Below are 167,525 nucleotides of genomic sequence, written 5' to 3'. Positions count from 1 at the left end.
TCGACAGGTCGCAAATCAAGAATTAGAGTCTTCCTGCCATCTACGGGCGAGACTTGAATCTTGAAAGAAGTGATCTGGAAGCCGGGCCATGGATCGAGAGATTTGAAAAGTTGCCCTACAATATTGGTCATAGCGCTCATCCTTTTTTCGCGGTTCTTCTCTAGTAACTTGAATCTGCCTGAAATTTGGAGTGAGCGCTACTTTTTTTCCTTGGAGGGAGCCGACCAGACTTTTTCTTAAAAGTCAAGGCCGCGTTCCACGGACTTCCGAGATGAACCTTTATTTTGACACATCCGCAACGGCGGAAAGTGCACCGTTGCAGTTTGCGTAATCTCCCGTTGCGTGCCCCGTCCATCCAATGTGGGTATCAGGCAATGTCGCCCGAAGGCGTCCCTCGCTACACTCAGTGTCGTCCTTCGGCCCCGTCTCCGGAGGACTCTTCCGCCCGACGGGCCCGCACTTCGACCGACATCATGCTTCACAAAGAGGAGACCTGCCCATGAAGCTCATCCGTCTCACCGCAGCCGCCGCCCTTGCGGCGCTCGCATCCTCCGCCGTCTTCGCCGAATCGATGCCACCCGCACCGACGCCCAAGGGCACGCATCTCGGCAACGTCATCGTCAATCCGTACGGCTTCTCGCCGCTCACGGCCGTCATCAACCGCAACACGAAGCACCCGACCGACATCAGGGTGACGGTCAAGGGCAAGCCCGAAGGCGGCGTCGACATCACCTACGACGTCGGCCGCAGCACGCTGCTCTCGAACGACGGCATTCCGGTCTTCGGCCTCTATCCCGACTACCGCAACACGGTCGTCGTGAGCTACAAGCTCGACGGCAGGGCGATCACGGACACCTACAGCATCGTGACGCCCGCGCTCACGATGCCCTACATGGACAACCGCAACATCACCGCGCTCCCGCAGCCCAAGGTCACGAAACTCGATACGGCCTTCCGCGACCGTCTCTATCTCGTCAACTCCGGCACCCGTCCGCCCAAAGGCTCCGAAGTGAACTGGATCATGCCCAAGACGCCGCAGATGAGCAAGAGCGCCGCCAATCCCTCGGGCGGCTCGCTCGCCTTCGAGACGATCCCGCTCAACTACGTCGTCGACACGCAGGGCGAGTTCCGCTGGTGGCTCGAACCGCAGGCCATCTACGACGGCATCAACTACGACATCGCCGACCGCGGCTACGCCATGGGTTTCTTCCCGACGAAGTCGGGCACCTACACCTTCGTGCAGGGCCAGCGCTGGATCGAGATGAATCTCGCGGGCCGCATCGTCGCCAAGCATCCGCTGCCGCCGGGATACATCGACCTGAGCCACGCCTCATGGGAAATGCCCAACGGCAACATCCTCCTTCGCGCCGCCAAGTACCGCTACCATCGTCCCGACGGCCAGATCGTGCAAAGCGTGCGCGACTTCATCATCGAAGTCGACCGCTCGGGCAACGTGATCGACGAATGGGACCTCAACACCATCCTCGACCCGACGCGCGACGCGCTCATCAAGAACCTCGACCTCGGTGCCGTCTGCATGAACGTCGACCTTGACGCCCAGGGCAAGGCTGTGGGCGCCGAACCGCTCGCGCCCTTCGGCGACGCCGCCGGCGTCGGCACGGGCCGCAACTGGGCCCACGTCAACTCCGTCGCCTACGACGAATCCGACGACTCGATCATCATCTCCGCCCGCCATCAGGGCGTCATGAAGATCGGCCGCGACAAGGAGGTGAAGTGGATCCTCGCGCCGTCCGAAGGCTGGAAGAACGGTCTTGAAAAGAAGCTCCTCAAGCCGGTCGACAAGGACGGCAGGCCCCTCAAGTGCTCGTCGACGGGCGACTGCGAGGGCGGCTTCGACTTCACCTACACGCAGCACGCCGCATGGCCGCGCGCCTCGAAGAACGGCACCATCGTCGTCTTCGACAACGGCCAGGTCCGTCACTACGAACAGCCCGCGCTGCCCGAGATGAACTACTCGCGCGTCGTCGAATACAAGATCGACCCCAAGACCATGACCGTGAAGCAGACCTGGGCCTACGGCAAGGACCGCGGCTACGAAAGCTTCGCGCCCATCACGTCCAACGCCGCCTATCAGGCCGACAAGGACACGATGTTCGGCTTCTACGGCTCCGTGGGCCTCTTCGACCAGACGAAGGGCACCATCGGCCGCCTGCAGGAAGTGGACTACAAGACGGGCGACGTCAAGGTTGAAATCGACGTCTACAACAACAAGGCGTCAGCCCCGCACTATCAGGGCCACATCATCGACCTGAAGCAGGCCTTCGCCAAGTAACGCGAATCCGCGTCACGTGAAGGAGGGGAGACGCCGTCGGCGGTGTCTCCCCTTTCCTTCCTTCGCGGTTCGCGCACCCGCCCGAAGCCCGCAGGAAACCCCTTCGACGCGCGGTCCGCACCGCACGAAGTGCCGCCGACTTTGTACAATACCCGTCGCACGCCGGACGCTTCCGGCACCCTTCATCGCACAATCTCCAAGCGGAGTTCTCAGATGCATTATCCGATCGAAGTCGCCAGCCTCAAGCGCGACCTGCCTCTCTTTCCCATATCCGACGAGCTGCAGATCGCAGCCTTCATCATGCTCGGCGACCAGGAGCTCACCGTTGCCTGCGCCTCGGCCCTCCTTGAAAAGGCCCCCGAGTACGACTACATGCTGACGGCCGAAGCCAAGGGCATCCCGCTCATCCACGAAATGGCCCGCCAGGCCGGCGCCGCGCGCTACTTCGTCGCCCGCAAGAAGATGAAGCTCTACATGGGCGAGGCCCTTGAGGTCGACGTCCAGTCGATCACGACCGCCGGCATGCAGAAGCTCTTCCTCACGGAAGAGGACGCCGCCCTCATGAAGGGCAGGCGCATTCTCATCGTTGACGACGTCATCTCCACGGGCAAGTCCCTTGAAGCCCTCGAGAAGCTCGTTGAAAAGGCGGGCGGCATCGTCGTCGGCCGCGCCGCGGTCCTCGCCGAAGGCGAAGCCGCCGAGCGCACCGACATCACCTTCCTTGAACCCCTCCCGCTCTTCAACAAGGCGGGCGAAGCCATCTGAGGAGACAGACACATGCAGATCACCGGCATCATCGGCGCGATGGACGTCGAAGTCGCGATTCTTCGCAGCATGATGAAGAACGCCCGCACCGAAACCGTCTCGGGCATCGACTTCATCATCGGCAGCCTCGAGGGCAGGCGCGTCGTGCTCGCCCGCAGCGGCGTGGGCAAGGTCTTCGCGGCCCTCTGCGCCCAGACCATGATCCTCAAGTTCGGCGTCACCGAAATCGTCAACTCGGGCGTTGCGGGCACGCTCACTCCCGAGCTCCACATCGGCGACGTGGCCATCTCCACGGCCTGCGTCCAGCACGACATGGACACCTCCGCCGTCGGCGACCCCGTGGGCCTCATCTCCGGCATCAACATGATCGAGCTCCCCGCCGACACGAAGATCGCCGACGAGCTCGACCGCGTCTGCGCAGCCGCCAACGTCAACCACCGCCTCGGCGTCATCGCCTCGGGCGACCAGTTCGTCCACACGACCGAGCGCCGCGTATGGATCGTCTCCACCTTCAACGCTTCCGCCGTCGAAATGGAGGCCGCCGCCATCGCCCAGGTCTGCTTCGTCAACAAAATCCCGTTTGCCGCCATCCGCGTCATCTCCGACGAGGCCAGCGGCGACGTCAAGATCGACTACATGACCTTCGTGAAGGCCGCTGCCGCAACGTCCTCCGACATCGCGCTCAGGTGGCTGCGCGCCCGCGCCTGAGGCATTGCGTTCTCGTTCGGGTACTAATTGGGAAAGGCTCCGGATCCGTGAGGATCCGGAGCCTTTCCTTCGTCCGTCGAAAATCGCCGCCTGAAGGGCCTTGGGATCGGTGCCGTGGAGCTTCGCGAGCGCCTCGACGATTTCGGAACGCCTGACGGTGCCCTCGGGGTAGGCGGCCTTGAAACTTTCGGCATGAGCGGTCGTCTCTTCGGAGCAGAAGGTGAACGGATAGTTCGGATGCTCGCGGGTGCCCTTGGCCAGAACGGCGAGCTGTGCGTCGGCACGGGTGCGGCGGTCGGCGAGTTCGTTCAGGAAGCTGCTACCGGTCTTCGGGGCGACCGCAATGCCTTCGGAGAAGGCGTAGTCCGCAAAGAAGCTCGCGGGACCCTCGCCCTTTGGCCCGCAGGACGGACGGGAAGGGCGCCAGTTAACCGCACCCGTCACGTTCGACGCCAGAACTGTGTAAAAAAGGGAGGCTCCAGTCGGAGCCTCCCTTTTCTTCCTGCGGACGCGTGCTCAGGCGAGGATCCCGAGCCGACGGTGCTCTTGCAGTTTGAAGAAAAGGCCGCCCGGATCCCTGCGCTCGTGTGCGGCGCGGAGCGGTCGACGAAAAAAGGAGCGGCCGTGAAGCCGCCCCTTCGGGCCGTCCCCTTCAGCCGTCGGTGGACGGGAAGGGGACTCGTCAGGCAGTCGGGCGGATTATTTGCCGGGCTTGATTTCCTGGCTGAAGGCCTTTTCAACCGAGAACGGCCAGGCCTGGTAGCCCGTGCAGTCCTTGAGCTGAATTTCGACGGCAGGCGTCGTTTCGCCCCAACGGAATTCCATGATGGTCGGGTTGGGAGCGGAGGCGAACGCACCAGTCTTCAGGTCGTAGAGCGCGCCGGCGGTGGCCGAGTACATGACGATGGAGTCATGGTCGGGCTGGTACTCGACGAGCGAGGTCACGGCGGAGAAGAGTTCGTGGCCGCGTTCCTTGCCGAATTCCCAGACCTGTTCGACGGTCTTCTTCTTTTGGTCGATCTTGTAGACGACGGCGCGGGAGTACTTCATGTCGGGCAGAGCCGGCTGTTCCATGCCGCGGGCGTCGCCGTTGTCGAAGGCGGAGACGTAGATGATGTCGCCCTTGGACTTTTCATCGATCTTGAAGGCCGTGTGCTGCGTCCACGTCCAGTCGAAGTCGCCCTCGCACTTGGAGCCCTCGCACTTGATCTTCTGACCGTTCTTGTCGACCGGCGTCAGGACCGCCTTCGTGAAGTCGCCCTTCCAGCCTTCGGGCGAGCCGAGGATCCACTTGACCTTCTTGTCGCGGCCGATCTTGATGATGGCCGACTGATGGCGGGAGGAAATGATGATGGAGTCGTCTTCCGGGTCATAGTCGACGGAGTTGACGTGCAGCCAGTTGCGGCCCGCGCCCGTACCGACGATGTCGCCGAAGTCGTTCGACTCTTCAGCGGCGGAGAGTTCCTCGGCGGTGAGCGTCTTGCCGGCCTGAGCGGCGTCGATGTTAAGGCAGACGGCGCCCTGGTCGAGGACCTTGAGCACGTTGGAGCGGTAGACGTCGAGGATGTCAGGCAGGCGCCATTCGTCGATCACGTGGCCCTGTTCGTCCACTTCGGCAATCACGTCGCGGACGGTGCGCACGTGCTTGCCATCGGGACGGATGTAGTTGGAGCTTGCCACGCGCAGGAAGTAGTGGCCGTTCTGGGCGTCGTCCATCGAGTGCGAGTAGTCGTTGTAGCGCATCGGGAGGAGGCGGTTGAAGACTTCGCGGCCCATGATGTCGTACTTGACGTAGCGCTGGCCGTAGCCCCAGGTGAGAAGACCGTCGTCATTCTGCTTGAAGCCCATCATGACGCCCGCCTTGTACATATCGCGAAGATCGTAGATCGGGTTGGCGAACATGTACCAACGGATGTCGCCGGCCGTGTCGATGATGGCGTTCTGCGGGAAGAAGTTCCACTGAAGGGCGCCGCCCACCGGGTTGTTCCAGACGGCGCGCGTGCCGATGCCGGACTTCTCGGCGATGTTGTTGATGAAGTAGAGGCGGTCCTTGAATTCCGGATCAACCTTCTTCACTTCGGTGCCGAAGAGCGCATGGCGCTCGGCTTTGATGCCGGCGACTTCCGTGTACGTGGGAGGCGCGTAGAGCTGATACGTGTCCTTGAAGTTTTCGGACTTGCCGCGCAGCGTGCGGGTGTAGCTCACCTCGACCATGTTGACGTAGTCGGGATAGAGGCCGAAGACGGGAACGCCGCCGTGGGTAAGCAGTTCGGTGCGAGAGACCTTGTATTCGATCGTCTGGCCGTTGAGCTTGGGCTGGATCTTGACGACGACGTTGCTGAGGTCGTAGCCGCCGTCGCGGATGACGGCCGTAAGCGGCGCAATGCCGTACGGGTTCATCATGACTTCACCGATGTGGCCCTGCATGATGTAGTTCGTGGCCGGACCCGAGCCGCCGCCCATGGCAAGCGCCCCCATGGAAGCGGCCGCAATGCTCGCGGCGATCAGGCTTTTGGCAAAGAGTCTCATTTTGGTTCTCCGATTGGTCAGAAGGTTGGACTTCAATGACGAAGAAGTCTAAGCACAACGCCTCTTCAAAACCATGCGGACATACAGACCCCGAACAGGCCCTAATCCGCAAAATCGGATTTCGAATTTCGACAAGAACCTGCAGGAGAAGGGAATTCGATACTTGAGTCTGAAAACATCAATTTCGGAGAATCGGCACGGCGCGCAGATCTCCGAGGTGCTGCCTCATTTCGGAGAAGAGAAAGCTCCTCAGCCACTGGTGCGCGGGATCGCCGTCGACACGGTCCGACCAGATGAACGAGGGCGTGAAGACCGAGCTCTTCTTGGAGCGTCCGAGAATGCAGAGGTCCGTCGTGCGGCAGAGCGCGTGCGCGGTCTGAAACGGAATGCAAGTCGTGTCCTCCGCGCCGAGGAGGAGGGGCACCGTGACGAAGTAGGGGGCCGAGAGAACAGGCAAGGCCTGTCCCGACGCATCGAGGCTCTCGATCACGGGAATGAGGCCGCAGTCGTCGGCCGAGGCCTTGGGAAGCGCGATCTGCACCGACTGCCGCGCCCTGACCTCGCGTTCCGTGAGCACCTGCCCCGAAAGGACGCGCCGGGCGAGCTCGGACGTGCCGCGCGCCACGTAGACGTAGGCGTCCTCGCAGATTGCGAGCCTGCGAAAGGTCGGGAAGGATTCCTGCGTTGCGTAGACCGCAAGGTCGATGCGGCCCTGATGGAGGTCGGCGTAGAAGTTCGAGGAGATCGAATGGAAGTTGAGCCTCACGCCGGGCGCATGACGGCCGAGCGCGTCGAGCACGGGCCCGAAGTAGGAGAGGAGCGCATTGTCGAGCCCCGCAATGCGGAAGACATGGCGGAGCTGCTCGACCGAAAAGACGCCGGGACACTCAAGCGCCTCGAAGCCACTCAGAAGCGCGTCCACTTTGGGCAGGAGCGAGCGCGCGCGAAGCGTGGGACACATGCGGTGGTCGCACCTCACGAAAAGCTTGTCGCCGAAGGTCTTTCTCAGGGATGCGAGCTGACGGCTCGCCTTCGGGAGCGAAAGCTGCAGCCGCGCCGCGGCTTCGCTCAGGGATTCGGTCTCGTAGATGGTTCGAAAGAGCTTGAGTTCATCGGCATTGACGATCATGGGAGCGACTTGCGGTCTTGTGGGTTGGTTTCGGCAGGAAAGGGGGCCGCGAAAACCGGTCAGCCCCCGGGGGTCGTTTTCGAGTATGCCAGACGCGAGGCGTTTCGGGCACACCGACGTTCATCGACGTCAAGACTTCGTCCCGTTTTTTCAAGGGTCCGAAGGCGGGAAGGGCGCCCGCCGTTCGTCGGCCTCGAAGAAAAGGACGCTTACGTGCGGAGTCCCCTGGCCTCCGGGCGGATTCGGGAGACGCATTTGGTTGAGGTCTTTTGTTCGCGAACCGGGAGCCGCAGGGTTGAGAGGCACGAATCGGGTGCGCGCACATGCGTCGTCCGGAGAGGAACGGCTTCGGAGGCGTCGGACGATCGACGCACCCAGACGGGGCGCATGCGGCGCACGAACATCTGGAACGAGACCCGCCCATGCGTCCGGCGGCGGACCTCGGGAGGCCGAAGAGCCGGCATCGACGGCACGTCAGGACGAACCTGACGAAGACTTGACGAAGGCGTGCGGAACCTTGAAAACAAAACGGCCCCAAAACCCCTCAAACATTACTCAACATAATAGTAGTTATGTTGAGTATTTAAAAAAAGTGAAGAAGGACGGGTTTCCGTCCTTCATTTCACAGCTTTTCGAACTTCAGGTCTTCAGGCGCGGTTGCGCCTTCGTCCGTCAGTTCCTCGTCGCGAACACAGGATGCTCGCGCTTCACCTGCGCCACGACGCGTCCGACGGCGATGCCGTCGGCAGCCCCCTGCATGAGCGCCTCGTACGTGAAGCCCAGACACTTCGCGGTCTGCTCGAGCGTCCCTCGGGCATCCGTCTCCCTGCCGCCGCAGAACGCGATGCTTTCCTCGAGCATGGCAGCGAGGAACTCGTCGTCTCGGGCAAATCGGGCGGTCTCCCGACGCAAGCGACGAGGCTGCGGCTTCAGGCGTTTCGTCCGGCAGATCGATCCAGTCTTCACCCGTCTCGACCATGGTGCCCTCGGGGTTTTCGTCCCAAGGCATTTCCCGCCTTTCCTTTGTGACTTCAGGCGCCTCAGCTTCAGCCCTTTTGAGGGCCTCGAGCGCAGCCAGCGCACTTTGAACAGCCTCCCCGAGTCTCGTGCCGTCGCCCGATCGCTCGAGAATGCCGAAGCCGTCGGTGAGGAGCGCCTCTGCGAGGTCGTCAAGCACGTTAACGATCTGCGCCTGTCAGCTCATGTCACACCTCGGGAAAGGGAATGTTTTCTTCCGGCATTCAGCCCTCGGAGGCCCTGACGGCCCCTGATGGCAGCAGGGAAGACGACGCGTACCGCCCTCTGCCGGCGCCCTGCTCTTCTCGACTGCCCTGCCCTTCGGCAAGGATTCGTTTAGTCGGCACAGACCTCTTCGGCCGCCAGGCGGGTGCGCACGGCTTCGGCCTTCTCCTCCTCGGAAAGCGTCAGCGGACGCAGACGGGAGATGGCGAGCATGTGCTCGGCCTGCCAGACGTCGTGGCAGTACTGCAGGCGCAGCCACATGGCTGCGGACGGACCGGGAAGCACGTGGGCGATGCGTACGGCGAGCTCGGGCGTGACGGGGCCCTCCCCCTTCATAACCCGCGTCACTGCGGCGGGCGTCACGTCGAGGTGCTTGGCAAACTGCCTGGCGTTGAGTCCCAGATGCTCCAGCGTCTCAGCAAGAATCGTGCCAGGATGCGGGGGATCATACATGCCGCTCATCAAAATCTCCTCAATGTTCTGCCCAACAGGCTTTTCACAACAACAAACGGCGCCCGTGAAGGCGCCGAAAAAGGACGTGAGTATATCGAAGGGGCAGTTGGCGCGCAAGCCGCTCCCCTCCCCTTTCTTACGTGAATATTCATGCAGGATGGCAGCTTCTGCATCAGGATCATTCGGGCCTGCAATGCGCAGGACGCCCGCCCGGATTGCTCCGGACGGGCGCCGTGTTCATTCAGAATTCAGAAGCTTGCGCTCGAATCATCAGAACTTGTGAACGAGACCGAAACCGGCTTCAGCAGTCTTGGTCGTGACGGTCACGTGATCGTTCTTGCCGGTCGAGTCGATGGAACCTTCGTTATAACCGGCGAAGCCATAGACCTTCGTGCGCTTGCTGAGCGGATATTCGTAGGCAGCGGCGAGACCCCAGCGGTCGATTTCAGCCGTGCGCTCCTGAGTCGTCATGTTGATGACGCCTTCGGATTCGCCGTCAACGTAGTTGACCTGGGCAAAGGCAGTACCGCCGAAAACGGGAGCGGCAACGCCGAGCGCAACGGCATAACCCTTCATGCCTTCCTCGGCCGTAACCGTGCCTTCACCGGCTGAGATCCAGGCATCGGCACCAACGAAACCGCCGAGCTTGTTTTCGTTCTGACCGTACTGGGCAAAGCCGAGGACCTTCGCGACGCCGAAGTCGTAGGAAGCACCCCAGGACACGCCGAGGGAATCTTCGGAGTTGGCATCGGTGCCCTTATTCATGACCGTGTCAACAACGAGGCCCGTGCTGAAGGCACCGAGGTTATACTTCGGACCGAGTCCGGCGCAACGCTTGTTGAGGGAGGACTGGGCGTCTTCAGCGCCGTTAGCGTTGAAGGAGTACTGTGCGTAGGCGGTAAGACCGCCGAACTTCGGGGTGACGTACGTGACGGTGTTGTCCATGCGGTCACGATCGCCGAGGTTGAACAGGCTCTTGGCGCCGACCGTGTCGCCCCAACCCGTACCGAAGGCAGTGTAGCCGTACACGACGTTGTAGGAACCAACGCCGGCGGAGAGGGCGCCGACACGACCCATGGAAAGCGTACCGAAAGACCTCGTTTGGGGACGGCTGTGACATTTCCACCCGAAGGAAGGTCTGTACAAACGGGTGCACAGTCACGGGAGATTCCGTTTCAGAAGACTTCCCGATCAGTCCACCTCCGTCGGTCGGCGCGGTACCGATACATACCTCGGGAGGTAGAATTTCGGCCTCTGCAGGCGCACAATTTCCTGTTCGGGCGCCTGAACGCCCGGGCGCCGGCCCCTCATCTACAAAAGACGGAAGACAATCATGGAAGACAGCTTCGCCAAGGTGATGTCCCTGGCGGCATTCATCGTGCTCGGGCATCTGCTCAGGCGCTTCAACATCCTGAAGGACCAGGCCTTTGCGGCCATCAGCGCCCTGGTGATGAACGTCACGCTCCCGTGCGTGATCCTCACGAACCTCAATGGCGTCAGGATCGAGGGCGACATGCTCCTCATTGCGGGCCTGGGGCTCCTCACGAACATCATCTTCCTCGTCTGGGGGCTTTTTCTCTCGCGCAACATCGCGGACACGCAATGGCGCGACTTCGTGAGGCTCAACGTGGGCGGCTATTCGGTCGGTCCGTTTGCGGTTCCGTACGTGCAGTCCTTCTTCCCGACGACGGGCCTGATGGCGACCTGCATGTTCGACGTGGGCAACTGCGTCATGGCGGGCGGCGGCACCTTTGCGGTGATTGCGGGCACCCGCGTGAAGACGACGCTCTGGCGCACGGTCAAGCTGGTCGTCTCGAAGCTCGTGCGCTCGGGCCCGCTCGTCACCTTCGCCTTCGTGGGCCTCATGTCCGTCCTCGACATGCGCCTTCCCGACGGCGTCATCACCAGCACCGCCATCGGCGCGCACGCCAACACCTTCCTCTGCATGATCATGATCGGTGAGTCGATCAGCTTCTCGATGGGCGGCGGCAAGATGGGCAAAGTGCTCAAGCTGCTTGCGAGCCGCTGGGTCGTCTGCATCCTCATCGCGCTCGGCGTCTGGCACTTCCTTCCCTTCGAGGAGGAGATCCGCATGGCCCTCACCCTCACCTGCCTCTCTCCGATTCCCGCCATGAGCCTCGTCTTCACCGCTCAGCTCGACGGCGACATCGCCATGGCCGCCAACATGAGCTCGCTGAGCGTCGGCTGCTCCATCATCGGCATGTCCGTCGCGCTCATGCTCTTCGGCGCGCTCTGACGCATCAGAAACTCCGCACCACGTTCGGGCGGTCCTCTCCGGAGGGCCGCCCGATTTCGTTCATATCTCCCCTTTTCCGCCCCGTTCTCCGTGCCCGCCCGGCCGCAGGGCGCCACTCGCGGGCGCCTGCGCATGCGCCGTGCCCCAAAACGGTGCATACCGGCAACCCGAATCATTTAAAAGCGCCTCTGCCGCCGCCTTTAAGCGAATTTCCTCACGCTTCAGGCCCCGTTGAGGTTCCATTTGCCGAATTTCGTCTCCCATAGACGAATACGGGCCTTTGGCACGCCTTTTGCTTAAGAATGGATCAAGGACGCGGGATTCCCCGCCATCCGCACAAAGCATCTCACTCACAGAGGAAAAACCATGAAGTACATCATTGCGGTCATCAAGCCGTTCAAGCTCGACGACGTGCGCGAAGCGCTCGCGGACTGCGGCGTCAGCGGCCTCACCGCCACGGAAGTCAAGGGCTTCGGGCGCCAGAAGGGACATACGGAGCTCTATCGCGGCGCCGAATACGTCGTTGACTTTCTCCCGAAGATCAAGCTCGAGATCGCCGTTTCCGACGAACTCTGCGACAAGGTGGTCGAGTCGATCGCCTCGGCCGCGAACACCGGCAGGATCGGCGACGGGAAGATCTTCGTGATGGACCTCGAGCACGTCATGCGCATCAGGACGGGCGAAACGGACGACGCGGCCGTCTGAGGCAGTCGGCAGCACTCGATTTGACTTTAAAGTAGACCGAACACTCAGGAGAAAAGACAAATGTCCGCACTCACCCGAATCGCCGCATTCCTCGCTGCGGCGGCCCTTTCACCCGCGGCGCTTGCCGCCGAGGCCTCCATGGACAAGGCCGACGTCGTCTGGATGCTCGTCTCCACGACGCTCGTCCTCTTCATGACGATCCCCGGGATCGCGCTCTTTTACGGCGGCATGGCCAGAAAGAAGAACGTGCTCTCGATCCTTGCGCAAACGACCGTCATCTGCTGCGCGCTCACGCTCGTCTGGTTCGCTGCGGGCTATTCGCTCGCCTTCGGGCCGGGCAGCGCCTTCGTGGGCGGGCTCTCGCATGTGTTTCTCAATGGTCTCGACATCAACAGCATGTCGGGCTCCATTCCGACTTTGCTCTTCGTCTGCTTCCAGATGACGTTCGCGATTCTCACGGCTACGCTGATGATCGGCGCCTTTGCGGGCCGCATGAAGTTCTCGGCGATGCTGATCTTCATGATCCTCTGGTCGCTGTGCGTCTATTCACCCGTGTGCCACTGGGTTTGGGCCGAAGGCGGATTCTTCTTCGACATGGGCGCGCTTGACTATGCGGGCGGCACGGTCGTGCACATCAACGCGGGCGTCTCGGGCCTCGTCGCCTGTCTCGTGCTGGGCAAGCGCCTCGGCTACGGTCGCGAGCCCATGAGTCCGCACAACCTCACCTTTGCGATGCTCGGCGCCGCCATCCTCTGGATCGGCTGGTTTGGCTTCAACGGCGGCTCCGGCCTTGCCGCCAACGAGCGCGCCGTCATGGCGATCCTCGTCACGCAGATCGCAGCCGCCGCTGCGGGCGTCTCCTGGATGCTCGTCGAATGGATGCTTCGCGGCCGTCCCTCGCTTCTGGGCCTGATTTCGGGCGCCGTCGGCGGCCTCGTGGTCATCACGCCCGCCTCGGGCTTCGTCGGTCCCGTCGCCGCACTCGTGATGGGCCTCATCGGCGGCGTCTGTTGCTTCTGGGGGGCGGTCTTCCTCAAGCGCATGGCGGGCTGGGACGACTCGCTCGATGCATTCGGCGTGCACGGCGTGGGCGGCATCGTCGGCGCCCTCCTCACCGGCGTCTTCGCCTCGAGCGCCGTCACGGGCTCCGAAATGAATCCCGTCATGACCCAGGTCGGCATCCAGGCCGCAAGCGTCGTCGCCACGATGGTCTACGCAAGCGCCGTGAGCTGGATCCTCCTCAAGATCATCGACGTCGTCATGGGCCTGCGCGTCACGTCCGACGAGGAACTCATGGGGCTTGACCTCTCGCTCCATGGTGAACGCATCGAATGATCCCGGCATTCATCTGAACCCGGAAGGGCCGCCCGCCGCCGCGTGAAGACGCAAAGGCCGGGCGGCCCCTTCATTTGTTCGCGCGGATAACGAAGGAATTCTCGTGACGATGCTTGATGCAGGCCGCTCAGGATAAGGTGGACGCCCTTGCCTGCGGCGACGACCGCACCACGATCGAGCTCACGCCCGACGAGACCGAGCAGGCCTCGGGCGCGCTGGGCTGGGTCGACGTGACGAAGCTCATCGAGCCGAAGGCCTGAAAGGCCGCCTGAATGAGGCACAGGAAAACGGGAGGCGTCCGCAGGGTGGCCTCCCGTTTTCTGTTTCATAATGATTCGGCGCGGAAACCTCTTCCTTTAGGAAGGGGAGGAAGCGCCGCACTCCTTTCTTAGTTGAGTCAAAAACGTGGTTCGCTTCTCAACTAGCATCAGTTTTTTGAAGCTGACGCCGGCGGAAAGCCGGACTCCATCCAGCGTTCGGACATCGAAGTATCCGAAGGAACGGCGACCGAAAATGAACCCAATTCTTCCCTTACACTTCACCTTGTCGAATAGGCGAAAGCCTTTGACAAGGAATGGCGTCTGGTGGATGAACATCCCACGGTGCCTGTACATTCCAAACCAACGTAGCTCGCCTCCCCGAGGAGGTTTGCTGAGACTAGTCAATAAAGGCTTTTTCAAGCCTCCGCCTTGAGGCGGGGGTTATTGACCCTCAGGCCGTCGCCGCAGCCGTAAGTCGCGGATCCCTGAAGCCGCCCCGTCTTTCAGCGGCATGCTCGTCGCCGCCTGCCTTCATGCTGCCGAAGAGGTGCGAGCCCTCTGCTTCGTCCTCGCCGAAAGCCTCGTCGGGAAGGTCTTCGGGGTTTCCGTTCCTCGTCTTCATCATGAAGGCCGAGGCGTCTCGCAGATAGGTGTGGAAGCCTGCCTCGACGACGTCGTCGAGCTCCTCGAAGGCGGCCGAAGCGCACTCGAGCACGGCCGAGAGGTCCCAGGCGATGAACTGCAGGTACTCGTAGCGCACGCCCGAGGCGTAACCCACGACGTCCAGATATCCGTCCCCGAGTCCGCGCAGTCGGGCCTCGAGCGTTTTGCGGGCCTTGATGCGACGGTCCTTCTTCGGCGCGAGTCCTTCGGCATCATCCTTCACGTCAAGGAAGAGGAAGCCCGCGCAGGCGCCCGCGGCGCCGAGAGCGTCCATGCCGATGCTCTTGCCCTGGCCGTAGAGGTAGCCGAGCGGCGGGCAGTGCGTGATGCCCTCGGTGACGTCGGCCAGAAGCGGCGCACCGGGCCTCGTGTCGGGCCGCATGCCGTACTCGTGCGGCAGCCAGGCGTAGTCCTTGAGCGTCATGCGCCTGCATTCGGGCGCCTTCTCGAAGAGGAATTCCCTGAATTCGGAGAGCGTGAGGCCTTCGCCCGAAGGGGCCTTCGGCACGAGCGTGATGGCGTCGGCGCGGCGCAGGCGGGCGGCCTCGCCGACCGTACGGTCGATGAGGGCGCGAACGGCCTGGAAGCACTCGATTCGAGCGCGCTCTTCGGTGCCCTTGAAGTCCTCGATGTAGACCAGAAGGCGCCACATGCCCTCGTGGGGCTCGGGCCAGATGAGCACGTCGTCCGCAGAGAGCACCTCGTTGCCCGCCATGAAGGTCTCGAAGGAGGTGTCGTCCCTTCTGGCCCTGCCCGCCGTAAAGGTCCAGCGATCGGCAAGGGATTCGGGGACGCGCCTGAGGAATTCAAGGATCGGGAAGCATTCGAGGCGCCAGCCGTTGGGCGAGATTTCGACCTTGATGCGGTCGTCCTCCGCGCTCACGTCAAGGCGCCACCAGGAGGCGGAGACGGGCTCGAGGATGGCCGCAAGGCGTTTTTCGACCTCGTCGGCGTCCGTGACGGAATCAAACGCGTCTTCGAGCTCGGTCGCCTGCGCTTCAAGCGCCGCCCAGACCTCGTCCGCGCGGACCCTGAAGGGCTTTTCAATCGTGGGCTGCGAGAGACCGCGCTTGCAGACCTCGACGAAGAAGTCGACCACCTCGTCGTCGGGCCTAATGCCCGCGCAGGCCTTGAAGCACTTGAGGGCCGCGCGCCTCTGGCCGAGCCTCAGGTTGAGGAAGGCTCGGCAGAAGAGCGTCTCCCAGCGGCCTTCGGTCCGGTCGTCCAGACCCTCGAGCAGCGCAAGCGCCCTTTTCAGGTCGTCCCTCCCGGATTCGCTTCGGTTGGCGATCGCGCGGGCGAGTTCGAAGGCATAGAGCGGCGTGAACTTCTCCTTCGGGACGGCCTCGAGTCGCCTGATGATTTCGTCCAAGTTGCCGCGCAGGTCAAGGGCGCGCAGGTGCTTGAGGACGGCGGCCTCCTCGGGTCCTGTGTCGAGACGGCCCTCGATCCGCGGACAGCGCGAGGGGACTTCAAAGGAATAGTCGATCGCGGAGGGCCGCGTCGTGTCGGGCTCGGGCTTGGTGAGCACGAGGCGCACGCTCCTGTCGAGTCTTGCGCGGACTTCTACGAGGTGCTCGGGAGCGGCCTTCGCATGCTCGAGCACGTCGGAGACCGATTCGACAAGACGGGCGAGCCAGGCGGGATCCATCTTCGAGAGGCCCGCGTGGTTCATCTCGAAAACGAACGGCACGGCGTGGCCGGAGAGCTCGACCTCCATGCGCAGGAAGCTCTCGTCGTCGAGTTCGAGCCCCGTGGCGTTGAGCGCGATCAGGGCGTCTGCGTACCCGTCGGGATCGAGCTCGACGCAGGCCATGCGAAGGGCGCGCTCCGGAGTTCCAGGCGCCGTATGGTCAAGGTCTCCGTCCTCCCAGAGCGGGCGGGTGAGAAGGATGCGCTCAAGCGACTCGCGTGCCGCCACGAGCTCGAGGGCGTGAAGGATGACGGGATCATCGGGACTCTCGACATCGGCGCGCAGAAGCCATTCGCGGGCCTCGTCAAAGCGTCCCTCGCCTGCGCGAAGAATGCCGAGCAGATAAAGAAGGCGGACGTCCCTTTCGTCTTCGCCGATCCCGGAGACGGCGCGGCCCGCTGCATCAAAGGGTCGGCCGCAGAGCAAGCGCGCGATCGTCGAGAGCGTGAACAGAAGCATGCCGTCGGACCGGTCCTCCACGTACGGCGTCACCGCCTCAAGAATTCTCATCGCGCGCGCGAAGGCGGGATACCTGTTGGTACCGAGCAGCGCCTCTGCGAGTCTGAGCGCGGCTTCCGGATCGGTCTCGACGTGGCACATGTCGAAGCGACCGGTATCAATGCCCTTGTTCACGATGCTCTCGATGAGCTCGAGGATCCGCTCGGGCTCCTCACCCGAGGCCCTGAGTGCGTCAATGGTCGCGAGCTCCGTTCTTGCGAGGATCATCATCCTGACTCCTGTTCTTGTTTTGAAACCGTGTTCGGATATCTTACAGAAGGTTTGAAAACTACGAATCCCCCGCGTCCTTCTCCTTCAGGAAGGAATGGCGGTCATGGCTTCATGAGCGGCATGCATGAACTGAAAAGCCGTCCGAATCGGTCGACTCGGACGGCTGGATGTTTCTGAAAGAACCTGAAGGAACCGGTTGCGGCTTACGGCACCTTGAAGCCGAACTGATGGCACTGGTCGCAGAAGTTCTCCGTTTCGCCGTGCATGTAGTGGCAGTTCGTGCAGTCAAGCTGGTCCTGATAATGCGGGGAGACGTGCGGATTCGTCGGCTTGACGTCCTTCGTCTTCTCAACGAGGTCCTTCGTGTTGTGGCACTGCGTGCACGTCTTGATGTCGGGCGTGGCGGGATTGGCCTTGTCGGGGCCGTGGCAGGCTTCGCACGTCAGACCCATGGCGGCGTGGCGGTCGGCGCCGAACTTGCCGTCGGCGGCAGCGGCCGTGCCGGCTGCGAGGAGCGCACTCATGAGCATGACGGCGAGCGGACGGAAGTGTTTCATAGAAATTCGGCGCGGAAACCTCTGTCTTCAGACAGGGGAGGAAGCGCCGTCCTCCTTTCTAAGTTCGGTTAAACAGGTGCTTCTCTTTTCGAGAAGCGTGAGCTTCCTGTAGCTGATGCAGGAAGAAATTTTTACGCCGTCCAGCCTCCGGACATCGAAGTAGCCGGACGATCTTCGCCCGAAGATGAAGCCGGTTTGCCCAAGACATCTCACCTTGTCGAAGAGCCTGAAGTTCTTGACCAGATGCGGTGTTTGATTGAGCTTTCGGTATCCGATCTTCGTGCCGTCCTTAAGCGTCTTCGAGAGCACCGTACACTTGTGAATCTGACGGTTGTGCTTGCGCACCTGTCGCTGATGGAGGTAGACGCCTCTTCGTACGGCCTTGAGGTTTCCCGCAATGCAGTAGGCATCGACGCAATGCGCTTTGGGGAGTCCCAGGGTGATGCGCGTGTTCTTCGTCAGATAGCCGTAGGTGTTCTCAACAGGCAAGCCGGGATGCGCCTTGCGCACGCGATCGAGCAATGTCCAACGCATGATGCCCATGAAGGCTTCCGCCCTGAACGATTGGCCGCGCTTGACCTTCAACTTGATCTTCCCTGCGTGACAGGCCTTGTGGCAGGTCTCGCAGAGCGTAATCAGGTTGTTGGGCGCATCGCCGCCGGTTTGGCGGCTTTCGAGGTGGTGTACGTTGAGGATCTTGTCCTTCGCATGACCGTGACAGTGTTGGCAAACGTGACCGTCTCTAAAGAGAACGTATTCACGCACGTTCCAAAAGCCGAGCTGATCGCCCTGCTGATAGTCCGTGCCCTCGACATCCGGATGCTTGATCTTCTGAATGTCGAAGGATGCCGTCTCGATCACGATCTTGGTGACAGGCAGCAGTCCGCAGATCGCATCAATGCGCGACATGTGCGCCTGAATGCGGTTTTCAACGGACGGTGCAAGCCAGCCCTTGTGTTTCGATCGGACACGGTTCAAAAAGCGCGGCGCACGGTAGCGCGTCTTGCGCTGGCGGCGCTCACGACGCAGCAAGAGCCGGGCAGCCAGAAGCCCCGTGATGTCCTGTCGAAGTTCGACTTCGGACGCAAAGACCTCTTCCTTTTCCGTCGCAGCGGAAAGGCCGACATGCTTTGCGCCGGCGTCAACGCCCAGTGTCACGCTCTGCTTCGTTTCACCGGTGGCGATTCGAAGTTGAATCGTGAACGGCGTTCGTCGTCTCACCGCGGCCTTGCCTGCCTTGAGCAGATGCCTCGCCTTTGCAGGCGAGCACGGCATCAAGGGCTGACCGCGCATGTTCAAAACAAATACTTTCAAAGCATCTCCTTTGCGGATACCCGCAGGTTCCGCCTACACGGCCCGAAGGCCGGGTTGACATCCTTCGCCAATGTTGGAAGGGGTTTGGTGCCTGCAACACCGCTCCTACCTCTCGGAGCTTTTAATCACAGGCCGCAGAGCGTGGAACTAGGATGTACATCCCACGGTGCCTATATATTCCCAACCAACGTAGCGCCTCTCGAAAGAGGGGCGCTGAGGCTAGTCAATAAAGGCTCTTTCAAGCCTCTGTCTTCAGACAGGGGTTATTGACGGGATTCTCCTTTTTTGATGGCACTTCGTAAATTTACGTGTTAATGTACCCCCTAAAGAGGTATGTCTGATCAACGTATATTCTTGCGCTCGCCGCTTGGCAACCCGCCCACATGCTGTGGGCGGGCAAGCCCGCGATTATGGCGCAACAGATAGCGCGTCAAGGGTTCTTCGGCAATGAACGGGGAGCCCCGTCCGTTTTACGAACGGCCACCCCATTAAATGCCTCGCCCCCTTGACCCGTCAGGCGACGGTAGCCGGGCAGCGCTGAGGGAGCGCAGTAGCTGGCTTTTCATCAGCTGTATGCTACGGTCCTCCTCGATCGCGTAAAAAGGGCCAAGCCAAGGAGACGACCGCTACCACTTAAGGGGTACACTTAGCACGTAACAATGCGAAGAGGCTTTTTGATTCTTGTTTCGGCGACGCCCCGTCTGGTCCCGGAGCGCGTGTCAACACTATACGACACTCCGGAGCTTAAGGATAGGCTAAGAAAAGGCGTCCTCGGGAAATTGCCGATGGGGCCGGCGCGAACGGAAGACGGCAGAAGGAAGACGGAAGGAAGACGAAGAAGGCCGTCCGCACGCGCAGCCTGGAAAGGATGCGTACACGGACGGCCGCGAAGGTGAATTTGAGCGGGCTCAGAGCCAGGGCGCCTTTTCGTCGCAGGCGACGCCGTCGTCGTTGGTGAATCCTTCGAGGCTCCCCGCCTTCGTCTGGATGCAGACGAAGCGGATGCCCTGATCGGCGGCGGCGCGGATGGCGCGGCGGCCTTCGGGCGAGATGCGGAACCAGTCGCCCGCCTTGAGCTCGACCACTTCGCCGTCAATGTAGAGTTCGCCCCTGCCTTCGAGGACGCCGTAGACCTCCTCGTTCTTCACGTGCCGGTGCACGAACGGAACGGCCGCGCCTGCGGGCAGCGCGTTCACGGAGACCTCGCAGCCCGTGAGGCCGAGGGCGTCGTGGAGCTCCGTGCGCGGAGCGCATTCGAGCGAAATCCTGCGGAAGTTTTCGGTCATGATGATTGTCCTTTGTTGAAATATTCGTTCGTCGTCGAACCATATGTTTCTGAAAAAAGACGGCTCAAATGGACCCGTCTCCAGTCTGAGGAGGAGGTTTCGGCAGCCATTGTGGATGACCAGCCTGCCATTTCACCCCTCCATGGCGAGAATGATAGTTCGCCGCCGAACGTTTGTCAATCCGAATACGGGAACCTGAATCGAGACCGTCGGGAGTCCGTGGATGGGGCTCGGGCCCGCATCCCGATGGGAAGTGCGGGACCGGTTGAGGCGCAGCGGCGTCAGCGGGGACCGCCGGGACCGCCCGGGCCTCTGCCGCCCGGACCTCCGAAGTGAGGCGGACGCGGACCGCCGCCGTGCGGGTGACGGGGCCCCGGACCGCCTGCATGCGGCGGCCTGTGGCCGGGACCGCCGAAATGCGGCGGGTGCGGGCCCGGACCGTGTGGAGGCTGCGGAGGCCTCGGGCCCGGTCCTCCGGGAGGCCTTCCGCCCGCAAAGTGCGGGGGCCGCAGAGGCGGAGGCGGACGACCGCCCGGTCCGTCGAAGTGCGGCGGAGGCGGAGGCCTGTGACCCGGCGGCGGACGGTGCGCAGGCGGAGGCGGCGGATAGTGCCTGTAGTAGTCGTCGATCCAGAAGCGGCGGTAGGTGGCGGGCGTGTAGCGGTTGCCTCTGTACCACCAGTACCTGCCGTCCCAGCGGCCGTACTCGTAGTTGCGGTAGATGTAGTCGCGGATCAGCGCGTCGGAGACGCCGTAGAGAATGTCGGCGAGGAGCGGATCCGGCGCGGCAAGCGCCGGCGCAGCAGGCACGAGGACCGCAAGCGCGGCGCCCAGCACAAGCTTTCTTCTTGTCAGCATGGTGTTTCCCTCACGAAGACGGAATCATTGTTGGAACCTGATGACCTTATTTTACTGAACGCTCGTTCAGGATTCCACGTCTCGTACATTTCGTGAAGCTTCTTGACGCAGACGCCGCCCGCCCCTTCGGATGAAGCCGGGGTTTCCAATGTCTTTCCTACTCCCGCAGGCGAAAAAAGGGCGAAGCTCACGCTCCGCCCTTCTGGAGAAGGGTAAAGACACCCTTGCACTTCTCCGTTTTCGACCGCTCATCAAGGCATCATGCAGCGTTCAGTCAGCGGGGGCCGTCCCAGTTGTCGCGCCTCCCGTCGTTTTTGCGCCCTTCGTGCCTGCCGTTGTCGTGCCCCGGTCCCTTCGGAGGATTCCGGCCGGCCTGAGGCCCGGGCTTCTGCTGCGGATGCTGCGGATGCTGCGGCGGCTTCGCGGGCCCGGACGGCTTCTTCGGCTCGCGGCGCTCCTCGTAGTGCTTCGACCAGTAGCGGCCGTACTCGGCGGCCGTGTAGCGGCGGCCGCCGTAGTTCCAGTGGCTGCCGTCCCAGCGGCCTTCCTGATAATGCCTGCGGATGTAGTCCCGCGTCAGGGCGTCGGAGACGCCCGCGAGGATGTCGGCCAGAAGCCTGCTGTCGGACGCCATGACGGGCATCGCGGGAAGGGCCGCGGCCATCAGGGCGGCGGCGCCGAAAAGAACCTTTCTTCTGTTGAGCATCTGCGGCCGCCTGTCATCAACGGTTGCTGCTCGAATGAGGCCATTTTAGTGAACACTCGTTCAGGGAAAGACCGACCGCAACAATTGGACATCACTCTTGATATAGACTGACATTTACTGCGGCACAGTCGTTTTAGGGAGACAAGAGCTGTTTGCAAAGCCCTCCCCTGCGCCCTCTCGTCAGGACTCGCGCGCCTCAAGCAGACGTCCCGGACGGGCGTGCAGCGGATGACCGCCCCAGCTCCAGTGGTGCCCGTCCCAGCAGCGGCCGCAGGCGTGCGTGAAGTCCTGCTGCAGGGGCGCGCGTCGTTCAGCCTGAAGCCTCGGGCACGAAGCCGCCGCTCGTGCGGCAAGGGAAGCTGCGGGGAATGCGGCCGTCAGGGCCGCCATGGCGATGATGATCCGTCGTCTCGAAAGCATGAAAACTCCTCTCAAGGGCTTTTCTCAAATCCTGCCGCAGATGCGGCTCAATGCTCGGCGCTGCGGTCGTCACCGCGATCGCCGGCCCTCTCGTCGAACCCGTGGTTCACGTCGCTGTCCTCGTCGGCGTCGTCGTCATGGAGGGGCCCCTCCTCAGATTCCTCTTCGTCGTCCTGATCTTCGCGAGGCTCCTCGTCATCCTCTTCCTCATCGGGCGCTTCAGGCTCCGCCGCCCGGGCGGACAAGGCGGGGACGACTGGCGCGGCGCAGAGCACAGGAAGGATGAGCGCGGCGAGCACGAGGCGCCTGCGGGCCTCGTCGGCGGTTTCGGTCATGAATGTCTCCGAAAGAAAAGGCATTGTCGTCCGTCGATCTTATCAGGTGCGCGATCCGCATGCCCGAGCCCGACGGACCCCGTAACGAAGTTCACGCTTCACAGGCGGCCAAGAGAAAGGCAGCGCACTCCTCGTCGGAGTCGCTGCCTTCTTGAAGTCTCCGGAAGGCCCCGTCCGCCAGGATCGGGCCCCTCGGCTCCCGTCATCCCCAGTGAGGTGGAGGCGGGGGCGGCGGACGGTGGTGCGGGCGGCGACGGTCGTCGTCATCATCGTCGTCATCGTCCCAGTCGCGGGGATGCGGATGCGGCTTCTTGCGCTTCTTGGGCTTCTTCGGCGGCTGGCGGTGATATTCCTCAGCCCAGTAGCGGCCGTACTCGTGCGGCGTGTAGCGGTGTCCGCCGTAGTACCAGTAGTGGCCGTCCCAGCGGCCGTCCTCGTAGCGGTCGCGGATGTAGTCGCGCACGAGCGCGTCGGAAACCCCGTAGAGAATGTCGGCGAGAAGACGCTCGTCGCGCGCAAGCGCGGGCGTCGCCCCCAGACCGACGAGCGCCGTTGCGACGGCACCCATGATGAGCTTTCTGCGTGTAAGCATGCGGCACCTCCCGATGCGTATGCGTTTGAAGCCTTGAGATCTGCAGGAGAAACCAATCTCCTCCCTCATGGACTCATTCTAGCCACAACGGGAATCACTTGGCGTTCAGAAACATCACCCTTTCTTTGCAGAATATTGCTGCGTCTCCCAGCCGAACCCCGCCCGCAGGGGCGCCTCTCAGGGCATCTTGCTCGAACGCCTGCTCGCCGAGGCGTTTTGAGACAGTCCGTGATCCACGGAAGTGACATCATGCTCGGAAACCCTGCCGCAGTGGTCCGTGCGCGAATCCGTTGTCTTTAAGCAACAGAAAGGCCGGCGCGCGGAGAGCGGTCGGCCCTGAAGTCGGTGCAGTTGAGGAACTTCGGAGGCTCTCAGTTGAGTCTCTCGGTCCTGAGATCAAGCCCGATCGCGGCCATGACGGCGATGAGCGACTCGAGCGTCATTTCGCCGTAAAGCTCGTGAGGCACGGGCAGGCCCTTGAGTCGGCAGGCCTTCTCGACGGCCTCGACGACGCATCGTGCGTCGCCCGAGCAGAGCGCCTCCTGGATCAGGGTGACGACGTGCGCATTATCGCGTGCGCCCCTGCTTCCTGCAGCGTTGGGGCCAAGACGAGGACTCGATGTCTGCATATGGTCTCTGTGGAATGTCCTTGGGAAAACGGACCGTGTCCGAGGGATCGGGCAATGGTCCGTGCTCATGAGTCTACACGACCTCTGGGAGGCGTTCCATAGACCTTAGGGTTTATATCACTGATCCTTTTTGAGGACATAAAGGTCCGCCATCGGCCCCTCGACGGCATCGCCGTCGGCGTTGAGAAGCCTCACGGCACCCTCCTCAACCCTAGCGAGCGAAGGCTGTCCGCCCTTGACGGCGGGCGTCATCGTGACGACGCCCTTCTCGTCGATCGTCCACTGGCCGCCGTCCTCGAAGGTGTCGCGGCCGACGTATTCGGAGATGCGCGTGTAGACGCCGTTGGCCCTCAGGTAGAGCGTCGTGCGGATGCCCGAGCAGTCGGCGCAGGGAAGTTCGCCCGCATAGACGCCGGCGGCCTTCTGCATGGGCGTGAGATCCTGAGCCTGAACCTGGACCGGAGCAGCCTCGGGCGCAGTGCCCGAAGAAGGCGAATTGCAGCCCGCGAGACCGAGGGCGGCGGCCGCACAGAGGGCGGCGATGGAGATTCTGGAGGCGTTCTTCATATGTGACGACGGCGCGCCTTCACCCGACACCGTCGGATTCGGCGCGCCGCTCTCTCTGGAATTGTCGGCTTGACTTGAGTTTACTTGGCCTTGGCGGCCTTGTCAGGCTGGGCGGCCTCTTCGGGCTGCGGAGCCTGCTTGCCGCCCTGCGGCTGCGGCTCGTCGGCCGTCTGCGCCTTGTCGGCAGGGGTCAGATCGGCGGGAAGCTTGAGCGCGGGATCCTGAACGTCGGCAGCGGGCGCCGGTGCCTGAAGGTCGGCGGGCGCAGCCTTGACGGCCGGCTGGGCCTCGCGCTCGGGAGCCGCGGGCGGGTTCGCCGCAAAGGCGGAGGAAGCGAGGAAAACGGAGGCGACGGCGAGAAGCTTGATGGTGTTCGTCATGATGTGTTCGGACTGCGTTGTGGCGCGGGTCCTTCCTTAATATATGGTTGATGGATCGTGGCGAAGCGTCGGGAGGGATCTTCCCTCCCGTCATGAAGGCGAAGCCTTACTTCTTGGCATCAGGCGCGGGGGCCGGCTGAGCCTGCTCGGGGGCCTTCTGGGCCTCGGCCGGAGCCTGCTGCTGAGCCTGTTCGGGCGCCTGCTGCTGGGCCTCGGGGGCCGGAGCGGGCTGGGTCTGCGCGGCGGGTTCGGCGGCGGGGGCCGGAGCCGGGGCTTCGTTGCAGCCCGTGAGCGCGATGGCACCGATGAGAGCGGCGGCGGTGGCAGTGAGAAGCTTGGCGTTGAATGTCATGATGTCGTCGGCGTGCAGTTGCTTGCAGTGTCGGTCCTGCTCCTGCGCGCACTCTCCTATATGTATGCTGTTTCTCGGATGGCGGTCCGCCCGACGGGGCTTCCTTCGCTTCGGTTCCCGTCGTTCGTCCGTTGAAGACATCTTGCCAGTCGGCGTGCCGCTTATGCGCAACAAATCATGTCCGACTGCGTGAGGCTGTTGCAGCAGGAAAGAAGCCGAAAAATCCGGGAACGGCACGGCGTGCAAAGCCGAGTGTGGTCCGCCCGCCCCGAGAGATGCGCCTACTCAAAACGCCTTATCTCTTCGGCTTCCCTGAGGCTGTAGCATTATGGGCAGGCCCGCAGAACCCCTCGCTTTGCGCTAGAGTTAGGACATCTGGTGCCCTGCTTCCGGCCCCGACGCGGATGCTGACGCGCCCCGAGGCCGGCAAAAACAGAAACAGAAGAAGAAGGATTCGCAAAATGTCATGGGATTTTGAAAAACACTACATCAACGGCGAATGGACGCCTTCGGAGGACGACGCCTGGATCGAGGTCGAGAACCCCGCCACGCTCGAGCGCTTCGCCCGCATCCCCGACGGCACGCCCGCCGACGCGGACCGCGCCGTTGCGGCCGCAAAGGCCGCGCTCGAAGGCTGGCGCACGACGCCCCTCGCAGAACGCATCCGCCTGATGAAGGCCATGCTCGCGAACTTCGAGGCCCTGCACGACGAGATCATCCCGCTCGAAGTGGCCGAACTCGGCGCACCCGTCGGCTTCACGACCAGGACCCACTGCGAGTACCAGTACGTGCGCGTGCGCTCCTACATCGAGGCGGCGGAACGCATGGTCCTCGAGGAAACGCTCCCGAACTCCACCGTCTACCGCGAGCCCGTCGGCGTCGTCGCCTGCGTCACGCCCTGGAACTACCCGCTCGGCCAGGTCGTCCAGAAGGTCGTCCCCGCCATCCTGATGGGCTGCACCGTCGTTCTCAAGCCCAGCCAGCACACGCCGCTCACGGCCTGCCTGCTCGCCAACGCCTTCGACCGCGCGGGCTTCCCCAAGGGGGTCTTCAACATGGTGAGCGGTCGCGGCTCCAGACTCGGCGACCGCCTCGCCTCGCATCCCGACGTCGACATGGTGAGCTTCACGGGCTCCACCACCGTCGGCATCCGCATCGCGCGGCGCGCGCTCGAGAGCGTCAAGCACATCAGCCTCGAGCTCGGCGGCAAGTCCCCCGCCGTGTTCCTGCCCTCCGACGACTACTCGGCCGCCTACCCCAAGATCCTGAGCTCGATCTTCTTCAACGCGGGCCAGACCTGCACGGCTCTCTCGCGCCTCATCGTGCCCCGCCGCGACCTCGCGCGCATCGAGTCCGAATTCTGTGAGCTCGCCGCGAAGCTCGTCGTCGGCGACCCGACCGACCCGAAGACCGACATCGGCCCCGTCTCCTCGAAGGCCCAGTTCGAGAAGATCGCCGAATACGTGCAGGCCGGCATCGACGAAGGCGCACGACTCGTCATGGGCGGCGTCCCCACCGACATGTCCCGCGGCTACTACGTCAGGCCCGTCGTCTTCTCCGACGTGAGAAACGACATGCGCATCGCCCGCGAGGAGATCTTCGGCCCCGTGCTCTGCATCATTCCCTACGACACCGTCGAGGAGGCCGTCTCAATCGCCAACGACACGCCCTACGGACTCTCGGGCTACGTGCACGCCCCGACGAAGGCCGAGGCGGTCGCGGTCGCAAAGCGCATCCACTCGGGCAACGTCTACATCAACGACGCCCCGCGCGACGTCACCGCGCCCTTCGGCGGCTACAAGCAGAGCGGCATCGGACGTGAGGGCGGCCTCGCGGGCCTGCTCGAATTCACGCAGCAGAAGGCCGTCTTCGACCGAACGACATACTGACACCTGCCCAAACTCATCAAAAAAGCCTCCCGAAGTCGGGAGGCTTTTTCATGCCGGGAATGCTCGAAAAGCTGCTCGATCAGTTGGCGCGCGTGAACGTGATGAGCGGGATTTCGTTGAAGGTGCCGCTTCTCACGGGGAAGCCCGCCCAGAAGCCCGCGCCCTGGGAGACGTAGAGCTTCATGCCGCCCAGCTCGTAAAAGCCCTTGACGAAGCCGTTGTTGGCAAGCGAAGCGAGAATCGCGACGGGACCCGTGTGGCCGCCGTGGGTGTGACCCGAAAGCTGCAGATCCACCTTCCAGGCAGGGTTCGCAGCCTCGGGAGCCGTGCGGGGCTGATGGTCCATCAGGATGCGGAGGTCGTCGTCGGCGAGATTGGAGAGCGTACCCGCAAGGTCGTGACGGCCTGCGCCCGTGCGCTCGGCCGCGAGGTCGTCCACGCCCGCCACCGTCACGCGGCGGCCCTTGACGGCGATGGAGACGGCCTCGTTCTCGAGGATCACGACGCCATGGCGCCTGATGATCTCAAGGAGCTTCTCGCGCTCGGGACGGATGTACTCATGGTTGCCCGTCACGCCGAAGATGCCGTAGGCGGCCTTGAGGCCGGAAAGAGGCGCGAGGTCCGCGTCGCGCTGAAGAACGGCAGCCTCCCTGTCGAGCGGACCGTCGGAGAAGTCGCCCGTGATGAGGACGAGGTCGGGCCTGGCCTCATTGACGGCCTTCACCACGGCTTCGGTGCGGGCGGCGGGGAAGAGGTTCGAGGCGTGCAGGTCCGTGATCTGGGCGACCTTGAAGCCCTCGAGCTCGGGCGGAAGGTTTCTGACGGCCACGGTCATCGGCTCGACCGTGGGCTCGGAGAGCGCGTTCCAGGTCGAGGTGATGCCGAAGAAGATGCCGAAGACGGCCACGAAGCACGTCGAGACGATCGTGAAGAGGTCGCGCTTCTCGACGGGAAGCCCCATCTTCCTGCGCACGAGTCCGCGCACGCCGCCGATCACGTCGCGCGCGAGCGCCAGCAGGAAGAACCAGTAGGCAAAGCTCACGAAGAGCCCCGTGACGGGCAGCGTGTCGACGATGAAGGCGCGCTCGAAGAGGTCCGTCATGTCGAGAAAGGCGAAGTGCGAGGCGCCCGCAAGCGCAAAGAAGGCCGTGACGGCAAGCTTCGAGGTCGTGCCGAGATGGGCGATGCGGATCGTGCGCCAGATGCCGTAGGCGGCCATCAGTGCCGTGACGAGCGCGCAGATGAGATAGACGGTGACGTGCATGGAAATGGAATCGGTCTGGTGGTTTGGGAGACTTCTGCGAAAAGCCTGAGGGAGGCCCGTCCGAACGTGAAGCGGCAGGCATTGTACACGGAGGCGCAGGAATACTGGTGCTGCAAGGCGTCGAATTCTTGCGCAATGTCCTCATCTGTGGACGGCTTTGCCATTCCCAAGAGAATGGCTGAGGAAGGAAGACCGGATGCAGCAGGGCTGCAGGTCAGGAAACTAGGCAACCTCGCCGCTGAATCGGGAGGGACTTGTGAAGACCATGGCCGCCTGTTCCTCCTCGAGCCTGCGGCTGTGCTCGCGTTCGAGAAGTTGTTCGCCCCAAAGGCGGCAGAAGGCGAGGAAAGCCTGGAGGTCGGAGGAGCGGTACTTCTGCTTGTGCATGCAGAAGGAGAGCTGCCTTGTGAAGGTCTCGGGACACTTGACACGCCTGAGGTGCGGACCGAAGAACGGATCGTGGAGGATGCGCTCGGAGATGAAGGTGAGGCCCATGCCGTTGATGATCATGCCGACGATCGCCTCGAAGCTGTTGACGTTCGCGATGATGTTGTGCTCGGAGAGGTGAAGGCCGATCTGGGCGTCGAAGAAGATGCGAGTGCTCGAGCCCTCCTCTCGAAGAATCCAGCGCTCGCGAGAGAGCTGCTCCCAGGTCGCGACGCCCTGCGTGAGGCGGTGCCCCTTGGGCGCCACCACGACCATTTCGTCGGAAATCCACGGCTCGGTGATGAGGTGCGGATTTGTGACGGGGCCCTCGACGATCGAGATGTCGGTCGAGAAGTTGAGGAGCGATTCGGCCACCTCGGCGGTGTTGGCGATGCGCATTTCGGGCATCCAGCCCGCGTGCGCCTGAAAGTCGCGCATCAGGTCCGAGAGCATGAAGGAGCCGATCGTGAACGTGCAGGCAAGCCTGAGCTGGCCCGTCGTGCGGCCCGAAAAGAGCGACTCGATGTCGTCGGTGCGCTCCATGAGCTCGTCGGCGGCGGGCTTGAGGCGTCTGCCTTCGGCCGAAAGAAGGAGTCGGCCGCGGGTGCGCTCGAAGAGCGTGACGCCGAGGCGCCCCTCGAGCTCCGTCAGGGCCTGGCTCACCGCGCTCTTGCTCATCGCAAGATCCTGCGCCGCAACCGACAGGTTCTCGGTGCGGGCGACTGCAAGAAAGACCTGCATCTGGCGAAGCGTAATCTGCATGACTGGGTCCTCGTGGGAAGGTTGGCGGGAATGACGGTCCGGCTCCCTCGAACGAGGGACCGTCTGAAAGCCGGCATTCTCAAACGATGATTATGGCACGCACGCTCCGTGATCCCAAGCCCAAAGCGGGAAAACCCGTGAGGAAATCACGCTCGAGGGTCAGAGGGCGGGCCTGCGCCTCTCTCTCGAAAGGCCGAGCAGAATCCGCATGTCGGCGCTGAGCTTCACGTCGTGCAGGACCGAAGCGTCCCCGCACCAGACGACGTCCTCGGGCGAAAGACGCCAGGCGGCGTGCCTGATGAAGCTCTCTCCTAGAAGTGCGGCCGCCCTCGGAATGCTCATCACGTCGACCAGTCCGATCTCGTAGTCGGGCCAGTTTCGAGGGCCGCCCAGAAGCAGTCCCGGCGTGAAGTGCCGCCTGCAGTACGGCCTGTTGCGCCCGATCTCGCGGTGAACCGCCATGCCCGTGAAGAGGATCGTGTTGTGCGTGCGCTGGCGCGTGGGCTCGATTTCGGCCGAGGTGCTGTAGCGGGCGAAAACGCATCCCGGAAAATCGACCTCCATCGAGGGCGGCACGGGCCAGGCAACCTGTTGGCGGACCTTCTCGGCCGCATAGTCCGAGGACCAGTTGCCGATCGACTCGCGGGCCTCCTTCGCGAGGTTCTTCACGACGTTCCAGCGGGCGAGAATGCGGCGGGGCTTCGCGGCGCCTTCCTTCGTCTTCACGTTCGTAAACCTCAGGCGCTTCTCCTCCTCAAATTCGGCCCTCAGGGCGTCCGGGTCGGTCGCAAAAATCGAAAGCGGCACGACGACGCTCATCACGCGCGTCTCAACATTGGCCTCAATCCACTCGGCGGCGTCCTCAAATGCAAAAAGGTACTTCGCCTGCTGCGCCGCGTAGTCGAGCCCCGCCACCTCGACCGCACAGGCCGAGCGCACGCGGTCCGAAAGAAGAAGCCTCGGCAGGTCGACGCCGGCACCTTGATTGAAGGCGCTGTACGACGCCCAGGGCCCGATCGAGATGAGCTCAGTCATCGGATGCCTGTAGGTGCGAAGCCACTCGGCCGCCTCGACGGGATCCTCCGTCATGATGACGCTCCTTCGCCTCAATTCCGCCTGACGCCTTGCAACGTCCACCGCCAGAAGCACCGTTCCCGGGGCCGTCTCCTTGTCTTCCATGTCCATCGCGCAGTTGCGGGCGCTGCCACGGGTAGGCCCTATCCTTAATATTAAATGTTTTATAGAAGGTACATTCTATTCGAAGAAGCCGAAAAAGGCCTCCCCCTGCGGAAGGCCTGCAAAAAGTCGTGAGGGCGCAGGATGTCCCGACTTTCGGTAAAGCCGAACGATTGAAGTTAGGTCGGTCGCATTTTCCGAACGATCGGTTCTGAAAAAAACGACGCCTCCGAACGAATTTTCTGCCAAAATAGCCCCGCAAACCAAGGGTAATCCCGCCCTTTTCTTGAGAATTCCTATGTTCAAAAAGCTTCACTACAAGGTTCGTGGCCTGCCCACGCCGCTCGCTGGTCTCGCGCTCGGCATTGCGAGTCTGGGCTGGTGCCTCGAGAACGCCCTGCCGCTCGCGGGCTGGGGCCAGACGACGGGTGCCGTGATCGGCCTCGTCATGATCGGCTTTCTGGTGCTTCGCTTCACGGCGCACCACGACACGCTCTGGGCCGACCTGAAGCATCCCGTCGTGGGCAGCATCGTCCCGACGTTCGCGATGTGCCTGATGGTGGTCTCGAAGACCGCGGGCCACTGGATGCCCGAAGCGGGCGTCGTGCTCTGGTGCGCGGCGGTGCTCCTTCATCTGGCGGCGCTCGGCATCTTCGTCGTGAACCGCCTGCAGGAACCTAGGCTCGAACTCATGGTGCCCTCCTGGTTCGTGCCGCCCATCGGCATCGTGGTGGCCGACGTGACCTTCCCCGAGGTGGCCGTGCTGCTTCCCTTCGCGAAGATCCTCTTCTGGATGGGCGCTGCGGCCTATGCCGTGCTCCTGCCGCTGATGATCTACCGCCTCTTCTTCCTCCCCGAAGTCCCCAACGGCGCCAAGCCCACGATCGCGATTCTGGCCGCGCCCGCGAGCCTGCTGCTTGCAGGCTATCTCACGGTCGAGAAGGATCCGTCGCTTCTCCTCGTCGCGCTCCTCTTCGGCATCGCGATCCTCATGACGGTCGTGATCTACTTCGCCTTCTGGCGCCTCCTGAGGCTTCAGTTCTCGCCGGGCTACGCGGCCTTCACCTTCCCGATGGCCATCGGCGCGACGGCGCTCTACAAGCTCTCGAACCTCGTGGCGGGTTTCCCTGGCGCCCTTCACTACGCGCACCAGATCCGCTTCCTCGCCCACGTCGAAGTGACGGTCGCCGCCGTGGTGATCCTCTATGTGGCGGCCCTCTACGCGAAGAACCTCCGCGGCATGCTCCCGAAGCTACCCGCCGCAGCCTGAGTCTCCAGGCAGCACGCCCCGCACAAACCTTGAACCAAACGGCGTCCCGCTTCATCCGGCAGGGCGCCGTTTTTCATTGTTCTCTTCATCTCGTCCCGCGCACGACATTCGGGAAACGGCGATGCCGTTCTCATAATGTCGCGCATGGATGACGACCGCCTCCAAACGCAGGCCCCAAGGTCGATTCCGCCCGTTTGTTGCGTTTGCGCAACAGTATAGGGGTTATCACCGCATTCCGGCCGGATACCTTGTCCCGCAGGCCGATGCACTAAATATGAAGGTCGTCCGGAAGGGGAGCTTCTTGCGAATCGCCCCCTCTTGTCCCAGTATTCTCCCTAGCCACGCGAAAAGCAGTGACTCCCAAATTTTCCCTTTTATTTGGATGACAAGATTATGTTCAAGAAGTCTCTTATCGCTGTCGCCGTTCTCGGCGCTACCGCTTTCTCCGTTCAGGCCGCCGACGTCACGATGTACGGCAAGGTTGACCTGGGTCTCCAGTACAAGAGCAGTGAAGTCACCGTCGGCGACAAGACCATGGTCGATGAAGACACGTTCTCCATGGAAAACGGTCGCAACTCTGCCTCCCGCTTCGGCATCAAGGGTTCTGAAGACCTCGGCAACGGCATGAAGGTGAGCTTCCAGCTCGAAAACGGCTTCAAGGCCGACTCCGGCGAATTCAAGACCTCCGGCAAGCTCTTTGACCGTCAGGCCACCGTCGCCCTCTCCTCCGACTTCGGTACGCTCACCATGGGCCGCGTCGGCGGCGTTGGTTCCGGCGCCGGCTTCGACCTCGTCTACGGCTACGGCGACGCCTTCGACGGCGGTTCCGGTGACGTTCTCGGCCTCCTCCAGTCCGCCCGCTACGACAACATGGTCACGTACCAGACCCCGAAGTTCGCCGGTCTGCAGGCCACGGTCCAGTACTCCTTCAATGAATCCAGCACCGACACGGACCGTGAAGGCTCCTCCGCCGTCAACCGCTACGCTTCCACGGCTCTTACGGGCAACTTCGGCGCCCTGAACACGGTTCTCGCCTACGAATTCCAGAACTACCAGTCCTTCGGTAAGGACGCCCGCGGTGAAGACGGCCACATCGTCTACCTCGGCGGCAACTACGACTGCGGCTTCGCTAAGACCTTCGTGATGGGCCAGTACTTCAAGGGCATCCAGGGCAGCGGCGCCAACGCTCTCGCCAGCATGGTCAAGGGTGCGGGTGCCGAGCTCACGAGCTTTGACACCGTTTTCGACAAGGGCGTCAAGGGCTTCGGCGCTCACCTCGGCACGATCGTTCCGATCAGCAACGGCGACCTGACGGTCGGCGCCTACTATGTCGACGGCACGGCTGAAACGTCTCAGGCCAACGTTGAAGAACGCGACTTCGACTACATGGGTCTCGCCACGAAGTACGAATACCGCCTGAGCAAGCGCACGTCCGTCTACCTCGCCGCCGGCTACTACAAGGCCACGCTCGACGCCACCACCAAGGCTGGTGAAGTCGAGGAAAAGGTCGGTGAAGTCTTCACGGGTCTGACGCACGCTTTCTAATCAGAAACGCGTCACCTGCCGATGAAGCGGTCTTCCGACTGCTGAATCGGACATGAACCGAAGCCCTCCGCGGAACCTTCCGCGGGGGGCTTTCCTTTTCGTGTGCCTCCCCCGCTGCGCCCGCTTCCGTTCCGCAAGAGCCCTCTCCGGCCCCTCCAAACCGCGTCTGCGAGGCACCTCCAGGTTCCGCGGTATTGACGATGGGGAGCCGATCCGTGATAATCATCCGATTGATCAGGAAGGCGGAGACGGCGCCCGCCGCGCCCCCCGAAGGGAAAGCGCAGCACGGAGCCCCGATCCCACGTCCGCCCCTCCAACTATTCGAGAGAGAATTCAAATGGCAGAAGACACCAACTACGTCACCCTTGAAGTGGCCATCGATTCGTCCCTTTATGACAATCTGATTCATGCCGCCGCCAACCGCGGACAGTCCGTGAGCGAGTTCGTCGAGTCCGTGCTCGACCGCGAGGTCGAACAGGCGCTGAGCGAAACGCCGGTCGAGGTCCGCGACCCGCAGGACGAGGAGTAAGCCCCGCAGGGCTCTCCCAACAGACACCACCGACAGGGATTCAGGATCAGGAAGAAGGAGACAAGGCGATGACGGCCTGTGCACGAAAGAAGGTTTTGCTCATGATTCTCGACGGCTGGGGCATCGGCCGCGGCGACAGGGCCGACGTGATCGGCAGCGTCAGGCCGCAGCGCCTCGGCGAGTTTGCGGCGAAGTATCCGCACGCCGAACTGCGCACCGACGGCGAAAACGTGGGCCTGCCCGACGGCCAGATGGGCAACTCCGAAGTGGGCCACCTCAACATCGGCGCCGGCCGCGTCCTCTACCAGGATCTCGTCAAGATCAACCGCGCGGTCGCCGACGGCTCGATCGGCGACAATCCCGAGGTGAAGGCCCTCATCGACCACTGCCGCGAAAAGGGCTGCGCCCTGCACGTCATGGGCCTTCTCTCCGACGGCGGCGTGCACAGCCTCAACAGCCACATGTACGCGTTCCTGCGCCTTGCGAAGGCCGCGGGCCTCGAAAAGGTCTACGTACACGGCTTCCTTGACGGCCGCGACACCGATCCCAAGAGCGGCGAAGGCTTCGTGAAGGACATGCTCGCCGAAATGGCGAAGCCCGACACTGCGGGCGAACTCGTGAGCCTCGTGGGCCGCTACTGGGCCATGGACCGCGACAAGCGCTGGGAGCGCGTGCGCCGCGCCTACGACCTGCTCGTCAAGGGCGTGGGCAATCCCGTCTCCGACATGCCCGACGCCGTGCGCGTCTCCTACCGCCAGGGCATCACCGACGAGTTCCTCGAGCCGCAGTACCTCACGGACGCTCACGGCGTTGCCGTGGGCCGCATCCGCCCGCACGACGCCGTCGTCTTCGTGAACTTCCGCAACGACCGTGCCAAGGAGCTCACGACCGTGCTCACGCAGGAGCCCAAGCTCGACTTCGAGATGGAGCCCATGCCGCTCTACTTCTGCACGATGACGCCCTACGACCCGACCTACAAAGGCCTGCACGTCCTCTTCCCGAAGGAGAACGTCGTCAACACGATCGGTGAATGGGTCTCCGCCCAGGGCCTCAGGCAGCTGCGCATCGCCGAGACCGAAAAGTACGCCCACGTCACGTTCTTCCTCAACGGCGGCCGCGAAGCCCCGTATGAAGGCGAGGACCGCATCCTCGTGCCGAGTCCCTCGGTCGCGACCTACGACCTGCAGCCCCAGATGAGCGCCCCCGAGGTCACCGAAAAGCTCGTCGAGGCCATTGCCACCGAGCAGTACGACTTCATCTGCCTCAACTTCGCCAACGGCGACATGGTGGGCCACACGGGCGTCTACGACGCGATTGAAAAGGCCGTCGTCACCGTCGACGCCTGCGCAGGCGCCGTCATCGACGCCGCGCGCGACCACGGCTACGAGGTCGTTCAGATCGCCGACCACGGCAACGCCGACAACGCCGTCAACGCCGACGGCTCGCCCAACACGGCCCACTCGCTCAACCCGGTCCCCATCCTCGTCGTCTCCGACCGCGTCGAGCGTGTTGAAAATGGCGTCCTCGCCGACGTCGCCCCGACCGTGCTCACGCTCATGGGCCTGCCGATCCCGCCCGAAATGACGGGCCGCGTCCTCGTGTCGATGCGCTGATCCCGCACCGATCCGCTTCATCAAGACAACGAGCCCCTGCAGTCCGCCTGCAGGGGCTCGTTGTCATTCATGCATCGGCTTCGCTTCAGGCGCCCTGGAGCGTGCGCCTGTATTCGCCGGACGTCATCCCGAAGACCTGTCTGAAGGCCGAGATGAAGGCCGAGGTGTTCTGGTAGCCCGCCGTGAGCGCCGCCTCCTCAACGCTCGTCTCGCGCGCGAGCTGTCCGAGGGAGACGAGGAGCACGTGCTGCAGGCGCCAGTTGCGGAAGGTGAGTCCCGTCTCGGCCTGCACCTGGCGGCTGAGCGTGCGCACGCTCATGCCCGCAAACGCAGCCCAGTCCTCCATCATCCACTCGGCCTTCTCAAAGGAGGCGAACTCCATGGCGATCGCCTGAAGGCGCGGGCTTCTCGGGAGCGGCGCAAAGTGCGGCGGCAGGCGCCTTGCGAGCCTCACCTCCTCGATCGTCGCGAGCTCGAGAAGGCGCCTTGAAGCTTCCGGGCGCCTTCTGTCGAGCCCGCGGGCCGCAAAGAGCACCATCTCGACGGCCATGGGATTGAGCATCATGCGCACGACCTCGTCGGGAAAGCCCTCGAGCTGCGAGGGACCGACGTGAAAATAGACCGAGCGGTCGCCGAGCCAGTCGACGCTTTCGCGCGCAATCTCGGCATAGGCGCGGATGAGGGCAGGATCGGAACGACCGCCCGAAACCTCCATCATCTCCTTGAAGTAGAGTTCCTTGGAATCGTCGTCCTTGTCCTGATAGCGCGTTTTCGTCGCAGCGATCCAGCCGGAGCTGTAGGCGGACGTGCAGTCGGGACGGCCCATCTTCTCGATGAGAAGAACCTTGGCGCCCTTTTCCTTGGCTTCGAGCGCGGCGCAGAGGCCCGCGAAGCCCGCGCCCACCACGACGACGTCCCACTCCTCGCGGGCGATCTTCGACTTGGGCTCGACTGCGGCGGAGGCCGGGAGCGAGACGCCTGCGGCAGCGGCGGCACCCGTGCACATGAGGCCGGTCTTGAGCAGATTGCGGCGTGCAGCTTGCATGATTTCTCTCCTTTTGTCTTGAGCGGCGCCGGACCGGTCACGTCCGACGTCCTTTTCATGCTACGACGGAACACTTCGGCGCACTAACCTCAGGAAGGACATTCGATGCGCTTTTTCGGCCATCGGGCGGCCTCCCGGGGCGCCCCTGAAGGAAAACCTCAGGCCTGCGGCCCTGCGCCGGGCGCGGTAATATTGAGAATTCATCCAACCAACCCATCCGCTTCACATTGGAGACCAGCATGGCACTCAACGTCGTCGAGATCTGGCGCGACCTGCACAAGACGCCCGAACTCGGTTTTGAAGAAAACAAGACCTCCGCCTACCTTGCCGAGGCCCTCGAAAAGCTCGGCTACGCCGTCACGCGCGGCGTCGGGAAGACGGGCGTCATGGGCGTCATCAGGGGCGCCGAGCCCGGCCCCGTCCTGATGCTTCGCGCCGACATGGACGCCCTGCCCTTCAGGAACGATGACGGCTCGATCGAGGCCGTCCACGCCTGCGGCCACGACAGCCACTGCGCGATGGTGCTCGCCGCCGCCTCCGAACTCGCGGACCGCGTGCGCCGCGGCACCCTCAAGATCCTCTTCCAGCCGGGCGAGGAGACGCTCCACGGCGCGCTCGAGGTCCTGAAGTCGGGTGCCGTCGACGACGTCGACATCGCCCTGGGCTGCCACGTGCGTCCGATCCAGGACATCCCGACGGGCACCTGCGCCGCCGCCGTTCGCCACACCTCGAGCACCTTCGCCGACATCGTGATCCACGGCCGCACGGCCCACGCCTCGCGCCCGCACCTCGGCGTCAACTGCGCCGAAGTGGCCGCCGCCGTCACGCAGGCCGTCGCCGCCATCAAGGGCGACCCCGCCAAGGTGTGGTCCTGCAAGGTGACGAGCATCCAGGCCTGCGCCGCTGCCGTCAACATCATCCCCGACACCGCAACCCTCAAGCTCGACATCCGCGCCCAGACGAACGAACTGATGGACGAACTCCTCGAGAAGGTCCGCATGGCCGCCGCGGGCACCGCCGCTGCCTACGGCGCAACCGCCGAAGTCATCCTCCCCGGCGTCGTCATCCCGGCCGCCGTCTACGACGAGGACCTCGTCGCCGAACTCGCCGGCACGATCCGCGAGGTCCTCGGCGACGAATGCCTCGCCCGCGACTGCGGCGGTGGCGGCGAGGACTTCCACTTCTTCAAGAAGGAACGCCCGCACATCCGCGCCGCCTACTTCGGCGTGGGCGCAGGCTGCACGCCCGGCCTCCACGCCCGCAACATGACCTTCGACGAAACCCAGCTCGACATGGGCGTCAGGGTCCTCACCGCCGCCGCCCTCAAGCACGTCGGCTGACGCATCACAAAGCCGCATCGCTCCCCCGCGGGGCCGTCCACCACACGGACGGCCCCGCCTTCATTTCTTAAGCAGCGCCAAAACGCCCGCCGCACAAGCCATCTTCAAAGCACGGGATTGAGACCCCGATCGGGTGCAGGCACCCGGGCGCAATCACATGAAATCCAAGTACTTCCGCCCATAAAGCTTTGACTTTCGTCAAACTCCATGTTCGAATTTGAGAACATCTGTTTCAGGTCTGCTAGGGTATTTCCTGTTACGCCCCTGCAGACAAATGCGGCGGGCATTGAAGAACACCACTGGAGCAGGAAAATGCCGGAATGCAGAATTGAGGCGCTGGCCCTCGCAAGGCAGCCATTGAACGAGATTGAAGCCATGCTTGCGCTCACGTCCGTCACCTCTGCCTCCTCCTCCACATCCTCCTCTACATCCACGCGCGGCTCCCTCTAAGCCCGCGCGTGCGATATCAGGCGCCGTTGCGGCCTCCCCGGCCGTGAACGTCCGCCGCCCCTTCCCCAACACCCCCTTTGACAATCCGACCGGCCGATTTTGCATTTCGGCGCACTGAAGGCTCAAGGCCCCACTGCACCCGAAATCCGTCAAAAGAGCCGGGAAACCCCGCCGGAAGACCGTCCACACCCATGGACGGGGCCTTTCGCCCCACAGGAAAAACTAGGAGACTCAACATGGATCTCATCAAGAACTGGAAGCTTCATCTGCTGGCCCTCATCGTCGTGATCGTGGCCGAATCGATCGGCATGCACCGCTTCGGCCTCGTCGTGCTGCTGCCGCTGCTCTACGCGCTGGTGCTGGGCGGCATCCTCTCCTTCCCGAAGTTCGGGATCCTGAAGTTCGCCGAAATGGACCGCGCCGCGAAGTTCATGCCGATCGCCATGCTGGTCCTCCTGACGAAGATCGGTCTGGGCATCGGGCCGAACCTCGAGATGCTTCTCAATTCCGGCTGGGCCCTGATCATGCAGGAGTTCGGCCACTTCTTCGGCACGCTGATCTTCGGCCTGCCCGTCGCGTTGCTCCTCGGCATGAAACGCGAGGCCATCGGCGCGTGCTACTCGATCGACCGCGAGCCCAACGTCGCCATCATCGGCGAGAAGTACGGCCTTGACAGCCCCGAGGGCCGCGGCGTGATGGGCATGTACATCTGCGGCACCGTCTTCGGCGCGCTCTGGATCTCGATCCTCGCGGGCGTGGTCGCGGGCCTCGACATCTTCCATCCGCACTCCCTCGCCATGGGCGCGGGCATCGGCTCGGCCTCGATGATGGCCGCCGGCACGGGCTCGATCATCGCCGCCTACCCCGAAGCCGCCGAAACCGTCGGCGCCTACGCGGCCGCCGCCAACCTGATGACCTCTGTACTCGGCATCTACTTCGCGCTCTTCATCTCGCTGCCCGTCACGGTCAAGATCTACGAACTCGTAACCGGCGACAAGCGCGCCGCCTGAGAGACCTGAACACACCGCACCGCCCCCCGTCACAAGGAAAGTACATCATGAACGCCATTGCCGCCCATCTTGAAAAGCTCAAGGACTACATCTTCATCCTGCTCGTCACCGGCCTCTACACCGTCGTCGCCAACACCTTCGGCTACAACGGCGACCTCGCCCAAGGCGCCGTGGGCATCCTCGTCATCGTCGCGATCGCCTTCTTCGGCGTCGTGATCCAGATGCTGCCCGGCTTCAACAAGCTCCCCGTCGTCTTCTGGGTCTCGCTCACCGCCGTCATCGTCTCGATCCCGAGCTTCCCCAGCGGCGTGTGGATCGTCGAGCAGACCAAGCACATCAACTTCCTCGCCACGACGACCCCGATCCTCGCCTACGGCGGCCTGTGCCTGGGCAAGGACCTCGAGGCCTTCAAGCGACTCTCCTGGCGCATCGTCCCCGTCGCCATGGCCGTCGCCTCGGGCAGCTTCCTCTGCGCCACCGCGCTCGCCGAGCTGATGCTGCACCTCGAGGGCATCTTCTGATCCTCGTTCCGACAATCGTTCTACAATGGACCGAATGCCCGCCGCCCCTGCGGGGGCGGGCGCACCCGGTCCCGTCAATCACCAGATATAGAAAGGAGCGGACCGCAGTCGCCGCCATCAGGCGCCGGAAACGGTCCCCTGTACAGATCATGGACAAAGCCGCCATCAAGCAGAAAGTCTGCGAAGCCATCGCCGCACACCGCGCCGACATCGAGGCGATTTCCGAAGCCATCCTCGCCGAGCCCGAACTCGGCTTCAAAGAGGTGAAGACCTCCCGCAAGGTGCAGGAGGCGCTCGAGAGGCTCGGCATCGAATTCACGGCCGGCCACGGCATCACGGGCGTCAAGGCCCGCATGAAGGGCAGGAACTCGAAGCGCACCGTCGCGATGCTCGCCGAGCTCGACGCCATCGTCTGCCGCAACCACAGGAACGCCGACCCCGTCACGGGCGCCGCCCACTGCTGCGGCCACAACATCCAGATCGCCAACATGATCGCCGTGGCCTGCGGCCTGCGCGACGTCATGTCCGAACTCGACGGCGACGTCGTCCTCTTCGCGGTCCCCGCCGAAGAGTACGTCGAGATCGACTGGCGCAACGCCCAGCGCGACGAGGGTCGTCTCAAGTACCTCGGCGGCAAGCAGCAGCTCATCGCCGAAGGCGCCTTCGAGGACATCGACATGGCCATGCAGATGCACGTGGCCTCGGGCGACGAATTCAATCTCGGCGCCTCGAGCAACGGCTTCATCGGCAAGCTCATCGAATACCACGGCCGCCCCGCTCACGCCGCCTTTGCACCTGAAGAAGGCATCAACGCCCTCAACGCCGCCATGATGGGCGTCATGGGCGTCAACGCCATCCGCGAAACCTTCCGCGACCAGGACCACGTGCGCTTCCACCCGATCATCAACGCGGGCGGCGACCTCGTCAACGTGATCCCCGACTACGTCAAGATGGAAAGCTACGTGCGCGCCTCCAACATCGACGCCATGGCCCGCTACAACAAGGCCGTCGACCGCGCCCTCAGGGCGGGCGGCGACGCCATCGGCGCGAAGTGCGAGATCAGGAACCTGCCGGGCTACCTCCCGCTCGCCCCCGACGACGCCTTCCGCGAAGTCCTGCGTGACAACGCCGTCGAACTCTTCGGCAAGGAGAAGGTCACGCTCGGCGAACACAGCTCGGGCTCGACCGACATGGGCGACGTCTCGCTCCTCATGCCCGTCATCCACCCCTGGGTCGGCTGCGTCGACGGCGTTCTCCACGGCGCCGACTACGAGCTTCGCGACCGCGAGGCCGCCTTCACCCGCATCCCGCAGGCCCTGGCCCTCACGATCGTCGACCTGCTCGCAGACGGCGCGCAGAAGGCCGACGAAATCTGCACGGCCTTCAAGCCCCGGCTTGACCGAGAGTCCTACGTGGCCTTCATGGACGACATCAGATAAGGCCTCATCCACACATTGATTTCCTGTCCCATGCGGTCCGGCAAAGGCCGCGGGGGTTTCGGGACGGCGTTGCAGCAGAGCGCCGTCCCCTTTTTTTCCTCATCTCCCCATCACGCCCCTCCTTTTCCCTCTCCCGCAAGCCGACTTCCCCTCCCGCCCTCCTCCGAACACCCGCCACTCACGGGATGGATACCACTTCGCTCTCATTCCAAACGCTCGCAAAACCGTTACAAAAGCGCGGAGGAGGCGAGGACTGTGCCGAGCGCACACGCGGCGAGTGATTTGCACGATGCCGGCCTTCGCATCCAGTACGCCGCCTTCGACGAGGACGGCGCCGTGAAGCTTTCGGGCGCCGAAAAGTCCGTTCAGGGCAACGCCTGGCAGGCCGCGAGCGCAGAAGGCTGGGTGCCCCCCGCCGGGCTCACTCAGGATCTCGACGGACTCTGGAAGAAGGCCGAGGTGCGTCACGCCGACGCCTGCTCCACCTGCCACGGCGCGCCCAAAGCCTCCGCCCACACCGCCAACGAATGGGCGGGCCAGCTGCCCAAGCGCGGCGGCCGCACCGGCCACTCGAGCGCGGGCGCCAACGAACTGATGTTCAAGTGGCTGCAGGCGCACGCCAAGCCCATGTAACACGTCCCCGCCGTCCGCTTCCGAACAGCCTTCGGGACAACAGGCATTCACACTCCGACCAACCGTGAACAAGGAAAAAGCGACATGACCAATCGCCGAAATCTCTTCCGCGCAGCCGGCGCGCTTGCCGGCGCCGCCTTCATCCCCGCCGCTCATGCGGCCTCTCCCAAGCACCCGTCCGGCATGAACGGCGTGCGCACGCTCAAGGGCGGCCGCATCAGAGCCCTTCAAGCGCGACCTCGCGCCGTCGCTCCGGCTGCAGGCCTTTGCCCAGCAGCCCTACAACCACGCCCGCATCCGCCATCCGATGGTTCGCAAGAGCTGGCTTGAAAAGGGCCACCGCGCAGGCGGCGAAGGCCGCGAGTCCGATCAGTTCGTGCGAGTCTCTTGGGAAAAGGCCGCGAAGCTCGTCGCGGGCGAACTCAAGCGCGTTCGCGAGACCTACGATCCCGGCGCCATCTGGGGCGGTTCCTACGGCTGGATGAGAACGAGCTCCGTGGGCAACGCCCGAAACCTCCTGCAGCGCGTCCTCAACCTCAACGGCGGCTACACGACCTATACGGGCGACTACTCCACGGGCTGCGCCCAAGTGGTGCTGCCCTACGTCATCGGCTCCAACGGCGTCTACGAACAGGTGACGTCCTGGGAGCTCATCAACGAGAAGACCGAACTCGTCGTCCTCTGGGGCGCCGATCCGACGATCACGAACGACATCGACTGGTGCACGACGATTCATGAGAACGCGGGCGGCCTGCTAGCCCTTAAGGCCCGCGGCGTCAAGGTCGTGGCGATCAACCCGCTCAAGCCCGACACGGCCGAATGCTTCGGCGACAAGGCGCAGGGGATCGCGCCGCGTCCCGGCACCGACGTCGCGATGATGCTCGGCAGAACCTCCCGCGCATGCGCGTCTGGGAGCAGCCCGAAATAGTGCGTGAGGACGACTGACGTCCGAGACCGGCCCGGTCCTGAACCCGCGGCCGGCTGATCCCGACGGATCCCGAGAGGGTCCGCAGGCTTGCGTCTGCGGGCCCTCTCTCGTCTTTCGCCCTCACATTCCGCCCTCTTCCCGCATGCACCTCTGCACCGCACTCTTCGCCCCGCACCCCGCAAAAAACCTGAATCGACATACTCGAAAACCCAAGCATTTCCAGTTTTTCTTAATACTCCTGCAGAACTTTGCGGCGCCTTCGGTTTTCGACTTGACGCAAATCAAGATTTTGACCTCCCTAGCGCCTAGACTCGATTCATCGGAAGGCGGCATGAACCGCCTCTCGTCACAACAACACTCAAAAGGAGAAGACATCATGATGACGAAGAAGGCACTCGGCCTGATGATCGGCGCGCTTCTGAGCGGCGCCCTCATCGGCGGCGAAGCGGCGGCGGGCCAGACGCTCGCGGACTTTCACTCGAAGATGGGCGGCTGCGCCTCGTGCCACGGCACGAACGCCGTGACGGCGGCGTCCGTCCCCGACGACGAGCATGCGCTCAACGCGCAGTGCCAAACCTGCCACGGGTCCTATAAGGACATCAGGAAGACGGGCACGGAGATCGATCCGCACCACTCGCATCTCGGCGACATCAACTGCACGAGCTGCCACACCGCGCACGCCCGTCCGAAGCTCGTCTGCAACGACTGCCACACCTTCCCGAACAAGATGCCGTTCGCCGATGCGCCCGAAGCCGCACCGAAGGTCTCCCCCGACGAAGCGGCCATCGAGGCGGCAATGAAGGCCGAGCCGCGCGAATCCTATGACGTCGTGGTGATCGGCGCGGGCAGCGCGGGCTTCAACGCAGCGATCGCCGCCAAGCGTGCCGGCGCCTCCGTTCTCCTTCTTGAAAAGAACAGCTTCTCGGGTGGCAACTCCATGCTCGCCGCGGGCGGCTACAACGCCGTCGGCACGAAGCAACAGAAGGCCAAAGGCATCACCGACACGGTCGAAGCCTATGTCGAGGACACGCTCAAGGGCGGCCGCGGCAAGAACGACCGAGCCCTCGTTGAAATCCTCGCGAAGGAAAGTGCCGCAGGCGTCGAATGGCTCGAGGGCATGGGCGCGGACCTCTCAGAAGTGAAGCGCTCGGGCGGCGCCCGCGTCGACCGCACGCATCGCCCGACGGGCGGCGAGACGGTCGGTCCGCACATCGTCAAGACTCTGCGCGCTCAGGCCGAGAAGGACGGCGTGCCCGCACGCCTCAACTCCCGCGCCGTCAGGCTCATTGTTGACGAAAACCACACCGTCAGGGGCGTCGTGGTCGAAGGCAAGCACAGCGGCCTCTACCGCGTCAACGCCAAAGCGGTCGTGCTCGCTGCTGGCGGCTACGGCCAGAACAAGGAGATGGTGGCCTTCTATCGTCCGACCTTCAAGGGCATGACGAGCTCGAACAACGTCACGAGCACCGGCGACGGCGTGCGCATGGCACTTGAAGCCGGCGCGAGCATGACCGACATCGACTGGATCCAGGCCCACCCGACCGTCGGCAAGGGAAGCCGCATTCTCATCAGTGAAACGGTCCGCGGCGTCGGCGCCGTCATGGTCAACGAAACGGGCGCGCGCTTCGTCAACGAACTCACGACCCGCGACCGCGCCTCCGACGCGATCCTCAAGCAGCCCGGCCGCCACGCCTGGCTCGTCTTCGACGCCGATCTCTACGCCAAGGCCAAGATGGTCCGCGGCTACGACCACCTCGGCATGCTGAAGAAGGCCGACACGATCGAAGGGCTTGCCAAGGCTGCCGGCATGGATCCGAAGGTCCTTGAAAAGACGCTCGCCGACTACAACGCGTACCGCGCCAAGGGCCATGACGACGCGTTCGGGCGTCCCGACATGCCGCTCGCCGTCGCGAAGGCGCCCTTCTACGCCGTCGAAGTTGCGCCCGGCATCCATCACACGATGGGCGGCGTGGCCGTCACGACCGAAAGCGAGGTCCTCGACATCCAGTCCCGTCCGATGCCCGGCCTCTATGCCGCAGGTGAAGTGACGGGCGGCGTGCACGGCTTCAACCGCCTCGGCGGCAACGCCGTCGCCGACACCGTGGTCTTCGGCCGCCGTGCAGGCGAACACGCTGCGAAGTACGCGCTCGAACAGAAGTGAGCGCAGCCGCCTCAACATAAAAGGCAGGACGGCATTTCCTGCAGGCGTCTGAGGGAGACGCCCGCAGGATGAAAATGAAGGCGCCGTCTGCGGCTTGTGCGTCCGCAGACGGCGCCTTCGTCGTCACCAAAGATAAAAAGAACCCCGGACCAAGAGCGGACCGGGGCAGCAAAGCCGGCTGCAGCCCGGGGCAACCGGCACAGGGAACGATTTTCAGAATGGGTTTCGAGGCCTGTGCGCGCCCAAGCGATTGGAGGCGTACCCGAAGGCGCGCGCAGGCTTCGAGAGGATCATCCGCAGAGAGGCACGCAGCGCTTCTTGAGAACGGGAAGCAGAGAGGCAACAAGGACGCCGAAGGCGGCCAGAATCATGGACAACATGGAAATTCGGAGTGCTTTTGCACGAGGTTGCAGGATGGAACGCGTCCGCGCGCCTGGGCGGGCTCGAGGACGAAGGCGTCATCAGCAGGCGCGAGGGCTCGGGACGTACAAGGGCACCGGCAACAGGAATCCCTTCCACATCATTTCGGGGCTTGACGGCAGGTCGCGCGGCACGCGCAAGGAGCTCGTCTCGATCTCGACCGTCGCCGCGCCCGACTTCGTGGCCGATGCCCCGGGTTTGCCGAGAAAGGCGCCCGTCATCCTCATGGAGCGCTTTGCGGGCCTCACGCCCGAGCGCTTCACGAAGGGATTTCTTGAGGACGACACGCTCTACAAGTTCTACGACCGCGAGTTCGGCATTGGCATCATCCGCCAGAAATGCAAGGTCCGCTTCGAGCGCGTGGCGGCGGATGCGGCCCGCAGCCTCGACCTGCCCGAGGGGCTCGAGATGCTGCGCACGGACCGCGTCTCCTACGACATCACGAAGGAACCCGTCGAGTACCGCATCAACCGCGGCCGCATCGAGCGCACACTCGTCTCCTTCGACGTCGTGATCTAGCAGCGGGAGCCGACGGCGCCCCCGCCCAAGGGAAAACCCGATTCTCGTATCGCTTCCGTTGGCGTAAAATGCGCGCCTTTCCCAAGGCATCAGGACAGAACCTCACCGATCGGGTTTTCTTGCAATGGACTGGCTGGCTCATCTGCTCACGGACGTCTCCTCCGTCCCTCACATCATTCTCGTTTACTCGCTTGTGATCGCCGTAGGCGCGCTGCTCGGGCGCATCCGGCTCTTCGGCGTCTCACTTGGCGTCACCTTCGTGCTCTTCGCGGCCATTGCCGCGGGGCACTTCGGCTTCACCGTGAATCCCGCCGTGCTCTACTTCCTGCGCGACTTCGGACTCACCGTCTTCATCTACTTCATCGGTCTTCAGGTGGGCCCCTCGTTCTTTTCGTCCTTCAAGAGCGGCGGCATGGTACTCAATCTCCTCACCGTCCTGCAGGTGCTCCTTGGCGTCGCCGTGACGATCGCGCTCTACATCCTCTTCAAGGACACGCTGTCGTTGCCGCAGATGCTCGGCGTCCACTATGGCGCCGTCACGAACACGCCCGGTCTCGGCGCCACTCAGGAAACGCTCGAGCTCTTCAAGTACACGGGTGAGAACATCGCCGTTGCCTACGCATGCGCCTATCCGCTCGGCGTCATCGGCACGATCGGCTCCGCGATCCTCATCCGCTTTATCTTCCGGATCAAGCTTGCCGAAGAGGACAAGGCGTGGGACGCCGAAGAGCGGGCCCACCATCAGGAACCCGTCTTCTTCCACGTCGAGGTCAGCAACCGGGCGCTCGAAGGCCGCACGATCGAACAGGTGAGGAACTTCATCAGCCGCGGCTTCATCGCCTCCCGAATCCTCTCGGGCAGCAGCATCTCGAGTCCCAACGGCTCGACCGTCCTGCACATGGACGACTGCCTGCGCATCGTGAGCCAGCCCGACGTCAAGGAGGCGATCGTCGCCTTCTTCGGACGCGAGCGCACCGACATCGACCTCGCCGAGGAGAAGTCTCCACTCGTCGTGCGCACGCTCATGGTCACGCGCGAATCCGTCAACGGCATGCGCATCGAGGATCTCGCACTCAACCGTCTGGACGGCGTCAACATTACCCGCGTCTTCCGCGCGGGCATGACGCTCTTTCCGTCCGCGAAGCTCCACCTTCAGGTGGGCGACCAGGTCTACTGCGTGGGTCCCGAGACGGCCGTCGCGCGCATGGAGGCCAAGCTTGGCAACCAGGTGAAGAAGCTCGACCATCCGAACATCATCACGATCTTCATCGGGCTTCTGCTCGGCGTCATCGTCGGCAGCGTGCCGTTTGCCGTGCCCGGCCTGCCCGTCCCGCTCAAGCTCGGCCTCGCGGGCGGTCCGCTCATCGTCGCCATCCTGCTCGGCCGCTTCGGTCCGACCATGCGGCTCGTCACCTTCACGACGCCGTCAGCCAACATGATGATGCGCGAGACCGGCATCTGTCTCTTCCTCGCCTCCGTGGGCCTTGCCACAGGCGACGGCTTCGTCGCCGCCATGACCGACGGCAACGGGCCGCTCTACATGGCGCTCGGCGTCCTCATCACCGTAATCCCGCTTCTCATCGTGGGCGTGATCGCAAGGCGCTTCCTGCACATCAACTACCACAGCATCGTGGGCCTGATGGCGGGCGCCACCACCGATCCTCCCGCCCTCGCCTACGCGGGCACGCTCTCCGAGCGCAACTCCTCGGCCGTTGCCTACTCGACCGTCTACCCGCTCGCCATGTTCCTGAGGATCCTGATGGGGCAGCTCATCCTCGTCATCCTCTGGCCGTTCCTCTGAAAGAGGCGAAGGTCACACTGAAAGCCAGTCGCAGACAAACCGAAGGCCGCCGCCGGAAGCGCTCCGACGGCGGCCTTTCAGGTGTACGATGAATGCCTGCGGCACGTCCGCACCCGACGTCTTCATCCCGAACCGACAGCAGCCCATGAGAATCACGCTCCGACAGCTCTCCGTCTTCCGAAGTCTTTACGAGACGCACCGCGTCTCGGCCTCCGCCGCACGCCTGCACCTGTCGCCATCGGCCGTGAGCCAGTCGCTCAAGGAGCTCGAGAGCGCTCTTGGAGCCCGCCTCTTCGTTCGCGAGAGCAAGGGCCTCACGCCCACGCCCGCCGCACTCACGCTCCTGCCCTACGCCACGCTTCTCGTCGACAAGGCCGACGAGGTGGAGGCGCTCTTTGCAGAAGCTGGCGAAGGCCGTGCGGGCACGCTAGCCGTCGGCGCCAACAGGCGCTTCGGCATCTACGTGCTCTCGAGACGCCTGATGCACATGAAGCGCAGGATGCCCGCCATCGAGACAAGCCTCATGATCGAGGACAACGACGTCGTCGAGGACGCGGTCGCTGGCCACCTGATCGACGTCGGCTTCATCAGCGGACGCCCCACGAATCCCGACCTCGACGGCTTTCCGTGCTTCGAGGACCGCTTCGCCTTCGTGGTCGGCCTCGGCAGTCCGCTGATGTCCGCCTACGTCACCGCCCGCGAACTTTCCGACGCCACCTGGGTGCTCGAGCGCGAGCAGCGCACGCAGCGCGACGTCCTCGCGCACCTCGAGGCCAGAGGCATCCGCATCCGCCACTCCGTCACGATGGACACCATGGGCGCCGTTAAGCGCGCGGCGGGCACGGGACTCGGCGTCGCACTCCTTCCCTACCTTTCGGTGCGCGAGGAGATCCTCAGGGGAGACCTCGTCGAAATCATGAAGCCCGCCTCCACCGAGCTTGCGGACAGCCAAAAGATCTGGGCCGTCTGGCGCAGGGACGCCGAAGGCGCGCTTCGCAGCGCCTTTTTCCAGGCCTGCAGCATCGAACCGATCGCCTGACGGCAGGCCGGGAAGGACACGGACAAAAACGGCCGCCCGGAAGATCCGAAGCGGCCGTTTTCCTCGAGCTGAAATGCGATCCCCGAGCGTCAGGGTTCGTCAGTGCCCGTCGTGCTGGTGTGCCTTGCGCGTCAGCAGGTCGATCCAGCACATCACGAGAGCTGAGAGAACGAAGGTCAAATGGACGATCACATACCAGAGCAGCTTGTCGTTCTCGATCGTGCTGATGTTCATGAAGATCCTCAGAAGGTGGATCGAGGAGATCGCCACGATGCTCGCCGCCACCTTGTTCTTGAGGCTGCCTGCGTCCATCTTGCCGAGCCAGCCGAGGCGCTCCGAATCCTTTTCGTCAAGGTCGAGCCTGGAGACGAAGTTCTCGTAGGAAGAGTACATGACCATCACGATCAGGCCGCCCACAAGGCCCATGTCGACCATCGAGAGAAGCGAGAGGATGAGATCGGACTCAGAGAGCTCGAAGACGTGCGGCAGCACGTGCCAGACCTCCTGAAAGAACTTGAGCGCAAGTGCCAGAAGCGCAAGCGAAAGGCCGAGAAAGAGCGGCGCAAGAATCCAGCGCGCGCTGTAAAAGAGTTTTTCGAAAAGCGATTCCATGGGTCGTCCCGTATGAACGAAGTCTGAAAAAAGCTATCGACATACATGAGCCGATAGCACGAGGTCCGCTGATTTTACAACATGCAGCCTTCTTCGTGCGTCCCTTCCGAATGACTGCATGCCGAAGAGGCAACGGAGGATGGCGTCTGTGCAGTCGTCCACTGCTCCCGGAGCAGGGACCTCTGAAGCACGCCTACGCCGGCAAGGATCTGCGCATGGCCATTGATCTGGGACTCGGGGCGCTCACCTATGCGACTGAGGACGGGACAATTGCCAAAGTGCAGATTGCGCCAAGCGCGGACACGGATCACCGTGCCGTGCGCAAGCTTCAGCGTGCGATGGAGCGCAGCCGCCAAGCGACGAATCCCGACAACTACGAAACGGTTGAGGTGGTTCGTCACGGCAAGAAGCACAAGTCTCTGAAGGTGAAGTCCGGAAGGCTTCAGTGGCGTTTCTCGAAACGCTACGAAAAGCTCCGGTCGGAACTTGCGGAGATGCTTCGTCTTTGCGCCGCCACGCGAAAACGCGAGCACGGTGAAGTCTGCAACCGGCTTCTCGGCCATGCAGGTCACATCATTGTGGAGGACAACAGCTATAAGGCGTTCCAGAAGGGACGCTTCGGCAAGGCCATCGGGCGACATGCGCCGGCAGCGTTATACGCTCAACTCGCAAGCAAGGCTGAAAGCGCCGGTTTGTTGGTGGAAGTCGTATCGCCAAAGAAACTCAAGCCCTCTCAGCACAATCTGCTGACGGACACGTTTGTCAAGCACGAACTTTGGGAGCGCCGCGCGCGACTGGGTGAAGATGACGACGATCGACGGATCGACCGCGATGCGGCGGCTTGTCTGAACCTGTTGTACGCAGATCTTGAAAATCAAGCCTACGCCCCGGAACGGATCCGTGAAGCCGTTCCAGCCGGAGTAACAGCATGGCTTGACGCCGGTGTCGCAGTCATTCAAGCCCGAGAAGGAATCACCGAGCGCGAGTTCGGGAGGTTCCGACGGCGGGGGATTCCGTCCCTTGCCGTACAAGGGCTGCGTCAGCAAGGATTTCGTGGTCGGAGTGACGGCAAATCGGGGGCAACCCCGAGGCGAAAAGCCTCGACTGTATCGAAACCCTCCCACTTCAGTGGAGAGGTTGTTTAGGCTCAACGTCCGTCAGGTCTGAGAGGTCAAGCGTCGTCGAGGTCGCATCGCCCATCGATTTCTCCGTTCGTGTTCGTCTGCGCCCGCCGAACGCATGTCGTTCGGCGGGGCGTCCATCGCCATGTGTCTGAGGTTGTCAGCCTTGGTCGGAAAGGAGCTTGAGGAGCTCCTCCTTCGAGAGACGGCTCGACATGTCGGCGCCCTCAAGAAGCGCATCGGCGAGCGAGCGCTTCGTATCGTGCAGGCGAAGGATCGCCACCTGGGGTTGGCTCGTCGGCCGCGAACTCGCCGCCGCATAAGGCTTGCGCCGACATCTGAAGACTCCTCCGCGGCCTTTCGTTCGCACGTTAGCTCTGCAGACGGAAGGCCGCTTCGTTTCCAAGCTTGCGCAACCCAGACCCGAACACCACCTGAATGCCGACTTGGAACAAACAGAAGCAACTGAACGGCTCCAAAGCCAACCACCCATGCAGACCCATGTTATATTGGAATTTAGTCCAACTCCTTTGCAAAACACGTCTAAGATGGAACTGATTCCAAGAAAATACTATCTGCGCCAGCTGCGCACATTTCGAGACACCCAGCTCATCAAAGTCATCACGGGCGTCCGTCGATGCGGAAAGACCACCTTGATGACGCTCTTCATCAATGAGCTGAAGGCAGGTGGCATTGAAGACGAGCGGATCGTTCGCATCAACTTCGAAGACTATGACGCCATTGAGCTGACCGACCCGAAAGCCCTGCATGCCTATCTGAAGTCGAAGCTACAGCCCGGAAAGACCGTCTATTTCTTTCTCGACGAAATCCAAAACGTTTCGGATTTCCAGCGCGTCATCGACAGCCTCTACATTCGCGACAATGTCGACATCTATTTGACGGGATCAAACGGCACGATGCTGTCCTCAGACCTCGCCACACTGTTGAGCGGGAGGTATGTCGAAATCAAGATGCTCCCGATGTCCTTCGGCGAGTTTGTTGAAGGCACTCACGCCAATGGTTCGCTCAGTAAAAGCTATCGCCGATATCTGGAAGTCGGCTCCTTCCCTTATGCGCTCTCTCTTCCCAATGCCGAGGCGGTGCGCACTTATTATGAGGGAGTCTTCAGCACAATCCTGCTCAAGGATTTGGCGCTGCGGCTGAAGCTCTCGGACACGTCGCTCCTTCTGAGCATTTGTCGCTTTCTCTTTGAGAATATTGGGAGCCTTGTTGCACCCAAACGAATTGCGGACTACCTGAATGCACAGGGTCGAAAGTGCGACGTCAAAACCGTCGACAAGTACCTCAATGCGTTGATGGACTGCTTTGTACTCTATGAAGCGAGACGCTTCGACATTCACGGTAAGGCTGAGCTGGCCCGTTTGGAGAAATACTATCTGGTTGACCTTGGGCTTCGCCGAACGGTGCTCGGCAACAAGGCGATGGATGTTGGGCACACGCTGGAAAATGTGGTCTATCTCGAATTGCTGCGCCGCGGATTTGAAGTCTACGTCGGGCGCGTCGATCAGACGGAAGTGGACTTCGTTGCCAAATCGGCTGACGGCTACCAATACATCCAAGTGTCGGCAACCGTGCGGGATCCCGACACCCTTGCACGGGAATTGAGGCCCTTGCAGAATATCAAGGACCATTATCCGAAACTCCTGCTCACCCTCGACGACGACCCGGACATGGATCACGACGGCATCCGGCAGTGCAATGCGTTGGAATGGTTGCTGACGCGAAAGCCGTGAGGCTCTTCTCGCCGCCGGCGACGGCACCTGGCCTGCATGGCTCCCATTGCGCGATATTCGAGACAATGGATGCAGGTACCGTCATCCTTCGATCCATCGCCTCGGGCAGCCGCCCTGAGGTTCTTCATGAAAATTCGTCAAATCAAGGCGTTTCTGGCCATCGTGTCCACGGGCGGCGTGCGCCCGGCGGCCAAGAAGCTCTGTCTCACGCCGTCGACGGTCGCCAAATCCATCGGCCAGCTCGAGTCGGATCTCGGCGCACCGCTCTTTGAGCGCAGCGCTCTGAACCTGAGGCTCAATGCCGCCGACCCGCCGTCAAGCTCGTCTTCACGAGCGGCTTTTTCTCAGACTGCAGAACTTTCCGCGCTCGTCGAGGAGCCGCTCTTTGAGGTCGACCACGGCATCGTCGCGGCCCCCGGCCATCCGGTGCTCGCGCCCGATGCGGATCTCAAAACGGTGTTCGCCCAAAGCGAGTGGCTCACCACCGTGCAGGACGAAGGCTTTCTTCTCGAAAAGCTCGGCGGTCTCGGCATTTCACCCGAGCGAGTGACGCTCTGCGACTTCTTCGGCATCGATGCGCTCAAGGGACGCAATGACGCTTTGACCCTCTCTCCCTTGAGCGTCATTGAGGACAGCCTCTACGCAGGCCGCCCTCGACGCACTTCACCCTGCGCTCTTTCCGCTTTCTCCCCTCACCGTCTCCTTCTTTCACCGAAAGGCGGTTGAGCCCTCGCCGCCCGCCGACTTCATGCGCCACGCGCTTCGCCTGGCCTTCGCGCAATGGATGGCCGCCAAGCCGCGCCGCTTCATTCGAGCGCGTTGGAGACCAACACGTTCACTTATGTTTCTTGGAATCAATTCCACCTTTGAAATCATTTTCAAAAGAAACGGGAATAAATTCCAACTAACATAAGGCCACCTTGTTCTTGAGGCTGCCCGCGTCCATCTTGCCGAGCCAGCCGAGACGCTCCGAATCCTTCTCGTCAAGGTCAAGCCTCGAAACGAAGTTCTCGTAGGACGAGTACATGACCATCATGATCAGGCCGCCCACCAGGCCCATGTCGACCATCGAAAGAAGCGAGAGGATGAGGTCGGACTCCGAGAGCTCGAAGACGTGCGGCAGCACGTGCCAGACCTCATGGAAGAACTTGAGCGCCAGCGCCAGAAGCGCAAGCGACAGGCCGAGAAAGAACGGCGCAAGAATCCAGCGCGCTGTAGAAGAGTTTTTCGAAGAACGATTCCATGGGCGTCCCGTATGAGCGAAGTCTGAAAAAACTATCGACACACACAAGCCGATAGCACGAGGGCCACAGTTTCTACAACATGCAGGCTTCTTCGTGCGTCCATCCCGGATGACGGTATTCCCGCTTTTTCTTCAGCGGTTTCCTGAGGTACGCATGCTGCCTGCTGCAGACGCCCGGGAACAGGCCCGAGCATCGCATTGCAGAGCGCGTTCGAACTCAAACGCCTCGTCAAGCAAACGATTCTGCAGATCGTTCACACGAAGCGGGAGCCGACAATGCAAGAAGGGCAGGAGACGCCCATAAGGTCACACATCCGCTCACGCTCAAGCACTCTGCATCAAGAAAAACCAAGAATTCATCGCACACGCGAAACCCGTTGGAGCTCACGAGATTCACTGCCGTACGCACAAAAAGAACGGACGAAACCGCACGCATTTCGCCTCATCTTGCCTTCCCGCCCCCGCCTCCTACAAAACGACTCGTTCAGTGCTCGATCAATTCAGTTCCCGTCAGGAGGTCGCATTTCCAGAACCGGGCATACAGTGAAAAGTGCAACAAGAATTGTCCGCCCGCCTTCGGACGCCTTGAACGGATTCCCCGCGCATTCCCCATCCATGTGGCACACATGGGTGGGGTCAAGCGGGGCTGACGAAGTCAGTCAATCTCAAGTTATTCAAGATGATCCAGTGGATAAGTTCACAAATCCCTTCTTGCACAGGTATTAAATAGTAAAAAGAGCGCAAAATCACAGGATCATTTTGCGATTCTAATGCAGCACTTTTGCTTGAGCTCATAGAATTGTCGATTAATTGCGTCAGGTTGTGTGATGCTTGATACCATACGGAGTATTCTCGCCAACCCATCGCCATGCAACGATGAAGATCACGTCCACTTACTCCGTGCGTTTGCGCAACTTCAACCGTGTCTTTGACGACACGGTTGAGGTGTATCGCCACGCCGTGGATTACTTCATCGAACTCGTGATTGCGAATTGGAATACTCACTTCGCCAATCTCAGTCGTGCCAACGATTGCATTCGTGTTGCCGAAGGTCTGAGCGTTCGTACGAAAAAGCGTCTGATGACGCCTTACAACTTCTGCCACGACTTCGTGAAATTTCCGTGCTACCTTCGCCGAGCCGCCATCATGGCGGCATACGGACAGGTGTCGTCGTATCAAACGCATCTGGCTCAATGGAAAGCGAAGCCGGGGCAAAAGGGCCGGCAGCCCGGTCTGCCGAAGGCCGGCAGAAGCTTTCCGGTCATGTACCGCGATAATACGTTCATCAGAGCCGGACGCAACAGCGTGAAACTCAAAGTTCGCATTCGCAATACTTGGGACTGGGTTGATGTCGAGCTCGACAAGCACGATGTCGATTACATTGCACTTCATTGCGCTACCCGCAACGAATTGTCGCCGGCATTGAGAAAGCGCGGGAAGAAATGGTATCTGGACTTCTCTTTTGAGGAGAAGGTTATTCTGGATAAGGTGTCTCTTGACACGCAGCGCGTCCTTGGCGTTGATCTTGGGATCAACAATGCATGCGTGTGCTCGGTCATGGATTCAAAGGGCACTATCATCGGCAGACGTTTTAAGAAGCTGCCGGTAGAGCAAGACTCTTTGGAACGTGCCTTGCGGCGCATCAGGAAAGCTCAAAGCAACGGCGCAAAACGCATGCCGAGGCTTTGGGCGAGAGCAAAGGGGGTCAACAAGGACATCGCCGTCAAGACGGCAGGCTTCATCATGACGGTTGCAAACGAGTTCAAGGTCGACGTCATCGTCATGGAACACCTCGATCTCGCCGGGCGCAAACGTGGCTCCAAGCGTCAGCGGCTTCATCACTGGCGTGCCAAGTATGTCCAGCAGATCGTGGAGCACCAGGCACATCGTTGCGGTACCCGCATTCGTCGCGTGTGTGCTTGGAATACATCGAAGCTGGCCTTTGACGGAACCGGTGAGGTTACGAGAGACACGGACAACTACAGCATGTGTACGTTCCAGACGGGGAAGCGCTATTCGTGCGACCTGTCAGCTTCGTACAACATCGGAGCTCGGTACTTCCTCAGGGAGTACGAGAAGTCCATTTCGGCAACGAGATGGCGGCGCATTGCGGCTAAAGTTCCGTCATGCGCTACGAGGATCACACGCACCCTGGACACTCTAATTCGGGTTAACGCGGAGCTGCGCTCCATGTGAGCGCAGATTTCTGAGTTTGCCCGCTATCTGTGCCCAGGCAGTCCTTGCTGGTAAAAGGCAGGGAAGCCCCGTCCAATTAATAATTGGGCGGGGAGGATTCACAAAGGCGCCGCATCACAAGATGCAGCGCCTCGAGGCTTTGGATGGGTGCCGTCCGAACGAATTCCGTGAATCGAGCCAGTGGTAAGAAGGCTTCGTGCTGAACCGTGAAAGTACGAGCGTGGAAGTGAATCGTAAAAGTGCAGTTCTGACCGGCGGCTTCCGGCCGATCCGGCCTGACAGCGGCGGCTCCGCCTTCACGAGGCTTCGCCGGACGGCATGATCGTTAGAGTAGCTCGGTCTCCCAGTTCGCCTGCTGGATGCGGGCGTCGATCGCGTTGATGCGAAGCGCGAGCGCGTCGAGCTCTGCATGGCGGCGGGCGGTGCTGAAGGTCGTCACCGACCTGACCGAGCCGGGACCGCCGTGGCGGTCGTAGGACGGGGCGGCGGCCCGGAGGGCGCTTTGGAGCACGCGCAGGCGTCTCCAGGAGACGTCGCGTTCGGCGATCCAGTCGGCGAGGATGCGGCCCTCGACAACGGTTTCGACGTTGGTGCGGGAGATCCTTGAGACGATCTCGACAAGCGCCGCGGCGGCCTTCTCGAGCATGGCATAGAGCGCGTCAGGTGACTCGTCTGGCTCAAGCCCCTCCTGAACGCGGGCCGAGGCGTGGAGCCTCTCCTCAAGACGCGTGAGGCGCGCCTCGAGCTCCTTGCGGGCGTTGAGTGCTTCGGCAAGCTTCATCATGTTCTCCTCAGCAGAGCTCGGTCGCCCAGTTGGCGGCCTGACTTCTCTGAGAATCAGAGATTTCATAAGAAATCACGCACATCTCATACGCTTGTTCATACATAGTGTAGCTTGCACGGAGAGGGAGGTCAAGGGTAAGATCTCAGCAAATGTTTTGTTATAGGAGGGGCGGCATGCCTTTCGTGTTAGGGCGATCTCATGAATGACATGAGGTCGCCCTAGGGATTGTACCCATCGCTCAAGGATGTTTAATCTACATCAATAAAGTGAGCGTCGGGCTACCATCAAACAAAAGCCTTCGAGGGAATTGAGGCTCCCTTGAAGGCTTATTAAAAATTCAGGTTAGCCCTTGCCATTGGGGAGCTGATCATGTATTGACAGCCTCTTAATTTTGTATAAGGGTTACCCCCAGCCTATGAATTTAATGCGTATAGTATCTTCAGTAGATCCTGAATGTATGTTCGAAAATACTCTGGCAGCATCATCAAAGGAGATACGGTTGGGATTAACTTGCATAGGATTTCCGGTGCAATTACGCGTCCCGCTGGGACCGCTAATTTTAATTACGCGAGGGACTAGCGCCGTTTCGCCCGTTATATCGCACAAAATTGGCCAATTCGAACCCGTGCACGTATAATTTGCAAACTTAAGTGATACTCCCGTCGGCAAGGTAATTACTCGTGGCTCGTAAGACCATATGTCAATCCCAGTATACCCCCAATCGCTGTAGTAGCTAAATGATACGACGGTAGTGAATTCAGGCCATGTGGATAGATCTCGATACCCCTGCCCGGAAAGGGTCATGATCTTTGTGTTAAGCATCTCGCTCCTCCTGCGGAAGGTGAGCTCTGGAAAGCTCAGACTCATAAGCCTGCTTGCAATGGCCTTCCTGCCAGAAGAAAAGTGCGTCGATCAGCCGCATTGGCCAACGACGATCCTTTTTGATTTCCGCGTGGCGGTAGGCCCGAGCACTTAACGTCTCATCAGCCCAACCACCAAGTAAAGTATTGACAAGTTGATCAACAGCTACCATTACTTGGAATCCATTAGGATGTTTCATGCCTTAGGTTCCTCTGTATAAGGCTTAGTCCATAGTTCAGCCATGGCAAGCATTGCCTTGGATAAAGCCTGTTGAAGTTGCGCCTTGGTTACATTCTTCACTGTGTTATCCGCCAACACCCAAACAGTAGACTCAAGCCCTGCAGTCTCAGCTGCTGTGATTGCACGAGCCATACGGGACTGAGCAGCCTCATCACCATCAAACGTCATACCATCAACCACAACTTTGATGGAGGCAACCTGTGCTGCACGTTCACGCTTGGCAATGGCAAGATTCTGTGCTTCCTGTTCTTCAGGCGTCAGCCCTCTTTCAGAGTAGGTCACGCCATACTGCGCCCAGAACTCGACCTTGCCTTCTTCTGGCGCTTCGCCAAAGGACACATGGTCCCTGTTGAAAATGTCCTGACGCACCTGCCATTCAGACTGGTAGGCAACGCCGTTGTACGTCCATGTCTTAATCATTCAATCAGCTCCCAAATTTGGTGAAAGTGGCGACTCCGAAAGTCCCGTACCATGCAAGCGTGACAAGCCCCTTCGCAAGCGTCGGAGCAGAACCGCTCCACGACCAAGAGCTGCCAAGAGTGATCGTGGCAGTTCCCGCAAGCGCCACGACGGTGATCCACGCTTTATTGCTGGAGCCGTTGTTGACCGTGAGCGTGCCGCCACTGGCAAGGCTCATAGCTCGCGCCGACGTGTCTGACACGGTGGTTGCCGCCACAACGGTCTCGTATGTCTTGATCGTTCCCGCGTCACCCGTTCCGGGGATGAGTTGCGGTTTGCCACTCACACCAGTCCACGGGACGGACGCCGCAGAATTTGCCGAATCCGCTGTCGTAGCGCTATTGGCAGTAGTAGCGCTATCGGCCGACGTTGCTCTATCGGCCACGGCAGCAGAAGCCGCCTTAGCCGAGATGCCGAGGTACGTGGAAGCGGCGTCATCTTTGGACAAGTACGTTTGCCCTGCCGCCGCTTGCGTGAGGTACGTCTGCGAAGCGTTGGCCTGCGTCAGATAGGTCTTCCCCGCATCCGTCTTCGACAGATACGTGGCCGAAGCGGTAGACGTCGTCAGGTAGCTTGCGAGCTCAGACGCCATGGCGACACGATACTTTCCGCCCGTGCCGTGGACGATCCACAGCTGATGTGTGTCCTCCGCCCAGATCGGTTGGGCGGGCGTCTCGGCATCCCCGCCATAGGCAGAGATCTTCGCCGCCGTGTCGTAGTTGATCCCAAATGCTGAGTAAGCCATTACGGCAACCTCCCCATAGAAATGCCCTTGCCAGTGAAGTAGGCAGGCTTGCCAGTGATGCCCGCCCACGTCGTCGTGCCTGCGGGGCCCGTTGCGCCCTTTAGACCCGTGAAAGCGAATGCGAATGTCCTTGCCTGAGCGGTCCCGCCCACCGTCACAGTCACCTTAGGCGTGCCCGTTGTGGCGTCCACCGAAGCCGTAGCACCAGTGATAGTGGCGTTGGCACCTGCCGCGCCAGTTGCGCCCCTCTCACCCTGAATGCCCTGGATACCCTGCGGCCCTTGTGCACCCTTAGGGCCGGTAGCGCCGGTCTCACCCTTTGCGCCCGCGTCACCTTTAGGCCCCTGGACCCCCTGAACACCCTGAGGACCCACATCGCCCTTGTCGCCCTTAGGGCCTTTGATGTCGCCGACGTCCTGCCATGCCGAGCCATTCCACGAGTAGAGGTGCGTGCCGACCATGTAGGCGTCGCCCAGCTGACCGACGGGGTGCTGCTCCTGAAGCTCGTCGAGCGTCGGAAAGCTACCCTTGATCGAGAGTGGTGCTCCCGTGTCGCCCTGCGGCCCCCGTGGGCCCTGCACGCCCTGAGGTCCCGTGTCGCCCTTCAGGCCCTGAGGTCCCTGAGCGCCCTGAGGACCCGTGTCGCCCTTCGCTCCCCGAATGCCCTGAGGGCCCTTGAGGCTCGTGAGTTTCGCGCCCACGGTGAAGTTGCCCCCAGAGACCGCAGTGATCGAGAAGACCTCGCCATCGGGGTCGATCACCGTGTCGCCAACCTTCGCATTGGTAGAAGGCGTGAGCGAGGAGATTGCAGCAGTGCCGCTCGCACTCATGTTGGCCGACGTCAGGCGCATGGCGTAGGCCGCCGTCTTTGCAGACTCTGCCGCCGCCTGCGCCGACTTCGCCGCCTCGCTCGCCTTCGTCGTAGCCTCAGTCGCCTTGGTCGTCGCAGTGTTGGCCGCGGTCTCGGCCATGCCCTGCGCCGTCACGGCCGCAGTCTTTGCTGACTCCGCACCGCTCCTGGCCGTATCAGCTCCCGTCTTGGCCGTCTCCGCCGCCTTCTTGGCGTTGGCTGCCGCAGTAGCAGAAGCCGCCGCGGCATCGGCCTGAGCCTTTGCGTTGGCAGTCTGCGTAGCGCCCGCCGTCTCGACCGCCTTAACTTGAGCGGCCCCCGCGGCGTTGACGGCACCGACTTGCGTAGAGCCAGCGGTCTCCACAGCCTTGACCTGCTTCTGACCTTCCGCCGTGACAGCGGCAACCTGCGTGCCGCCCTCCTGCGTGATGGCCGCGACGGCATCCTGACCGGCCTTCTTGACTTCGGCGAGCACTTCGCTCGAAGATCCCGCCGCACCAGACGCAACCTCGGCGTAGTGCTTTGAGCTGTAGAGATCGCCCTCGACAGGCGTGCCCATCTGGGTTGCCCACGCCTTCGCAGTCGTAGCGCTCGAACCTGCGGACGCCGCGGACTGCTCTGCCGATGTCTTCGCGGACTGCGCAGACGCGTTGGCAGACTCTGCACCAACCCGCGCAGCCTCAGCACGAAGAGCATTCTCTGCGCTTGCCTCAACAGAGTTTGCGGCCTTCTCGAGCGTTCCGTCATCGACAGCGCCCGCCACCTTGTCGACAGCAACGATGTGGTCCGCCACAGTCTTGATGTTGCCGCCCTCGGCAGTGCAGTCCTGCGAAGGCTCATCGGTCAGACGCCCTGCGGAGAACTTCACGGGCACGCACTTGCCACCCTGCAGATCGCCCGCGACAGCGCCGATCTTGTCCATGTTGGCGGACACATCCTTCACGTCATCGATGTTCGTCGATACGGTAACGACATGATTCTTCATGCCAGCGACCGCCATAATCTCGCTGGCGATCTCCGCATCGGTGACGACCTGATCCTTGATCGAGGCGACGGTCTTATAGGCCTCGAGGTTCTCGGGCGCAGCCGCCGTACCGATGTCGTCAAGTGCTCCTGCCACTGCCACGGTCTCGTCCTTGATGGACGCCACCGACTTGACGGACTCGACGTTCTGCCCAACGGTCTTGATCGTCTCGATGTTGTCCGCAACGGTCTTGATCTCGGCCTTGAACGGGACGATGGCGGTTGCGGCTTCGGCGTACTCGGCGGTCTTCAGCTCGGACTTCTTCGCTTCTTCGGCGGACTGCTGAGCCGCGTCGGCGTATTTGCGGGCGTCGTTCTGAGCGGACAGAAGCTCTTCGGTCAGGTCCTCGGGCGTCTTGTCCGAAGAAGCAGGCACGCGCAGGGTGCGGCCGACTGCTTCCTTCAACTCCTGGATGAGCGCGATCGCTTTGTCCGCAGAGTCGTTGAGCGTCGTCGGGAGCATACCGTCATGGTTGGTGAGCACCATCTGCTGGTCCGGCGTAATCGCCGACAAGATGGACAGACGCAAGCCCTCCGCCAATGGGGAGGCAAGCGTGACGGTGCCGCCCGCCTTTTCGTCCTGGTTGGCGTTGAGCTTGACAGTGTAGTCGGTGCCGAACTTAAGTGCCTCATCCTGCGCGCTGGCATCAGCGGACTCGGACCGAACCACCTTCACGTCTTCTGATCGGAAGACCTTGAACGCGAAGGTGTACGCGGAGACGAGCCCGGTGCCCACGTACGGCCCTGCTCGGCGTGTGATGTTTTGTACTGACATGGCAAAAATCCTCGCAATGCCTGTACTTTGTCACACGCCTTTTCTCTCATGCACCCACTACTTGGAGTGCCCGGTGAGAAGCGCAAGCGGGTTATCAGTCTCGTCGTTGTAGAGCGCGTTGGCGCCGGAGATCGCGCGGTTGATCGGCGTGACCGGGTACGGCGCCATGGTTCCGCCGAAGCTCACCCACGCCTTCACGTCTGCCTCGGAGACCTCGCCGTTCTCGATGGCGTGCACCGTCGCGTTGTAGGCTCGACCGAAGTCGGTAATCTTGCGAAGACCCGACGGGCCGCGGTAGCCATAGTCAGTGGTGAGATAGGCCAGTTCGCGAACGCCCACGAGAAGACCGAGATTGAAGGAGACCACGCTCGAGCCGGACGCCTTGACGGCCTTCTCAAGCCAATCGTCATCATCCTCCCCGAGTGCGCTACCGATGGCGCTTCGCAAGAACCCTTCGATGACAGGCTGCATGACGAGCACCATCAGGAGAGTGCCCGCACGCTTGAACCCCTTCTCCGTCTTGAAGCTCACGGCGGCAAGGTTGAGCGCCGTGTTGAAGAACGTGTAGAAGACCGTGAAGAGTTTCGACCAAGCGCTCCCTCGCTCAATGGCCGACAAGTCCGCCAAGCTACCGGACCCCTGGGAGTTCTTAACCGCACGGTCCGCGATCAGGACCGCCATCTCCTCGCCGTTCCGCTCCGCCAAGGCCTTCTCATACGCGCCAAGCCAAGTGGGGAGGTCGACCGCCATCTGCATGACGGAGAGCGGCATGTACGCAAGACGCATCATTCTGTCCTTCAGCTCCCCCTGCCCGCCATTGAGCTTCGCCTGCACTTCGGTGAGTTCTCGGAACTGGGTGCGCATGCGGTTGCGCATCATGGTGGATTTCCCCGCCACAGCCTTGTACGCGCCGCCAGTAATGCCGAGGCGGATGAATTCACTCACGCCTCTTCCGGCCCACTTAGGCCCGAGGTAGGCAACGGACTGCGTGAAGCCCACGAGCTGGAGCGCTGCCGTACCGAAGTTCAAACCAACACCGGCAAGAGAGACACCGCGGCGCAACTCGTTCGGGATCATGTCCGAAGGCGAAGTCTGACCGTGGTTCCCGTTGCGGCAGTCCTTCACCCAGTCCTCGAGCGCCTTGAAGTAGCGGGCGCCGTAGTGCTGATGGACGGCCTGCGCGAACGCGCCTTCCTTCTTCAGAAGCTTGCGAGTGCTGTTGACGAACTCAGCCCACGCGATGTAATGGATCTGCTCATCAAGCCCTTCGAACATGGCGCGACTGGTCATGACGAGCGGCTTGTCGAAGTGTTTGGCTCGCGACTTCGACCACCCGTCGGCGACACCGCCTGCGCCCATGAGCGGCTTCAGGTCCTCCATGCCCTGGATCTCGCCCACATCCTTCCCGTGGAGACTGGACTCACGGTCGTACGAGATCGGGTAATATCCGCCCGTCAGGGTGCGAACGCCTTCGGGCGTAATCACGCGGACTGCCGTCGGCTCGACCCAATCCGGCTCGCGCCCCACGATGCGTCTGTACGTTTTGCCTGACGACTCCTTGATGTCGTCGAAAAGCGCCCAGACGGCCTCCGCCGCCTTGTAGTGCTCTTCCGTCAGGTACTCCGCGAAGAACGCCGCCATGAGCTGATCGGCTCTTGCCTGTGCTTCGGCGAGCTTCGCTTCGTAGGACGGATCACTCTTGTCCAAGCCCTCAAAGAACTTGTAGTCGGTGTGGTACGTCATCGTGGAAAGCGCTCGCTGACGATTGCCTTCATTGCCGTAGTTGAGGAGAAGAACGAACACCTCCTGCGTGGTGAACGCGTGGTTGAAGGTTTTGCTCGTCTTGGCCTTCAGGTCGGTCAGAGACTCCTTCAAAGGCCTGAGGATCTTGTCGAGCTTCATGGCGTACTTGGACTTGAGCTCTTCCTCCTTCGTAACGCACTTGTCGGCGGGATAGATGAAGAGCTTGGCGAGGAGTCCTTCCCATCCGCCTTCGAGCGTCGCCACAAGCCTGGCCGCTCTTGCATGCACGAGGCCGAAGCGTTCGACCATCTCTGCGAAGCGCTTCGACATGCCGAGCTGTTCGTGCCACTTCTTCGCGTCGCGGCCGTGCGCGACAGCGGTCTCCTGCACCACCTTGGCAGCGCGCTCTAGCGTGTCCTCGAGAAGCTCGTTGCCCATGACGGTGGAGATATGCTTCTCTCGACGAGCTTGAGCCTCCAGCAACTGGATCGCATCGATGAAGCTGTTCATGCCACCAACAGTCTCAAGCGCAGAGGTGTCGCGGTCCGCGATAGCCCGCGTCATGTTGCTCGTGATTTCGAGCCCATGTTCAAGCTCGTTCTCGAGCTCCTTCACCTTGTCATAGAAGGAGGCGTCCGGATCGTTGACGTGCACGTCCTTCGCGTCCACGAAACCCATGTTCACAAGCGCACGTTGGAGCACTTCGAGAACGCGCGTATCCATGGCGCGATGCGTTGCAACCTTGAACTTCTTGAAGCCGCGCACAGACTTCGAGATGCGCATAAGCGACTGTCGGGCATGTTTGGCCAACGCCGCCTGGTAGAGCTCCTGACGCTTGAACGCCACGGCCTCCGCCACGGCGCCCTTCGCCCACGCCTTGCGCGCGTTTCGGGCGGCACGGTTGGCCGCACGGGCGAACGAAGCGGGCTTGAGGCCGGCGATCTTCATATCCTGCACAACCGAATAGGCGAACGCATCGATGGCCTTGCTTTCGGTACGCGCCTGCCCGTTGAGCGCTTTCTCCATCGCGGCGAGCTCCGTGGAAACCACCTTGATCTTCGCATCGTTGAACGTCGCGGCGTCAGCCATGTCGCGCATGGTCGACTCGTCGGCGAGCTCAGGGGATTCCTCCACCAGGCGCTCGACCGTCAAGGCGTCGATGGCCGCTTCAGGGTCGAGATGGGCAAGAAGGTCATCTACCATTTCGTTCGAGTTGGGGTAACCGAACGCCTGCGCAATGTCCTCGAGTTTCTCGGGCTGACGGAAAGACTGGGGCGAAGCGATGCGGGCTTCATGGAGCTTCTTGATCTGACGCGGCGTATAGCCGACCTGTCTCAGGTCTTCGAAGGCGAGCTTCCATCGGATCTTCTCCCCGTCTTTCTCGTTGCCGTTCACCAGAGAGTTCCACGCGTGGTAGACGCGCGTCTTCTTGAACTCCTCCGAGACCTGCGCACGAATCTCTGCGATGCGCCCCTTGCGCTCCTTCTTCAACTCGCGTACGAGCTTGTTGCGCATGTTCTTGACAACCTTCTGCAGGCGGATGTTGCGAGCGGTGAGCTCGGCCTCGGCCTGCGCGCCGACTGCCTGCTGCGCCTCCTGATAGGCGATCCACTCCTCCGTCGAAAGACCGGACTCGTCCTGTGCCGTAAAGAGGGGCTGCGCCGCCTGTCGCACCATCGACTCCATCACGTCCTCCTTGGCGACGAACATGGCGTCGAACATCGCCTTCACGTCGTCATTGAGCGCGGACCCGGGGACGTTCTCCGCCACGGTGTAGATGTCCTGGAGCCAGCGGCCGTACTCTCGGAAGGCGAGCGTGAGCTTCTGGGACGGCGCTTCACCTTCGAGCATGTACGCCTCGAACGTGCGGGCGAACTTCTCATGCGCCGCGCGCTGATCCTCAGGCTTCATGGCCGCCCACGTCTGCACGTCCTTGACGCCAAGCCAGGCGAGGGTGTCGTTCACGGACTGCACATACGCCTTCATGTCGTCGGGCATGTCCTTGTTCTGCATGACGTCCGCCGCGATCTGCGTGCGCATGTCGAGGAAAAGATGCCCCGTCTCGTGGAGAAGCGTGGAGCGATCGGCGCCGTTCCAGCGGGCGACGATGCGAAGCGACGGAAAGTATTCGCCGTTGACACCGTTCTCTCCGTTGCCCATGACGAACTTGCCGCCGTACTTTTCCCACAGCGCCTTAGGAGACATATTCACCTGACGTGCGATGTTCGCCACCTGCGTCTGGATGAGCGCCTGCAGGTTGCGCGCCTCCTCCTTCGGCACCTTGAGCGCACGGATGCCGTTGCCGACGATACGCCCCACCTCGGAGAGCTCGTCTCGGAACGCTTTGCCCGCCGCCTGCGTCGCCTGCAGCTCGACGGCGCCCTTAACGTCCTTCACCTCCTCAATGGAGAGGGAGCCGCCGACCGACATGAGCTCGAGGACGGACTCGTCCTCCTGCACCATCGCCTTCACCTTGCCGATCGGCACCTTGATCGTCCCGCCCGTGGCGAGCGCCTCCGGCATCTGCTGCGCCACCTCAGGAACACTCGAGAACTTCTTGTCGAGCCCCCGCTGGTGGAAGGAGTTCGCATCGAACTCGATCGCCTCAACGCCCGCTCGTCGCGCCACTTCCTGCTCGTAAGCGGCGGCAGTCTCGGGATCGAGCTCGTCGACAGCCGACTGCGTTTCGCTCAGCTCCTTCATGGCCTCGGCGTTTCGGCGAGCACGCTCTTCTTCGCGGGCAATCGCGGCGCGCGCCTTCATACCCGTGGTGAGGACTTCGACCGGCGCGGTGAACTGTTCGCCCACCACTTCGGCCACGACATCAGCCCACGAGGAGATCTCGCCGTCGGAAAGATACTGCCCCAGCGCTTCGCCTGCGCCGCCCATCGCACCCTGCACAGGCATCTGCAGGGCCATGTTGGCGAACTCGCGCTTGTACGCCGTGTCGAGCATCTGACGCGTGGCGGACTTCGGCACCATGGAGACGCCTGCCAATCCGACCGATGCGGCATCGAAAAGCGCCGTCGCCGCGGCGTGCTTCTCTGCACGGTCAATGGCGTTCTTGAGCATGTCGCGTTTCGTCGGATCAAGGTAGGCCGACGCAATTGACTTCGGATCGGTGAGGTCGATGCCTGCATCCGCCAAGTTCTCGAGTACGCTCGCGTTTTTGTCCATGGAGTAGGAGAGCCCGAACGTGCCCGCCATCTGCGCGGGAATGCCACCCGCCCCTAGGATCGGCAGCGCGAGGAGCGAGGGCGCGTTCTGGGTCAGCGAACCCACGCCCAAATCGGCAAGGACCGTAAGCGGGTCTTTCGCCAGTGCGCTCATCACCCCCGAGAAGGAGTCCTGCGCCATCATCTCCTGCGTCGCCTGGGCGCTGGGGAAGAAAGAAGCGTAGCGTGTGAGACGCGCTGTGCGCTCGGACGCCTTCTCGATCTGCTCCGCGATGCGGGCCTTCATGCCCTCTTTCCCCGCCATGAAAGCGGCGAGCCCCACTTGACCCGTCTCGTCTTCTGCAGTGGCAAAACGGTACGCCACGTCCTTGCCCTGCGCGATCTCGTCTTCGATCTCTTGGATGCGGCGGAGCTCCTTGGAGTACGCCTCCGCATCTGAAGCCGAGCCGAAGAACGAGGTTGCATCGCCAGAGAAGCTGTTCCTGGTGAAGGCGTTGCGAACCGTCCCCCAGATCGAATCCTTCTCGCCCGTATCGGGCGCCATTGACCAGATCAGCTTCTCACGAACGCCCATAGACGACAGGTCATTCTTGACGAGATTGGCGAAGGCGGGCTCGGAGAGCTTCTCCATGAGGGTCGGGGCCTCGGTGTACATCGTCGCCCAATTGACCGCCCGCGCCTTCTCGGCCGCCTCTTCTGCTGGCGTAAGCGTCGGCGTCTCTTCAGGTGTCATGTCGAAGACACGCGCCTTGCGAAGCCGCACAGCCGCCTGCTCAGGCGTCTCAGGGTCCATGAGCGCCTGCTCGTAGTCGGTCTGAGCCTGCGCCGCACCATCCTGCGCAATCATGCGCTCAATGAAATCCATCAGTTACCTCCGTCGTCAAAACCGTACATATACGTCGTCTGGTGCCCGAGCCAAGATGGGCCCGTACTGCCTTCACCGACCTGACCGCCGGCGCGCGCCATGAGGTAGTAGCGCAGACGGGCGACCTGCGGCATCGGGCTGTTACCGTGCTTCGCCTTCCATGCAGTGTCGATCTTCTTCATCAAAGGCTCGTCGAAACTCACGCTCGGCGGGATCATCACGCGGAGCCGCTGATCCCCGAGCATGATCTTGGTGAGGACGTACTGCATCTCCTGCTTCGTCGGCTTGCGATCCTGGCCGATCTGTTTGAGCCAATGCTCAGCCGTCTGCTCGACGACCTTGTAGGCATCCGTCATGCCGTGGTTCGGCAAATCGTCCATTGTGAGCATGCTAGCCACCTTGTTCGTCGAGCCGAGCAGTTCGGAGACGGGCGTGATCTCGCGCATTGCGAGATTGATCCGCTGCCCCACTTCGATCTCGTTGAGCTTCTTGCCCATCTCTTGCCCTTGCAGGCTCAGGACTTCCTGCATCTGCGCCAAGTAGGCATTGGCAACGTCCGGCGACTCTTCCCTCAGCTTCACGTACTCGGGGTTTCGCTTAAGCGCACGTTCAATCGTCTCACTGCTAATGACGAACGGGTCCTGTACCACGCCCATCGCGGCAAGGCGCTTGCGTGCCGCCTCATCGTCGGCCGCGTAAGTCGAGCCCTGCTTGAGGCTGAAATACCTCGTCAGGATGCGCTGACGATCCTTTCCGTTGAGCTGGTTCAGGTAGAGCGTCAGCTCGTCCTCAGACATGGACACGAGGAAACGGTCATCGCTCAGCTTGCCAAGCGCGCGCGGATCAGAAGCGAACGTATCGCTCTGGTAATGCGCGGCTAGCTTCTGCACCCCGGCGGCCTCGTTCACGTCAAGCCGCGCCACCAGCTCCTGCGGGACCTGCGACAGATCGCCATGCGTCTTAAAAAGGACGTTCGAGATCTGCGCCTTGACGTTGTTCTGCTCCTGCACGTACGACTGCTTCTTCTGGTCGACCAGCGCAGCCGCCTTCGTCACGAGCTCGTCACAGTAGAGCGGATCCGCGGCGGCACGCGGGTCCGTCCGACGAAGGTCTTCTCGGATCTGGTCAGGCGTCGGCCAAGTCTTCGCCGCGGCCGCATACTGCGGCGAGAACGCGGAGACGCGGGAACCCGTCGCCTCGTCGACAATCTCCTTCTCACGTCGCATGTTCGCCACAGCGCTCTTGAGCGTCGACTGCGCCTTCTCGGGCAGATAGTCCGTCCACACGCCGCCCTTCTCCTGCGCCTGCTTCTCAGCCTCGCGCACGGTCTCCTTGGAGGTGATGTACCCCGCCATCGCCATGTGCTCGTCGGCGAACTCGGTGAGCATATCGTTGTAGCGGGCTACGCCCAGCATGTCGTTGTAGTTGCGATCGGTCTTGAACGCTTCAGGATCCCAGGGCTGATTGGCCGCCTTGGCCGCCTCCATGCCCTGCTCAACGGTGAGCTGAGACGCGCCGTGCTTCCACTCGGCGGGAGCCCCTTCCTTCGTGGTGACAGACTGGTGCCCGCCGTCGGACGTAATGGCTGTAAGTGCATCGTACCCCCTGGCAGTCTTCACGAAATCCTGCGTCACAACACCTCGCAGCACAGCTTCGCTAAGACCTCCTCGGAGCACCTCCCCGTTGCCGCCCAAGCCCGCGGCATATCGCTCGATCTTCAAACGATCCTCGTGCGCCTGCACGATCGGGTTGATGCGCTGACGAGCACGTGCGACGTCGGAGCCAAGCATCTCCTTCGAATGCGCACGAAGAAGCCCGAGCGCCTGATATGCCACGGCAGGGTTTCGATCGGAGCCTGCCAGGAGCGAGTCAATGCCGTTCATGTACATGGACGACATGTTCTTCTTGATGTAGAGCGCCTTGTTCTCGGCCGTCCAGCCCATGAACTCGGCGAGCTTATCCGCGGACTCATGGATCGCATGAGCGCTCTGCGCAAGCATGTCAGGCTTGCCGGCATACGCTGCGCCCGACTCCACGGCCTGCGCAATCGCGCCTTCGTGCGCCGCCTTCTTCTGGGCAACCGCCTGCTGATAGACGTGCTGAGAGACGCCGGAGTAGGACGCGGTGTAGATCGCCTGTGCCTTCTCGCCGAACATCTTCTGCTGACGCGCGGTGAGCCCGGAGGCGAGCTCCTGGCCGTAGTCCTGAAGCCCCGAGTCCATCCGCTCGACAAGGCCTTTTCCGTCGAGGTCCGGCTCAAGCGCGTTGGCGCCCAGTTGGCTCGCCCAGCCGCCTTCGCCCGACTCCATGTCGATCGCTTTGCGACGAAGCTCCGTGAGCGCCTCCGTCACGCGGGCGTCATCCTGTTCCGCGAGGAACTTCGAGTACCAGTCATCGAGCTTGGCGGACGCCTTCGCCAACGGCTTCTGCACGTCCATCTCGGGAACTTTCGGAATCTCGGTTGACATCGGTCGATAGCCGAGGAGGCTCGGCATGACCTGTGGCCCGCCGTAGTTGGGAACTTGTGCCATTAGGATGCTCCAAAGTATCGGTACCAACGGTCGGCCGCCGTAAAGCCTCCGTCAATGACGCTGGAAAAACCCTCGGACTGCTTTGCCGCCTTGGCGTAGCCGGCCATGCCAGAGTAGATGCCGCCCTGCGCGCTCGCCTGAAGGGCCTGCTGTTTGAAGCCCCAGGCGGCGGAGAGCGCGTTCATCTCGGCGGTCTTCTTGTCCATCTCCTTCATGATGTCGGTGGACGCAGTGACCTCTGCAGTCGAGCCTTCGCCCAACACCACGCCGCTCGACGCGAACGCCGTGCGCTGTTTGGCTTTGATCTGGCCCGCGCGGTAGGTAAGCTGTGCGACGGCGGCTTCGCCTTGACGCATCGCAGACTCGGCGGAGAGCTGCGCCATCTGACGGTTCTGCTCGGAGATCTCGGCCTGCTTGTTCATCACGTAGTCGAGCGTCTTGCCGCCCTTCCACGCGGAGTACATGCCGCCGATCGCCTGCCCGATGGCAAGACCGATAGATGCACCGCCCATCACCTGATTAAAACCGCCCGCCGACGAAGCTGTATCTGGAGCGGTCAATACGTTCTGCGTGCCAGCGGGCCCTTGGAACGTGAGTGGATCCGTTCCAAAGTTAACGCCGCCCAAAAGGTTGTCGAGGTCATATGTGACCCCTTGAAGTGTAAGCGCCATAAGAAAAAAGCCCTCATAGTTGAGGGCTAGGTTATCGGGTTGAAGGGACCTCATGCACCCATTACTTCGCGAGATCCCAACAGAGACTAACGATCGTGAGCGGCAGAGGATCTTTCTGACGAACGCAGATCTGCCCAGAGTCGTTCCACTGCGAGATTGTGGCGACGGAGATTTCCTTGTCCATCAATGCCGGCGGGGACCCGTACGGCTCATCGGTTCTCTGCTTGTACTCGACAAGATTGTCAAAGTCAGGGCCAACAAAGACACCGGAAGACTTGTGCACACGCAGGAACACATCGTTCACGTTCTTCATGTGCCCCATCCCGACCGAGCCATCCGCCAGCTGTACCGCCACCGGGAGCGTCTGCAGGTCGGCCGTGATCGGCAGGCCCACGATGACGTGACGCGCCGATTGGGTGAGCGTGACTTTCCCGTCCTCCACTACGCGCTGAGGGAGCACACAACCGTCGGCAAGGATGTTGACCGTCTCGCCTTCGAGCCAGGTGAGCCCCTTCACCTCAGTCGTCCGGTCTCCGATGTACTCCCCGCCGCAGTCCACGCACCATGCGTCTTCCAACGCCGAGAACTTACGCTCGTGCATGCGCTCGACGTAGCGGACAACCTCTCCCTTGACTGTTCGACGGATGATGAGATAAACGATGTCCTCATCCCCCTCAGGGACGACCGTCACAGACTCGACCGCGCCGTTCACCGTCGTGTGCTTGTGCCAGCCGCCAATCGCCTGTTCAGGCAAGTAGGTAAATCCCAGGAGGCTGCCGTCGGCCATCGCCGCCCACACGATCGGATCCGGCGACTTCGCCAACGCCATGTCGACGATCTGCGAGTCTTCGAAGAAGTGCGCGGATCGGATCGACAAATCGCCTGTAGTGAAACCCGACGACTGCCAGTTGTACCCGAGCTCACGCACGTGCCCGCCACGGGCGGCAGCGTAAACGACCGTGGAGTTGACCACCACAGGCATGACGTTCGACGCGCCTATCTGCGCCTGCACTTCCGATCGAATCGCATCAGGCGCCATCGGGGCGGAGCCGCCCGAGTAGACTCGATACTCCGTCGTATTCGTCATCGCAAGCATCTGCTGGAGCGGCGTCAGATGCAGGATGCGCGACGCCTCCTGCGCCGCGATGGCGAAACGCAAGCGGTTGTCGTCCTGCGAGGGGAGCGTGTGACTCATGTCTGACTCGGTACCGGAGCGCGTCATCCACACCATCTGAGGACGCGTCGGCGTTCCCGCGAAGCATCGGCGCTGTTCGTAGTAGCAGACCGCGCCGGGGTAGTCGCCCGCCTTACCTACGTTGGCGGTGAGCGAAGCGCCACTGCCCACCGTAGAAACAACCGTCAACTTCGGAGACGTGTAGCTTTGCCCGCCGGACCGCACGGCTACCTTCTCGATACGCCCGTCCTTCACAACCGGCACGAGCTCCGCGCCCCAACCTGTCGAGTCCTTGACGTCGATACGAAGAGACGACTGCTCGACATCGAGGGCAACCGTAGCACGTCGGCCGAAATAGTCAGTCCACGAGCCAACCCATGTATGGTCCGTCCACGTAATTTCAACACGCGGGAGAGAGTAACCTTGGCCTACGTTTGTGACCTTGATGCCGGTGACGGTGGTCGTGACCATGTCGTCGTAGGAAGGGCCGTTGTCACCGCTGCCGTCAATTTGCTCTTTCCAAACACGGCGAGAGGTGACCAGCTCCACAGTTGCCCCTGTGCCCTCACCGTTCTCGTCGTATACTCGTACGGAAAAAGGACTCTTTTCGCTACCGGAGTCCGCCACGCGGCGGGTGCCGGCGATCTCCCCTTTGCTCGGCGATGAGAGAATGCGCCAATTGTCCGCAGTGATGCCTCTGCGGTCGTAGACATAACCGCTACCGCCGTTGTTGACCGTGACAGACGTAATGCCCTTGCTCATAAAGAAAGGGTCGTCGTAGATAGGCGGCGTGATGCCCTCGTCAGGCGAGTAGTTGTCGTCGATGAACGACGTTTCGGTCGTCTCGCCGATAAAGCAGTACAAGCCCTTGAAATTCTTGTAGACGCGATATCGCTCCGCGTCTGCCACAGTGCCCCACGTGATCGTACAGGTGGCGTTGTTGAGGTACAGGTTCCCCTTCGTCTCGCCAACGGGACTTGCAGGGCTCTCCTGCTCGCTTCCCGTCTCAGTCTCCTTTACTGCCGTCACACGGTACTTCAACGTGTAGCGTGTCTTCTCACCTTCCGTGATCGTCTGACCGCTACTCGCCACCACTTTGTACTCAACACTTGGCGCTCCTGGGGCGGGTAGCGGTGCGCCGAACTGAACGTCGACGAGACGCCAGTCGGTCGCACCATAGCGGCGCAACTCCTTCGGCGGGTAGTTCGGATGCACGAGCGTCATGATGTCCATCGACTGGACATAGTGGATGTCAAACACGTCGTCCGAGCTGTACGGCGTCTCGATCTCGTAGGGCTGCCCGTCTTCGCCCAGGAGGGTTTTGCCCGACGTGTGAAAGCGCGCGTACTTGTCGCCAAGCTCGATGGCAAGCGTCTGATCGGACGAGAACGTGAACGGGATGAGGCGACACTTCTTCGTCGGATACTTCGTCGTGTTCACGTACGCCGTACCCGGTCGAACCGTCGCGGGGCCCTGCGGAAGCACGAGGAAGTTGCGGCACTTCGCCAAACCCTGCTGGTACTTCTGATCGTCAAATCGCCCGTACATGGCGGGGGAGAGCTCGCCCGCCGAAAAAGACATTTGTACTTTACGAATACCCATGCCTACCTCCTTACGATCCACGAGGGTGTGAAGCAGACCTGCTTGCGCTGCTGATTCGCGTCACGCGTCTTCGCCGTCGAGAGCGCCACTTGGAACTGTTTCGAAAGCAAGCTCGATAGTTTCTGCCCCTCTTCGCCCTTGACACGAGAGCCCGCAATCTCCATCGCGAGGTAGTACGCGAACGCCGTCACAAAGGTTGGCGAGAAGTAGCCCTCCGAGACCTCCGACGTCACGTAGGTCGCCACGGGGTTTTCCGCGTTCGTGTAGAGCTTCCCGCCCATCACTTCGAAGTTCGCGTCGTTGGGCTCCATGAACCACACCGGGTTATCCGTCCACCAGCTCGGCATCTCCTGCTTCGAGTGCGGGCGGACGCGGATGACGCGCATGCAGTCGGACGGCACCTCGTAGACGCCTCTCCACCCCGCCGTCTCCTCCGAGCTCAACTTGGCGAGGAGCTGGCGCTTCGTCGCGAACGACCAGTCGTGCATCTCGAGCATCGCCGACTTCGCGATCGGGTAGTAGATCGCGCACATCTTCGCCTGGGCCGGGCTTTCAGGCGGGTCAATCGATGCAATGCTCCCGGTGTCACCCAGGAAAGACAACGCCAAATTACAAATCTCTACAGCACTTGCCATGAGAACCTCCTACAAAAAGAGGCGCCGAAGCGCCCCTTTGTCATCACCTCTTCACGGAGGATCAAGCCGTCTTGATGGACGGGGCCTGTTCAAAGCCCGCGTTGTCCTGGAAGCCCGACGTGATGAAGCCGTGAACCGTACCCCCCGAAACAGCGCCGGCAAAGTTCGCCTGCATGTAGCGCTTGTGATGGTACGGGATCGGGATCACGATCTGGGTGCCCGCCTTCGGGGCGGCAAGCGTCACCGCCGTGGACACGTCGGCAAAGCCGCTCGTCTCCGTGTCGGAGTCCTGCAGCGAGATCGTGAGGTTGCCCGTCACGTCGGCCTTCACCGTGAAAACGGCCACGAGGTCGCCGTAGGCATAGCCCGTGGTCGGCTTGGGCTGACCGAAGTCAAGACGGAAGTCGGAGGCGGCCGCGGCGGAAAGCTTCTGGCCCTCGTCCTTCGTGAACATCATCAGATAGTCAACAATCATTGTCTTCTCCTTACTTGACCTGAGCTTCCTTGAACTCAAGCACGTCGACGCGACGGAACGGAATGCCGTCAAAGCTCAGCACGCGGCGGCCGCCGACATCGGCCAGATTCAGCTGGACGTTGCGGGAGTTGGCCTGCTGCAGACGCAGATACGTTTCGATCGTGCGGTTCGTGTAGAAGGCAAAGCGGGCGCCAGAGAGACTCGGCACCTTCGCCACGGCCTTCACGAGAAGCTCGTAGAGGTTGTGGCCCGTGGCGCTGTTCTCATCCGGCGGAACGGACTTGAGAAGGCTTTCCTTGATGTTCGCAATACGTACGACATAGCGCCAGTCGCGAACAGAGAGACCAACGTCCCAACCGAAGTGCGTCTTGAGGACGCGGTACTCGCCGCCATCCGGATCAAGCGCGGCTTCTTCGCCGATGTCTTCCTTGGAGAGACCCGCCTTGGAGTTTTCGGGGTAAAGGCCGTGGACCGTGTTCGGGCCCCAACCGACGAGCCAGATGGAGGTGAGGTCGGCGCCCGTACCGCCGGCGTCGATGACGTTGACGGCGCACGGAGCCTTCTTCGGATCCTTCGTGTTGAAACGCGGGGCAAGGCCCATGATCTGCTCGGGATCCTTGGAGGAGTCGCCGTAGATCAGAGCACGCTGAAGCGTCTGGGACATGGCTTCGATGAACGGGCGTTCTTCGGAAGCGCGCCAAGATTCCTTCATGCCGTTGATTTCGGCGAGCTTCTTGTCAACCGTGGCAAAGGCTTCAAGCATGCCGCAGGTGTCCGTGATCTGGGCGACCGTGGACTTGGACTGCTTCACACCGTAGTTGAGCTTGCGCCACGTGACGGTCGGAAGACCCGTACGAACAGTCGTGCGGTGAGAGAACTTGTTGTTCGCCTCCACCCACGTGATGTCGTCCATCATCTCATTGGTTTCGTTGAGTACTTCAACGATGTCAGCGAGCTCGCCATTCGGATCCAGACGATCCATCATGTCGGCGAGCGTCGGATTGCGATTCGGCTTAGTAGTCGTAGCCATTCCTTATCTCCTTAGACATCAACCACCATGTTGGACTTCGGGTAGCGGCGTCGAGCGCCCGCCGGAGCGGAAGCGCTTCCCGTCACACCGTGATCCTGCTGCATGGCCTTGCCGATGCGATAAAACACACGGACCACCTCGGGGTGCGCCCCAAGGCCGGATCCTCTCAAAAGCGCCGTAAATTCAGGAGTCGCAAACTGCTTGAGGGCTTGGTTCGCGACACCGACATTAGCCTTGAAATTGGCGCCGCCGATTTCAGGGTCCTTCTCAGAAAGCGAAGCCCACTCTTGCGACTTCGCCTTCAAGTCGTCCACCAGATACTGACGCGCCGTGGGGACCATGGCGGCAAGCATCTTCTGGGCATTCTCCTGCGAGAGCCCGAGCTCCTTCGCCGTAGCGGCAAAGCCCTGCACTTGCTCTTCGGAGAATTGCTGGCCGTCAATGTCGAACGGCTCGTAGGCCTCAGGGGCCGTCGGAGCGGCTCCCGGCTCACCTTTGCCCTCATCCTTTCCGCCGTCCAGCAGGGACTGCATCCCTTCCTGCGGTTCTGTAGCGCCCGTTGCCGGATCGGTAGCCGCCGGAGCCGGATCGGTAGGGTTTCCCTCGCCACCTGCGGGCGTTGCGGGATTGGCCGGCTCAGTCGTATCGACAGGGTCAACGGTGGTTCCGTCTTCAGCCATTCTTGTTCTCCTTCATCATCTTGGAATACTGGTCGGGGCAAACCCGATCAATCTGCGCCATCAGGCGGTAGCCGATGTCCTTTCGGCCTTCGGCATGCGCCATCGCGATCGGCATGTAGGACGCCCGCATCGGCGCCTCCTCGAAAGTCGTTCGGAAGACGCCCGACTTCGTGAGAAGCCAGTGCATCAGCCTGCGGCCCCGCACATCCCGCATGAGCCACTTGAAGTCGGACTCAAAATCGTCCGAGGATTCGTAGGGCAGTTTCTGTTCAGTCATAAAACGCCCGCCACTTTTAGCGAAACCAGTGAAGAGATAACGCCGACAAGAATCGGAACCGCAACGCTCTTGAAGGCGTCCCACCACCAAGTTTTGCGTTCCTTCTCTATTCGGCGACGTTCGTCCTCCCGAATCATCTGTCTGTCGTGTTCTTCAACCATTGTTCTTATCTCTTCTAACCGCTTCTCAAACGAGGTATACTTGTCCATAGATCTTCATAGGTCCTCATCGCTAGACGTTGAGAGTCTTAGAAAGCCGTTCGGATTCCGCCCCGAGCGGCTTTCGCTTTATGTGTTGAAGCTACTTTGACACGCTGTTTTGCTCTCATGCACCCATTGGATCAATAGCCCGCGAACTGCCCCATGATCTGCTCGGGGGAGGCCGACTGAAGGTCTCCCTGAAGCGGGGACATCGGTGACGCGGGGACCGCGGCTTGAGCCGCTCCAAGATCCTTCGCGACAGAGGCCATCTCCTTGGCCTGCTCCATCTGCATCATCTTCGCCTGCTGCTCGGCTCTCTGCTGGCGGATGAGCGCCACCTGCTTGCCAGGCACGATCAACTGGGGGTCAAGCCCCAGCACGTCGGAGTAGTAATCCGCCCAGTAGTCCGCATCGAACTTGTCGGCGAGATCGGGCTTGATTGCCACGAGCCTGCCGAGGTTCTGCGTGAAGCGGTCAACCGCGTTGGTTGCCACGGCCCTCTGGGCCTGCGCAAGGATCGAGACAAACTCGACGTTCAAGTCGATGCCTTGAAGCTCCTGCGGCACGGGCGGGAGCATGCCGACCTGCACCATGCGGTCGAACGTCATGGCGATCAGTCGGTCGTTCATCTCCGCGTTGAGGCGCTCGAGGACGGGGCCAAGCATCAGCATCTTCTCTTCGTGGCGCTCGGCAATCTCCGTCGCCGTCGCACGGGCCGTCGTAGGCATGCCCGTAATCATCAGGAAGATGTCCTTGTAGAACGCTTCATCAATGCGCCGTCGCACGTCCTGAATGTCCATCAGAAGCGCGTCGAGACGCAGGTTGACTTCGTAGGCAGACCGCACCCCCTGCACCTGCGCTACGTTGTCCGCCCAAACGATCCCGCCCGGAACCAGGTTCGCTTCCTGATTGCGCATGTCGGCCGACATGATGACCGCGGGATCGGCCTGCTGAGCAATGGCCTTGGACTTGTGAAGCTGCTGCTGTTGAAGCTGGCGAAGGTCGCCGAGCGCTTCCATGCCCGGCCCCGTCCCGTAGATGTCGCCGCCCGTCACATTCCAACGAGCTGCGAGAACAGGAAATTGTCGGAAGCCCGACTCGCGAAGGATCGAATCGCCTTTCCCGTTCTTCTCAAAGTAAACGGAACGATAGGGCATGTTCTTCGCGTCACGCTTCTGCGGATCGCGAAAATTGCGGGGCTCAATGGCGTTGACCACCTCGATCCATTCATCGTAGTTCCCGCGGTCATAGAGCCGCCTGACGTTGGGCGACACCTTGTCGTAGCCGAACTCCCCGACGAGCGCGGAGACCGTCATGCGAAACTCTCGGTAGCACGTGTTGACGTCGCCTCGAGCATCGGTCGCCAGAGCGAACTCGCCGATGGTGAGCGGCATGCAATGGATGATGGAGTCGTAGTCGTCGAGCACGATCACAGACGTCGTGCCGAAAGCACCGAGCTCCTCGTACGCCATCTGCAAGGCGCGGTAGACATTCGACTGGTTGAAGACCATCTGCATGAGGGTCGTCACCTGCGTCATCCACTTCTTGACTTCGTAGTTCTCGTCCAACTGCGGGTTCTTCGTCGTGAGACGGAACCACGGACGAGCCGGGCTCGTCATGCCCGCCATCATGCCGCCCGACAAGGTGCGAAGCGCTCGCGTGCCTGAGTTGTCCAGGATGGCGCGGTGGCGCTTGTCCCCCTTGTTGTTGTCGGAGACGAGGAAGCGCCCCGCGCGAGGCAGAAGTACTTCCGAGATTTCCTGCCAGTGCGGCATCCAAGAGGAGCGCTCAGACTTCAGCGCCTCCCAGCGCTTGCCGCACTGTTTGCGAAGACTGTCCGCCATGATTAGCCTCCCAGAAGAGAGGAGCCGCCGCCAAGCAGAAGATCATTCTTGCCGACGCCGCCCGGACCCGTAATCATCGTGGCACTTCCGCCGCCTTGATTCTGGCCCATGATGCCGCTAATGTCGACCTCGTTCTGGTTGGCCTTGTTGAACTCCATCTCCTGCTGCTTCTTCGCCTCGGCGGCCGCCTTGGCCTGCTGATCGGCGGCGCGGCGCTGCGCCTTGTCCTGCTTGTTGGCGCTGTACATGGAGGCGCCGATGGACGCCGCGGTTACGCCAACGGCAACTGCTACTCCTGACATAAGAGATTCTCCTTTCGAGTTAAGAGCCGATCGGGCTCATCAGTAAATTCGTTTTCTGCCTCCTCCACAGTCTTCGCATCCGTCGCGAAGCACATGGTGAAGGACGAGTTTTCGAGGGCATAGACAGCGGCTCTTCGCCCCGCCATGCCGTCGAGGATATGGACGCCGCGAAGCTCCTTCGTGACGCCCCCATCCGTGATTCTGAAGTGCCCGCAGCAGATCAACTGCGTCGGTACCTTGACTGTGAGCCCCACGACCGCCGCGCCTTTCGGGACGTAGACCGTGCGGGAATACATACCCGCATGAAGGTGGTGCTCCGTCTCGATGTGGATCGGCGGGAACTCCGCCTCAAGCGCCTGCCCGAGGGCTTCCACAGCCGCGGCTCGTGTCGCAAGATCATTCATCGCACTTGCACCAGTAGCAGTTGTGCGTGTGCGTCATGCCGAGACGATCGCACAGCTTGTCGAACGCCGACCCCGGCGGCGCCATGAAGGTGAAGCCTGGAGCGCCTTCCTTCGCGGCAACCGCCTTGGCGCACCCGAGAAGATCAAGCCCCGTACGCCCACGGCGCCATGCCTTGCGGAGGTAGAAGGCATCAACGCCGACGAGAGGAAACGGGTAGTGCTGGGACTGCGTGACGAGAAGCGCGGCCGCGCCAACAAGGCGCCCGTCGTCAAGCACGGCCACGCAGCGGAGCTGACCGCCCTTGTCGAGCGCGGCATAGCGGGACACCTGCGCCTCGGCCGCACCAATGGCAGGGTTGGCCGTCTCGTTGATGTACTCCGTCACCCAGTCCGCCCAGCCGTCCAGATCGTAAAGTTCACCGAACGACAGCTCCTGATACGTAATCATTGCCCCCTCCACTGCTTGAACCAGCGGCGGCTGTTCCGAATCTCCTGACGCTTCGCAGAACCACAGCGCAGATAGTCGTAAAGGTCTATGACGCGCGCGGCAACCCATGTGGCGAGTAAAACGCCCACAAGTGCCAACAGAACCTGCACGTGCGCAGGTAGGTCAGAAAAAGCCATCATTGCTATGCTCAACACCAATTCGTCAGGTAAAATCAACCCTAAGACATTCATAAGCCCGTTCCTTATGAGAATCCTAGAAAGCCGTCAGAATCTTCACCTTCTGGCGGCTTTCGTTTTTCTAGGGTCAATCAAACCACGCGAGCTTAGTCTCATGCACCCATTACTTCAGACAGGCGAAGGGGTCGTAGTCCCGCCTCCCCGATCTGCGGTTGCGGTACTCGAGCTCCGCGAACGGGATGTACTCCTCGATCCTGTATGCGAAGGTAAGCGCAAGCGCGTCTGCGCTGTCTGGAGACGGCATGCCGCGCTTCTTCATGTCCTTCTTCGACTCGAGCTTGATCTGCCCGCCAGGCAGGATGTCGTACTCGGGCGCCGTCAAGTCGTCGATCAGGCCCTGATCGTTCGGGATCGTCCCGCCGTCCATCAGCCAGAGCTTCATCCTCCCCCACATCTCTTCACGGAGACGGGCGTACGTCTTCGGATCGTCCGCACCCGCACCGAACTGGATGCCGCGCACGGGGTACCCGTCGTCGCGAAGCTGGTCCTTCGGACCGCCGCCAACACCGCCCTCGTCCACGTTGATGTAGATGCGGTCTCTCGGGAACCCGAGCGCCCTCACTTCGTCGAAGTGCTGCTTCACCTTGGCCACGAGTTGCGTTGTGGAGAGCCCCTTGAAGCGCTTGATCGGGAGCCAACCCCTGCCGATGCGCGTGTAGATCACGCTGTCGTCATCACCGAAGCGCGCCACGTCCACGCCGATGATCGCGCACGTCGCCCCGTTGTGCGGCATGTCTCGCATCGCCGCCTCCATCACAAGGCCCGACGGGATGAACTGCTTGTCGGACTGACTCGGGAACTCACCCTTCACACGCACCTTGAAGAAGTCCGAGTCCTCGCCATACTCCTTGCGCCACTCCTCCATCTGCTCCTTGTTCGTGATGAACACACTTCGGCTGTCAATCTGACGAGTGCTCCAGACGTTCTTGCGCTTCCCGAAGCATTCGCGGAAACGCCCTGTGTTTCTCGTCGGATTGCCGAACACGAACATCATCGGCTCACCGTCGGTCAGACCGCCTTCCGCCACTTCCCAAATCACGTCGGGGACGGCTGAGGCCTCATCCATTACATAAAAGGACGTAGAGGACGCAGAATGCTGGCCCGCAAACGATTCGGAGTTTTCTTCCTTACACGTCTGCGCGTCGACGCGCCACGACTCAGGAGCTTCCTTCGCTTCGATGGACTCCGCCTTGATCTCGAACATGTCGGCGACAATGGATCGGCGCAGCCATTTCGAGATTTCCGCGAAGGTCTTCGTCTTCAACTGCGCCGCAGTGTTCGCCGTCACTACGCCCTTACAGTTCGGACGAGTGGCGAGGATCCAGATCACGAGGCAGGCTGTCAAAAATGATTTCGTTTTATCCCCTGTCGCCAGAGGCACTGACTATCTCTTACCCGCATTGCGGGGAGTCCCGTTTCGAGCTGAGGTTAATTCAGCCCTACTTCCCTTCCGAGGAATAGTCGATACAGGTTCCCGATCGTTCGGGCTTCCCACGGGATTACCTCAGAGAGGCTTCCCCGTTAGCACCTTTCGGTACCCCGCAGAACCACTGCGGAAAAGGACTCAGACGGCTCATCACATATCCGAACCGATGCCGTGGCCTGACGCAACGGCAAGACGTATGGGCTTGACGGCATGGATCCCGTCGAAACCGTTTGCGCGCACCTGCTGCCCGATCTCGTCCAAGACCTCACACGCCCACTTGTCCGGCCCGAACTTGCTCCCCGGGTACTTCGAAGCCCAAGGCTCGGGAAGCGGTACGATCGACAGCTCGGGCGACTCGCCCCACGGGAACGCCCAAAGCACGAAGCGCAGAGGGTCGTCGTACCCTCGCGCCAGCTCTTCGGCAATGTCGTCTGACAGTTCATTCATAGAAAATTGTCCTCATGGAAAAAGACCCCCGACTTCGGAAAGGAAGCCGAGGGCCGGTTGGTTAGGGAATGTCTTCGAAGTCGTCTTGAGCGGGCTGGTCTAGGTCGACGGCACTCTTCAGTCGAATGCCAACTGCCAGGGTTTTGCCGTGACTCTTGCGAAATCGAAACGACGCCCCCCTCCTGGTAAGGAGTTTCTTCAGCCGCTCGGTCAACGTCCTAGGCCGCGCATCGGACGTCGGCTCGTTCATGCTCTCAAGCCATTGGCAATAGCTCTCGAACAACTCTTTCGTCGACGGATCGTTCTCCTTTTCCGGGCGCCCGATCTCGCACCGCTCATCGAACCACTGGGTGACAAGATCGTGCGAGTCGACATAGGCGTTCGACGCGTCCTGCACCGACTTCGGCACGGCCAGGCCCTCCTTCAGCTCGCCCTCTCGTCCCTCTAGAAGCCAATTGAAAATGCCCGAGCGCTCCGCCTTAAGCACCCGCGACAGCCCCTTGATGCGCATGGCGCGGTACTTGGGATCGTTCTCGAAGTCGTGCGGGAAGTCGATCAGACGAATGCGGCGGCGCAGAGAGCGTCAGAAATTTTGTGTCCATGGGATAATCGGAGCCCGCCAATCGGGTGCATCCAATGAACACGAATACCAAACGCAATTCTCGTAAGAAGTCCACCAACCCCCTCGATAACCATATCGACCAGTACGTTTCCGAGCTTCGAGCATCGGGCCGCCCGCTGGGCCCCGAAGCCTTCTCCGAGGCCGTCCGTACCTTCTCCCAACGCTTCGTCGAAGCCATGCTGCAGGGAGAAATGGATGCCCATCTCACAGGCTGTCAGCCCACTGAAACGCCTCCTGAAGAGGTCGCCGCTGACGAGCTTCCCCAGCTTTCCAACAAGCGCAACGGCTTTAGCCACAAGACCCTGAAGACCGAGTTTGGTCCTCTGCCGCTGAGCGTTCCGCGCGACCGACAGAACACTTTCGACCCGATCATCGTGCCCAAGCACAGCCGCTCGTTCGGCAAGATGGACGAGCAGATCATCGCCATGTACGCCAGGGGCATGAGCACCCGTGACATCCAGGCCTTCATCGACAACCTCTACGGGGTGGACATCAGCCCCGACTACGTCAGCAAGGTTACTGACAGAGTGCTTGAGGACGTCCGGGAGTGGCAGAATCGCCCGCTCGCAAGTGTGTATCCCGTCGCTTTCTTCGACGCCCTTCGAGTCAAAATCCGCAGCGGCGCAGCCGTAAAGAACATGGCTGTTCATCTCGGGATTGGTGTTCGCACGGACGGTACGCGTGAGGTTCTGGGCATGTGGATCGCCGAGAACGAGGGCGCAAGCTTCTGGGCGAGCGTGTTCAACGGGCTCAAGGCCCGAGGCGTGGAGGACATCCTCATCGCCGTTACGGACGGCCTGAAGGGCATGACGGAGGCTCTTGAAACCGTGTATCCGCAGACCCTCCACCAGACCTGCATCGTCCACCTTATCCGCGCATCCACCTCATTCGTCTCTCAGAAGGACAGGGCGGCCGTATGCAAGGAGCTGAAGCCCATCTACCAGGCAGTGGATGCCGACGCTGCAGAACGCGCTCTGGAGCGTTTTGGAAGCACGGACATGGGCAAGAAGTATCCAGCCATCATCCAGATCTGGGAACGCGCCTGGGCGCAAGTGATCCCGTTCTTCCAGTTCCCGCCAGAGATCCGTACACTGATCTATACGACCAATGCGATTGAAGGGCTAAACCGCGCTGTCAGGAAGGTGATCAAGACGCGCACTCTATTCCCTAGTGAGGACGCAGCCCGGAAGCTGATCTACCTGGCTATCATGAATTTCACGACCTCCTGGAAGCGTGCTACAGCCAGGTGGTCTGCTGCCATGCCTCAGTTCGCTCTGCTGTTTGGCGAGCGCTTTACAGGTGCCATGGAGTAAGACAAGGGGTATGATTAGACTACCCGCGCTATCGCATCAGGTCTGGCATACTGCATCACAAAAAACAAAGGGCAGCCTCGTTGGGCTGCCCCTGGAATAACCTCCCCAGACACAGAAATCCTGACACTCCCGCGGCGCATGGCGTTGTCCGCTCCCTGCATGTTCGGCGCAAAATTGGTGGCAATGAAAAGCGTGAATCTGGCGGGAAACTCCTTCACCTCGGCGGCATACGCGCCTCGTGCGGAGATCTTGTCCCCACCGGAAATACGCTTCAAGTCCGCTGCGCGGAAAGACTCCCCGCTCCCGGTCTCGGAGCAGTACACGAACCTGGCACCCTGCAGACGCACAATGTCCGCACGATGCCCACTTGCCGGCGTGCCTTTGCGGCCGATGACGGTCTCATCGCTCAGCGCCTTCGAGTAGCCGCCCATCACCTCGCTGATCGTCTCAAGAAAACTCGACTTCCCGTTGGCTCCGTCGCCGATTAGCAGGTAAAATGCCTCCTCATCCGGTCGGCCTGCCAGCATCTTGCCAAGCACCTTCTGCATGTACCACGCCACTTCTTCGCTTCCGAACCATGTGGAAACACACTTGCGCCAGGTGGGGCAGTCCGCACTCGGGTCGTACCGCACATTGCAGTACTTCACCATCAGGGCATCTGGTGCATTCGGCACCAGATCCCTCGTCTTCAGGTTCACGAGTCCGTTCTCGACCGCGATGAACTCCTCCATCGCGTCCATGTCGTTCTCATCAACATAGAGCTCACGCGTGCGGGTCAGGTTCTTCAGGAGCTTGTCCAACATGGCGCTCTCGCCGTCGAGACAGCGCAGCTGGAACTTGGCCGCCGCCTTTTCTCGGGCTTCATCCCCCGCATCCCTCGCTGCCTTGATCTCCTCTGTCAAAAGCGAATTGAAGATCTCGTCACGAATCCTTGTGCAGATCGAAGCCTCCGGCCCGAGGCGGTCCCATTGCCTCGTAGCAGGCTCAAAGTAATACCAGCGCTTTGCCTGTGGCGCATAGCGGAGGTGATCGCCCCAGTCGCGAAGCACACGGCACAGAAGCCCGTCTTCCGTGAAAGCCTCCGCTCTCGCGATGACCATTCGCGCTTCCCGAGCGATCGGCCACATCGTGAGCGAACGCAGGCCACGGTTATTGAACGTAGCCCACTTCTTCTCCACTTCCTCGAAGCCGTCGTACTTGGCGGCCTGCTGACTGAGCTCATCCCAGAGGGCAAGCCCCTCTGGCGACCCAGTCGTCTCATGATGGATGCGCATGCCGTCCTGGTACCACGGGGTGTAGGAGCCCCACGACTCCACTCTCGGCGTCATCAGCTTGCGAATTTGGTCGATCGTGAGCCCGATCGGGCGCTTCGGTACGAGCTCTTCCGCTAGAGCCTCATCGGCATCGACGGCAATCGTGCGCTCACTACCCTTGACCGGCGCCCACCCGTTGCTCTCAACGAACTTTTCGAATGCGTCGCAGAGCGTCTGAACGCCCTCATACGTCATCAAAGGGAGCTCGGCAGCCGGAACGTCAACAGGCTCCCCTGAGAAAAAAGCATCCGGGTAGCTGTAGGGAAGCCCCGTTTCCGGATGGGTGTGATACAGAACAATCTGCTGCCCCTTGCCCAGAACCTCCAACTGAGACTTCGTGGACTCGTCCCCGTTCTTGACGTACTCAAGCGTCGTCTGCTTCAGCCAACGGCCTTCAGCCCTGAAGAGGAGCGCAAACTTCGGGGCGCGACCGACACGGTAAACGGCCATCGCGCACGCAGGGTAAGCCTTGCAGAGGGCGTCAAAAAGCGCCTTCGCCTCCGCGTCGGTTCCGCGAAAGTCAACGTCGATGGCGCAGATCGGAGTGTCGCCGTACCCACACAGCACGCCGACGCCCTCACCCTCCGGCCGCTGTCGGCAAGCCTGGGCGGTGAGCGGAGAGTTCTGCCAGTTGGGCGTGGTCGGATGCTTCTTGCCTTTCGACAACGGAACCACGGGGTAGCCGGTCTCGACGAGCCTCGGCCCTTTCTCACGGATGAACGAGGTCATAACCCGAGCTCCTTGCGAACACGGGCGTCCGACGCCATTTCCTGCTCTCTACGCGTATACGCATCGTGCATTTTCTTCACCGTGCTTTCGCGAAAAGCAAAGCCATCCGGGGCGTTCTGAATCCTGTACAGCGTCATTGGAGTTATATCGCAGTACTTTGCGACTGCTCGCTTGCTAAGGCCGGAACGGACAAGATAAGCCAAGGCCGTCTTTGGGGAGATGTAGTCATTACTCGACATGAGTGCTCCAAAAATATAGAATACAAGTATGGCGACATGAATAATAAGCACAGCGAGTACACTATGTCAACCAATACCACCTTTTTGAGCACACTTCACGAGCTCATGGTCGAGAACGGGCTCTCCGTACGCAAATTGTCAAAGCTCTCGGGCGTCGCTACCGCAACTATCCAGCGGCTGAAATCAGGAGAGTCGACCCCGCACCCCGCCACAATCGCGAAACTGGCCGCCGCGCTGGCCGTTGACCCTAAAGTTTTGTGGGTGGCCTCCGCAACCGATGCTAGAGACGACGATTACCGAGCGGAAATGGCCTACGAGAAACATCTTCAAGAGCTGAGAGGCCAAGGAAACATCTTTCATGGGGCGCATGCCGAGACCCTCATGCGGGAAATTCCAATCCTGGCGCTCTCCCAGACCGCTGATTACTTCCGCACGCCAGGATTCTCCAACTGCGAATTCATCGCGCTCCCGCCCGAAATGCTCTACACCACAAACGTGCCCACGCCGGACTTCGCAATCGTCGCGGAGACCGCCGCTATGGCTCCTGCCGTACAGGACGGAGACGCTCTCTACTTCTGCAAAGAGTGGCCCCGCATAAAGTCCGGGCAAATCGTTCTGGCGGAAACGGAAAATAATTCCGCGATTATTGGAAGATTTAAGAGAGATATTTCCGAAATGTTTTTATCTTTCGACAACAACTCGGAATTCAGCATTCCAAGCGTAAAAATTAACAAAGTTTTGGCGGTATGTGTCGGCCTTTATCGCCCGTTTTTCTAACCTACGATTTCCCCGCCACGCGCTGTCGGGCGGCAAGGATGCGGGAGGCAAGAGAGCTGTCTGTCTTCGCCTCCACCTTGTCGCCGTACTTCTCCGGCGCCCACTTCTTCAGGAGATCAAGCCGCGTCGACACCGCCAGCTTCCTCGCGTACACCGCATCCCCCTTCTTCACGTCCATGCTCAGCAGGTTCCCGTCGTTGTCATAGCGCTCGTACACGTCCTCCACCATCAGCGGGTCCGTCGCCATCGCCAACGCCTCCTCGGCTAGCGCGTCAACGCCCTGCTCCCGAGCCTTCGCAACAGCCGCCTTCCACTTCGGATCCTTCGAGCACCATTGCGACAGCATGCTGCGGCCAAGACCCACACGCTTCGCAAAAGTCAGCATCATCCCGCCCTGCGCCAAGTAGGCACAGAGCGCGTCCAACAGCTCCGGCGACTTCACCACGCGGCCCGTCTCCGCATCCGTCGGCAGATACTCCGGCACCTCCGGCACCTCCGGCAGCCCCACCATCGCCTCAGTCGCCACCCGACGCATCAGCGCCCTGTCCTCCTTCGTCAGCCCAGGACGACGCTTCCTCGGCCCCCACTCCGGGCGCCAGTCCTCGTCCGGCGTCACGGGCTTGTAGTGCGCACGTCGCTTCGACGGGTCCATGTCGGACACCGTCTTGGGCGCCCCTTCATGCACGATCCTTACCACGGGGGCAGACGAGGCCGTAGAGGCGACTTCTGAGCGCACAGAGGCGCCGAAGAGACCGTCCCCTTGTGGTTGCTCGTCCGAGGGTGTCGACGCCGTAGCGGCCCAGCTAGAGGGCTTCTCGAGGATCTGAATCGATTTGATCTTGTTTGCGACGGTTTGAGCCATTGTGAAAATTTCCTAAAAATTTTTTTGGACGGTGGGGGTGCGGGAACTCAGAAAAAAGGGAAGTTCGAAAATAAAAATTTTTTGAGTGTGCCGGTCAGGCTAGGTCCCCCGCGGACGAGCGGCGAAATTGGGCCCCTACCCGGCCCCGACGAGCGCCTCAGCCGACCGACACCCGACGCCCCGCGCGGACCGTCACCCATGCGGCGGGCAGCACGGCGCGGCGGTGGCATCGTACGAAGTCCTTCGCGGTGTTGAAAGGCACGCCGAAGCGGGCGGCGGCCGCTGTGACGGTCTCACCGGCGGCCACACGCTGGCGGATTTCTTCCACCACGGCGTCGGGCCACCGGCACCGCGCAGAGTCTTCGCCGACCGGTCGCCCGGCGGCGCTTACGGCAATCGTCTTTGTCATGTGCTTTCCTCCTGCGGCCGGAGTCTAGCCGCAATCGTCCGGCGAAAGCCGCAACCGTCGAACAGACGGGCAGAAATCCCCTCGCATCAAGGCGCGGCGAGCGGTGAGGCTGTGAGTTCATACAAAAATGCCCACACAGCCACGGGCCACCGCTGCCACCGGTCGGCATCCCAGGCGGCGGACGGCCCGCGCGCCCGCACCAAAAACCCGCAACGCGGCGCGGCGCGTCGGGTAGGCCAGAGCACCGCCAACCCCACGGCGCCACCCCACCGCACGCCGCAAAGCCCCACGGTCCGCCGTTCCCACGTGTCGTAGCACCGCATCCGGCGCCACCCTTCGGCCAGGGGGACGCGCGGCCTAAAAAACCGCAGCGGTGCTCAGGTGCCTATTTCGGCCAAAAACACAAACCCCCTATAGGCGTATATAAGGGGGGTACCCCCTTTGTTTTCACGTATGAGAGAAGTTACGAGAGGGGGTAGATAAGCACCTAAGCACCGCATTTTTCTTCGGCTAACTCACGAAAAATCGGAGTTGCGTTCCAACTCGCAAAAAAACAGCAGTTCAGTAAGTCCTATCGCCGCAATCCAACTAACAAAAAAACCGAGTTGCTCACCAACTCGCAAAAAAAACGAGTAGAGGCAGAGGCCCCCGTGGCCTTGAGGGGTCCGGGGAAAGCGCGCGCCATACGGCCGTCGGGCCCGCCGGTGGTGCCTGCGGCCTGAGCGTGCTTGATCTATGTCAAGTGTACTCATCTTTGCTGTGTTCGTTTGTGCTCGTTTAGGTGTAATATGCACTTAACACGAATCGAGCACGATTCAGCACCAATGAACACACAACTAGGACTCCACACCATGACACCCGCCATCATCGCCCACTACCTCGTCGCAATCGCCGTCATCGCCGTTTTCCTCACCATCGCGCTCATCCGTGAGGCCCTCATTCGTGAAGCCGCCGATCGTCGCCGTGACGAAGAATTCGATCGCATTCGCGCCGCCGATCGCGCCGCCGCCCGCCGTCGCACTGATGCCCTCTATCTCGACTTCGCCCGCCGCGCCGGCGCCGCCGTGGAGCTCCCGGCGGACTGGAATCGCCTGGTCGACTTCCAGAAAGCTAGCCGAATCGACGCCCTTCGCGAAATCGCCGAGCGCATCGAACGCCGCGCTGCTTTCGCTGCTCGCTACGGCTGCGAGGTCAAGGCATGACCGCCCCACGCGCTCTGGTCGCCCGTCTTGCGCTAGGCGCCGCTGCCCTCGCAGTGGCGGCGCTGGCCGCCGGCGCGGCGGCCTCATCGGTCGACCTGACCGCCGGCGCCTACACCGTCGCAGTGGTCAAGCTGGCTGCAGGCTGCGCTCTCTCTGCTCTTTTCGCTTCCCTCTCCGGCGCGCTTTTCGACGCTGCCGAAGACTAATCACTTACTTAACTTGCTAGGACTCATCATGACCACCACTATTAGCCCCGCTTGCCTTCTCCTTGACGCACTGACCGCCGCCGGCATTCGCACGGCCTGTGATTTCGATCCCGCCGATCTTAGTGTCCGGGACCCGGAATGTTTCGCCCGTCTGGTGAGCAATGCCGCCTACTTCCTTTCGGCGCCCGTCGCTGAAGGCCTCGAGGATGAATGCCCCGATGACGATGAGGCCGAAGAAAGCGCGCCTGACGCGTTCGAACCCCTCTCGCTGGAAATCTATCGCGCCGGCCGCGGCGGCTATATCGCCGATGTCGATTTAACCGTGGGCGGCCCCACGATTCGCGCTCGCTACGAATCCCGCTGGGAGCGCCTGACCTTGACGGCCTCATGGGGCGGCGATCGCCTCGAGGTGTCTTGCAATGACTGCCCGCTCATTCGCTGGATTGAAGCCGCCGAAGAGTTTGACCGCATCTAACCCCCACAAGCCCGCCCCGCCGCACCGGTGGGGTGCATATGAGAGCGCCCGGGCGTCCGGACGCTTTCACCCGCAAAACCGCAGGGGCTTTTTTCAACTCATCAGCTAGGACTCACTATGTACGCAAACACCTCCCGCGCGGCCCTTGACGCCGCCCACCTTTCCCCCGCAACCCCTCGCCCGATCGTGGACATGTACGACCTCGACACGTCTTCGTATGACATCGATCCGGACGGCCGCACGGTCCGCATCTATGGCGCGGCCTTTTTCCGCACCGCACCGCAGATCGGCGTGCGGTTCACGCTGGTGCTGTCCCGCGCCGATCTGCGTGACGATGAGGCGCCCGCCTGGATCGATTTCGATTCCGATGACCTCGAGGCCGCCGGTCTCGCTCTGGCCGAAGAGACTGCCGAGGCCGCATTGCTTGATGCGCTCCGTACGCCCGGTTTCAACGTTGCCGGAGCGCCGGCCGTACTCACGCCTTCGCTCATCGATTTCTATCTGCCTGCCATCCATGACGGCGCCGGCAGCACTGAGCACATCCGCGCCGCGTCCGGATGGTGCCTTTTCGCCGTCCCGTCCGACGAAGGTCCGGAGCTTACGGACGTATTGGCCTATCGACGCTACAGCGATGACTACCCGTGCTACGCAGCCCCTAGCGCGGCCGATTGGGCGGATGCGCGCGATCAGCTTGAGGGCCGTGTGCCCGAAGAAACGCTAGACGCTTTCGAGCGTTTCTATCTCGAAAACGAGATCGCCTGGGCGCAGGTCCAGTAACAGTAAACCCCGGCCGCCTTTCGAGGCGGCCAAATTTGGAGCATTGAGTCATGACAGCAAGGAATTTCTACCGCGTCGACGCCGCCGGCCGAATCGAAAAACTTTCCGGTTCGATTTTGAAAGAGCTAACCGGCGCGGCCACCGTGGCCGCAGCGATGGACGCGATTCGCAACGACATGACCGGCCGCGAGGACTTCGCAGAAATTTGCTTTTCGTACCTCGAGGCGTGTGTCATCGCCCGCACGCGCAAGGAGCGCAGCGAATGATCTACGTAATTGCACTGCGTCAAGCCGCGCGGACTGGTGACCGCTGGCAGGTGCTGCCCCGTGCTTACTACTCCATATGCGAGGCCCTGGCCGACGCCCGCCGCGCCCGCCTGCGATTTCCGCTGCTGTACTTCCGCGTAGCGCGCAGACCGACAGCCGAAAAGCTACCGGACATCTATCGATGGTAGCGCCCACGCGGCCGGTGTCATGCCGGCCCGCAGAGGAAAGCCTACAGCCCCGCGCCGCGGGCTTTTCTCTGCGCAGTAACCCGGGACTGCATACGCCGCCCCGCCCTTCACTTTCATTTTTTGGGAGGCTCTATCGTGAGTCTTGAAACTGAGATTCGAGCTCTGACCGATGAGGTCAAGACCCTGGCCACCATCGCCCGCGCCATCGTCGCCGGTCGCTCTCTCAACGCCGACACGGCAGCGCAGGAGGCCCCGACCACCGGCGCGCCGGTTACCGTCCCCACGCCCGAAGAGACGCCCGCGCCGGCCCGCGCCGAAGCTGCCGCCCCGGCCGCTCCGGAACCCGTGGAGGATCCTGCCGAAGACGTCAAGGCTGAACTGGCGCCCGAAGCCGCCGCGCCTGCGGCAGAGGTCGAAAACGTGCCGAAGGACCCCGCCGGTTTCATGGCCGCGCTTCACGCGCTCGTCGTCGGCCGCTCCGACGCCAAGGATGTCATGCGCGCCGCACTTGAGGCCATCGGCGCAAGCTCTTTCCGCACGCTGGACAGCGCTCGCTACGCGGAGGCGCTTGCCGCCGTCAAGGCTGAACTAGCGAAGGCGGAGGCGTGACCATGGCTAAGCATGCTCTCATTAGCCCGTCGAGCTGCGGGCGCATCGCCTACTGCCCGGCGTCTGTCCTTCTCTCGAAGGGCATGCCGGAGGACTCCAGCCCTTACGCAGAAGAAGGCACCGCGGCACACCGCTGGTGTGAGCTCGAGTTGCGGGCGAAGTTTGCGGGCCGCGACCTAAACCGCGCCGAAGCCGCAGAGCGCGCGGCCATCAAGCTGTCTCACGACGGCATGGAACCCCACGTGCGCGAGTATGTGTCCCACGTGGCTGAACTGGCCGGGGGCGCTCTCTATCGCGCCGTCGAGGTCCGCCTGCCGGTAACGCCGATCACGGGCGAGCCCGACGCCTTCGGCACTGCCGACTGCGTGGTTATCGACAAAGACGGTGTGCTCCACATCGTTGACTTCAAGTACGGCGCCGGCGTCAAAGTCGAAGCGAAGCACAACGCGCAGCTCGGCGTCTACGCGCTTGCCGCCATGGCTGAACTAGACCCCGAAGGCATGATGTTCGGCATCGAAAAGGTCGTGCTCCACATCATCCAGCCGCGCATGGACAACATCAGCGCGTGGGCGATTGACCGCGCAGCACTTGAGGGGGAGCTCCTCACGAATATCCGCCGCTCGTCGGATCGTGCGCTCCACCTGGTCGAGCACCCCGAAGACCTGAAGGAGGACTACCCCTTCCTGCCGCTCGAGGGCTCCGGCATGACGCCAGAAGGCGACTTCGCGATCCCGAACGATCACATCTGCCGCTTCTGCAAGGCGAAAGCGATCTGTCCGATCCTGCATCGGTCCACGGTGGAGGCGCTCGAAGCGGACTTCGAGGATCTCGCTGACGTCGCCGAGGCTGAACAAGCTGCGCCCGTCGCCGTCGCGCTCCCGAGCTCGATCCCCGTGCCGACCACGCCCGAGCGCCTGGCTGCCGCATACAGCTGGCTCAAGGTGATTCGCATGTGGTGCGACGCCGTGGAGGGCGCCATGTACGACCGCCTCAACAGCCATGGCGAGACCGAAGGCTACAAGCTCGTCGCGGGTCGCCCCGGTCCGCGCAAGTGGACGGATGCCGAAGCCGCCGAGGCTGAACTCCGCAAGGCACTCAAGGTTGATCAAGCGTATGACCGCAAGGTGATCTCGCCGACCACAGCCGAGAAGCTCCACAAGGCGGGCGAGATCGGACCCAAGTACTGGGCTCGACTCTCAAACCTCATTGGTCGAAGCGACGGCAAGCCTCTGATCGTGCCCAGCACGGACGAGCGCCCCGCGTTGACGCCGCAACTCGAGAACGACTTTGACGATCTCGACCCCAAGGCTGAACAAGCCAATTAAACCCTGTCATTTTTGAAGGAAATACAAATGGCAAAACTTACTGCTGAAGAGCGCAAGAAGCTCCACCTCGTGCTGCGCAAGGTGCGCATCGCCTACCCGGAAGTCTTCGAACCGAAGCACAACGACCTCTCTGGCAAGGACGAGTACTCCGTGCAGGTTCGCCTCTACGAGGACAACCCCGAGCACATGAAGATCGTGGAGATGATTAACGCCGCGAAGGAAGTGGCCGCTAACGCCTTCTGGGGTCGCGACGCCAAAGCCTTTAATGCCCGTGTCGAGAAGATCGACAACAACAAGGGGCTCCGTCACAACGACGAGGGCGGCTTCTACTTCCTGAGCGCCAAGCGCCGTCCCGACCAGCAGGCCCCGCGCATCGTCGGTCGTGACCGCACGGTTGAACTGCGCCCCGAGGACGGAAAGATCTACAGCGGCGCTGTCTGCAACGTTGTCGTGGATCTCTGGTGCTACAGCGGAAAGGCGAAGAATGGCACGCCCATCCAGCCTGGCTTCTCCTTCACGCTCTGTGGCATCCAGTTTGTTGAAGACGGCGATCCTATCGGCGGCGCTTCCGTCGCCAAGGACGATGACTTCGATGATCTGAAGGCGGACGACGATCCCGACTTCACCGACATCCCGTAAAGCGCTTACGCGACTTTGAACAAAGCCCCCTCTTCTCCCCAGAGGAGGAGGCTTGATCCAGAGCCGCGGGGGAAACCGCTCGGAACGCAGAGCCGTAGCGGGTCGGGTGATTCATCAGGCAGTAATGCCGGAGTTCTAGCGCCACGATCACGCAAGGATGAGCATCTGCAGCTCTTGCCGCACGGCAAGCCCTCATCCTCCCCCAAGGGCTCCCCAGTTTTTTCAAAGGAGTCTCACATGGATCAACTTCACAAGCCGACAGAAGATGAGCGGCAACGCCGCATAGGCCGTCTTGTCGCCGGCAAAGAGATCGTAGATGTCGTCGGCTGGTACGCGACGCCTTCGGCCGCGAAGCGCTGGCTTGTCGTCGCCCATTGCCCCTTCTGTGGGAAGCCCTTCAAGGTGAAAGAACTCAGCCTCTACAGCAAAGCCGTCAACTGCGGATGCCGCCCCCGTGCGAACGGCGGCGCGTTGCGCGAGAGCGGGAACCTCACGATCAGTGGCGAGCGCTGCTCGGTTGCGGAGGGGGAGCGCCGACGCGAAGAAGCGATCAAGGCCGCGGCAGTCCGCCGGCATGACAAGGCTGAACAAGACGGCCCGCTATACGTGCCAGAGAACCCGTCTCTTAAAAAGTGGTATGGGCGGGATGCGATGGACCGGTTCACGAAGGATCGAGTACTCGTGTACTGGATGACGTTGGACCGCGCCGCCTGCTGCCCCGCATGGCAGGACTTCGAGAAGTTCTACGGCTGGGCGATCCGCAACGGCTACTCCCGTGAAAAGGTGCTCGTACGCCTTGACCCGACCAAACTGATGAGTCCTTTGACTTGTAAATGGAGTCTTCCATGAAATATCTTTTCGCGGACCTTGAGACCTTCTCTCCGCTCAATCTCCCCCAAGTCGGCAGCTTCCGTTATGCGGAAGACTGCGAGATTCTGTTGTGGGGCTATGCCATCGACAACGAACCCGCCCGCGTCTGGGACTGCACGAACCCGCAGACCAAAGAGATGCCCGAAGCGCTTGCCAAGGCGCTCAAGGAAGTGCAGGCGGGCGAGCGCAAGATCGTCTGGCACAACGGCATGATGTTCGACACGGTTGTGCTTGCCGCCCACGGCTACCACATCCCACTCGAGATGATCGTGGACACCATGGTCATCGCCTATCAGCACGGGCTCCCCGGCGCTCTTGGCGACCTGTGCGACGTGCTCCGCATGCCGACCGACAAAGCGAAGGACAAGGACGGCAAGCGCCTCGTCCAGCTCTTCTGCAAGCCGCAGCCGGAGTGCTACAAGGTGCGTCGTCATGACCGCTACACGAAGCCCGAGGACTGGATCAAGTTCGTCAACTACTGTCGCCTGGACGTGGAAGCGGAGCGTGAGCTTTTCAAGGCGCTGCCCAAGTGGAACTGCACGGAGTGGGAGCATCGTCTGCAGGTGCTCGATGCCGAGATCAACCGCCGCGGTGTCAAAGTCGACATTGAGCTTGCCAAGGCCGCGGTTGAACTCTCTGAACGCCGCAAGGGCATTCTTGCTGAAGAGACTCAACGGCAGACGAACGGTGAAGTCGGTGCCGCCACGCAGCGTGATGCGCTCATCGACTACATGGCTCGCGAGTACGGCTGGAAGATCGACACGATGACGAAGGCCGAGCTTGAGAAGCGGGTGGACGACCCGTCCGTACCGGAGCCCGTTCGTGAGCTTCTGAAGCTCCGCCTCATGTCTACGAAGACCTCGATCCAGAAGTTCAAGGCGCTTCTGCGGCGCGTCAACAAGGACGGGCGCATGCGCGGCGGGCTCCAGTTCCGAGGCGCGGCACGCACTGGCCGCTGGTGCCTGACGGGCGATCACGAAGTGCTCACGCCGAACGGTTGGGTACGCCTCGACGAATGGCAAGGCGGCGAGATCGCGTGCTGGAACGTGGATGAAACCGTTGACTTCATGGAAGCAAAGGCATTGGCCTTCCCGTACGAGGGGGAGATGTGCGCTATCGAGTCTAAGCGCGTTTCGCAGATCAGCACACCTGATCACCGAATGGCGTGCGCATGGGGGACAAAGCGCGAATGGCGCGTAAAAACGGCAGAGGAATGCGCTCTCGGAAAAGTGCGTATCCCGTATTACGGGCGCCGTAAATTGCCGTGGTTCTGCGTGGAAGAGATCCCTCTTCGAGTGGCGGTAATGACGCAAGCTGATGGGCATTTTTCCAGTAGGGGGCGAGTGACTTTTCACTTTAAGAAAGAACGAAAGGTAGCCCGCTGCCAAATGCTCTTGTCTGCAGCAGGTATTAGGTTTTCTCGAAACACTTACGAAACCGGGACGGTCTTTACGGTGTATCCGAGCGATATCCCTGAATGGCTTCGAGCTTTCGAGGAAAAGGTTTTCTCTCCCGCATTGTTCGACGCGGACCCCGATGTTTTCTTCGACGAGCTTTCCTTCTGGGACGGTTCTGTTTCAACTAAGAACTCCTTCCAGTACAGCACGGCAGTTCGCGCAAACGCAGATTTTGTACAAGCCTTCGCGCACATGTCGGGGCGAGCCGCCATTCTGCTTGAGCGCCCGGGGCGAAAAGAAGGATGGTCAACTATCTACACGCTGAACATCTGGGAAAACGGTAGCAATCGCTCAGTTGTTATGCCCGAAGCGCACAGCAAGCAAGCGTTCAAGGGCACGGTGTATTGCGCGGAGACGAAGACGGGTTTCTTCATGGTCCGTCGCAACGGTCGTGTCTGGGTGACAGGGAACTCCGGCCGCGGAATGCAGTTGCAAAATCTGGCTCGCCCAACCGTTTCACAGGATGAGATCGACTTCGCTACCGAAGTGCTCAAGCAGCGCGACGGTACGTTCGAGTGCTTCTACGACGACCCATCGGTCATCCTTCCCAACCTTCTCCGAGGCGAGATCATCGCACCTGCCGGCAAGAAACTGATCGTCGCCGACTACTCCAACGTGGAAGGCCGTGTGCTCGCTTGGCTTGCCGGTGAGGAGTGGAAGCTTCAAGCCTTCCGAGACTTTGACGCGGGGCACGGCCACGACCTCTACAAGCTTGCCTACGCCAAGGCGTTCGGCGTGAAGCCTGAGGACGTGACGAAGCCTCAGCGCCAGATCGGCAAGGTGCTCGAGCTCGCGCTCGGGTATGGCGGAGGAGCCGCGGCGTTCGCCCGTTTCGCATCTGGGTATGGGATGGACCTCAACGAGATGGCCGAGTACGTGAAGTCGAGCGCACCGCGCGCCAACTGGCTCGATGCTGCCGACAGCTACTCGTTCTTTGCAGAAAAGAAGATGACGGGAGGGCTTGAGCGCGAGGCCTTCATCGCCTGTGATGTCCTGAAGCGCCTGTGGCGAAAGACGAACCCTAAGATCGTCCAGTTCTGGGCGAACGTCGGGCAGGCCGTGCAGAAGGCCATCGTCTCTCGAGAGAGTGTCCGCGTCGGCTATGTCGCCTTCACCAGGACTGAGAGCTTCCTCGTCATCCGACTGCCGAGCGGCCGTCTGCTCTGCTACCCGTCGCCGAAGACGAATCCGGGGGTCGGCAAGGACTCGTTCACCTATATGGGCGTTAATCAGTTCTCGCGCAAGTGGGAAAAGATCGAGTCATACGGCGCGAAAAACGTGGAAAACATTACCCAAGCAGTCGCTTGCGATCTCCTCTCCGAAGGGCTTCTCCGCATGGACGCTGCGGGCTACAAGACCGTGCTGACCATCCACGACGAAGCGATCACGGAAGCGCCCGACACCGACGAGTTCACCTTCCAGAAGATGGAGCACCTGATGTCGACGCTGCCCGACTGGGCGCCCGGGCTTCCTCTCGTAGCGGCGGGCTACGAAGCCTACAGATACAGGAAGGACTAGGCCATGGAAAAAGAGAAAGACCTGCGCCTGACGCCTCGCGAGTTGGAAATCCTACAGCTCACAGCGAAGGGCCTCGAGCAAACGCAGATTGCGGAAATCCTGGGCATTTCGTTCGCGACTGTCGTCGCGCACAGGAAGAAGCTCTTTAAGAAGCTGGGTGTCCACAACGCCGCCGAGGCGGTTTACGAGGCCTTCCAAATGGGGCTTTTAAAGGTTCAAAAATGAAAAAGAGAAACAAGAAGTACCGTCCGAAGCGCACGCACGCCCCTTCTTTCATTTACTCCCTGACGCTGGGGGAGTTGACGGAGGGGGACCGCGCGAGGTCGGACATCCATCCGTACGTCCACCTCGATGTTCTGCGCCGTGGCGAGGGGGACGAAGAGGACGCATGGCACGTCCAGTCCGCGCTTCGCCACGCGTGGGTCCTGAGCCAGGGGTTCGAGGAGAAGACGACGATGAGGCTCACTTTCCTTCTCGCGTTCGCCTCGCTCAACTGCATGGCGCAGCTCAAGAAGCGGGAAGAACCTGAGCTGCCGGATGCGCTCTTCGAGCCCGTCGACATGGCGCTTGAGTACCTGAAGCAGATGAAGGACTCGTGCAACCGCTCCGAGCTCCTGAAGTCCATGTGGGCGCTTGAGGCGTCCGGTCACATCTTCGACATCCCGACAGGCTCCGGCTTCCTTGTCGACCCCGTCAACGATGACGACTTCGACAAGGTGCAGGGCCGAGGAGGCTTCGCGGTCATCAACAAGAAGACCCGACGAGGTTGGATTGAACGAAACGAAGCCATGAACCGCTGGGAGTGGCACTGCCATGACGAAGATGTCGTGGTGCCGATAACCAAACCCTTTGTCCTTTTACTTTACACACCTATCAAACCATGAATTGCATCACCCATCAATACCCTTTGCCGACCTGCGCCATCCACGGCGAAGACAGCTCTGTGCGTGTTACCGCCCGCGTGGTCGGCGTCTCCAAGGTGGGCATGCCCAAGGTCGTCATCGACATGGATGGCGTCAAGGGCATCCCGCTGACTGAGATCCACAAGCTCGAAACTTTTCTGACGAGTGTCTACGACTGGCGCCGTCTCGCGTTCAACAAAGGAGAGATCAAGTGAACGGTACCCCTCGGCATTCTCCGCAAGACCTTCGGCAAATGCAGAGTCTTCCGCTCGAAGCCAAGGTGCGTATGACGGAAGCCCGCATCAAGGCATGGCACGAGCATTGGGGCGGCGACGTGTACATTTCTTTCTCCGGCGGCAAGGATTCTACGGTGCTCAAGCACATTGCCGATTCGCTCTATCCGAGTATTCCGAGCGTCTTTGTCAACACGGGGCTTGAGTACCCCGAGGTCAGGAGCTTCGCTCTACGTCAGAAGAACGTCATCAGGCTTGATCCAGCCATGCGGTTTTACGACGTGATAGAGAAGTACGGATACCCAGTCGTTTCTAAGGAGCAAAGCCAGTTCCTATACGAGGCTCGCACCACAAAGTCGGAGAAGCTACTAGGTATTCGGCTTAACGGGAACCGTTGGGGCAAAGGAAAGATCTCCGAGAAGTGGAAGTTCCTGATCGACGCGCCATTCAAGATTTCCAACAAGTGCTGCGACGTGATGAAAAAAGCGCCCGTAAAGAAGTACGAGCGCGAGACTGGTAACAAAGCCATCGTCGGAACTATGGCGGACGAGAGCTTCCTCCGAAGATCCTCGTGGCTGAGGTACGGATGCAACGCCTTCACGAGATCTCGTCCGATCTCTCAGCCGATGAGCTTTTGGACGGAACAAGACGTGCTTCGTTACGTCGTCGAGAACAAGTTAGAGATTGCGACGGTGTACGGAGAGGTCAAGGAGAACGAAGACGGGCTCCTTGAGCTGACAGGGCTTCAAAGAACCGGGTGCATGTTCTGCATGTATGGCATAGACAAAGACCCGATTCCCAACCGCTTTCAAAGAATGACACATACACACCCGCTACAATATCGATACTGCATGGAGCAGTTAGGTTTGCGGGAAGTTCTAACTTTCATGAATATTCCCTTTCGGGAACTAAGGTAGGACAACACCATGGAAATTGTTGACAACATCAACCACCCCAAACATTACGAAGACGCGGGCTATCTTGTTCAGCCCATCGACGTATGCCAAGAGTTGCCCTTCTGCCTGGGCAACGCCGTCAAGTACCTCTGCCGAGCCGGCAATAAGGAGGGGTGCCCCGAGCTCGAGGACCTGAAGAAGGCCCAGTGGTACCTCAATCGACAGCTTGCCCTCCTCGACAACGGCTCCATGGCCGCTGTTCTGTCGGCCAGAGGGGCCTGTGCCGCACGCTTCATCGCGGAGAAGCACAACGGTCCGCTCCGTTGGCTGTTCGAGAACGGGATCCGCGGTGCCGCTGCCAACGGCTTTGTCGTCCCGAGGACGGATGTTGTCTCCTGCTTAGCGGCAGTGAGAATGGCCATTTACCAACTCGTCGAGCAGAAGGAGGACGAAGAATGACAAAAGATGGAAAGATCGAATGGCAACGGTACGACGCAGACGATGAAGCAACGCACCCAGACACCGGAAAAGAACTCATCATCATCGCTCTGAAAGGCGGCAAGCCCGTGTTTATCCCCCGTGGATATTTCGGCCTGGGCACTGAGTTCTTCTACGAAGTAAAGACCGTCAAAGGCTGCAGGGTCACGAAGCGAAACGAGTACAAAGTCGAGGACTTCGACGACATCGCATGGGCCTATCTCGACATTCCGTCGTGGTGGATCAGAAAGGAGAAAGAGGAATGAGACCTGAAAGAGAATACAGACGCATGGCAATCGTCGCTTTGGACTTCATCCAGAAGTACGCGACTGCAGGAAAAGAGGCCTGGAAGGGAGTGTCAGGATTTCTGTGTCTGGGGAGGTTATTCCAGGGGCAGCCCAACGAGGCTGCCCTTTGTTTTTTGTGATGCAGTATGCCAGACCTGATGCGATAGCGCGGGTAGTCTAATCATACCCCTTGTCTTACTCCATGGCACCTGTAAAGCGCTCGCCAAACAGCAGAGCGAACTGAGGCATGGCAGCAGACCACCTGGCTGTAGCACGCTTCCAGGAGGTCGTGAAATTCATGATAGCCAGGTAGATCAGCTTCCGGGCTGCGTCCTCACTAGGGAATAGAGTGCGCGTCTTGATCACCTTCCTGACAGCGCGGTTTAGCCCTTCAATCGCATTGGTCGTATAGATCAGTGTACGGATCTCTGGCGGGAACTGGAAGAACGGGATCACTTGCGCCCAGGCGCGTTCCCAGATCTGGATGATGGCTGGATACTTCTTGCCCATGTCCGTGCTTCCAAAACGCTCCAGAGCGCGTTCTGCAGCGTCGGCATCCACTGCCTGGTAGATGGGCTTCAGCTCCTTGCATACGGCCGCCCTGTCCTTCTGAGAGACGAATGAGGTGGATGCGCGGATAAGGTGGACGATGCAGGTCTGGTGGAGGGTCTGCGGATACACGGTTTCAAGAGCCTCCGTCATGCCCTTCAGGCCGTCCGTAACGGCGATGAGGATGTCCTCCACGCCTCGGGCCTTGAGCCCGTTGAACACGCTCGCCCAGAAGCTTGCGCCCTCGTTCTCGGCGATCCACATGCCCAGAACCTCACGCGTACCGTCCGTGCGAACACCAATCCCGAGATGAACAGCCATGTTCTTTACGGCTGCGCCGCTGCGGATTTTGACTCGAAGGGCGTCGAAGAAAGCGACGGGATACACACTTGCGAGCGGGCGATTCTGCCACTCCCGGACGTCCTCAAGCACTCTGTCAGTAACCTTGCTGACGTAGTCGGGGCTGATGTCCACCCCGTAGAGGTTGTCGATGAAGGCCTGGATGTCACGGGTGCTCATGCCCCTGGCGTACATGGCGATGATCTGCTCGTCCATCTTGCCGAACGAGCGGCTGTGCTTGGGCACGATGATCGGGTCGAAAGTGTTCTGTCGGTCGCGCGGAACGCTCAGCGGCAGAGGACCAAACTCGGTCTTCAGGGTCTTGTGGCTAAAGCCGTTGCGCTTGTTGGAAAGCTGGGGAAGCTCGTCAGCGGCGACCTCTTCAGGAGGCGTTTCAGTGGGCTGACAGCCTGTGAGATGGGCATCCATTTCTCCCTGCAGCATGGCTTCGACGAAGCGTTGGGAGAAGGTACGGACGGCCTCGGAGAAGGCTTCGGGGCCCAGCGGGCGGCCCGATGCTCGAAGCTCGGAAACGTACTGGTCGATATGGTTATCGAGGGGGTTGGTGGACTTCTTACGAGAATTGCGTTTGGTATTCGTGTTCATTGGATGCACCCGATTGGCGGGCTCCGATTATCCCATGGACACAAAATTTCTGACGCTCTCGCCTGGAAAGGTCAAACTCCTCCGACCATGGAGGAAGTCGACTCGGTTATCCGCGACCTGTCCTATTTCGTCGGAGCGCTGAAGGACTATCGCTCGATCCGCATCCAGATGATGAAGGAGAAAGAGGAATGACGCCCGAAGGAAACCTCGTAGCCTACCTGTGCAAGCGGGCGAAGGCAGAAGGCTTCCGTGTGCGCAAGCTCTCCTACGAAGGGCGCCACGGAGCGCCGGACCGACTGATCCTTGCGCCGGGCGCAGCCGTCTTCGTGGAAGTGAAGGCGCCGGGGCAGCGGCCCCGCCCTGAGCAGACGCGCGAGCTTGCCATCTTCAATGACAGCGGGCTTCACGCCTGCTGGGTGGCGTCCAAGGAGGACATTGACAGCGTGCTCACGGAGCTCTCGCTTCGCTCCTGGCACGCGCTGGAGGAAGACCCGTATGTGTGATGCCCTTTTCGGGATGTTCGTTACGCTGCTCCCGCTCCTCGCCGCCGGGCTTGTCGCGTGGATTCTATCCTGGTGCGAAGACAAGGGGAAATCATGAAGTTCACCCCTCGCCCCTATCAGAGGCTGATCGTCAACCACATCCTCTCCCGCGAGCGGACTGCCGTGTGGGCAGGCATGGGTATGGGCAAGACCAGCTCGACGCTCTACGCCATCAACCTTCTCCAGTCGGTAGAAGGCGTAGGCCCCGCGCTGATCCTCGCCCCGCTCCGTGTGGCCGTATCGACGTGGCCGGATGAGGTCGCCAAGTGGGAGGACTTCTCCCACATGCGCGTCTCCGTCCTCTACGGTTCGAAGGCGCAGAGGAAGAAGGCGCTCAATGAGAAGGCCGACATCTACTGCGTCAACTATGAGTCCCTCCCCTGGCTGGTCGAGGAGCTCGACGGCAACTGGCCTTTCGACATCATCGTCGCCGATGAGGCCACGCGCCTGAAGAGCTTCCGCACCCGCTCGGGTGGGTCCCGTGCGAAGGCGCTCGGCTCCGTCGCGTGGCGTTCCGAGTTCTTCATCGAGCTCACGGGGACACCCGCCTCGAACGGACTCCTCGATCTCTGGGGACAGTTCTGGTTCTTGGACAAAGGCGAGCGCCTTGGCAAGACGATGCGCCGATACCAAGAGGTCTACTTCACGCCTATCCGCGTGGGCGCCAACGCCTTCGCGGTGAAGTACGAGCCCCGCGGGTTCGCCGAGAAAGCGATCCTCGAGAAGACGCAGGACATCGCGCTGAAGCTCAACGCCGAGGACTGGTTCGACATCCAGAAGCCCATCGTCATGGACGTGGAGGTGACGCTCGACGAGAAGGTGATGAAGGCGTACCGAAGCCTCGAGCGGAACCTCTACGTCGAGCTGGGCGAGTACGCCGTCGACACGGCCAACGCGGCCACGAAGACGTCTGCCTGTCTGCAGCTTGCCTCCGGCAACCTCTACGAAGGCGAGGAAGTAACGCCTGACTTCGAGCGGCTTGCCGAGGCGAAGGCCGCACAGTCGGTAGAACGCGTCGACGGAGGGACGACGAAACCTTACTTCCACGTCCACGACAGCAAGCTCCGTGCGCTCGCCTCCATCGTGGAGGAAGCCAGCGGCATGCCGATCCTCGTGGCGTACCAGTTCAAGCACGAGCGCGACAGGATCCTCTCCTACTTCAAGGGATCCCGCGTGCTCGACAAGAACCCGCAGACGATCCGCGACTGGAATGCCGGCAAGATCCCGATGCTCCTTGCGCACCCCGCCTCGTGCGGCCACGGCCTCAGCATGCAGGACGGCGGGAACATCCTCGTCTTCTACTCCACCGGGTGGAACCTCGAGGAGCACGAGCAAATCATCGAGCGCATCGGACCGACACGACAGGCGCAGGCGGGGCATCCGCGCCCCGTCTTCGTCTACAACATCATCGCAAAAGACACACTGGACGAAGCCGTCCAGGAAAGAATCACCACCAAACGCAGTGTCCTCGACCTGCTCATGGAAAGGAGAAAAGCATGAAACCGCAAGAACTGATGACCGCAAAGCAGGTGCGTACATATGTAGGGTGCGCCCCCAACACCCTTACGAAGGCTGTGCGTGAAGGACGCTTTCCCGCTCCTGCCCTCATCCTCGGCCGCCAACGATGGCGAAAAGCGGACGTGGACGAGTACCTTGAGCGAGCGTTCAAGGTCGCACAAGCAAGGCGAGTGGGTGCATGAGAGGGAATCCGTAGTCCAGACTAAGAATGCGCGAGGAATAGAGGCATTTCGAGCCGACACCTCGCGCATTTTAGTAAGGGGGTTCACTATGGGTGAATTCGCTAGTAAAGGGGTCGCGGGTAGCGGCCTGGGTCTCGGCATTGCCGGGACCGCGTTGGGGCTTCTCAACGCTAATGGAAACGGTGGCGGCCTTCTTGGCGGGCTGTTTGGCGGCGGCAATTGTCAGAACGCTCAGGCTGGCATGGCGCTCAATGCTCTGGCTGAAAAGGACGCGAAGATCGCGGAACTGACGGCCATGCGCTACAGCGACAACCAAGATGCGGCGGTCTACAAGCAGACGCTTGCCGACAACAAGACGCTTCGAGACGAGATGTACGCCTACATCACGCCGATTGCGCAGGAGTCCGCGGCCAATCGCGAACGCGTGGCGGTGCTCGAAGCACAGCAGAAGTGCGAAGCTGAAAAGGCTCAGCTGCGCGAACAGATCATCACGCAGAAGATTGATCGCGTGGCATCCGATTGCGCCTGCGGTCTTCGCAACCTTTCGGCTGAGGTCGGTTCCATCAAGGCTCGTGTCAACGCCATCACGCAGGAAGTTGTGCCGCTCGGTGCAATCTGCCCGCAGCCGATGCCGCGATACAACGAGTGGCAGAGTCCGGTCGACACGACGACCACGGGTCAGTAACCAGTAGGAGCGCGTCATGAACGTTGAAGTCTCCCAGATACCGACGATTGCCAGCGAATTCATCACCACGGTGGTCATGCCGAAGGCACCCACCGGGCTCCTGAAGTTTGGCATCGGCTTCGTCTCCCCCTACATCCGCGACGCCGTAGCGGTGCGTGTCGAGCAGTCCCTGCCGACGCTCAAGATGCTCGGCATCGTGGACGAAGGGAAGGTTGATCTTGACCGTGCATCCGCGGCCGCCTACGCCGCGCTCGAAGAGGCCGGCGGCAAGGTGGAGCTTAGCGGCTACATGGTCGACAAGGCGGACATCGACGCGCTCCTTGAGATCGCGAAGAAACACGCGGTCGAATAAGGAGAAAGTCATGGACTTGAAGGACATGCGAAAGATGCAGGGCGAGCGCACCGAAGAAGAGCTTCTGGAGAAGATCGACAAGATCCTCGACGACGCTCGGGACGGTCACTACAGCCTGACATCCCAGAACCTGGAAGATCTTTGTGAAGCGTGGGAGTGCATCAAGCACATCCGCACGGTTCTAGCAATGGATCGTTAACCACGCAGGGGGCGATCCAGTCGTCCCCTTTCTTTTCAATCATGCTGACAACCCTGCAGAACCTCATTCCTCAAGGAGCGGAGAGAGTCATGCTGACCGCAGGCGGTGTGCTGGGCGGCGCCCTGTCATTCGCCTTCGGCGACGTAGGGCCGCTGCTCTGGTGGCTTGTCATCTTCACGGTGACGGACTTCTTCCTTGGCACAGGCATAGCCGTGCTTCAAGGGCAGTGGTCGAGTCATAAGAATTTTCTGGGCATCCTGAAGAAGGCACTGATGTTCGCCATCGTAGCACTCGCCCATGGGCTCGACGAAGTCTTCGCGCCCGTCATCCACTTTCAGATTTTCCAAAGCATCACCATCTGCGCCTACGCGGCGGGTGAGTTCGGCTCCATCATCGAGACCTTGGAGCGCGGAGGCTTGGGCGGTGCGGTTCCGCCCGTGCTCCGTCGGCTTGTCAAAACCCTCAACGAACGCATTGAAGCGCACGCCGAAGAAGAGTTGGCGAAGCGCGGGTTAACCGTGGAAAAGGAGAAAGACCATGAGTGAAACGAGAGCCCTTACGGCTTGGCCGGTCGAGTTGGCCGCAGACTTCATTGAACAATGGGAAGGCTTCCGCGAGACGGCGTACCTATGCCCCGCGGGCGTGCTCACCATCGGCTTCGGCCACACCGGCCCCGACGTGAAGAAGGGGCAAGTCGTGACGTACAAGGAAGCCTACAACACGCTCATTGAGGACCTCAAGCGCTACGCATCAGGCCTTGCCTTCTGGGTGAACGTCTACCTTACCGAAGGCCAGTACGTGGCGCTCATGAGCCTCGCGTACAACATCGGCGTGGACGGCGTCGTCCACAAGTGCCCGAAGCTGATGCGAGCGGTCAACGCAGGCGACGCGGAAGAAGCCGCCCGCCAGTTCTTGGACGTGAACAAGACCAACGGAAAAGTCCTGCCGGGGCTCACGCGTCGCCGTCAGGCTGAGGCGAAGCTCTATCTGGGTGAAGAATGAGGGACAAGATCATCGCGGTCGTCGCGCTCACCGCCGCCTTCCTTGGCGGCTACCAGTTCGCGGCCGCGCTCTACGGCGAAGACATCGCAGAACTGCGGGCGGACTACGCCACGCGTGCGCAGTCTCTTGAGGTCAAGTACAGAGAGAAGGAGAGGGGCTATGCACAGAGCCTGGTGGATGCGTGGGAGGTGCGCGATGCCGCACTTGCTCGCGCCGATGATCTTGGCGCTGATCTTGAGCGGGTGCGCAAGCAAGCAGCCGATGCAAAGCGTCGACTGTCCGCAGCGGCCGGCGGTACCTGCAACGCTGAAAGAGAGCAACTTGCCCGATGCACAGACCTTGTCGAGCGAGGCGCAGACCTGGTTCGCAGAGGTGTCGAGCTTTCTCAGCGCATTGCAATAGACAAGGACGCCGTCGTCCGCATGACGAAGTAGACTGCTCTATGCTAAATTGTGGTTGCTGACTTCACGATCAGCAACTCCGAAAAAAGTGGGACTTCAGTTGAACGATTAACCCCCAGGGATGCACACTCCTTGGGGGTTTTCTTTTACACGTTCGGCAGGAGGTAGTCTGCCCACTCTTGCATCAGCTTGCGCCTCTGCTCAAGGAGGTCGTCTCTCTGATACGCGCGGAAGACGTTGTTTCCCACAGCGTGCATCAACTGCTTCTCAGAGACGAGGAAGTTCTTCTCGTTCTTCGCGCCCCAGTCGGAGAAGGTGGAGCGCATACCGTGTAGCGTCATGTCAGCACGACCGCTCGCGTGCTTAATCGCATAGAGCGCGGTCCCTTGGTCAATGGCCGATCGCCCACGCCCCTGGAAAAGGTAGTCCCCACTGGTATCGAGCCGGTCGATCAGGCGAAGTAGCTGGCGCGTGAGCGGCACCACGTGGGGGTACGGCTTCTTGTCCTTGCGGCGTTCTTGCGGCACGGAGAAAGTCTTCTCCTCAAGGTCGATCTCGTCCCACTTCCCTTTGATGTATTCGTTTGCACGGCCTGCGGTGAGCGCGCCGAAAACCACGGCGAGCGAGCTCACCCTGTCTTCCATCCACAGTTTCCCGATCAACTCTCGGAGCTCTTCGGGAGTTATCGCGGTGTGGTGCTTTTCCGGCATTGAGCGACGCACGAGCCCCATGGGCGGGAGCGAAGCGTCAAGGCAGCCCTTCCACTCGGCGGGGTTCGACTGGATGAGCCCTTCACCCTTCGCGACGTTGAGGATGCCATAGAGGCGCATGCGGAGGTCTTTTCCTCTGCGCGGTTTCGTCGTCCACCACTGGCGGAGAAAAGACGCCACGTCGTCGCGATGGATCGCGTCCAAGCGCTGCTTGCCGAACGCCCCCTTGAGCACGCCGATGTCGCACCGCCACGCGACCTCGGTCTTCGCCCCGGTGAAACCGCGCAGGTACAGGATCTTCTCGAAGGCGTGGTCGACATACTCGCTGAAGGTCGGCATGGCCGCCTTCACCTCGGCGGCTTTCTTCTCCGCCTTCTCTCTGGCAATCTGATCCTTGGGGTCGATGCCCTGTGCCACCAGCGCCTTGAGCGGCGCCACCTTGGCAAGGACGGCTGACAGGGGCTGCGTCGCGGACCCGAGGCCGAGTTCACGGCGCTTACCGTTGAGCTGGTACTTGTACAGCCAGGAGCGGCTGTGCGTCGTCACGCGCAGATAGACGCCTCTCTCATAGCAGTGGATGCCGATCGGCAGGGTTGGGATGGACTTCACGTTGAACATACACTTCTCATACAGTTGGGTTGATGTTGGATGCAGTGCTTTAGCACACTTTGAAGCACTGCAAACTCACAAGTCGTATGAGATTGAGGCGTTTTGACTCTTCTTAGCCTAGCATAAATCTAGCGAAGTTACGCCCAGTTGGCGGCCTGAATGCGGGCGTCGATGCCGCGGATGCGGGCGGCGAGCGCGTCGGCCTCGTGCTTGCGGGCGACAACGTCGATGACGGGCACGACGCGGACATCATCCGCGCTGCGGCGCTCGATGCGCTCGGACGCCCTGTCGGCGACGCCCGACAGGATGTTGAAGCGGCGCACGGAGACGTCGCGCTCGGCGATCCAGTCCGCAAGCGGACGACCGTCGACCACAGTCTCCCTGTTCGTGCGGGCGATGCGCACCATCAGGGTGCGGAGCTCCTCGGCGGTTGAGTCGAGGAGCGCGAAGAGCCTTTCGGGATCCTCGCTCACGGCGTCGCCCTCCTGAATGCGGGCGTTGGCCCTGAGGCGGCCCTCGATCGAGGAGAGCCGCGCGTCTAGCGCCTTGCGCTCAGCGAGCGCTTCTGCAAGCCTCATACTATGTCTCCCAACCTGCGGCGCGGCTCAGAGCGTGATCTGCATGGTCTTGAGACCGGGGATCATGCTGCTTTCGGCGTAGCGGACCGCCTGGGCCTTCTCGGGATGGAGACCGAGGATCTGACCGTCGCGCAGGCCCTTGCCCGTCTTGAGCGTGTAGGAAGCAACCGTGTAGAGGAATTCCTGGATCACCTCGGGCTTTTCGGCGGTCGGACTGATCTCGAGCTCGTTGTGACCGAGGAAGCTCATGCCCATGGTGAAGGCGACGAAGTTGGTCTCGTCGGCCTTCGCGATCGCGAAGGTGACGAGATTAAAGAGCGGAAGTTCGCCGCCCTTCATGACGGTGGCGCCCTCACGGTAGCCATCCGTGCCGAGAATCGTGGAGCCCGTGTCGATGGCAAGGGCCGAGGGCTGGTTGCAGAGCGAGGAAACCACCTTGACGAGCACCTGGGCGGCCTCGACAAGGGAGGCGGTCTTCGGAATCGCAGCAACGGCGAGGTGGGCGCGGTGCAGTTGGGCCATGGCGCCCGCCTGCGGCCAGAGCGGGTTCATGGCGGCGTGCATGCGGGCCATCTCGGCGGGAAGCGGTTCTTCGAAGAGCTTCACGGCGATGACGGCGCCCTCGGCCTCGAACACGAGGGACTCGGAGGCGTCGGCGGGCAAGTCCTTCTCGGGCACCGTGATCTCCCATTCCTGGGCAAGGGTCGTGGCGAGAAGCTTCGGATCCCATTCGGCACCGGACAGCAGGACGGAGGCCTCAACGGGCGTGATCTGGACTTCGGATTCGGAAGCGTTGGTTTCTTCGGTCATGATGAACTTCGTGTTTGTCTCAAAGGGATGTGCGGCTTCGAGCAGCGCTCTCCTCGGGCGCCGGACCGCATGGATCAGGCATTATAGCCCGCCGGTCCGCTGCGCTTTCCCTCCCGCGTTCCTCAGGACCGTGATGCCGGGCGAGGACGACCGCATCCCGTACGCCGTGGTCTGCAGACACTCGCCGCTCCGGGCTGCCGAGGACCTAGAACTGCACGGGAACGAGCCGGACATGCCTGTTGAAAGTAAACAACTCTCGACTAAAGTCGAAAGCTTTATTGTCACCTGCTAAAGCAGGCTCAACATAGGGCTTGTTTACACCAGCCCCTGGGTTATCAGCAGGCAACCCAGACGTTGCAGATTCCGACCTCCATTGAGGTCGCTGTGCGCTCTGTAACCACAGTTCTTGCAAACAAATCGGTGCTTCTGCCGTGTTCCGATGGCATTGCAATGCGGACAGGTTTGCGACGTATAGCGAGGGTCAACGAAGATCACTTCGATACCCGCTCTACAAGCTTTGTCCACTATCTTCTGCTGAAGCTCCCTGAAGGGCCAGCGGTGCAGGCGTGCGCGAACCTTCTGCCCGGCCTTGATTCGCTCGCGGATGTCCGTAAGATCTTCAAGAACGATCAGGCGAATATTGCGTTCTGCCACATCTTCAATAATGGACTTGCTGATTTCGTCGTTGATTTGTTCCACATGTCGTTTCTCTCGGCCGGAAGCCTTTCGAAGTGCCTGTCTGGCGCTTCTGGAGCCATTGCGCTGGAAACGAGCCCGACTGCTCAGGTATTTGTCACGGTCGTCCTTCATCTTCCCGGCTTTGAAGATTCGGCCGGTAGACAGTGCGGCGGCGTTGTTTTCGCCAACATCAACGCCCATGACTTGATTCAAAGACAAGTTGTCGAGAGATACTTCCTTGAGTTTCTTCTCTATGGCAATGTGCAGCTCCCATCTGGAAGGCGTGCCTTTGATGCCGCACTTCCAAACGAGGTTGCATTCGCCAAGCCTGTAAATCCGATTCTCCTTCGACGTTCCGGCAAGCTCTTCAGCCAGAAAACCGGCCAATTGGCTCAGCTGAAACTTTCCCGGACGAAGACGAACGCCGACACGCCCATTCACCGTATAGACCGACGCCTCGGTGTAGTTGTTGAAGAAGCGAATGGTGTTCTTGTCCAGGTGAACAACAGGATTCCTGAAGCTGATGCTCGGAAGCACCATCTTCTTATCCTTCGAGAAGTTCGGATGGTTGCTGATCCACGACTGGTACATGCTCGATACCGAACGCATGACGTTGCAGGCGAGCTGTGCACCAAGAACGGACATTTTGGTTCGAACCATCGGATAAGCAGCCTTGTGCAGGTTGTACCGTTGCCAGAGCCGTTTTTTCCTATCTGTATCGGACACGACGATTGGGACGAGCAAATTGCAGGCCTGCCCGTAGAGGCGACGGGTCTGATGCATCTTTTCGGAAGCATCGGCATCGACCTCCAAGGCAATGCAGACGGTACGCACGTCGACTTTGCGTCGAACGAGCTTACCTGCGCCCTTTGATATGTTCAGTCCTTTCAATGTAATGCCTGATGGTTTCCGCACTGACATTGCCAGCCGTACCTACGTAATAGGACGGAGACCACAAATGCCCGCCGTAAAGCTGATCCTTCAACGCCGGGAAAGCCACAAACAGCTTCCGGGCCGTCGAACCCTTCAAAATCTTTACGGCATCGGCTACAGCCTGTGACGGAGGGATGGTTACGAACAAATGGATATGGTCAGGTTGGATTTCCAAGGTCAGAATCGGCCACTCGCGCTCAATGCAGATCGCGGTGATGGCAAGACGCAAAGCCTCGGCTATTTCACCTTTAAGTATCCGTTTGCGGTACTTCGGACACCATATCACATGGTATGCCGTCTGGTAAACGCAATTTCGGTTGTATACTATTTCCACCATATCCTTAATTTTATCACGTGGTAGTGTGAAAGGCATGGGCCGCAATTCCTCACCTGACTGAAGTCAGATGTTTCCTTGCGGCATTTCTATGAACTTGCAATTTGAAGACGGACGTTCCGAAGACGGCCGCCTCAGGGGAGGCGGTCCCGTCGCCTCTCACCTTGCGGCGAACCTTGCCGACACCGCCGCCTTCGTCTCCTTCGTGAACTGCAACGACTCGCGGATCTTCCTCACGGTCCTGCGCAGCGTGGCGTCGTCAAGGCGGCCTTCTGCGCGCCAAGACTCGATGCGCGAGCAGACGGCCTCAAGGTCCGCCGTCGCGAGCATGGAGAGGCACCAGGCAAGCGACATCGAAAGATAGTAGTCACCCGAGGCGGCAAGCACGAGCGCCCTGCTCGTCCCGCCTCCCAGAAGGTCGAGCGCCGCCTGCGTCCATCGGGCGTCGCGGTAGTGCTCAAGGAGCCAGACCTCCGCCACGCGCACGGTCCAGGGATCGTCCGAGGCGAGCTTTTCGCCGACGTAGCCGATGAGCTCCTCCCTGTTCTCCCTGAAGACCTTGACAGCCGATCCCGTCAGGTCGCAGGTCGCCCAGCCCGTCATGTGCGGCAGGAGCCTGTCGACGAAGGCGAGCCGCTCCTCGAGCTCGAGCGCCTTCGCGCCGCCCGCCACGATCACGCAGACCATCAGCGCCTCCTGGGAGGCGAAGCCGCCCGCAGCGAGCATGGCGTTGAGAAAGGCGCGCACGTCCTCCGTGCGCATGACGTCTCGGGCCACTCTTCGCACGAGCGGCATGCGCACGCCGAGGCGATCGGTGACGCCGGGCTGGAGGCTGTCGCCGAAGGCCTTGCAGGCGGGATCGGCCAGAGTTGAGAGGCGGTCATGGAGTTCGTCGGGGGTCATGGTTTCGGGATTTCGTTCGAAATCAAATGGAAGACTGTTGAAAAAGCCGCCCCGGCGAAAACGCCGGGAGCGGCTTCATAGCGGATCCGGACGCAGAACGCGGATGCGCCCCGTCATCGAGTCCTCTTACTTGGCGGCCTTGGCGGCAGCCTCGCCCGCGATGCGGCCGAAGACGATGATGTCCGTGTAGGCGTTGCCGCCGAGACGGTTCGTGCCGTGCGTGACGCCGGTCACTTCACCCGCAGCCCAGAGACCAGGGATGACCTTGCCTTCGGCCGTCAGGGCCTCGGCCTTTTCGTTGATGCGAACGCCGCCCATCGTGTGGTGGGTGGACGGAACGGCCTTGATGACGTAGTACTTGCCCTGCTGCATGTCCATGAGGCCTGCGCGGTGATTGAAGTCCTTGTCATTGCCCTTGCCGGCCATGTCGGAGACGCGCTTGACCGTCTTCTGAAGCTGGTCGAACGGGATCTTCGTGAAGTCGGTGATGCACTTCAGATCATCGCAGGTTGTCATGATGCCCTGCTTCGTGAAGGCTTCGTACTCGTTGGCGTGAGCCTTGACCGTGTTGGAGATCTTGCCGATGTTGTCGTTCCAGAGCACCCAGCAGTACTGGCCCGTCTGGTTGAGGATGGCTTCGGAGAGCACGTCGCGGCGCTGGAGTTCCTCGACGAAGCGCTTGCCTTCCTGGTTGAGCATGATGGCGCCGTCGAAGCGGGCGTCGGCGATGAGCTCAATGGCGCCCGAGAGCGGGTCGCAGATCGGGTAGGTCTGGATGTAGCCCATGTTCACGAGCTCGGCGCCCGCGCGTTCGGCCATGTAGAGAGCTTCGCCCGTGGAGCCCGGGGCGTCGGTCGTCTTGAAGCGCTCGTCGATCTTCGGGTTGTACTTCTTGACCATTTCGGGGTTCGCGCCGAAGCCGCCCGTGGCGAGCACGACGCCGCCCTTGGCGTTGAACGTGTATTCGGAGCCGTCCATCGTGGCCTTGACGCCGACGACGCGGCCGTCCTTGTTCTTGATGAGCTCTTCGGCCTTCATGTTGGTGATGACCGGGATGCCGAGTTCATCGGCCTTGGCCTGGAACTTGGCGATGAATTCCGTGCCGGTGTGGCCGACCGGAATCAGGGCGCGCTTGCGGCTGTGGCCGCCGAAGAAGAAGAGGTTGTCGTCCTCGAAGCGCACGCCGAGGTAGTCGCGGCACCACTTGGCGGCGTCAAGCGCCTGGTGCGTCATGACGTTGATGACCTTCATGTCGCCCTTGCCGTCGCCGCCCTTGAACGTGTCCTGGGCATGCAGTTCGGGAGAGTCGTCGTTGATGCCGAGCTTGGGCTGGACCCAGTTCTTGGCGACGTTCATTTCAGCGCCCGAGATGAGCGAGTTGCCGCCAACGGCGGGCATCTTTTCGAGAAGGACGACGTTGGCGCCGGCATTCCTGGCGGTGATGGCGGCGGAGAAGCCCGCACCGCCCGCACCGATCACGACGACGTCGTAGTTCGAGGTCTTCGGCAGTTCGCGGGCGGCCTTCTTGAGGGCCTTCTTGTCGGCCTTGGCGAGCGTCACGCCGGCCTTCTTCGCAGCGTCGTTGACGGCGTCGATGAAGCCCTTGGCGGAGAACGTCGCACCGGAGATGAGGTCGACGTCGGTGGAGGAGAGAGCCACGACCTGATCCTTGAGGTCCGTGAAGACCTTCTTGGCAAGAATCGGGTTTTCGGCGTTCTTGACGATCTTGATGTCCTGGATCTTGTCGGCGTCGAACGTCACGGCGACCGTGATGTCGCCGTGCTTGCCGACGCCCGTACCCTCGGCGGTCACCGGAGCGGCCATCGAGGCGGCCGCAAAGCCGACGGCGAAGACCATGGCGACGGCGGATTTGATCATGGTGGATTTCATTTGCTTTTTCTCCTCAAAAGCAGGAGCGCCGCAGGGCACCCGGGCGCCCGAAGGAAAAGCCCCTCGGCACGGGGCGTCGGACGGGAGGACGCTCCCATTCTCCATACGAATGTGTGTTGTCGTTCATCGGCGGCGCGGTCCCGCCGCCGGATTTCCATTCTAGGACCGTCACACAGGGACGGCACCTAAGGAATTTTACCTAGAGAATCACCTGTCCGATCCCACCGCCATGGCTGCATCAGGTGCAGAAAAGTCCTCCGCCCGTGCGAAAAGTGGGGGTTTCGGCGCCTCAAGCGGTTTCGGGCGCAGTAAAATGGCGGTGTCCAAACTCCTGACGCCCTCATATGCAGCAGACTCGCGCCACGCTTCCGGGCCTTCTTCTCGCGCTTGTCGCGGTTTCCGCCTGGGGCCTTTCCTACATTGCGACCGAATGGCTCTACACGCAGGGCCTCGGTCCCTTTGCGGTTCTGACGATCCGCACCTTCCTCGCCTACGCAGTGCTTCTGATTCTCTCCCACAAGCAGTTCCTTGCCGACGAGCTGATCGACGAGGCGAAGTTCGCGCTTCTCGGCGTCGCCTGCATTCCGTTCTACCACGGGCTTGAGAATCTGGCGCTGCAGGAGACGAACGCGGGCACCGTCGCGACCATCATGGCCTCCGCGCCGCTCTTCACGGCCTTCGTCGTGATTGCGCTCCACCACAGCTTCAGGCTGCACTGGATGACGAAGCTCGGGATCGTGACGGTGGCGACCGGCATGTGCCTCATCTGGTTCGACAACCACGTGATCCAGCAGCTTCCCGAAGCGGGCTTTTATCTGGCGCTCGGTGCCGCGCTCGCCTGGGCGTGCTACTCGGCGCTCCTCAAGAGCGTGCACAAGTACGGCGCGGTCTTCATGGCCCGCAAGACCTTCGGCTGGGGTCTCATTGCCGTCATGCCCTTTTACCTGATGGAGGACGCGGCTCCCGTCGAGGCGCTCACGGATCCGGTTTCGGCCGCCCTGCTCGTCTTCCTCGCCGTGGGTCCCACGACGCTGTGCACGCTGCTCTGGCAGCGCGCCGCCAGGGAGACGGGCGCACAGCAGATCAGGAACCTCCTCTTCCTCATCCCCGTCATCGCGATGATCGCGGGCCTCGTCATCCTCGACGAGTCCGTCACCTTCATCGGCGTGATGGGAGCCGCGATGATCCTCTGCGGCGTCTGGTGCTCCGACCTCGGCATGAAGCGCGTCAACGCCGTGCTCGCGGGCGCAGACGCCGATGCGCTGAGCGCGAAATTCACGCTCTTCTGACCGCCTTTCCCACCGCATCCTTCAGGCGGCGCCGGAGCCACGTGCTCCCGCGCCGCCTTTTCATTGGTTGTCTGAAAGCCCGCGAGGCCGCCCTGCAGCCCTCTCGCCCGTCATACCCTCATCTGCACGATCGTCTCACGAAAACGCGCGAAGGATCGAAAATTCACATGGGCCGAGACCCGAATCACTTGCCTGAAACTCTCACTTGACCCAAAGGGGACCGTGAGAAAACATACGCGCCCGGCCTCCGCCCGCCCCTCCCCGTTCGCACCTCCGAAACGACGATGTTCGGGAGGCGTGAGCTCGACTGCTGAGGCCCGCAAAGCCCAAGGCAAGCACCGGACACCTCTCGACGGGATCATGCTCAGGCGCCACTGCAGAGGTCCGGACAGGGCTTCCCTGGGGCCCCAGGGCGCAACTGTGAACAACGGCTCCTGAGCCCATCGGGATGCCCCGGGACGGCATCGGCGAGCGCATCGACACCGTCTTCAGAAGCCCCTCAGAGGCGCTTTTTTCGCCGTCCGGCAAAACCGAACGACACTTCTCTTCCTCTCCTGCATCAACGGTCGTTTGATTCCCGTTCGGGTTTTTGTTGGTCATCTACTGCCGACTCCCCGAAGGCGGTCCTCCCCGACCTCAGGAAGGGAGGCGTGCAGTGCCAGCATATCAAGTCGTGCAAAAACGACAGCCGGGCTCGGTCGAAAAAAGTCCCCCGAAGCGGGCGTTTTGAGGCAAAATACGCACCCTGTGCCGCCGCTGTACGCCGCTTCCGACGGCTGCTTCAAGGCGTCGTTCAGACCCCGTCAGGGTCCTAAACGCCCTGAAAAAGGCGTCCGAACCCTCAAAAAAGAGGAAAAAACCGTCTTCTCAAGAAGGACGCGGATCGTCCGTCACTTGCAAACGCCTCCAGCAGTAGGCGATCAGGACGGGACGCAAACAAACGGGATGAATTTCGCGCAAGCGTGCTGCGACAGGACTCAGCACCGTTCATCTTCGCGCGCCTTCCAAAGTTAAGCATTTTTGTTTAAAGAGGCGGTCTCGGAGGGTCTGTCGCCCCTTGGACGAAAGGAGGCATGAAGAAGCCTTCGAAAGTCCCTCCCGACGCTTCGCTTTTGAAGAGAGTGACGCAGACTCCCTGAAAGGGGAGAGCACAATCGTGAAGGCCGGCGCGTCGGACGTACGCCGGCGAGTTCTCGTATTTTTGCCGGACCACGCTCAAAACCGCACGAACGGCCTGTCGGTTTTGAGCCTGGAAACTCGCAAAAACGAAGACGCTGCCTTTCAAAAAGCCTTCAAAATGACGCACGGGTTCAGAATGACGCCCCCGAACCACCTCAAAAATCTTGCTTAATTCACAGCATTCGAGGGATGAAAGGCGTATAATTCCCATTATTCGAGATGTTAGGACTTCGGGCCGAACTTCGGATTCATGCGGAAAAGGGCCCGAAAACGGCGATTTTCCGCCTTTTCGAACGAAAAGCTCAAAAAAGACCTTAACTCTCTTTTCCTTCATGTAAAGTGGTTTAGTTCACAGGATTCTGCGTGTTATGAGACCCAGTTTTGCAGTTGAGGAGTCCGTCAGGACGCTTGGCGCCAACCTCAAGGCGGCGCGTCTTCGCCGCAGGCTTCCCCAGTCCGTCGTGGCGGAGCGTGCGGGCATTTCGCTCAACACCCTCTCAAAACTTGAAAACGGCGACTGCGGGATCGCGATCGGCAACGTCGCCTCGGTCCTTCAGGCGCTCGGGCTAGGCACCCCCTTCTCCGACGTCGCCGCTGCGGGCGACGATGAGACGGGGCTCATGCTCGAGGCACGCCGCCTCCCCCGCCGGGCCCGCCAGCCGAAGAAGGAGATATGAGCAAAAATGAGAAGCCCTTCCCTGCGTCTTTATGAGATTCGTGCGCGCTGGCTCCCCGGCGACCCTCTCGTCGGACGCCTGGCCGTCCCTCTTTCAACAGGACCCCGTTCGGGAACTCTTCAAGATCCGGGCGCATCGCCGGCTCAGGCCGCCCGCGCCGCGGCGGTGATGCGCTTTCAGTACGACGGCGACTGGGTCGAGTCGGGCGTGCCGCTCGGCGCGGACCTCCCGCTCGAGCACGGCGTGCTGCGTCCGAGGCTCGGAAAGTCGGCGTTCGGTTTTCTGGAAGACCGCGCGATCAGCGCCCCCGTCTTCTCCATCTTCAATGACCCCGCCTCTCCGCTCTCGGGCCTTCCCGAAGGGGCGGGCAGACTCGAGACGACCGCACTGCTTCTCCCCCACAGGACCGACTCGCTCGGGGCCCTTTCGGTGACGCCCGTCGATGTCGATCCCCTGCCCGAGCGTCCGCGCGTCAAGCGCCAGTCGGAGCTTCCCGAACTCATCTACGCCTACCACGCGATGGAGCGCGGCAAGGCTGGGAGCGACGAGGTCAGCCTGCTTCAGAACGGCCTCACGCTCCCCGGCCGCCGTCCCGTCTTCACGGTCGAGCGGCATCGCGAGGCGCAGACCGCAAGACTGAGGAGCATGCTCGATCCGATCGACCGCCCCCTCTGGATGCACATGGCGCTCGTCGCCGCCAAACGTTGCGGCATCCGCACGGTCGAGACGGACCTCGAGCACGAAATGGGCGAGAACATCCTCTTCACGCGCCGTGCGGACCGCAGGGGCGCGAATGCGGACGCGCCCGCCGACAAGCCCCTCCTGACCCTCACGGGCGCAACGCTTGCCGCCCGTCAGGAGTCCCCGAGACCCGTTCCGCCCGGCTATCTGGCGCTCGCCGACATCCTCAACGGCGGCGGCGCGGCCCCGAAGGAGGACCTCCCCCAGATGTGGCGGCGCATCGCCTTCCAGCTCCTCACGGGCGGCGCGGGCGACTCGCTCAACCGCTGGCAGTTCCACAGGGAGCCGCTCGGCTGGCGCCTCTCGCCCGCCCACACGCTCGAGTGGAATCCCTCGGCCCAGGGCCGGGGCCTCACGATGGACGGCCGCAGGCGTCTCTCCTGCGCGGACGACGCCATTCCCTACGCCCGCTACTTCGGGCTCACCGTGAGCGACGCCAAGGGCATCCTCATGGAGATGCGCCGCATCCTCTCGGGCTGGGAGGGACTCGCCGAGGAATTCGGAGCCGACCCGAGGGACATCGCCTACATGGCGCCGCTCTTCGAGGAAAACCTTTGAGTAGCCGCGGGCCTGATGCCGCTCCCGGCATCCCTCAGGCGCATTTGGAGCGCCGGAAATGACGAAGGGCAGGATGCTTCACGGCATTCTGCCCTTCTTTTGCGCTGCTGCGCTTTTGCTGCGGTCGCGCGTGCGGAGTTCGAACTCAGCCGCGGCCGTTGGTGTCCAGACGCATCGAGCCGCCGAAGTCGGTCACGGGGCTCGTGTCATCAGACTTGTTGCGGCGCTTGGGCTGTCGAAGGCATACTTCGACGTGCTTCTCCTTCTTCTTCGCGATGACGGGGTTCGTGTCGACCGTCTCGTAGACCAGAGTCCCTCCTTCTTCCCTCACGGAGGACTGGCGGCGGTACTTCAGGGCGACGGTGCCCGGCGTGCGGCCGCGGTGCGGCTTCTCGGACGCATCGGGGCGCTTCGGACGATCGACGCCCGACGAAAACTCCGCCTCCCAGACGTGCGGCGGATCTTCGGACTCGCGCTTGACGGCGGCCTGCGCAAGCTCCTCGGCCGTAAAGGAGACGCCGGGACCGCGGACCATGAGGCCCATGCCGAGCGCATCCAGGACGACCAGCATCTTGTCGAGCTGCACGGTGGGCTTGCCATTCTCGAGCTCGACAAGGAAGCGGCGGCCTACGCCGCAGCAGATCGCCGCATCCGTCTGAGACATGCCCAGACGTTGGCGCGCAAGACGAACCAGTGCGCCAATCTCGGTTGCATTGTGCACGCAGATGCGTCTGGTGCGCCGGACGTGTCGCACGGTGACGTCCGTCGCTCCTGCTTCGTGGTTGCCTTCTGTCATAGTCTCTTCCCTTTATTGCCGCCGTCACCGTCGTTCCGGGTCTTCGCGACAGTGACTTGCGAAATATTTTCACGATAGCGGAAACGGGGGTCCGGCACATCGGAATAGTCTAGGATTATGGCCCATGCTACGATATTTTGCAAACAAAAAACGCAGTGCATGATGCCTGACGTTATGCACTCCGGTCAGTCGCGCAGGCGTTTGAGCGCCTGCTCAAGGTCTGCAATCAAGTCGTCGGGTGATTCCAGACCCACCGCAATGCGCACCATTCTTGAAAAAGTACTCTTGCATACAGACCTTGTTCCGTAGCTCGGGATGAGGAGCGACTCGTATCCTCCCCATGAGTATCCGCGCCCAAAGAGCTTCAGCGCATCGACGAAGGGCGCGAGCCTGCCGTCGTACTCGGGCCTGAAGACGACGGCGAAGAGACTCGTCGCACCCGTGTAGTCGCGCTTCCAGATCGCGTGCGAAGGGTCAGACTCGAGCGCAGGCCACCTGACGGTCTCGACCTCGGGGCGCTCGAGCAGCCAGTGCACGATCCGTTCGGCGGACTTTGCCGCATGAGCGACGCGCACGCCCATCGTATGAAGCCCTCTGTAGGCCAGGTAGACGTCGTCGGGCGAAGCCGCCTGACCGAGCCTCACGGCTGTACGGTAGACGGCGGGCCAGACGCGCTCGTTGCAGACGACGACGCCCATGAGCAGGTCGGAGTGGCCCGCGATGTACTTGGTGGCCGCGTGCACGACCATGTCGACGCCATGGTCGAGCGGCTTGAAGTAGAGCGGCGTCGCCCAGGTGTTGTCGATGACGCTCGTCACGCCGTGCCTGCGGCAGGCGGCGGCGATGCCGGGCACGTCCGACATTTCGAAAGAGTGCGAACCCGGATTCTCCATCATGAGGAGCGTCGTCTCGGGCCGCATCATGGCCTCGATCGCCTCGGGCGAGGCTACGGGATCGAAGAACTCGACGTCAACGCCCATCGTGCGCAGGATCTGCTCGGCGAATTCGCGCGTGGGTCCGTAGATCGAGTCCGAAAAGAGCGCATGACAGCCCGCCCGCACGAACGCAAAGAGCGGCGTCGTCGTGGCGGCCAGGCCCGTCGAAAAGGCCCATGCGCCCGCGGCGTTCGGCCCCTCGAGCGTCTTCATCGCCGAATAGAACGCCTTGTGTGCGGGACCGCCGTAGCTCCCGTAGCAGGGCTTGCCGTCCCGGCAGGCCATCTCGTCATGGACGCGGTCCATCATGTCCTCGCAGGACTTGTGAAGCACCGTCGAGGCGCGCACCACGGGCGGATTGACGTACCCCCACTCCGGGTCCCAGTCGCGGCCCGCGTGCACGAGCTGTGTTGCGGCATCAAGATCCTTCATCGACACGGCTTTTCCTCCTTCTTCGAATGCATGACAAAACGGCGGTCAAAGCCTGAACTCTGCCGCCGTCACCCGCCTTCGGGCGGGATGCGTTCTCATATTCTCGCACGCCTGAACCCGCGAGAGCCCCGAGCCGCACTCAGGGCGTCCGCCGCGCTCAGTCCTCGTTGGGCACGACCGCCCATGCGCGGACCGGGAAGCCCGGGAACTTGTCGAACTTCGGGAGGCCCACGAAGATCACGCCGCCCGTCGAGGGCAGCTTGTCGAGGTTCGCCATGACCTCGACCTGATAGTGATCGGACTCGAGCACGTACTTCTCGCAGTCGAGCCCCCCTCGCCCGCACGTCGGCCGAACCGTCCGTGTCGAGAGTCTCGTGGCCCACCGCCGTGACGCCGCGCTCCTCGAGCTCAATGCGCTCGAGCGTGCGGCGGCCCTCGACGAAGTGTTCGGGCGCATCGACGTGCGTGCCGTACTGCGTCACGAACGAGACCTGCTCGACGTGAAAGCCCGACTCGGCCACCGTGTAGCGGGGCTCGGTCCTCATGGCGGGAAACGGCCCGAAGCGCTGGATGCCGGGATGGACGAGATGGGTGAGGTCGACGATTCGGCCGGCCTTGAGGACGCCGAGGGCGTCGACGATCGCATTGCGGGTCATGGCAGGGTCTCCTGAAGGGGAAGCTGTTGTCGTGTGCATTTTCGCTGCCTTTTCCGACGGACTTTCAGACTAGCTTGGCCCAAAATCACCCGCCTGTCTCCAGGCCAAACTACCTGCGACAAATCACCTGCACCGCCGCAAAAAGGCGACGCACACTCTGCATGCCAAATGTTTGCGCGAGCCCCCCTATTTTCCGCCGCCCCTGAAGAAGCGCCTGACGGCGCGTCCGATCCGCCAGAAGAAGTCGAGAATGCGCTGCAGGATGGTGCGGTGACGCCTGCGCCAGAGCCAGGGCGCCTCGGGACTGCGCTCCGCCCAGAGCCCGCGTCCCGCGCGCCTTGCGTGCTCCTCGGCCGCGAGATAACGCCCGCGGGCCTCCTTCGGGAGCGCCCACAGATACGTGCGGTAAGCCCAGGCCTCGCCTTCCTCGACCATGACGAGTCCCGCATCGACGCCGTCCGCGGTCACGGTGCTCACCCATCGGCCGTATCGGTCGGCCGCAACGCTCCTCACCTTCACGACTCTTCCCTGCAGCATGGAGCGAAGCCGCCTCTCCGACTCGCGGCCGCGCGCTTGTGCCGTCTCGGGCGCATCCATGCCCGCAATCCTGAGCTTCACACGGCCGAAGCAGCCGCGGACGATGATCGAGTCACCGTCACAGACGTGCTCGACCCTTGCCTCGAAGACGAGCGGAAAGCGCCTGCGCCTCGAGAGATGACGGACAAGCCAGAGCAGAAGAAGAACGATGAAGCCGCCCATCACGAGGACGGCGGGTGCGGGCGCGCCCGTCACGGCCGGCCTCCGAAGAATCTTTCAGTTTGTTTTCCCGATGCGCGCATGGTTGTCTTTCGTTACACGTTCTGCGTTTTCCTTGCGAAATGAGGGATGCGAAACGAGAAGCCTTCTCAATAGAATGTTTCCACGGCCTTCGCCCTGCCGCGAAGGCGCTCTCAAAAATCCGCATTTTCTTTTTTCGCGTGCCGTATTATGGCCGCTCAGGAGAGAACACATGAAGAAGACGCTCGCCGCCCTTGCCGGCGCACTTGTCGCCCTGCCCGTCCTTGCCGCCGGCCCGCAGGGCTTTGCCGCGGCGCCTCAGGCCCAGGGTCCGAAGGGCTTCGACACCGAGCCCGCCACCACCGTCGCCGCCGTGCTCGAGTCCGGGAAGGACCACCAGATCGTCACGCTGCGCGGAAAATTCACCGAACACGTCCGCGGCGACAAGTACGTCTTCACCGACGACAAGGGCGCCTCCATCAGGGCCGAGCTCGATCATGACCGTGACTGGTCCATGATCACGAAGGACGCGCCCGTCGAAATCCGCGCCGAGGTGGACAAGGACTGGACCGAAATCGAACTCGACGTCCTCTCCGCAAAGCCGCTCTGACGCTTTCCGCCGCCATGAACGACAACGCCCGCGGGCCTTCCGGCCTGCGGGCGTTTTGTCAGTCGCGACGGAATCCGGCGTGAATCTTCGTCAGATGAACTGCGAGACGACGATGCCGGCCACGAGAAGCGTCACGTTGTACGCGAGGAAGGTCGGCACGCAGGTGTCCCAGATGTGGTTGTGCTGGCCGTCGGCGTTGAGGCCGGACGTGGGGCCGAGCGTGGAGTCGGAGGCGGGGGAGCCCGCGTCGCCCAGGGCGCCCGCGATCGTCATCAGGAGGATCGTGGCGGGGACGGAGAAGCCCACGGCCGTGCAGAGCGGAACATAGATGACGGCGAGGATGGGCACCGTGCCGAACGACGTGCCGATGCCCATCGTGACGAGCAGGCCGATGAGCGTGATGATCGTCGCGGCGACCCACTTGCTTTCGCCCATGAGGGGCACGACGCCCTCGATGAGCGAGTTGACGGCGCCCGTTTCCTTGAGGATCGCGGCATAGCCGCCCGCGATCAGCATCACGAAGGCGATGAAGCCCATCATGGAGATGCCGCTCGCGATGTGGTCGTCAAGCTTCTTGAACTGGAAGGCGCCGCCCGCGAGCATGATGATGAGGCCGAGCAGCGCGGCAAGCGGCAGGCTCTCGAGCATGATCTGCACGGCGACGGCGGCGACGATCGCGCCGAGCGTGACCCAGTGCCTGAGACCGAAGCGGATCTCCTCGTCGGACTCCGTCACGCCCACGACGGGCTTGTCGAGATAGGTGCGGGGACGGCGGGTGAAGTAGAAGACGGCGAGCGCGAGGCCGACGACCATCGAGAGGCCGGCGATCCAGGCCACCGACGCCACGTCCGCCACCGTCACGGCCATGCCGTTCTGCGTCATGGACTGCGCGACGATGCCCTGGAAGATGAGGCCGAAGCCGATGGGCAGCGACACGTACGGGGCCGTGAGGCCGAAGCCGAGGGCGCAGGAGACCGCACGGCGGTCAAGCTTCATCCTGTTCATGAGCTTGAGCAGCGGCGGAATCAGAAGCGGGATGAAGGCGATGTGCACGGGCACCACGTTCTGCGAAAGGCAGGCGATGAACGCCAGGCCGAAGCAGAAGACGAGCGGCCTGCCGCCCATCTTGGAGCCGATCCAGCGCACGAGCATCTGCATGAGGCCCGTGTGCGCGATCGCCACGGCGAAAGTGCCCAGAAGGATGTAGGAGAGCGCGGTCGTCGCGTTGGCGCTGAAGCCGCCCGAGAGCAGCTCCATCGACTTCGTGAGGCCGAGCCCGCCCGTGAGACCCGCGACCAGAGAGGCCGCAATCAGGGCGAGAAGAACGTTGACGCGCGCAAGGCAGAGCGCGCAGAGCACGACGACCGATATGACGATCGGATTGAGGATGAATTCCACGGCTGGACTTCCTTTTCTATTCTGTCTTCTGTCAGGATCCCGTTGCCGGCGGACGCCCTCGGGGGACGGTGGCGCCCTTTTGCGGGACATACGCGTTCGATTATGACACAGCCCGCAACGATTCCACACATCCCGAAGGATGTCTTTTCCTACCCCAAAAGACGGAGAATCCCCAAAACACCCGCCGCAGAGCGCCGGAGCCCGCAATTCACATGCGCGCAACGACCGCGGGCGCCCGTCGTGCAGGGCGCTCGCCTCCGCCGAAGCCCCCGCATCGGGGCCTGCGTCAGAACTCGCGCAGGTAGTCGATGATGTCCGGCGCAGCCATGGCGCCCGCCGCGGCCATGTCGGGATCGCGAAGCCTCCACCACTTGCCCGACTCCTCGTCGAGCATGAAGCGGTCGGTGTAGAGCTTCATGTTGCCAAGACAGTCGTTCGTGACTGCTCCCCGTCCGATTTGTAACAAATCGGGCGAGGCTTCCTGCTTCTTCAACACAGCCCGGACGATCGTTCGGGTCTTACATGTCTCCACAGGCTTTGGCTCGTGACGTTACGAGCGCAAGACGGTCAGCCCAGCCGCCTTCAACATTCTTATGCCTTCCTGTTTGATATTCAGAGAGGCGTTTAGGTCTCGGTCATGATGTGCGCCGCAATGCGGACAAGTCCAGCTGCGGGTTGCAAGGCTCAGTTCCTTGAGCTTGTGACCGCAGGCGGAACACGTCTTCGAAGACGGATAGAAGGTGCCGATCTTTGCAAAGATCCTGCCTTCATGCTTCGCCTTGTATTCGCACTGGCGCATGAATTCAGCCCATCCCGCATCGGCAATCGCCTTTGCCAGATGGTGATTCTTCATCATGCCTTGAATTTTCAAAGTCTCGAAAATCAGCGCTTGGTTATCGTTCACCAATCGTCGAGATGTCTTGTGAAGGAAGTCGCTGCGGCGGCGCTTCACCTTGCGGTGCAGTCGCGCCAGACGCTTGCGGGCCTTTTCACGATTCTTGCTACCTTTCTGCTTTCTTGAGAAGGCGCGTTGCGCCTTCTTAAGCTTCTTTTCGGCGCTCTTGAGAGCCTTGGGAGACTTGATCTTTTCACCGTCGGAACATGTGCCGAAGGTCTCAATGCCGACGTCGACGCCTACCGTCTTGGTCTGGCGAACGCATGTCGCAGGTACGGCTTCGGGGAGGCCGTCCTCGTAGAGAACGGAAGCCCAGTAGTCGCCGCAGGCATCCATCGAGAGCGTGATGCTCTTGACCTTGCCTTCGATCTTCCGATGCATGACGGCCTTGATCTTCTTCATCTTCGGCACCTTGACGAAGTCGTCTCCTGCCGAAACGCCGGTGCAATGGTAGCTGGACTGTTCGCCGCGTCGGGACTTGAAGCGCGGATATCCGGCTTCCTTCTTGAAGAAGCGGCTATAGGCTTTGTTCAGATTGCGAACAGATTCCTGTAACGCCATGCAGTCGTATTCCGCCAGCCAAGCGTACTTCTTCGTATTTTTAGCAATGGCGATGAGCTTCTTGAGGTCGTGAATCGGGTGAAGATTGACACCCTTCACCTTGTAGAAATGCGTCTTGAGATACAGCGCCTTGTTGAAGCAGAATCGTACGGCACCGAAAAGACCGGCCAGATATTTTTTCTGGTCGGGCGTCGGATAGAGTCGAATTCGGATGGCGCGGATCATTCGGACAAAGGCAGGAAAGGTATTGCTATTTGATTATATGAGGCTTCCTATTTTGGCGTATGCCTCGCATTTTGCTGTCTTTTCCGCCATTCCTCCCCGCCTCACATCTCTGGACCGCCCACTCTTGTCAAGCAAGATGTCAAGTATTTTCCGCCGCAGGCGGTGCGTGAGCGCGAAAGCGCTCTCGCAGTGGCCGCGGGCCGTACTAATTTGAGCGAGCTTGCTCGCGTGAATTCAGGAAATGAGGCCCGCCCAGGAACGCGGTAAAACGACGGAAAAAAGACTCCCTGATCCGCATCCTTTACCGAGGTCATGCGGAGTCAGATCAAGCAGATTCTATTCAAGCGAGAGGCCCATCCACCAATCTCTCAGGGCTGTCGGGACTCCGTTCGGAATTCCATGCCCGCCATGAACTTCAGAAAGCCGTCTGTGCCAAATAAAAGGCAATGCAAGTTTCTGCAATGTGAGGCGTATGGCTATTAGACGGCGCCTTTAAGGCATCTCATGAATCAATCTTGCTTGAGGTCGGACTATTCTCTTTCGGGCGGTTAAGGCTTATGCGGCTTTGGCTTGTTCAAGCTCCCACTGCTTCAGTACCGCCTTCGATATGCCAGCTTTCTCGAAGCTGAACGTCTCTCCGTATTTGAGGAGAGCTGTGGCTATGCGCACCAACTTGGCTGCGACATAGACTAGAACTTTAAACCAAGGTCTTGGCGATGCCAGGCGCTCCTTGATGCTTGCAACAAAGGGACAGTCAGGCAAACGGTCGTTGCGTACCATCAAACACAATGAGCCTGCACCCATAATGCAGAGCGATCGGAGCATCTTGTCTCCTCGCTTCGACATCTTTCCCTGGCCTCGGGCTTCACGACCGGAAGAGGTCTCCGTGTGATGCCCGGTAATTCTGTTATTCGGGACAAGACCAATGAACGCCATGGTCTGTTTTGGGGAATCGAATCTTGCGATGTCACCCACTACAGCGCATCAACGGCTCGTCGTCAGCACTCCGAATCCCGGTATGGAACGGAGCAGGAAGCCCGAGGATCGCGCTTGGTAGCCTCTGTCAGGAGCTTCAGCACCGTTGCAATGTCATGGTCGAGATCATGCACCCGGTTGATCATGAGGTGCAGAGTCTCTACCACTTCATCACCGAAAGCCTCTCGGTTGGCATCGATCAGCTCATGCAGAGCCTTCTGGTTGAAGGAGCCTGCACGGATGGGAAATCCCCATGCATGAAGCGTAGCCTTGACGTGCACCATAGTCTTCGTTCGCTGCCCCTTTAATTGGCGATAGGAGGCCTGCAGAGCAAGCAGACGGCATTCCTCACGCGTCTTCCCGCGGATGGGCGTCAGCCAGCGGTCATAGGCCAGATTCAGGATGGCAAACGCGTCATTGAGGTCGGTCTTCTGGCCATTGCAATGATCCTTGACCCATGCCTGGACATGCCGCCCGCTGATCATCATGACTTCATGTCCGAGCTCCTGAATCTGCTCGGCGATCTGATGAGCACCACTGCATGGCTCCATGGCTACCAAGGTCGGAGCCATGTCTGCCAGAAGCTCATAGAGCTTGTCGTAGGGCATACGGTCAATGAGATAAGGCCCCTCGTGGTCAGGGCCGAATGCGGCAATGGCAGTATCCTCCTTGGCAAGGTCGAGGCCAACAGCGTATGCGATAGAGGTGTCGAGTGTTGACAGGGTGCGCTTTCTAGCCATGATATGGACTCCATGAAGGCTTGTGATGCCACATTATCGATCTGCGAGAATCGATTGCCTAGGCATCGGGTGGGTGGTCCATGTCATTAGAGGCGAGGGTTCCTGGCGGATTTGGCTGAACTCCTCGGCCATCACGATGGTCTCCTCGTCGGTCGCGCCCGAGTAGGCGAGCCTGATCTCCTCGTCGTCGCATTCGCCGAGCGGCACGCCGTTGTCGACGAGCACCTTCTTGATGCCCCACCAGTAGGGCCCGTAGGAAAGATAGCGGCGCGGATCGGCCTCGAGCCTCTCCCTGATCACGCGAACGGCGTTGGCGACGAGATTGTCGTGTCCCTTGAACTTCATCAGGTTCGACTTGTAGCTCTTGAGACGCTTCTCAACAAATGACGGCTTGAACTTGTAGGCGGTGTATGCCATGTCTTTGACTCCAGATTCGGGAGGAGAACGCGGACCCTGACATGGCGGCCCCTGCGGATCCCCCTCCGTTTTCATCAGTATCGGACCCCATGCGTCAACTCGTGACGCAATCGGAACGGCGTTCAGGAAAGATGTTCCTGCGTCACAAACTGACGCACCGCCGCCTAACATGACGCAACTGCATCATCAAGTAAATCACCGCCATGACCGTCATTCTTCCGCACGCCGTCCTTCCGCACGCCTCTGCCGCAACGCTTCTGCCTTCCGAAAGGCATCCCGCCGCCCGTCCTGCCCGTCCCGCCCGTCCAGTCCCTCCCGCCCCGCTCTCGCCCGCACTCTCGAAGCTTCTTGCCCGCCTTCCCGTACAGGACGACGGCGAGGCCCTTCGCCAGAGCCTTTTCCATTCAGGAACGCATTTCAATCCCGACCTTCTCACGTCGGAGGCGGAGCGCCGCGCGAGGCTCGAAGGCGTGCATGCGGCGCTCGACCGAGCAGAGTCCCTCGTCTTTCTCGACACCGAATCGACGGGCGGGCGCAACGGGCGCCTCATCGAGGTGGCCCTCGTCGAGACGGACGTCGAGCAGAACGTGACGGGCGGCCTGCACTTTCGCTGCAATCCGCACCGACGCTCCCTGGCGGGCGCAAGGCGTGTGCACGGCATTCAGGACTGCGAGCTCGAGCACTGTCCCGAGTTTGCGGCCCGCGCAGACGAGCTGCTTGAGGCCGTGCGCGGCAAGACCGTCGTGATCCATGACCGCACGATGGACCTTCTCTGGCTCAATCGGGAGCTTCAGGCCGCGCGTCCCGGCGCACCGAGGTTCGAGGACCGCTGCACCGTCGTCGACTCGTTCGTGCTCGCCAGGGCGATTCCGTCGGAGCGCCGCCGCAACGGACTCGACGCCCTGCTCGAATGGTACGGACTCGGCGCTCGAGGCGGACACCACGACGCCTACGGCGACGCGGCCCTCCTCTCCCGCGTCTTCTTCGAACTCTGGTGGGACCTCGACGAATGGCTCTACGGAGAATGAGGAAGGCTTTGAGCGGAGCTCAAACAACAAAAAAGCCGATCCAGAATCAGCATTCGGAATCGGCTTTTGGTTTTGGTCGACGGTCGGCTTAGTAGTCGAAGAGAACCGGCGTGCGGTTTTCCTTGGCAAACTTCATGGCGCGCCAGAAGATCGAGAAGGCGAACTTGGCGAGGGACTCGGTGCTGTAGGTCTCCTTCTTGCCATCCTCGGTGCCCGTCTCGACGTCCTTGAGCGTCTTGGCGGGATAGCCCTCGGTTTCGGTCCACGAGAGGATCGTCTCCTCCTTGGCGAGCCAGCAGATCTCGTTGATGTGCTCGAGTTCCTGCTCAAGCGCGCCGAGCGTGCCGATCATCACCTCATTGCCCGTGGGCATCGGACCGCGGAAGACCATCGTGGACTTCGTGATCGGAACCCAGACCATCACGCTGCGGAAAAGCGAGTAGACGTGCTCGTGGTCCTCGGCAAGGCGCTTGATGAGCGGATGTTCGGTGAAGTTCCAGCCCTTTTCGAGCGTTTCGGGAATCGTCTCCTCGTACGTGTGGGCGGCGGTTACGAGCAACATCGCGCCGAAGGCATCCCAGTCGGGCTTGTCCGTGTAGTAGGCCTTGTCGTTGCTCTCCTCCCAGGTCTCGGGAAGCTGGTTTTCAGGCGTCACCGCCTGAAGCATCTCGTCGCGCCATGCACAGACGATCGCCTGCACCTCCTCCGGGGAGAGCTTCTCCTCGTCCTCGGCCTCCGTGCGCTTGAAGTCGACGCCGTTGGCTTCGGCCCAAGCTTCCACGACCGTCTTCCAGTTGCGGGTGTAATAGCGGGTGAAGGTGCCCGCGTACAAGTCGAGTCCCATCTTCGGTCTCCTAAATCTGATTTCGCCGGACAACCACTATATATAAGGGGTTTCTGCCGTCCGTTCTCCATGATGACGAAAGGATACAGACATTTGCGCGAATGCGCCTGAACGGCGATGGCACCTGCCTTCTCGACGCCCCTGCCCTTCCCGGGAGATCCGCATAAGGGTTTTCCACGGGAGGGACATCCCGAAACTTGAGCAGGATCACCCCCCTTCCAAGGGTTTTGGTCGTTCCTGCAACTGATGCAGGTCAAGGTGCCCCCAGAGAGGCGCTCTTCCCAACGCCTGTCTTTGGTATCCTTGCGGGTATTTGCCACTCATGTACGACACCAGGATCGTCAAACAAAGGATAAATCAATGAGCAACGCCACCTTCTCCAGGAAGCCGCTCGTCGCGGCCGTCCTGACCACGCTCGCCGTCTTCTCCGCAGGCGCCATGGCCGAGCCTGTCAACAAGGACGTCACGCTGACCGTCGGTACCGGAGCCAACACCGTCCCCAACACCATCAAGGACGAAAAGACCTGGGACGAAGACTGGGCCAAGACCTTCAACAAGAACTTCACGAACGCCTCCGGCAAGGTCACGATCGAGGGCCAGAACAGTGACAAGATCACGATCAGCAAGGACGAGGCCAACAAGACTGCCGGCAAGCTCACCAACAAACTTTCCAGCCTGACGCTCAACGTCGGCCTTGACGTCGCTGAAGGCGGCACGTTCGTCAACAACGGCACGCTCGAAGCCAACAAGGCGATCACGGTCACCGGCTCCCTCGTCAACACGGGCACGCTCAAAATCAAAGACAATCTGACGATCAACGGCCTCAACAAGACCGACGACCTTGAGGCCGCCCCCGCCTCCGTCGTCATGGGCGACATCACGCTCAAGAACGCCACCCTCACGAACAATGACAAGGGCTACAAGCTCAAGACCGAAGCCGAGAAGAAGGAAGGCGAAGCCGACAAGAAGCCCGAAACGCGCACTCGCGTGAGCTACGGCAATGTCACGCTCAATGAAGGCGGCAATTTCGTCAACGCCGAAGGCGCTCTTGACAGCGGCTCCAGCCTCATCATCACTGAAAAGGCCGGCACGGCCCAGATCAAGGGCAAGTCCACCTGGGGCACCATCAACGCCCAGAAGGGAAAGGCCGTCACCGTCGATGCCACCGGCACCCTCTCCGCCGACAACCTCGAGTACGGCTATGAAGCCGGCGAAAACGCCAGCATCGGCGACCTCGTTACCGTGACCGGAGAGGGCCAGTTCACCGTCAACAAGGGCCTCACCGTGGGCTCCTTCGCCAGCGGCGGCTCCTTCGACCTCTCCAAGGACAAAAACAAGTACCTCGCCTCCGGCGCCTCCCTCATCTTCGGCAAGGCTCAGGCCTTCGAGCAGGGTGAGGACGGCAAGATCGTTGCCGACGGCAACTACAATCAGGGCGGCGTCACGCTCTCCGACTACAAGGCCGTCTGGAAAAAAGAAACCGCCACTTCCAAGACCGGCACCGAAGGCAATGCCGACACGGAAAATCAGGGTTCTTGGGATGTCACCAAGTTCGGCGCCGTTACGGTCTACAACAACGCCCAGCTCACGATTTCCGACAACAAGGTTAAGACGGCTGACGACCTCACAAAACATGGCTACTCGGCCTCCCTGTCGCTCGGCAGCCTCACGCTCAATTCGACGTCCCTCAAGGTGACGCCGTCCGTCAAGGTTGAAAAGCTCGAGGACTTCATCGAGACCGCCCTTACAAAGGTCAATGACGGCATCACCGATAACGACAAGAAGATCACGCTCGACACCTCCAAGTGGACGAAGGACGACTACGCCAGGAACCTCGAGAACTTCCTCGGCACGCTGAACGAAAAGCAGCTTGAGGCGTTCCAGAAGTCCTACGGCGAATCCATCAAGAGTGAAACCGACAAGCTTGTGATCGGCGAAACCACTGTCAACGCGGTTCAGACGATCACGGGCAGCGACGTTGCCATCGGCTCGATCACGTTTGCCACGGTCGAACGTCCCATCGAGGCCGACACGTCGAAGGTCGTGACCAGACGCGAAGGCGAAGGCGACAACACGTCTGTTGACCGCGGCTCCGTCACTGTCGACGCCATCACCCAGGCCATGGGCACCCAGACGCTGAAGATCGAAAGCAACTCCCGCGTTGAAGTCGGCTCCCTCTCGCTCGGTAACGGCACGCTCAACATCAAGGGCTCCGACGTCATCATCCACAAGACCGACAAGATCAACGGCACGCTGACGGCTGAATCCGGCTACCTCGGTCTCAACGTCGCCACGACCATGGCCGACAAGGTCAAGGCCGACACGACGACCACCGGCACCACCCCGAACTTCGTCCTTGAAGTCGGCGCGCCCGTCGTATTCGGTGAAGATGCCAAGGTGACCTTCGGTGGTGTTGCCACGACCAAGACTGCCGACACGAACCCCGATGCTCAGGCTCCGAAGTACGGCGCCCAGCTCACGTTTGCCGGCGACACGACGCTCAAGTTCGACGCGGCCAACTTCAACCGCAACGCACTCTTCACGGCCGACGGCCTCAAGGGTCAAATCACAGCCGGACAGGATGTCGAGGTCACGCTTGACGGCGCCAACCTCACCTGGGGCGCCTACAAGCTCTTCGAGAACTTCAAGCAGGGTGACGCCCTCAAGGACAAGCTCGTGAAGGGCGAGCTCACCGCCGCCGACGCTTGGAAGAACCAGGTCGGCGACCATTTCGAGATCAAGCAGAACTCCGAAGGCGACTGGATGATCGTTGCCGGCGGCACGTCCGTCGAAGGCTCCGGCCTCAACGTCTCCGCGAAGAACCTCGTCTCGAAGATCTTCGCCGGCGAACGCTCCACGGGTCCCGACACCCAGCTGATCAACCAGATCCTCTCCACGGGCGCCTCGCTCCAGGAGATCAGCAGCATGATCAACTCCGTGACGGGTCTCGGCGCCATCTCCGGCGTCAAGGCCATGACGGTTGACTTCCAGGGCTACACGGCCGACATGATCGAGCATCATGCCGCCACGATGCCCAAGGAAATGGGCGGCTGGTGGGTCCAGCCTCTGGGCGCCCGTCTCAAGACGGACGACCTCTCCATGGGCGGCTCCGCCTACGGCTACTCCCTTGACACCTACGGCATCATGGGCGGCTTCGACACCCATTTGAAGAACGGCTGGACGATCGGTGCCGCCGCCTCCTACCAGTCGGGTGATGCCGACGGCGAAGGCGACGTCCTCCCCGTCTCGACCGATGTCAAGAACGTCGGCCTGCACCTCTGGGGCTCCCGCATGTACGGTGAGACGAACGTCATCGGCACGCTCTCCTATGTGACGACCGACGGCGACGTGACGATGCAGCTCGGCAACCTCGAGCTCGCCTCCGAACTCAAGGCCAAGGCCCTCTCCGCCGGCATCCGTGCCGAACGCGAGTTCAAGACGGGTGCCTTCACGCTGACGCCGCACGCCGGCGCCCGCCTCTCGATCGTCGACATGGACGACTATAAAATCGCCGCCGGCACCACGAAGCTCTTCGACGTGTCCGAAGACAAGGCCACGATCTTCGAAGTGCCCGTGGGCGTGACGGTCCAGACTCCGTCCTTCATGTTCCAGACCTTCGAGGTCAAGCCCTATGTTGACGTCACGCTCCGCGGCCGCTTCGGCGACACGGAATCGTCCTACACGCTTGAAGGCTCCTCCACGACCGACACGATCGACTACGACGTTTCGGGCAGCTTCGTGGGCGACCTCAAGGTCGGCTACATGTCCACCTACAAGAACCTCAACCTCGGCATGAGCTACGGTCTCTCCGCCGGTGACGCCGGCCGTCAGAACCACGCCATCGAGGCCACGATGCGCGTCGACTTCTAATCGACCGCTCACGGTTCCGACCTGACGAAACGCCCGGTCCTCCTCACGGAGGGCCGGGCGTTCTTTTCGTCCGCAAACCGTCATCGGGACTTCGTCTCAGACGAGACGACGCGCAGCGGACCTCCCGGGACGGACCTTGAAAAAAAGGCCCGCCGTTCCTTCGCAGGATCGGCGGCCCCGAATCGCCGGCATTTCAGCCGGCCAGGAGGTCGGTACAAGAATTGTCATCTCAGGTGCGGTCATGTGCACCTGTTGAAATCCAAAAAAGCGGCCCGCCGCCCCCCACACGAGGCCGGCAGGCCCAAAACGCCGGCCGTCAAGCCGGCGCATCCGAGGAGGCAATCGTCTGCTGCTGTTCCCCTGTTGTTCGCAGCCGTTAGTTTTTGTCCGAGAAACCGACGTCAGGACGGTTGCCCGCCCGTGACGCCGTTCCCCTGTACGCCCTGTTGAGCCGCCTCAGGCGGTCTTGTCATTGAGGAAGTCGGGCCAGCTTCTCGTGCGCTCGGGCGCGGGCTGGGCCTGTGCGCACTTCGTGATGAGAAGGTTGGGCTTCGTGTAGTCGCCTGCGGCGAGCGGCGCGATCATGCCGTCGTCGCCGTGGCGCTTCCTGAGCTCCTCGACGGTGCCGAAGTCCAGCGCGCGCTGCGGGCAGGCGGCGACGCAGACCGGAAGCTCCTTCCTTGCAAGACGGTCGACGCACATGTCGCACTTGCGCATCTTGCCCGCCTTGCGATCGAGCTTCGGCGCCTCGTAGGGACAGGCGACGGCGCAGGCACCGCAGCCGATGCAGACGTCCCTGTCGATGAGGACGAGGCCGCCGAGCTCCTCGTGGCGGGCGTGGGCCCCGGTCGGGCAGACGCGCACGCAGGCTGGTTCCGAGCAGTGGTTGCAGGAGACGGAGACGAAGTAGGCCCAGACGTTCTGGGACCAGCTGCCGTCCTCATTGCGGCTCCAGCTGCCGCCCGTTTCCTCATGGACGGTCCTGAAGGCGAGCTTCGGATCCTGAATGTCGTTCTTGTCCCTGCATGCGATCACGCAGGTCTTGCAGCCCGTGCAGCGCGAGCTGTCGAAATGAAAGGCGTATTGAGTCTTCATGGCGTTTGAGGGTCCTTGAGTCAGCCCCTGAACTTTTCAACTTGGACGAGGTTCGTGTGCGAGGGATTGGCCTTCGCGAGCGGCGTGGGCTTGAGCTGGGTGAGCACGTTGAAGCACCCGCCCCTGTCGAGTCCCTTCTCGTCGGGCCTGTACCATGCGCCCTGCGGGAAGGCAACGAGGCTCGGAATGATCCTCGGCGTCACCTTGACGGGGAGCACGAGTGCGCCGCGGTCGTTGAAGACGCGAACGAGCATGCCCGTCTTGAGGCCCCAGGGCTGCGCATCGACGGGATTCATCAGAACGACGTCGGGATGCGCTTCGCGCAACCACGGCACGTTGTGATAGGTCGAGTGCGTGCGGCCGGGACCGTGGTAGCCGAAGGCCTCAAGCGGATACTGCTTCGCCTTCGGGTCCACCTGAACCATTTCGTCCGTCGGCACGTAGCGCGGGATCGGATGAATCTCCTGTCCCCTGCCCTCGGGCAGCTTCCAGGTGCGGGCGATCTCGGCAAGACGTTCGGAATAGATCTCGATCCTGCCGCTCGGGGTCTCGAGCGGATGCTTGTCGGGATCCCTGCGGAAGTCCTCCATGACGATCCCGCTGTCGCCCTCCATGCGGTACTTGTAGATGCCGGTCCTGCGGAATTCGTCCCAGGCGGGCATGCCGGGGAGGTTCTTCCTCGCCTCGGCGTAAAGCCGGCGCACCCAGCCCTCGAGGTCGAGCCCCTCGGTGTAGGCGGCCTCGCAGCCGAAGCGTCGGGCGAGCCCGCGCATGATCTCCCAGTTGGGCTTCTGCTCCCACTCGGGATCGATCGCCTTGTCGCTGAGCATCAGGTAGTTCTGGTCGCCCACGGCATAGGAGTCGGCCATGAGGTCGATCGACTCCTGATGGCAGACGTCGGGGAGCACGTAGTCGGCGAACATGGCCGAGGGCGTCATCTGCGTGTCGACGCAGACGATCGTCTCGACCTTCGTCTCGTCCTCGAGGATCGGACGGAGCTGGTTGATGCCGCCGTGCTGGTTGATGAGCGTGTTCGACTGGGTGTTCCAGATGAACTTGATGTTGTGCCTGAGGGCCGGCGCGCCGCGCACGGCGGCGGTTTCGGCCGTGAGCGAGGCGGCGTCGACGACGGCCTGCGGCCACAGGAAGACGGGCATGCCCACCTTGACGGGGTTGGCGCCCGTGGGCAGACCGGCTTCAAGGCCGTAGGAGTCGCCCTCGCGGGCACCCGAATTGGTGCCGGGCAGGCCGATCTGGCCGAGCAGAATCGGGAGCATGGCGATGCTCGTCGACTGCGTTTCGCCGTTCATGCGGCGCTGCGGCGCCCAGCCCTGCGAGATGAAGCAGGGCTTCGCGGCGGCCATGTCGCGGGCAAGGCGCACGATGCGCTCTGCGGGCACGTTCGTGATGCCGGCGGCGCGCTCGGGCGTCTTCGGAGTCTTGTCGGGACCGAGGCCGAGGATGTGGCTGCGGTAGCTCGAGCCGGGCTTGGCGGACGCAGGGAGCGAGTCCTCGTCGTAGCCGATCGTGTAGCGGCCGATGAAGGCCTTGTCGACGAGGTTCTCGGTGATGAGCACGTAGGCGATCGCCTCGCAGAGGGCCGCGTCGGTGCCGGGACGGATCGGAATCCACTCGGCGTTGCGTCCGGCCATTGTGTCGGAGTAGATCGGGTCGATGAAGACCATGCGGGTGCCGTTCCTGCGTGCGGCGCTGAAGAACTCCCAGGACTGTCCGCCGCCCGAGGCGCGCGTGACGGCGGGATTGTTGCCGAACGTGACGTAGAGCTTCGCGTTCTTCACCTGCGAGAAGTAGGAGCCCTGGCCTGCGGCCTTGCTGCGCACGCCGCCGTAGTCGAAGCGGCCGTAGAGGTACGGCCAGGCGTTCTGGATGCAGGCTGTGGAGTAGTCGGAGTACCAGGCAAGCGAGCCGCCGATCATGTTGAAGAAGCGGTAGGTGGCCGCGCTCGAGTTGACAAGCGCCTGATTGCCCGAGCCGTGCATGATCATGACGGACTCGTTGGTGTGACGGTCGATGGTGTCCTTGAGGCGGGCGGCGATTTCGTCGAGGGCCTGCTCCCAGGAGATGCGTTCGAAGCGGCCCTCGCCGCGGCGGCCGACGCGCTTCATCGGGAACTTGAGGCGCTCGGGCGCATAGATGCGCTGGCGCATGGATCGGCCGCGCTGACAAGCGCGGATCTGCGTGCAGCCGCCGTCGATGGTGCTCGCGGAGGCGTCGCCCGAGGCGTCCGTCTCGATGCGGATGACGCGTCCGTTCTTGGAGAAGACGCGGAGCTGGCAGCGGGAGCCGCAGTTGACTGCGCAGCCGCTCCAGGTCATGACCTCGATGTCCGCGGCCGCCCTGGCAACGGCGGCGCTCACGGGCGTGGGAACAAAGGCGCCGAGGCTGAGGGCGCCTCCGGCAACTGCTGACTGAAAGACGCGGCGGCGTTGAAGATCGACCGTCATGGATCACCTGCACTGTTGAAGGTCCGGCGGACGCCCCATTGCGTCCGCCCCTGCGGGCCTTCTCCGTGGCGTGGGAGATTCGGAGCGGCCCTTCGATGTGCCTTCATGATAAGGAGCGTGCATTTCCGCCCCGTTTCCGCAGGGACGGGATTGTTTCAGGGAAATAACATCCGTGATCCGCGCCGCGTGCAGGTCCTCTTCTTCAGAGGCCGAAGTCCTCGTCGTAGTTCGTGAGGTCTCCCATCAGGTAGCCGACGTTCGTGAAGGAGGAGATGATCATGGGATTGATCCCGTTGGCGGAGAGCTTCTTGCGGATGCGCGCAACCGCCACCCTGAGGCGCGCGACGTCGACCTCGCCGTCGCCCCAGCCCTGGCGGAGCAGCTCCGCATAGCGGATGACGGCACCGGGGTGCTTCGCGAGGGCCGAGAGGATCCTGAACTCCTGCTCCGTGAGCGGGACGGAGCGCCCGCGCCAGAAGAGGTCGTGCTCGGCGGTCCGCAGTTCAAGCGGGCCGTTTGCGACGACCTTCGAGACCCGCATGTCGGAGCCTGAGGCGCGTCGAAGCAGCGCCCTGATGCGCACCTCGAGCTCCGCGAACGCAAAGGGCTTGACGAGGTAGTCGTCCGCCCCCGTGTTGAAGCTCTTCGTCTTGTCCTGCAGGAGGTCGCGCGCCGTGAGGATCATGACGGGCACCTTTGAGAAGGTCCTCAGTTCGGCAAGCGTCTCGTGTCCGTCCTTGACGGGCATCATCAGGTCGAGCACGACGAGATCGGGCTCGACGGGCGAGCGCCTGAAGACCTCGAGGGCCTCCTCGCCGTCCTGCGCCTGACAGACGTCAAAGCCCGACTGCTCGAGGAATTCGGCCGTCAGGCGCCTGATTCGCGTTTCGTCGTCGGCGATGAGAATGAGAGGTCGTGTGGTCATGTCTGTCGGGAGCCTCCGGCCCGTACTGCGCACCGTCGTCGTATCCGTCCGCAGGCCTGCGGTGCGCATGGAGGCCTGCGGGAAAGGAATGCGTCAGAGCCCGTCGGTCTGCGAGGGCATCGGGAGCGTGATCCTGAAGACGGTCCGTCCCTCAAGTCTGAGCGCCTCGATGCGTCCGCCGTGGGCGCGGCAGATCGCGCGGCAGATGACGAGGCCGAGCCCCGTGCCGCCCGTGCGGCGCTTGTTGCCCTGCTCGACCTGATAGAAGCGGTCGAAGAGTTTTTCGGCCTCGCCCTCGGGGAAGCCCGTGCCCGAATCGCAGACGTCCACGACGAGCATTTCGTCGACGCGTGCGCGGAATTCGATGCGGGGTTCCTCGCCCGGCCTTGCGTGGCGGCAGGCGTTGGTGAAGAGGTTGACGAGCAGCTCGACGAAGGCCGACGGATCGACGCGGATGCACTCGGCCTCCTCGGCGATGTCGTAGTCGAAGCGGAATTCGTGGCGGCTTCTCACGAGTCTCACGGCGCGGGTGACGAGCGGCATGGTCTGCACGATGCGCGGCTCGACCCTGTAGGATCCGCCGTCGATTCTGGCCACGGAGAGCCAGTCGTCGACGATTCTGCCGAGATGATCGAGGTCCTCGCCCATGGCCGCATAGGCGGACTGCGGACCGTTCTCCTTGACGAGAAGGTCGAGCTGCAGGCGACAGGCGGTGAGCGGGGTGCGCAGTTCGTGCGCGACGATGCTGATGAGGTCGTCCTTCATGCGCTCGACTTCGGTCCTGCCCGTCACGTCCCTGAAGAGCACGCAGCAGCCACTGCGCAGACCGTCCGCAGCCGCGCCGAACGGGAAGGCGTCGCACTCGAGCACCAGGCTTCGTCCGCCCGCCTCGATCGTGACGAGGGCCGTGCCGTCGCTTCTGCGCTCGAGTCCGCTGCGGCAGACTTCGGCCAGACGCGCCATGCCGTCAACGCCGATCAGGGTGCCCGCCGCATGATTGCCGTAGCGAAGCCGCCAGTCCTCGTCGAGCAGCATCATGCCCTCGTGAATGTCGTCGAAGACCTGTGCGAAGAGACGCTCGCGGGCCTCTAGCTCGCTGCTTCTGCGCTCGACGGTCTCCTCGAGGCGGACGTTGTCGGCCTCAAGCCGCCGCCTGCGGTCGTCGAGCTTTTCGCGAAGCGCCCTGTAGGCCCTCTGGAACTCGAGAAACTCCTCGGGGCCCGATGCCAGCGTCGTCTCGGGCGTGCCGTAGGAGGCCTCGTCCAGGTCTCCGCGCAGCCGCCTCATCGAGCGGCTCAGGGGCCTGATGGCCGCAAAGCCCGCGGCGGCCGTGAGCGAGAGCACGAGCACGGCCAGAAGAAGCGTGCGTCCGATCATTTCGCGCCTGTCGGCGACGCGCTCCTCCTGGGGCTTGAGCGCGATCATGGTCCACTGCGGCGCGCCGTGAGAGAAGCGGTTGGCGCTCATCCAGAAGCGTTCGCCCGCCTCCTCGATCAGGCCCTCGCGCCCGAGGGCGTGGTCCCAGACGGCTCGTCCGGAAAGTCCCAGAACGGGCCAGACGTAGCGGCGCTCCTCGTCAAGAAGCACGAAGCGCACGCCGCGCATGTTGTACATCGCCGCAATGTCCCTGAAGAGCTCGCCTCGCTCGGCGGTCCCCTCGATCACGACGTCCGCCCTGTCGGCAATCCGCCTGTAGAACCTGAGCGAGCCGCCGTCGTCGCCGGGCTCGAGCCTCCAGGCCGTGCCCCCGGACCGCGCCGCACGGGCGGCGGGCGTGTCGGCTCCCGTGCACTTCAGTGACTTTATATAGGGATTTGCGGCTGCGAGCTCCGCGAGAAAGCCCTCGAGCGAAGCGCACGTCACGCCTGCGCGCAGGCGCTTGGCGGTCTCGGACTCGACGTGGGCCGCAAAGACGTCGACGCTCTTCATCCTCTCGACGAGAAAGGCCGAGCCGATGCCCGTGAAGAAGCGCTGCTCCCAGTCGTCCTTGGCAAGGCTCGACCGGATGTCGCTCCACTGCAGGAGGCTCCAGGCAATGAGCGGCACGAGCGCCGTGGTTGCAAGCGCCGCAATGACGTAGGTGCGGAATTTCATCTTCATGAGGGTGATTATGCACAATCTTGCGCACCGCGAGAAGACGAAGGCATCCCGTTTCCTGCCGAAGAACCCAAGCGCCGCCGGCTCGCTCAGCGTCCTGCCGCGGCCCCTCCGATGAGAAGCCGCTTCATCGCCTCGTGAAACACGGGGACCGCAATCGTGCCGTGGGTCTCGCGCGGATAGTCCTCCACGACAACCTTCGCATCGGGCCCGGCAAAGCCCTCGAGCGCCGCCCTGAAGCGGTCTTCGGAGGCGAGATTCCGGCTTGCCGTCGTGCCGCCCGTCTTCCTCAGGACCGAGCCGAAGCCCGCATAGACGAAGGCGCCCGAGCGCCCCGCCGCAGGATTCTCCTCCAGCATTCGGACGAGCACGCCGCCGTCCCACCAGAGCGACGGATCGGCCGCCACCCAGGCGTCAAAGAGCGCGGGGCGGGAAGCCATCGTCGAAAGCGCAAAGAGACCTCCGAAGGAGTGTCCCATGAGGACGTGCGTCACGGCGCGACCTTTCAGGTTCAGGCTGAGGTTCGGGTTCGGGCTCGGGGTCCGGCCGGGGTTCGAGCTCAGGCTTGAGTTCAGGCTCCGCGGCCTGCTTGGGTTCGGGTTCCGCCGCGGGTTCGGGCTCAGGTTCCGGCTCGGGCACCGCAGCGGGTTCGGCGGCGGTGGCGGGGGCCGCCACGGCGCTCTCGAACTGTGCGACGGCGAGCATGATGCCCTCTGCGCCGACGGAAGCGGGTGCGGGCGCGAGGGACGCGCCCCAGACGGCGAGCGTCAGGCACGGGAGGTAGAGCGCGCAGGCTGCGGCGAACGCCGTGCGGGTCTCGCCGCCCGCCTTAGCCGCGCTTTTCGGCGACAATGACGAAGTTTTCATGATGAACGCCCTTGATCATGTCGAGAAGACGGATGAAGTGCTCGAAGCTCGTGGTGCGGTCGATGCGAAGAACAAGCCGCACGTCTCGGGAGATGCCGCGGAGCCGCTCGTCGACCTCCTCGTGCGTGGCCTCCTCGCCGTTCCAGTGCAGGGTTCCCTCGCCCGTCACCTGGATGAGGACCTCGTTCGAATTCTTGAGGGGAGCCTGCGCGCTTCTCGACTCGGGCAGCGCAATCGGAATCTCGCCCTTTGCGATGAAGGTCGAGACCGAGAGCACCATGGCAAGGAGCACGAGCATGATGTCGATGAAGGGAACGATGTTGTGGGGCTCCTTCTTCGGGATTTCGATCGTCATGAGCTCTCCTCCGTCAGGCCCTGCGCCTTGAGGCGACGTTCATCGCGCGCTGCAGGCCGTTGTAGGAGATGAGCGTCGGAATCGCGACGGCCAGACCGAGCGCCGTGGCCTTGAGCGCAAGGGAGAGGCCCGTCATGATGCGGCCCGCGTCGATCGCGCCCGTGCTGCCCATGTCGTAGAACGTGAGCATGATGCCGATCACCGTGCCGAGCAGCCCGACGTAGGGGGCGTTCGAGTAGATGATGTAGAGCGTCGTGAAGTTCTTCGTGAGCGCAATGCCGCGCTCCTCCTAGGAGGCGTAGTCCGCCGGCCTGTAGCGCTTGAGGAAGAGCATGCGCTCGATCGTGAGCCAGAGTGCGACGAAGCCCATGAGGCCGAGAATGCCGAAGATCACGTAGTCGACGGCTTCCTTCATCCATTCCATATGGGGTTCCTGTTGTGGTGGTTGTGGTTTGGCTTCCGGAGCCCGCAGTGCGCGAATGCGGTCCCGCCCAATGGGACGGAACCGCACCGCCGTCGTCGGCATGGTCACCTCGAGCCACTTCAACATGCTCGGCCTCAAGTCCAAGGGCTCCCTCATCGGCAACGAGTTCGGCGTGAATCCTCCACGCCCAATTATTAATTGGACGGGGCTTCCCTGCCTTTTACCAGCAAGGACTGCCTGGGCACAGATAGCGGGCAAACTCAGAAATCTGCGCTCACATGGAGCGCAGCTCCGCGTTAACCCGAATTAGAGTGTTCAGGGTGCGTGTGATCCTCGTAGCGCATGACGGAACTTTAGCCGCAATGCGCCGCCATCTCGTTGTCGAAATGGACTTCTCGTACTCCCTGAGGAAGTACCGAGCTCCGATGTTGTACGAAGCTGACAGGTCGCACGAATAGCGCTTCCCCGTCTGGAACGTACACATGCTGTAGTTGTCCGTGTCTCTCGTAACCTCACCGGTTCCGTCAAAGGCCAGCTTCGATGTATTCCAAGCACACACGCGACGAATGCGAGTACCGCAACGATGTGCCTGGTGCTCCACGATCTGCTGGACATACTTGGCACGCCAGTGATGAAGCCGCTGACGCTTGGAGCCACGTTTGCGCCCGGCGAGATCGAGGTGTTCCATGACGATGGCGTCGACCTTGAACTCGTTTGCAACCGTCATGATGAAGCCTGCCGTCTTGACGGCGATGTCCTTGTTGACCCCCTTTGCTCTCGCCCAAAGCCTCGGCATGCGTTTTGCGCCGTTGCTTTGAGCTTTCCTGATGCGCCGCAAGGCACGTTCCAAAGAGTCTTGCTCTACCGGCAGCTTCTTAAAACGTCTGCCGATGATAGTGCCCTTTGAATCCATGACCGAGCACACGCATGCATTGTTGATCCCAAGATCAACGCCCAGGACGCGCTGCGTGTCAAGAGACACCTTATCCAGAATAACCTTCTCCTCAAAGGAGAAGTCCAGATACCATTTCTTCCCGCGCTTTCTCAATGCTGGCGACAATTCGTTGCGAGTAGCGCAATGAAGTGCAATGTAATCGACATCGTGCTTATCGAGCTCGACATCAACCCAGTCCCAAGTATTGCGAATGCGAACTTTGAGTTTCACGCTGTTGCGTCCGGCTCTGATGAACGTATTGTCGCGGTACATGACCGGAAAGCTTCTGCCGGCCTTCGGCAGACCGGGCTGCCGGCCCTTTTGCCCCGGCTTCGCTTTCCATTGAGCCAGACGCGTTTGATACGACGACACCTGTCCGTATGCCGCCATGATGGCGGCTCGGCGAAGGTAGCACGGAAATTTCTCGAAGTCGTGGCAGAAGTTGTAAGGCGTCATCGGACGCTTTTTCGTACGAACGCTCAGACCTTCGGCAACACGAATGCAATCGTTGGCACGACTGAGATTGGCGAAGTGAGTATTCCAATTCGCAATCACGAGTTCAATGAAGTAATCCACGGCGTGGCGATACACCTCAACCGTGTCGTCAAAGACGCGGTTGAAGTTGCGCAAACGCACGGAGTAAGTGGACGTGATCTTCATCGTTGCATGGCGATGGGTTGGCGGGATTACTCCGTATGGTATCAAGCATCACACAACCTGACACGGTTAATCGACAATTTTATGAGTACAAGCAAAAGTGCTGCATCAGAATCGCAAAATGATCCTGTGATTTTGCGCTCGTTTTGCTACTTAATCCCTGTGCAAGAAGGGATTTAAGAACTTATCCACTGGATCATCTTGAATAACTTGAGATTGACTGACTTCGTCAGCCCCGCTTGACCCCACCCATGTGTGCCACATGGATGGGGAATGCGCGGGGAATCCGTTCAAAAACATCGCCCACGGCGCCAACACCGACCACGGCAGCGAGTCCTCGTTCGAGCTTCTCGTCAAGCTCAATCCTGACTTCATCTTCGTCTGCGACCGCGACTCCGCCATCTCCCGTCCGGGCGCCCGGCTCGCGCAGGACGTGATGGCCAACCCGCTCGTCGAGAGGACCGATGCCGCAAAGAACGGCCGCATCGTCTACCTTACCTCGTCCGCCTGGTACCTCGCAGAGGGCGGCCTGCGCGCCACTGACATGATGTTCGCGGACATTGAAAAGGCGCTCGCCATCGCCAAGTAAGGGTCCTTTCATCCGCCAACACGTCCATCTTTATCAGCGACATTCCATCCTCATTGGGTTCGTTTTCGGCTCTCCTTCAAGGGAGAGCCGTTTTTTCGGCCTTTTTATCGGCAAACCATCCGATAGGGTGCTTATGAAGAAGGGCGACAACATCCGGCCCTACTGGGCGATTACGGCCGGCACCATCCATCAGCTGCTGCGCGCCAGGGCGGACGAATCTCCGGTTTCGTCCTTCACGCCGCATGATCTGCGCCGAACCTTTGCGACGCGGCTCCTTGAGTCCGGCGCCGACATCAACACCGTGCGGCAGGCGATGGGACATTCCTCCGTCGTGACGACCCGGCGCTACGACAAGCGTGATGAGCATCTGGTGGAGGAAGCAACGAGGAAGGTGGCGCTTTGAGCGAAGCGGGCGCTCCAAGCTTGACTCTGGCAAAATATCGGCAGCAGGGATCGCTTGCAAACGCCATTCTGAAATCCACCCCACTCTCCGGCAAGGCTCACGAAATTTTCGATGACGAGCCTTCGGCATCGGAAGGGGTCCCCGCAAGGGGTTCAAAAACGACAAAGCCCAGTGCTGGTAACACCGGGCCAAGTCATTGAAAGGAAATTGGGATGGTCACAACATTCATTTCCTTGTTAGGAAGTTTAGCACAGGCAAACTTCGTTTGGAACGGCGACATTGTTCTCAATGTTGCGATGGCCGGCGGAGGCATCGATTGGCTGGGGCTTTTGGGCCTCGCCATCATTATCGGCGTTGCTCAGGCGATTGCTTCCCGCAAGCATTATTAATGCGGCCGATATTTAGTTTACATCAAGCGCACAAATTTTCTTGCGCATACTGGACGTCTTCCGGGAGAAAACATGCTTGCACACGCCATGTTTCCCGTTGGCATCGTTCCATAAATGCGCGAGCGCGCTCAAGATTGTCGTCATGCGTGCCGGCAGCCTGAAGGCGGAGTTCGGTTTTGAGGTTTCGATTCAGGTGCTCATCCGGGTTGAGCGTTGGCGAATAAGCAGGAAGGTAAAAAAGGCTCTATTTCCTTCCCGCGGGCCTCAATCCAACGCTGAACGATACGCGCGTGGTGGATCCGCGCGTTGTCGCAAATAACGAAAAGTTTACGTCCGTTGCCCCCGAGATCAAGGATAAGACGGCGCAAGAATCGAATGAAGCGATAGGCATTGACGGCTTTGCGCTGCGATAGAAAGAAGCTCTTTCCCTGGATGTTGATGGCCGAGATCATGACGGGGGCGCCGTAGTTCGTTCGGGCGTTTTCAATCAATACGGGGGTTTGTCCTCTCGGGGCGTAGCTCCGTACCCAATTCGAGTCCTGCTTTACGGCCGTTTCGTCCTGCCACAAGATCAAAGCGTTTTCAGCCTTTGCTCGCTGCTCAATCTGAGGATATGTCTCCTCAAGCCATTTGCCAACAGCGACAGGATCTTGTTGCAATGCCTAGCGTCATATTCCAACGCTTCATGTAGGCGCTGATCGTACGAATGGCGATTTCCTTGCCGAACTCGCGGCGAATGAGGTCGCGCACGGCCTTGCGCGTCCAGACCGCCCAAGGGAACTTCAGCTGAGACGGGTTGGAATCAATAATCCACGCCATCAACTTCGCTTCCTCTTGTCGGGAGAGGCGTCGCATCTTGTCGCTGGTTTCGGGCTTGGGGCCACGGCTATGTCCTGCGATTGCCGCCTCTTCTCCGTGTTTTTCGAAGGCACGCAACACTTTCCAGACCCACTGGCGAGACATACCAAAGGTTTTGGCAATCTGGGTGCGCTTTATACCTTTCTTATCGGCCTCGATAACGCGTTGGCGGAGGGCTTTCTGGGCTGAAAGTGAAAGCTTTCGGCCATCCAGGGAGTTAGCATCAGTCATCATTGTGGAATGATACCACAATATGTAAACTAAATCAAAGCCGTGTTAATAATAACTCTGAAAAGAAGCTTTTCCAAAGCAAATTACGGGTTCGCACCGATCGGGAAATCGCGGATGGCGAAAAACGGTTCCGTCAAGATATATTCTTCGAACTTGTCCACCGACGTCGTCCGACCGACGCCGGGCCCCATGCGGTCGGCGTGCGACGACGTCTCCACTCATAAGGAGTACAACCATGAAGCGTTCTCTCTTGGCACTCGGTCTGGGTTTGGCCCTGGCCGCTACGGCGCAGGCCGCCGACATTCGTCTCGTCATTCACGGCGGCGCCGGCACGATGGCGCGTGAAGACTTCACGCCCGAACGTGCCGCGAAGTACCACGAAGGCCTCCAACAGGCTCTGCAGGCGGGCTATGCCGTGCTCGAACAGGGCGGTACGGCCGTCGACGCCGTCAAGGCCGCCATCAATCAGATGGAACTCAATCCCAACTTCAACGCCGGCCGCGGCGCGGTCTTCACGAGCGAAGGCAAGAACGAACTCGACTCGTCCATCATGGACGGCAAGACGCTCTCCGCCGGCGCCGTTGCGGGCGTAACCAACGTGAAGCACCCCATCAACTGCGCGGACCTCGTCCGCACCAAGTCGCCGCACGTCATGATGGCGACGAAGGGCGCCGAAGAGTTCTGCGCGAAGAACGGCGCCGAAACCGTCGATCCGAAGTGGTTCTTCACGGACTTCCGCTATCAGCAGCTTCAGAAGGCCAAGGAAAAGGAACAGATCATTCTCGACCACGACGGTGATCATCCCAAGACCGCCAATGCCGAACTCTTCATCGACCCGATGATGTACGACTACAAGTACGGCACGGTCGGCGCCGTGGCGCTCGACAAGGACGGCAACATTGCCGCGGGCACGTCGACGGGCGGCATGACCAACAAGCGCTTCGGCCGCGTGGGCGACTCGCCCATCATCGGGGCCGGCACCTACGCCAACAACGAAACGGTGGCCGTTTCCTGCACGGGTTCGGGCGAAATGTTCATCCGTACGTCCGCTGCCTACAACGTGCATGCCCACTACAAGCTCCTCGGCCAGGACGTTCAGAAGGCCGGTGACGCCGCCATCGCCGAGGTCGGCGCCATCAAGGGCTCGGGCGGCATGATCATTCTCGACGCCAAGGGCAACTTCGCCTTCCCGATGAACTCCGCCGGCATGTACCGCGGCACCATCAGCAAGGACGGCGTTCCGATGACCGCCATCTTCGCCGATGAAGAACTCAAGAACGTCGACGTCAAGAAGCTCCGCGAGTCGAAATAATTCCAACCGTTGAGAAGAGGACGACGCGATGTTCTTTGCGCCGTCCTTCTCCCGCTTTCCTCGGCTTGAGCCGTTGCCGAGGGAATCGTTCGAAAGCCTGCTTTCCCGGCCGCAAGGAACGGAAAGGCAGGCTTTCTTGTCTGACGCCCCGCCAATCAGACCGTCTGCATCGAACAGTTTGAACCGTTCCGGGACGATGCGCGAGGGTCTTTGCAGTCCGGTTTCGTGGAAAGATCCGGAGTCCGGGCGCTGACGGGGAGCGACGCGTCGGCACGGCCTGCCAAAATGCGGTCGACTTCCGCGACCACGACGTCCGGCGGCATCGTCTGGAGCCTAAACTCCCGGGTCGCTAGCTCACGAAAATCGATCTAAGCGCATCGGGAGTTTTTCTATACCCAGCAGAGTGAACAATGGGGTGGGGCGCGAAATCCGGACTTGTTATTAACACGTCTTTGATTTAGTTTACATATTGCGGTACCATTCCACAACGATGACTGATACTAACTCACTTGATAGCCGAAAGCTTTCACTTTCAGCCCAGAAAACCCTCCGACAACGCGTTATCGAGGCCTATAAGAAATACATGGTCAGCTCCCCGTTTGCAAGTGTTCGGGGGATTTTTTGGGTACAACTCCCCCTGGAGGGCGCGTCCATGCGCGTCCTCCATTCAATACGTGGCGAAGCCACACCACTAAATTTGGCCTTTCGCGGATTCGTGTGGGTAATTCCTGCGCGGAATCGAATCGTCAAACTGTCGTGGAATAGCGCAGGCCGTTAGGCCAAGCATATGCCGCGAAAGCAGATTGACGAGGCGATTCCGCGCAAATAGCCTGTGGTTCGGGGAAAGTAACCTGAAAACCGTGGAATCTACACTCAGTCAGATTCGTCGAAGAAGAGCTCGAGGAACATCTGGTCTCTGGCCGTCGTCTCCGTAGACCAACGGTACTGATCCACCCTGTTCCTCACCTCGACTCTTTCCACGCAGTCGAACCAATCGAGCAACTGCTTGAGCGTCATCGATCGAATCCAGGCGGTCAGTTTTTCGTACTGCTTCCGCACAGTCTTCCCGAGCGACTCATCGTTGGCTCGCCGCTCGGCTTCCTGAGCCGTGCGCTCCATCATGCTCTGCAGCACGAAACGGTAGCCGAGTGTGACGTGTCGGCAGATTTCTTGCCCGCGTACACTGGTCATCGTCCAGACTCGGGGCTTTCGCCCGTCAAGGTCGGACTTGACGACGCGATACGAGGTTTCAATGTCGTTGCGGCGACGGTAGCGACGAAGCGCGTCCCACGGGCTCGCATGAAGATTTGAAAGGATGACGAAAATCCCAAAGTCCTTCTGTGCGGCCAGAATGGCCTCTTCGTTGGGGATGACCTTGATGCCTCCGCCTCGAACACGCTTCCACGAGAAGTACCGGTGCGCGAACTTAAGCTCGGCATCGTCCATTTCATTTTCCTTGCCGGTTGCAAGACTCATTTCGTAGCTTTTGAGCTTCGTGTGGAAGGCTGAAGCTTCCATGACAGCTCGGGCATTGTTGCGAAAATAGTGAAAGTACAGTCGGAAGGATTTTGACTCCGTATCCCCGGCGGCTACGCCATTGCGCGTGCGCTGCCGCTTCCATTCAAACGGCGTCATTTCAGACACCGATACGGCACTGATCTTCTCGTCGAACGGCACTGAGAAGCGTACCGCGAGAAGTGGTCTCTCAGTTTGGTCCCATCATCGGCGGCGCTGTCCAAGTGCTTGTAGATCCAGGCGTGCTTGAGCGTGGCAAGGATCGTGAACTTGAAATTCTTGCGCAGGAAGCGCAGCACGTTCTCCTTGCTGAAGAACCCGTTGTCGAGGCAGAACTCCGGATTCTTCAAGCCGTATGCCTTGGCCCGAGGCACGGCATTGACGAGAGAAATCACGTCGGGGATGTTGCCGGGCTGAAGCTCGAAAGAAACGGGCAGACCGGAATCAAGCGAGTAGAAGGTGATGATCTTGTAGATGTCCAAGCCGTCGCCGTCTTTGTTGAAGCCTTGCCGCGCGTACGGTTTCAGGCCGTTGCCGTAGACGGAATGCGAGGTTGAATCGAATGCGATGGCCGGCTGTTCGTCGTTGCCTGCCGTACGGGCCAGTTCCCGGAAGAGAGACTGTGAACCGGATTCATCCAGACCGAGCTCGTGGAAAAGGTCGTAGCAAATGTCCTCGGACAGGCCGGCTTCGTAGGGGAGATCATGTTCGCATTGCCAGGCCTCCACGTTGTGAACAGTTTCACCCGTAACGACCAAGTACTGAGAGACAGAGAGCAGCTTCTCGGAGGTTCCACCGTTGGGATACGCCCTGCGGACCGAACTTTCGAGTCCGGCCACTGCCCCGGCATGACGAATCAAGTCCAGAGCCTCTACACGGGTTCGTCTGGCAGAAAGCTCGGCAGTCTGAGCCGCTTCGGCTGGCTTCTTCTTGGGGCGGCAACGGGTTGTCACCGTTTCGCCTTCCAGGATTTTTTCACCCATCCGACGGCTCGACAGAAGGACGTTGTAGCCCTTTGCCGGATCGTATTGATAGCGACGTTCCTCGATGTATTTGACGCCGGTCTTTTGGTTCGTTACTGCCACACGGCGAACTTTGACCGGGAACTCCTTCCGAGCTGCCATTTGATCTCCTTTAATGGGTGTATATAATTATATCATACACACCCACCACGGCGCAAGAAAAAAGTCCCGATTAAACAGGGCTTTTAAGAGAAGCGTCTACTTCGTTTCTGGGCTTTGAGTGATCTTTTGACGACTTGCAGGTTATCAGGCCTCTCCTGTTGATCAGCTCGAAAGCCCCGCCTCCACGGCCGACCAGGCCAAGGCTCAGGCTGAAGCCCAGAAGGCCGCCGACTCCCTCGCTCCGACGCTCAAGCGCAAGGTCGCCCTCGGCCGCATCGCCAACGACACCTCCTACGGCCGCAGCCTCCTGAGTTCTGCCAATCCGGACGAACAAACCAAGCAGGTCTACAACATGTTTGCCAAGGCCCTCGGCAGCTCCGGTCAGTTCACCGTTCTTGAGCGCGACGACCTTGAAGCCATTGACCGCGAAGCCGCCCGCAACGGCAGCTCGACCCAACAGGTCGGTGCCGACATCCTCGTCATCGGCTCCCTTACCGAATTCGGCCGCAAGACCGTCGGCAAGTCCGGCTTCATGAGCGCTACCAAGAAGCAGGTCGCCTACGCCAAGATGGACGTCCGCGTCGTCGACACCTCGACGGGCATCGTCCTCTTCACGGCCTCCGGCGCCGGCGAAGCCTCGAACGAATCCGACTCCGTGCTCGGCTGGGGCAGCAGCCGTGCCAGCTACGACGGCACGCTTTCCGACAAGGCCATCGCTCAGGCCGTGTCCGAAGTGATCAACAAGATGGTCACGGGCCTTGCCGACCGTCCGTGGAAGACATACTTCCTGAGCGTTGAAAAGGGTGCCGTCGCCATTTCCGGCGGCGCTTCTCAGGGTCTCACCCCGGGCATGAAGCTCTCCGTCAAGACTCTCGGCAAGCAGGTCAAGTCTGGCCAGACCGGCTTCCTCGTCCGCCTCCCCGGCACCGAGATCGCCAAGATCGAAGTCACCCAGAACTTCGGCGACTCTCCAGAAACGGAAGGCTCCCTCGTCAAGGTGATTTCGGGCTCCCTCGGCAAGCACGACCCCAACAAGCTCGTCATTGAGGAGATCAAGTAATGTCCAAGATCCGCACTTTTGTTACGGCTGCCGTCGCTTCGGCCGCCATCCTTCTGGCGGGTTGCACCGCCATGCCGACGGAACAGGCCGGCGTCCTTGACGACCGTCCCCAGATCAGCTTCAAGTCCCCCCTCGACAACACGGATCTTCCCGTGTACGTCGACGGCCTGAAGGTCGGCATCATGTCCGACTTCATGGAAGGCGATGCCGCTCTGCGCGTCCTTCCCGGCACCCACACGATCACCGTCAAGATGCCCAACGGCAAGCAGAACGTCCAGCGCATCTTCGTCAACGACGGTGTTTCCAAGACCATTGTCATCCAGTAAACGACTCATCTTATGAAGAAGCTCACTATTGTCATGAGCCTGCTCGCAGTCGCCGCCCTCAGCGGCTGTAGCCACCAGCCCAGGCTCACGTGGAACGACTATCAGGACCATCTGTACGACCACTACGGGCAGACCATCACCGACGAGGAATACCTCGCCGCCCTGCTTGAAGCCGTCGAAGACTCCAAGAAGACCGGCATCATGCTGGCTCCCGGTCTCTATGCTGAAATCGGCACCTTCTACGCCCGCGCCGGCAAGCTCGAGGACGCCATTCCCTACTATGAAATGGAAGCCAAGACCTGGCCTGAAAGCAAGCCCTTCATGGATGACCTGGTAACTGGCATCAAGCGTCACCTCGCCCTCAAGAACCAACAGGAGAAATCCAAGTGATGTTCCGTCGCCTCTCCATGATTTTGGGCCTCTGCTCCGCCATGCTACTGGCTGGCTGCGCCTCCGGCCCCCGCCAGTTCGCCTTTGACGAGCCTGAACTGCGCTCCATTCTGGTCGTTCCCGTCATCAATGAAACGAACAGCGTCGAAGCCGACACGCTCATGCACGCCACCGCCACCACGCCGCTGGCCAACATGGGCTACTACGCCTTCCCCGTTGACACTGTCAAGTTCGTTCTTGAATCCGAAAGCCTCTATGAACCGGAACGCGTCCGCGAACTCGGCCCCGTCAAGCTCGCAGAAATGTTCCATGCCGACTCCGTGCTGTTCATCAAGGTCACCTACTGGGACGCCCAGTACATCGTGTTGAACACGAAGACGAAGGTCACCGCCGAGTACGAGCTCTTCAAGGCTGACGGCACCTCCCTCTGGAAGGATACCGTTACCTTTGTAAAAGACTCCAGCAGTCAGAACGCCAGCCTGATCGGTCTGATGGTTGACGCCGCCGTTGCCGCCATCAACCGTGCGGCTCCCGACTTCCGCCCGCTGGCCAAGAGCGCCAATGTTTACGCCCTTCGCCACTGGCACGTCGGTCCTCACGTCCTCGAGGCCGCCGAAAAGGCTCAGCAGAAGCAGTAATGCCGTCTGACAGCTGTCGGTTGTAAAGCAGGAGGTACGGGATTTTTCCGTGCCTCTTTTTCATCCTAAAAGTCGTTCAAAACCGTCACGATACTCAAGTGAAAATGACGTTTTGATAGAAAAGTCCGTGAAATACACGGACTTTTTCTTGCTTTCAATAGTGTACGTATGATAGAATATAAGGGCATTATTGGAGATACTCATGGGACGCCCTCTCACTGGAAAAACACATGTCGGCATTCGCCGCGAAACCCGCTCGAATGGCGACGTCTACGTATACGAACGTGTGACTGGATATGATCCGAAAACTCAGAAAACAAAGACGCTCTCTACCCGACTTTTAGGCAAAATCCTGGCTGGGTCGACCGAAATGATCCCGACCCGCCCCAAAAAGAAGCGTTCCGAAGTTATCGAGGCACCCGTCCAGGCCGTCCGCACCCATGTCGGACTTCAAAAAATCCTCGAGTGGGCAGGTCATGAATCCGGTATTGATGCGGATCTCCAGAGGAGCTTCGAGATCGGCGACGCCCTCAAGTTGAGTTCGATCGCTCGGTACTGGGTCGCGACTGACGGTGACACGTTGCCGCGCATGGAATCATGGCAAGTAATGAATCCGCTACCGTACGGACACCCCATCACTCAGGATGTTTACGGCAAGCTGTTCGCCTCGGTTGGTCGAAATGAATCTGGAGTGCAGTCGTATTTTCAGTGCCGTGGACAAAGAGTCTCGTCGACGGGTTTGAATCTGGCGTTGGACACCACGACTTTCTCGACGTATTCGAAGAATCAAATTGAAGCGCGTCAGGGATTCAACAAGGATGGGGACGGGCTTGATACGATCAAGCTTCTCGTGCTGTACTCTGTGGAAAATCGTCAGCCCGTCGCTTTCAGCAAGCAGCCCGGGAACATCCCTGACAAGATCTCGCTCGCCAATGCGCTTCGGCAGCTTGACATGCTCGATCTGGCGTCGCCGGTCATCGTGGCCGACAACGGGTTCTACAGTCAGGACAACATGACGCATTTTGCCCGCGAGCACACGAAGTTCTTGATGCTCGCCAACAGTACCGACAAGTGGGTTCGCTCGGAAATCGACGCCGCACGCGAAGAGCTCGGGCACTTCAGGAACGTCTGCCCGTTTGACGTCGATGTCAGCGGCGTCATGCGCCGCAGGCAGCACGGGTTCAGCATCGTGCGAAAACGCACGCGCGGGAATTTCGAAGCCGGGGAGACGGAATCGTTTACGCGACGCCTGTACGTCCATGTATTTCACAAACCGGAGGCTGCTCCGATTCAGGAGCGCAGGCTTCGCGAGAGCCTTTTCTCACTCAAGAAGGATCTAGAGGACGGCGTCGAGGAATTTCGGCCGGCTGCCCAGAAACAAATCGACAGCTACCTCACGGTGAAACGTACGGCCAAAGGCGTCAAGGTCGACTTCAAAATGGACGGGATCGAGGAAGCAAAGCGCTATTGGGGGTATTTCGTCCTTGTGAGCAATGAAATCAAGGATCCCTTCGACGCGCTGAAGGCATACCGTTCCCGTGAAAAGATCGAAGAGCTTTTCGCTACGTACAAGGACAGTTTTGATGGGCGAAAGCCGAGGACGTGGTATCCCGAGAATCTGTACGGCAGGCAATTTGCCCAATTCGTTGGTCTGGGCTACCACTGCTTCCTTGCGAAGAGAATCCTTGATGTGAAGAAGGCGCTCTCCGAAAAAGAAACCGAGGGAAAGACGAAGGAGGAGTTGAGTCTCGAAGCAAAGCTGCTCGCTTGGCTCAATCAGCACTCGCTCATTCAAATTTTGGACTGGTTCCGTTGTGTCGACTACGTCGCTGCAACGGGGAATGCCAGTGCATCCAAATGGACAACGGAAACGACGAGACGCGACCAGCTCTTTCTCAAGATGTTGGGCGTGAAGTAATTCGTGGGGGCTTTAGACGACTTTAAGGTTTTCATGTACAGGCAGGCAATGGACCTGATGACGGGAAGTCTTCAGACCATTCTCCTCGCAAGAGCTGCACAGGCTGCCACTTCCGGCGACACGGCAAAGCCGCCACAACAATGACAATGACGACAATGGAGGCGTCCATACGGACGCCCCCATTGTCGTTGTGTTCCCGTTCTCACGGCTTCAGCCACCTGCGTGCGCACAGGACTGCGCGCAACGGATGTCTCGAAAGCCGTTCTGTCGCAAACGGCAGAGAGCGCCTTGAGGGCGGCATCGCCCTGCTCATGACCCTCCTCTGATCATTCACCCTTGTGTCCGCCGTCCGTTGCTTCTTCAGACGATGCATCGGCCTCAGAAACGTCCTTTACGGACGCCTCACTCACGACAGCCTCGACGACGGGAATCTCGGGCACGGAGGCGCGTGCCTCTTCGACGGCGATCTTGGACTGGGCAGCTTCAGGCTGCACGACAGCGGGCGCAGCGGATTCGGTCTGAACGGGTTTAGCTGTCTCGGCAACCTCTGCAGCTTCAGCAGTTTGAGCGGCTTCAGCGACAGCGGTTCCGGCAGCGGCGGACTTGCCGAAGGACGGCATCCACTTTTTGTAGTCGACGCCCTTGATCTTGTCCATCTTGTCCTTGAGGTCGAGCTTTTCGATGCGGCCCTTGACGTCGAGGTTGTCGATCTTCTCCTTGACGTTGAGGTCCGCGATCTTTTCCTTCACCTTGAGGTCCGCGATCCTCTGCTTGACGCTAAGACCGACAATCTTGTCCTTCATGCCGGAGGAGAAGGAGGGCTTTTGAGCCTCGGCAGCCTGAGCGGCCTGGGCGGCGGCCTTCGCCCTCGCCTTTTCCTCGCGGCGCTTCGCCATCTTCTCCCTGATGCCGTCTAAGATCGAATGGCGGGAGGCGTTTCGGGCCGCATGACGGGCGGCGCTCGCGGCGGCTTCGGCGCGGGCCTGCGCGATCAGGACAGCGCCTTCGTCCTCGTCGACATCGTTCGTCGCCTCGCCTCGTGCGACCGCCTTTTCGTGGAGAACCTGAGCGCCGATGCCGAAGACGTCGGCCACGGCCTCACCGAGGCTTTCGGAGGCGATCTGGGTGTCGTTGAGGATGCGGGTGTGTTCGTCGGACGGCACAACCCTGAGGTTTTCGGGGCTGGCGACGCGCACGATGATGCGGCAGTCATGCTTGAGTTCGCGCGCGGCCGCAAAGACGGTCTTGTTGAGGACCATGTCGGAGGACGGCAGCACGAGGACCTCGGCATCGACGAGATGGCCCTGGACGAGGAGCGCGGGGTCGGACGGATTGCCGACGATGGCCGAACCATGCTTGTAGGAGTCGACGACCGCGGCGGTCGTGTCGCTCATCACGAAGCAGGTGAAGTCGATGCCGCGGGCCTCGAGCCTCGGCAGGAGCGCGAGTACGACCTCGTTGACGCCCGCGATGAGCACGTGCCCCTTGATGGTCTTGGGCTCGACGGAGGCGAGCGGCGAGACGCGTTCGGCCATGCGCGCAAAGAACGGACGGCGGGAGACGAGGAGGTTCCTCACGTGCGGGATGGCAGTGAACATCAGCGGATTGAGCGCGATCGTCAGAATCGAGGCTGCCACGACGATGCTCATCGTGCCCGGCGTCGCGATCCCGAGCGCAATGCCCTGGCCGCAGAGAATGAAGGAGAATTCACCGAGTTGCGAGACGCAGGCGCCCATGACGAGGGCCGTGTCGAGCGGCCAGCCCAGAAGCAGCACGAGCGCGGCCGTCACGCTACTCGTGATGCACATGATAATGAGCATCACGGCGATCACGGCCCAGGGTTCGTTCACGAAGACGTACGGGTCGAGCATGAGGCCCACGGAGATGAAGAACAGCACCGAAAACGCGTCCTGCAGCGGCAGGCAGTTGCGGGCCGCACGGTGCGCAAAGCTAGACTCGCGCATCACCATGCCTGCGAAGAAGGCGCCCAGAGCGTAGCTCACGTTGAAGATCGCACCCGCGCCGTAGGCGATCCCGATGGCGATCGCAAGCACGCAGAGCGTGAAGAGCTCGCGGGAGCCCGAAAGCGCCACGCGCTGGAGAATCCACGGGAAGAGACGCTTGCCGACGATGAACATGCCGGCCACGAACACCGCGACGCTGAGCAGCGTCTTGGAGAGCGAGATGACGATGAGCCTCGGATCAACGGGGCCTTCGCCCTGCGTCACCTCTGCGACGAGCGGCAGGCACACCATGATGAAGACGGTGACGAGGTCCTGCACGACGAGCCAGCCGATGGCGACCTGGCCGCTCGGCGTGACGGAAAGCTTGCGAAGCTCAAGGGCCTTCATCACAACGACGGTCGACGCACACGAGAGCGTCATGCCGAAGACGATCGCATTGGGAAGCGCCCAGTCCCAGGCAAGGAGCGCGACGGCCGTGCCGGCGGCGCCCGATGCGGCCATCTGCAGCATCGCGCCCGTGACGGCCACGCCCTTGACCTTCACGAGGTCGGCGACCGAGAAATGCAGGCCCACGCCGAACATCAGGAGCATCACGCCGATTTCGGCGAACTGCTCCGTGACGACGCGGTCGACGTTGGGAAGAAGCGGGAAGAGGCCCACGGACACGCCCGCGATGATGTAGCCCACAAGCGCGGGGGTCTTCAGGAAGCGCTCTGCAAGCCACCCGAAGACAAGCGCGAGCCCGAAGCCCGTCACAAGCGTGGTGATGATGGAAAACTGATCGGTCAAGGCTTTTTCTCCTCTGGTCTGTCCTGCCTAATCCTGCTTCTCCGATCCGCGGCACGGGACGGGCCTTTTGCGTAAAGGGAAAAAGTTTAATTTTACTCTCCCAAAGTGCGTTTCACCTCCTCGTCATCCCAAGCAAAACAACTCATCGACTCAATGGCTCGATCGTGCGAAAATCGTTCCCTCTTGGAATACGGACCAGAGGAAGGTGAGAACGAGGGTAGCGATGAAGAAAACCGCAAATTTCCGAAGGAAGCGGATCATGGGCAATCCTACTATGCGTGAAGTTTGAAGAAACGGGACGCCGCCCGCAGAATTTGAATTCTACCCGTCACCGCCCGGACGTCCTACCCGTGCGTCACGAGCGTTTCCGCGAGCTTCAGTACAATGTGGTGTTTAGATTCCGAAATCCGATTCCGGCCGGACGATTCTCCGGACGGCAGCCAAGACAATTCCGATGATAGCCACCGAAGCACAGCGCGAAGCAATCGACAGTCTTCTCACCTTCATTGAAGAGGCCACGAGCCTCAGGCAGACGGCCGCAAGGCACCTCTCGAGGTGCGGCAGGCTTCTCAGGCTCCCCGAGCTCGAGGCGGCCGTGCCGGGGCTCGTTGCGGGCGACCCGACGGGCGCCGACGCCGACCTCGTCTGCCGCATCGAAAAGCTCGAGATGCCGCCGTGCCCGCCGATTCCCGAGTCTCTCGCCCCGTACGCGACGGGCGACTGGCGCGCCCCCGAATGGACGCCCGACTGGAAGGCCCTGCCCGATTCGGCCGAGCATCCCGAGTCGGCCGAACTCTACGAGACTCTCGCCGACTGGCTCAGGATCCGCGGCTCCTGGCTGGAGGCCAGAGGCGAGATTCTTCCCAACCATGCGCTCTTCGAGCGCCTGCAGGATCTGAGGGACCATCTCTCCGAGTCGAACCTTCGCGACGAGTGCGTGATCGGCACAGCCGTCTTCACGTCGAACCCCGACGTCACGCGCGCGAAGAACCCCGTGCGCTGGCCGCTCCTCGTGCAGCCGCTCGTCATCGAGCTCGGCTCGAGCCGCCGCAACCTGCCCGTGATCGAAGTGCGCAGAAACGGCGACGAGGACCCGAGGCTCCTTGCCGAACTCCTCGCGCCCTTTGCCGAGGACGGCATCGACCTCAAGGCCGCCTCGCGCTTTGAGGAATGGCTCGAGGATGCGGGTGCGGACGCGAACCTTGCGGGCGACGAGTCGCTTTCCGAGGCGCTCGAAAAGTTCGCCGCAAGCCTTCACCCAGACTGCCGCTTCGTACCCGCAGAAGAAGCACTCCCCGAGGACGCGGGTGAAAAACCCGCCTTCACGCTCGAGGCGAGTCCCGTCATTCTTATTCAGCCGCGTCCGAGCGGCGTTCGCAGTGCGATCCGCAGCATCAGGAAGGACATCGCCGAACACCGCGACGTGCCCGCGCACCTGATGGAGATCGTCTGTCCCGACGTCTTCCCGACGCTCGCCTCGGGCCTCACGCCCACGCTTTCGCTCGAAGCCAAACTCGCCGCGACGGCGGGCGAGGACCCCGACGTACTTCTCGCCAAGCCCGCGAACCCCGAGCAGCTCGCAATCGCGCACGAGGTCGAACACAACAACGTCGTGCTCGTGCAGGGCCCTCCCGGCACAGGCAAGACCCACACCATCGCGAACCTTCTCGGCCACTTCCTCTCGCAGGGCAAGCGCGTGCTCGTCACGAGCCACACGACGAAGGCGCTCTCGGTCGTCAAGGACCTCCTGCCGAAGGAGATCCAGCCGCTCTGCGTCACGATGCTCGGCGACAGGAAGGACCTCGAGCAGACCTCGTCCGAACTCATCACGCGCCTCACCCGCCTCAACGTCGAGGACCTCGAGGCCCGCATCAGGGCACTCGGCCTTGAACGTCATCGACTCGGCACCGCGCTCGCCGACCGTCGCCGCCGCATCTTCGAGCAGCGCAGGATCGAGCACGAGGCCGTCGAATTCAACGGCCGCCGCTACACGCTCACCGAAATCGCGAAGTTCCTGCGCGAGGCCGAGCGCCTGCAGGCGCTCATTCCGGGCGAAGTGGCCGAAGGTCCCCTGCCGCTCTCCTTCAGGGAGCTTCTTGAACTATACGGCACGAACGGCCGGTGGGACGCCGAGACGGCCCGCGACCTCTCGGGCCTGCTCCCCGGATTCGAGCTTCTGCCCGACGTCGACACGATGCGCGGCATGAACCGCCGTTGGCGCGACGTGCTCGCCGAGGACGCAGGCGACGTCACCATCGACGAGCGAAGGAGCGCCTCAGGCGAACGGCTCCACGCCTTCATGAAGGGCGGCGAAACGCTTCTCGTCGCACCCGAGTCGGGCATCTCCGCGCTCACGCCCGCTATGAATCTTTCGCCGCTTACCGAAACGGACGAAATGAAGCGCCTTGCGCTCTCGCTCGGCCTTGCGGACGAAGGGTGCCGCGAGGCCTTCGAGCAGCTCGAGCGCGAGCTCGCGGCCGCAAACGAACTTGCTCTCGCCGTCGACCGCGCCTCGCTTCTTGACAACCGCACCGTCGTCATCCCCGACGCCATCGACGCCGACGCCGCCATGAAGGCCGCCGAATGGTTCACAGCCAACGATCCCGACGGCAGCACGGGCTTCCTCGGCCGCCTCTTCAACAAGGAGGCCCGCGAGGCCGCCGATGCGCTTGCCGGCGTCGAGGTGGACGGCTCGCGCCCTGCCTCGAAGGAGGCCTTCGAAGCCGTCGCGCTGCACGCACGCCTCAAGACCGCCGTGAAGACCGTCGCCCGCACCTGGGACAGCCTGGCCGAACGCGCGGACGCACCCGCCTTCGCCACTTATGGCGACAACGCCGTGCGCACGCTCTTCACGCGCTACGGCACATCGCTCTCCGACACCTGCATCTGGTGGCGCAGGGTCTTCGTTCCCTATATTGAAGGGCTTCTTTCCGCCGGCATCGAAGCCGAGGGCATGAAGGAGCTTCTTGAATCCGCCGATCCGCTCGAGGCGGCCCGCAGGTTTGCGACCGACGTGCTCGCGCCCGTGCACACGGCCCGCCACCGCGAGGCCGAGCTTCATGCGCTTCGCGAATGGCAGGCGACCGAGAGCCAGAAGCTCTATGCGGCCGCCCCCGCCTGCGCGACCGCAAGACGCCTTGCCGCCGCAACGCTCGTCGACCCCGACGCCTGGGAGCTCGAGGCCGAGCGCCTCAGGAAGCTTCTTGAGGACCAGCCGCTCTTTGCCCGCCGCACCGAGCTTCTTGAAAGGCTTCGCGCCGCCGCGCCCGAGTGGGCGAACGCGCTCGAGGCGGGCGAGCCCGGCTTCACGACCTCGAACCCGTCGCCCGAAATCACGAATGCCTGGCTCTACCGCCAGCTCGAGCGCATCTACACGCGCGCGACCGCCGCGGACCTCGATGCACTGCAGTCCGACGCCGAGCGTCTGTGCGCCGACCTTCGCGAGGCGACGGCCCAGCTCGCCGTCGCCAAGGCGTGGCTGGCCGTCAAGTCGAGGCTCTCGAACGGCCCCGCGCTCTCGAACCTCTTCTCGCTTGCCGCCTACATGAAGCGCGCCGTCGGCCGCGGCCGCAAGAGCGCCGCCTGGAGGCGCGAGGTCAACAGGCTTCTGCCCGCCTGCCAGCAGGCCGTGCCCGTCTGGATCATGATGATCCAGGACGCGCTCCTCAACTTCAGCACCGCCTCGAAGTTCGACGTGATCGTCGTCGACGAGGCGAGCCAGGCCGACATGACGGCGCTGCCGCTCCTCTATATGGGCAAGAAGGTGATCGTCGTGGGCGACGACCGCCAGGTGACACCGCTCTCCGTGGGCACGAGCGAGGCCGCCGTCGACGCGCTCTGCGCCCGTCATCTTGAAGGCCGCGTCAAGGAGCCCAAGCTCTACGACTCGAGGCTCTCGCTCTACGGCCTCGTGCAGAGCATGGCCTTCCCCGCGCACATGCTCGTCGAGCACTTCCGCTCCGTGCCCGAAATCATCGGTTGGTGCAGCCGCCTTTCCTACAACGGCACGATCAGGCCGCTTCGCGACGCCTCGTCCTCGAGCCTCAAGCCCGCGGTGGTGCCCTGGCGCACCCGCGGCACGGCGGGCGACAACGGCGTCAACGAAGAGGAGGCCCAGGCCGTCATCCGCCTGCTTCGTGCGATGATCCATGATCCCGCCTACGACGGCAAGACCTTCGGCATCATCCCGATGCGAAGCGTGCACGGCGCGCAGGTCAACCGCATCCGCCGCCTGCTCGTCGAGAACTTCGACCCGCGCGAGATCGAGCGCCGCCGCATCCACTGCGGCATTTCGGCCGAATTCCAGGGCGACGAGCGCGACGTCGTGATCCTCTCGCTCGTTGACTCCGCCGCGCCCGGGCTTCCCCTCAGGAAGGAGACCGACGGCGCCGACGGCATGATGAAGAAGCGTTGGAACGTGGCCGTCTCCCGCGCCCGCGACCAGCTCTGGCTCGTGCACTCCTTTGACCCCGCCGCGCAGCTCAAGCCCGACGACCTGCGCCGCTCGCTCTTCGACTGGGCCGACGGCGTCATGTCGGGCACGATCGGCGCGGCCGAGCCCTTCGACCTGCCGGATCCCGAATTCACGGGTCAGGTGCTCCGTGCGCTGCGAAAGCGAGGCTACCGCGTCGAGGCGGGCCACGATGCGGGCGCCTGGCGCCTCGACATGGTCGTGCGTGCGCGCGGCCGCGCCGCCGCCATCGAGTGCGACGGCTCGGGCCGCGAGGACGAGGACGCCATCCGCCGCGACATGGAGCGCCAGACCGTGCTTGAGCGCGCGGGCTGGAAGTTCGTGCGCGTGCGCAGCGCCGACTGGTTCCGCCGCCCCGAAAAGACGCTCGAGCGCGTCTGCGAGGCCCTCGCCGCCCTGGGCATTGCGCCCGAGCCCGAGGACTGCGCCCCGCAGAAGGACCTGCTTCTTGCACACGTGAGGGCCAACGTCGAGCGCCTCGAAGCCGGACTCGACATGATCGTCTTCGACAAGGAGGACGAGGACCCCGTGCCGCCCGTCGCCCCCGTGACGCCCGCCGACCTCGCGCCCGACGACGCCGAACCCGTCGTCACCGCCCCCGTGCAGTTCGAGGCCCCGCTCATGCCCGTCGAGGTCGAGAAGGCCGACATCATGCTCATCCCCGAGATGGAGATGAGGGACGCGGTGCGCATCTCACTCCCGACGCTCTCCGACGTCTTCGACGACGAGCCCGCCGCCGAAACGGATGCCGAGACGGAAGGCGAGGCTCAAAACGAGCCCGTGGCCGAGTCCTGCGACGACCCGCACCACACGCCCGTCACCTTCATGGAGGTGATCCGCGACGGCCTGATGGACCGAGGCGTCAATCCCGTCCTTCAGACGACGCCCAACGACGCCACCATGACGATCGGCGGACGCACGCTCCTGCGCGCCACCTTCTGGAGCGGCCGCGCCGACGTGCTCGTGCCCGCCTTCGACGACGTCAAGCCCCGCACGTGCGCGGGCTGCCGCCTCGTGCACAACGGCGCCTGGCGCATGTGGTCGCTCGCCGAAGCCGACCTCACGCAGCGCTTCGTGCAGGACTTCGTCGTCTTCATCGCCCGAACGGCCGAAGCCCTCCGATGACGGACCGGTGAAAAACCGCAAGTGACCCGCCGCCCGCAGGAGAAACGCCTCTCCCGCGGGCGGTTTTGCATCGAACCCCGCCGTCTCCCTACGCCTGCAGGCTTATCACGGCGCGCGTCGTCCATGCGCAGCACGCCCTCGTGATGCCGCAGGCGAAACCGCGAGCGCCGGGGTCCCCGCGACGCCTCCGCCCTTCCTCCCCGCCCCGCCGTCAAAAGGCCTCTCCCTCAACGAGAAGGATCAGGTTTTCCGTCTTCTGCCGTCAACTTTCGGCAAAATCACTTGATTAGTCGGCTATCTTCTTCGAACACCCGGAACTGACGATCCGTTCATACCTGTGGGATTGCAGAGGACACTACTGAGACTGCGCGCCGTTTTACAGCGCGAAAGTCCCGAAAACCTCGTCTTCCCCTCGAGCAGTAGCGATCCCAATGATGAAGCACGCGTCAGAAACATCGGAAAAAGCGCTCGAAAATTGAAGAATCTTTACGTTCGGCGCCGTTTCGATTTGGTACAATCCTGAACGTTCGTTCAGAAGGTTTGCTAGAATTCTGAACAGCCGTTCAGTCATTTCTGAACAGGTGTTCAGGAAAGAGTCCCGCAACACGGCACTTTCCGACGACCTGATACAACCGTTTTCGACAAAAACCAGAAGGTACATTGACATGTTGTCAACGCACAAAACCATCACCCTGGCGCTGATGTGCGCCCTGGCTTCCACGACCGTGCTCACCGGCTGCAAGGACGGCGCCCAGCAGGGTCAGGCCACCCAGAGGCAGATGCCTCCGACGGAAGTCACCTACGTGACGGCCAAGACGACCGACCAGACGCTTCAGACGACCCTGACGGGCCGCACCAGCGCCTACTATGAAGCCGAGGTTCGCCCGCAGGTCAACGGCGTCCTCGTCAAGAAGCTCTTCAAGGACGGCTCCGAAGTCAAGGCCGGCCAGCAGCTCTATCAGATCGACGACGCCCCCTACGTCGCCGCGCTCAAGTCCGCAGAAGCCTCGCTCGGCCAGGCCAATGCCAACCTTGTGAAGGCCCGCGCCGACGCGAAGCGCTCCTCCGAGCTCGTCAAGATCAACGCCGTCTCGAAGCAGTCCGACGACGCCGCCCAGGCCGCGCTCAAGTCCGCCGTCGCCAACCAGAAGGCCGCCGAGGCCGCCGTGGCGACCGCGAAGGTCAACATGCAGTACACGAAGGTGCTCTCCCCGATCTCGGGCCGCATCTCCCGCTCCGAATTCACGGAAGGCGCGCTGATGGCCGCCTACCAGGCCACGCCGCTCACGCGCGTGCAGCAGCTCGACCCGATCTACGTCGACGTGACGCAGAAGGCCGACGACCTGATGCGCATCCGCCGCGACATCGCCTCCGGCGTGCTCAAGTCCGGCGACAACCAGAGCGCCCGCGTTCAGCTCGTCTTTGACGACGGCTCCGTCTACCCGCACGAGGGCGAGCTGACGTTCACCGACGTCACCGTCAACGAATCCACCGGCATGGTCAACGTCCGCGCCGTGTTCCCGAACCCGGACAAGGTTCTTCTCCCCGGCCTCTACGTCCGCGCCAACCTCGTCGAGGGCGTGCGTCCCGACTCCATCGTCATTCCGATGCAGTGCGTGATGCGCGACGCCAAGGGCAACGCCTCGGTCTGGGTGATCGACGCCGAGAACAAGATCGCCACCCGCAAGATCACGGCCTCCCGCTCGATCGGCACGAGCTGGCTCGTCGAGTCCGGCCTCAAGGCCGGCGACCGCGTCGTCTTCGAGGGTTTCCAGCGCACCCGCGCCGGCGCCACCGTTTCGCCCAAGGAGGCCGACGCCTCCAAGATGCTCGACAAGACGGGCAAGTCCCTCTACTAATACGGACTGAGGCAGAAAACCATGTTCTCACGCTTTTTCATTGAGAGGCCCGTCTTCTCGTGGGTGATCGCCATCGTGATCATGCTCGCGGGCGCTCTCTCCATCCTCAGGCTGCCGATCAGCCAGTTCCCGCAGATCGCGCCTCCGCAGGTAAGCATCTCCGCCACCTATCCGGGCGCCTCCGCCGAGACGATCGAAAACACCGTCACGCAGATCATCGAGCAGAACCTCACCGGTCTTGACGGCTACCTCTACATGTCGTCGACGTCCGACTCGACGGGCCGCGTGTCCATCACGGTGACCTTCGAGGCCGGCACGAACCCCGACATGGCTCAGGTTCAGGTCCAGAACAAGATCCAGACGGCCCTGACCACGCTTCCGCAGGTCGTGCAGCAGATGGGCGTCACCATTCAGAAGACGTCCGCCAACTTCCTGATGGTCGTGGGCTTCATCTCCAAGGACCACAGCATGAACGCCTCCGACTTGGGCGACTACCTCGTCGCCCATGTTCAGGAGCCGCTCTCGCGCGTGCAGGGCGTCGGTGAAGCCGAAGTGTTCGGCTCCGAATACGCCATGCGCATCTGGCTCGACCCGAGCAAGATGGTGAAGTACAAGCTCAACCCGAGCGAAGTCAAGGCCGCCATCTCGGCCCAGAACGCCCAGGTCTCCGCCGGCGGCATCGCCCAGCAACCGACCGACGGCAAGCAGCTCTTCACGGCCACCATCTCGTCGGCAAGCTTGCTGCAGACGCCTGAGGAATTCCGCAACATCCTCCTCAAGACGACCGAGGACGGCGCCAAGGTCTACCTGCGCGACGTCGCTGAAGTCGCCGTCGGCCAGCAGACCTACATGGCCTTCGCCACCTACGACGACTATCCGGCCTCCGGCATGGCCATCAAGCTCGCTTCGGGCGCCAACGCCATCGCCACGCAGAAGGCCGTGCTCGAACGCGTCGAGGAACTCAAGCCGAGCTTCCCCGAAGGCATGGAAGTCGTGATTCCGTTCGACACGACGCCGTTCGTCTCCGCAGCTCTCAAGGGCGTGATCAAGACGCTCTTTGAAGCCATCGTGCTCGTCGTCGTGGTGATGTACCTCTTCCTGCAGAACTTCCGCGCGACGCTCATCCCGACGATCGCCGTGCCGGTCGTGCTTCTGGGCACGTTCGGCGCACTCTTCGTCTGCGGATTCTCCATCAACATGCTGACGATGTTCGCCATGGTGCTCGCCATCGGTCTATTGGTGGACGACGCCATCGTGGTCGTGGAGAACGTCGAGCGCGTGATGCGCGAGGACGGCACCGACCCGAAGACCGCCACCATCAAGTCGATGGGTGAAATCCAGTCGGCCCTCGTGGGCATCGCCATGGTCCTTTCGGCCGTGTTCGTGCCGATGGCCTTCTTCGGCGGCTCCACGGGCGTCATCTACCGCCAGTTCTCGGTGACCATCGTCTCGGCCATGGCGCTTTCCGTCGTCGTCGCCCTGACGCTGACGCCGGCCCTCTGCGCCACGATGCTCAAGCCGGTCAACCATGAGGAGCACCACGGCAAGGGCGGCTTCTTCGGCTGGTTCAACCGCAGCTTCGACGCCTTCACGCAGTCCGTCAAGGCCCTCATCGCCAAGTCGATCCACGGCTGGAGCGTCATGCTCGTCGCCTACGCCGCCGTCGTCGGCCTGATGGTCTGGGGCTTCAAGGCGCTGCCAACCTCGTTCATGCCGCAGGAAGACCAGGGCGTCCTCATGATGATGTCCCAGCTCCCCGACGGCGCGACGCTCGAGCGCACCGACCTTGAGATGAAGAAGATCCAGCAGACGTTCGCCAAGACCGAAGCCAAGTCCGTCGAGTCCGTCTTCGTGGTCCGCGGCTTCTCCTTCGCGGGTACGGACCAGAACATGGCTCTGGGCTTCCTGAAGCTTCGCGACTGGAGCGAGCGCACGACGCCCGACACGTCGGTCGCCGCCATCCAGGGCCGCACCATGGGCATCCTCATGGGTCACCCGGACTTCAAGCAGGCCAGCACCTTCGTCTTCCCGCTTCCGCCGGTTCCCGAACTCGGCGTGGCCGACGGCTTCGACCTCTACATCCAGGACAACACGGGCGGCACGCACGACAAGCTCATGCAGTACATGGGCCAGTTCCTGATGAAGGCCAACGCCGACCCGCGTCTGACGATGGTCCGCCACAACGGCATGGCCGACACGACGCAGTTGAAGCTCGTGCTCGACTATGAAAAGCTCTCGGCCCTAAACCTCAGCATCGGCGAAGTCAACTCCGCCATCTCGACCGTCCTCTCCGGCTCCTACGTCAACGACTACATGGACCGCGGCCGCGTCAAGCAGGTCTGGGTCATGGGCAACACGGGCTCGCGCATGCAGCCCGAAGACATCCTCGGCTGGCACGTTCGCAATGCCAACGGCGAGATGGTGCCCATCGGCACGTTCGCCAAGTTCGAATGGACCTACGGCAGCCCGCGTCTCGAACGCTTCAACGGCCTTCCCGCCGTGAACATCCAGGGCAACCCGCGTGCGGGCGTCTCCTCCGGTCAGGCTATGGCCGCCATTGAGGAAATCGCCAAAGAAGTCTTCCCCGCCGGCTACGAAATCGCCTGGAACGGCGTTTCGTACCAGGAAAAGGCCGCAGGCAACCAGGGTCCCGCGCTCTTCGCGCTCTCGATCCTCGTGGTGTTCCTCTGCCTTGCCGCCCTTTATGAAAGCTGGTCCGTCCCGATCGCGGTGCTCCTCGTGGTGCCCTGCGGCGTCGTGGGCGCCCTCGGCCTCACCGGCGCGCTCGGCATGTCCAACGACATCTACTTCCAGGTCGGCCTTCTCACGACGATCGGTCTGGTGAGCAAGAACGCCATTCTGATTGTGGAATTCGCCAAGGAGTACATGGAACAGGGCAAGGATGCGATCCACGCCGCCGAAGAGGCCGTGCGTGTCCGCCTGCGTCCGATTCTCATGACCTCCCTCGCCTTCGGTCTCGGCGTGCTCCCGCTCGCCATGGCCCACGGCGCGGGCGCCGGCGCCCAGAACGCCATCGGCGTGGGCGTGCTCGGCGGCATGCTCGCAGGCACCTTCCTCTGCATCGCCTTCGTCCCGGTCTTCTACGTGCTCGTCGACCGCTTCCTCGGCGGCAAGAAGCGCCACGAAAAGAACCAGATCCAGCAGGCCTGATGCAGGTGACTGACATCACGACACATTGAAATCTCAGGGCGGCGGGCCTCACCCGCTCCGCCGCCCTCACGGAACAAACATCATGTCCACGACGATTTTCAAGATCCTTCCCCTCTGCGCGGCCCTCGCCCTGACAGGCTGCGTCAACCTCGCCCCGGACCACGAGCGTCCCGCCGCGCCCGTCGAACAGGCGTG

The 167,525-nt window shown here is 61.6% G+C and carries 155 protein-coding genes and 5 pseudogenes (1 of these 160 only partly in view); 74 read left to right on the top strand and 86 right to left on the bottom strand.

Annotated features, from left to right (window positions below):
- Positions 1-499: 499 nt before the first annotated feature.
- The 3 genes from HMPREF9465_RS06810 (at position 500) to HMPREF9465_RS06800 (ending at position 3,766) form a co-directional block, all read left to right on the top strand.
- Entirely contained in the window at positions 500-2,293 is a 1,794-nt protein-coding gene (locus HMPREF9465_RS06810; protein WP_005435387.1) for an aryl-sulfate sulfotransferase, read from the top strand.
- Positions 2,294-2,506: 213 nt separating this feature from the next.
- On the top strand, positions 2,507-3,058 hold the full coding sequence (locus tag HMPREF9465_RS06805) for a phosphoribosyltransferase family protein (RefSeq protein WP_005435385.1): 552 nt from the start codon (positions 2,507-2,509) through the stop codon (positions 3,056-3,058).
- A 12-nt stretch (positions 3,059-3,070) separates the two neighbouring features.
- Positions 3,071-3,766, top strand: a complete 696-nt coding sequence (locus HMPREF9465_RS06800; protein ID WP_005435383.1) for a 5'-methylthioadenosine/adenosylhomocysteine nucleosidase — start codon at positions 3,071-3,073, stop codon at positions 3,764-3,766.
- A 699-nt stretch (positions 3,767-4,465) separates the two neighbouring features.
- Here HMPREF9465_RS06800 and HMPREF9465_RS06795 read toward each other — a convergent pair.
- From HMPREF9465_RS06795 to HMPREF9465_RS06775, 5 genes are all read right to left on the bottom strand, one after another.
- On the bottom strand, positions 4,466-6,295 hold the full coding sequence (locus tag HMPREF9465_RS06795) for an aryl-sulfate sulfotransferase (RefSeq protein ID WP_005435382.1): 1,830 nt from the start codon (positions 6,293-6,295) through the stop codon (positions 4,466-4,468).
- Positions 6,296-6,473: 178 nt separating this feature from the next.
- Positions 6,474-7,424 carry a LysR family transcriptional regulator gene (locus HMPREF9465_RS06790; RefSeq protein ID WP_005435380.1) on the bottom strand — a complete coding sequence of 317 codons (951 nt, stop codon included), beginning with the start codon at positions 7,422-7,424 and terminating at the stop codon, positions 6,474-6,476.
- A 672-nt stretch (positions 7,425-8,096) separates the two neighbouring features.
- Positions 8,097-8,336 carry a hypothetical protein gene (locus HMPREF9465_RS06785; RefSeq protein WP_038006927.1) on the bottom strand — a complete coding sequence of 80 codons (240 nt, stop codon included), beginning with the start codon at positions 8,334-8,336 and terminating at the stop codon, positions 8,097-8,099.
- 441 nt (positions 8,337-8,777) lie between these two features.
- Positions 8,778-9,236, bottom strand: a complete 459-nt coding sequence (locus tag HMPREF9465_RS06780; RefSeq protein ID WP_005435378.1) for a HigA family addiction module antitoxin — start codon at positions 9,234-9,236, stop codon at positions 8,778-8,780.
- 153 nt (positions 9,237-9,389) lie between these two features.
- Positions 9,390-10,265: a porin gene (locus tag HMPREF9465_RS06775; RefSeq protein ID WP_269208169.1), complete on the bottom strand. Its 876-nt coding sequence runs from the start codon at positions 10,263-10,265 to the stop codon at positions 9,390-9,392.
- Between the two features lie 187 nt (positions 10,266-10,452).
- On the opposite strand from HMPREF9465_RS06775, the gene HMPREF9465_RS06770 reads away from it, so the two are divergent.
- The 4 genes from HMPREF9465_RS06770 to HMPREF9465_RS13215 all read left to right on the top strand — a co-directional run bounded on the left by HMPREF9465_RS06770 (position 10,453) and on the right by HMPREF9465_RS13215 (position 13,676).
- Positions 10,453-11,376: an AEC family transporter gene (locus HMPREF9465_RS06770; protein WP_005435376.1), complete on the top strand. Its 924-nt coding sequence runs from the start codon at positions 10,453-10,455 to the stop codon at positions 11,374-11,376.
- Positions 11,377-11,742: 366 nt separating this feature from the next.
- On the top strand, positions 11,743-12,081 hold the full coding sequence (locus tag HMPREF9465_RS06765; RefSeq protein ID WP_005435375.1) for a P-II family nitrogen regulator: 339 nt from the start codon (positions 11,743-11,745) through the stop codon (positions 12,079-12,081).
- Positions 12,082-12,141: 60 nt separating this feature from the next.
- Positions 12,142-13,416, top strand: coding sequence for an ammonium transporter (locus HMPREF9465_RS06760; RefSeq protein WP_005435374.1), 1,275 nt, complete (start codon positions 12,142-12,144; stop codon positions 13,414-13,416).
- Positions 13,417-13,532: 116 nt separating this feature from the next.
- A complete protein-coding gene (locus HMPREF9465_RS13215; protein ID WP_005435373.1) occupies positions 13,533-13,676 on the top strand; it encodes a hypothetical protein in 144 nt (47 codons plus the stop codon).
- Between the two features lie 451 nt (positions 13,677-14,127).
- On the opposite strand, the gene HMPREF9465_RS06750 is transcribed toward HMPREF9465_RS13215, so the two are convergent.
- The 13 genes from HMPREF9465_RS06750 to HMPREF9465_RS06690 form a co-directional block, all read right to left on the bottom strand.
- The gene (locus HMPREF9465_RS06750) at positions 14,128-16,761 is read right to left on the bottom strand and encodes a hypothetical protein (RefSeq protein WP_038006921.1); all 2,634 of its coding nucleotides are present in this window, start codon (positions 16,759-16,761) and stop codon (positions 14,128-14,130) included.
- 203 nt (positions 16,762-16,964) lie between these two features.
- Complete coding sequence (locus HMPREF9465_RS06745) at positions 16,965-17,318, bottom strand: cytochrome c3 family protein (RefSeq protein ID WP_005435363.1); 354 nt, start codon at positions 17,316-17,318, stop codon at positions 16,965-16,967.
- Between the two features lie 27 nt (positions 17,319-17,345).
- Positions 17,346-18,632 carry an RNA-guided endonuclease IscB gene (gene iscB / locus HMPREF9465_RS06740; protein ID WP_231289362.1) on the bottom strand — a complete coding sequence of 429 codons (1,287 nt, stop codon included), beginning with the start codon at positions 18,630-18,632 and terminating at the stop codon, positions 17,346-17,348.
- 908 nt (positions 18,633-19,540) lie between these two features.
- Entirely contained in the window at positions 19,541-19,918 is a 378-nt protein-coding gene (locus tag HMPREF9465_RS06735; RefSeq protein WP_005435356.1) for a cupin domain-containing protein, read from the bottom strand.
- Between the two features lie 281 nt (positions 19,919-20,199).
- A complete protein-coding gene (locus tag HMPREF9465_RS12390) occupies positions 20,200-20,775 on the bottom strand; it encodes a hypothetical protein (protein ID WP_005435354.1) in 576 nt (191 codons plus the stop codon).
- A gap of 274 nt (positions 20,776-21,049) precedes the next feature.
- Positions 21,050-21,481 carry a hypothetical protein gene (locus tag HMPREF9465_RS06725; protein WP_005435352.1) on the bottom strand — a complete coding sequence of 144 codons (432 nt, stop codon included), beginning with the start codon at positions 21,479-21,481 and terminating at the stop codon, positions 21,050-21,052.
- A gap of 180 nt (positions 21,482-21,661) precedes the next feature.
- A complete protein-coding gene (locus tag HMPREF9465_RS06720; RefSeq protein WP_005435350.1) occupies positions 21,662-21,901 on the bottom strand; it encodes a hypothetical protein in 240 nt (79 codons plus the stop codon).
- Positions 21,902-21,948: 47 nt separating this feature from the next.
- Complete coding sequence (locus HMPREF9465_RS06715) at positions 21,949-22,236, bottom strand: hypothetical protein (RefSeq protein ID WP_005435348.1); 288 nt, start codon at positions 22,234-22,236, stop codon at positions 21,949-21,951.
- A gap of 202 nt (positions 22,237-22,438) precedes the next feature.
- On the bottom strand, positions 22,439-22,828 hold the full coding sequence (locus HMPREF9465_RS06710) for a hypothetical protein (RefSeq protein WP_005435346.1): 390 nt from the start codon (positions 22,826-22,828) through the stop codon (positions 22,439-22,441).
- Between the two features lie 371 nt (positions 22,829-23,199).
- Positions 23,200-23,457 (bottom strand): hypothetical protein, encoded by a 258-nt coding sequence (locus HMPREF9465_RS06705; protein ID WP_005435344.1) that lies wholly within the window; start codon positions 23,455-23,457, stop codon positions 23,200-23,202.
- Between the two features lie 117 nt (positions 23,458-23,574).
- Positions 23,575-24,024 (bottom strand): copper resistance protein NlpE, encoded by a 450-nt coding sequence (locus HMPREF9465_RS06700; RefSeq protein ID WP_005435342.1) that lies wholly within the window; start codon positions 24,022-24,024, stop codon positions 23,575-23,577.
- Between the two features lie 80 nt (positions 24,025-24,104).
- A complete protein-coding gene (locus HMPREF9465_RS06695) occupies positions 24,105-24,404 on the bottom strand; it encodes a hypothetical protein (protein ID WP_005435340.1) in 300 nt (99 codons plus the stop codon).
- Between the two features lie 106 nt (positions 24,405-24,510).
- Complete coding sequence (locus HMPREF9465_RS06690) at positions 24,511-24,756, bottom strand: hypothetical protein (RefSeq protein WP_005435338.1); 246 nt, start codon at positions 24,754-24,756, stop codon at positions 24,511-24,513.
- 461 nt (positions 24,757-25,217) lie between these two features.
- Between HMPREF9465_RS06690 and HMPREF9465_RS06685 the strand changes: the two genes are divergently transcribed.
- Entirely contained in the window at positions 25,218-26,645 is a 1,428-nt protein-coding gene (locus HMPREF9465_RS06685; protein ID WP_005435331.1) for an aldehyde dehydrogenase family protein, read from the top strand.
- Positions 26,646-26,724: 79 nt separating this feature from the next.
- Here HMPREF9465_RS06685 and HMPREF9465_RS06680 read toward each other — a convergent pair whose 3' ends face one another.
- From HMPREF9465_RS06680 to HMPREF9465_RS06670, 3 genes are all read right to left on the bottom strand, one after another.
- Entirely contained in the window at positions 26,725-27,909 is a 1,185-nt protein-coding gene (locus HMPREF9465_RS06680; RefSeq protein WP_005435329.1) for a metallophosphoesterase, read from the bottom strand.
- A 222-nt stretch (positions 27,910-28,131) separates the two neighbouring features.
- A complete protein-coding gene (locus HMPREF9465_RS06675) occupies positions 28,132-29,097 on the bottom strand; it encodes a LysR substrate-binding domain-containing protein (RefSeq protein WP_005435327.1) in 966 nt (321 codons plus the stop codon).
- A gap of 159 nt (positions 29,098-29,256) precedes the next feature.
- Entirely contained in the window at positions 29,257-30,282 is a 1,026-nt protein-coding gene (locus HMPREF9465_RS06670; protein ID WP_038006917.1) for a hypothetical protein, read from the bottom strand.
- 289 nt (positions 30,283-30,571) lie between these two features.
- On the opposite strand from HMPREF9465_RS06670, the gene HMPREF9465_RS06665 reads away from it, so the two are divergent.
- From HMPREF9465_RS06665 to gpmI, 4 genes are all read left to right on the top strand, one after another.
- Positions 30,572-31,543 carry a TDT family transporter gene (locus HMPREF9465_RS06665; protein ID WP_005435323.1) on the top strand — a complete coding sequence of 324 codons (972 nt, stop codon included), beginning with the start codon at positions 30,572-30,574 and terminating at the stop codon, positions 31,541-31,543.
- A gap of 393 nt (positions 31,544-31,936) precedes the next feature.
- Complete coding sequence (locus HMPREF9465_RS06660; protein WP_005435320.1) at positions 31,937-33,088, top strand: porin; 1,152 nt, start codon at positions 31,937-31,939, stop codon at positions 33,086-33,088.
- A 337-nt stretch (positions 33,089-33,425) separates the two neighbouring features.
- Positions 33,426-33,617, top strand: coding sequence for a hypothetical protein (locus tag HMPREF9465_RS06655; protein WP_005435318.1), 192 nt, complete (start codon positions 33,426-33,428; stop codon positions 33,615-33,617).
- A 68-nt stretch (positions 33,618-33,685) separates the two neighbouring features.
- Positions 33,686-35,230 (top strand): 2,3-bisphosphoglycerate-independent phosphoglycerate mutase, encoded by a 1,545-nt coding sequence (gpmI, locus tag HMPREF9465_RS06650; RefSeq protein ID WP_005435316.1) that lies wholly within the window; start codon positions 33,686-33,688, stop codon positions 35,228-35,230.
- An 85-nt stretch (positions 35,231-35,315) separates the two neighbouring features.
- Here the strand turns inward: gpmI and HMPREF9465_RS12385 are convergent, their stop codons facing one another.
- Positions 35,316-36,275 carry an FAD-dependent oxidoreductase gene (locus HMPREF9465_RS12385; RefSeq protein WP_005435314.1) on the bottom strand — a complete coding sequence of 320 codons (960 nt, stop codon included), beginning with the start codon at positions 36,273-36,275 and terminating at the stop codon, positions 35,316-35,318.
- 239 nt (positions 36,276-36,514) lie between these two features.
- Here HMPREF9465_RS12385 and HMPREF9465_RS06640 point away from each other — a divergent pair, with 239 nt between their 5' ends.
- The 12 genes from HMPREF9465_RS06640 to HMPREF9465_RS12380 all read left to right on the top strand — a co-directional run bounded on the left by HMPREF9465_RS06640 (position 36,515) and on the right by HMPREF9465_RS12380 (position 48,536).
- A complete protein-coding gene (locus HMPREF9465_RS06640) occupies positions 36,515-37,615 on the top strand; it encodes an amidohydrolase (protein ID WP_005435312.1) in 1,101 nt (366 codons plus the stop codon).
- A 312-nt stretch (positions 37,616-37,927) separates the two neighbouring features.
- A complete protein-coding gene (locus HMPREF9465_RS13210) occupies positions 37,928-38,065 on the top strand; it encodes a hypothetical protein (protein ID WP_155994191.1) in 138 nt (45 codons plus the stop codon).
- Positions 38,066-38,301: 236 nt separating this feature from the next.
- Positions 38,302-39,075, top strand: coding sequence for a DUF3100 domain-containing protein (locus tag HMPREF9465_RS06630; protein ID WP_005435307.1), 774 nt, complete (start codon positions 38,302-38,304; stop codon positions 39,073-39,075).
- Positions 39,076-39,122: 47 nt separating this feature from the next.
- Positions 39,123-39,596 (top strand): hypothetical protein, encoded by a 474-nt coding sequence (locus HMPREF9465_RS06625; RefSeq protein WP_005435305.1) that lies wholly within the window; start codon positions 39,123-39,125, stop codon positions 39,594-39,596.
- Between the two features lie 149 nt (positions 39,597-39,745).
- Entirely contained in the window at positions 39,746-41,035 is a 1,290-nt protein-coding gene (locus HMPREF9465_RS06620; protein WP_005435304.1) for an amidohydrolase, read from the top strand.
- Positions 41,036-41,290: 255 nt separating this feature from the next.
- Entirely contained in the window at positions 41,291-41,668 is a 378-nt protein-coding gene (locus HMPREF9465_RS06615) for a hypothetical protein (RefSeq protein ID WP_005435302.1), read from the top strand.
- 84 nt (positions 41,669-41,752) lie between these two features.
- A complete protein-coding gene (locus HMPREF9465_RS13205; protein ID WP_005435300.1) occupies positions 41,753-41,998 on the top strand; it encodes a hypothetical protein in 246 nt (81 codons plus the stop codon).
- Entirely contained in the window at positions 41,976-42,596 is a 621-nt protein-coding gene (locus tag HMPREF9465_RS06610) for a molybdopterin-dependent oxidoreductase (protein WP_005435299.1), read from the top strand. Before HMPREF9465_RS13205 ends, HMPREF9465_RS06610 begins: the two co-directional genes overlap by 23 nt.
- Before the next feature lie 376 nt (positions 42,597-42,972).
- Positions 42,973-44,757, top strand: a complete 1,785-nt coding sequence (locus tag HMPREF9465_RS06605; RefSeq protein WP_005435297.1) for a flavocytochrome c — start codon at positions 42,973-42,975, stop codon at positions 44,755-44,757.
- Positions 44,758-45,171: 414 nt separating this feature from the next.
- On the top strand, positions 45,172-45,696 hold the full coding sequence (locus HMPREF9465_RS06600) for a UTRA domain-containing protein (protein WP_005435295.1): 525 nt from the start codon (positions 45,172-45,174) through the stop codon (positions 45,694-45,696).
- Positions 45,697-45,820: 124 nt separating this feature from the next.
- Complete coding sequence (locus tag HMPREF9465_RS06595) at positions 45,821-47,497, top strand: putative transporter (protein ID WP_005435293.1); 1,677 nt, start codon at positions 45,821-45,823, stop codon at positions 47,495-47,497.
- 145 nt (positions 47,498-47,642) lie between these two features.
- Positions 47,643-48,536 (top strand): LysR family transcriptional regulator, encoded by an 894-nt coding sequence (locus HMPREF9465_RS12380; protein ID WP_196793865.1) that lies wholly within the window; start codon positions 47,643-47,645, stop codon positions 48,534-48,536.
- 99 nt (positions 48,537-48,635) lie between these two features.
- Here HMPREF9465_RS12380 and HMPREF9465_RS06585 read toward each other — a convergent pair whose 3' ends face one another.
- A complete protein-coding gene (locus HMPREF9465_RS06585) occupies positions 48,636-49,148 on the bottom strand; it encodes a TIGR00645 family protein (RefSeq protein ID WP_005435284.1) in 513 nt (170 codons plus the stop codon).
- Positions 49,149-49,363: 215 nt separating this feature from the next.
- On the opposite strand from HMPREF9465_RS06585, the gene HMPREF9465_RS06580 reads away from it, so the two are divergent.
- Positions 49,364-50,293 carry a hypothetical protein gene (locus HMPREF9465_RS06580; protein WP_005435283.1) on the top strand — a complete coding sequence of 310 codons (930 nt, stop codon included), beginning with the start codon at positions 49,364-49,366 and terminating at the stop codon, positions 50,291-50,293.
- Between the two features lie 136 nt (positions 50,294-50,429).
- On the opposite strand, the gene HMPREF9465_RS13910 is transcribed toward HMPREF9465_RS06580, so the two are convergent.
- Positions 50,430-50,552 carry a hypothetical protein gene (locus tag HMPREF9465_RS13910; protein WP_255358820.1) on the bottom strand — a complete coding sequence of 41 codons (123 nt, stop codon included), beginning with the start codon at positions 50,550-50,552 and terminating at the stop codon, positions 50,430-50,432.
- Positions 50,553-50,760: 208 nt separating this feature from the next.
- Between HMPREF9465_RS13910 and HMPREF9465_RS06575 the strand changes: the two genes are divergently transcribed.
- A complete protein-coding gene (locus HMPREF9465_RS06575; protein ID WP_196793864.1) occupies positions 50,761-52,023 on the top strand; it encodes an ATP-binding protein in 1,263 nt (420 codons plus the stop codon).
- Positions 52,024-52,149: 126 nt separating this feature from the next.
- Complete coding sequence (locus HMPREF9465_RS06570; RefSeq protein WP_005435280.1) at positions 52,150-52,749, top strand: LysR family transcriptional regulator; 600 nt, start codon at positions 52,150-52,152, stop codon at positions 52,747-52,749.
- A gap of 187 nt (positions 52,750-52,936) precedes the next feature.
- Here HMPREF9465_RS06570 and HMPREF9465_RS12780 read toward each other — a convergent pair.
- Positions 52,937-53,267 (bottom strand): annotated as a pseudogene (locus HMPREF9465_RS12780) (YqhA family protein); the annotation flags it as partial.
- Positions 53,268-54,142: 875 nt separating this feature from the next.
- Between HMPREF9465_RS12780 and HMPREF9465_RS06560 the strand changes: the two are divergent.
- On the top strand, positions 54,143-55,462 hold the full coding sequence (locus tag HMPREF9465_RS06560; RefSeq protein ID WP_005435278.1) for an IS200/IS605 family accessory protein TnpB-related protein: 1,320 nt from the start codon (positions 54,143-54,145) through the stop codon (positions 55,460-55,462).
- A 325-nt stretch (positions 55,463-55,787) separates the two neighbouring features.
- Here HMPREF9465_RS06560 and HMPREF9465_RS06555 read toward each other — a convergent pair whose 3' ends face one another.
- The 23 genes from HMPREF9465_RS06555 to HMPREF9465_RS06445 form a co-directional block, all read right to left on the bottom strand.
- Entirely contained in the window at positions 55,788-56,246 is a 459-nt protein-coding gene (locus HMPREF9465_RS06555; protein WP_147645262.1) for a DIP1984 family protein, read from the bottom strand.
- Between the two features lie 814 nt (positions 56,247-57,060).
- Positions 57,061-57,306, bottom strand: coding sequence for a hypothetical protein (locus tag HMPREF9465_RS12775; RefSeq protein WP_038006906.1), 246 nt, complete (start codon positions 57,304-57,306; stop codon positions 57,061-57,063).
- Positions 57,303-57,767 carry a DUF4376 domain-containing protein gene (locus tag HMPREF9465_RS06545; protein WP_005435276.1) on the bottom strand — a complete coding sequence of 155 codons (465 nt, stop codon included), beginning with the start codon at positions 57,765-57,767 and terminating at the stop codon, positions 57,303-57,305. Before HMPREF9465_RS06545 ends, HMPREF9465_RS12775 begins: the two co-directional genes overlap by 4 nt.
- A gap of 4 nt (positions 57,768-57,771) precedes the next feature.
- On the bottom strand, positions 57,772-58,551 hold the full coding sequence (locus tag HMPREF9465_RS06540; RefSeq protein WP_005435275.1) for a hypothetical protein: 780 nt from the start codon (positions 58,549-58,551) through the stop codon (positions 57,772-57,774).
- Positions 58,551-61,199, bottom strand: a complete 2,649-nt coding sequence (locus HMPREF9465_RS13690) for a collagen-like protein (RefSeq protein WP_005435274.1) — start codon at positions 61,197-61,199, stop codon at positions 58,551-58,553. The genes HMPREF9465_RS06540 and HMPREF9465_RS13690 overlap by 1 nt, the downstream gene beginning before the upstream one ends.
- 57 nt (positions 61,200-61,256) lie before the next feature.
- Positions 61,257-66,983, bottom strand: a complete 5,727-nt coding sequence (locus HMPREF9465_RS06530) for a hypothetical protein (RefSeq protein ID WP_005435273.1) — start codon at positions 66,981-66,983, stop codon at positions 61,257-61,259.
- Positions 66,983-69,514, bottom strand: a complete 2,532-nt coding sequence (locus HMPREF9465_RS06525; protein ID WP_005435272.1) for a hypothetical protein — start codon at positions 69,512-69,514, stop codon at positions 66,983-66,985. Before HMPREF9465_RS06525 ends, HMPREF9465_RS06530 begins: the two co-directional genes overlap by 1 nt.
- Positions 69,514-70,074, bottom strand: a complete 561-nt coding sequence (locus HMPREF9465_RS12365; protein WP_147645261.1) for a hypothetical protein — start codon at positions 70,072-70,074, stop codon at positions 69,514-69,516. The genes HMPREF9465_RS06525 and HMPREF9465_RS12365 overlap by 1 nt, the downstream gene beginning before the upstream one ends.
- Before the next feature lie 172 nt (positions 70,075-70,246).
- The gene (locus HMPREF9465_RS06515) at positions 70,247-72,961 is read right to left on the bottom strand and encodes a hypothetical protein (RefSeq protein WP_005435270.1); all 2,715 of its coding nucleotides are present in this window, start codon (positions 72,959-72,961) and stop codon (positions 70,247-70,249) included.
- 2 nt (positions 72,962-72,963) lie between these two features.
- The gene (locus HMPREF9465_RS12360; RefSeq protein ID WP_147645260.1) at positions 72,964-73,494 is read right to left on the bottom strand and encodes a hypothetical protein; all 531 of its coding nucleotides are present in this window, start codon (positions 73,492-73,494) and stop codon (positions 72,964-72,966) included.
- Between the two features lie 163 nt (positions 73,495-73,657).
- The gene (locus HMPREF9465_RS06505) at positions 73,658-74,071 is read right to left on the bottom strand and encodes a Bbp16 family capsid cement protein (protein ID WP_005435267.1); all 414 of its coding nucleotides are present in this window, start codon (positions 74,069-74,071) and stop codon (positions 73,658-73,660) included.
- A gap of 10 nt (positions 74,072-74,081) precedes the next feature.
- Positions 74,082-75,101 (bottom strand): major capsid protein, encoded by a 1,020-nt coding sequence (locus HMPREF9465_RS06500; RefSeq protein ID WP_005435266.1) that lies wholly within the window; start codon positions 75,099-75,101, stop codon positions 74,082-74,084.
- 11 nt (positions 75,102-75,112) lie between these two features.
- On the bottom strand, positions 75,113-75,781 hold the full coding sequence (locus tag HMPREF9465_RS12355; RefSeq protein WP_005435264.1) for a hypothetical protein: 669 nt from the start codon (positions 75,779-75,781) through the stop codon (positions 75,113-75,115).
- Positions 75,774-76,058, bottom strand: a complete 285-nt coding sequence (locus HMPREF9465_RS06490) for a hypothetical protein (protein ID WP_005435263.1) — start codon at positions 76,056-76,058, stop codon at positions 75,774-75,776. The genes HMPREF9465_RS12355 and HMPREF9465_RS06490 overlap by 8 nt, the downstream gene beginning before the upstream one ends.
- Complete coding sequence (locus HMPREF9465_RS06485; RefSeq protein ID WP_038006899.1) at positions 76,055-76,267, bottom strand: hypothetical protein; 213 nt, start codon at positions 76,265-76,267, stop codon at positions 76,055-76,057. The genes HMPREF9465_RS06490 and HMPREF9465_RS06485 overlap by 4 nt, the downstream gene beginning before the upstream one ends.
- Before the next feature lie 131 nt (positions 76,268-76,398).
- On the bottom strand, positions 76,399-78,102 hold the full coding sequence (locus tag HMPREF9465_RS06480; protein ID WP_005435262.1) for a portal protein: 1,704 nt from the start codon (positions 78,100-78,102) through the stop codon (positions 76,399-76,401).
- A gap of 2 nt (positions 78,103-78,104) precedes the next feature.
- Positions 78,105-78,404, bottom strand: a complete 300-nt coding sequence (locus HMPREF9465_RS06475) for a hypothetical protein (protein ID WP_005435261.1) — start codon at positions 78,402-78,404, stop codon at positions 78,105-78,107.
- Entirely contained in the window at positions 78,392-78,808 is a 417-nt protein-coding gene (locus HMPREF9465_RS06470; protein WP_005435259.1) for a hypothetical protein, read from the bottom strand. The genes HMPREF9465_RS06475 and HMPREF9465_RS06470 overlap by 13 nt, the downstream gene beginning before the upstream one ends.
- The gene (locus HMPREF9465_RS06465) at positions 78,801-79,256 is read right to left on the bottom strand and encodes a hypothetical protein (RefSeq protein ID WP_005435258.1); all 456 of its coding nucleotides are present in this window, start codon (positions 79,254-79,256) and stop codon (positions 78,801-78,803) included. The genes HMPREF9465_RS06470 and HMPREF9465_RS06465 overlap by 8 nt, the downstream gene beginning before the upstream one ends.
- On the bottom strand, positions 79,253-79,486 hold the full coding sequence (locus tag HMPREF9465_RS06460; protein WP_005435257.1) for a hypothetical protein: 234 nt from the start codon (positions 79,484-79,486) through the stop codon (positions 79,253-79,255). The genes HMPREF9465_RS06465 and HMPREF9465_RS06460 overlap by 4 nt, the downstream gene beginning before the upstream one ends.
- 109 nt (positions 79,487-79,595) lie before the next feature.
- Complete coding sequence (locus tag HMPREF9465_RS06455; RefSeq protein ID WP_051009033.1) at positions 79,596-80,837, bottom strand: hypothetical protein; 1,242 nt, start codon at positions 80,835-80,837, stop codon at positions 79,596-79,598.
- A 231-nt stretch (positions 80,838-81,068) separates the two neighbouring features.
- Positions 81,069-81,365, bottom strand: a complete 297-nt coding sequence (locus tag HMPREF9465_RS06450) for a hypothetical protein (RefSeq protein WP_005435254.1) — start codon at positions 81,363-81,365, stop codon at positions 81,069-81,071.
- Between the two features lie 61 nt (positions 81,366-81,426).
- The gene (locus tag HMPREF9465_RS06445; RefSeq protein WP_005435252.1) at positions 81,427-81,876 is read right to left on the bottom strand and encodes a hypothetical protein; all 450 of its coding nucleotides are present in this window, start codon (positions 81,874-81,876) and stop codon (positions 81,427-81,429) included.
- A gap of 125 nt (positions 81,877-82,001) precedes the next feature.
- On the opposite strand from HMPREF9465_RS06445, the gene HMPREF9465_RS06440 reads away from it, so the two are divergent.
- Positions 82,002-83,300, top strand: coding sequence for an IS256 family transposase (locus HMPREF9465_RS06440; RefSeq protein WP_005433166.1), 1,299 nt, complete (start codon positions 82,002-82,004; stop codon positions 83,298-83,300).
- 14 nt (positions 83,301-83,314) lie between these two features.
- Here the strand turns inward: HMPREF9465_RS06440 and HMPREF9465_RS06435 are convergent, their stop codons facing one another.
- Positions 83,315-85,342 (bottom strand): phage/plasmid primase, P4 family, encoded by a 2,028-nt coding sequence (locus HMPREF9465_RS06435; protein ID WP_005435250.1) that lies wholly within the window; start codon positions 85,340-85,342, stop codon positions 83,315-83,317.
- Positions 85,343-85,644: 302 nt separating this feature from the next.
- On the opposite strand from HMPREF9465_RS06435, the gene HMPREF9465_RS06425 reads away from it, so the two are divergent.
- Positions 85,645-86,358 (top strand): LexA family transcriptional regulator, encoded by a 714-nt coding sequence (locus tag HMPREF9465_RS06425; protein ID WP_196793863.1) that lies wholly within the window; start codon positions 85,645-85,647, stop codon positions 86,356-86,358.
- A gap of 1 nt (position 86,359) precedes the next feature.
- On the opposite strand, the gene HMPREF9465_RS12350 is transcribed toward HMPREF9465_RS06425, so the two are convergent.
- Both HMPREF9465_RS12350 and HMPREF9465_RS06415 read right to left on the bottom strand, forming a co-directional pair.
- Positions 86,360-87,220, bottom strand: a complete 861-nt coding sequence (locus tag HMPREF9465_RS12350) for a hypothetical protein (RefSeq protein WP_005435244.1) — start codon at positions 87,218-87,220, stop codon at positions 86,360-86,362.
- A 157-nt stretch (positions 87,221-87,377) separates the two neighbouring features.
- Positions 87,378-87,629: a hypothetical protein gene (locus HMPREF9465_RS06415; RefSeq protein WP_005435243.1), complete on the bottom strand. Its 252-nt coding sequence runs from the start codon at positions 87,627-87,629 to the stop codon at positions 87,378-87,380.
- 851 nt (positions 87,630-88,480) lie between these two features.
- Here HMPREF9465_RS06415 and HMPREF9465_RS06410 point away from each other — a divergent pair.
- From HMPREF9465_RS06410 to HMPREF9465_RS06325, 16 genes are all read left to right on the top strand, one after another.
- Positions 88,481-88,831, top strand: a complete 351-nt coding sequence (locus HMPREF9465_RS06410) for a hypothetical protein (protein ID WP_005435241.1) — start codon at positions 88,481-88,483, stop codon at positions 88,829-88,831.
- Complete coding sequence (locus HMPREF9465_RS06405) at positions 88,828-89,037, top strand: hypothetical protein (RefSeq protein WP_005435238.1); 210 nt, start codon at positions 88,828-88,830, stop codon at positions 89,035-89,037. The genes HMPREF9465_RS06410 and HMPREF9465_RS06405 overlap by 4 nt, the downstream gene beginning before the upstream one ends.
- A 28-nt stretch (positions 89,038-89,065) precedes the next feature.
- Positions 89,066-89,512 (top strand): hypothetical protein, encoded by a 447-nt coding sequence (locus tag HMPREF9465_RS06400; protein WP_005435236.1) that lies wholly within the window; start codon positions 89,066-89,068, stop codon positions 89,510-89,512.
- A gap of 117 nt (positions 89,513-89,629) precedes the next feature.
- A complete protein-coding gene (locus tag HMPREF9465_RS06395) occupies positions 89,630-90,289 on the top strand; it encodes a hypothetical protein (RefSeq protein ID WP_005435234.1) in 660 nt (219 codons plus the stop codon).
- A gap of 50 nt (positions 90,290-90,339) precedes the next feature.
- Positions 90,340-90,555 carry a hypothetical protein gene (locus tag HMPREF9465_RS06390; RefSeq protein ID WP_005435226.1) on the top strand — a complete coding sequence of 72 codons (216 nt, stop codon included), beginning with the start codon at positions 90,340-90,342 and terminating at the stop codon, positions 90,553-90,555.
- A 323-nt stretch (positions 90,556-90,878) separates the two neighbouring features.
- Entirely contained in the window at positions 90,879-91,352 is a 474-nt protein-coding gene (locus HMPREF9465_RS12345) for a hypothetical protein (protein WP_005435222.1), read from the top strand.
- A gap of 2 nt (positions 91,353-91,354) precedes the next feature.
- Positions 91,355-92,677, top strand: coding sequence for a DUF2800 domain-containing protein (locus HMPREF9465_RS06375; RefSeq protein WP_005435221.1), 1,323 nt, complete (start codon positions 91,355-91,357; stop codon positions 92,675-92,677).
- A gap of 27 nt (positions 92,678-92,704) precedes the next feature.
- Positions 92,705-93,316 (top strand): ssDNA-binding protein, encoded by a 612-nt coding sequence (locus HMPREF9465_RS06370; RefSeq protein ID WP_005435219.1) that lies wholly within the window; start codon positions 92,705-92,707, stop codon positions 93,314-93,316.
- Positions 93,317-93,553: 237 nt separating this feature from the next.
- Positions 93,554-94,165, top strand: a complete 612-nt coding sequence (locus tag HMPREF9465_RS06365) for a hypothetical protein (RefSeq protein WP_005435217.1) — start codon at positions 93,554-93,556, stop codon at positions 94,163-94,165.
- Complete coding sequence (locus tag HMPREF9465_RS12340; RefSeq protein ID WP_005435216.1) at positions 94,162-97,161, top strand: DNA polymerase; 3,000 nt, start codon at positions 94,162-94,164, stop codon at positions 97,159-97,161. Before HMPREF9465_RS06365 ends, HMPREF9465_RS12340 begins: the two co-directional genes overlap by 4 nt.
- A 3-nt stretch (positions 97,162-97,164) precedes the next feature.
- Complete coding sequence (locus HMPREF9465_RS06350) at positions 97,165-97,386, top strand: response regulator transcription factor (protein ID WP_005435214.1); 222 nt, start codon at positions 97,165-97,167, stop codon at positions 97,384-97,386.
- Positions 97,383-98,045, top strand: coding sequence for a hypothetical protein (locus HMPREF9465_RS06345; RefSeq protein WP_005435212.1), 663 nt, complete (start codon positions 97,383-97,385; stop codon positions 98,043-98,045). Before HMPREF9465_RS06350 ends, HMPREF9465_RS06345 begins: the two co-directional genes overlap by 4 nt.
- A 59-nt stretch (positions 98,046-98,104) precedes the next feature.
- Positions 98,105-98,278 carry a hypothetical protein gene (locus HMPREF9465_RS06340; RefSeq protein WP_155994190.1) on the top strand — a complete coding sequence of 58 codons (174 nt, stop codon included), beginning with the start codon at positions 98,105-98,107 and terminating at the stop codon, positions 98,276-98,278.
- A 38-nt stretch (positions 98,279-98,316) separates the two neighbouring features.
- Positions 98,317-99,213 (top strand): phosphoadenosine phosphosulfate reductase family protein, encoded by an 897-nt coding sequence (locus tag HMPREF9465_RS06335; RefSeq protein ID WP_005435208.1) that lies wholly within the window; start codon positions 98,317-98,319, stop codon positions 99,211-99,213.
- A 9-nt stretch (positions 99,214-99,222) separates the two neighbouring features.
- Positions 99,223-99,651, top strand: coding sequence for a DUF3310 domain-containing protein (locus tag HMPREF9465_RS12770; protein ID WP_005435206.1), 429 nt, complete (start codon positions 99,223-99,225; stop codon positions 99,649-99,651).
- Positions 99,648-99,935 carry a hypothetical protein gene (locus HMPREF9465_RS06325; RefSeq protein ID WP_005435204.1) on the top strand — a complete coding sequence of 96 codons (288 nt, stop codon included), beginning with the start codon at positions 99,648-99,650 and terminating at the stop codon, positions 99,933-99,935. Before HMPREF9465_RS12770 ends, HMPREF9465_RS06325 begins: the two co-directional genes overlap by 4 nt.
- A 216-nt stretch (positions 99,936-100,151) precedes the next feature.
- Here the strand turns inward: HMPREF9465_RS06325 and HMPREF9465_RS06320 are convergent, their stop codons facing one another.
- Positions 100,152-101,450, bottom strand: coding sequence for an IS256 family transposase (locus tag HMPREF9465_RS06320; RefSeq protein WP_005433166.1), 1,299 nt, complete (start codon positions 101,448-101,450; stop codon positions 100,152-100,154).
- 188 nt (positions 101,451-101,638) lie between these two features.
- Here HMPREF9465_RS06320 and HMPREF9465_RS12335 point away from each other — a divergent pair, with 188 nt between their 5' ends.
- From HMPREF9465_RS12335 to HMPREF9465_RS06275, 9 genes are all read left to right on the top strand, one after another.
- Complete coding sequence (locus HMPREF9465_RS12335) at positions 101,639-101,953, top strand: VRR-NUC domain-containing protein (protein ID WP_005435199.1); 315 nt, start codon at positions 101,639-101,641, stop codon at positions 101,951-101,953.
- A 93-nt stretch (positions 101,954-102,046) separates the two neighbouring features.
- Complete coding sequence (locus tag HMPREF9465_RS06310) at positions 102,047-103,492, top strand: DEAD/DEAH box helicase (protein ID WP_005435197.1); 1,446 nt, start codon at positions 102,047-102,049, stop codon at positions 103,490-103,492.
- Positions 103,489-103,692 (top strand): helix-turn-helix transcriptional regulator, encoded by a 204-nt coding sequence (locus tag HMPREF9465_RS14025; protein ID WP_005435195.1) that lies wholly within the window; start codon positions 103,489-103,491, stop codon positions 103,690-103,692. The genes HMPREF9465_RS06310 and HMPREF9465_RS14025 overlap by 4 nt, the downstream gene beginning before the upstream one ends.
- An 88-nt stretch (positions 103,693-103,780) precedes the next feature.
- On the top strand, positions 103,781-104,377 hold the full coding sequence (locus HMPREF9465_RS06300; RefSeq protein WP_005435193.1) for a hypothetical protein: 597 nt from the start codon (positions 103,781-103,783) through the stop codon (positions 104,375-104,377).
- A gap of 16 nt (positions 104,378-104,393) precedes the next feature.
- Complete coding sequence (locus tag HMPREF9465_RS06295; protein WP_005435191.1) at positions 104,394-104,729, top strand: hypothetical protein; 336 nt, start codon at positions 104,394-104,396, stop codon at positions 104,727-104,729.
- A 10-nt stretch (positions 104,730-104,739) separates the two neighbouring features.
- The gene (locus tag HMPREF9465_RS06290) at positions 104,740-104,928 is read left to right on the top strand and encodes a hypothetical protein (RefSeq protein WP_005435190.1); all 189 of its coding nucleotides are present in this window, start codon (positions 104,740-104,742) and stop codon (positions 104,926-104,928) included.
- 89 nt (positions 104,929-105,017) lie between these two features.
- Entirely contained in the window at positions 105,018-105,473 is a 456-nt protein-coding gene (locus HMPREF9465_RS06285) for a phage holin family protein (protein WP_005435188.1), read from the top strand.
- Complete coding sequence (locus tag HMPREF9465_RS06280; protein WP_005435186.1) at positions 105,466-105,930, top strand: lysozyme; 465 nt, start codon at positions 105,466-105,468, stop codon at positions 105,928-105,930. Before HMPREF9465_RS06285 ends, HMPREF9465_RS06280 begins: the two co-directional genes overlap by 8 nt.
- On the top strand, positions 105,927-106,364 hold the full coding sequence (locus HMPREF9465_RS06275; protein ID WP_005435184.1) for a hypothetical protein: 438 nt from the start codon (positions 105,927-105,929) through the stop codon (positions 106,362-106,364). The genes HMPREF9465_RS06280 and HMPREF9465_RS06275 overlap by 4 nt, the downstream gene beginning before the upstream one ends.
- A 113-nt stretch (positions 106,365-106,477) precedes the next feature.
- Here the strand turns inward: HMPREF9465_RS06275 and HMPREF9465_RS06270 are convergent, their stop codons facing one another.
- From HMPREF9465_RS06270 to HMPREF9465_RS06235, 7 genes are all read right to left on the bottom strand, one after another.
- Positions 106,478-107,659 (bottom strand): tyrosine-type recombinase/integrase, encoded by a 1,182-nt coding sequence (locus HMPREF9465_RS06270; RefSeq protein ID WP_005435182.1) that lies wholly within the window; start codon positions 107,657-107,659, stop codon positions 106,478-106,480.
- A 128-nt stretch (positions 107,660-107,787) separates the two neighbouring features.
- Entirely contained in the window at positions 107,788-108,228 is a 441-nt protein-coding gene (locus HMPREF9465_RS06265; RefSeq protein WP_005435180.1) for a DIP1984 family protein, read from the bottom strand.
- 27 nt (positions 108,229-108,255) lie between these two features.
- The gene (locus tag HMPREF9465_RS06260; RefSeq protein ID WP_005435179.1) at positions 108,256-109,038 is read right to left on the bottom strand and encodes a DUF4261 domain-containing protein; all 783 of its coding nucleotides are present in this window, start codon (positions 109,036-109,038) and stop codon (positions 108,256-108,258) included.
- A 315-nt stretch (positions 109,039-109,353) separates the two neighbouring features.
- A complete protein-coding gene (locus HMPREF9465_RS06250) occupies positions 109,354-110,550 on the bottom strand; it encodes an RNA-guided endonuclease InsQ/TnpB family protein (RefSeq protein ID WP_231289360.1) in 1,197 nt (398 codons plus the stop codon).
- Between the two features lie 22 nt (positions 110,551-110,572).
- Entirely contained in the window at positions 110,573-110,986 is a 414-nt protein-coding gene (gene tnpA, locus HMPREF9465_RS06245) for an IS200/IS605 family transposase (RefSeq protein ID WP_051009044.1), read from the bottom strand.
- A 156-nt stretch (positions 110,987-111,142) separates the two neighbouring features.
- Positions 111,143-111,886 carry a DNA alkylation repair protein gene (locus tag HMPREF9465_RS06240; protein WP_005435175.1) on the bottom strand — a complete coding sequence of 248 codons (744 nt, stop codon included), beginning with the start codon at positions 111,884-111,886 and terminating at the stop codon, positions 111,143-111,145.
- 126 nt (positions 111,887-112,012) lie between these two features.
- A complete protein-coding gene (locus tag HMPREF9465_RS06235; protein ID WP_005435167.1) occupies positions 112,013-113,776 on the bottom strand; it encodes a flavocytochrome c in 1,764 nt (587 codons plus the stop codon).
- Positions 113,777-114,120: 344 nt separating this feature from the next.
- On the opposite strand from HMPREF9465_RS06235, the gene HMPREF9465_RS06230 reads away from it, so the two are divergent.
- From HMPREF9465_RS06230 to HMPREF9465_RS06215, 3 genes are all read left to right on the top strand, one after another.
- Positions 114,121-115,065: a DMT family transporter gene (locus HMPREF9465_RS06230; RefSeq protein WP_005435164.1), complete on the top strand. Its 945-nt coding sequence runs from the start codon at positions 114,121-114,123 to the stop codon at positions 115,063-115,065.
- A 1,547-nt stretch (positions 115,066-116,612) separates the two neighbouring features.
- Positions 116,613-116,921 (top strand): helix-turn-helix domain-containing protein, encoded by a 309-nt coding sequence (locus HMPREF9465_RS06220; protein ID WP_005435163.1) that lies wholly within the window; start codon positions 116,613-116,615, stop codon positions 116,919-116,921.
- Between the two features lie 6 nt (positions 116,922-116,927).
- On the top strand, positions 116,928-118,220 hold the full coding sequence (locus tag HMPREF9465_RS06215) for a HipA domain-containing protein (protein ID WP_005435160.1): 1,293 nt from the start codon (positions 116,928-116,930) through the stop codon (positions 118,218-118,220).
- 145 nt (positions 118,221-118,365) lie between these two features.
- Here HMPREF9465_RS06215 and HMPREF9465_RS12765 read toward each other — a convergent pair whose 3' ends face one another.
- From HMPREF9465_RS12765 to HMPREF9465_RS06195, 5 genes and pseudogenes are all read right to left on the bottom strand, one after another.
- Positions 118,366-119,016, bottom strand: coding sequence for a helix-turn-helix transcriptional regulator (locus tag HMPREF9465_RS12765; protein ID WP_005435158.1), 651 nt, complete (start codon positions 119,014-119,016; stop codon positions 118,366-118,368).
- A 185-nt stretch (positions 119,017-119,201) separates the two neighbouring features.
- Positions 119,202-120,383, bottom strand: a complete 1,182-nt coding sequence (gene metC / locus HMPREF9465_RS06205; RefSeq protein ID WP_038007027.1) for a cystathionine beta-lyase — start codon at positions 120,381-120,383, stop codon at positions 119,202-119,204.
- Positions 120,384-120,540: 157 nt separating this feature from the next.
- Positions 120,541-120,693: a hypothetical protein gene (locus tag HMPREF9465_RS13685; protein WP_231289368.1), complete on the bottom strand. Its 153-nt coding sequence runs from the start codon at positions 120,691-120,693 to the stop codon at positions 120,541-120,543.
- Between the two features lie 148 nt (positions 120,694-120,841).
- Positions 120,842-120,928: pseudogene (locus HMPREF9465_RS13955) on the bottom strand (hypothetical protein); the annotation flags it as partial.
- 297 nt (positions 120,929-121,225) lie between these two features.
- Entirely contained in the window at positions 121,226-121,831 is a 606-nt protein-coding gene (locus HMPREF9465_RS06195; RefSeq protein ID WP_005435152.1) for a thermonuclease family protein, read from the bottom strand.
- Positions 121,832-122,048: 217 nt separating this feature from the next.
- On the opposite strand from HMPREF9465_RS06195, the gene HMPREF9465_RS06190 reads away from it, so the two are divergent.
- Positions 122,049-122,426, top strand: a complete 378-nt coding sequence (locus HMPREF9465_RS06190; RefSeq protein WP_005435150.1) for a YgiW/YdeI family stress tolerance OB fold protein — start codon at positions 122,049-122,051, stop codon at positions 122,424-122,426.
- Between the two features lie 90 nt (positions 122,427-122,516).
- Here HMPREF9465_RS06190 and HMPREF9465_RS06185 read toward each other — a convergent pair whose 3' ends face one another.
- From HMPREF9465_RS06185 to HMPREF9465_RS06170, 6 genes are all read right to left on the bottom strand, one after another.
- A complete protein-coding gene (locus HMPREF9465_RS06185; RefSeq protein ID WP_005435148.1) occupies positions 122,517-123,824 on the bottom strand; it encodes a Na+/H+ antiporter family protein in 1,308 nt (435 codons plus the stop codon).
- Positions 123,825-124,110: 286 nt separating this feature from the next.
- A complete protein-coding gene (locus HMPREF9465_RS13900) occupies positions 124,111-124,242 on the bottom strand; it encodes a hypothetical protein (RefSeq protein ID WP_269208166.1) in 132 nt (43 codons plus the stop codon).
- A 132-nt stretch (positions 124,243-124,374) separates the two neighbouring features.
- A complete protein-coding gene (locus HMPREF9465_RS06180) occupies positions 124,375-125,505 on the bottom strand; it encodes an RNA-guided endonuclease InsQ/TnpB family protein (protein ID WP_005435144.1) in 1,131 nt (376 codons plus the stop codon).
- 555 nt (positions 125,506-126,060) lie between these two features.
- Entirely contained in the window at positions 126,061-126,480 is a 420-nt protein-coding gene (locus tag HMPREF9465_RS13895) for a transposase (protein ID WP_147645257.1), read from the bottom strand.
- Positions 126,481-126,503: 23 nt separating this feature from the next.
- Positions 126,504-127,220, bottom strand: coding sequence for an IS110 family transposase (locus HMPREF9465_RS12325; protein ID WP_005435139.1), 717 nt, complete (start codon positions 127,218-127,220; stop codon positions 126,504-126,506).
- A 33-nt stretch (positions 127,221-127,253) separates the two neighbouring features.
- The gene (locus HMPREF9465_RS06170; protein WP_005435132.1) at positions 127,254-127,637 is read right to left on the bottom strand and encodes a hypothetical protein; all 384 of its coding nucleotides are present in this window, start codon (positions 127,635-127,637) and stop codon (positions 127,254-127,256) included.
- Positions 127,638-127,840: 203 nt separating this feature from the next.
- Between HMPREF9465_RS06170 and HMPREF9465_RS12320 the strand changes: the two genes are divergently transcribed.
- Entirely contained in the window at positions 127,841-128,665 is an 825-nt protein-coding gene (locus HMPREF9465_RS12320; RefSeq protein ID WP_005435130.1) for an exonuclease domain-containing protein, read from the top strand.
- Positions 128,666-128,753: 88 nt separating this feature from the next.
- On the opposite strand, the gene HMPREF9465_RS06160 is transcribed toward HMPREF9465_RS12320, so the two are convergent.
- Positions 128,754-129,509: a hypothetical protein gene (locus tag HMPREF9465_RS06160; protein ID WP_005435128.1), complete on the bottom strand. Its 756-nt coding sequence runs from the start codon at positions 129,507-129,509 to the stop codon at positions 128,754-128,756.
- A gap of 360 nt (positions 129,510-129,869) precedes the next feature.
- Here HMPREF9465_RS06160 and HMPREF9465_RS06155 point away from each other — a divergent pair, with 360 nt between their 5' ends.
- Positions 129,870-133,379 (top strand): autotransporter outer membrane beta-barrel domain-containing protein, encoded by a 3,510-nt coding sequence (locus HMPREF9465_RS06155; protein WP_005435126.1) that lies wholly within the window; start codon positions 129,870-129,872, stop codon positions 133,377-133,379.
- 456 nt (positions 133,380-133,835) lie between these two features.
- On the opposite strand, the gene HMPREF9465_RS06150 is transcribed toward HMPREF9465_RS06155, so the two are convergent.
- From HMPREF9465_RS06150 to HMPREF9465_RS06110, 10 genes are all read right to left on the bottom strand, one after another.
- Positions 133,836-134,474 carry a DMSO/selenate family reductase complex B subunit gene (locus HMPREF9465_RS06150; RefSeq protein WP_005435124.1) on the bottom strand — a complete coding sequence of 213 codons (639 nt, stop codon included), beginning with the start codon at positions 134,472-134,474 and terminating at the stop codon, positions 133,836-133,838.
- Between the two features lie 20 nt (positions 134,475-134,494).
- Complete coding sequence (locus tag HMPREF9465_RS06145; protein ID WP_005435120.1) at positions 134,495-136,939, bottom strand: DMSO/selenate family reductase complex A subunit; 2,445 nt, start codon at positions 136,937-136,939, stop codon at positions 134,495-134,497.
- Between the two features lie 202 nt (positions 136,940-137,141).
- On the bottom strand, positions 137,142-137,864 hold the full coding sequence (locus HMPREF9465_RS06140; RefSeq protein WP_038006872.1) for a response regulator transcription factor: 723 nt from the start codon (positions 137,862-137,864) through the stop codon (positions 137,142-137,144).
- Between the two features lie 93 nt (positions 137,865-137,957).
- Positions 137,958-139,964: a sensor histidine kinase gene (locus HMPREF9465_RS06135; protein ID WP_005435117.1), complete on the bottom strand. Its 2,007-nt coding sequence runs from the start codon at positions 139,962-139,964 to the stop codon at positions 137,958-137,960.
- Positions 139,965-140,050: 86 nt separating this feature from the next.
- A complete protein-coding gene (locus HMPREF9465_RS06130) occupies positions 140,051-140,401 on the bottom strand; it encodes a hypothetical protein (protein WP_005435116.1) in 351 nt (116 codons plus the stop codon).
- Positions 140,376-140,813, bottom strand: coding sequence for a hypothetical protein (locus tag HMPREF9465_RS13435; RefSeq protein ID WP_038006869.1), 438 nt, complete (start codon positions 140,811-140,813; stop codon positions 140,376-140,378). The genes HMPREF9465_RS06130 and HMPREF9465_RS13435 overlap by 26 nt, the downstream gene beginning before the upstream one ends.
- Positions 140,791-141,183 carry a biopolymer transporter ExbD gene (locus tag HMPREF9465_RS06120; RefSeq protein ID WP_005435114.1) on the bottom strand — a complete coding sequence of 131 codons (393 nt, stop codon included), beginning with the start codon at positions 141,181-141,183 and terminating at the stop codon, positions 140,791-140,793. The genes HMPREF9465_RS13435 and HMPREF9465_RS06120 overlap by 23 nt, the downstream gene beginning before the upstream one ends.
- Positions 141,184-141,196: 13 nt before the next feature.
- Positions 141,197-141,460, bottom strand: a complete 264-nt coding sequence (locus tag HMPREF9465_RS13670; protein ID WP_255358795.1) for a MotA/TolQ/ExbB proton channel family protein — start codon at positions 141,458-141,460, stop codon at positions 141,197-141,199.
- A gap of 12 nt (positions 141,461-141,472) precedes the next feature.
- On the bottom strand, positions 141,473-141,607 hold the full coding sequence (locus HMPREF9465_RS13890; RefSeq protein WP_005435112.1) for a hypothetical protein: 135 nt from the start codon (positions 141,605-141,607) through the stop codon (positions 141,473-141,475).
- Between the two features lie 274 nt (positions 141,608-141,881).
- Positions 141,882-143,201: an IS200/IS605 family accessory protein TnpB-related protein gene (locus tag HMPREF9465_RS06110; protein WP_005435110.1), complete on the bottom strand. Its 1,320-nt coding sequence runs from the start codon at positions 143,199-143,201 to the stop codon at positions 141,882-141,884.
- Positions 143,202-143,460: 259 nt separating this feature from the next.
- Between HMPREF9465_RS06110 and HMPREF9465_RS06105 the strand changes: the two genes are divergently transcribed.
- The 3 genes from HMPREF9465_RS06105 to HMPREF9465_RS13430 all read left to right on the top strand — a co-directional run bounded on the left by HMPREF9465_RS06105 (position 143,461) and on the right by HMPREF9465_RS13430 (position 144,579).
- Positions 143,461-143,787, top strand: coding sequence for an ABC transporter substrate-binding protein (locus HMPREF9465_RS06105; protein WP_005435109.1), 327 nt, complete (start codon positions 143,461-143,463; stop codon positions 143,785-143,787).
- A gap of 133 nt (positions 143,788-143,920) precedes the next feature.
- Positions 143,921-144,190, top strand: coding sequence for a site-specific integrase (locus HMPREF9465_RS06100; protein ID WP_005435108.1), 270 nt, complete (start codon positions 143,921-143,923; stop codon positions 144,188-144,190).
- A 212-nt stretch (positions 144,191-144,402) separates the two neighbouring features.
- On the top strand, positions 144,403-144,579 hold the full coding sequence (locus tag HMPREF9465_RS13430) for a hypothetical protein (RefSeq protein WP_005435107.1): 177 nt from the start codon (positions 144,403-144,405) through the stop codon (positions 144,577-144,579).
- Positions 144,580-144,601: 22 nt separating this feature from the next.
- On the opposite strand, the pseudogene HMPREF9465_RS14020 reads toward HMPREF9465_RS13430, so the two are convergent.
- From HMPREF9465_RS14020 to HMPREF9465_RS12305, 3 genes and pseudogenes are all read right to left on the bottom strand, one after another.
- Positions 144,602-144,781: pseudogene (locus HMPREF9465_RS14020) on the bottom strand (hypothetical protein); the annotation flags it as partial.
- Entirely contained in the window at positions 144,777-145,148 is a 372-nt protein-coding gene (locus HMPREF9465_RS12310) for a transposase (RefSeq protein ID WP_231289366.1), read from the bottom strand. The pseudogene HMPREF9465_RS14020 and the gene HMPREF9465_RS12310, both read right to left, overlap by 5 nt.
- 52 nt (positions 145,149-145,200) lie before the next feature.
- Positions 145,201-145,671 carry a winged helix-turn-helix domain-containing protein gene (locus HMPREF9465_RS12305; RefSeq protein ID WP_005435106.1) on the bottom strand — a complete coding sequence of 157 codons (471 nt, stop codon included), beginning with the start codon at positions 145,669-145,671 and terminating at the stop codon, positions 145,201-145,203.
- Positions 145,672-145,903: 232 nt separating this feature from the next.
- On the opposite strand from HMPREF9465_RS12305, the gene HMPREF9465_RS06090 reads away from it, so the two are divergent.
- Complete coding sequence (locus tag HMPREF9465_RS06090) at positions 145,904-146,980, top strand: isoaspartyl peptidase/L-asparaginase family protein (RefSeq protein ID WP_005435105.1); 1,077 nt, start codon at positions 145,904-145,906, stop codon at positions 146,978-146,980.
- An 873-nt stretch (positions 146,981-147,853) separates the two neighbouring features.
- Here HMPREF9465_RS06090 and HMPREF9465_RS14015 read toward each other — a convergent pair.
- Positions 147,854-149,619 (bottom strand): annotated as a pseudogene (locus HMPREF9465_RS14015) (IS1634 family transposase).
- A gap of 253 nt (positions 149,620-149,872) precedes the next feature.
- Between HMPREF9465_RS14015 and HMPREF9465_RS06075 the strand changes: the two are divergent.
- The 5 genes and pseudogenes from HMPREF9465_RS06075 to HMPREF9465_RS06055 all read left to right on the top strand — a co-directional run.
- Positions 149,873-150,679, top strand: a pseudogene (locus HMPREF9465_RS06075) (CsgG/HfaB family protein); the annotation flags it as partial.
- The gene (locus HMPREF9465_RS06070; protein WP_005435099.1) at positions 150,679-151,005 is read left to right on the top strand and encodes a hypothetical protein; all 327 of its coding nucleotides are present in this window, start codon (positions 150,679-150,681) and stop codon (positions 151,003-151,005) included. The pseudogene HMPREF9465_RS06075 and the gene HMPREF9465_RS06070, both read left to right, overlap by 1 nt.
- Positions 151,006-151,017: 12 nt before the next feature.
- Positions 151,018-151,395 carry a DUF4810 domain-containing protein gene (locus HMPREF9465_RS06065; RefSeq protein WP_005435098.1) on the top strand — a complete coding sequence of 126 codons (378 nt, stop codon included), beginning with the start codon at positions 151,018-151,020 and terminating at the stop codon, positions 151,393-151,395.
- Positions 151,395-152,033, top strand: coding sequence for a GNA1162 family protein (locus tag HMPREF9465_RS06060; RefSeq protein WP_051009028.1), 639 nt, complete (start codon positions 151,395-151,397; stop codon positions 152,031-152,033). Before HMPREF9465_RS06065 ends, HMPREF9465_RS06060 begins: the two co-directional genes overlap by 1 nt.
- Before the next feature lie 202 nt (positions 152,034-152,235).
- Positions 152,236-153,951 carry a transposase gene (locus tag HMPREF9465_RS06055; RefSeq protein ID WP_005432795.1) on the top strand — a complete coding sequence of 572 codons (1,716 nt, stop codon included), beginning with the start codon at positions 152,236-152,238 and terminating at the stop codon, positions 153,949-153,951.
- A gap of 326 nt (positions 153,952-154,277) precedes the next feature.
- Here HMPREF9465_RS06055 and HMPREF9465_RS06050 read toward each other — a convergent pair whose 3' ends face one another.
- Positions 154,278-156,704, bottom strand: a complete 2,427-nt coding sequence (locus HMPREF9465_RS06050; protein ID WP_005435096.1) for a cation:proton antiporter — start codon at positions 156,702-156,704, stop codon at positions 154,278-154,280.
- 454 nt (positions 156,705-157,158) lie between these two features.
- Between HMPREF9465_RS06050 and HMPREF9465_RS06045 the strand changes: the two genes are divergently transcribed.
- From HMPREF9465_RS06045 to HMPREF9465_RS06025, 4 genes are all read left to right on the top strand, one after another.
- Positions 157,159-162,300: an AAA domain-containing protein gene (locus HMPREF9465_RS06045; RefSeq protein ID WP_005435094.1), complete on the top strand. Its 5,142-nt coding sequence runs from the start codon at positions 157,159-157,161 to the stop codon at positions 162,298-162,300.
- 665 nt (positions 162,301-162,965) lie between these two features.
- Positions 162,966-164,159 (top strand): efflux RND transporter periplasmic adaptor subunit, encoded by a 1,194-nt coding sequence (locus HMPREF9465_RS06035; protein WP_005435091.1) that lies wholly within the window; start codon positions 162,966-162,968, stop codon positions 164,157-164,159.
- Between the two features lie 21 nt (positions 164,160-164,180).
- Positions 164,181-167,330, top strand: coding sequence for an efflux RND transporter permease subunit (locus HMPREF9465_RS06030; RefSeq protein ID WP_005435089.1), 3,150 nt, complete (start codon positions 164,181-164,183; stop codon positions 167,328-167,330).
- Positions 167,331-167,412: 82 nt separating this feature from the next.
- Positions 167,413-167,525: the 5' portion of an efflux transporter outer membrane subunit gene (locus HMPREF9465_RS06025; RefSeq protein ID WP_005435085.1), read on the top strand. The gene runs 1,321 nt beyond the window's last position; only the first 113 of its 1,434 coding nucleotides appear in the window; its start codon is at positions 167,413-167,415; its stop codon lies beyond the right edge, outside the window.

This window comes from Sutterella wadsworthensis 2_1_59BFAA, assembly GCF_000297775.1.
In the GTDB taxonomy this organism is placed as follows: domain Bacteria; phylum Pseudomonadota; class Gammaproteobacteria; order Burkholderiales; family Burkholderiaceae_F; genus Sutterella; species Sutterella wadsworthensis_A.
The sequence above is the reverse complement of the archived record's forward strand: the minus strand, read 5'-3'. Positions and strand labels throughout refer to the sequence as shown.

Bases quoted from the DNA above. Each gene is read 5' to 3' on its own strand.
- HMPREF9465_RS06810 (WP_005435387.1), top strand. From the start codon at position 500: ATGAAGCTCATCCGTCTCACCGCAGCCGCCGCCCTTGCGGCGCTCGCA.
- HMPREF9465_RS06805 (WP_005435385.1), top strand. From the start codon at position 2,507: ATGCATTATCCGATCGAAGTCGCCAGCCTCAAGCGCGACCTGCCTCTC.
- HMPREF9465_RS06800 (WP_005435383.1), top strand. From the start codon at position 3,071: ATGCAGATCACCGGCATCATCGGCGCGATGGACGTCGAAGTCGCGATT.
- HMPREF9465_RS06795 (WP_005435382.1), bottom strand. From the start codon at position 6,295: ATGAGACTCTTTGCCAAAAGCCTGATCGCCGCGAGCATTGCGGCCGCT.
- HMPREF9465_RS06790 (WP_005435380.1), bottom strand. From the start codon at position 7,424: ATGATCGTCAATGCCGATGAACTCAAGCTCTTTCGAACCATCTACGAG.
- HMPREF9465_RS06770 (WP_005435376.1), top strand. From the start codon at position 10,453: ATGGAAGACAGCTTCGCCAAGGTGATGTCCCTGGCGGCATTCATCGTG.
- HMPREF9465_RS06765 (WP_005435375.1), top strand. From the start codon at position 11,743: ATGAAGTACATCATTGCGGTCATCAAGCCGTTCAAGCTCGACGACGTG.
- HMPREF9465_RS06760 (WP_005435374.1), top strand. From the start codon at position 12,142: ATGTCCGCACTCACCCGAATCGCCGCATTCCTCGCTGCGGCGGCCCTT.
- HMPREF9465_RS13215 (WP_005435373.1), top strand. From the start codon at position 13,533: ATGCAGGCCGCTCAGGATAAGGTGGACGCCCTTGCCTGCGGCGACGAC.
- HMPREF9465_RS06750 (WP_038006921.1), bottom strand. From the start codon at position 16,761: ATGATGATCCTCGCAAGAACGGAGCTCGCGACCATTGACGCACTCAGG.
- HMPREF9465_RS06745 (WP_005435363.1), bottom strand. From the start codon at position 17,318: ATGAAACACTTCCGTCCGCTCGCCGTCATGCTCATGAGTGCGCTCCTC.
- HMPREF9465_RS06735 (WP_005435356.1), bottom strand. From the start codon at position 19,918: ATGACCGAAAACTTCCGCAGGATTTCGCTCGAATGCGCTCCGCGCACG.
- HMPREF9465_RS12390 (WP_005435354.1), bottom strand. From the start codon at position 20,775: ATGCTGACAAGAAGAAAGCTTGTGCTGGGCGCCGCGCTTGCGGTCCTC.
- HMPREF9465_RS06725 (WP_005435352.1), bottom strand. From the start codon at position 21,481: ATGCTCAACAGAAGAAAGGTTCTTTTCGGCGCCGCCGCCCTGATGGCC.
- HMPREF9465_RS06720 (WP_005435350.1), bottom strand. From the start codon at position 21,901: ATGCTTTCGAGACGACGGATCATCATCGCCATGGCGGCCCTGACGGCC.
- HMPREF9465_RS06715 (WP_005435348.1), bottom strand. From the start codon at position 22,236: ATGACCGAAACCGCCGACGAGGCCCGCAGGCGCCTCGTGCTCGCCGCG.
- HMPREF9465_RS06710 (WP_005435346.1), bottom strand. From the start codon at position 22,828: ATGCTTACACGCAGAAAGCTCATCATGGGTGCCGTCGCAACGGCGCTC.
- HMPREF9465_RS06705 (WP_005435344.1), bottom strand. From the start codon at position 23,457: ATGCAGACATCGAGTCCTCGTCTTGGCCCCAACGCTGCAGGAAGCAGG.
- HMPREF9465_RS06700 (WP_005435342.1), bottom strand. From the start codon at position 24,024: ATGAAGAACGCCTCCAGAATCTCCATCGCCGCCCTCTGTGCGGCCGCC.
- HMPREF9465_RS06695 (WP_005435340.1), bottom strand. From the start codon at position 24,404: ATGACGAACACCATCAAGCTTCTCGCCGTCGCCTCCGTTTTCCTCGCT.
- HMPREF9465_RS06690 (WP_005435338.1), bottom strand. From the start codon at position 24,756: ATGACATTCAACGCCAAGCTTCTCACTGCCACCGCCGCCGCTCTCATC.
- HMPREF9465_RS06685 (WP_005435331.1), top strand. From the start codon at position 25,218: ATGTCATGGGATTTTGAAAAACACTACATCAACGGCGAATGGACGCCT.
- HMPREF9465_RS06680 (WP_005435329.1), bottom strand. From the start codon at position 27,909: ATGCACGTCACCGTCTATCTCATCTGCGCGCTCGTCACGGCACTGATG.
- HMPREF9465_RS06675 (WP_005435327.1), bottom strand. From the start codon at position 29,097: ATGCAGATTACGCTTCGCCAGATGCAGGTCTTTCTTGCAGTCGCCCGC.
- HMPREF9465_RS06670 (WP_038006917.1), bottom strand. From the start codon at position 30,282: ATGGACATGGAAGACAAGGAGACGGCCCCGGGAACGGTGCTTCTGGCG.
- HMPREF9465_RS06665 (WP_005435323.1), top strand. From the start codon at position 30,572: ATGTTCAAAAAGCTTCACTACAAGGTTCGTGGCCTGCCCACGCCGCTC.
- HMPREF9465_RS06660 (WP_005435320.1), top strand. From the start codon at position 31,937: ATGTTCAAGAAGTCTCTTATCGCTGTCGCCGTTCTCGGCGCTACCGCT.
- HMPREF9465_RS06655 (WP_005435318.1), top strand. From the start codon at position 33,426: ATGGCAGAAGACACCAACTACGTCACCCTTGAAGTGGCCATCGATTCG.
- gpmI (WP_005435316.1), top strand. From the start codon at position 33,686: ATGACGGCCTGTGCACGAAAGAAGGTTTTGCTCATGATTCTCGACGGC.
- HMPREF9465_RS12385 (WP_005435314.1), bottom strand. From the start codon at position 36,275: ATGCAAGCTGCACGCCGCAATCTGCTCAAGACCGGCCTCATGTGCACG.
- HMPREF9465_RS06640 (WP_005435312.1), top strand. From the start codon at position 36,515: ATGGCACTCAACGTCGTCGAGATCTGGCGCGACCTGCACAAGACGCCC.
- HMPREF9465_RS13210 (WP_155994191.1), top strand. From the start codon at position 37,928: ATGCCGGAATGCAGAATTGAGGCGCTGGCCCTCGCAAGGCAGCCATTG.
- HMPREF9465_RS06630 (WP_005435307.1), top strand. From the start codon at position 38,302: ATGGATCTCATCAAGAACTGGAAGCTTCATCTGCTGGCCCTCATCGTC.
- HMPREF9465_RS06625 (WP_005435305.1), top strand. From the start codon at position 39,123: ATGAACGCCATTGCCGCCCATCTTGAAAAGCTCAAGGACTACATCTTC.
- HMPREF9465_RS06620 (WP_005435304.1), top strand. From the start codon at position 39,746: ATGGACAAAGCCGCCATCAAGCAGAAAGTCTGCGAAGCCATCGCCGCA.
- HMPREF9465_RS13205 (WP_005435300.1), top strand. From the start codon at position 41,753: ATGACCAATCGCCGAAATCTCTTCCGCGCAGCCGGCGCGCTTGCCGGC.
- HMPREF9465_RS06610 (WP_005435299.1), top strand. From the start codon at position 41,976: ATGGTTCGCAAGAGCTGGCTTGAAAAGGGCCACCGCGCAGGCGGCGAA.
- HMPREF9465_RS06605 (WP_005435297.1), top strand. From the start codon at position 42,973: ATGATGACGAAGAAGGCACTCGGCCTGATGATCGGCGCGCTTCTGAGC.
- HMPREF9465_RS06600 (WP_005435295.1), top strand. From the start codon at position 45,172: ATGGAACGCGTCCGCGCGCCTGGGCGGGCTCGAGGACGAAGGCGTCAT.
- HMPREF9465_RS06595 (WP_005435293.1), top strand. From the start codon at position 45,821: ATGGACTGGCTGGCTCATCTGCTCACGGACGTCTCCTCCGTCCCTCAC.
- HMPREF9465_RS12380 (WP_196793865.1), top strand. From the start codon at position 47,643: ATGAGAATCACGCTCCGACAGCTCTCCGTCTTCCGAAGTCTTTACGAG.
- HMPREF9465_RS06585 (WP_005435284.1), bottom strand. From the start codon at position 49,148: ATGGAATCGCTTTTCGAAAAACTCTTTTACAGCGCGCGCTGGATTCTT.
- HMPREF9465_RS06580 (WP_005435283.1), top strand. From the start codon at position 49,364: ATGGCCATTGATCTGGGACTCGGGGCGCTCACCTATGCGACTGAGGAC.
- HMPREF9465_RS06575 (WP_196793864.1), top strand. From the start codon at position 50,761: ATGCAGACCCATGTTATATTGGAATTTAGTCCAACTCCTTTGCAAAAC.
- HMPREF9465_RS06570 (WP_005435280.1), top strand. From the start codon at position 52,150: ATGAAAATTCGTCAAATCAAGGCGTTTCTGGCCATCGTGTCCACGGGC.
- HMPREF9465_RS06560 (WP_005435278.1), top strand. From the start codon at position 54,143: ATGAAGATCACGTCCACTTACTCCGTGCGTTTGCGCAACTTCAACCGT.
- HMPREF9465_RS06555 (WP_147645262.1), bottom strand. From the start codon at position 56,246: ATGATGAAGCTTGCCGAAGCACTCAACGCCCGCAAGGAGCTCGAGGCG.
- HMPREF9465_RS12775 (WP_038006906.1), bottom strand. From the start codon at position 57,306: ATGAAACATCCTAATGGATTCCAAGTAATGGTAGCTGTTGATCAACTT.
- HMPREF9465_RS06545 (WP_005435276.1), bottom strand. From the start codon at position 57,767: ATGATTAAGACATGGACGTACAACGGCGTTGCCTACCAGTCTGAATGG.
- HMPREF9465_RS06540 (WP_005435275.1), bottom strand. From the start codon at position 58,551: ATGGCTTACTCAGCATTTGGGATCAACTACGACACGGCGGCGAAGATC.
- HMPREF9465_RS13690 (WP_005435274.1), bottom strand. From the start codon at position 61,199: ATGTCAGTACAAAACATCACACGCCGAGCAGGGCCGTACGTGGGCACC.
- HMPREF9465_RS06530 (WP_005435273.1), bottom strand. From the start codon at position 66,983: ATGGATTTCATTGAGCGCATGATTGCGCAGGATGGTGCGGCGCAGGCT.
- HMPREF9465_RS06525 (WP_005435272.1), bottom strand. From the start codon at position 69,514: ATGGCACAAGTTCCCAACTACGGCGGGCCACAGGTCATGCCGAGCCTC.
- HMPREF9465_RS06515 (WP_005435270.1), bottom strand. From the start codon at position 72,961: ATGGGTATTCGTAAAGTACAAATGTCTTTTTCGGCGGGCGAGCTCTCC.
- HMPREF9465_RS12360 (WP_147645260.1), bottom strand. From the start codon at position 73,494: ATGTGCGCGATCTACTACCCGATCGCGAAGTCGGCGATGCTCGAGATG.
- HMPREF9465_RS06505 (WP_005435267.1), bottom strand. From the start codon at position 74,071: ATGATTGTTGACTATCTGATGATGTTCACGAAGGACGAGGGCCAGAAG.
- HMPREF9465_RS06500 (WP_005435266.1), bottom strand. From the start codon at position 75,101: ATGGCTACGACTACTAAGCCGAATCGCAATCCGACGCTCGCCGACATG.
- HMPREF9465_RS12355 (WP_005435264.1), bottom strand. From the start codon at position 75,781: ATGGCTGAAGACGGAACCACCGTTGACCCTGTCGATACGACTGAGCCG.
- HMPREF9465_RS06490 (WP_005435263.1), bottom strand. From the start codon at position 76,058: ATGACTGAACAGAAACTGCCCTACGAATCCTCGGACGATTTTGAGTCC.
- HMPREF9465_RS06485 (WP_038006899.1), bottom strand. From the start codon at position 76,267: ATGGACAAGTATACCTCGTTTGAGAAGCGGTTAGAAGAGATAAGAACA.
- HMPREF9465_RS06480 (WP_005435262.1), bottom strand. From the start codon at position 78,102: ATGGCGGACAGTCTTCGCAAACAGTGCGGCAAGCGCTGGGAGGCGCTG.
- HMPREF9465_RS06475 (WP_005435261.1), bottom strand. From the start codon at position 78,404: ATGTCAGGAGTAGCAGTTGCCGTTGGCGTAACCGCGGCGTCCATCGGC.
- HMPREF9465_RS06470 (WP_005435259.1), bottom strand. From the start codon at position 78,808: ATGAATGATCTTGCGACACGAGCCGCGGCTGTGGAAGCCCTCGGGCAG.
- HMPREF9465_RS06465 (WP_005435258.1), bottom strand. From the start codon at position 79,256: ATGATTACGTATCAGGAGCTGTCGTTCGGTGAACTTTACGATCTGGAC.
- HMPREF9465_RS06460 (WP_005435257.1), bottom strand. From the start codon at position 79,486: ATGAATGTCTTAGGGTTGATTTTACCTGACGAATTGGTGTTGAGCATA.
- HMPREF9465_RS06450 (WP_005435254.1), bottom strand. From the start codon at position 81,365: ATGAATGAACTGTCAGACGACATTGCCGAAGAGCTGGCGCGAGGGTAC.
- HMPREF9465_RS06445 (WP_005435252.1), bottom strand. From the start codon at position 81,876: ATGCGCATCAAGGGGCTGTCGCGGGTGCTTAAGGCGGAGCGCTCGGGC.
- HMPREF9465_RS06440 (WP_005433166.1), top strand. From the start codon at position 82,002: ATGAACACGAATACCAAACGCAATTCTCGTAAGAAGTCCACCAACCCC.
- HMPREF9465_RS06435 (WP_005435250.1), bottom strand. From the start codon at position 85,342: ATGACCTCGTTCATCCGTGAGAAAGGGCCGAGGCTCGTCGAGACCGGC.
- HMPREF9465_RS06425 (WP_196793863.1), top strand. From the start codon at position 85,645: ATGTCAACCAATACCACCTTTTTGAGCACACTTCACGAGCTCATGGTC.
- HMPREF9465_RS12350 (WP_005435244.1), bottom strand. From the start codon at position 87,220: ATGGCTCAAACCGTCGCAAACAAGATCAAATCGATTCAGATCCTCGAG.
- HMPREF9465_RS06415 (WP_005435243.1), bottom strand. From the start codon at position 87,629: ATGACAAAGACGATTGCCGTAAGCGCCGCCGGGCGACCGGTCGGCGAA.
- HMPREF9465_RS06410 (WP_005435241.1), top strand. From the start codon at position 88,481: ATGACACCCGCCATCATCGCCCACTACCTCGTCGCAATCGCCGTCATC.
- HMPREF9465_RS06405 (WP_005435238.1), top strand. From the start codon at position 88,828: ATGACCGCCCCACGCGCTCTGGTCGCCCGTCTTGCGCTAGGCGCCGCT.
- HMPREF9465_RS06400 (WP_005435236.1), top strand. From the start codon at position 89,066: ATGACCACCACTATTAGCCCCGCTTGCCTTCTCCTTGACGCACTGACC.
- HMPREF9465_RS06395 (WP_005435234.1), top strand. From the start codon at position 89,630: ATGTACGCAAACACCTCCCGCGCGGCCCTTGACGCCGCCCACCTTTCC.
- HMPREF9465_RS06390 (WP_005435226.1), top strand. From the start codon at position 90,340: ATGACAGCAAGGAATTTCTACCGCGTCGACGCCGCCGGCCGAATCGAA.
- HMPREF9465_RS06375 (WP_005435221.1), top strand. From the start codon at position 91,355: ATGGCTAAGCATGCTCTCATTAGCCCGTCGAGCTGCGGGCGCATCGCC.
- HMPREF9465_RS06370 (WP_005435219.1), top strand. From the start codon at position 92,705: ATGGCAAAACTTACTGCTGAAGAGCGCAAGAAGCTCCACCTCGTGCTG.
- HMPREF9465_RS06365 (WP_005435217.1), top strand. From the start codon at position 93,554: ATGGATCAACTTCACAAGCCGACAGAAGATGAGCGGCAACGCCGCATA.
- HMPREF9465_RS12340 (WP_005435216.1), top strand. From the start codon at position 94,162: ATGAAATATCTTTTCGCGGACCTTGAGACCTTCTCTCCGCTCAATCTC.
- HMPREF9465_RS06350 (WP_005435214.1), top strand. From the start codon at position 97,165: ATGGAAAAAGAGAAAGACCTGCGCCTGACGCCTCGCGAGTTGGAAATC.
- HMPREF9465_RS06345 (WP_005435212.1), top strand. From the start codon at position 97,383: ATGAAAAAGAGAAACAAGAAGTACCGTCCGAAGCGCACGCACGCCCCT.
- HMPREF9465_RS06335 (WP_005435208.1), top strand. From the start codon at position 98,317: ATGCAGAGTCTTCCGCTCGAAGCCAAGGTGCGTATGACGGAAGCCCGC.
- HMPREF9465_RS12770 (WP_005435206.1), top strand. From the start codon at position 99,223: ATGGAAATTGTTGACAACATCAACCACCCCAAACATTACGAAGACGCG.
- HMPREF9465_RS06325 (WP_005435204.1), top strand. From the start codon at position 99,648: ATGACAAAAGATGGAAAGATCGAATGGCAACGGTACGACGCAGACGAT.
- HMPREF9465_RS06320 (WP_005433166.1), bottom strand. From the start codon at position 101,450: ATGAACACGAATACCAAACGCAATTCTCGTAAGAAGTCCACCAACCCC.
- HMPREF9465_RS12335 (WP_005435199.1), top strand. From the start codon at position 101,639: ATGACGCCCGAAGGAAACCTCGTAGCCTACCTGTGCAAGCGGGCGAAG.
- HMPREF9465_RS06310 (WP_005435197.1), top strand. From the start codon at position 102,047: ATGAAGTTCACCCCTCGCCCCTATCAGAGGCTGATCGTCAACCACATC.
- HMPREF9465_RS14025 (WP_005435195.1), top strand. From the start codon at position 103,489: ATGAAACCGCAAGAACTGATGACCGCAAAGCAGGTGCGTACATATGTA.
- HMPREF9465_RS06300 (WP_005435193.1), top strand. From the start codon at position 103,781: ATGGGTGAATTCGCTAGTAAAGGGGTCGCGGGTAGCGGCCTGGGTCTC.
- HMPREF9465_RS06295 (WP_005435191.1), top strand. From the start codon at position 104,394: ATGAACGTTGAAGTCTCCCAGATACCGACGATTGCCAGCGAATTCATC.
- HMPREF9465_RS06290 (WP_005435190.1), top strand. From the start codon at position 104,740: ATGGACTTGAAGGACATGCGAAAGATGCAGGGCGAGCGCACCGAAGAA.
- HMPREF9465_RS06285 (WP_005435188.1), top strand. From the start codon at position 105,018: ATGCTGACCGCAGGCGGTGTGCTGGGCGGCGCCCTGTCATTCGCCTTC.
- HMPREF9465_RS06280 (WP_005435186.1), top strand. From the start codon at position 105,466: ATGAGTGAAACGAGAGCCCTTACGGCTTGGCCGGTCGAGTTGGCCGCA.
- HMPREF9465_RS06275 (WP_005435184.1), top strand. From the start codon at position 105,927: ATGAGGGACAAGATCATCGCGGTCGTCGCGCTCACCGCCGCCTTCCTT.
- HMPREF9465_RS06270 (WP_005435182.1), bottom strand. From the start codon at position 107,659: ATGTTCAACGTGAAGTCCATCCCAACCCTGCCGATCGGCATCCACTGC.
- HMPREF9465_RS06265 (WP_005435180.1), bottom strand. From the start codon at position 108,228: ATGAGGCTTGCAGAAGCGCTCGCTGAGCGCAAGGCGCTAGACGCGCGG.
- HMPREF9465_RS06260 (WP_005435179.1), bottom strand. From the start codon at position 109,038: ATGACCGAAGAAACCAACGCTTCCGAATCCGAAGTCCAGATCACGCCC.
- tnpA (WP_051009044.1), bottom strand. From the start codon at position 110,986: ATGGTGGAAATAGTATACAACCGAAATTGCGTTTACCAGACGGCATAC.
- HMPREF9465_RS06240 (WP_005435175.1), bottom strand. From the start codon at position 111,886: ATGACCCCCGACGAACTCCATGACCGCCTCTCAACTCTGGCCGATCCC.
- HMPREF9465_RS06235 (WP_005435167.1), bottom strand. From the start codon at position 113,776: ATGAAATCCACCATGATCAAATCCGCCGTCGCCATGGTCTTCGCCGTC.
- HMPREF9465_RS06230 (WP_005435164.1), top strand. From the start codon at position 114,121: ATGCAGCAGACTCGCGCCACGCTTCCGGGCCTTCTTCTCGCGCTTGTC.
- HMPREF9465_RS06220 (WP_005435163.1), top strand. From the start codon at position 116,613: ATGAGACCCAGTTTTGCAGTTGAGGAGTCCGTCAGGACGCTTGGCGCC.
- HMPREF9465_RS06215 (WP_005435160.1), top strand. From the start codon at position 116,928: ATGAGAAGCCCTTCCCTGCGTCTTTATGAGATTCGTGCGCGCTGGCTC.
- HMPREF9465_RS12765 (WP_005435158.1), bottom strand. From the start codon at position 119,016: ATGACAGAAGGCAACCACGAAGCAGGAGCGACGGACGTCACCGTGCGA.
- metC (WP_038007027.1), bottom strand. From the start codon at position 120,383: ATGAAGGATCTTGATGCCGCAACACAGCTCGTGCACGCGGGCCGCGAC.
- HMPREF9465_RS06190 (WP_005435150.1), top strand. From the start codon at position 122,049: ATGAAGAAGACGCTCGCCGCCCTTGCCGGCGCACTTGTCGCCCTGCCC.
- HMPREF9465_RS13900 (WP_269208166.1), bottom strand. From the start codon at position 124,242: ATGAAGCTCTACACCGACCGCTTCATGCTCGACGAGGAGTCGGGCAAG.
- HMPREF9465_RS06180 (WP_005435144.1), bottom strand. From the start codon at position 125,505: ATGATCCGCGCCATCCGAATTCGACTCTATCCGACGCCCGACCAGAAA.
- HMPREF9465_RS12325 (WP_005435139.1), bottom strand. From the start codon at position 127,220: ATGGCTAGAAAGCGCACCCTGTCAACACTCGACACCTCTATCGCATAC.
- HMPREF9465_RS06170 (WP_005435132.1), bottom strand. From the start codon at position 127,637: ATGGCATACACCGCCTACAAGTTCAAGCCGTCATTTGTTGAGAAGCGT.
- HMPREF9465_RS12320 (WP_005435130.1), top strand. From the start codon at position 127,841: ATGACCGTCATTCTTCCGCACGCCGTCCTTCCGCACGCCTCTGCCGCA.
- HMPREF9465_RS06160 (WP_005435128.1), bottom strand. From the start codon at position 129,509: ATGGGACTCGACTTGTACGCGGGCACCTTCACCCGCTATTACACCCGC.
- HMPREF9465_RS06155 (WP_005435126.1), top strand. From the start codon at position 129,870: ATGAGCAACGCCACCTTCTCCAGGAAGCCGCTCGTCGCGGCCGTCCTG.
- HMPREF9465_RS06150 (WP_005435124.1), bottom strand. From the start codon at position 134,474: ATGAAGACTCAATACGCCTTTCATTTCGACAGCTCGCGCTGCACGGGC.
- HMPREF9465_RS06145 (WP_005435120.1), bottom strand. From the start codon at position 136,939: ATGACGGTCGATCTTCAACGCCGCCGCGTCTTTCAGTCAGCAGTTGCC.
- HMPREF9465_RS06140 (WP_038006872.1), bottom strand. From the start codon at position 137,864: ATGACCACACGACCTCTCATTCTCATCGCCGACGACGAAACGCGAATC.
- HMPREF9465_RS06135 (WP_005435117.1), bottom strand. From the start codon at position 139,964: ATGAAGATGAAATTCCGCACCTACGTCATTGCGGCGCTTGCAACCACG.
- HMPREF9465_RS06130 (WP_005435116.1), bottom strand. From the start codon at position 140,401: ATGGCTTCCCGCCCCGCGCTCTTTGACGCCTGGGTGGCGGCCGATCCG.
- HMPREF9465_RS06120 (WP_005435114.1), bottom strand. From the start codon at position 141,183: ATGACGATCGAAATCCCGAAGAAGGAGCCCCACAACATCGTTCCCTTC.
- HMPREF9465_RS13890 (WP_005435112.1), bottom strand. From the start codon at position 141,607: ATGGAATGGATGAAGGAAGCCGTCGACTACGTGATCTTCGGCATTCTC.
- HMPREF9465_RS06110 (WP_005435110.1), bottom strand. From the start codon at position 143,201: ATGAAGATCACGTCCACTTACTCCGTGCGTTTGCGCAACTTCAACCGC.
- HMPREF9465_RS06105 (WP_005435109.1), top strand. From the start codon at position 143,461: ATGGATGGGGAATGCGCGGGGAATCCGTTCAAAAACATCGCCCACGGC.
- HMPREF9465_RS06100 (WP_005435108.1), top strand. From the start codon at position 143,921: ATGAAGAAGGGCGACAACATCCGGCCCTACTGGGCGATTACGGCCGGC.
- HMPREF9465_RS13430 (WP_005435107.1), top strand. From the start codon at position 144,403: ATGGTCACAACATTCATTTCCTTGTTAGGAAGTTTAGCACAGGCAAAC.
- HMPREF9465_RS12305 (WP_005435106.1), bottom strand. From the start codon at position 145,671: ATGATGACTGATGCTAACTCCCTGGATGGCCGAAAGCTTTCACTTTCA.
- HMPREF9465_RS06090 (WP_005435105.1), top strand. From the start codon at position 145,904: ATGAAGCGTTCTCTCTTGGCACTCGGTCTGGGTTTGGCCCTGGCCGCT.
- HMPREF9465_RS06070 (WP_005435099.1), top strand. From the start codon at position 150,679: ATGTCCAAGATCCGCACTTTTGTTACGGCTGCCGTCGCTTCGGCCGCC.
- HMPREF9465_RS06065 (WP_005435098.1), top strand. From the start codon at position 151,018: ATGAAGAAGCTCACTATTGTCATGAGCCTGCTCGCAGTCGCCGCCCTC.
- HMPREF9465_RS06060 (WP_051009028.1), top strand. From the start codon at position 151,395: ATGTTCCGTCGCCTCTCCATGATTTTGGGCCTCTGCTCCGCCATGCTA.
- HMPREF9465_RS06055 (WP_005432795.1), top strand. From the start codon at position 152,236: ATGGGACGCCCTCTCACTGGAAAAACACATGTCGGCATTCGCCGCGAA.
- HMPREF9465_RS06045 (WP_005435094.1), top strand. From the start codon at position 157,159: ATGATAGCCACCGAAGCACAGCGCGAAGCAATCGACAGTCTTCTCACC.
- HMPREF9465_RS06035 (WP_005435091.1), top strand. From the start codon at position 162,966: ATGTTGTCAACGCACAAAACCATCACCCTGGCGCTGATGTGCGCCCTG.
- HMPREF9465_RS06030 (WP_005435089.1), top strand. From the start codon at position 164,181: ATGTTCTCACGCTTTTTCATTGAGAGGCCCGTCTTCTCGTGGGTGATC.